This is a genomic window from Enterobacter sp. RHBSTW-00593 (genome assembly GCF_013784105.1).
Lineage (GTDB): Bacteria > Pseudomonadota > Gammaproteobacteria > Enterobacterales > Enterobacteriaceae > Enterobacter > Enterobacter ludwigii.
The window spans coordinates 1,382,413-1,613,098 of the sequence record NZ_CP056393.1 but is presented as its reverse complement, the minus strand read 5'-3'; the positions used below and the strand labels follow the sequence as shown (position 1 = coordinate 1,613,098).

The window sequence follows — 230,686 nt, the reverse complement described above, 5'->3', positions numbered from 1 at the left end:
GGGTTGAAGATCCCGACACCTACCCAATGGCGGCAAAACGTCACAGCATTGAATATCTGCGTGAAGTGGCGCACCTGCGTCCACGCACCAACCTGATTGGTGCGGTTGCCCGCGTGCGTCATACGCTGGCGCAGGCGCTGCATCGTTTCTTCGATGAGCAGGGTTATTTCTGGGTGTCTACTCCACTGATCACTGCGTCCGATACGGAAGGTGCGGGTGAAATGTTCCGCGTCTCTACGCTGGACATGGAAAACCTGCCGCGTACGCCAGAAGGTAAAGTGGACTATGACAAAGACTTCTTCGGTAAAGAGGCCTTCCTGACGGTTTCTGGTCAGCTCAACGGTGAAACTTACGCCTGCGCGCTGTCCAAAATCTACACCTTTGGTCCTACCTTCCGTGCAGAAAACTCCAACACCAGCCGTCACCTGGCGGAATTCTGGATGCTGGAGCCTGAAGTGGCGTTCGCAGATCTGGATGATGTCGCGGGTCTGGCAGAAGCGATGCTGAAATATGTCTTCAAAGCGGTGCTGGAAGAGCGTCCTGACGACATGAAATTCTTCGCAGAGCGTGTCGACAGCGATGCTGTCGCACGTCTGGAACGTTTCGTCTCGGCAGATTTCGCGCAGGTGGACTACACCGACGCGGTGGCCATCCTCGAGAAATGCGGTGAGAAGTTTGAGAACCCGGTTTACTGGGGCGTTGACCTGGCTTCTGAGCACGAGCGTTACCTGGCTGAGAAGCACTTCAAAGCACCGGTTGTGGTGAAAAACTACCCGAAAGATATTAAGGCCTTCTATATGCGCCTTAACGAAGACGGTAAAACCGTTGCGGCGATGGACGTCCTGGCACCGGGCATTGGTGAAATCATCGGTGGTTCTCAGCGTGAAGAGCGTCTTGACGTACTGGACGCACGCATGGAAGAGATGGGCCTTAATCCTGCGGATTACAGCTGGTATCGCGATTTACGCCGTTACGGTACCGTCCCGCATGCCGGTTTTGGTCTGGGCTTTGAGCGTCTGATCGCCTATGTCACCGGTGTTCAGAACGTCCGTGACGTTATTCCATTCCCACGCACACCGCGTAACGCCAGTTTCTAATCGACTGAATAACAAATGGCCAGCAATTGCTGGCCATTATTTTATTCTGCATTGTCAGTTTTCGTCAGCGCAAAGTCAGCATTTTTAAACCACAACCCCGTTACAACCACTACCTGTTACGTTTTGTTTCCACGAAACATCTACGCACAAAAAATAAACCCCACTCTTATTGCGCTTATTGCAATCTGAAGCAATAGCACAAAATTCAACCAGCTTTACAGCCATCCAGAAGTCTTTTTCGGGTCATAAGAAAAAATGAGCCGTTTGGCTTCTGTTTATACGAATTGCCTTTATCTAAATTAATTATAAGCTTTTCATATAGATATCAAAGTATCTGCCGTTTAATTCGCCAGTGGACGCTGAAATTTGAGGTGGTTCACAAAGTTCCGAAAAATACACATTTAGTTACACATGATTTCTTTTTGTAACTTAATCTTGAGAATTGTAGCACTTTCAGGCTAGCGAAACGGTTCTATGAATGGAAAGATGCCTGTCAGATACATAAAGACACCTAACTCTCATCAATAGTTCCGGAAATATTTATTGACAGAATTTATTGACGGCAGTGGCGAGTGTCATAAAAAAACCAATGAGGGTAATAAATAATGATGAAGCGCAATATTCTGGCAGTGGTAATCCCTGCCCTGCTGGTAGCCGGTGCAGCTAACGCTGCAGAAATCTATAACAAGAACGGCAACAAACTGGACTTCTACGGGAAAGTTAACGCCGAGCACGATTTCGTGACCTCTGGCGATAACACGAATAACAACGACGCTACCTACGCGCAGATCGGTTTCAAAGGTGAAACTCAGATCAACGACCAACTGACCGGTTATGGCCAGTGGGAATACCGTTTCATGGCTAACCAGGCTGAGAACACTGCTCAGGCGAACAAAAACCGTCTGGCTTTCGCGGGCCTGAAAGCGGGTGACGCTGGCAGCATCGACTATGGTCGTAACTACGGTATCGTTTATGACGTTGAGTCATACACCGATATGGCGCCGTCCTTCTCAGGTATGACCTGGGGCGGTAACTACGTTGATAACTTTATGACCAGCCGTGGCACTGGCCTGCTGACCTATCGTAACAGCGATTTCTTCGGTCTGGTTGACGGTCTGAGCATGGGCGTACAGTACCAGGGTAAAAACGACCGTGCTGACGTTAAAACCTCTAACGGTGACGGCGTAGGTTACTCCCTGGGTTACGACTTCGGCGAAGGCTTCGGTGCAATCGCATCTTACAGCAACGCTAACCGTACTCTGAACCAGAAGGCTGATGGTCAGGGTGACAAAGCTGAAGCATGGGGTGTTGGTCTGAAATACGACGCTAACAACCTGTACCTGGCAACCACCTATGCAGAAACCCGTAACACCACCCGTACCGGTTCTAGCGGTGATGCTGGTTTTGCTAACAAAACTCAGAACTTCGAAGTGGTTGCTCAGTACCAGTTTGACTTCGGCCTGCGTCCAGCCATCTCCTACGTGCAGACCAAAGGTAAAGACCTGGCTGCCGTCGGCGGCTTCAGCGGTGGCGATGCAGACCTGGCTAAATTCATCCAGGTGGGTACCACTTACTACTTCAACAAAAACTTCAACGTGTGGGCTGACTACTACATCAACCTGCTGGACAAAGACACCGACTACGCGAAAGCGGTTGGCGGTCTGAACGGCAACGACGATATGGCAGCTGTGGGTGTGACCTACCAGTTCTAATCAGTACACCACTTTGTTATATGCTTAATGAACAGGGCTTCGGCCCTGTTTTTTTTATGTCTGATAGCAAAAAATGGCGACTTTTGAAAAGCCGCACGCTTTTTGTCGCAAACGGTTGGCATTTTGTAAATCTACCGTTAACCTGATAGCGGATTTCACTTCTGTAATCACAATGGAACTTCGTCATGTTTGAGAACATTACCGCCGCTCCTGCCGACCCTATTTTGGGCCTGGCCGATCTGTTTCGTGCCGACGACCGCCCTGGTAAAATCAACCTGGGTATTGGTGTATATAAAGATGAAACCGGCAAAACCCCGGTGCTGACCAGCGTTAAAAAAGCTGAGCAGTATCTGCTGGAAAATGAAACCACCAAAAATTACCTCGGTATTGATGGTATCCCTGAATTTGGTCGTTGCACTCAGGAACTGCTGTTCGGCAAAGGCAGTGCAATTGTGAGCGACAAGCGTGCGCGTACAGCACAGACTCCTGGCGGTACCGGCGCGCTGCGCGTCGCGGCGGATTTCCTTGCGAAAAACACCTCTGTTAAGCGTGTCTGGGTGAGCAACCCAAGCTGGCCAAACCACAAGAGCGTATTCAACTCTGCAGGCCTGGAAGTACGCGAATATGCTTACTACGACGCGGCTAACCACTCTCTGGACTTCGACGGTCTGCTGGCCAGCCTGAACGAGGCTCAGGCGGGTGATGTGGTGCTGTTCCACGGCTGCTGCCACAACCCAACCGGTATTGATCCAACGCTGGAACAGTGGGAACAGCTGGCGAAGCTCTCCGTAGAAAAAGGCTGGCTGCCGCTGTTTGACTTTGCATACCAGGGCTTCGCCCGTGGTCTGGAAGAAGACGCGGAAGGCCTGCGCGCTTTTGCTGCCGTGCATCAGGAACTGATCGTGGCAAGCTCTTACTCCAAGAACTTCGGTCTGTACAATGAGCGTGTCGGTGCCTGTACGCTGGTTGCGGCGAACACTGAAACCGTTGATCGTGCATTCAGCCAGATGAAATCCGTGATCCGCGCTAACTACTCTAACCCGCCTGCACACGGTGCCTCTGTCGTTGCGACTATCCTGAGCAACGATGCACTGCGCGCTATCTGGGAACAAGAGCTGAACGATATGCGTCAGCGTATTCAGCGCATGCGTCTGCTGTTTGTGAACACCCTTGCGGAGAAAGGCGCTGACCGTGACTTCAGCTTTATTATTAAGCAGAACGGTATGTTCTCTTTCAGCGGCCTGACCAAAGAACAGGTTCTGCGTCTGCGTGAAGAGTTTGGCGTCTACGCCGTGGCGTCTGGCCGCGTCAACGTTGCAGGCATGACCCCAGACAATATGGCGCCGCTGTGCGAAGCCATCGTCGCCGTGCTGTAAATTGCCCCCATAAAAAAAGCCTGCATAATGCAGGCTTTTTTTTATTCTGGTTACCAGACAGGCATTTCGTCCTGAAGGAACGGGTTATGGAGTCGTTCATAACCCAGCGTCGACATCGGACCGTGTCCAGGGATAAACGTCACATCATCGCCCAGCGGCAACAACTTCTGTTTAATCGACTGAATCAGCTGTCCGTGGTCGCCACGTGGAAAATCGCTGCGTCCTACGCCACCTTTGAAAATCACATCGCCGGAAATCAGCAGACGGGACTGGTCATCAAAGAAGACAATATGGCCTGGCGTATGCCCAGGACAATGCAACACCTGTAAAGTCACATTCCCTACGTTAACGCGCTCTCCTTCATTTAGCCAGCGATCGGGCGTCAGGGGCAGACACTCATCAAGGCCAAACATGCGGCTCTGGGCTGGTAAACCCTGCAGCCAGAACTCATCTTCTTTTTCCGGACCGATCACAGGCACACCGAAGTGCTGTGCCAGCTCCGCCGCCGCACCAACATGATCAAGATGACCATGCGTCAGTAAAATCTGCATCAGCGTGACACCGCTATCAGCGACTTCCTGCTTGATTTTCTCAGCGTCACCGCCGGGATCGACAAGCGCGGCTAGTTTGGTTTGCTCACACCAGATTAATGAACAATTCTGGGAGAATGCAGTAACCGGAATAATACGATAGTTCATACTGCTCCTGTGTTTCGTTATTACCAGTGCCGGACCGGACCGGTATCAATATGCACAAAGTTGCTACTTGGGTAATATCCTACACCACCTGCGCGCATAGATAACGCAGCTTTGCGAATATTGGCTAACGAAACGCCTTCAATATGGAAATCCATTGCCTGTCCCTTCGTGTGATAGCTTTTTTTCGCTACCCCACGGCTGTGGGCGCGCAGTTCATTATTGGTATCAACAGAGCGATAACCAGAAATAAGCTGCACTGGCTTGCTGGTACCCAGCAGGCCCTGAAGGCGGAATAACTGATCAAACAGTCCTGGGTCGATGGCTTTTATTTTATTCGCGCGGAAATCACGGAAAAAATGGTTAAGTCTTGCTAATTCATCCTGAATATAGCCTCTGCCATCGAAGAACTCCGCTTTTAACGACTCACCGGTGTGGAGATTGTTGAGCGTTAAAACTCGCGGACGAGGTGTCGAGAGGGTGGCAAATGCTGGCGTCGGCAAGATGGCCGCTGCGCCGAGCGCAACACCACCTAACGCCAGCAGTTTGCGGCGATTAGCGTCAAATTTGTCCATGATAATCAGGTCTACAGGTCAATGTTTATCGTAAATATGCTTAGCGCACGAAGGGCACCTTAACTGGCAAAGCCGACTACGTCAAGGCACCCAACCCCAGTAAATACGCGGCCTCCAGCCATATAGCCCCGTATTCACCATTACTTACGACAACCTATTTTCCCGAACTGCTTCATTTACCTGATTAATTGTTCAGCTTTTGGCAAAATTTGTGCGCCGGATCGCGCCGTGAGATCATAATTGTAAATATCTGTACGATACTGCGTCCGCCCGTCCTCACCCACAAACGCCGTCAGATAATAAAGATTGACCGGAATATTATGGCGAATATTAACGTAACGCGTATCCCCCTGCTTCAGGGCGTCAGAGATGCGCGTATCGTTCCAGCCTGCATCCTGCAACAGCATATTAGCCAGCTCCGAGGCTTTATTGACACGCACACAGCCTGAACTCAGCGCGCGGGTATCTTTCTGGAACAGATTGTGGTTCGGCGTATCGTGCAGATAGATAGCATCTGAACTCGGCATATTGAACTTGTAGCGTCCGAGCGAGTTATGCGCACCGGGTGCCTGCTGGAACCGGAATGGCAGATTAGACGCGGTAATGGTTGACCAGTCGACCATATAGGGGTCTATCGCCTCTTTGCTGTTCCAGCCGCGCATCACTGTATAGCCATGGCGTTCCAGGTAACCCGGATCGTTCCAGACCTTGGGCAGAATGTCTTTACGTGCCAGCGTCGGCGGTACGTTCCACGGCGGGTTAACCACCACGTTGTTCAGTGCACTGCTCATCATCGGCGTTTTGCGATCGGGGCGTCCCACAATCACGCGTGACGCCAGCACTTCACTGCCGTTCTGATAATAGACCAGCGAATACGCCGGAATATTCACCATGATGCCGGTAGAGAGGGTCCCTGGCAGCAAGCGTAAACGCTGGATATTGAGCGCCAGCACCCCTGCACGCTGCGCAGGTGAGACGTTCAGCCAGTCGCGCGTTGACTGGCCAATCACGCCATCAGCACCCAGCCCCTGAGCAGCCTGAAACTGCTTAACCGCTGCAACCAGCTCCCGATCGTAGGCCGCAGGCTTATCACTCAGAACGGCGGCTTTTTTCTCTTTCACCGGGGCTGACGGGCTGACAACGACGCTTTGCGCATCGTCACCCGGCAGGGCAATTTTAGGCCCGCTATCCAGAATACCGGAGCGTTTGAGGATCTCACGCAGGGCAGGCACATCGCTGCTCCACTGTCCAGGACGCAGCGTCGCGGTACCACGCATCTGCGGCCATGGACGTGAATCCCCGACCAGTTCCAGAAGCGACTGATGCATGGTCGCGTATTGCGGATGTGCCGGCGCGAGGCTCGCAATAAAGCGCGGCAGATCGCCACTATCCAGCGCCAGTTGCCACTGGTTAATTACCGACAGTGCCGGAGTCGCCAGCTTGTAAGGCTTATCGCTGTACAACCAACGGTTACCATTGACCGGAATACCGGCCACAAACTGGAGATACCCCATCATGGCATCGGAAAGCACCACGTCCCGCGCCAGCCCGGTGACAGCAGGATCGGTTAAGAGCTCAACCCATTTTGTGAACTGCGGCTGGAACCCTGCAATGGCGACTTCTGCCAGCTGTTGCTGGAAGGCGCGCACGGCATCACGGTTTTCCCACATGGGTTTCATGTCACGCGCCGCATAGAGCAGCGTGAGCTGGCTGGTATAGACAGGCGTGTAGCCTGCTGGCAGCCCAGACAGCAGCTGCTGGCGAAGCGATTCCGCGTCGATGCCTTCTGGCAACGGTTTAATACCGGCCATGATGGCCGTCGCAGGAGACTGCTCCAGCGGTTGAGACAGCGACGTTGGCTGTGTGCCAGTCGTTGCTGTGCTGTCAGTCGGCACAATTTCAGGCTCGTCGGCCTGAGCGATTAACAGTGGAGCAAACGTCACTGCCAGGCATAAACTTAGCGCAGACAGCTGACGACCACATTTTTTCTTTAGCAACATCCCTTGCCCCCTGTTTTCACGACATGCCCATCACGTTGGGGCTTTCTTTTATTATAGGGTGACGGCAAACCTGTTGCCTTACCTTATGTAAAGAAGTTTAAAGATAACGCAGCCTTAAACACAAGTTAAGCGAAAAAAAAGCGGCGCTGGTGCGCCGCTCACGGTTAGAAAACGCCTCAGGACGCGTCTGCCGTTGTTTCCGGTAAGGATTCTGGCGGCTGTGGGGCAAAACCGCGTAACCCGACCACGTGAACGTGTTCGGTATTCTGGAATACCTTACGCACCAGTTTATACGTGGTGCCTTTCTCAGGACTGATGTTCTCCGGCGCTGCGATAATGAGCTGCATATCAAGACGCTCACAGAGTTCAAACAGCGTGGCAATTGAGCGGGCGTCAAGACGCGCAGCTTCATCCAGGAACAGCAGTCGACATGGGGAGATATCTTTGCCGCGCAGACGACGCGCCTCATCTTCCCAGCTCTGGACCACCATCACCAGAATCGACATCCCGGTACCGATAGCTTCACCGGTAGAGAGTGCACCGGACTCCGCACGGAGCCAGCCGTCTGAACCACGGTTAACCTCCACTTCCATTTCCAGGTAGTTACGGTAATCCAGGAGCTCTTCACCAATGGTTTGCGGCGTGCGTTGCCCCATGTCAATCTGCGGATTAAGGCGCTGATACAGTTTCGCCAGCGCTTCGGAGAAGGTTAGACGGTTGCTGTTGAACAGATCCTGATGCTGTTCGTGCTGTTCAGACAACACTTCCAGCAGCGTCGAGTGCGCTTCACGCACGTTCACGTTCAGACGCACGCTGTTTACCTGACCAAACGATACGCTCTGCAAGCCCTGGTTCAGCTGGCGAATTCGGTTCTGCTCGCGCTGGATGGTTTTACGGATGATATTCGCCACGCTGCGGGAACTGATAGCCAGTTTCTGCTCGCGGGAGGTCAGCTCTTCCGTCAGGCGGCCCAGTTCGATTTCCATCTGCTCAATGGCTTCGACCGGATCGTCGGTACGAATGATGTCCTGACGAATACGCTCACGCAGGTGCTGATAAACGGCTACGAAGAACTGGATCTTACGCTCAGGGCGTTTCGGATCTTCGGACATACGCAGCACATCGCGCAGGTGTTCGTTATCCGCCACCGCCAGACGCAAGGCACCCAGCGCCTTATCCGACATAGAGCGCAGTTCATCCGCAGAGAGATAGGCCAGCTCGCGACGATGCAGACGGCGTTCAACGTTATTGTCTTTCACCATCCGCATGACGGCGCACCAGCCCGCCTTCGCGGTCACGACCTGCTCACGCATTTCGTGATAATCACGCTCCAGCTTGCGCAGGCGACGAGTCAGGTTATCCATTTCCGCTTCACAGAAGGTCAGCGCTTTTTCCAGCTGATTACGACGTGCGCGGTTATTACTGAGCTGCGCATGCAGTTCATCGCGACGGATACGCGCCCGCTCTTCTGCTCCGCTGTCAGCACGGACGCCAATGTCCTGTAACTCTTTCTGAAGATCGTTTAACAGCTCTTTCTTGGTGTCGAAGGAGCTTTTCAGCGAGGCCAGGACCTGATTGTACTGGTTCAGCTGTGCCGAGTGGCTACGCATCGCGTCACGGGCGCGAGTACGTTCCGCTTCAGCCTGTTCAAGGCGCTGACGCAGCTTCTCATTGAGATCGCTGTTACCGCTCAGCATCTCCGCGGAATCGGAGTAGCCGAAGTGGGCCCGGCGCTGCACCACTTCCGTCAGGGCAAACGCCTGCTGGCGCGCTTCGCGCTGCACATGCTGCGACCAGGCGTAATCTTCTTTTAACTGCTCGAACTGCTCCGGATCGCTCTGCAACACGGAGACCATTGGTTCGAGCTTCGCCAGCTGATTACCGTACTGCTGAACAAAACGTGCCGCTTCCTGAGCTTCATCCAGACGTTCCTGAATCTCATCCACGCGGTCAGCCAGCGTGTCATCTGCCAGCAGATTCAGGCGAGGCAGGATGCGGTTAAGGGCCGCAACGCCCTCTTTCGCCTGTTCGAACTGAACGCGGCTTTGCTGGTTGTCATTTTCATGGTTTGAGATCGCACGCTCAAGCTCGCCACGACGGGTGTTGAGCTTGCGAATTTCGGCTTCCGGGTCAGCTTCAAACGCCACGCCCAGATGGCTGCCGATAAAGCGGCTGAACGCCTGATGAAGACGCTGGGTTTTCTGCACGTCAAACGACAGGGTCGCAAAACGTTCAGACAGCGTCTCACGCTCGGCGTGCAGACTTTCAATCCGGTTTTCACGCGCTGCGCGACCAAACAGCGGAAGCTCAGGGAAGCGAGAATAACGCCACTGACGATCGGCGATTTTGACGACAACCGCTTTTTCCAGCTCATCGACGCTGAATACGCTGTCATCGAACGACTGCGGATCCCCTTCGATTAAATAGAGGTCTTCCGGGCAATCTTCCAGCCCTGCCAGCTGGTCAGCAATCAGCGACAGATCCGGGACCACAATCGCGTTACGTGATGGGCCATACAGGGCTGAGAAGTACGGCGCATCGTCCAGACCGACATCGTCATAGATTTCGGACAACAGCACGCCGCCAAAACGTTCAGCCAGGGCGTTCAGACGTGAGTCTTCCGAACCACCAGGCTGGCTTAAACGCTCAATCTCTTCATCGATCTCACGTTTACGGGCGCCGACTTCATCGCGCTCAACAATCGCCTCGCGCTCGCGCTCCAGCAGCTGTTGCAGATATTCGGTCACATCCTGGCTGGACTCAAACTGTTCGCCGCACTGTTCACTGAGCTGATTCAGGCTGCTTTGGGCAGCCAGCCAGACTGGTGCACGCTGCAGCAGCACCTTAGAACGGGACTGCAGCTGTTCCATCTCCTGGCGCAGCGTCATGCGCTGTTCACTGGCGTTGGATACGGAATCGGAAAGCGCAGCAATACGCGCTTCGAGCTCCTGATGCAGAGCTTCAAGATCGTCGAAATCGTAATTTTTGCCCTGGCGCTTACAGAACTCCGCCAGCATACGCTCGGCTTCCTGCTGTTCGCGAAGACGCTGTTCCAGTTCGTTCAGGCGCATACGCAGCGGCTGAACCTGCTCGGCCAGATGGCGCTGGTTCACACCGTCGCGCAGCAGTTCACGGGCAACTTCCCACGCTTCGTTACGCGCAAGCGGTCCGTTAATTGCCACAACCAGCTGGTACGCTTGCTCAAACTGACTGTGCGCCGTTTGCGCGACGCTCATCTTCTGTTCAAGCGAGAGCAGTTTCTCGGTCGCTTCCTGCTCTTTGGCCTGGAAGGTATCCAGCCACTGGTCAGCGCTTTCCGGGGTGAGGTCAGGCAGATGACACAGCTCTTTTGCACGCTGTAACGCCTGAAGTGCCTGGGTATACTGAATTGCACGCGTCTGCTGCACGTCCAGCGCCTGCTGGTAATCGGCCAGCTGATTTTTCAGCTCATCCACTTCCAGCTCGGCGGCCTCGGCACGTGCTTCGTTCTCTTCCTGCATGTCGGCAGCTTCCGCCACCACTTCATTTTGCTCTTCGAGACGAATTTGCAGCTCATCGAGATCCGCTTCGTAGCGCTCGATCTTCTCCTGCTGACGCAGGGCGGTCTGCACCAGGTTCAGGTGATCGCTGGCCGCCTGGTAATCGGCTTCCAGATCGCCTTCGGCACCGTTGTGCTCGCCCAGTTCACGCGCCATTTCGACGTGCTTATACTGCTCAGCCACCAGCTGTTTACGGGAGGTAAACAGCTCGCGGCGGTACTCTAACGCCTGATCGAGATGGACACGACGTTCATTGGCGTGACGCATATAGTCCGCCGCCACGTAGTTGGTGGCCTCGCTAATCAGGTGCTTAAACAGGTCACGGTCAGACTGCGTCACGCGAATGGCTTCGAGCGTCATGCGGTTTTCACGCAGCGCGGCTTCCATATCCTGGAAGGCCTTACGCACGCCGCTGTTTTCCGGTAACAGGTAGTCGCGCAGGGAGCGGGTAATGGCGCTGGAGATACCACCGTACAACGATGCTTCGATCAAACGGTAGTATTTGCTACGGTCAGACGCACTGCGCAGACGGCGCGCCACAACGCCCAGATCGAACATCAGGGAGTGGTAATCCGTAATGGAGTTGAACTGCTTGAACTGCACGCCTTCGATGGTTTCGAGCTTATCTTTCAGCTCCTGCAGCGTCAGCACGCGCGCCTGACGCTCATTCAGGGTTTCCGTCAGCAGCGCTGTGGGCTGCATGGAGGTTGGCAGACCCTGGATGGCAAACGGTTTAATGTCCACTTTACGGTCACGGCCTGCGACCTGCTGCAGACGTACCCCCACCACCACACGCTGATGTCGGGAGTTAATGACGTCCAGTACCGAATAACAGACGCCTGCTTTGAGTTTGCCGTGCAGGCCTTTATCGCGAGAGCCGCTGGTCGCCCCCGCTTCGGTGGTGTTACGGAAATGGAGCAGCGTCAGATCGGGGATCAGTGCCGTAACAAACGCCGCCATGGTGGTGGATTTACCCGCACCGTTACCACCGGAGAGCGTCGTAACCAGCTCATCCAGATCGAACGTCCGGGCAAAGAAGCCGTTCCAGTTAATCAGCGTTAGTGAGCGAAATTTACCGCGTTCAATCATTACTCTTCCTCCCCGCTATCCGGCAGATTCTCTTCATGCTCATCATCGAGCTGCAAATGGTTTTCCACCGGCATCGCTTCACCGTCGCGGATCATGCGAAGCTGCGCTTCACGCGCATCGTCGCCCGCACGCACATCGGCGCCGAAGCGGAAGACAGATTCCGTGATGCGGAATTTGCTGCTGTCATGGCCCATAAACCAGACCATGCCCAGACGACGCAGACGGTTAAGGGAAGAGCGAACTTTTTCCTGCAATTTCTGGCGGTCAAGATCCGAGCCGGTGGAGCGGTTGTTCACCAGCTTAAGCAGCTTGCTCTCATCCGCCAGCGCCAGCAGCTCGTCGTAAAGCTCCTGCTGGGTGAAGATGCCTTCATTTGCCAGACGCTCCGGGCTGAGATAGAGGTAGCAAAGAATTTTGCCGACCATCATATCCAGCTCAGAGAGCACGGAACGCGGAATCAGGGTTGTGGAACGTGGACGCAGGTAGAAAAACCCTTCCGGTGCGCGGATAAGCTCCACGTTATAGCGGGCGTAAAACTCTTCCAGGTACTCCTGGAAGTCCATCAAAAAGGCGTGATTGTCCAGCTCGTCTAAGCCAATGTGACGACCGGCACGCAGTTGGCTGTCCAGCGCCGGAAACAACGGATTCGCCAGCGCCTGTGCCAGCTTAACTGGCATCACTTGTTCAATATTTGTCAATGACATGCGCCTGTACCTTGGCTCCGTAATCGTTAATCGGCTGCCACTTCGGCGGCAGCCCGGTGAAATCTGCTTGTGCGACGCCCAGACGCACGGCCTGGTCTACCACGATGCGGGCGATGTCGAAGTGGCGCGCGCGAGGATATTGCGCCAGATAGTCGCGCACCACGAGCCCAAGATCCAGCGGCACTTGTCTGGTTTTGTAGACAGCGAGCTGTTCTTCGATCATCGCCGCAAGTTGCTCACGAATTTCGTTGAACTCTTCATATTCCAGATCCGGTGGCAGTTCACCGGTCACTTCTTCATCGCGCAGAGCCATCTCTTCGTCGCGCATATCCAGCAGACGATCGGCGCTGGCGTAAGTCAGCGCCCATGGCGCATCGAAATAGGTCTGTACCGACTGGCGCAGACGCTGAGCAAAGACGCGGTTTTTATCCATATCGATCGCGGTACGGATAAATTTATGCACGTGACGGTCATAACCGATCCACAGGTCAATCGACTGCTGACCCCAGCTGATAATACGATCGAGTTTGCTCTGCAGATCGAACACCAGACGGTCAATAAAATGCAGATCGTCATGGGCCATGGTCGCATCCTGGATGCGCAGCAGGTTCGCCTGAAGCTTATCCCCTGCCGCTTCCAGCGTATCCTGCAGTTCACGCAGCGTACCCGAGGTTTCCGACAGCAACATTTCACAGCTGGAGATGGCCGCACGCCAGTCTTTATTCAGCAACTGTGCGATATCGTCTTTTACCTGTTGCTGCTGTTCATCCATCAGACGCTGGGTCAGATCGATGCTGTCGAAAATCTCTGCCACCGAATATTTCAGCGGCGCATAGACGTTACGGTGCCAGTGGAATTCGTCACCGTTTTCATCCGCTGCATCGGCGGCGCGCTTAAGTTCACCCGCCACAATCGAGAGCTGCATGGAAAGACGCAGCGTGGAAAATTCACGCTGGCGGATGTAGTAATCGGTGATGCCGATACCCAGTGGCGTCAGACGATAGATGGCGTTTCCTTCCGCCTGCTCGCTGGTAAAGCGGTTCAGCAGACGTTGACGCACCATATCGTTGATTGCGTTGTTGGCACGCACGCTAATGGTTTCGCTGGTTTGCTCAAACGCATCACTGACATGGCGGAACGCATCCACCAGTTCACCCTCGCTCATTTCGCCATCCAGCCGTTCGCCGTTCAGCGTGGCAACCGCCAGCAGGAAAGAGAGTCTGTCTACCGGCAGCGAGATGGAGAAATCGTTTTTCCTGGCCCAGGCAACCAGTTCGGGGACTGTCTGGGAAAATTCACTCATAGGTTATCCTTGCATCTGCGGCTTGTGCGCGGTGACGTGAATATAGCGGCCAAGACTGACAAAAGGTTCCTGACGGCAATACCGCGTTTCTAATTCTGTTAAGGTGTCAAAACAGTCACGCTGTTTGTGTTTTTCACGCAGATAATCATGAAACACCCTGACGCCCGTTTTCCCGGTTATCTGCCAGCCAATCTCTTCCAGCCAGCCATACACCTGCTGTGGATCGCGCGGATAATCCGGGGAAAGCGTGCGTTTTTTCTTTTTTGGCATCCCGACCTGAACATAGTCGAAGTTACCCGCAACCATGTTGTGCATCAGGAAGCCGTTAGCATTGTAGAACATCAGTGACAGCGTACCGCCCGGGCGCAACATCGACCACAGGGTGCGTAACACGCTTTGCGGATCGGCAACCCACTCCAGCACTGCATGAAACAATATCAGATCAACCTGGGTTTCCAAATGCTGTGCGATGTCCTGAGCGGCGCATTGTATAAAATGCATGTTGTCGCTCACACCTTTCTCTTCTGCGGCACGCGTCGCACGCGCGATCATCTCAGCAGAAAGATCGCAAAGCGTTACGTGATGACCGCGCTGGGCCATTTTGATAGCCGTCTGCCCTTCACCGCCGCCAGCGTCCAGCACGCGCAACGTTTGCCCCTCAAACGAGGCCAGGATGTTGTCCAGATCCTGCCAGAGGATCGTCTGACGCAACTGCCCTTTCGTGGTGCCATAAATGTTGCGCGAAAACTTTTCCGCGATGTCATCAAAATTGCGATCCCGCATTGGGAGAGTTCCACTCGCTAACTGCAAAACCGCTATTTTGTCACACCCGCGCGGAGAATGAACCTCTCTGGTGTAATATCACGAGTAATCACCTGCTATATGGTTAAAAAAGGAACCAAAAAGGATGCTTTTTACCCTGAAGAAATACATTGGGGGGATGATGCTTCCCCTTCCACTGCTGCTTATCATCATTGCGCTGGGGCTGGCGCTGGTGTGGTTTAGTCGCTTTCAGAAAAGTGGCAAAACGCTTATTACCGTCGGCTGGCTGGTCATGCTGCTGCTGAGCCTACAGCCGGTTGCGGATAGCCTGTTACGTCCTGTCGAAAACAGGTACCCGACATGGCAGGGTCATCAGGAGGTAAAGTATATCGTGGTGCTGGGTGGGGGTTACACCTGGGATCCGAACTGGGCGCCCAGTTCAAACCTGATTAACAACAGCCTGCCTCGACTGAACGAAGGCATTCGCCTGTGGCTGGCGAATCCGGGATCGAAAATGATCTTTACCGGTGCGGCGGCAAAAACAAACCCGGTCAGCACGGCCGAAGCCGGAGCCAGAGTGGCTGAATCGCTGGGTGTACCGCGTTCCGCTATCATCACGCTGGACAGCCCAAAAGACACTGAAGAAGAAGCTGCCGCCGTGAAGCAGGCGATTGGCGATGCCCCGTTCCTGCTGGTTACGTCCGCCTCGCACCTGCCGCGGGCGATGATTTTCTTCGAAAGAGTTGGCCTGCATCCCCTCCCCGCGCCGGCTAACCAGATGGCCATCGACGCGCCGCTTAACCCGTGGGAACGGGCGATCCCGTCCCCGGTATGGCTGATGCACAGCGATCGTGTCGGTTACGAAACGCTTGGACGCCTCTGGCAATGGCTAAAAGGGGCGTCAGGCGAGCCAGGGCAGGAGTGATTTCGTGGCGAGATCGAAGTTGGCGCGATTAAAACGGCCAGTATTGACCAGTTGCGCCACTTCATCCCAGAGCAGATAGAGCCAGCGGCGCCAGAGAAACGCTTCTGCAACCGGCGCCCGCTGGAGATAATGCCAGAGTAACCCCTCTGCGGCCCCGCTGTCGCTGAGCCTGAACAACTCGTACTCGCGTGGTGCCCAGAGCATGATCCCCGGCCCTACCATTGCCAGAAGCTGGTCGCTGCGAGGGTCTTTCAGCATACTGCGCAGGGTAAAATTGCCGTGAACCAGCACGCAGTTGTCGTTAAAGCCGTCAAACAGCGCGGGCAAACACTCCCGGGTGCGGAACAAAATACGTTTGTCCTGCATGGTCAAACCGGTGTTATTAAACTGGTTAAGGGTGCCCCACAACACTTCGACCCGCTGGCGGTACCACAGTGGCCACAGGTTTTCCTGGGTGCTGTCTACCGGCCCGACGAGCCCACCGCTGTCTTGTCTGTGCCAGCCCAGCAGCGCCTCGACAATCTGATCTTTCAGCTGTTCCCAGCGTTCCGGTGAACGAGCAGGCGCTTCCACAGGCACGCCACGTAACCGCTCAATCAGCAGGACATCAGGGCCGGGGTGTTCTTCATGCGTCATCACGCCATACACCGTCGGCATGCGGACGGTCCCTTGTCGCGCAAGCATCGACATTTTCCAGGCCAGCTGCCTGGCAACGCCCGGCGAGGTAAAACTTCGGGCCATCAGCGGCATTGGGTTTCCCTGGCTGTCATATAACGACCAGAGTGCGGTATCTGCTTTTTCGTTCACACACTCAACCCTGCTTAACTTCTCACCCAGCAGATGGCTCAGTTCAGCACGCAGCTGTTCCATATGAGATTACCCCCATTAAGACTACTGCTTTTATAATGAGCGCGCGGACAGAAGATGTCACCCGACAGAGATCAATTATGGAAAAGAAAGGGAAAATAACCGGGAGAGAACATCCCCCCGTAAGGAGGGATGCGGGCGCTATTAACGCAATTCGGCGCGGACGCGCTCAAGATCTTCCGGGGTGTCAACACCCGTACCTGGCACTTCCTGCGCAACGGCAACGTGGATTTTTTCCCCGTACCAGAGCACGCGGAGCTGCTCCAGCATTTCGATATGCTCCAGCGGGCTGGGTGCCCAGGTGACATAACGACGAATAAAGCCAGCGCGGTAGCCGTAGATCCCCAGATGACGCAGGAATGAATCACCAATGGTCTCTTTTGAAACCGCAAAACGATCACGATCCCAGGGAATAGTGGCGCGAGAGAAGTAGAGCGCATAGCCCTCGGCATCCATCACCACTTTCACCGCGTTCGGATTAAACGCCTCTTCAGCGTGGAGCACAGGTACCGCGAGCGTAGCCATACCGACCTGGCGCTGCGCCAGGTTTTCCGCCACCTGGCGAATAATGACCGCCGGGATCATCGGCTCGTCGCCCTGTACGTTAACGATGACCGTATCATCACTAAAACCGCATTTCTCAACCACTTCTGCCAGCCGCTCTGTGCCGGACTGGTGATCGGCGCGGGTCATGCACACTTCTCCGCCAGCCGCCTCAACCGCACGGGCAACGTCCGGATGATCGGTTGCCACGATAACGCGCTCAGCACCGGACTCACGCGCACGTTCAAGGACATGCACAATCATCGGTTTGCCGTTGATATCCACCAGCGGTTTACCCGGCAGACGGGTTGATGCATAACGCGCAGGAATAATGACAACAAAACTCATGGTTTGCTCTCTTCTGCCACCAGGGAGCGGGCTTCGTTTTCCAGCAATACCGGAATACCGTCGCGCAGCGGGAATGCCAGACTGTCCAGCTTGCAAATCAGCTCTTGTTTGTCCTGGCTGTAATAAAGTTTGCCGTTGCACACCGGGCAGGCAATAATTTCAAGTAAACGGTGATCCATAGTTCCTCCGTATGGGTAATCGCTAAAGCTTAACACATTCCTTTTTCAGGGAGTGTCTGTTTCCCAGCCACGTCGACAGGTGCTAAACAACCCGTCAGGCACCCGACCCAGCGCCACGTCGTGGGCCCCCTGCCAGCATGCGAATTCGCTAATGGCGGAGGTTAATCCTTTTTCCAGCGCCGCGGTGGTCTTGATCCCCTCTTCAAGATAGAGCGCGATAATCTCCAGCGTGCCGGTTTTGCGGTGCATTTTGGCGTCCATTCGACCGACCAGTTGCCCTTTGTGCAGCAGAGGCAACACAAAGTAGCCGTACTGACGCTTTGGCGCGGGGGTGTAACACTCAAGCCGATAGCTGAAATTAAACAGCTGTTCGGCCCGTTTTCTGTCCCACACGACCGGATCGAAAGGCGATAACACCGCGCTGTGGGTTGCCTGAAGCTTACTGTCCAGAGCCTGGGGTAAGAGCGGGAGGAGATCCGAATGCAGCCACATGTCCCCGAGGGTTTCTACCGTGACGGGGATAACACGATGTTCACGCTGCCACATTTCCAGCAGCGGTTTCAGGGCCGGCTGGCGAAGGCGATAGTAATCCGCCAGCCACTGCTGCCGGAAAATGCCCAGACTGCGGGCGCTGTTCTCCAGCATGATAGCTTCCGCTGCCTCCTGGGTGAGTAAGTCACGCTCATCGTCCCAGTGGGGCATCACGCGGTGCGTCAGGTCATACACGCGCTGAAAATTACGCCGTTCAATCACCATGACTTTGCCGGACGTAAACAGTCCTTCAAGGTGGCGTTTGTGCGGCTTCCACTCCCACCAGCCGCTGGTCCCTTTTCTCGGATGCTCAAAATCGGCGGAACGTACAGGACCGTTTTGCTGAATATGCTCGATAAGCTGTACAATTTCAGTCGCGTGCTCCTGCATCCATTCCTGGCGGTATTTCCAGCCCATCTTTTCGGGGGCCAGCATGCGATGGCGAACCAGGGCAAAATCGCTGCGCGGCAGGAAACAGGCCTCGTGCGCCCAGTACTCCATTAAGTCCCCCTTACTGAGCGCGTCATCCAGCCACTGAGGCGGATAATTCCCCAGCCGACTAAACAGCACAAGGTAAGGGCTACGGGCCACGATATTAATGGTGTCAATTTGAAGGAGCGACATGCGCTGAACGGTAGAGAGAATATCGGCGGGCTGCGCGCGGCGGCGGGGCTTTTTGAGCAGCCCCTGTGCGGCAAGGTGCAAATGACGTGCGGCTGAAAGCGAGAGTTGCGGTAAAGACATGCGTTTTCCTGTCAGTCAAAGCGCCACCAGAACCGCGTAAGCCATTACTGCACTAACGCAATCAGTTCCTTGAGCAATTGTTCCGGTTGCTCACCGCTGAGTTCAGCGTCAACCGGCAGATACCACCAGTTATCCTTCGCAAAGGCACGGCATTTCACCGCATCTTTTTCAGTCATGATTAGCGTCTGCCCCGGCGCAGTCAGGGCCGCAACCTGATCTGGCACCAGCGCCTGATGATCGGCCAGCGGAACGCGTTTTTCAAGCCGGGCACCACACTGTTCCAGCGTCGCGAAGAAACGCGGAGGATGACCGATACCCGCCATGGCCACCAGCGCGGGTAACAACGAGACAGCACGGCGCTCTCCGGTCAACAGATTCACCGCCATTCCCGGCCTGAGATGCATAGGGATCTCACCCGGTTTGGCCTCTCCACCGTTAACAATCACCGCATCAACGGACCTGAGACGCGAAGCGCGTTCGCGCATTGGCCCGGCGGGTAGCCACCAGCCGTTACCGAACCGGCGAACCCCGTCAATGACCACAATCTCTTTATCACGCGCCAGCGCGTAATGCTGCAGACCATCGTCAGTAATAATAATGTCTACCGTGTGTTCGGCAAGAAGTGCCTGAACGGCATCACTGCGTACCGGGGAAACCGCAACAGGTGCACCTGTACGCTGGTATATCAATACTGGCTCATCACCCGCTTCAGCGGTCGTAGTTTCCGCCGTCAGCAACAGGGGATACTGCGCCGCTTTTCCGCCATACCCACGCGATACCACGCCTGGGCGTATACCGCGTTTTTGCAGTTGCTCCACCAGCCAGATCACCACCGGTGTTTTACCGTTGCCGCCAGCCGTCAGGTTACCCACCACGACAACCGGCACCGGCGCGCGCCATGCTTGCTTCAACCCCAGACGGTAAAGCAGACGAATGGCGCCGCTCACCAGGCCATAAAGCCAGGAAAGCGGCAGAAGCAGCAGCCACAGCGGTGATTCACCGGACCAGATGCGTGCAATCATTCGCCGAATTGCATCTTATGCAGTTGGGCGTAAACGCCGCGGTGCGCCAGCAAATCAGAGTGGCTTCCGCGTTCGACAATCACGCCATCTTCAACAACAACGATTTCGTCAGCCTGCTCGATAGTCGACAGACGGTGCGCAATCACCAGCGACGTACGGTTCTTTTGCAGCTCATCCAGCGCAGACTGAATGGCACGTTCAGATTCCGTATCCAGCGCAGAGGTTGCTTCATCCAGAATCAGAATCGGGCTATCACGCAACAGCGCACGAGCAATGGCGATACGCTGGCGCTGGCCACCGGAGAGCAGTACACCGTTCTCACCGATAATGGTATCCAGACCGTTATCCATCTTGTTGATAAAGTCCATCGCATAGGCCATACGAGCGGCCTTTTCAATCTCCGCACGGCTGTACTCTTCTGTACGCGCATAGGCAATGTTATTTGCCACCGTATCGTTGAAGAGATGCACATTCTGGGAGACCAGCGCCACCTGGTTACGCAGCGACTGCAGGGTATACTCCCGCAGGTCATGGCCATCCAGCAGGATTTCACCCTCGTCGATATCATAGAAACGGGTGATCAGGCTGGCGATGGTGGATTTACCTGAGCCAGAGCGGCCTACCAGCGCAACGGTTTTACCCGCGGGAATGGACAGGTTGATATTACGCAAAGCCGGCGTTTCGCGGCCAGGATAGGTGAAAGTCACATTGCGGAATTCAACATCGCCGTGGGCGCGTTCAATCTCGCGTTTACCTTCATCTTTCTCCTGTTCGGTATCCAGAATGCTGAACAGGGTCTGGCAGGCAGCCATCCCGCGCTGGAACTGAGCGTTGACGTTCGTCAGTGATTTCAGCGGACGCATCAGGGCAATCATCGATGAGAAGACCACGGTGATGGTACCTGCCGTCAGCGTCTCCATCACGCTCGGGAAGCTGGCCGCATACAGAACAAAGGCCAGCGCCAGAGAAGCGATCAACTGGATGATAGGGTCAGAAATTGAAGAGGCCGAAACCATTTTCATCCCCTGCAGACGCATTTTGTTGCTGACTTTATCAAAGCGTTTGGTTTCGACTTCCTGCCCGCCGAAAATCAACACCTCTTTATGCCCTTTCAGCATCTGCTCAGCGCTGGTCGTAACTTGGCCCATCGTGTTCTGCATATTCTTACTGATGTTGCGAAAACGCTTTGAAACGACGCGAATAGCAATAGAGACAACCGGTGCCAGCACGATAAGGATCAGTGACAGCTGCCAGCTGTAATAAAACATCATGATGAACAGACCGATAATCGATGCACCCTCACGCACCACGGTAATCAGCGCGTTGGACGACGATGATGCCACCTGCTCGGAGTCGTAGGTAATACGTGAGAGCAAGGTACCGGTAGACTGCTTATCAAAAAACGCTACTGGCATGCCCATCATGTGGCCAAACAGCCGACGGCGCATGGTCATAACGACTTTCCCGGAAACCCAGGAGATACAGTAGCTCGAAATGTAGCTGGTGATACCGCGTAAGATCATCAGTCCAATAACCACCAGTGGCATCCATATCAGCACTGAGCGATCTGTTTTACCAAAACCGTCATCCAGTAACGGTTTGAGAAGCGATAACATAAACGTATCGCTGGCTGCGTTGAGAACTAACGCTACACCCGCCACGATCAAGCCTGCTTTAAAAGGTGCAATCATCGGCCAGAGTCGGCGGAAGGTTTGCCACGTGGAGAGATCTTTGTCGTTATGCATTCAAAAAACCAGCATCTGTTGAAATAGCCGCATATTCTACCCGTTATCTACGGGCGCGCCAAACCACTGATGATACCAACGCGGTAAATATTCATCACGTACGCGCTGTATTTGCCATCGATGTTGCGAGAATGTCACCGATATTTGTCCAGAATGGGGGGTATCGTGCCAGATATAGCCCTCTTTTCGATAACGTCTGATAACTTTTGCCGACGGAAAATGCCATGCGTTATAGCGGGCCGCAGAATCGAGCGCGATCCTCCCCTCTACCCGCTGCACCAGTGGCAATGATGAAGACGTATTGCTGCCATGATGGGGTACCTGTATCACAGTGGACGTCAGATGACGCCAGTAATGGCTAAGCATAGTCTGTTCCGCTTGCGCTTCAATATCCCCCGTAAGCAACGCACTCTGCTCACCATCGTCGATTTTTACCACGCAGGAGCGATTGTTCCCCCTTTCGGAATAGCCCTCAGGTGGCCAGTGGACGGTGAAGGTTAACCCCTCCCACATCCATCTCTGCCCGCGAAAACAAGGCCGATGTTCCGCCCGGCCTAACGGGCTTCTTATCCATAACGTGGGCCATGTTTTTTGCAGCGTCGCCAGGCCGCCCGCATGGTCGAGATGCTCATGACTGAGGATGACGCCTTCTGGTTGCAAATGGTGCCAGCGTAGCCACGGAATGATTAACTGCCGGGCGCTATCACCACCCGGCCAGGCGAGCCCGGTATCATAAAGAAGGGCTTTACCGTGGCGTTCAACGACCATTGCCAGCCCCTGCCCCACATCCAGCATATGCAGTGTCCAGCCCTCACTTCTCACCGTTCGCCAGAGCGGAAATGCCAGTAAGACACTCCCTACCAGACAAACTGCAGGAACAGATTTCCAGGCATGAAAGCGCCAGCCGGTAATGGCAAGCCAGGGCAATAACGTCAGGTATTGCCACCGTTCATCTACATTCTGCCAGCCATCCGGCAGGCGCATCAGCATCCAGAACAACCCCCCAAGGGATTTATCGGCTGCAAACCAGAGGGCACTTTCCAGCGCCGTCAGCGGCAACAGATGAAGCAACATTCCGGACAGGATCAGCGGTACGCAGATAAAAGTGACCAGGGGGACGGCAAAGAGATTAGCCACCAGGGAAGAGAGGCTGAACCCATGAAAAATCAGCACCTGTAATGGCATGAGCAGAAGCAACATGCCGGTTTGCAGATAGAGCAGATTCAGCAAAGGCTGTAACCAGCGAACCCGGTGCCCGCGAGGAAGAGGCAGCCACTGAAACCAGAAAATCAGCGCGGCGACGGCAAAAGCTGAAAGGGCCAGACTTTGAGAAAGCACGGCTAAGGGATCGCTTATCAGGATTGCCGCGATACAGCAACACCACACCTGCCAGGGAGACCACTGACGGGCGCCAATGCGCAATGCCGCCAGCACGGCAAGTGCGATAACCGTTCGCAATGCGGGCGGTTGCAGCCCAGTAAGCCAGGCGTAGAAAGCGGCAAAGAGCAACCCGGCCAGGAGAGGAATCTGCCAGTGGATCCAGTGGCCCGGCATCAAGAACTGAAGCCCACGCGCAAGTAACCAGACGATGGATGCGGCCAGCGCAATATGCAGACCCGAAATTGCCATCAGGTGCAGCGTGCCGGTGTCGCGCATCAGATCTTTAATTTCCCGGGGCACCTCCAGACGTTCTCCCATCCCCAGCCCAAGCATAACCGCGCCCCAGTGAAAAGCAGAAAGCCGGTGTTGCAGTGACATCAGGTACTGAGCACGCAAGCTGCAGTTTTCATCGACGATTTTCGCCTGCGTAAAACGTCCGCTGAGCGTCTGGTGTCGGGCAAAGGCGCTTCGCTGGGGATCATATCCCCCGTCGTTTAGCTCGCCATGCACAGGCCGGAGCCTGAGCGTCATAGCCCAGCGCTGACCGGCACATACCTTTTGCGGCAGGTAATTGCCATACAGCGTCACGCCCGTGGATGCCCACCAGCGCTGACCATCGATACGCAGAATGTTGCCCTGATGCATTGTTGCACCATCAGTGGCCGTGATTTCTATCTCTGCCTGCACTGCTCCCGTCGTTAAATGTTGCATCGGCCAGACGCTTTCCTGCGCAGCAAGAAGACCCCAGACACAAAATAACACCATGATCCCCATATACTTCAGGACGTTGTGTCGCTGGGCGGCCAGCGCTATCCCACCGGCTATCATTACCCACACGGTATGACGTTCAGGCAGGACGGGTAACCAGAGTAACGGCATGATCGCCAGAATGGCGCAAAGACTTATCGCGGGAATGCCCATTACTACCTCCCTGTTTGAGGGTGACAGTATGGAAGCATGCAGGGTGAGTCGTCAGCCAGAAGAAACGCGGTTTACAGCGGGCGCTGAAGCATTTTTATCCGTTTGCAGAAAATAAAAGGAAAATTGCGCGGCATCTTCAGAATAAAAGCGACAGGCACAAAAAAAGCACCCGCAGGTGCTTTCTTTCGAACCCAGTTTAGCGCTGATGGCTAAACTCAGTTGCCGTAAATGTTGGCGCGATCGCGCAGTTCTTTACCCGGCTTAAAGTGTGGAACGTACTTACCTTCCAGTTCGACTTTATCGCCAGTTTTCGGGTTACGCCCGGTACGTGGAGCACGATAGTGCAGAGAAAAACTACCGAAACCGCGGATTTCAATGCGCTCGCCCTGGGCAAGAGTGGAGGCCATATGCTCCAGCATCTCTTTTACGGCATCCTCCACTGCTTTCGCAGGGATATGCGGTTGCTGACTGGCAAGTCTTTCAATCAATTCTGACTTGGTCATGATTCCTCCGGTTCCTTTCAAACCAATTAGCTGAACAGCTCATTAAACAAGGGCGGCCGTAGCCGCCCTTTGTTATTGATTACAGGACGAATCCTCTAATCTGTCAAGTTTGCTCCTCATCCTTCTCGCTGTAAATGCGTTACAGCTCAAAATGATGCGGACAACCTGATATTACTCGCCTTTAGCTGCTTTGAAAGCTTCAGCCATTGCGTTGTTAGAGAAGTTTGCATCTTCCTGTTTGTTAACAGTGGCGATTGCATCTTTCTCATCAGCTTCGTCTTTAGCACGAACAGACAGGCTGATTGCACGGTTCTTACGGTCAACACCGGTGAACTTAGCTTCAACGTCGTCACCAACGTTCAGAACCAGAGTGGCATCTTCAACGCGGTCACGTGAAGCTTCAGAAGCGCGCAGGTAACCTTCAACGCCGTCAGCCAGTTCTACGGTTGCGCCTTTAGCGTCAACTGCAGTGACTTTACCGTTTACGATTGCGCCTTTCTTGTTCAGTGCAACCCAGTTGTTGAACGGATCTTCTGCGAGCTGTTTAACGCCCAGGGAGATACGTTCACGCTCTGCGTCAACCTGCAGAACAACTGCAGCGATTTCGTCGCCTTTTTTGTATTCACGAACTGCTTCTTCGCCTGCAACGTTCCAGGAGATGTCAGACAGGTGAACCAGGCCATCGATGCCGCCGTCCAGGCCGATGAAGATACCGAAGTCAGTGATAGACTTGATTTTACCTTCAACACGGTCACCCTTGTTGTGGGTTTCCGCGAACTGCTGCCATGGGTTGTTTTTGCACTGTTTCAGGCCCAGGGAGATACGACGACGTTCTTCGTCGATATCCAGAACCATAACTTCCACTACATCACCAACGTTAACAACTTTGGATGGGTGGATGTTTTTGTTGGTCCAGTCCATTTCGGAAACGTGCACCAGGCCTTCAACGCCTTCTTCGATTTCAACGAAGCAGCCGTAGTCAGTCAGGTTGGTAACGCGACCAGTCAGTTTAGTACCTTCTGGGTAACGCTTAGCGATAGCTACCCATGGATCTTCGCCCAGCTGTTTCAGGCCGAGGGATACACGAGTACGCTCGCGGTCGAACTTCAGCACTTTAACAGTGATTTCGTCGCCCACGTTCACGATTTCGCTTGGGTGCTTAACGCGTTTCCAAGCCATGTCGGTGATGTGCAGCAGGCCATCAACGCCGCCCAGGTCAACGAATGCGCCGTAGTCAGTGAGGTTCTTAACGATACCTTTGACTTCCATGCCTTCCTGCAGGTTTTCCAGCAGCTGATCGCGTTCTGCGCTGTTTTCGGATTCGATAACGGCACGACGGGATACAACAACGTTGTTACGCTTCTGGTCCAGCTTGATTACTTTGAACTCAAGCTCTTTGCCTTCGAGGTGCAGGGTGTCACGGACTGGACGAACGTCTACCAGAGAACCTGGCAGGAACGCACGAATACCATTCAGCTCAACAGTGAAGCCACCTTTAACTTTGCCGTTGATAACACCGACCACAGTTTCAGCTTCTTCGTAAGCTTTTTCCAGCGTGATCCAAGCTTCGTGACGTTTAGCTTTTTCACGGGAAAGCAGGGTTTCGCCGAAGCCGTCTTCTACTGCATCCAGAGCAACGTCAACTTCGTCACCAACCTGGATTTCCAGCTCGCCCTGGGCGTTTTTGAACTGCTCTGCCGGAATGGCGGACTCAGATTTCAGACCGGCGTCAACCAGTACTACGTCTTTGTCGATAGCAACAACAACACCACGAACGATGGAACCCGGACGGGTTTCGATTGTTTTTAAGGATTCTTCAAATAGTTGAGCAAAAGATTCAGTCATGTTTAATCTTCAGGTTAATATAACGTCCACCTGGCTCCGTGCCGGATGGGGTTGTTTCACATACCCGCCGTCAATCCATTGCAGCGGGGGTACTGCTAAATCGGTCGCAATTACGCGAGTGCCAGTTTTTGGCGCGCATATTGTAGCGCTTTTTCAATCACTTGCTCAATAGTTAAACTGGTTGAATCCAGAACTAATGCATCTTCTGCAGGAACAAGTGGGGCGACGGCGCGGTTACGATCGCGGTCATCGCGCTCTTTTATCTCGGACAAAAGGCGATCAAAGTTAACACTAAACCCCTTTTCCTGCAACTGAAGCATGCGGCGTTGAGCCCGTTCTTCCGAGGAGGCGTCGAGGAAAATTTTCACTGGCGCATCAGGGAAGACAACGGTTCCCATGTCACGCCCGTCAGCGATCAGGCCAGGCAGTTCACGGAAGGCGCGTTGACGGCGCAGCAGTGCTTCACGCACGCGCGGGAAAGCGGCAACCTGTGAAGCGGCATTCGCCACGTCCTGAGTACGAATTTCACCGCTGACATCTTCACCTTCGAGAATCACTTCCAGATTTCCGTTGGTTGAGATAAAGCGAACATCAAGATGGGTAGCCAGCGGAACCAGCGCGTCTTCGGAGGCCACATCAACATGGTGATGCAGCGCCGCAAGCGCTAACACGCGGTAAATAGCACCAGAGTCCAGCAGATGCCATTGCAATGCTTCCGCCATTGCCTTGCACAAGGTGCCCTTTCCTGCACCGCTTGGGCCATCAATGGTTATGACCGGGGCAATTGCCGTCATCTTTATCTCCTTAAACAGGCATACCGTTAACGTAAACGCCGCGCATTATACGCGCCAATGCCCACAATCGTTAACGTTGTGTGCAAAAACGCGAATTACAGGTATTTAGATGAAGAATTATTGCGCAATGATACTTCTACATCGTTCGCGTTGCTTGCAGGCGGCAGGCGCACATCTTCAGAAGTGTAGATCATCACGTCAATGAGTGGGAACGGTGTAAGCGCGCCAGCACAGAGGCTGGCGCGAAGGCAAATCAGGCAGGGGTACTGATACGCGCCAATTGCTCGAAGTAGTCCGGGAAGGTTTTCGCCGTACATTTCGGGTCGAGAATGGTCACCGGCGTATCGGAGAGCGCCACCAGCGAGAAGCACATTGCCATGCGGTGATCGTTATAGGTGCCGATTTCCGCAAATTGCAGTTTTGCCGGAGGCGTGACGCGGATGTAGTCTTCGCCCTCCTCCACTTCGGCGCCCACTTTACGCAGTTCGGTCGCCATCGCGAACAGACGGTCAGTCTCTTTTACGCGCCAGTTGTAAATGTTACGCAGCGTCGTGGTGCCTTTTGCGAAGAGCGCCGCCGTGGCAATGGTCATCGCCGCATCCGGGATATGGTTCATGTCCATATCGATAGCGTTCAGCTCGCCATGGGTGCAGGAGATGAAATCATCACCCCAGGTAATCGTAGCGCCCATTTTTTCCAGCACGTCAGCAAAACGGATATCGCCCTGAACGCTGTTACGGCCAATGCCGGTCACTTTCACCGTACCGCCCTTAATCGCCCCTGCCGCCAGGAAATAGGAGGCAGACGAAGCATCACCTTCCACAAGGTAATGACCCGGAGACTGGTACTGCTGCGCACCGCGAACCACGAATTGCTGATAAGCGCGGTTTTCCACCTCAACCCCGAAGGTTTTCATCAGGTGCAGCGTAATATCAATGTACGGTTTAGAGACCAGGTCGCCTTTGATGGTGATGACCGTATCCTGTGGTGCCAGCGGCGCAGTCATCAGCAGAGCCGTCAGGAACTGGCTGGAGACGCTGCCATCCACGTCGACGTTACCGCCATTGAAACCACCGCGCAGACGCAGAGGCGGGTAATTTTCCTGCTCCAGATACTCAATCTGCGCGCCGCCCTGACGAAGGGCATCCACCAGATGGCCAATGGGACGCTCTTTCATGCGTGGCTCACCGGTCAGCACAATATTGTTGCTGCCCAGGCACAGGGCCGCCGCCAGCGGGCGCATTGCCGTCCCCGCATTACCCAGAAACAGTTCACGCTCTTCAGCCGAGCGTAACGCGCCGCCGTTGCCGGTCACTTCACAGCGGGTGCGGTCGTCAGACAGCGTGTAATGAACTCCCAACGCTTTCAGCGCATTGAGCATATGGCGCACGTCATCGCTGTCCAGCAGGTTTGTGAGGACGGTGGTGCCGTTTGCCAGAGCTGCCAGCAGCAGAGCGCGGTTCGAGACACTTTTTGAACCAGGCAGATTAATGGTGCCATCTACCCGCGCGATAGGTTGTAACGTCAGGGATTCCATGAAACTTAACTCTCAACTCAACATAATAAAAACCCCGCAGCAGGGCTACGGGGGTGAAAAACAGCGTAATTAACCGTGGCGACGTTCGAAGTCGATCATGAAATCGGTCAGGGTTTTAACCCCTTCCAGCGGCATCGCGTTATAGATAGAGGCACGCATACCGCCTACAACACGGTGGCCTTTCAGCGCATGCAGGCCTGCAGCGAAGGACGCTTCAAGGAAGACTTTATCCAGGTTGCTATCCGCCAGCTGGAACGGCACATTCATACGAGAACGGTTAGCTTTCGCGACATCGTTACGGTAGAAATCGCTCTTATCGATCACGCCATACAGCAGGTCGGCTTTCTGCTGATTGATTTTGTCCATCTGCGCCACGCCGCCGTTTTGCTTGAGCCATTTAAAGACCAGGCCAGAGAGGTACCAGGCAAACGTAGGGGGGGTGTTGAACATGGAGTCGTTATCGTTGAGGACCGTATAATCCAGAATAGACGGGCAAGACTGATGGGCTTTACCCAGCAAATCTTCGCGCACGATGACAATAGTCAAACCCGCCGGGCCGATATTTTTCTGCGCACCCGCATAGATAACACCGTAGCGGCTGACGTCAATTGGCGCGGACAAAATGGTAGAGGAGAAATCGGCTGCAACCACCACGTCTTTACCGAAGTTCGGGGTCTCGTCGATGGCAATCCCGTCGATGGTTTCATTTGGGCAATAGTGCAGGTACGCAGCGTTATCAGAGAGCTGCCATTCGCTCATCGGCTTCACGGCACGCAGGCCATCAACGGTAATTTTGGCGTCGATAACATTTGGCGAGCAGTACTTTTTGGCTTCTTTAACCGCACTTGCCGCCCAGTAACCCGCATCAACGTAGTCTGCCGTGGTTTTGTCGCCGAGGATATTCAGCGGGACGCCAGCAAACTGACCGCGGCCACCGCCGTGGCAGAACAAAACTTTGTAGTTTGAGGGAATGTTCAGCAGATCGCGAAAATCCTTTTCTGCCTCTTCCGCCACCTGAATAAACTCTTTACCACGGTGGCTGATTTCCATCACCGACGTACCCAGACCGTTCCAGTCACAAAGTTCCTGTTGAGCCTGTTTAAGCACGTCTGCCGGCAACATCGCCGGACCTGAACTGAAATTAAAGACTTGAGCCATTTCCCCTCACCACGCTAAAAGCAATAAGTTATAACTGTGGATATCGGTTTTATCATTCAGTGACACGCGCCGCAATGTCTAAAACTTATGACCGGTGAAATGTGTCCCGCGTCACACAATACAATCTGCCATCTCACTGCGGCAAAACCGACAATATGGCTGTCAGGTAAGGCGTTTGGCCCGGCTAACCTTCGTCCATTCCGGATTTGTACAGCGGGGACATAATTGATGATCGCCCGGTTGCATCGCCACAACATGGCTACATCTTATACAGGCATATTCGCCTGACTCAGGCACGGTCGTGAAACGCTCAATAAGCATATCCGGCAGAATACAGAGCCCCGGCTTCACCTCGTCGTCAGCATAGTAATAGACGCTGATTTGCCCGTTCGTTTCCATGATTGCCAGCCGCACCTGCCCGAGTTGTTCAACGCTATTCAGACGCAGTTCCATAAAAAACTCGAACTCGGTCATGTTGGCACTCTGTACATTTTCCCAGGCCAGCCGCCCGTTCTCGACGATAACCACCGGCTTCCCTTCGAGAAGATCTTCCAGCTTTTCACTTTTCGACATCAGCCACATGACAAGCCGGTAAAGTAGCGCCAGTGAGACAAAAACGATAAAGACCGGCACCATCGGCACATCGTCGTAAAAGGCGACATCCCCCGCCGCTGAACCCAGCGTCAGAATAATCAGCACCTCAAAGAGGGACATCTGCCGGACGCCACGCCGCCCGGTGATTTTGAGAAACAGAAAGACCAATACAAAGGTATACAGGCTGCGCAGGGCCACTTCGCCCAAAAATTCGGGAGGAACTTTATCAAACGCCATCCGCTGGAGATCAAATGCTTTCATTTTTCTATGCCTTAACAGTAAGTTACTGTCTGTAAGCATAGTCGAGTCTTTTATTTTCGCCGAAGATAGCACCTGTCACGCAAAACCCGTATCATTGCGCGCTTTACGTACGATAAAAGTGAACGCCATGACTCAAACGTTTATCCCCGGCAAAGACGCCGCTCTGGAAGATTCCATCGCTCGCTTCCAGCAGAAACTGACCGACCTGGGCTTTAATATCGAAGAAGCCTCCTGGCTCAACCCAGTGCCTCATGTCTGGTCCGTGCATATTCGCGATAAAGAGTGTGCCCTGTGCTTTACCAATGGTAAAGGCGCGACAAAAAAAGCGGCACTGGCCTCTGCGCTGGGTGAGTATTTTGAACGTCTGTCGACCAACTATTTCTTCGCCGATTTCTGGCTGGGTGAAACCATCGCCAACGGCCCGTTCGTGCACTATCCGAACGAAAAATGGTTCCCGCTGCCTGAAGACGACGCGCTGCCGGAAGGCATTCTCGACGCGCGTCTGCGTGCGTTCTACGATCCGGAAAACGAACTGACCGCCAGCATGCTGATCGATCTGCAGTCCGGCAATGAGGATCGTGGTATCTGCGCCCTGCCGTTCACGCGTCAGTCTGATGAGCAGACCGTCTATATCCCGATGAACATCGTTGGCAACCTGTATGTGTCCAACGGTATGTCTGCCGGTAATACCCGTAATGAAGCGCGCGTACAGGGGCTGTCTGAAGTCTTCGAACGCCACATTAAAAACCGCATCATTGCCGAATCCATCAGCCTGCCTGAAATTCCGGCTGACGTGCTGGCGCGCTACCCGGGCGTGGTGGAATCCATCGCCAGGCTGGAAGCGGAAGGTTTCCCAATCTTTGCCTATGACGGCTCACTGGGCGGTAAATACCCGGTTATCTGTGTGGTGCTGTTTAATCCTGAAAACGGAACCTGCTTCGCCTCCTTCGGCGCGCACCCTGACTTTGGCGTAGCGCTGGAGCGTACCGTCACCGAGTTACTGCAGGGCCGTGGCCTGAAAGATCTGGACGTGTTTACACCACCGACCTTTGACGATGAAGAAGTGGCCGAGCACACCAACCTTGAAACCCACTTCATCGACTCCAGCGGTTTGATCTCCTGGGATCTGTTTAAGCAGGACGCGGACTATCCGTTTGTCGACTGGAGCTTTGCAGGTACCACCGAAGAAGAGTTCGCCACGCTGATGGCTATCTTTAAGGCGGAAGATAAAGAAGTCTACATCGCTGACTACGAACACCTTGGCGTGTACGCCTGCCGCATTCTGGTGCCGGGCATGTCCGACATCTATCCGGCAGAAGATCTGTGGCTGGCGAACAACAGCATGGGCGCGCACCTGCGTGAAACCCTGCTGGCCTTGCCGGGCAGCGAATGGGAAAAAGAAGATTACCTGAACCTGATCGCGCAACTGGACGAGGAAGGCCATGATGACTTCACCCGCGTACGCGAGCTGCTGGGCCTGGCGACCGGTAAAGATAACGGCTGGTATACCCTGCGTATTGGTGAGCTGAAAGCAATGCTGGCACTGGCTGGCGGCGATCTGGATCAGGCTCTGGCCTGGACCGAGTGGACTATGGAGTTTAACCAGTCTGTCTTCTCTGCCGAGCGCACTAACTACTATCGCTGCCTGCAAACCCTGCTGCTTCTCGCGCAGGAAGAAGATCGTCAGCCGCTGCAATACCTGAATGCGTTTGTTCGCATGTACGGTGCTGACGCCGTTGAAGCCGCCAGCGCAGCACTGAGCGGTGAAGCGCCGTTCTATGGTCTTCAGGCTGTGGATAGCGACCTGAAAGCCTTCCCGGCACATCAGTCTCTGCTGAAAGCGTATGAAAAATTGCAGAAGGCGAAATCCGCTTACTGGTCAAAATAAGCGCATATAACATTATCAGCTGTAGGCGTATTCAATCGTCTGGGCTATATTACGGGGCAATTTCATTGCCCCGTTTTTTATTTTTTTCGGCAATGACTGTTGATTGTAATAATAAAGTTAAATATGGGTAAATATAATAATATTTACCTGGGCTTTACTGTTACTTTTTATGGTAATTACTCCATATTAATTAACTGTTGCAGAGGTGGCCGAAAGAAATAATTCAACTCTTTTCATAACTTTTAAAATTTATTTTTATACGGATAATCAAATACTTACTCCGCTTTTGCTGTAAATCCATACACATTGCGGGCCTATAAGCCAGGCGAGATATGATCTATATCAATTTCTCTTCTATAATGCTTTGTTAGTATCTCGTCGCCGACTTAATAAAGAGAGAGTTAGTGTGAAAGCTGACAACCCTTTTGATCTTTTACTCCCAGCTGCTATGGCCAAAGTTGCCGAAGAAGCGGGTGTCTATAAAGCAACGAAACACCCGATGAAGACGTTCTATCTGGCGATCACGGCTGGTGTGTTCATCTCTATCGCGTTTGTCTTCTACATCACTGCCACCACCGGTACTGCCGCGATGCCTTTCGGCATGGCGAAACTGATTGGCGGTATTTGCTTCTCACTGGGACTGATTCTTTGCGTCATCTGCGGCGCCGACCTCTTCACTTCTACAGTGTTGATTGTCGTGGCAAAAGCCAGCGGAAGAATTACCTGGGGTCAACTGGCGCGCAACTGGCTTAATGTCTATGTTGGCAACCTGATTGGCTGTCTGCTCTTTGTTCTGTTGATGTGGCTCTCTGGCGAGTATATGACCGCCAACGGTGGCTGGGGACTCAACGTCCTGCAGACCGCAGACCACAAAATGCACCACACATTTATCGAAGCCGTTGCTCTCGGCATCCTCGCTAACCTGATGGTATGCCTGGCTGTCTGGATGAGCTACTCGGGTCGTAGCCTGATGGATAAAGCCATGATTATGGTTCTGCCGGTTGCGATGTTTGTTGCCAGCGGCTTCGAGCACAGTATTGCGAACATGTTTATGATCCCAATGGGAATTGTAATCCGCAACTTTGCAAGCCCGGAGTTCTGGACTGCTGTTGGTTCAACCCCGGAAAGTTTCTCTCACCTGACTATTATGAATTTCATTACTGATAACCTGATCCCTGTCACTATCGGGAACATTATCGGTGGGGGTCTGTTAGTTGGGTTGACATACTGGGTCATTTACCTGCGTGGCGACGACCATCATTGATGGTTATCTCAGGCAGTAAATAAAAAATCCACTTAAGAAGGTAGGTGTTACATGTCCGAGCTTAATGAAAAGTTAGCCACAGCCTGGGAAGGTTTTGCGAAAGGTGACTGGCAGAATGAAGTAAACGTACGTGACTTCATTCAGAAAAACTATACCCCGTATGAAGGTGACGAATCCTTCCTGGCTGGTGCAACTGACGCGACCACCAAGCTGTGGGACAGCGTAATGGAAGGCGTAAAACTGGAAAACCGCACTCACGCGCCAGTTGATTTTGACACCTCCGTTGCTTCTACCATCACTTCTCACGATGCTGGCTACATTAACAAAGCCCTTGAGAAAATCGTTGGTCTGCAGACTGAAGCACCACTGAAACGTGCGATCATCCCGTTCGGTGGTATCAAAATGGTTGAAGGTTCCTGCAAAGCGTATAACCGCGAGCTGGACCCAATGCTGAAAAAAATCTTCACCGAATACCGCAAAACCCACAACCAGGGTGTATTCGATGTTTACACCAAAGACATTCTGAACTGCCGTAAATCTGGCGTTCTGACTGGTCTGCCAGATGCCTATGGCCGTGGCCGTATCATCGGTGACTACCGTCGCGTTGCGCTGTACGGTATCGACTTCCTGATGAAAGACAAATACGCGCAGTTTGTTTCCCTGCAGTCTGATCTGGAAAACGGTGTAAACCTGGAAGCGACTATCCGTCTGCGTGAAGAAATCGCTGAACAGCATCGCGCGCTGGGTCAGATCAAAGAAATGGCGGCTAAATATGGCTGCGATATCTCTGGTCCTGCAACCAACGCTCAGGAAGCTATCCAGTGGACCTACTTCGGCTACCTGGCCGCAGTTAAGTCTCAGAACGGTGCAGCAATGTCCTTCGGTCGTGTATCCACCTTCCTGGATGCTTACATCGAACGTGATATGAAAGCGGGCAAAATCACCGAGCAAGACGCTCAGGAAATGATTGACCACCTGGTCATGAAACTGCGTATGGTTCGCTTCCTGCGTACCCCTGAATACGATGAGCTGTTCTCTGGTGACCCAATCTGGGCAACGGAATCTATCGGTGGTATGGGTGTTGATGGCCGTACTCTGGTTACCAAAAACAGCTTCCGCTTCCTGAACACCCTGTACACCATGGGTCCTTCTCCGGAGCCGAACATCACCGTTCTGTGGTCTGAAAAACTGCCTCTGAACTTCAAGAAATTCGCCGCTAAAGTGTCCATCGACACCTCTTCTCTGCAGTACGAGAACGATGACCTGATGCGTCCGGACTTCAACAACGATGACTATGCTATCGCATGCTGCGTAAGCCCAATGGTTGTTGGTAAACAAATGCAGTTCTTCGGTGCGCGTGCAAACCTGGCGAAAACCATGCTGTACGCAATCAACGGCGGCGTTGATGAAAAACTGAAAATGCAGGTTGGTCCTAAGTCTGAACCAATCAAAGGCGACGTTCTGAACTTCGATGAAGTCATGGAGCGTATGGATCACTTCATGGACTGGCTGGCTAAACAGTACGTCACTGCCCTGAACGTTATCCACTACATGCACGACAAGTACAGCTACGAAGCCTCTCTGATGGCGCTGCATGACCGTGACGTTATCCGCACCATGGCGTGTGGTATCGCAGGTCTGTCCGTTGCGGCTGACTCCCTGTCTGCAATCAAATATGCGAAAGTTAAACCAATTCGTGACGAAGACGGTCTGGCTGTTGACTTCGAAATCGAAGGCGAATATCCGCAGTTTGGTAACAACGACTCTCGCGTTGATGACATGGCGGTTGACCTGGTTGAACGTTTCATGAAGAAAATTCAGAAACTGACCACTTACCGTAACGCTATCCCGACTCAGTCTGTTCTGACCATCACGTCTAACGTTGTGTATGGTAAGAAAACCGGTAACACTCCGGACGGTCGTCGCGCGGGTGCGCCATTCGGTCCTGGTGCTAACCCAATGCACGGTCGTGACCAGAAAGGTGCTGTTGCCTCTCTGACCTCCGTTGCTAAACTGCCGTTTGCTTACGCGAAAGATGGTATCTCTTACACCTTCTCTATCGTGCCAAATGCGCTGGGTAAAGACGACGAAGTACGTAAAACTAACCTCGCGGGTCTGATGGATGGTTACTTCCACCACGAAGCGTCCATTGAAGGTGGTCAGCACCTGAACGTGAACGTAATGAACCGTGAAATGCTGCTTGATGCGATGGAACACCCTGAGAAATATCCTCAGCTGACCATCCGTGTATCCGGCTACGCAGTACGTTTTAACTCCCTGACGAAAGAACAGCAGCAGGACGTTATCACCCGTACTTTCACTCAGTCCATGTAAGTGGAATTGACTGAAATCACGCGTTAAAAGGCGTACAATAAAGGCTCCACATACGTGGGGCCTTTTTAACACTCTCTCCATCACAGTCTCTTTTGTCCGCTATCTATACTCTATGGATAACAGCCAAAACAGACTTAAACACAGCCGGTTTTGAGCTGTGCATACACAGGCCCCGGACGGGCCGATGCTGGAGATATCACCGCAATGTCAATTATTGGTCGCATTCACTCCTTTGAATCCTGTGGCACTGTCGATGGCCCGGGTATCCGCTTTATCACCTTTTTCCAGGGCTGCCTGATGCGCTGCTTGTACTGCCATAACCGTGACACCTGGGATACGCACGGCGGCAAAGAAGTGACCGTCGAAGAACTGATGAAAGAGGTGGTGACCTATCGTCATTTTATGAACGCATCCGGCGGCGGCGTAACCGCTTCCGGCGGTGAAGCCATTCTGCAGGCCGAATTCGTGCGCGACTGGTTCCGCGCCTGTCGCAAAGAAGGCATTCATACCTGTCTCGATACAAACGGTTTTGTCCGCCGCTACGATCCGGTCATTGATGAACTGCTCGACGTCACCGACCTGGTGATGCTCGATCTCAAACAGATGAACGATGAGATCCACCAGAATCTGGTGGGTGTTTCCAACCACCGTACGCTGGAGTTCGCCAAATACATCTCCGGGAAAGGCATCAAAACCTGGATCCGCTATGTTGTTGTACCTGGCTGGTCAGATGATGACGATTCCGCGCATCGGCTGGGAGAATTTACCCGCGATATGGGCAACGTTGAGAAAATTGAGCTTCTGCCCTACCACGAACTGGGTAAACACAAGTGGGTCGCCATGGGCGAAGAATATAAACTCGATGGCGTTAAGCCGCCGAAGAAAGAGACGATGGAACGCGTGAAAGGTATTCTTGAACAGTACGGCCACAAGGTAATGTATTAAGAAAAGGCCCGGTGAGAACCGGGCCTTTTTTATATTATCTGAAGACGCCATTAATAATGGTGGTCACAACCGCAGTACTCAGCGCAATTAAGACCAGATCGTCACCGACGACACGCCATTCATAACCAGGATAGGAAGGAAGCTGGCCCAGCATAGAGGCCGGCACGGTTTTCTTCGCAATGCCCGGAGGGAGCGGTTTACCGCGTGCGAGGTTTTTCGCAATACCCGGAGGCAGTGACTCATAACCTGTTAAGCCGTAATTCAGTGCCAGGTGACGGGCATGATCGAAGCTCACACGGGCGTCGACATCGTCACTGACGCTTTTATTCGATTTACCTGGATTTTCCTGACCGTTATTTTGTTTATTACCGTGGGTACCGGAATTTCCGTTGCCATGACTACCGGAATTGCCGTGACTGCCGCCATTACCTTGTCCGCCACTGTTCCCGTGACCACTGCCATTCCCGTTACCCGGGTTAGCCATGACCGGAGCTGCAGCAAACGTTAAAGACAACACTACTGCCAGAGCGGTAGTGGTAAAACGACGAGTAGACATGATTGTTGCCTTTTAGTGATATAACTCACCTGAATTATCGCCTGGTGCAATAAACAAACAATACGTAAAAGTCTTATATGTGATGGGGACAAAAAAGCCAGTCATCGACTGGCTTTTTATTAATCAGGCATGCGCCACAGGCGTCGGGTGTTCTCCCACTTTGCGCAGCAGCATTAAGAGATAAATAAACGATACGCTGGCGATCATAATAAACAGCAAATTGTCGGAGTAATTCTGCATCAGCATCGCGGTAAAGGTCGGTCCCAGCAGGCTGCCGATGGTATAGCTCAGTAACAACGCCTGGTTCATTGCCACTAACTGGTGGTGTTCAACTTTCTCACAGGCCCAGGCCATCGCGACCGGATAGAGCGTAAAACCTGCGGCACCCAGAATAAACAGCGCAGGCGCCATCGCCGCATTGCTGAGCATGGCGAGACAGCCCATGATCACCACAAAAACCTGAACACGCAGCACCAGCAGGCGACCAAAGCGATCGGCCAGGCGTCCAATCGGCCACTGACCGACAATCCCCGCACTCACCATCACCGCCATCCAGAAACCGATCCCGGAATCGCTGACGCCCTGATGGTTCAGATAAAGCGGCATCAGGCCATACAGTGAACCAAGCACAATTCCGGAGATAATACAGCCGTTAACGCCAAGGCGCGCCTGACGCAGTCTCAGCATTGGCCAGACGTGGGTTGCTTCCTGGTGTTCGCTGTTCTGGTTCACAATGCGCGTAAAGAGCAGCGGCAGGATTGCTGCCAGCACCATTCCCGTCACCCACGGCAAAACGCTCATCAGGTCGGTTGGCAGTTTGCTCACCATCAGTTGACCAAGCACGGTACCGATGTAATAAACCATCATATAGGCTGCCAGCAGGCGTCCGCGGTTACGTGACGTGCCGCTGCACATCAGCGCGCTTTCAACCACCACCCAAATCATCGCGCAACCCACTCCGGCGATAAAGCGCCATACCATCCAGCTCCAGAAGCCGACCATCAGGCCCAGCCCGGCACATCCGACAGCGAAGAGCAGCGAGGCCAGATAATAGCTGCGGTTAAAACCAAAGCGTTTAATCAGGCTTCCTGTAACCAGCGTACCCAGCAGGTTGCCGGTAAAAAAGGACGAGCTGACCATACCCACCTGCCAGGTCGGTAAGTTTTCATGGGCGAGCCACAGCGGGACGAGCGTATTTAACACTGCGATCGCCAGGGTCAGCAGAAGCAGGCCACAGAGCAATAAAAGCACTGGCCGGGTATAGATGGTCATGGATTAAAAACCGTGAGGAAGTTCAGATTTCGTGCGCATCATGCCACTGGCAAAAACAAAGTCAATCCACTGATTTCACCGCCACGCACGATATGTTCCCTGTCGATTTAAAAAACTTATCCTGCTAATGCAACGCCTGCTATAGATATGAATTATGTATCTGTTTTTATTTATTAATGCCCGAAGTGAAAACAAAACGTCAGTCGAAAAATTTCATGATTAAAATAAAAAAAGCCGGGCGCTCCGTCCCGGCTTTATCTCACCCACGGCAACGCTAACTGGCGACGGCCATACCTACGGTCATATGCAAACCGTAGAACACACCGCGGCCGATCAGTTCACCTGCGAGGACCAACACAAAAGCCAGTGACAGGAGCGGCAGCGCGGGTTGATACCCCTTAAGCTGAGGCACAATCCAGCACACCAGTGCCGCCACCAGCAGTACCACGCGCCAGGCCATCAGCGAGCCGTATGCCGGCACCAGGGCAGACGCCTGCTGAACAGAGCTGTGAATGGTTGCCAGCTCCGCGCCCTGCATCAGGGTGACGACTGCGCTCACCACCAGCGCCAGCAGTGAAACGACAGGTAGCAAACGCATCGCCCAACCGTCAACACCCGCGACGCGCAGCAGCATGAAGCCAAGAAGCGGCCCACCAATAAACAGCGTCAGGAAGAAGCTCATCGGCGTCCAGATGCTGTACCAGGTCGGCACGGTGTCGATGGTGTTATAGACCCGCACCATCATCCACACAAACACCACGCCCAGCACCATCGTGACAATCAGCCACACGCTGCGCAGCCCTGCCGGCAATTTCTTCAGTGCTGCCAGCAGCCAACCCAGCCCACCCACAGCAAAGAAGATCGCCCCGCTGGCGATTTCATTACTGAGTGACGACGCGCCCACCCGGTTCAGGGAGTTGAACGCGCGCATTGGTGAGCCGAGGTGCAGCGTAGAGGCAATAAAGCCAATTCCCATCAGCACCCACAGGCCAAACATACTCAACACTAAACGTTGTTGTTGCTCAGCAGTGAGATTCCCTTTCAGCAGCGCCAGCGCGAGGACAATAAAACCGCCCGCCACACACTGCCCAAAGACCGTGAAGATCATCAGCGGCCATTCATGCCATCCACTTCCCATCTCACACCTCCTTCGGGTTTGCCAGGTAGCCGGTGGTATCCCCTGTCGGGCGGCTGTTGGCGTTAGGTTTAATCACGATGCTCGGCTTCGTGAAGTGCGCGGACGGCAGCGGTGCGACGGCTGCCAGCTGACCATGTTTTTTACGCAACTCGTCGATAGGACCGAAATCCAGCGCGCGCAGCGGGCAGGACTCCACGCAGATTGGCTTTTTGCCGTCTGCCACGCGGGTGTGGCAGCCGTCGCACTTGGTCATATGCCCTTTGGCGGCGTTGTACTGCGGGGCACCGTACGGACAGGCCATGTGGCAGTAGCGACAGCCGATGCAGACATCTTCATCCACCACCACAAACCCGTCGTCACGCTTGTGCATCGCCCCGCTCGGGCAGACCTTGGTACAGGCCGGGTCTTCGCAGTGGTTGCAGGCAATCGACAGGTAGTAGGCAAACACGTTCTGGTGCCAGACACCGTTGTCTTCCTGCCAGTCACCGCCCGCGTATTCATAAATACGGCGGAAGCTGACGTCCGGGGTTAAATCTTTGTAATCCTTGCAGGCGAGCTCGCAGGTTTTGCACCCGGTGCAGCGGCTGGAATCAATAAAAAATCCATACTGGGTTGTCATCGGTTACTCCTTACACCTTTTCAACCTGAACAAGGTTCGTGTGGGACGGGTTGCCCTTCGCCAGTGGCGACGGACGCTGCGTGGTCAGTACGTTAATACTGCCTGCCTGGTCGATGCGATTCGCATCCGGGCTATACCAGGCCCCTTCCCCCAGCGCGACAACGCCAGGCATCATGCGCGGAGTCACCTTGGCTTCAATGTGTACCTCACCGCGACCGTTAAAGATGCGCACGCGGTCGCCATTGCTGATCCCACGGGCTTTGGCATCCATCGGGTTAATCCACATCTCCTGACGGCAGGCAGCTTTCAGTACGTCGACGTTGCCATAGGTAGAGTGAACACGCGCTTTGTAGTGGAAGCCGGTCAACTGCAGCGGGAATTTCGCGGTCAGCGGATCGTTGTAGTTTTCAAAGCCCGGCGTGTAGATCGGCAGCGGATCGATAACATCCCCTTCCGGCAACTCCCAGGTAGAGGCAATTTTTGCCAGCTCTTCTGAATAAATTTCAATTTTGCCCGATGGCGTGGTCAGCGGATTGGCCTGCGGATCGTCACGGAAAGCTTTGTACGCCACGTGGTGGCCTTCCGGATCACGCTGTTTGTACATCCCCTGCTCACGGAAGGTATCGAAATCCGGGAGGTCAGGGATCGCTTTGCGGGAGAGTTCATGCAGATGGCGCATCCACCCTTCCTGCGTGCGCCCCTCGGTAAATTGCTGCTCAACGCCAAGACGTTTCGCCAGCTCAGAGGTCATCTCATAGATGGTTTTGCACTCAAAGCGAGGTTTAATGGCCTGATCGGTAAAGATAACGTAGGACATGTTGCCGCAGGAGGCATCCAGCGCGAAATCCATCTGCTCAGAGGCCGTGCAGTCCGGGAGAATAATATCGGCATATTTTGCCGAAGAAGTCATGTGGCAGTCGATCACCACAATCATCTCGCACTTCTTGTCATCCTGCAGGATTTCATGGGTGCGGTTAATTTCAGAATGCTGGTTGATGAGACAGTTGCCGGCGTAGTTCCAGATCATTTTGATCGGGACATCCAGCTTGTCCTTACCCCGCACGCCGTCACGCAGCGCAGTCATTTCCGGGCCGCGTTCAATGGCATCAGTCCACATAAACATGGAGATACTGGTCTGAACCGGGTTTTCCAGCGTCGGCATACGTTCAAACGGCACTTCATAGGAGCCTTCACGCGCACCCGTGTTACCGCCATGAATGCCCACGTTACCCGTCAGAATGGCGAGCATCGAAATGGCACGGGTGGCAATTTCACCGTTCGCATGACGCTGTGGACCCCAGCCCTGACTAATATAGGCCGGTTTAGCCGAGCCAATCTCGCGTGCCAGTTGAACAATACGGTCTACCGGAATTCCCGTGATGGTGGACGCCCATTCCGGCGTTTTGGCAATACCGTCGCTGCCCTGACCGAGAATATAGGCCTTATAGTGGCCATTAGCCGGCGCGCTGGCTGGCAATGTTTTCTCGTCATAACCGACGCAGTATTTATCGAGGAACGGCTGATCGACCAGATTTTCAGTGATCATCACCCACGCCAGCGCGGAGACCAGCGCAGCATCAGTGCCAGGACGAATCGGGATCCACTCATCTTCACGCCCTGCACCGGTGTCGGTATAGCGCGGGTCGATAATAATCATGCGGGCATTCGATTTGGCGCGCGCCTGTTCGAGGTAGTACGTTACCCCGCCACCGCTCATGCGCGTTTCACCCGGGTTGTTGCCGAACAGCACCACCAGCTTACTGTTTTCGATATCAGACGGGCTGTTACCGTCTGCCCAGCCACCGTAGGTGTAGTTCAGACCGGCGGCAATCTGCGCCGAAGAGTAGTCGCCATAATGGTTCAGATAACCGCCGCAGCAGTTCATCAGACGGGCCACCAGCGTTTTCCCCGGTGGCCAGGAGCGGGTCAGCGTGCCGCCGAGCGTCCCGGTGCCATAGTTCAGATAGATGGATTCGTTGCCGTAGTCTTTGATCAGACGCTGCATGTTCGTCGCGATGATGTCGTAGGCTTCATCCCAGCTAATGCGCTCGAACTTCCCTTCTCCACGCTTGCCAACGCGTTTCATCGGGTACTTCAGGCGGTCCGGGTTATAAACGCGACGACGCATTGAACGGCCGCGCAGGCAGGCGCGGACCTGATGTAACCCCTCGTAGTTATCGTCCCCGGTATTATCGGTTTCGACATATTTAATCTCACCATCCACCACATGCATACGCAGTGGACAACGGCTACCGCAGTTTACGGTACAGGCACTCCACACCACTTTTTCCGGGGTGGCCGGGGACAATGCATCCGCCGCCGACACCAGACGAGAAAAAGGGAGCGTAAAGGCGCTGCTGGCAACGGCCAGACCACCAATTGCCGTGGTTTTCATCAACCCACGGCGAGTGACCTCGGCAGCCATTAACGCTTCAGGCGCTTTGATTTTCATAGAGACTCACTTTGGTTGCTCACAAAGAAAAGAGAGGCGGCATATGCCGCTATATAGTTTTATATATAACGAATAACTTCGTTATTGGTTTTTTATGCTGACTTTCATTCGGAGGAGTATTACTACTTTGGAGGGAGGGGTTATTGCGTCGTATCAATTCTAAGGTATAAAAAAAGCGCCCTGAGGCGCTTTTTTGTTTCACGTCAAATCATTAACCGATGTACTGCTGGCCTTTCATGTATGGACGCAGCACTTCAGGGATCTCAATACGACCGTCCGCCTGCTGATAGTTTTCCAGCACGGCAACCAGTGTACGACCGACAGCCAGACCAGAACCGTTCAGGGTATGCACCAGACGGGTTTTCTTGTCAGACTTGCTGCGGCAACGTGCCTGCATACGACGCGCCTGGAAATCCCAGACGTTAGAGCAGGAGGAGATTTCACGGTAGGTATTCTGCGCAGGAACCCAGACTTCCAGGTCGAAGGTTTTGCAGGCACCAAAGCCCATATCACCGGTGCACAGCGCCATACGACGGTACGGCAGACCCAGCAGCTCCAGCACTTTCTCAGCGTGGCCGGTCATCTCTTCCAGCGCGTCCATCGACTCTTCCGGGCGGACAATCTGCACCATCTCTACTTTGTCGAACTGGTGCATACGGATCAGACCGCGGGTGTCGCGACCGTAAGAACCCGCTTCAGAACGGAAGCACGGAGAGTGTGCTGTCAGTTTGATTGGCAGGTCGTCTTCGTCGATGATCTCATCACGCACGAGGTTAGTCAGCGGCACTTCCGCAGTTGGGATCAGCGCGTAGTTGCTGCTGTCAGCTTCCTCGTCCAGCGGACGGGTGTGGAACAGATCGCCGGCAAATTTTGGCAGCTGGCCAGTACCGTACAGCGTATCGTGGTTAACCAGATACGGGACGTAGGTTTCACTGTAGCCATGCTGTTCGGTGTGCAGATCCAGCATAAACTGCGCCAGAGCGCGATGCAGATGAGCAATCTGGCCTTTCATCACAACGAAGCGAGAACCGGTCAGCTTAACTGCGGCCGCAAAGTCCAGGCCGGCATGCATTTCGCCCAGGGTCACATGATCGCGAACCTCGAAGTCGAACTCGCGAGGCGTACCCCAGCGTTTCACTTCAACGTTATCGTTTTCATCTTTACCGACAGGTACGCTATCGTCAGGAATGTTCGGGATCGCCAGCGCGATATCACGGATCTCGGCCTGAAGCACGTCCAGCTCCGCTTTCGCCTGATCCAGCTCTTCACCCAGTTTGTTCACTTCCAGGCGTAATGGCTCAATGTCTTCCCCGCGCGCTTTCGCCTGGCCGATGGATTTCGATCGAGAATTACGCTCTGCCTGCAGATTTTCAGTTTGTACCTGCAGAACTTTACGACGCTCTTCAAGAGCGCGCAGCTTATCTACATCCAGCTTAAAGCCCCGGCGTGCCAGTTTTTCAGCGACTGCGTCTGGCTCATTACGCAGCAGATTGGGATCGAGCATGCTTATCCTGTGCTTATCGAATTAAAATAGGAAAATGTGACCACAGCCTGCGGCCACAGGGATACATTGCCAACATTACCGCAACGATCGCACTAACGGTAGCGTTTTATAGGGCTATTTTGATCCTGTCCGGCGAGCCAGGCGAGCTTTTCGCCAATCTTGCCTTCAAGACCTCTGTTTGTGGGGTGATAATAGCGGGTTTGTGCCATCTCCTGCGGGAAATATTCCTCCCCGGCGGCGTAGGCATTGGGTTCGTCGTGGGCGTAGCGGTACTCCTGCCCATACCCCATCTCTTTCATCAGTTTGGTCGGCGCATTGCGCAGATGTACCGGCACGTCATAATCCGGGCGTTCACGAGCGTCGGACATGGCCGCTTTAAAGGCGGTATAGACAGCGTTACTTTTCGGTGCGCAGGCCAGATAAACAATCGCCTGAGCGATAGCACGCTCGCCTTCAGCAGGCCCGACGCGGGTAAAGCAGTCCCAGGCCGAAATAGCCACCTGCATGGCGCGCGGGTCGGCATTCCCGACATCCTCAGAGGCAATCGCCAGGCAGCGACGGGCCACATACAGCGGATCGCCACCGGCGGTGATAATGCGGGCATACCAGTAAAGCGCCGCATCGGGCGCGCTGCCGCGCACCGACTTATGCAGTGCCGAAATCAGATCGTAAAACCGATCGCCTTTATTGTCGAAACGCGCGCTGCGCTCCCCGGCGATTTCGGTGAGCAACGCCGGTTTCAGTACCCGTTTGCCGGACGCATCCACTTCGGCCATATCGGCCATCATTTCCAGCGTATTGAGTGCCCGGCGGGCGTCGCCGTTAACCAGCTCAGCGATCGCCCGGCGCGTGTCGTCAGGCAGAACGATATCCTGCCCGCCGTAGCCGCGCGCGTTATCGTTCATCGCCTGCGTGAGAACCTGTTCAATATCCTCCACGGTCAGGGATTTGAGCAGGTAAACACGTGCACGGGAAAGCAGTGCGGAATTGAGTTCAAACGACGGGTTTTCGGTGGTGGCACCGATGAAGAAAATGGTGCCGTCTTCAATGTGCGGCAGGAAAGCATCCTGCTGGCTTTTATTGAAACGGTGAACTTCGTCGACAAAGAGAATGGTACGTCGCCCGGCATTGCGGTTCTGCCGCGCACGTTCAATCGCCTCGCGGATCTCCTTCACGCCGGACGTGACCGCCGAGATGCGCTCGACATCCGCGTTAGCATAGCGGGCGATAACTTCCGCGAGCGTAGTTTTACCTGTACCGGGTGGGCCCCAGAGGATCATAGAGTGCAGATGCCCGGCCTCAATGGCACGCGGCAAGGGTTTCCCCGCAGCCAGCAGGTGTTGCTGGCCGATGTACTGCGCTAAATTTTCTGGCCGCATACGAGCGGCCAGAGGTTGAAACGCATTCTCAGAAAAATCGAGCGACAGATTGCTCACTCATGCCTCTTACTTGTTGCGCTGATCGTCCACCGTTACGCCCTGCGGCGGGGTAAAGGTGAATTTAGACGCGTCAACCGCGCCATTTTGCTGGGTCTTGAGCTGGTAGCTGCTACGCTGGTCGTCCTGCTCAACCGCACCAAACTGATTAATGGTTCCGTTGGTGCTCACGTTGATGGTGAACTGTTTCAGGTTGCCATTGCTGCCTTTCGGCGTCAGAACAAATTCATCACCATTCTGTTTGATATTGTACTGCTGCCAGTCGCTGGACTGGTTACGCGCAATCAGCATGAAAGGCGTATTGCTGGTCGCGTCTTTCAGCCAGGTCGCGGTAGCCTGCTCGACAAACGGGTTGTAGAACCACAGGGTCTTACCGTCAGAAACCAGGATGCTCTCATCCGGCTGAGTCATATGCCAGTTAAACAGATTCGGGCGTTTTACCCACAAATCCCCCTGACCTTCCTGCACCGCATTGCCACTGCCGTCAGTCACTTTTTGCGTGAAGCTGGCGTGGAAACTGCTCACTTTATCCAGTCGGCTTTTAAGGTCGCTGGCCGCATCAGCCCAGACGCTGCTGGCGACAAAACTGGTGAGTAATGCACAGGCGATTGCGATTTTTTTCATTGTTATTCCTTAAAATACGTCATCCCGATATGGGGTTCTGCCCTCTATTGTGTACCTGCCCGAAGGCAGGCGACAGAAGAAAATGCTTAATTTTGGCTGATTTACCCTTCTTTGCAATCACTGAAGGTTAATCAAACGGCGGCGGTGCCAGCACCTCACGGTTACCGTTGTGCCCCTGCTCGCTCACAATGCCCTGCGCTTCCATCTGCTCGATGATGCGCGCTGCGCGGTTGTAGCCGATGCGGAACTGACGCTGCACACCCGAGATAGAGGCTTTACGTTTTTCGGTGACGAAGTTAACCGCCTGGTCGAATAACGGATCCAGCTCCTCGCCGCCGTCCAGGCCACCACCGCCGCCTTCGCTTTCGCTGTCGGAGGTAATGCCATCAACATATTGCGGACGACCGCGCGCTTTCCAGTCCTGCACCACGGCGTGAACTTCCTGGTCGCGAACAAATGCGCCGTGAACACGCACCGGAGAGGTGGAGTTCGGGCCAGAGTAAAGCATGTCCCCCATACCCAGCAGCGACTCCGCGCCACCCTGGTCGAGAATAGTACGCGAGTCAATTTTGCTCGATACGGTAAACGCGATACGGGTTGGAATGTTCGCTTTGATCAGACCCGTAATAACGTCCACAGACGGACGCTGCGTCGCCAGAACCAGGTGGATGCCGGCCGCACGCGCTTTTTGCGCCAGACGTGCAATCAGCTCTTCCACTTTTTTACCGACGGTCATCATCAGGTCAGCGAATTCATCCACCAGCACGACGATGTAAGGCAGTTTTTCCAGCACCGGATGTTGGGCATCCATGCTGTCGCCCGGTTTCCAGTAAGGGTCCGGAATCGGACGGCCCATCCGTGCCGCTTCGGCGATTTTCTCGTTATAACCGGCAAGGTTACGCACGCCCAGCGCAGACATCAGCTTGTAGCGACGCTCCATCTCATTCACGCTCCAGCGCAGGGCATTGGCCGCGTCTTTCATGTCGGTAACCACTTCTGTCAGCAGATGCGGGATACCTTCATAGACCGACAGTTCCAGCATTTTCGGGTCGATCATGATGAAACGGACATCTTCCGGCTGCGCTTTATAGAGCATGCTGAGGATCATGGCGTTCACACCGACGGATTTACCGGAGCCGGTGGTACCTGCCACCAGCAGGTGAGGCATTTTTGCCAGATCGGCCACCACCGGCTCGCCCGCAATATCTTTACCCAGAACCACGCTCAGCGGTGACGGGTTATCGCGGAACTTCGCGTTATCCAGGACTTCGCGCAGGTAAACGGTCTGACGTTTCTTATTCGGCAGTTCAAGACCGACATAAGGTTTACCCGGAATAACCTCTACAACACGCACCGCCACGGTCGACAGAGACCGCGCCAGGTCACGGGAAAGGTTAGAAATACGCGCGGCTTTTACGCCTGGTGCCAGATTAAGTTCGAAGCGAGTGATCACCGGCCCTGGGGAGTAGTTGACCACATCAGCCTTGATACGGAAGTCCGCCAGACGCGCTTCCACCAGACGAGCCATCTGCTCAAGAGCAAAGGTATCGACCGGCTCGACTTCAGCCGGCGGTGGGGTTAACAGATCCAGCGACGGCAGAGGCGTGCTTGGACGCTGCAACGGACGGCTATCGCCGTTACGCATCAGCAGCGGGTGAATGAGACTCTCCTGCGGCTGTGCCTGAGGCTGCTGGAACTGCGGCGGCTGTGGTGGCTGCTGCGGTTGCGCGTAAGCCTGCGGCGCCGGTTGTTGCGGCTGTGCATACGCATGCGGTGCCGGTTGTTGCGGCTGTGCATACGCCTGCGGTGCCGGTTGCTGCGGCTGTGCATGCGCCTGCGGTGCCGGTTGTTGCGGCTGTGCATGCGCCTGCGGTGCCGGTTGTTGCGGCTGTGCATACGCCTGCGGCGCCGGTTGCTGCGGTTGTGCATACGCCTGCGGTGCCGGTTGTTGCGGCTGTGCATACGCTTGCGGCGCTGGCGCAGTCTGCGGACGCGTCGGTTCAGCGTCCGGCATCACGCTCGGCGTGAACAGCGGCTCGCTCGGGCCATCATCAACCAGATCTTTCATTGGCGAGAATTCAAAATCCGACAGCGAGAACGGATTCGCTCCGGCGGGCTGCTCTCCGGCATAACGCTGCTGCTGCGTGGCCGCGAACTGGCGCGCTAATTCCGCCTCAGCCGCGTCATCTTCGTCTTGCGGATGATGCACTTCATGCTGGTATTCTTCGCCATAGCGCTGATGCTGCTGCGCGGCGAACTGGCGCGCCAGTTCATCCTGATGCATTTCATCAACGTCATCTTCATACTCATTCTCGCGCGCTTTCTCCTCAGCCATACGCTGAGAAGGGAGCTTGATACCGTAGGAGGCCAGCTCACGCCGCGTTGGCACGCGAACACGGTTTGGGCGAGGTAACTGCGGGCCAATGCCCTCTTTCACCTGTGGACGTGGCGCACCGCCTGTGGCGAGGCTAAAGACCGGGGCTGCCGCAGCGGCTGCCGCTGTAGCCTGCTTCACGCTTTCAGCAACAGGTGCAATGGCAGGCGTTGGATCAACCGGAGGAACCGAAACAGAAGGTGCTTTGGTTACAGGCTCCTGCACCGGTTCAGGCACAGGCTGATACCAGGCCGCCAGCTGTTCACGCTCGCGGGCACGACGCTCTTCGACCTCTTCAAAATAGTACAATGGCGGACGAGACGGTTTCGCCTCTTCCACCACGTCAGGCTCCGGCTGAGGCGCTACGTATGGCTGTTCAGGTTCAACCGGCTCCGGCACGTACTCCTGATGAGGCTGTGCAGCAGGCTGCGCGTACTGCGGATATCCCTGAGGCTCATATGCCGGCTCCGGCTGATAAGGCTGCTGCCAGGCTTCCTGCTGGACAGGAATATAGCTCTCTGGCTCTGGCGCAATAACCGGCTCAGGCGTATGAACGCCAGGGGCGGTTTGCCACTCCACCTGAGGTTGCTGAATGGCGGATTCGGGTGGTGGAACCGGTGCTGAAGGCATCACCGCATCGGCTGGAGCGGCATACGCCTGTGAAGCCGTAGTGGCGGCGGCCGCTGCAGCGACCGGCTCGGTCACGGAGTGGCCATTTAACAGCGGGTCGTATTCATCAAACGCTCCCGGCGTGGCACGGTTGCCAGAGAAGAGCACATCGTTTGGATCGACAGCCGCACCGGCTGCACGATATTCAACCTGATCGTCTTCATCCATGCGTTTGCCGGAGAAGAGCGCCGCATCGGTTTTACGGCCTAGCGGGTTTGCAAATTTCTCGGCAACACGCTGACGACGCGCCAGCGCGCCTCGCATAATGCGGGCACGACGAGATTCGCGACGCTGAACGGGAGCATCGTCTTCCTCTTCGTACTCATCTTCATATTCATCTTCGTCAACCCACGTATCGTCGCGACGGGTACGGTTGCTGGCGAAGGTCAGGAGGGTAAGGATAAAGCTGCCAATCTTCTCGGCGATGCTCACCCACGACCAGCCGGTGAACAGCGTCAGTCCTGCCGCCCAGATACAGAGCAACGCAAGCGTGCCACCACTGCTGTGAAGCATGGGCTGTAGCGCAGAGCTCAACAGGCTGCCGATCACCCCGCCAGAGGCGAAATACCAGATATCATCGGCGTTGATAGCCGCCAGCCCACACGAGGTGAGGATCAGCGCCAGTGCGCCAATCAGGCGCAGCGACACCGCGAAATAGTCGATATAGTCATCGTTTTGACGATGGCGCCAGGCAAACCAGCATCCGCCAATGATAATGACGGGAAGGGTGTAGGCCATCACCCCGAAAATGAAGAAGAGCGTATCTGCAAGCCAGGCGCCGGGAACACCGCCTAAGTTATGGATAGGCTCATGCCAGGCGGTTTGTGACCAGCTGGGATCTGAGGGGTTGAAACTGAGTAGGGCTGCCATCAGCCAGACGGCAAAAAGGGCAATAACAATCAGCAAAGCCTCGAGGAGACGACGTCCGCTGCTTAGCTTCGATAATGTGACTTCTTTGTCTTCAGTGTATTCCTGGCTCAAGAAAGGCTCTCCAGGTATCAGGCATATCCTGCCTGTTTGCTAAAACGGACAACAGCGCCGGGTATCCCCGGCACTGTTGCTGTATGGATTAACAGGAGTGTAATCAAACTACACTGATTTTGCACCTGTTCCGTGTTAGCGCGTCTTAATAACCAGACGATTGCTCTGTTTGACTTCTTCCATCACCACATAGGTACGGGTGTCATTCACGCCCGGCAGACGCAGCAGGGTTTCACCCAGCAGCTTACGGTAGGCGGACATATCAGGCACACGGGTTTTCAACAGGTAGTCGAAATCACCGGATACCAGATGACACTCTTGAATTTCTTCAAGTTTTTGTACAGCGGCGTTAAATTGCTCAAACACATCCGGCGCACCACGATTCAGAGTAATCTCAACAAATACCAGAAGTGAGGCATCCAGATAATGCGGGTTCAACAGAGCCGTATAGCCCTGAATGAAACCCTGTCTTTCCAGTCGGCGCACACGCTCAAGGCACGGCGTCGGGGAAAGTCCCACACGTTTTGAAAGCTCGACGTTGGAAATACGCCCATCCTTTTGCAATTCATTAAGAATGTTACGATCGATACGGTCGAGATCTTTGCCAGGGCGCTTCTTGCTATCTACCATTATTATTGTCTCTCTGTATTCCTTCCCTACTCCTGCCTGGACCCTGTGCACATCACTGTTCAGAGCCTGTACCCGTTAGTCATCACATCGCCTGGTTATGTATTAGACGCGATGCGGATTCGGGTTCTGTTGGTAAGAAGACCGTTGCCCGAAGGCAGTCACCGATATCACGTATGGCGTCTGTCCACGCCATGCGTAGATTTCACTGACCCGGTAAAAATGGCATTTACGTGCATGCCTATGCGGCATGCGGTTAACGCGGTTTTTTTCTTCCTTGAATGTTTTCGCAAAAGCGCAGGGGATTGTCAAAGCAAAACATCGATTTTTAGTACAACATGCCGGATATTCATTACGGCAGGGTATTAATCCTCATTTTATTGCCGTACAAACGAGCGAATTTCGGCGCAAAGCGTGATGTTATAGCGCTTAATTCATCGTCGCTGGCTATTGCACATATCGATATCAAAATTGCTGCGCTCTTTTTTTACGGCAACAAATTCCCTACAATCCAGCCAAATGTCTGTCAACAACAATGGGGATCTCATGGGCACGGCCAAACACAGTAAGCTGCTAATTCTTGGTTCTGGACCTGCGGGATATACCGCGGCGGTCTATGCTGCACGCGCTAACCTGCAACCGGTTCTGATTACCGGCATGGAAAAAGGCGGTCAGCTGACCACCACCACGGAAGTGGAAAACTGGCCAGGCGACCCGAACGACCTGACCGGGCCGCTGCTGATGGAGCGTATGCACGAGCATGCGACGAAATTCGAAACCGAAATTCTGTTCGATCATATCAACAAGGTTGACCTGCAGAACCGTCCGTTCCGTCTGACGGGCGACAGTGGCGAGTACACCTGTGATGCGCTGATCATCGCGACCGGCGCTTCTGCCCGTTACCTCGGTCTGCCGTCTGAAGAAGCATTCAAAGGCCGTGGCGTCTCCGCCTGCGCAACCTGCGATGGTTTCTTCTATCGCAACCAGAAAGTGGCGGTTATCGGTGGCGGCAACACTGCCGTGGAAGAAGCCCTTTATCTGGCGAACATCGCCTCTGAAGTGCACCTGATCCACCGTCGTGACACCTTCCGCGCAGAGAAGATCCTGATCAAACGTCTGATGGATAAAGTGGCGAGTGGCAATATCGTGCTGCACACCAACCGTACCCTGGAAGAAGTCACGGGCGATCAGATGGGCGTTGCCGGTCTGCGTATTCGTGATACCCAGAACACCGATAACGTCGAAACGCTGGAAGTGGCGGGTCTGTTTGTGGCGATCGGTCACAGCCCGAACACCGCGATTTTCGAGGGGCAACTGGAGCTGGAAAACGGCTACATCAAAGTGCAGTCCGGTATTCACGGCAACGCGACCCAGACCAGCATTCCTGGCGTATTCGCTGCTGGCGATGTGATGGACCATATCTACCGTCAGGCGATCACCTCTGCTGGCACCGGCTGTATGGCCGCGCTGGACGCGGAACGCTACCTCGACGGGCTGGCGGAACAAGGTAAATAATCTTTACAAGTCAGTAACAAACGTAAATAAAGGCGGCGATAAGTCGCCTTTATTGTCTCTCCGTTGTAACATTGCGCTGCCCAACTTCTAATAACGTCACCTGCTAAGTACGCAATGGAAAAAACCCGTCAACAAGAGTTAACACGCTGGCTGAAACAGCAAAGCGTTCTTTCCCGCCGCTGGCTAACCATCTCCCGTTTTCTGGGGTTTGTCAGTGGTCTGTTGATTGTTGCCCAGGCATGGCTGCTGGCCCGCATTCTTAATCACATGATCATGGAGAACATTCCGCGCGAAGCGCTCCTGTTACCCTTTATCGTCCTGATCCTGATTTTTGTTCTTCGTGCCTGGGTGGTCTGGCTGCGTGAGCGCGTGGGTTTTCACGCCGGACAGCATATCCGCTATGAGATCCGCCGTCAGGTGCTTGACCGCCTTCAGGAGGCCGGTCCGGCGTGGATCCAGGGTAAACCCGCGGGAAGCTGGGCGACGCTGATCCTTGAGCAGATTGACGATATGCATGACTACTATGCGCGCTATCTGCCACAGATGGCGCTAGCCGTCTTCGTTCCGTTGCTGATTGTCATCGCCATTTTCCCGGTCAACTGGATGGCAGCGCTGATCCTGCTGGGCACAGCCCCGCTGATCCCGCTGTTTATGGCGCTGGTGGGCATGGGCGCCGCGGATGCTAACCGACGTAACTTTCTGGCTCTGGGTCGCTTAAGCGGCCATTTCCTTGACCGTCTGCGCGGCATGGAAACGTTGCGCATTTTTGGCCGCGGTGAAGCGGAAACTGAAAATATCCGCCTCGCATCGCAGGATTTCCGTCAGCGCACCATGGAAGTGTTACGTCTGGCGTTTCTCTCCTCCGGCGTACTCGAATTCTTTACCTCGCTGTCGATTGCGCTCGTGGCGGTCTACTTTGGCTTCTCATATCTCGGCGCGCTGGATTTTGGCCACTACGGCACGGCGGTGACCCTTTCAGCCGGTTTCCTTGCGCTGATACTGGCCCCCGAATTTTTCCAGCCGCTTCGCGATCTGGGCACCTTCTATCATGCAAAAGCGCAGGCCGTGGGCGCGGCTGACAGCCTGAAGACGTTTATGGAAACGCCACTGGCGCATCCGGAACGCGGTGACGTGACGCTGAACGCCAAAGAGCCGGTTACCCTTGAAGCGCGTGATTTCTCCATTCTGTCGCCTGAAGGCAACGTGCTGGCAGGCCCGCTTAACTTTACCCTTCCGGCCGGAAAACGTGTGGTACTCGTAGGCATCAGTGGTTCAGGGAAAAGCTCTCTGCTCAATGCGCTATCAGGTTTTATGGCCTACACCGGATCGCTGCGGATCAACCAAACTGAACTGCGCGATCTCGATCCGCTTGCCTGGCGTAAACAGCTTAGCTGGGTGGGACAAAACCCTCAGCTTCCTGCCGCCACGCTGCGAGACAATGTGCTGCTGGCTCGCCCGGACGCGCGTGACGATGAACTGCAATCCGTGCTCGACCGCGCCTGGGTCAGCGAGTTTCTGCCGCAGCTTCCGCAGGGTGTCGATACCGTTGTCGGTGACCAGTCTGCCGGCCTGTCAGTCGGTCAGGCCCAGCGTGTGGCGGTTGCCCGCGCGCTGCTTAACCCATGCCAGCTCATGCTGCTCGACGAGCCAGCAGCGAGCCTTGACGCACACAGTGAGCAACGCGTCATGGATGCCCTGAATGCGGCCTCGCGGCAGCAGACCACCCTGATGGTCACCCATCAGCTGGAAGGTATTGCTGACTGGGATCAGATCTGGGTCATGGAAAATGGTCATATTGTTGAGCAAGGCGATTACGCCTCTCTCGTTGCCGCGCAGGGCCCGTTTGCCACCCTGCTGGCAAACCGTCAGGAGGATATCTGATGCGTGCTCTGCTTCCCTATCTTGCGCTCTATAAACGCCATAAATGGATGCTGCTGCTGGGCATTGTGCTGGCGATTGTTACCCTGCTTGCCAGCATCGGTCTGCTTACGCTCTCCGGCTGGTTCTTGTCCGCTTCGGCCGTCGCGGGGTTCGCGGGTTTATACAGCTTTAACTATATGCTTCCGGCGGCAGGCGTTCGCGGCACCGCAATCACGCGTACTGCCGGACGTTATTTTGAGCGTCTGGTCAGCCACGACGCCACTTTCCGCGTGCTACAGCACCTGCGCATTTACACCTTCAGCAAACTGTTACCCCTCTCCCCTGCCGGGCTGGCGCGTTTTCGTCAGGGTGAGTTACTCAACCGTGTCGTAGCCGATGTCGACACGCTGGATCACCTTTACCTGCGCGTCATCTCGCCCATCGTGGGGGCGTTTGTGGTGATTGTGGTGGTCACGCTGGGGTTGTCGGTTCTGGACGTTCCCGTTGCGCTCACGCTGGGTGGCATCATGCTGCTGACGCTGATTATCCTGCCACCGCTGTTTTATCGTGCAGGTAAATCCACCGGAGAGAACCTGACGCGACTGCGCGGCGACTACCGACAGCAGCTGACATCCTGGCTGCAGGGACAGGCGGAACTGACCATTTTTGGTGCCAGCACGCGTTATCGCAGTCAAATGGAAAGCACTGAGCTGAACTGGCACGAAGCCCAGCGCCGCCAGTCGGAGCTGACGGCATTCTCCCAGGCGCTGATGATGTTAATCGGCGGCGTGGCGGTCATCGCCATGCTGTGGATGGCTTCAGGTGGCGTAGGCGGGAATACCCAGCCCGGCCCTCTGATTGCCCTCTTCGTTTTCTGCGCCCTGGCCGCGTTTGAAGCGCTGGCCCCGGTGACGGGCGCCTTCCAGCATCTCGGACAGGTCATCGCTTCTGCCCTGCGCATCACCCAGATTGCCGAGCAGGAGCCGGAGGTTACATTCAGCGGCGCTCAGACCGCCGTGCCGACGCAGGTTGCGCTGACCCTGGATAACGTCACCTTTGCCTATGAAAAACAGGCGCAGAACGCGCTGGAAGGGATCACGCTGTCTGTTAAAGCAGGCCAGCGGATTGCGCTCCTCGGTCGTACCGGTTGCGGTAAATCCACCCTTCTTCAGTTGCTGACCCGCGCCTGGGATCCGCAGCACGGTCAGATTCGGTTTAACGATACGCCGCTGACCGACTTCAGCGAACAGACGCTGCGCAAGACCGTGAGCGTGGTTCCGCAGCGCGTGCACCTCTTCAGCGCGACGCTGCGTGATAACCTGCTGCTCGCGGCACCTCAGGCCTCCGACGATGATCTGCGCGCCATGCTGGAGCAGGTTGGGCTGCAAAAACTGCTTGAGAACGATGGGCTGAACGGCTGGCTCGGGGAAGGCGGTCGTCAGCTCTCCGGCGGCGAGTTGCGCCGTCTGGCGATTGCACGCGCGTTGCTGCACGATGCGCCGCTGATGCTGCTTGATGAACCCACCGAAGGGCTGGACGCAACAACCGAGAGCCAAATCCTTGATTTACTGGCCCATGTTATGACCGGAAAAACCGTGCTGATGGTCACCCACCGCCTGCGCGGGCTGGCGAGTTTTGATCAGATAATTGTGATGGACAACGGACATATTATTGAGCAAGGTAGTCACACAGAACTGTTGGCGAAACAGGGTCGCTACTACCAGTTTAAACAGCGTCTGTAGACTATATTTGTACCGATCCTAACTCGCGTATTGGAGTTCTGCTGTCATGCGCCTGGTCCAGCTTTCTCGTCATAACATCGCGTTCCCTTCGCCGGAGGGAGCGCTGCGTGAACCTAATGGGCTGCTGGCCCTTGGCGGCGACCTCAGTCCTGCGCGGCTTTTGATGGCTTACCAGCGCGGCATTTTCCCGTGGTTTTCACCCGGCGACCCGATTTTATGGTGGTCGCCCGATCCCCGTGCCGTGCTGTGGCCGGCGCAGTTTCACCTGAGCCGCAGCATGAAGCGTTTCCATGCGAAATCACCCTACCGCGTCACCCTGAATCATGCCTTCGGTCAGGTCATTGAAGGCTGTGCCGAAGACCGTCATGAAGGAACCTGGATCACCCGCGATATCATTACCGCCTATCACCAGCTGCATGAGCTGGGTTTCGCGCACTCCATTGAAGTCTGGCAAGACGGTGAACTCGTCGGCGGGATGTATGGCGTTGCGCAGGGGACGCTGTTTTGCGGCGAATCAATGTTCTCCCGTGCCGTGAATGCCTCGAAAACCGCGCTGCTGATCTTCTGCCAGGAGTTTGCCCAGCGCGGCGGAAAACTAATGGATTGCCAGGTCCTCAATGAGCATACGGCCTCGCTCGGCGCGGTTGAAATCCCCCGCCGCCACTACATAGAACATCTGGACGTTTGCCGTCAGGAGAAGCTCCCGCGAGACTTCTGGGTACCAAGAACGCTCTTTATGCCCAATGCCTAAATGTTTTCCGCATATTTTTTGTGAGGGTGTTATAATTATGCCGCAGAGTAGGTTCTGCCTGTTGCCTCGCCGCCGTTTGGGTCCTCCGCTTCAGATAACGTCCTGACGTTTATCCTGTTGTATCCCCTTTACGAATGCGCTTTCCGTTCGGTTGTACCGTGACGCTTGGGCAATGCGCCGAAACTATTTTGCTGCGTTTTAAACGCGCAATTCTTTACTTAATTGATGAATTTCGGCATTATCTTGCCGGTTCAAAACTTGGTAGTGATACCCCAGAGGATTAGATGGCCAAAGAAGACAATATTGAAATGCAGGGTACCGTACTTGATACGTTGCCTAACACCATGTTTCGCGTAGAGCTGGAAAACGGTCACGTGGTAACTGCGCACATCTCCGGTAAAATGCGCAAAAACTATATCCGCATTTTAACGGGCGACAAAGTGACTGTTGAACTGACCCCGTACGACCTGAGCAAAGGCCGCATTGTCTTCCGTAGTCGCTAATTGTTTTCGCCTGTAATGGCAGATGAATATATAAAGGTCGGGTTAACCCCGGCCTTTTTTATTTAACGGTTTAATGCCGGGCAGGAAGATGTATTGTCATGCGGGGCTGCGCCGGCGTGATTAAATCCCCGGCCATGGAATGCGCCATATCATGCAGCAATCCCGTCAGGTGCGGCAGCATATCCCGATCAAAATGGGACACCAGCAGCACGTGGTTTACTGCCCGGCAGTAGTCGCACTTTGTTTCGGTATCTTCCAGAAGCCACGCTTTTTGTCGCGGTGGTTCAGCGTCCTCCTCAAATTCCACTATCTGAAAATCACGCATTGATTCTGTGAGTCCGGTTTTGACTTCTTCCAGATACGCGCCTAAACAGCGGCACACGGCCTGCGTTTGCGGGTGGGCGTTGCAGTCCAGCAGAATTTCGGTGAGCAGCATGCAGCGCCCGGCCAGGGTCGGGAGATCGGGGTTGAGGGAGAGTTCGCTGTAGAGCTGGGAGAAACAGTTTTCTGTATTCATTGGGTAATACCTTCACACACGTTGAGTTACCACCGCAGGAAACGCCAGATTCGCTGGCGGCGGACGAAAAGGAATTGGCGTACCAGTGTGTGTGCTACTGGCGCTTCAAAAGAAGCTTCCGATTCGCCCGCCAGATGCAGAATTATACCCTTTTCCTTAGGGCGAACGAAGCCTGCAGCAATTGTGCTGCTCACACACTTTCAGGACGCCAATCCTGGCACCTGATTTTGCAGATGCGTCGCCATTCTAGGACTGTGAATTTATACAGCAATGAGTGAGATGAAAATATGGAAAGCGCCTCGCAAAGTTTCGGTGCGGGCAGGCATAAAAAAACCGGGCAGTGAATTGCCCGGTTTTTAAGACTAATGCAGGAAATCAGTGAGCCGCTTCCGGCTTGTGCTTCTGCGCACTCTGGAAATCGTACGTCAGCTCATTCTTCTCCTGGTCCAGCGCGACCGTCACCTGACCGCCGTCTACCAGCAAGCCAAACAGCAGCTCGTTCGCCAGCGGTTTCTTCAGGTTGTCCTGAATCACACGCGCCATTGGACGGGCACCCATCGCACGGTCGTAGCCTTTCTCAGCCAGCCAGTTGCGGGCCTCCTGGCTCACTTCCAGCGACACGCCTTTCTGATCCAGCTGAACCTGCAGTTCGACGATGAACTTATCCACTACCTGATGGATAACCTCGGTAGAGAGGTGATCGAACCAGATGATGTTGTCCAGACGGTTACGGAACTCCGGCGTAAAGATCTTCTTGATCTCTTCCATCGCATCGGTGCTGTTATCCTGATGGATAAGGCCGATAGATTTGCGCTCCGTTTCACGTACACCGGCGTTGGTGGTCATTACCAGCACTACGTTGCGGAAGTCCGCCTTGCGCCCGTTGTTATCGGTCAGCGTCCCGTTGTCCATCACCTGCAGCAGGATGTTGAACACGTCCGGGTGCGCTTTCTCAATTTCATCGAGCAGCAGTACCGCGTGCGGATGCTTGATCACCGCGTCGGTTAACAGACCGCCCTGGTCAAAGCCCACATAGCCCGGAGGCGCACCAATCAAACGGCTGACGGTGTGACGCTCCATGTACTCGGACATATCAAAACGCAGCAGCTCAATGCCCAGCGCTTTGGAGAGTTGAACCGTGACCTCGGTTTTCCCCACACCGGTCGGACCGGCGAACAGGAAGGAACCGACAGGCTTATGTTCATGCCCCAGTCCGGCACGGGCCATCTTGATGGCTTCGGTCAAAGCCTCAATGGCTTTATCCTGCCCAAAGACCAACATTTTCAGGCGATTGCCAAGGGTGCGCAGCGTGTCACGGTCGCTCTGAGAAACGCTCTTCTCAGGGATACGCGCGATACGGGCCACCACGGTCTCGATATCCGCCACGTTAACGGTTTTCTTACGCTTGCTGGCTGGCATCAGACGCGCACGCGCCCCTGCCTCATCAATCACGTCAATGGCCTTATCCGGCAGATGACGATCGTTGATGTATTTCACCGCCAGCTCCACCGCCGCACGTACCGCTTTGGCGGTATAACGCACATCGTGGTGTGCTTCGTACTTCGGTTTCAGACCGTTGATGATCTGCACGGTTTCTTCAACAGAGGGTTCAGTCACATCGATTTTCTGGAAGCGACGCGCCAGGGCACGATCTTTCTCAAAGATGTTGCTGAACTCCTGATACGTTGTGGAACCAATCACGCGGATCTTACCGCTGGAGAGCAGCGGTTTGATCAGGTTAGCGGCATCCACCTGGCCACCCGAGGCCGCACCGGCACCGATGATGGTGTGGATCTCATCGATAAACAGAATGCTGTTGGTGTCCTGCTCAAGCTGTTTCAAAAGCGCCTTAAAGCGTTTTTCAAAATCGCCGCGGTATTTAGTGCCCGCCAGCAGCGAGCCAATGTCCAGCGAGTAGATGGTGCAATCGGCAATCACTTCCGGTACGTCGCCCTGCACAATACGCCAGGCGAGACCCTCGGCAATCGCGGTTTTACCGACGCCGGATTCACCCACCAGCAGCGGGTTGTTCTTGCGGCGACGGCACAATACCTGGATCGCGCGCTCCAGCTCTTTATCGCGACCAATCAGCGGGTCGATACCGCCAACGCGAGCAAGCTGGTTGAGATTGGTGGTGAAGTTTTCCATACGATCCTCCCCGCCTGCTTGCTCTTCATTGTTATTGACCTGATTGCTGGAATCCGATGCCTGGTTCGGCTCGTCTTTACGCGTTCCGTGAGAGATAAAGTTAACCACGTCGAGTCGGCTGACTTCGTGTTTGCGCAGCAGGTAGGCAGCCTGTGACTCCTGCTCGCTGAAGATGGCGACCAGCACATTTGCGCCCGTCACTTCGCTACGTCCGGAAGACTGGACGTGGAAGACCGCACGCTGCAACACGCGCTGGAAGCTGAGCGTCGGCTGCGTGTCGCGCTCTTCTTCACTGGCTGGCAGCACCGGTGTGGTTTGTTCGATGAAGGCTTCGAGTTCCTGACGTAGCGCCACCAGATCCACGGAGCAGGCTTCCAGCGCTTCGCGGGCAGATGGGTTGCTAAGCAGTGCGAGCAGTAAATGCTCGACGGTCATAAACTCATGTCGGTGCTCACGCGCTCTGGCGAAAGCCATATTTAAACTGAGTTCCAGTTCTTGATTGAGCATAGGCACCTCCCCCAAATTTTATGCCTTATCAGGCCTTTTCCAGCGTACACAGCAACGGATGCTCGTTCTCCCTCGCATAATCGTTCACCATCGCGACTTTGGTCTCCGCCACTTCGGCGGTAAAGATGCCGCAAATAGCTTTGCCACGATAATGAACGGTAAGCATCAGTTGCGTTGCACGTTCTACATCATAAGAAAAGAACTTTTGTAGCACGTCAATAACAAATTCCATCGGCGTGTAATCATCGTTCATTAACATAACTTTATACATAGATGGCGGTTTTAGCGCGTCACGCACTTTATCTTCCGCCAGCTGGTCAAAATCCAGCCAGTCGTTGGTCTTACCCATTTTGCATAACCACTTTGAATCTACCTCAGATGTTAGATAACAATCATCTATTACTGTCATCCGCGATGTCTGTCACAAACTGTTGCAATAGCGTTAACTGCTTCAAACTTTGGTTGATTATTGTCCCATCTCAAGCGCCAAACGCTTGACGACTTCTTTCGTTTCTCTAAATTGTACAAGCGTGAGATGGCGAGGTTTTGAACAGCCCCCACTCCACCACCGGTTCATTCCATCTTAACTTATAAGATTTACGAAGGATGTCGAAGCATGGAAATGGGTACTGTTAAGTGGTTCAACAACGCCAAAGGGTTTGGCTTCATCTGCCCCGAAGGCGGCGGCGAGGATATCTTCGCTCACTATTCCACCATTCAGATGGATGGTTACAGAACGCTCAAAGCCGGGCAATCCGTCCGGTTCGATGTACACCAGGGACCAAAAGGCAATCATGCAAGCCTGATCGTACCCATTGAAGCAGAAACGGTCGCATAGCTCTCTGTTTTATTGTGTACATCCCGCCGTCAAAATGCCAGCCCGATCGGCTGGCATTTTTATTTTCAGCCTATTCGCGAGCCAACGCATCCACAGGATCCAGACGCGCCGCATTGCGGGCAGGCAGCCAGCCAAACAAAATGCCGGTAAAAGTCGAACACAAAAATGCGGTAAGAATGGCCACCGGCGAGAAACCAATCTCCCAGCCGGGTAAAAAAAGCTGCAGAGCAAACGCGATCATCATCGACAGCGCAATGCCCATCGCGCCGCCCACCAGACACACCAGCACCGCTTCAATCAAAAATTGCTGCAGCACATCGCTGGCTCTGGCACCGACTGCCATGCGGATGCCAATCTCCCGGGTACGTTCCGTGACCGATACCAGCATGATATTCATCACCCCGATACCGCCAACCACCAGCGAGATCACCGCCACCAGCGTCAGGAACAGCTGAAGAGTACGTGTGGTCTTTTCCGCCGTTTTCAAGAGACCGTCCATGTTCCAGGTGAAGAAATCTTTCTTCCCGTGACGCAACGTCAGCAGCCGTTCCAGCTGTTGCTCGGCCTGCGCGCTGTCGTAGCCCTCCTTCACGCGAACGGTGATGGAGTTCAGCCAGGACTGCCCCATAATCCGCCCGGAGATGGTGGTATAGGGCAGCCAGACGCGCAGGATCTTGCTGCTGCCAAACATCGACTGTTTCTCTTCCGCCACGCCAATCACCGTCGCAGGCATGTTTCCGACCAGGATAACCTCGCCCACCACGTTGGTTTTATTGGGGAAGAGCTGCCGGCGCGAGTTGGCATCAAGCACCACCACCTGCGCCCGGCCCGCTAACTGCTCGGCATTGAAGGTGGCACCTTCGCTGAAGGTCATGCCATAGACGTTAAAGTAATCGCCGCTGACGCCGTTGGCGCTGGCAGCAACGTCAACATTGCCTACCCGCAGACGGAGGTTTTGCGAGACCGCCGGCGTGGCCGAATTCACCCACGGCTGCTTCTGGATAGCCGCCAGATCGTCATACTTCAGCGCCTGCTGATACTGCGGCTCGTCATCGCCAAAATCTTTGCCGGGATAGACATCAATGGTGTTGGTCCCGATGGCCCGAATATCCGCCAGCACCAGCTGTTTGGCCGCGTCGCCCACGACCACAATCGACACCACCGAGGCGATACCAATGATGATGCCCAGCATGGTCAACAGGGTGCGCATTTTATTGGCAGCCATCGCCAGCCAGGCCATGGTCAGCGCCTCACGAAACCCGCTGGAAAATTGTCCCCAGCCGGTTGACGCCGGCAGGACTTCTTTCGGCGCCGCCGCCCGGGCGTGACGCGCCGGCGGGTTGCTGACCAGCTCTCCGTCGCGGATCTCAATGATGCGCTCGGCCTGCGCAGCCACCTGCGGATCGTGGGTAACGATGATGACCGTATGCCCCTGATCGCGAAGCTGGTGAAGGATCGCCATCACCTCTTCACCCGAATGGCTGTCGAGCGCCCCGGTCGGTTCATCTGCGAGGATCACCTGACCGCCGTTCATCAGCGCGCGTGCGATACTGACACGCTGCTGCTGGCCGCCGGAGAGCTGCGAGGGCTGGTACTCCACCCGTTCCGCCAGCCCCAGACGCGTCAGCAGCATCTGGGCGCGCTCAAGGCGTTTTTTCCGCTCGACGCCGGCATAGACCGCCGGCACTTCGACGTTCTGCGCCGCCGTCAGGTGAGAGAGCAGATGGTAACGCTGGAAGATAAAACCGAAATGTTCCCGCCGCAGTTTTGCCAGCGCGTCACCGTCCAGCGTGGAAACATCCATTCCGGCCACCCGATAGGTGCCGCTGGTGGGTCTGTCCAGACAGCCGAGAATATTCATCAGCGTCGATTTACCGGAGCCGGACGCACCGACAATCGCCACCATCTCGCCCGCTTCGACGCGCAGGGTGATCCCCTTCAGCACCTCAACCGGGCCATCACCCGACGGATAGCTGCGACGAATGTCATTCAGCTCAAGCAACGCCGTCATTTAGCGGCTCCGGGCAGGCTTTCGCTGGTGACAACCTCCTCACCCTCTTCCAGCCCTTTGACCACCACCACGTCGGTGTCATTACGCGCACCAATGACCACTTCTCGCTCACGCGTTTCGCCGTTGCGCAGCACTTTCACTTTATAGCGGCTCTCGCCGGTGGATTCACCCAGCGCAGAGAGAGGAATGGTGAGCACATTTTTCACGCCGGTAAGCTGAATGTGCACCTGTGCGGTCATATCCAGACGCAACACGCCCTGCGGGTTAGGTACCTCGAAGCGCGCATAGTAGAAGATGGCATCGTTCACTTTTTCCGGCGTCGGCAGAATGTCTTTTAGCGCGCCTTCATAGCGCGTCTGAGGATCGCCGAGGACGGTGAACCAGGCTTTCTGCCCCGGCTTCAGATGAATAACATCCGCCTCTGAGACCTGGGCTTTCACCAGCATGGTGCTCATGTCCGCCAGGGTCAGAATGTTGGGCGCCTGCTGCGCCGCAATCACCGTTTGCCCCTGCAGCGTGGTAATTTGAGTCACTTCCCCGGCCATGGGCGCCACAATCTGCGTATAGTCGAGGTTGGTTTTGGCCGTATCCAGCGAGGCCTGGTTGCGCTTGATCTGCGCATCGATAGTCCCGATCTGCGCCTGCTTAACCGCCAGCTCGGTGGCGGCCGTGTCTAAATCTTGTTTCGAGATGGCCTGCGTTTTGGCCAGCGCCTGCTGACGCGTTAACGTCACCTGGGCCAGGTTACGCTCAGCCTGCGCCTGTGCACGCTGGGCACGCAGTTCCATGAGCGTGGCTTCCACCTCACGGATCTGGTTTTGCGCCTGCTCAGGATCGATAACGCCCAGTAGTTGGCCTTTTTTCACCTTGTCGCCAATCTCAACCGACAGCGTTTTCAACTGACCGCTTACCTGTGCACCCACGTCAACCTTGCGCAGGGCATCCAGTTTTCCCGTCGCCAGCACGTTTTGCTGCAGCTCGCCCGGACGGACAATCAGTGTTTGATACTGTGGTACAGGGGCATTCAGGATCTGCCATAGCCAGAACCCTCCCCCGATAACAATTACCGCCAGCAGCAGAAACCACGTTCTGCGTTTTCCCTTGAGGTTCATAAATATTCCAAATAAATGTTCTGGCAATTATAAACGTTGATTCTATCTAAACGACTCCTCAACGAAACCCCCGCGCACCGAAATCGCCTCGATTTGTTGATGAGTTATTGAAATTTCGCCTGCTGAAATAGAACCCTTCCTTCAGAAGCAGGATCTAACATGTCTTCCATCGTCGATACACTTATTTCTCATCAGCCCCAGCCTAAATCCGGCTGGCAGCTCTTCAATAATCTGGCCTTCGGGAAGATCACTCCGGGGCTGGCATGGCAAAACCCCGCTTATCGACGTAAGTTCATGCTCCGTTCGCTGATGACACCGTTCAGCACCACGCGTCTGCTGTCAGAGCTGGCAAAGCAGCCGCGCCTGATGCAAATGTTGCAGGTGCAGCCGGGGCTGCCGTGCCGCCTGCACCGCCCGTGGTTAACGGTGGACATGGATCGCCGACAGGCGCTGGAATCGCTGACCTGGCACTACCAGACCATGACGCGCCAGCTTCCGGCAACGCTGGTCAAGGGTTACCTTTCACCGCAGGGGGCAACCCTGCTGACCCTGACCGGAAAAGACGAACAGCAGTTTACTGTGCGCCTGTGCGCCGACGCCTTCATGGATAAAGAGGGTGAAGCCACCCTCGTCTTTTGTAACCATCAGAATACCGTGCTGGCGGAAATGACCTTCACGCTGTGCCCGTTTGAAGGAAAAACAACGCTGTTCATCGGCGGCCTGCAGGGGGCAAAAGCACATGTTCCACATGAACTGATCCAGGGGGCGACCAAAGCGTGTCACGGCCTGTTCCCGAAACGCCTGCTGGTTGAAACGGCAATGACGCTTGGCGCAGCTTTCCCGGTTGAGCATATTGTCGCGGTGAGTAACGCCACGCATATCTACCGCAGCTGGCGTTACCGCAAGAAAAAAGAGGGAAAACTGCTGGCCGATTATGACAGCTTCTGGCTCTCCCTCGGTGGGCAAAAACAGGATAACGGCCACTTCATGCTGCCGCTCGCCATGCCCCGTAAGCCGATGGAAGAGATTGCGAGCAAAAAGCGCGCTGAGTACCGCCGCCGCTATGCGCTACTGGACAGCCTGACGCAACACGTCACGCAGGCGACCCGCACTTAATCCGCTTTCCCGCGTGCCAGCCACAGCACGCGGGAGAACATCTTGCGCAGCAGCGTCGGCACGGACTCCACGCCCCGTCTCCCCGCTTCCGTCGCCACCTCAATCGCTAAATCAGGTTTTGAAGAGCGGTGGATGGCTTTGGCAATCACGCGCCGCATGTTCATTGGCACATCCACCGGCACCATCGCAATCCGGTGGAACACGTCGTCGAACCCCTGACGGTACATAAAGTGCTCCATGTCCATGGCCGGCAGCATGGTTAAGTGGTCGCGCTCTTCTTCGCGCTCATTATTTAGCAGGCCACGCACGGTCGCGGCATATTTTTTCCCCGCCTCGTCACCATCCACCAGCACATGCCATTCAATGCCCATCCGCCGGGCGAATTTGATCAGCGGCTTGATCCCCGACTGGGCAAATTCGATGACCTTGATACCTTCGGCATCAAAATGGTGGCCGCACTGACGCGCCAGTTCGTTGATAACCCAGGTTTCCGTTTCTCCCTCAACCAGCAGCCAGCAGCGGGCGAACAGCGACGACGCACGATTAAAGCGGATGTGGAACGAGATACGACGTCCCTCTTCCGCGTTCATCCCGCCCGACCCGAGGCGATAGGCGGTGACGCGGGAAGACTCACGTACCAGACGGCAGACGTGTTCAACCGGGGTCAGCGACAATAGCTCGCCGGAATTGGTGGTGGTTACGCGCTGCAGCGGCAGCAGATTCAGCAGGTGCCACGCCACCGAGAGCATGATCGGGTGCAGGCGCGTTTCCGGGTCTTCCACCAGCAGCAGCGGGCGGGCGTCACGGTCGAGACGAACGGTGCCCTTGGCCTGCAGTAGCGTAGAAAACAGCCCCAGCAAAATCACCCGATGGGTACGGCCACCGGGCCTGTCGATCATCCGGTTAATGATATCGAGGTAACGCCAGCTGCGTTGTTCATCGTGAGAGCGGCGGCGCATCAGACGATGGCGCGACTCCGACGTCCCCTGCTCGGAAAAATAGTGTTCCAGCAGTTGTACCATTGCCGACAACCCCTGGCGGATTTGACCATCGGTCAGATTTTGCGGACGCGCCACCAGCTCTCGCGCCAGGAAATCCAGCTCGCGGGCGGTCACTTCCACTTCCGGCATATTCGGTACGGTGCCGTTGCGGATCCGCCGCATAAAACGCGCATCACGCAGGCGCAACACCGGCATCAGGCGAATCAGGTGGCGAGCCAGGTCGTCGATGTCATCCAGCGGAATAGGGTTGGCTTTCTCATCGAGGAAATCACGCAGGGTTAATACGCCCTCGTTTTCTGCCATCTCACCTTCCAGCCGGTAGAAAATCCGGTGGAAACCGTCGTCGCACGGGACCCAGCAGGGTGATAACGGCCGGAAGCGACGCACGCGGTGACGCCCCGGCTCGGATTCGCGGAATGTCAGAATAATGTGCAGGTGTTTTTCGCGGCCGTTCACATCGCCGGGAGGAAACCAGAAATCATCATGGGCAAAGTGATACAGATCGTCTTCGGGCGAAAGCAGCAGCGTCAGCGCATCCAGCAGGCTGGACTTACCCCACGCGTTCTCACCGATCAGGACGTTGTTCTGCTCAAGCTGCAGCGACAGGCGGTTAATACCGCGGAACCCAACAATTTCCACACGTTCGAGAAGCATAAATCCCCCGCGAGATGATCACTTTTTCCTTTAAATTATCAGCAGTATAGCGGCAGGAACTTTGACACGACAGCACAACCTTCGTGCTGTAGAGAATTGGTCTATGCTCTATTTACCGTCGATTTGAACAAGGAATGACATCACGTTGCCATAAATCAAATTAACCGAATTAATTTTAGTGGCGAAGGGATGTTTTTGTTTTTAAAATAATGGCTCTTTGAGTCGTCATCCCTTTTTTGACGATATCCCGCACGCAGGAACGCGTGTGAAGTTTATTATTGAGGTGGTTATGTTTAGAAAATTAGCAGCAGAATGCTTTGGTACATTCTGGCTGGTGTTTGGTGGCTGCGGTAGCGCCGTTCTGGCAGCAGCATTTCCGGAATTAGGTATTGGTTTTGTCGGCGTTGCGCTGGCATTCGGTTTAACCGTATTAACCATGGCGTTTGCCGTGGGTCATATTTCCGGTGGTCATTTTAACCCGGCGGTGACATTAGGTTTATGGGCGGGCGGTCGTTTCCCTGCTAAAGAAGTCATTGGTTATATTGTGGCCCAGGTTGTTGGCGGGATTATTGCTGCAGCGGTTCTGTACGTTATTGCCAGCGGTAAAGCCGGCTTTGACGCCGCCGCAAGCGGCTTCGCCTCAAACGGTTTCGGCGAACACTCCCCTGGCGGTTACTCCATGCTCTCTGCCATCGTGATTGAAATTGTGCTGACCGCAGGCTTCCTGCTGGTGATCCACGGCGCAACCGACAAACACGCCCCGGCGGGCTTTGCACCTATTGCCATTGGTCTGGCGCTGACGCTTATCCACCTGATCTCTATTCCGGTCACCAACACCTCCGTAAACCCGGCGCGCAGTACTGCCGTCGCTATTTTCCAGGGCGGCTGGGCGCTTGAGCAGCTGTGGCTGTTCTGGGTAATGCCAATCATCGGCGGTATTCTGGGCGGCGTGCTGTATCGCACCCTGCTGGAAAAACGCGATTAATTGCGTGTGCAGTCGGGTAGCACTTACGCTTACCCGAGCTGCATGACAACACTCAGGCCGGGTCAGGCGTTGCTGCCACCCGGCTTTTTTGTTGCTCCTTTACCTGACAACGTTTATTGGGTAGTGTCTCTGGCGCTTAACAGATATTCACAAGGACCCGTTGTTCATGTTTTCAGGACTCCTCATCATTCTGCTGCCTCTGATTGTGGGCTACCTTATCCCGCTACATCGCGAATCCGCGTTACGGCTTATCAACCGTTTTCTGAGCTGGATTGTCTACGTCATTCTTTTCTTTATGGGGATAAGCCTGGCGTTTCTGGATAATCTGGCCACCAATCTGCTGGCGATCCTGCATTATTCTGTCGTCACCTGCGCCGTTATTTTGCTGTGCAATATTGCCGCACTTTTCTGGCTTGAGCGAACTATTCCGTGGAAAAATCACCACCATCAGGAAAAACTGCCGTCACGAATTGCAATGGCGCTGGAATCTTTAAAATTATGCGGCGTCGTGGTGCTGGGGTTTGTTCTTGGGTTAAGCGGATGGAATTTTTTACAGCACGCGACGGAAGCCAGTGAATATACCCTCATTTTCCTGCTGTTCCTTATCGGTATTCAGCTGCGAAATAATGGCATGACGTTGAAACAGATTGTCCTGAATCGCCGTGGAATGATCGTCGCGGTTATCGTCGTCATTAGCTCACTGGTGGCGGGCGTGATTAACGCTTTTATTCTCGGCCTGCCGTTAAAAACCGGTCTGGCAATGGCCTCCGGATTTGGCTGGTATTCCCTTTCCGGTATTCTGCTGACCGAATCGTTCGGTCCGGTCATCGGGAGCGCCGCCTTCTTTAACGACCTGGCGCGAGAATTAATTGCCATTATGCTGATCCCGGGCCTGGTGCGCCGCAGTCGCTCGACCGCACTGGGTCTGTGTGGCGCCACGTCGATGGACTTTACCCTGCCGGTTCTGCAGCGTTCAGGTGGGCTGGAGATGGTGCCTGCCGCCATCGTACACGGCTTTATTTTGAGCCTGCTGGTTCCCGTTCTGATGGCGTTTTTCTCCGCCTGATACTCCTCTGGCGGTAGACTTTCTGCCGCCAAAATTGCGCTAAATCAATCTCCCTCTATTTTGTAGAAGAAAGCCCTTTTCACCGTTCAGTCACAGGCATAATCTCAAACATGTATATCAAATATAACTTTAACAGGTGTGATTATGTTTTGTGTGCAATGTGAACAAACCATCCGTACCCCGGCAGGCAATGGCTGCTCTTATGCGCAAGGTATGTGCGGCAAAACCGCAGAAACATCAGACCTGCAGGATCTGCTGATTGCCGCCCTGCAAGGCCTTTCCGCATGGGCATTCAAGGCCCGCGAATATGGCATTATTGACCACTATGTAGACAGTTTCGCCCCCCGCGCCTTTTTCTCCACGCTGACTAACGTTAACTTTGATTCCCCGCGCATCGTCGGCTATGCCCGCGAAGCAATTGCGCTGCGTGAAGCGCTGAAAGCGCAGTGCCTGAGCGCCGATGCCAACGCACGGGTAGAAAACCCAATGGCAGACCTGCAGCTGGTGAGCGACGACCTGGGCGAGCTGCAGCGTCAGGCAGCAGAATTCACCCCCAACAAAGATAAAGCGGCGATTGGCGAGAACATTCTCGGCCTGCGTCTGCTCTGCCTGTACGGCCTGAAAGGGGCCGCGGCCTATATGGAACACGCGCACGTTCTGGGCCAGTACGATAACGCTATCTATGCTCAGTACCACAAAATCATGGCGTGGCTGGGTACCTGGCCTGCCGAGATGAATCCGCTGCTCGAATGTTCAATGGAAATCGGCCAGATGAACTTCAACGTGATGCGTATTCTGGATGCCGGTGAAACCCGCACCTACGGCCACCCGACGCCGACGCAGGTTAACGTTAAAGCGACCGAAGGCAAGTGCATCCTGATCTCCGGCCATGACCTGAAAGACCTCTATAACCTGCTGAAGCAGACCGAAGGCACGGGCGTTAACGTCTATACCCACGGCGAAATGCTGCCCGCACACGGCTACCCGGAACTGCGTAAATTTAAACACCTGGTCGGGAACTACGGCAGCGGCTGGCAGAACCAGCAGGTTGAGTTCGCCCGTTTCCCGGGCCCCATCGTGATGACCTCTAACTGCATCATCGACCCCACCGTTGGCGCGTATGACGACCGCATCTGGACCCGCAGCATCGTTGGCTGGCCGGGTGTGAGCCACCTGGAAGGGGATGATTTCGGCCCGGTCATCGCCCAGGCGCAGCAGATGGGTGGCTTCCCGTACAGCGAAATCGAACATCTGATCACCGTCGGCTTTGGTCGTGAAACCCTGCTCGGTGCCGCGGATTCACTGATTGACCTCGTGAGCCGTGAAAAACTGCGCCATATCTTCCTGATTGGCGGCTGTGACGGCGCGCGCGGTGAGCGTAACTACTTCACCGATTTCGCCACCAGCGTACCGGAAGATTGCCTGATCCTGACGCTGGCGTGCGGTAAATACCGTTTCAACAAGCTGGACTTCGGCAACATTGAAGGTTTGCCACGTCTGGTCGATGCGGGTCAGTGTAACGATGCCTACTCTGCCATCATTCTGGCCGTCACGCTGGCGGAAAAACTGGGCTGCGGCGTCAACGATCTGCCGCTGTCGCTGGTGCTCTCCTGGTTTGAACAGAAAGCGATTGTCATCCTGCTGACCCTGCTCTCTCTCGGCGTGACCAACATTGTGACTGGCCCCACCGCACCCGGCTTCCTCACACCGGATCTGCTGGCCGTGCTGAACGAGAAGTTTGGTCTGCGTTCCGTGACCACTGTAGAAGAAGATATGCAGCAGCTGCTGAGCGCGTAAGGAGTTATTCATGACCATGCCAACCTCACAATGTCCGTGGCGGATGCAGGTTCATCACATCCATCAGGAGACGCCGGATGTGTGGACGCTGTCCCTGCTGTGCCATGACTACTATCCGTACCGTGCAGGTCAGTATGCGCTGGTCAGTGTCCGCAACTCAGCGGACACGCTGCGCGCCTACACGATCTCCTCAACGCCGGGCGTGAGCGAGTACATCACGCTCACTATCCGCCGTATCGATGATGGTGCAGGCTCGCAGTGGCTGACCCGGGACGTGAAGCGCGGGGATTACCTCTGGCTGTCGGACGCACACGGGGATTTCACCTGTGACGATAAAGCGGAAGATAAATTCCTGCTGCTGGCCGCCGGGTGCGGCGTCACGCCGATCATGTCAATGCGTCGCTGGCTGGCGAAAAACCGTCCGCAGGCTGATGTTCAGGTGATCTTCAGCGTGCGCTCGCCGGAAGATGTGATCTTTGCCGAAGAGTGGCGTAACTATCCGGTGACGCTGGTGGCGGAACATAACGCAACCCACGGTTTTGTCGCCGGACGTCTGAGCCGTGAACTGCTGCAAAGCGTCCCGGATCTCGCGGATCGTACCGTGATGACCTGTGGGCCGGCGCCGTATATGGATATCGTTGAGCAGGACGTGAAAGCGCTGGGCGTGACCCGCTTCTTCAAAGAGCAGTTCTTCACCCCGGTCGCGGAAGCGGCAACCAGCGGAATTACGTTCACCAGGCTGCAACCTGCTCAGACTTTCTTTGGCCGGGTCGGCACCACGCTACTGGACGCGCTGGAAAGCAACAATGTGCCGGTGGTGGCAGCATGCCGTGCTGGCGTGTGTGGCTGCTGCAAGACCAAAGTGGTCTCCGGTGAGTACACCGTGACGAGCACCATGACGCTGACCGAGGCAGAAATTGCCGACGGATACGTGCTGGCGTGCTCGTGTCATCCACAGGGCGATCTTGTGCTGGCGTAGCGAATGACGGGGGTAAGCGCTCGCGTTTACCCCCGGTTAGTACGCCTACCGCCAGACCGGCGCTTTCCCCAACGCAAAACGCCCAGCGCCTAAACATGCTACCGCCAGCGCACCGATAAAGAAGTACACCAGGCTCTCAATCGCCCAGGCACCTACCGCGTCCAGCGCAAAGGTTTCCCCCGTCCCGACCATCAGCCACGCCACAATCATGGTAAACGCCAGCACCAGTGCCGCCGGGCGCGTAAAAAGCCCCACGATAATCAGGACAGGCGCCACCACTTCGCCAATGAGCACGCCGTAGGCGATAAACCCCGGTAATCCTTTTTCCACCAGCATGCCGCTGATGAACCCCACGCCACCCAATAACTTGTGTAAACCGTGAAAAAGCATCAGCCCACCGACGGCAAGTCGTAACAAGAGTTTGCCGGCATCGTCGCACGATAGCTTTTCATTAACAGCAATTAACAATGATTTAACCATTTGAAATGATTCCTGTTTTCATCTGTGTGATGACCAGATTATGCCGAATCATTGCGGGTGAAAAGCACCTTTTAATAAGGGGGAAAGCGCGGCAATACAGTGACTTTCTTCTAAGCTTGTAAGCGATATCACTTAAAGGAGATGGACACCCATGAAACAAACCGTGGCTGCATACATAGCAAAAACCCTCGAGCAGGCAGGCGTAAAGCGCATCTGGGGCGTAACCGGCGACTCCCTGAACGGGCTGAGCGATAGCCTCAATAAGATGAAAACCATTGAATGGATGCCAACCCGTCATGAAGAGGTTGCCGCCTTCGCGGCTGGGGCGGAAGCGCAGGTGACGGGTGAACTGGCCGTCTGCGCCGGATCGTGCGGACCGGGCAACCTTCACTTGATCAACGGCCTGTTTGACTGCCACCGCAATCACGTACCGGTCCTGGCGATTGCCGCGCACATCCCTTCTTCCGAAATCGGTAGCGGCTATTTTCAGGAGACGCATCCTCAGGAGCTGTTCCGTGAATGCAGCCACTATTGCGAATTAGTTTCCTCACCAGAACAGATCCCTCAGGTTCTGGCCATTGCAATGCGCAAAGCCGTGCTTAACCGCGGTGTTTCGGTGGTCGTTATTCCCGGTGACGTGGCGCTGAAGGCCGCGCCTGAAGGTGCCAGTTCGCACTGGTATCACGCCCCACAGCCTGTCATCACGCCGGCTGAAGAAGAGCTCAAAAAGCTCGCGCAGCTGCTGCGTTACTCCAGCAATATCGCCCTGATGTGCGGCAGTGGCTGTGCAGGCGCGCACAAAGAGCTGGTGGAATTTGCCGGCAAGTTAAAATCCCCGATTGTTCACGCCCTGCGCGGCAAAGAGCACGTCGAATATGACAATCCGTATGACGTGGGCATGACCGGACTGATCGGTTTTTCCAGCGGTTTCCACACCATGATGAATGCCGACACGCTGATCCTGCTCGGCACCCAATTCCCGTACCGCGCGTTTTACCCGACGGATGCCAAAATCATTCAGATTGATATTAACCCGGGCAGTATTGGTGCCCACAGTAAAGTCGATATGGCGCTGGTAGGAGACATCAAATCCACCCTCGCAGCCCTGCTGCCGCTGGTGGAAGAAAAAACCGACCGGAAGTTCCTCGACAAAGCCCTCAGTGATTACCGCGATGCACGCAAAGGACTGGACGATCTTGCCAAACCGAGCGACAAAGCCATTCATCCCCAGTATCTGGCGCAGCAAATTAGCCATTTCGCGGACGACGACGCCATCTTTACCTGCGACGTGGGCACCCCGACCGTCTGGGCGGCACGCTATCTGAAGATGAACGGCAAACGCCGTCTGCTGGGGTCGTTCAACCACGGTTCGATGGCCAACGCCATGCCGCATGCGCTGGGGGCCAAGGCCACCGCACCAGAGCGTCAGGTGGTGGCGATGTGCGGCGACGGCGGGTTCAGCATGCTAATGGGCGATTTCCTGTCGGTTGTGCAGATGAAGCTCCCGCTGAAAATCGTGGTCTTTAACAACAGCGTGCTGGGCTTTGTGGCGATGGAGATGAAGGCAGGTGGCTATCTGACGGACGGCACCGAGCTGCACGACACCAACTTCGCGCGCATCGCTGAAGCCTGCGGCATCACGGGTATTCGCGTAGAGAAAGCCTCAGAAGTCGATGAAGCCCTGCAGTGCGCCTTCTCCATCGACGGTCCGGTACTGGTGGATGTGGTGGTGGCGAAAGAAGAGCTGGCGATCCCACCGCAGATTAAACTCGAGCAGGCCAAAGGATTCAGCCTCTATATGCTGCGCGCGATCATCAGCGGACGCGGTGATGAGGTAATCGAACTGGCAAAAACCAACTGGCTCAGGTAAAACATTTCACATAACCTCTTAAATTAAAGGGATGTGAAATGATTGATTTACGCAGTGATACCGTTACCCGTCCGGGTCGCGCCATGCTCGAAGAGATGATGGCCGCCCCGGTCGGGGACGACGTCTACGGTGACGATCCAACGGTGAATGCGCTGCAGCGTTATGCCGCCGAGCTAAGCGGTAAAGAGGCCGCCCTGTTTCTGCCATCCGGCACCCAGGCCAACCTGGTGGCGTTGCTCAGCCACTGCGAACGCGGTGAAGAGTATATTGCCGGTCAGGGCGCGCACAATTACCTGTACGAAGCAGGCGGTGCGGCGGTACTGGGCAGCATTCAGCCTCAGCCGATTGATGCCGCCCCGGACGGCACCCTGCCGCTCGACAAGGTCGCGGCGAAAATCAAAGTCGATGATGTGCATTTCGCCCGCACCAGGCTGCTCAGTCTGGAAAACACCCACAACGGCAAAGTGCTGCCGCGCGAGTACCTGAAAGCAGCGTGGGAATTCACCCGCGAGCGCAAACTCGGGCTGCACGTGGACGGCGCGCGCATCTTTAACGCCGTGGTGGAGTATGGCTGCGAGCTGAAAGACATCGCGCAGTATTGCGATTCGTTCACTATTTGCCTGTCTAAAGGGCTGGGGACGCCCGTTGGCTCGCTGCTGGTGGGCAATGCGGACTACATCAAACGCGCGGTCCGCTGGCGTAAGATGACCGGCGGCGGGATGCGCCAGGCCGGTATTCTGGCAGCAGCCGGACTGTACGCCCTGAAAAACAACGTGGCCCGCCTGAAAGACGACCATGAAAACGCCGCGTGGATGGCCGCACAGCTACGCGAGATTGGTGCAGACGTTATGCGCCACGATACCAACATGCTGTTCATTCGCGTGGGCGAAGAGCACGCTGCCGCACTGGGTGAGTTTATGAAAGCCCGTGGCGTGTTGATCAACGCCTCGCCGGTGGTACGCCTGGTTATGCACCTGGACGTTAATCGTCAGCAGCTGGCAGACGTGGTGAAACACTGGCAGGCGTTTTTACAGCGCTAAGGAGCAGAGCGTGCCGCAACGTATTCTGGTACTCGGTGCCAGTGGGTATATCGGTCAGCATCTCACCACTGCGTTAAGTCAGCAGGGACATCAGGTGCTGGCCGTGGCACGCAACACGGAGCGTCTGCAAAAACTGCACCTGCCCGGGGTGACCTGTCACAACGTCGATCTCAACTGGCCCACGACGCTGCCGGCGTTACTGGAAGGGGTCGACACGCTTTACTACCTTGTTCACAGCATGGGCGAAGGGGGCGATTTTATCGCCCATGAACGTCAGGTGGCGATGAACGTCCGCGACGCGCTGTTGCGCACACCGGTGAAGCAGGTGATTTTTTTAAGCTCGCTGCAGGCGCCTGCTAACGAGCAGTCCGATCATCTTCGCGCCCGTCAGCTCACGGCTGAAACCCTGCGCGGCGCCAATATTCCCGTCACCGAACTGCGGGCGGGGATCATCGTCGGGGCCGGCTCCGCCGCGTTCGAAGTGATGCGCGACATGGTGTACAACCTGCCGGTGCTTACCCCGCCGCGCTGGGTGCGATCGCGCACCACGCCGATTGCGCTGGAAAATTTACGCCATTATCTGGTGGCCCTGCTGGACCATCCGGCTGAGCAACACCGCGTGCTTGAGGCTGCCGGCCCGGAAGTGCTGAGCTACCAGCAACAGTTCGAACATTTTATGCGCGTCAGCGGCCGCCGACGCTGGCTGATCCCCATTCCCTTCCCTACCCGCTGGATCTCGGTGTGGTTTTTAACCGTCATTACGTCCGTGCCGCCGACGACCGCAAAAGCGCTGATCCAGGGGCTCAAACACGATCTGCTGGCCGACGATCGCGCGTTGCGTGCGCTGATCCCCCAGACGCTGATCCGTTTCGATGATGCGGTACGCAATACGCTCAAGGAAGAGGAACAGCTGATGAACTCCAGCGACTGGGGCTACGACGCCCAGGCGTTTGCCCGCTGGCGGCCTGAGTACGGTTACTTTCCTAAACAGGCGGGCTGCACGGTGAACACCCCGGCCAGTCTGGCGGACCTGTGGGAGGTGGTGAATCAGATTGGCGGCAAAGAACGCTATTTCTTCGGCAATATCCTCTGGCAAACCCGTGGCGCACTGGATCTGCTGGTAGGACACAGGCTGGCGAAAGGCCGTCCTGCGCACCCGTATCTTGCGGTAGGCGATACGGTTGACAGCTGGAAGGTAATTATCGTCGAGCCCGAAAAACAGCTGGCGCTGCTGTTTGGCATGAAAGCGCCCGGTCTGGGACGGTTGTGCTTTACGCTAAAAGACAAAGGCGACCATCGTGAACTGGACGTTCGTGCCTGGTGGCACCCGCACGGTATGCCGGGGCTTTTCTACTGGTTGTTAATGATCCCCGCTCACCTGTTTATCTTTCGCGGAATGGCGAAACGTATCGCGCAGCTGGCAGAACAAAAGACGAAAATAACTCAATAAAACTCTTATTCTTTCACCTTTCCCATTGCAACCCGCCGTAATTCACGAAAGAATGCGCACGAAATTCTTTTTCAACACAGTGGATTGATATGAAGGTACTGGTTACCGGGGCGACCAGCGGCTTAGGCCGAAATGCGGTCGAGTTTCTGCGCAACAAAGGCATCAGCGTCAGGGCCACCGGTCGCAACGAAGCGATGGGTAAACTGCTGCAAAAAATGGGCGCAGAGTTTGTCCATGCCGACCTGACGGAGCTGGTCTCCTCTCAGGCCAAGGTGATGCTGGCCGGTATTGATACGCTGTGGCACTGCTCCAGTTTTACCTCCCCGTGGGGCACCCAGGAAGCTTTTGACCTCGCCAACGTGCGTGCCACCCGTCGTCTGGGTGAATGGGCCGTGGCCTGGGGCGTGCGTAACTTTATTCATATCTCCTCCCCGTCTCTCTATTTCGACTATCACCATCACCGCGACGTGCAGGAAGATTTTCGCCCGGCGCGCTTTGCCTGTGAGTTTGCCCGCAGTAAAGCGGCCAGCGAAGAGGTGATCGATCTGCTGGCGCAGTCGAACCCGCACACCCGTTTTACCGTATTGCGTCCTCAGAGCCTGTTCGGCCCGCATGACAAAGTGTTTATCCCGCGTCTGGCGCAGATGATGCACCACTACGGCAGCGTGCTGCTGCCCCGCGGTGGCGATGCGATGGTGGATATGACGTACTACGAAAATGCGGTCCACGCCATGTGGCTGGCAAGCCAGCCAGACTGCGATACCCTGATTTCCGGTCGCGCGTATAATATCACCAACGGTGAGCCCTGCACGCTGCGCAGCATCGTGCAAAGGTTGATTGACGAGTTGCAAATCGACTGCCGTATTCGTTCCGTGCCCTACCCGATGCTGGATATGATTGCCCGCAGTATGGAGCGTCTTGGGAGTAAATCGGCGAAAGAGCCTGCGTTGACGCACTACGGTGTGTCAAAGCTCAACTTTGATTTTACGCTGGATATCACCCGCGCAGAGAACGAACTGGGGTATAAGCCGATTGTCTCCCTGGATGAAGGGATTGTGCGTACTGCCGCCTGGTTGCGTGACCACGGTAAATTACATCGCTAGTTGAGTGCGCTCATCTCAGAGAACAGAGACGAAAACGGCAACCCGAAGGTTGCCGTTTTGTTTTACAGTGCCGTCCAGGCGTCTGACCACGCCAGACCCGCGCCTGGCTCGTAGTACGCCGGGGCATTGTTACACCAGCCGCTGTACGGGAACGGTTTGCACTGGAACAGTTTACCGTGGTTATTCACGATATCGCCTGCCTTGTACTTGCTGTTCGCGCTCCACGCGGCGTAAGCACCTGAAGTACCGTCGTTTTCAGACGGCGTCGTGGCTTTCGCTTTAACGTTCAGCAGATAGGAAGTGGTGCTGCTCAGCTCGCCATCGCTCACGGTCAGGCTGACTTCGTACTGTTGAGCCGTCGCAGACTCTGGCGCGGTAAAGGTCACCACCGCCTTGTCTTCACCGGTGACCGTCTGGCCATCCTGTGAACGCCAGGTGTAGGTCAGCGTGTTGCCGTCCTGGTCAGTGGATCCTTCTGCGCTCAGGGATACCTGCGCGCCCGCTTCCACCGCACCGATTGGGCCCGCAATCTGCGCGACCGGGGCGTGGTTCACCACGGTCGGTTCTGCCGGCGTTTCGTCCGGAACCGGTGCCGGTGCCGGGGTTTCATCTTCCGATGGCGTCGGTGCCGGAGTGACCGGATGCTCGTCCGGCGTCACGGCGGAACCGTCATCGTTGATAATGTTGACGTTATAGAATTTCTTCACGCAGTTCGTGTAGTCACCCTCTTTAAAGGCGCTGAACGGCGTCTGATAACCGACCAGCTGGCAGGAATACGTTTTACCGTCTGGCGTATCGGCACTCCATCCCCAGTCCTGCTCCCAGTAAATCTTCAGCGCACCGGCGCCGCCTTCATCGAACTGCTTCATGTTGGCACAGCCGAGGACTTCATTTGCCGGGACAGGCACTTTCAGGTACTTCGCAAACTCTTTGTAGTACTTGATACGGTTTTCAGACTGGGCAATCTCAGTCGGGCCGCCACACTCTACGCCACCGTTAATGATCTGGGTGGTCACGCCGAAGCCCGGAACCAGGCCGTTGGCTTTGTCATGATCGTTTGGCTGCCAGGTGCCGTCGATAACCTGCAGCATGCTCGGTTTCGGCGGCTGCGGATAGGCGAAGAAGAAGATGGCGCTTGCCAGGTTCAGCCAGGTGTCAGCCACCAGCTCCGGCTTGTCGAGCAGCGTGCGGACAGTGCCGAACATCGCTTCAGAGAACGGACCGTAGTTGTAGTTATAAGACAGCTGTTTAGCCCCACGGCCAAAGTAACTCACGAAATCGCCGTCTTTGTCTTTGCCGCACGGCCAGGTTTGTCCCTGCCAGATATCAGGATTACATTCGCCGTTGTAACCGCCTTTCTGCCCTTCGGTCCAGCCCATTTCGCGAACGTGAACCAGCGCCTGACGCCATTCGGCTTCCGGACGCCAGCTTTCGTGGCCACCGGTTTCCTGTGCGAAGTGGGCAAACATGGTGGCCAGCTCTTTACGGCAGATGGCGTCGCTGTCACGGCCGTCGTTGTAGGTCTTACACAGCGCCGGGAATTTGCCCACCGCTTTCAGAAAGTTACTGTAGGTGTAGGACTGCGCTCGCATCGGGAAAAGGTATTCCCAGTCGCTGGCCTTCACAATGCCTTCAACGCGTTTAACGTTATCCGGGTTCGCTGCACGGCCTGGCTCAATCAGCTCAACCTGGGCATTATCCAGCGTACGAATGGTGTCTTTAACCGACGCCATCAGTGGAAAGTTAGTCAGTTCCTGTTCTTTCTTCGCCAGATCGCTGGCTTTCAGGGTGAACGGCTCGCTGGTGGTTGCCTGCAGCGTCGCAGCCTGTGCCATGAAAGGCGCAATGCATGCACCCGCAACGAGCACGCTCAGTAAGGTCCTTTTGGTCATTTCAACTCATCCTATATATAGCAACAAGGGTTAATGCAATCACGGTTTATGTATTATTCCCTTAATAAATAAACCAAAGAGTGCGGTAATTTTTCATTTTCTGAAGCGCACCTCTGGGTACGCTTCAAAAAACAAAAAGCAGAATTAATAAGAGGAACGAGGTTTTATCTCCTGATATTTCGCCCAGACCTTGCGGGCATAATTCATACGCTTTGAATAATTCTCTTTTTTCACTCCCGCGTTATAAGCCCCGACGGCTTCCCAGTTATAGCCATATACGTTGATCATCGTCGACAGTATTGACGCGCCCACCATAATGGAGGTGCAGGGCTCGGTCACAAGCCGGTTCTCATCAATGCCCTGGCGCTGCAGTTCGCTGAAATGCGTGCTGTTAATCTGCATTAATCCCACATCCCGCGAGCCATCCTGATTCCACCCCACGGCATTCGGATTCATACCGGATTCCACCTGCGCAATGGCATATAATAAATACGGATCGACATGATAATAATGCGCCGCTTTATCCCAGCAATTTGCTGCCGCACTCTGACTTAAAATAAGCAATAACAATAAAAAGCGTTTCATCTCATTACCTGTTTATTTACTGACGATCCTTCTCCTTGCGCACGCTGTCTTATTCCGGAAGGGGTTGACCACACCCGAAACGGGGTGTGGTCAACGATTGCAGGCGATATCAAACCCGCAACCTCAGGCTAAGAAGGTTATTTGCAGTCTGCTGACGCGCCTTCTTTCACCCATACATCGCTGTTACCTGGTTTATCACCACGGGTCCACCATTTCGCACGGTAGACATACCCCTGGTAGGTGGTCGTATCGCCACCGTTGTAAACCACATCTGAACGCCAGTTCATTTTCACCTGGCTGACCAGCTCCCACGCATCCGCGTCAAAGCCAGGTTTATTGCCCTGTGTCCAGTACTTCGCTTTCCACACCAGGTTGTCGGCGCTCACGGTGTCACCACTGTTGTAAATTTTGCTCGCACTCCAGGCCGGGTACTGGCTGGCATTGGCATCAACAGGTGCATCACAACTGCCGGTGGCAGAGCCTTCATCAGAAGGTGGCGTGACCTCATCGGCAGGTGGTGTCACCTCGTCAGATGGCGGCGTGACCTCATCGGCTGGTGGTGTTACCTCGTCAGATGGCGGCGTGACCTCATCGGCTGCTTTTGGCGTGACAATAACCTGCACGTTCGATTGAACGCTGGTTTTACCGTCGCTGACCACCACGCTCAGGGTGTAGGTGGAATCGGAAGCAACAGCCGGTGCGGTGATATTCACGTTCGCGGTGTCAGTACCGGTTGCGTTCATGTCCGCCGGCACGCTCCAGGCATAGGTCAGCGCGTCACCATCCGGATCGGCCGCCTGCGCATGCAGGGCATAGGTTTCACCCGCCTGCAGCGTGATGCTTTCCATCGGGTTGACCACCGGTGCCTGGTTCGCTTTAGGTGCTTTGTTCACGACCTGAACATCAATGGCGTTCGTCAGGCCTTTCGCATCTTTCACCGTCAGGCGGAAAGAGAGCGTCTGGTTCTGAGTCACTGCCGCCGCGCCGAAGGAGGCTTTGGCTTTCGTGCTGTTGGTAAGGGTCACGGCTGGACCGGAAATCTGGGTCCACTTATAGGTAATGGCGTCGCCGTCCGGATCGCCAGACGCAGAGCCATCGAGGGTGACGGTAACAGGCCCGGTCACGGTCTGGTCGGCAGCCGCAGCGATCGGCGCATGGTTGGTGACAACGGGATCAACCGGCGTTGAACCGCCGCCCAACAGGCTTTCGTTCATCGCATTGAGGATGTCGCCATTGTCCGAGTCGATGGACCAGGAGAACAGACCGCCCAGGTTTTTCGCCAGCACATACTTACCTTTTGCCGTGGTAGAACGCGCGTCTTCATAGGTAATCAGATCGCCGGTGGCTTTATTGAACAGATACGGCGCTTCTGCCGCGGCATCGTATTTGTATTCCCAGCCTGGCTTGCCTTTGTACTCGTTCGCAATCTGACGGTAGTCAACCACGCCCGGTTCCCAGGTGCCTTTGACCGCGCCCGTTGCCGTACCGGTGAACGGATTGTCGCCGGTGTAACCATGAACGCCGGTCCAGCCGCGACCGTACATGCCCGCCCCCACAACAATCTTGCCCGGCTGCACGCCCTGCTCCAGCAGCGCGTTCACGCCGTTTTCAGTGGTGTAGTTGGTGTCCGGTTTCCACTCCGCGCCGTGCAACGCCGCCTGGTGGCCGAGATCAGTATTGCTCCAGCCGCCGTAGAAGTCGTAGCTCATCAGGAAGATGTGGTCGAGATACTGCTGCGCCGTGGTGTAATCCACGTCTTCAATTTTGTCTTTACCGGAACCAATGGCGGTGGTCAGTTCGTACGTACGGCCCGTTTCTGCTGACAGCTCGTTCAGCATCGCGCGCAGATCGTGCATCACCGCGGTATAGGTGGCTTTGTCCTGAGCAGGGTTGCCAAGATTTTCCGACACGCCACCACCCCCCGGGAATTCCCAGTCAATATCAACCCCGTCGAAGAATTTCCAGGTTTTCAGGAACTCTTTCACGGAAGAGACGAAGCGCGCGCGGATCGCTGAATCATGCATCTGGAAGAACGGATCGGACATCGTCCAGCCGCCAATGGAAGGCAGCACTTTCAGATCCGGATGGGCTTTTTTCAGCGCCATCAACTGACCAAAGTTACCTTTGTAGGGGTCGTCCCAGTTGGTCACGCCAGCCTGCGGTTTTTGCAATGCCGCCCACGGATCGTGAATGGCCACGGTGTAATCCTGACGGCCCGCACAGGCGCGCTGCAGCGCGGCGAAGCTGTTGCCGTTCTCAACCGTTTTTAACCCGTCGTTGATGCCATCACCACCACAGATCGGAATGAAACCGTACAAAATGTGGTTCAGGTTCGCCGCAGGGATTTTATCCACCGGGAACTCACGCCCATAGACGCCCCACTCAGGGAAATAGGCACCCACCACTTTGTCCGTATGTTGAGAGAAAGTTTTATTATTTTCCTTCAGGGTGGTGTTCAGCGGCAGCAGATGGCTCCCGTCCGTGTCCGCCACGATGATCAGTTTGCTGGCACTTTTAGAACACCCGCTGGCGTTACAGAGTTCAACCTGCTCCTGATAGCGTCCGCCCTTTTTCACTTTGAAGGTGGCTGATCCGGAGGCGCTTGCGGCGCCACTCCACACGGCCTGACCATCCAGAAGCACTTTCGCCGAGGTTGGCGCATCGCCGCTCCAGACGTTCCACTCAACTTTCACATCCGCGCCATCATGGACTTTCACAAGGCTGTTATAGTCTTGCGCTGCCTGGTCAACTTCAACAATCGCAAACTTATCATTGCCACTGCTGAGGGTTGGCGTACCTGGCGCCGCCGCGAAGGCAGAGCTGGACGCCGCTGCAACGAAAAGCGCCAGATATTTAGGCTTCATAAATTTCATTTTTATTTCCTGATAAATTTATTTGTAAACGTTAATGACCCATGTCTTCCTTTAAAACATGGAATAGTTTTTTACAGACTTTGAATTTCAACTTAAGCAATAATCGTTAACCGCTATTTCTGTGGCGCGCTGTATTCCTCCATTAAAAGATACAAGCTCGAATTCTGTGAAGCTTATGTCTTTAACGATACGCTGAATAAATATTGTATTCCTTTCATTCCCCAATCGAAAAAATCACTAAAAAAACTTGACCGGTGTATTCAGAATGTGGAACAGGCAACCTGATAAACAAAAACCGTCATGCCGGCAAAAGCTAAATAAGGACCGAAAGAAATAATGCGGTTATTTTTGTTCGCATGTGTTGTCGCGAAATATCCGACAATACCGCTTAACGCGGCAATCAATTCCAGGGTGGGCAGTGCCTGCAAGCCGCACCAGGCGCCTAACGCCGCCAGAAGTTTAAAATCGCCATAGCCTAATCCTTCTCGTCCGGTAAGCAGACGAAATGCCCAGTAGAGAGACCAGAGCGAAAGGTAGCCAGCCACCGCCCCCACCAGCGCATCCTTAAGCGGCAGCGTGTGGTCAACGAGGTGTAACAACAGTCCTGCCCACAGCAACGGCTGGGTCAGACAGTCAGGGAGCAGCTGATGCTGCCAGTCAATCATCGCCAGCGGCAGCAGAAACGCGGCCAGCAACCACAGTGAGAACAACGCCGGTTCGCCCGGAATGCACAAGGCGGTGAGGCCAAAAAAGAGCGCGGTGACGATTTCGAGCATCAATAAGCGCAGCGGGATGGCCGTGCCGCACTGCCTGCAGCGCCCGCGCAATACTAGCCAGCTGACCAGCGGGATATTCTCCCAGGCCGCAAGATCATGCTGGCACACCGGGCAGTGAGAGGCCGGAAACAGCAAGTTGCCCGCGCCTTCCTCCTCCATCACCATGCCCGGCACGCGCTCGGCGACAACCCCCAGAAAACTGCCCACCATGCTGCCCAGGATCGCACTCATCACCGGGAACCCCACCGGGTAGATTTCCCGCATCAGCGCAACGGTGTTCATGCGGTTTTGCGCCAGGTGAGCTGCACTTCGGCTTTCACGTCACTGAGGTGATCGACCGGTATAAGGTTCATTTTTTGCAGCCTGACGCCGGAGGTCTGGTTGATTTCCCGCAGCCAGTTTTTTAATTCATACACGTTTACGCGGTTCACCACGAACGATAAGGTTTGCCCGTCCTGACGCACCTCCGTCAGGGAAAGGTTAATTTCATGAGCGCTGTTCTCCACCACCGTGCGCGGGTTATCCGTTTTAATGATCATCACCGGAAGGTGGTGTTTATCTATTTCTCTGCGCATCCAGTTCAGCGTCTCTTTTTGTCGGGTCAGCGTTGATTTGCTATTTTGAATCATATTATCCAGTGGCATCATGCCCGCGTAATAAACAGCCGCGGCCAGGAGGGCAACGGCACCGGTTTTGAAAATATATTTCTCCCGGATGCTGTATTGTTGATAACGCGACGTAAGCTTCGTGATTCGCTCTTTCATTTATATTTCCCTGCGATCATGGCGGTATAAGGTGCAGTGGTAGAAACAGGCTGTAGGGTGAAATCAAAATGCTCCCCTGTTTTCTCCACAAACGACTGCAGCGCGGCCTGGCTTTGCGCACTGACGCTCAGGGTCAGCGCATTTTGTTGCGCATCGTACTCAAGCAGGGAGATCTCAAGTGCGGGTACGGCCTGCCTGGCTTGCTCAAGATCATCCAGCTGCAGGAATATCCCTTTGTGCTGCTTTTTCATGTTTTGACCAAAGTGGTATTTGATATTGGTCTGCTGGCGCATGCTGGGAAAATGGTGCTGATAAACCTGAACGATCTCCTGCTGAACCTGATTTTCCTGCTGTACCAGCATCCAGGCCATCGCGATCCGCGGGCCCAGCAACAGCCCGAGAGACAGCAGGCCCGCCGCCGCCATCGCGATTTTTATTCCTTTAGACGCGCTGCCTTTCCCTGCCTTCGGGCTGAATTCACCGTGCAGGAGGGTGACACGACAGGATTGCCACTGAGGCTGGATCAACACCAGCGGATGCTGCCACGGGTGCAGAAGATCCACCCCGACACCGGCTGGCGGTTCGCCGTAACAGCACACGTCACCGTCTGGGGTTTTTTGCATCAGCAGCGGCAGCAGGCTGGCCTCCATTTCGCTGGCGACATGGGGCGACAGGCGCAGCCAGTAGCGGTCATCCAGGGCAACCAGCGTGCTTCCTCCTGCCGTCACCGGCAGCAGCCAGGCATCCGGCAGCGCCTGAATCACCTTCAAACCGGCCTCCTGGCAACGGGCTAACCACCCGCGCAGAACATCGGTATCAATCGCCACCGCGTCAACGTTGGCCCCCTTTTTGTGAAGCACCGTCCAGTGAAGGTTGTCCACCTCGCCAATGAGCGTCTCTTCCGCCAGCCACGAGAACGCCGCCGTCTGAGAGGCAACTTTTTTCGGCAACGTAAAATGACGGAAGATCATGTTGCCCGCAGGCAACAGTAAACAGACCCGGGCCGCGAGAGGATGGTCTGCCAGCGCGTCAAGGCGCTCCACAACGTCAACCTGCTGGCTGCCGGAAGCACACCACATTATTTTCCCGCCCTCACGGCTGTCGGGACGAACAAAAAGTACCTGTTTCATAGCCATCTGCTTTTCTTATTCAATCATTCGGTAACGACGTTGCCACGTCACGATCTCACCGGCTTCGTTATTGACCTGAAGCTGGCTTACCACGCGAAGCGTTAGCGCATCGGTGTTGCCGGTATAGTTAACGCGGAAGTACCGGCTTTGGGTGGAGAGTTGTCCGGCCACCTGCGGAAGGTCGTCTTTCACCTGCGGGAAGGCCTGCTCCAGCGCGTTGCTGAAGGTTTCCATATTTTCCCAGCCGGTTTCAGGACGCGATTCAATCAGGCGAACGGCATCGTCTTGCGTTATTTTTCCGGGGAACATGGCGGCCAGTAAGGCGGCCTGTTCCGGTTTCAGGGTGTTCACATCCACCTTGCTGGCGGTATCCGGTAAGGCACACAGCAGCGTGCTCACCTTCCGGTATGCCGTTGCCGGAAATGCCGGCAGCAGCGTGATCTCAGCGATCGTGCGCATCATCTGGTTTGCGGGCTGCCGGGGGGGCACCACGCCCGCCCAGGCATCGCTCTCCGCCCCCTCGCTGGCCGTGGTGGTATCGCCATCCAGATAGTCCACCAGCTGCGAGTAAACCTCGTGCGCTGTGGACTGGCTGAGGCCACTCCCGGTCAGGAGTTGCTCAACAATCTGCTCTTTTCGCGGTTTTTCCGGCACCGCGGGCGCATTTTGCCCCTGCGCGATGTCATCGGCCGCCAGCAGGTTATTCACGTTGAAGCAGTCCTGGGCGTCTTCCACCTGGCTGACCACCGTGTAATCGTCACCCCGGGTCTCCAGCGGCTGATGCCAGTCACCCTGCAGGGTAAGAGCTTTACTCTCACCGCTGGCGTCGCTCTGCAGACGATCTTTGACCACCTTCTCCTGAGCCTGCATGGCCCAGCGCAGCTGCTGCTGACTCACCTGGTAATGGGTTTTCTGCAGATTGCGGCAGAACTGCTGGCTGATTCTGGCAGCCAGCGCCGACATCATGACCAGCAGGATCAGTACCACCAGCAGCGCGACGCCTTTCTGTTTACGTAAAGCCTTCATGATGTCGCTTCCGCTGCAGGTGGCGCGGCAGGTGCGTCTGCGGGCGCTGGCGCGGCGGCCTCGGGGATATCGCCCGGCGTCGTAAACACCCAGCGCCAGGTTTCCCCGTTTTCCATCGTCAGCGTCAGCTCGACGCCATCCGGCAGATGTGCCGGGTCGTTCCAGCTTTTTTGCCAGCCCTGACGGTAAAAACGCCACTGCAGGGATTTCACCTCGCCAACGATCGGCACCGCATCGGGTCTGGCATCCGCCGGGCTGTCAATCACCGGCCAGACATCCCGGTACAGTCGCCCCTCTTCCAGCCGCCAGCGCACGTGCTCCAGCTGTACGGTTCCGCTCACGCCGTTCAGCGTGGTCAGCTCAAGGCCGTCATCCCCCTGACGAAATGTATCCGGCTCGTTGCGCGGCGCACGCGCCTGAAGCTGATAGAAATCGCGCTCCATCAGGCTCCAGGCACGCTGAAGCTGATTGAGCTTTGCCGCGCTGGCCTCCGTCGCCGAACTGGTGCGCATCGCCCCGTCGAGGATTTGCCAGGCCAGGGTGCTGATCACCGCAAAAATGGTCAGCGCAATCATGATCTCCAGCAGGGTAAATCCCCGCTGGCGTCGGATTTTCTTCACGGTTCCTCTCCCGGCGCGATAACCTGCAGTGAAATAACCGGCTGGCTTTCATCGCCTTCTGCATAGACGCGGATGGCATTCGCCCAGCCGTTAGACGCGGTTTTTACGCGCTGCTTTCGCCAGGCCCAGCTGCGCCCGCCCATGACCTCTGCCCCCTGCGCTTCAGCGTCAGGAAAATCACGTCTGTTGAGCTGCGCCTCCGCCAGTTGATTTTCGGCGACCCAGCTGGCCTGCAATGTATCGGCCAGCCCGTGGGTGAAACGCACGTTCAGGGAGACCGAGTTCATCAGCGCCAGTGCGGCGGTGGAGAAGATGACCAGCGCGACCATCACCTCCAGCAGCGTCATCCCCTTTTGCTTTCTCTTGCCGTTAGCCATCGTTTTCTACCGTTACAGGGGCCGCGCCTTGCGACACCACGCGGAAATGGTGCGCGTTGTCGCGGCTTTGCAGCGCCAGCGTAAAGCGGCTGATTTCACCGTCCGGCAGAAATAACACCTGCGGTTCGGATGTCACCGTGGCGGCGAGACGCTGCGGCGTGAGCGAGACGTGCATCTCCGGCGGGAAATCACCCCGGGTCGTTATCCGCCCCGCGGATAACGACACCCAGTGACGTTCACCGTTTTTATCCTCGAGCGTCACCAGCCGGTATTTATCCGCGGTCATAACCAACCCCACGATATTTCCGTCCATCACTGCCCGGTCTGAACCATAATCAACGAGGGCTTTTAATTGCTGACCAAATATATCCGCACCGCTGCGTGAGGGTATTGTTGAAACCACCATCATGGCGCAGCTGGCAAATATCACCAGCGCCAGAATAATTTCCAGCAACGTAAAGCCGCGTTGACGTTTCATTATTTCTCTTTCTTATCCAGAGACCAGTTTGTAATATCATCGGCGGTATTGGCTTCGCCATCCGGACCTGCGGAGAAAACGTCTACGGCACCGTGTTCACCCGGGCTGACCAGAATATAATCCCCGCCCCACGGGTCCTGCGGCAGGCGGCGGATATAACCGTCCGCACGGTAGCCGTTGGGAATGGGCGCAATCTCTGGCTTCGTGACCAGCGCCTGCAAGCCCTGCTCGGTGGTGGGATAGCGGTGATTATCCAGCTTATACATATCCAGCGAGCCTTCGAGCGCGACGATATCGCTGGTCGCTTTTTGGGTATCCGCTTTTTCTTTATTACCCATTAAATTGGGTACCACCATACTCGCGAGTACGCCGAGAATAACAATAACCACCATTAATTCGAGCAAGGTGAAGCCCGCCTGGCGAGCCAGGTGTTTACGTTTTATAGCCATGATTTAACCTACCATATTATTAAGTTGCAGAAGCGGTTGTAATATTGACAGGACGATGAATAAAACAATCGTCGCCATAGATACCACCAGTGCCGGTTCAAATACCGACAACGTTAACGTAATACGATGCTGTAATGCCGATTCCTGGTTTTCCGCCGCGCGGTCCATTAAATGGCCTAATTCCCCACTCTCTTCCCCGGAGGCAATCATATACAGCATGGTCGGCGGGAATAATTTCGCCTGCTCCAGAGCCGCATAAAGCGATGCACCCTGGCGCACGGTATCCGCCGCCTGCTCCAGCACCTGCCGGGCATACCGGTTTTCGATCCCGTCCATCGCGATATACATCCCCTCCAGCAGCGGCACGCTACTGGCCTGCAAAATGCTCAGGGTACGGATATAGCGGGCGCTGTTGATGGCGCAGACCAGCTTTTTGACGGGCGAGCCGTTCACCAGCCAGCCGTGCCAGCGAAAACGATTTTTAGCGTTTCGAAGCCAGGCCTTAAAACCCATCATCCCGCCTGCCAGACTGCCGACGATATAGAGGCCGTAAACCTGCAGGAAATCACTCACCGCGATCAGCGTGCGGGTGGTGATCGGCAGTTGCTGTTTCATATGGGTGAACTGCTCAATCACCTGGGGCACAACCGCCACCAGCAAAATGCCGATCACCGCGATGGCCACCACGGTCAGGGTGATCGGGTAGACCATCGCCTGCGTCAGTTTGCTTTTCATCTTCTGACGCTGCTCGTTGTACTCGGCCAGCTTTTCCAGCACGTCGCCCAGATGGCCGGTCTTTTCACCGGCCATTACCAGCGTGCAGTAGAGCTTGTCGAAGCTGCGCGGAAACTGGCTGAAAGCCTCAAACAGCGTATGCCCTTCCACCACCTTCTCGCGGATGTCCACTACCATCGCCGCGAGCTTTTTGTCCTCCGTCTGTTTCGCGATTGCCTTCAGCGCGCTCTCCAGCGGCAGCGCAGCGTTGACGAGCGTCGACAGCTGACGGGTAAACATCGACAGCACCGGCGTGGAGAGTTTTGCCCCGGCGTTCGCATTACCGGCAGCCGCAACCTCACGGGTTTCGTTGATGCTGACGGGCATCAGCTTTTGCTCGCGCAACATCTGGCGGACCTGCTTTTGCCCCTCAGCCTGCAATGTGCCACGCCGGGTTTTGCCCGCGGTATCCCTCGCCGTCCAGGCGTAGAAGGCCATTACGCATCTCCTCCGCGCTCGGCGGTGACGCGCATCACCTCTTCCAGCGAAGTGACGCCACCGATCACCTTCAGCAGCCCGTTCTCACGCAGGCTATAGGCCTGCTTAAAGAGTTCGGTTTCGATGGCCATTTCGTCTTTATCTTCATGAATGGCGCGGCGCAGGGTGCTGTCGACCACCAGAAACTCATGAATACCGGCGCGCCCCTGATAGCCGCTCTGGCGACAGTGTTCGCACCCCACCGCGCGATAAATCGCGTGTGGCGGCTGGTCCATAAAGCTGAACAGCGCCTTTTCATTGTCATCCAGCGGACTGGTGGTACGGCAGTGCGGACACAGCCGACGCACCAGACGCTGGGCAATGACCCCCAGTAACGATGAACCGATTAAAAACGACTCCAGCCCCATATCCCGCAGGCGGGTTATCGCCCCGGCGGCGCTGTTGGTGTGCAGCGTAGACATGACCAGGTGACCGGTGAGCGACGCCTGCACCGCAATTTGTGCCGTCTCGGCGTCACGGATTTCGCCGATCATCACCACGTCCGGGTCCTGGCGCAGAATTGCGCGCAGCCCGCGGGCAAAGGTCATGTCCACGCGCGGGTTAACCTGCGTCTGCCCCACCCCTTCCAGCTCGTATTCAATAGGATCTTCTACGGTCAGGATGTTGCGCTCAAGGCCGTTCAGCGCCGAGAGAATCGCGTACAGGGTGGTACTTTTACCGGAACCCGTTGGCCCGGTGACCAGGATAATGCCGTGCGGGCGGTCAATCAGCCCTTGTAACTTCTCCCGTTCTTCATCAATCAGCCCAAGCTTGTTGATATCAGGCTTGAGATTGCTTTTATCGAGCAGACGCATGACCACGCGTTCACCATACTGGGACGGAATGGTCGATACGCGCACGTCGACCGCCTTACGGCCAATGCGCAGGGAAATACGGCCATCCTGCGGCAGACGTTTCTCCGCGATATCCAGCCGGGACATCACCTTGATACGCGAAACCAGCAGCGGCGCGAGCTTACGCGCGGGCTGCAACACCGGACGCAACACGCCGTCGACGCGAAAGCGAATGCTCAGCGTACGCTCGAAGGTTTCAATATGAATATCCGACGCGCCCTCTTTTACCGCCTCGCCGAGAATGGCGTTGATCAGGCGGATCACCGGCGAGTTTTCATCGTTATCGAGCAGATCTTCGTTGTCCGGGATCTCCTCGGTTAACGCCATCAGATCGATATCGGCGTCCATATCGTCCACCAGTTGCTGGGACACCCCGCTGCTCTGCTGCCAGATCCTGGCCAGCATTTCATCGAAGGCTTCCGCCGTCAGGGTGACCGGGACAAACGCGCGTCCCAGCACCCGACGCACTTCCAGCAGCGCTAGCGCGGGGGTGTCATCACGGATATAGACCGCATCGTGATAAAATAAAACGCCGTTATCTTTTGCGTAGCCGCTGCTACACAGGGTTTTGCTCAGTTCGTCCACGTGATACCTCCGCCTTACTCTTTAAACGGATTGCGGGACGCGCTGGTTTTCACCGTTGCAGCACTCGCAGCAGGGAATGCGGGTAACACGGCGTTATCCGCCGGTTCAATGATCCCGAGCTTTTTCTCCTCAACGCGCTGCTGCTGGCGGGCGCGGATCTGGTCATATTTCTCTTTCGACGCCGCGCTGTAGTTGTCGTCGTCACGCAGCACGGTGGTATGAATAAAGACCATCAGGTTGCGTTTGGACGCGTCCTGCGAGGTGTAGCGGAAAAGCTGCCCGACCAGTGGAATATCCCCCAGCAGCGGCACTTTGGAGACCGACTGCTTAGTGACATTCTCCATCAGGCCACCGAGCACCACCGTTTGCCCGCTGTGCACCATCACTTCGTTATTGATGGTTCGGGTATTAAAGGTTGGGCCAAGGCTGGCATCTTCCGTTGCGCTGTTGTCGACGCTTGAGACTTCCTGCTCAATCTTCAGGTGGATCATGTCGCCGTCGTTGATTTGCGGCACAATTTTCAGTTTGGTCCCCACCGTCTTGCGCTCTACGGAGTTAAAGACATTATCGCCACTGGTGGTCTGCGAACCGGAAAGCACCGGCACGTCCTGACCGACATTAAATGACGCCTCTTTGTTATCCAGCGTGACCACGCTTGGCGTGGAAAGGATGTCGTTTTTGCCGTCGGTTGAAAGCGCGGTCATCAACGCACCGAAATCACCGTTAAAGAAGCCGGTCGCCAGGCCAGTAAAGCTGGCACCCTTGATGGTGCCATTTTTTATCTGACTAATGGGCAGGCCGGTGGAGCCGAACTGGACGCCACCGTGCTTGCCAGTCCACTGCACGCCGAGATCCAGACCGTTGCCGTCCTGCACTTCAGCAATGATGGCTTCCACCAGCACCTGCGGACGGCGGATGTCGAGCTTGTCGATCACCTTCTCAAGGGAGTTCATCACGTTAGGCTGCGCTGTGATCACCAGCGAGTTGGTTGACTCATCGGCGGTAATATTCAGATCGGTTGCCGCGGTGGCGGTTTTCGTCTTCGCGGTGCCGGCTTTGTCTTTCAGCTGTTCGCCAATACCGGTGAGCACCGGAACCACTTTGGTTGCGCTGGCGTACTTGAGATAGAAGACGCGGGTATTCCCCTCGTTGTTCTGCTCGCGATCTAACTCATGGATCAGGCTGCGGGTACGCGTGCGCGCATCTTCCGAACCGCTGATCACCAGGCTGTTGGTTTCGTCATCCGCCACCACTTTGGTGGCCAACTGCGGCGCGTTCTGCCCTTTCTGCTCTTCGTTGTTGAGATTATTCAACATGTCGGAGAGCGCTTTGGCGGAAGCAAAGCGCAGGGGGACGATTTCGCGACGCTGAACACCGTCTTTATCCACGCGCTGGACCAGATCCACCAGCCGGTTCACCACGGACGCTTTACCGGTTAACAGCAGCACGTTGGAAGGCTCGAAGTGCACCACGTTGCCGATGCCGGTGGCATCGTTCAGTTGACGCAACAGCGGCGCGAGCTCACGCACCGGCACGTTTTCCATGCGCACGACACGGGTAATAATCTCATCGCCTTTGCCCGGGTTTGTACTGTCTGCCAGCGGCGCACCGGCGGTGCGGGCCACGCTTGAGCGCACCACTTTAACCATGCCGTTATCCATCGGGATCACCGAGAGGCCGTAGAGATCCAGCACGCTCAGGAAGAACTGGTAATACTCATCCTCCGTCAGCACGTTGTAGGTTCTGACGGATACAGAGCCCTGAACCGACGGGTCGACGAGAATGGTTTTGTTAAGGTTGCGGCCTACCGTATCGATAAACTCGCGGATATCGGTATTTTTAAAACTCGCGCTAAAGTTGGCTGCGAGCAGCGAACCCGAATATAACGACAATGCGGTCAGCGCCACGCACGCCCATGGAAATTTCTTCATGTCTGTACACTTATTAATTGTTAAGAACATTGACCCGAATATTTTCAAGGTGAGCGTGACGTCTGACGACAACCTCCGCTTCTTTCATTTTTGACCATTCAGCAATAATATTTTTTGCCTTTACTTCATCGGTCATATCGACAGCATTCACTTCGACTGCCACATCCCCTTTTTTCAGTCCTGAATGGCTATAAAAGGAAGAGGCATTCCGGGGATTAATGGCATAGCCTTCCAGTTGGCCTTTTTCGACAACCGGTTTTAATACCAGATAATCATTCAGATGCAGCATGTCTGCGCCTGCATCTTTTGTCGATTTGGTTACCGGGCCGCTATCAACGCCGCCCTTGAAATAATCCGGTTTCTTTAAGGCCAGCGTCTGCGTGATGCCTTCATAATTCACGACGACACTGTCTTTGTTAATTTCCTGAATAAAGGCATCGTTAAAACCGGTCAGCGGCTCCCCTTCGCGGTAGCTCTTCTGGCCCGCGGGCGTTTTAATAACAGCGAAGGAAAGCCAGGGGGCATCACTGCGCACAATGCCTTCTATTTCCGCCGCCAGCGGGGCTTTTAGCGCAGCCGGCCCAGTGTCCTGACGTGCTGCCGCCGTGAAAAGGGTGAAGATTTTCTCTTCGCGGCGGTTTTTCAGCGGCTGCGCATCAGAGTTAGCCAACCTATTCGTAACCTTTTTATAATCTTTAAACGTGAAATACCCTTGCTGGCCGCTAAAAATTAACAGCGCCAACATCATGCAAGGGGTTATCCACCGTGACAGAAATGAGAACCTCATTTTTCATCTGGCCTTTAACAAAGCGAAAATAAGCAGCATCACGCTGCGACAAAACGTGTGAAGAGAGTAATGAGACGCGGTGAATACGACCATCGACTTCGCCACCAACTTTAATAAAGAAAATTATTGACCGTCTAAAATCGAGGTGTTAGGACATTTCTGCCGGATATTTTTACCCAGTTGAAAAATTGATCGCCCCGTCTCCTTACCGTAATTTCACGACCTGTTGCTATTCCTAATCAGAGACGGTAAGTCGTTATGTATCAGAGCCACTTTACTTTTAAAACCCCGCCCTTCAGGAAGGTCACCCGCTTATCCGGGGATTTTCTGGTGCCTTATCATCAGGACGTCTTTAACCTGCTGAAAGAGAAAACCCAACAGGCGGGATTATGCGGGCTCTTTAGCGACGATACCTCGCTGTTGGGCCAGTTCAGCGATGCGCTGAAAAACAGCGACAACCGCGTTCTTGCCATCAACGCGTTTCCAAAACTGAGCGCCAGTAGCCTGCTGTACAAGCTCAGCCCGGACACGAAAGCGATCGCCAGCCGTATTCAGGCGGTCGATACCGTGCTGCAGCAGTGGCAGGCAGGGAAAACTCAGGCCACCGTGCTGGTCATTTCCCATACTGAAGCCATGAAAGAGACCTGCCGGACGGTGCTGGGGATGTTGCTCACCCGCGCGCAGGAGCTGGGGTTTCATTTATCGGTGGTGCTGACGGGCGCGGAAAATCAGGCGGCGCGGCTACAGCAATCTGATCTGCGTGAATATGTGCATACCCACCACACCTTGCGCCCCCTGACCTGCCGTGAATATCTCAGCTACGTGCAGGCGCAGTGCGAAGAGCACGGGGGCGAAAGCTCGCCGTTATCCCCGGCACGCGTGCGTAAGATGCACGCAATGACAAAAGGGAAAATCAGTGAACTGAATGCGCTGGCGCACCTGTCGATGCTCGCGGCCTGGACCGAACGCGCAAGCCAGGTCAGTCCGCGACATTTACGCCTGGCGGCCGCAGAGGTGCTGCCCGCGAAAAAACAGGGTAAGCGTCTGGCAACGGTTTCACTGTTTGCCTCTGTGCTGTTCGCGGCTTGCGGCTGGTATTTCACCGCCTCAATGACTGCTCGCCTCCCGGTTTCTCTGCCGGTCCCGATAAGCTGGAAACACCCGGCCGCCCCCGTTCAGGCCCCCGTCGTGCCGGTTATCGACAAGGAAATAGTCAATCAGCCGGACGCGATGCATCAGCTTTATCTGATGTGGGGGTATGACGCCTCGGCGGACGATGCGCTGTGTCAAAACGCGGTGAAGGTAAACCTGATGTGTAAGCAGGGAAATGCCTCTCCGGATGCGCTGGCAGGCGAAGGTTATCCGTGGGTGAGCGAGCTCAAAACCGGCAATCATCTTAACTATGCGGTGGTCGCCCGCGTCGGAGAAACCTCGATGGACTTACTGATGAATAACCGGACCTGGCAGGTCAGTCGTAACTGGTTTAACCAACATGCAACCGGAAACTATACGCAACTGCACCGCCTGACGCCGGAAGGTAAAGACGCCATCAGCGCAACCAGTGACGGCAAAGAGATGACCTGGCTTGATCAGCAGCTAAGCCAGGCCCTTTCTCAACCTGAAACCCACGCTCAGCGCTGGACTGCGGAGATGATGAAACGCACCCGCGCGTTCCAGCAAAAAATGCATCTGCATGTGGACGGTATTCCCGGCGAAGAGACATTGATGCAGTTAATGCGGGAAACCAACACCACGCCGAGCGTATTGATCCAGGCTTCGCATGCAATACCGGATGCGAAAATGCAGGAGAAGCATTCCTGATGTCTACTATCAGCCTTGCGGCTCAGCGCAGTTACACCACCGGGGAAGCGGTCTGGTTTTCATATCGTCTTCCCGGACTGAGACACGTTTTTGCCCACACCGTTTTAGGACTCCTGGGTCTGTGCGCCATGCTGATGGCCGGGTTGTACGCGCATGTGTATTGGGATCTGCGCCACCCTGCACCCGCCCCCATCAACGCGAGCAGCGCCAGACCGGAAACACAGCTTTCAGATATGCATTATGTGTATGTGAGCAAACCCTTCCCGCATCCGCACCCTAAACCTGCGCCGGTGCATGAGGATATGCCTGCCCTGCAGGATCTGCCGATTAACGGCGATGATACCGACTGGCAGCAGGCGCCTGAAGGAGCGGCTCAGCACGATACCGCGCGGGATACGTTACCCGGTACCGGGGCACACACCGACGCTTCTGCACGGGCTGGCAGCGACAGTTCCTCATTAACAGAATTGTTTAAGCAGGCGTTAAAAGAACAAGAGCAGGATTATTCGCAAGGCAAAATTCCCGCGCCGCCGGTTGACGAAACGCAGGATATTTCCCGGTCCCCTTTACGTCATAAAGGAGACCGGCTGGAGTAATTAATATTTTTCAGGCAAGGATGTCAGGTTAAGGAGTCGCCCCTTTTCCACCACAATATACTGACCTTTTTTCAGGTCGGAGAGAATTTTAATAATGGTACTGCGTGCCAGGTTGGTGTATTCCTGAATATAGTCATATATATTGATATCACGCTGATGCTGAACAATCAGTTCATTAATCTCGTATAAAAATTCGCGCACTACCGAATAGGCGCTGCGGGCAACCAGCACATCGTCACGCTTGCTCAGCATACAAATATACCAGGAGAGCACTTTCGTCAGTTCCGGCCACAGATTGTTTTCAGTCATTAGCTGGGCGAAGTCCTCTTTTTTTATCGAGCGCACGACGGTATTTGACCGAATGAGGCCATACATGTGCGTGGCGCTGTAAAACATAGAACAAAGCCCAAATATACACGGCCCCTGAACGGTGAACATGCACAGTTCATCAGATTCGCGGCGGAACTCAACGTCGCCACTGACGATAATATGAATATACTGTGAATCACTGGTAGATATTTTCTGCCACTTTTTTAACGTCTTCTCTTCAAATCCTGACGTTGCAGAAATAATTGCGTTGACTTCGTTTTGCGGACGTAATTTTTTACCGTAGATGCTTAACATTATTATACCCAATTTAAGATGTGAAATATAAAACTCAGGATTAAGACGTAAGGCCTCAACCCAGGAATATTTTCCTGATGAAACACTCAAGGAGAAAATAAAAGTAGAAATTGTTTACGTTAATTTGCTGCTTTACTTAGCAAGCTATGTGTCCATCTTAAATCCGGATAATTTTAAGTCAATTAACTAAAAATGAATTGAGTTTGTACTTAAGATTAATCTTACTTAAATTACGCGAAAAATACTTACGAGGGGGTATCCCGCAGGATCACCCCTGTCCGTACTTTTCCAGAAGCGCTTCAGCGATGGCCAGCGTTTCACGGTCAGCCACACCATTCCACAGCTGTGGACGGAAGTGCATTTGAAACGAGTTAATCACTCTTTTCTGCTGCTGGGCTGTGGCAGCCTCCGGCACTTCATAGCCATACCGCGCTAACAGATCGAGCAGCAGTGCGCTGTCCACTTCCTGATAGCGTGGCTGCCCATTGAGATAAAAGTTGACGCGGTCCGGATCGGGCCAGGCACCAATTCCCTGCTGCGCCAGTTCGCGCCAGGGGAACAGCGGGCCGGGATCGTCTTTACGCTGGGGGGCAATATCAGAGTGCGCGACGACGTTCTGCGGCTTAATGTCGTAGCGGGCGATAATGTCTTTGGCGAGCGGGATCAGAGCCGCAATTTGCGCCGGCTCGAACGGGGTGAAATGTTTTACTCCCGCCGTTTTTAGCCAGCCCCGGTTTTCCAGCTCAATCCCCACGGAGGTGTCATTAATACGGTTAGTGCCGCGCCAGAAGCTGATGCCGGCATGCCATGCCAGTTCGCTCTCCGGCACCAGCTGCCAGATACGCGGTTTGCCCTCAGGGGTAGGCGGTTTGGCGGGGATCAGGTAGTGAGAGCTGACATTCTTGTCGGTTAACGTCGCCAGCGAGCTGTCAAAGTCATCGGCGGTGTAGTGGATCACCAGCACCTTTATACGCGGGTAAGCCGCCTGGGCCTGATGGCGGGTATCCAGCTCATAGGCACCTTTATCAATAATGCCTTTTTCCGTGGCGCACCCTGCCAGCAACAGCGCCAGCAGGAGTGTGGCAAGCGAGCGCTTCATCGACGGGTTTTCACCGCCGTACCGCTTACGCTCACCATCAGCATGCTGGCATCTTTACCGACCGTTTCGTAGTCAATATCGATGCCTACCACGGCATCTGCACCCAGCGCCTTGGCCTGCTCGCCAAGCTCTTTAAACGCAATTTCGCGGGCTTTGCGCAGCTCTTTCTCATACGCGCCAGAACGTCCCCCCACGATATCGCGAATGCCGGCAAAGAAGTCCCGGAAAATGTTCGCGCCCAGTATGGCTTCGCCGGTGACCACGCCGCAGTACTCGGTAATAGGTTGCCCTTCCAGGGTAGGCGTTGTTGAAAACTGCATACTTTCTCTCCTTCTTTAGCGTTCAATGCCTTAGGTACAGCATTATCGGTTCGTTACGCTATGATTGAAAGGATAGTTAATAAATAAGGAAATCAACATGCGCTATTCAGCTTTAACACTTTTCGTGCCCTGCGCGCTGGTGCTCAGCGCCTGCACCACCACGGTCACGCCAGCCTTTAAGGATATTGGTACCCGCAGCGGCCCATGCATTGAGGGCGGCCCGGATACCGTGGCGCAACAGTTCTATGATTACCGCATACAGCACCGCAGCAATGATATTACCGCCCTGCGACCGTATCTGAGTGACGGCCTGGCGAAACTGCTGAGCGACGCCACCCGCGATCCGCAGCATAACGCGCTGCTTAAATCCGATCCGTTCTCCAGCCGCGCCACGCTGCCTGACAGCGCCGAGGTCACCAGTGCTTCAACGATCCCAAACACCGATGCGCGAAACATTCCCCTGCGCGTCAAACTGACCCAGGGAACCCAAACCTGGCAGGATGAAGTGCTGATGATCCGTGAAGGCCAGTGCTGGGCGGTGGACGACGTAAGGTACGTCGGTGGCAGCGTTCACGCCCCGGCAGGCACGCTCCGCCAGTCGATTGAAAACCGCTAAGCCTCCCGTTTAAAAAGCGTTAACCCCGTAAAATGTGCGGCATTTCATGCGGAATGCCGACATTTATACTCGCCGACATTGCCGTTCGCTATTTTGTGCTATGTTTAGAGGGTATTGCGGGTTATATTTAACTTTTAACGCAGAAATATTGCATAACTATTCTGTCAACGGTACTATCTGCGGCCTCAATTGCTATAGATTGCCTGGATGAGTAAAGACTGCCCCGATGAGTATTAAACTAAACGGCATTAACTGCTTCTACGGCGCACACCAGGCGCTGTTTGACATCACGCTGGACTGCCCGGAAGGCGAAACGCTGGTTTTGCTTGGCCCAAGCGGTGCAGGTAAAAGCTCCCTTCTGCGTGTCCTTAATCTGCTTGAAATGCCCCGTTCGGGTACGCTGGCTATCGCCGGTAACCATTTTGATTTCGCGAAAACACCGTCTGATAAAGCGATTCGTGAACTGCGTCAAAACGTTGGCATGGTCTTCCAGCAATACAATCTCTGGCCGCATCTGACCGTACTGCAAAACCTGATCGAAGCCCCGTGCCGCGTGCTGGGCTTAAGCAAAGATCAGGCGATCGCGCGTGCGGATAAGCTGCTGGAGCGTCTGCGCCTTAAGCCTTACAGCGACCGCTATCCGCTGCACCTGTCCGGTGGTCAGCAGCAACGTGTGGCGATTGCCCGTGCGCTGATGATGGAGCCTGCGGTACTGCTGTTTGATGAACCGACCGCGGCGCTGGATCCCGAAATTACCGCCCAGATCGTGAGCATCATTCGCGAGCTGGCGGAAACCCATATTACTCAGGTCATCGTAACCCATGAAGTGGAAGTGGCGCGCAAAACGGCCAGCCGCGTGGTCTACATGGAAAACGGGTATATCGTTGAGCAAGGTGATGCGAGCTGCTTCTCAAACCCGCAAACCGATGCGTTCAAAAACTATTTATCTCATTGATTGTGTCAGGGGAAATGATAATGAAAAAAGTATTACTTGCCGCGCTGCTCGCCAGCGTCACCCTTTCCGCTACCGCAGCCCAGACGATTCGTTTCGCGACTGAAGCGTCTTATCCTCCGTTTGAATCCATTGATGCGAACAATAAAATTGTCGGCTTTGACGTGGATCTGGCAAACGCCCTGTGTAAAGAGATCGACGCAACCTGTACCTTCAGCAACCAGGCGTTCGACAGCCTGATCCCAAGCCTGAAGTTCCGCCGTATCGACGCCGTTATGGCCGGAATGGATATCACCCCTGAGCGCGAAAAACAGGTTCTGTTCACCACCCCTTACTACGACAACTCTGCCCTGTTTATTGGTCAGAAAGGCAAATTCACGTCGGTTGATCAGCTGAAAGGCAAGAAAGTGGGCGTGCAGAACGGCACCACGCACCAGAAATTCATCATGGATAAACACCCGGAAATCACCACCGTTCCGTATGACAGCTACCAGAATGCGAAGCTGGATCTGCAGAACGGCCGTATTGATGGCGTGTTCGGCGACACCGCCGTGGTGACCGAGTGGCTGAAAGCCAACGATAAACTGGCACCAGTGGGCGATAAAGTGACCGACAAGGATTACTTCGGCACGGGTCTGGGTATTGCCGTTCGTCAGGGCAACACTGAGCTGCAGCAGAAATTCAACGCTGCGCTGGAAAAAGTGAAGAAAGACGGCACCTACGAAACCATCTACAAAAAATGGTTCCAGAAGTAATTCCTGATGAATGAAATTTTTCCTTTAGCAAGCGCCGCCGGGATGACCGTCGGCCTTGCCGTTTGCGCACTGATTATCGGCCTTGTGCTGGCGATGATCTTTGCGGTATGGGAATCAGCAAAATGGTTCCCTGTCGCATGGGCCGGCTCAGCGCTGGTCACCGTGCTGCGTGGGCTGCCTGAAATTCTGGTGGTCCTGTTTATCTATTTTGGCTCCTCGCAGCTGCTGTTAACGCTGTCGGACGGCTTCACCCTCAATCTGGGTGTGGTGCAGATCCCGGTGCAGATGCAGATTGAGAACTTTGACGTCAGCCCGTTCCTGTGCGGCGTGATTGCCCTCTCTCTGCTCTATTCCGCGTATGCTTCGCAAACCCTGCGCGGTGCGCTGAAAGCGGTTCCGCAGGGACAGTGGGAGTCTGGCCAGGCGTTAGGCTTGTCGAAATCGGCGATCTTCTTCCGTCTGGTGATGCCGCAGATGTGGCGTCATGCGCTGCCCGGGCTGGGTAACCAGTGGCTGGTGCTGCTGAAAGATACCGCGCTGGTAAGCCTGATCAGCGTGAACGATTTAATGCTGCAAACCAAAAGTATCGCGACCCGTACCCAGGAGCCGTTTACCTGGTACATCGTGGCGGCGGCTATCTACCTGGTGATCACGCTGGTGAGTCAGTACATCCTCAAGCGCATTGACCTGCGTGCGACGCGCTTTGAACGGAGACCAGGCTGATGCTTGACTATTTTCCGGAGCTGATGAAAGGGCTGCACACCAGCCTGACGCTGACCGTCGCATCGATCATCGTGGCGCTGATCCTGGCGTTGATCTTTACCATCGTCCTGACGCTAAAAACGCCGGTGCTGGTATGGATTGTGCGAGCCTACATAACCTTGTTCACCGGTACACCGCTGCTGGTGCAGATCTTCCTGATTTACTACGGCCCGGGCCAGTTCCCGTCGCTGCAGGAGTATCCGGTTATCTGGCACCTGCTTTCTGAGCCATGGCTGTGCGCCCTGATTGCCCTTTCGCTGAACAGTGCGGCCTATACCACGCAGCTCTTCTACGGGGCTATCCGTGCCATCCCGGAAGGGCAATGGCAGTCCTGTGGTGCGCTGGGCATGAGCAAGAAAGACACGCTGGCTATCTTGCTGCCGTACGCGTTTAAACGTGCGCTCTCCTCCTACTCCAACGAAGTGGTGCTGGTTTTCAAGAGTACGTCTCTGGCCTACACCATCACGCTGATGGAAGTCATGGGCCACGGGCAGCTGCTCTATGGACGCACCTATGACGTAATGGTGTTCGGTGCCGCGGGCGTGGTCTATCTGGTGGTGAACGGTTTGCTGACGCTGATGATGCGCCTTATCGAGCGTAAAGCGCTGGCGTTTGAGCGCCGTAATTAATCACAAATTTGCATAAACTTTATTGACGAAGACGGGCAAGTCTAACGACAGCCCGTCTTTTTTTATGGATTAAATAATATTTAATCATTTTTATTGAATATAAATTCATTAAATGGCATTGTATTTCCATGCCGCAGACACGGCGCATAAGACAGACTGACAGACGGGAGCATTACAATGAAAAAGTTAGTTCTGGCCGCTTTACTGGCCACTTTCGCCGCTGGCGCATCAGCTGCAGATAAAATCAACTTCGGCGTTTCGGCCACCTATCCGCCGTTTGAGTCGCTGGATGCCAGCAACCAGATTGTCGGTTTTGATATCGACCTCGCCAAAGCCCTGTGCAAACAGATGCAGGCCGACTGCACGTTCACTAACCATGCGTTTGACAGCCTGATCCCGTCGCTGAAATTCAAAAAATACGACGCGGTGATCTCCGGGATGGACATCACCCCAGAGCGTAGCAAGCAGGTCACCTTCACCGACCCGTACTACGCCAACTCGGCGGTGGTCATTGCGAAGAAAGGGGCTTATACATCCTTTGACCAGCTGAAAGGCAAACGCATTGGGATGGAAAACGGCACCACGCACCAGAAATACCTGCAGGACAAACATCCTGAAGTGAAAACCGTGGCCTATGACAGCTACCAGAATGCCATAATCGACCTGAAAAATGGCCGTATTGATGGTGTCTTCGGTGACACTGCGGTGGTGAACGAGTGGCTGAAAACCAACCCACAGCTCGGCACCGCGACCGAAAAAGTGACCGATCCACAGTACTTCGGTACGGGCCTGGGCATTGCGGTGCGTCCGGATAACAAAGCCCTGCTGGAAAAACTGAATGGCGCACTGAAAGCAATTAAAGCTGACGGCACGTACAAGAAAATCAGCGATCGGTGGTTCCCGCAATAATAGCTTTTTGTCGGGTAGCCTGGCCTACGGGGGTGGTCTGTAGGCCGGGCAAACCCGGCAATTTCACAGTGGAACAAAGAAGCGAAAACGAGCCCCGTTCGTGGACTCCATCAGCCTGATCCCCCCGCCGTGAAGTTCCAGCATGCGTTTCACAATCAACAGCCCCAACCCGCCACGGTTTTCCCGTGATGCCTGCGGATTTAACGTCGAAGGACGTTCAAACAGATCGTTGCGAAGAGAAGCATCAACGCCGGTTCCATTATCAGCCACCTCAACCTGTAGCTGCGCGTTCTCCTGCCAGACCGCCAGACGGACCTCTCCACCGGTCGGCGTATGCCGCATCGCGTTATCCAGCAGGTTAGTCACCACCCGCTCAATCATCGAGACATCGGCATTCACCAGCGGCAACGGGCCCGGTACATCAATGCGCAGGTTCACCTCCCGCGTGCGGGCCGTGAGTTCAAATTTCTGCGCCACGTCTGAAATTAGCTCACCCATGGCAAAACGCTCGCGCTGCGGTTTGATGCCGCCGTGCTCAAGACGCGCCAGTTCAAACAGCTGCTGCGAAAGATGACGCACTTTCTGCCCCTGCCGCAGCGCCGTGGCGAGATACTGCTGGTGTTCCTGCGGCGTCAGCGTCGCGGATTTCAGCGACAGCGTTTCGAGATAGCCCAGCAAGGAGGTGAGCGGCGTGCGTAAATCGTGCGAAATATTGGCGATAAACTCCCGGCGCTGGCGATCGCTGTCGGCCAGTTGATCCCACTGCAGGGTGATTTTACGGGCCAGCTCGATAAACGTATTGCGCAGCGTGGCCACTTCATCCTTTACCGTGGTTTCAGTAGGCTGCGCCGCCAGCTGCTTAATGGCACTAATGCTGTCCTGCTCCAGCCCGGCCACTTCCTGCGTAAGACGTTTGACCGGACGCGTTACCCAGTACCAGACCAGTAACCCCGCCAGCAAACCAAACAGCGCGACCCACATTAATGACCACAGGACGGTGCTCCAGAGCGCCTGATGCCAGGCCATCTCCGCCAGCGCGTTTGACTCTTCGCCCTGCAGAATAATATATAGATAGCCTTTCAGTTCTCCGTCCTGACGCAACGGCGTTGCGCTGAAAACCTTTTTGTTCTGGCTTCGCGGGTCATCGCCCAGTACCGGCCGCGCGGCATCACTGAGGAAAGTCTGCACCGGCCCGAGGTCGATTTTTTGCCGCTGGATATGCCCCGGCGGCGCGGCGTCAGCCAGCAGTTCGCCATCAGGCGAGACAACGTACAGTTCGACGCTTGGATTGAAGGTCATCAGCCGGTCAAAGAGCGGCTTCAGCGCGTGGCGGTCAACCCTGCCCTGCGCATCCAGAATCGGTTCCCGCTGGACAATCTGCTGCGCCAGGCCACCAGACAGCCGCTGCACCATCGCATTACCGTACTGCGTGGTGCTGTAAAGTTGCACCGCGCAGGCGATGGTCGCACAGAGCGTCAGCAGCAGAATAAACAACAGCGTCAGGCGCTGGCTCAGGCTAAAGCGGCGCATCGTTTGGCTCCGCAAATTTGTAGCCTTTGCCCCAGACGGTGCGAATGATCTCCGGCTCGGCGGCGTCCTTCTCAATCTTGATGCGCAGGCGGTTAATGTGGGTGTTGACGGTGTGTTCGTAACCTTCGTGCTGATAGCCCCAGACCTGTTCCAGCAGCGCCAGACGCGAGAAAACTTCACCGGGATGACGGGCAAAAAAGTACAGCAGTTCAAACTCGCGCGGGGTGAGATCCACCACCTGGCCGTGCAAAAGCACGCTGCGCGCCAGCGGGTCGAGCGTCAGGCCGTGAGCCTGAATATTCCCGGCACTTTGCGCCTGCCCCATCGCCTGCTGGCGTCGGAACAGCGCCTTGATACGCGCGATCAGCTCCTGTACCGAAAACGGCTTGGCCAGATAATCGTCCGCCCCGGTTTCCAGCCCGGTAATACGGTCGGTTTCACTGCTGCGGGCGCTGATGATGATCACCGGCAGGTAGCGGGTCATCTGGCGGATGCGACGGCAAATCTCCAGACCGTCGACATTGGGGAGCATTAAATCGAGGATCACCGCGTCCCACGGCTGCTTTTCGAGGCGCTGTAAGGCATTGCCCCCGTCGGGCTCGTGGGTGATGGCGTAGCCTTCATCTTCTAAGTTGAGGCGCAGAAGCGCCGCGATATCGTGGTCATCTTCCACCAGCAGGATCTGCTTCATGGGTAAGCCTTCTTCAATTCTGATGAGATAAGCTTACCTGATTTCGCAGGCGGACAGAGTTCACATTTTGTTTAAGATTTAACGAGTAGCGTCAGGACTTCATAATGCGCGGTATGCGGGAACATATCGAACAGCTGGACGCGTTCAATGCGGTAGCCCGGCAGCGTCGCGATATCTTTTGCCATCGTCTGCGCGTTGCAGCTGGAGTAGACGATGTAGTCCGGTGCCATCTGGCTCAGATAGTCGCACAGCGCTTTCCCGATGCCCCGGCGCGGCGGGTTCACCAGCACCAGTTCAGGCACATTGTCCTGCCCCGTCGCGAACTGCGTGGAGTCCAGCGCCTGGAAGTGCAGCCGGGTCAACCCAAGCTCTGCGGCAGACTGTCTGGCACAGGCAATCGCTTCGGCGGAGATCTCAATCCCGGTAAGCTGCATGTCTGGCGTGGCGCAGTGCAGACCGAAGCCACCTACCCCGCAGAACAGATCCCACATATGATGGATATTTAACGCCCGCACCCAGTCACGGGCGGTGGCATAAAGCGCACTCGCGACGGTCGGGTTGGTCTGGAAGAAGCTTTGCGGACGGATCCACAGCGGTACATCGTTGAACGTTTCTGCCAGCGCATGTTCTTCGGTGAAGAAGATCTCCCGCTCCCCTTCCATGATAGCCATATGCACCGGCTGAATATTCGCGGTGATAACGGTTAACTGCGGAAGCTGTTGCTGAAGCCATGGCAACGCCGCGCGAAGCTGCTCCACCTTGGCTTCTGAGCGTAGAACAAAGCGCAGCATCATGCTGCCGTCTACCTGGCTTTCGGTAAGAAGAAGGTATTTCAGCTCGCCGCGCTTGCGGGCAACGTTATAGGGCGTTAATCCGGCACGGGCAATAAACGGTTTGAGCGCAGCAAAGACCGGCGCAAAGGAGGCAGGATAAAGCGGACAGTCGGTTAAATCTTCAGGAGTACCCTCGCGATGCAACATGCCCAGCAGCGGTTTTTCAACACTGCCGCTCACCACCATTTTGGCTTTATTACGAAAGCCCTGCTCCGGCCCGCTGACGGGTGCGCACCATTCCCCCACGGCATGGTCTGCCAGCAGGTGTTGCAGGTCGGCCATTTTGGCGGTGAGTTGCTGAGAAACCGGCTGTTCTATCCACTGGCAGGAGCGGCAGCGACCGGCGTCATAGAGTGCGCACTGCATATCAAAACCTTAAGAATCACGAGGGCTGCGATTATACACATTATTGCAGTTGGAAGAACCGCCGACTGGAAGCAGGCACGAACAGGAAGAACAGCACCAGCATATCCGGGAGTTTTTGCAAAAACAGCGCGTGCAAAATCTCGCGTTTTGATCCACCCGCAATGCTGAACAGTTCCGGATAGCCATACCCCAGCGAGGCGGCCCACAGATAGCTTGCCGCCGTAATTTGCGTCAGCAAATAGATCCAGCGCGCCCAGTTGCGTCCTCTGACCAGCGAAAATGCGCAGTAAATCTCGATAAACACCAGTACCAGGCTGCTCAAAAAGACCAGCGTCAGGTTCCACGTCTGTACGCTGCGGTGAATGAATTCAGCCATACCGCGGACACCCAGGGTGTTAAGGATCATCAGCACATCAAGACAGCGGATCATAATAATAGCGAGCGCCGCCACCTGCACCAGTGCAGGAACGTTTGGACGAGCGTGCGTAAGACGTGATTTTTTTAATAATCCCAATGTTTTACTTCCCTGAAAAACAGTGCCGCGTCATGCGCGGCACATCACTGGAAATTTTAAATCCTTCAGCCGCGTCTTGCACGCTGGATATCACGCACACGTTGTTTTTCCGCGCGCGCCATCAAATACCAGGCGATAAATCCGACAATTCCGACCACCCCGAGGATGATCGAGGCCAGGGCGTTAATCTCCGGATTGACCCCCATGCGTACGCTGGAGAAGACCAGCATAGGCAGCGTCGTCGCGCCCGGTCCTGAGACAAAGCTGGCGATAACCAGATCGTCGAGCGACAGCGTAAACGCCAGCAGCCAGCCGGAGATCACCGCCGGCATAATCATCGGCAGCGTGATAATGAAGAAGACCTTCAGCGGCGTCGCACCGAGATCCATCGCCGCCTCTTCAATGGAGCGGTCCAGCTCGCGCAAACGCGAAGAGATAACCACCGCCACGTACGCGGTACAGAAGGTGACGTGCGCCAGCCAGATGGTGAGCATGCCGCGATCTGCCGGCCAGCCAATGGCATGCGCCAGGGCGACGAACAGCAGCAGCAGCGCCAGACCGGTGATAACGTCTGGCATAACCAGCGGCGCGGTGATCATAAAGGCAAAGCCGTTCGACCCCCGAAAACGCCCGAAGCGCACCATGACCAGCGCGGCAATGGTCCCCAGCACGGAGGCCATCGTGGCCGCCAGCGCGGCGATGGTCAGGCTCAGCCCCACCGCGCTCATCATCGCGTCATCATGGAACAATTCGCCGTACCAGCGCGTCGACCAGCCGGCCCATACCGTTACCAGTTTGGAGCTGTTGAACGAGTAGATCACCAGCATCAACATGGGTGCATACAGGAAAGTAAAGCCAATCACCAGGATGGCAATTCGCCACGGGGAGCGCACTACCGGTAAGTTGTTCATCCGTGGTCTCCCATCTGTTTCTGCTGATGTTTGTGGAACCACATGATCGGTACGATCAGCAGGAGCAACATCACGATCGCCACCGCAGACGCCACAGGCCAGTCCCGGTTATTAAAGAACTCCTGCCACAGCACACGCCCAATCATGATGCTGTCCGGGCCACCGAGCAGTTCCGGGATAACAAACTCCCCTACCGCCGGGATAAAGACCAGCATCGACCCGGCAATAATGCCGCCCCGGGTCAACGGAACGATAACGCTGAAGAAGGTTTTAAGCGGGCGGGCACCAAGGTCAAGCGATGCTTCCACCAGCGAATAATCGATACGCGTCAGCGCCGTATAAATTGGCAGCACCATAAACGGCAGATAGGCGTAAACAATCCCGATATAGACCGCGAGATTGGTATGCAGGATTGTCAGGGGCTGATCGATAACCCCAAGCCACATCAGGAAGTTATTCAGCACGCCGTTGTTTTTCAGGATCCCCATCCACGCGTAGACGCGGATCAGGAACGAGGTCCATGACGGCAGGATCACCAGCAACAGCAGAATGTTGCGCGTCGACGATTTACTGTGCGCCACGGCCCATGCCAGCGGGTAACCCAGCAGCAAACAGCAGATCGTCGAGATCGCCGCCACCTGCAACGACTGCAGATAAGCTTCGAAATAGAGCGGATCTTCCGTCAACTGCAGGAAATTGCCGAGGTTAAGGGTCAGCGTCAGCTGTCCGTCAGCCCAGTCCAGCAGGTTGGTATAGGGCGGGATCGCCCGCGCCATTTCCGCCAGGCTTATCTTAAAAACAATCAGGAACGGCAGCAGGAACAGCAGGATCAGCCACACGTAAGGCATGGCAATCACCAGCTTGCGTCCGTGGTTCATCTGCATGCGCGCCAGCCAGTGCGCAAAGCCACCCGGTTTTTCAACGCGGGCTGGAGGTTCTAAGGTACTCATTGTCCGCTCCTTATACCGTCAGCACTACACAACTGTCCGCATCCCAGCACAGGCGCACTTCATCGCCCCAGGTCGGCTGTCCCTTGCGATAACGATGTTCGTTCTGCAGCTGGGCGCTGAGCATCTGCCCGCTTTTCAGACGCACATGGTAGATGGAGAGGTCGCCCAGGTAAGCAATGTGCACCACTTCCCCGACGGCGAAGTTAAAGCCATCGGCAGGCGGATCTTCGCACAGCATGATCTTCTCCGGGCGGAGCGCGACATACACCGGCACGTTATCCACCACCGAGCTATCCGGATCGACCTTAAGCGGATGCTGCAGCCCCGGCGACTCGATCACCAGACCGTCTTCCTCGCGCGATTTCAGCAGCCCTTCGAAGACGTTGACCGACCCGATGAACTCCGCGCTGTAGCGGGTGGTCGGATGCTCATAAATCTCTTCCGGCTCGCCAATCTGTACGAACTTACCGCGGTTCATGATCGCAATACGCCCGGCCATGGTCATCGCCTCTTCCTGGTCATGGGTAACCATCACGCAGGTCACCCCCACACGCTCAAGGATATCCACCACTTCCAGCTGCATACGGTCACGCAGTTTTTTATCCAGGGCGCCCATCGGCTCATCGAGGAGCAGCAGCTTTGGCCGTTTCGCCAGGCTTCTGGCCAGCGCCACGCGCTGACGCTGGCCACCAGAGAGCTGATGCGGTTTACGCTTCGCGAACTCCTGCATGTGCACCAGGCTGAGCATCTCTGCCACGCGGGCGGTGATTTCGGCTTTCGGCAGTTTGTCCTGCTTAAGACCAAAGGCGATATTCTGCTCCACCGTCATATGCGGGAAGAGCGCGTAAGACTGGAACATCATGTTTATCGGGCGCTGATACGGCGGCACGCGGGAAAGATCGACACCATCCAGCATGATTTGCCCGGCGGTAGGCTGTTCAAAACCGGCCAGCATACGCAGCAGGGTCGATTTACCGCAGCCAGATGCGCCCAGAAGGGCAAAAATTTCACCTTTGTAGATAGTCAGGCTGACGTCGTCCACGGCATGCTGACCATCGAAAGATTTGGTGAGGTTACGAATTTCAAGAAGCGGGGTCAGCGCTTTACGGACTTTCGCCTGCGGGCGGGGGATCGCGTCATTCACGGGGTGCTCTCCGGCAGAAATCAAAACTGGTGCAAACGCACCATCAGGGTGCGCATCGTCGGGCGGCGCTCACGCCAGCCCGACCGACGGGTTTAGCAGGCCCGGTGAGCGTTTTCGCCACCGGGCAACCGTACCGGACGCCGTTATTTACCGCTTTTCACTTTGGTCCACGCACGGGTACGCACGCGGTCAATTTTTGGATCCTGAACTTTCAGGGTGAACAGCTTGGCAAACACATCCGCCGGCGGATAGATAGCCGGGTTATTGCGGATCTCTTCGCTGACCAGCGGCACAGAGGCCTTATTGCCGTTAGCGTAATAGACGTGATCGCTGATATGCGCGATGACTTCCGGACGCATCAGGTAGTTAAGGAACTGGTAAGCTTCGTCTTTGTTTTTCGCGTCAGCCGGCATGGCGAAGACGTCGAAGAACGCCAGCGCGCCCTCTTTTGGAATGAAGTAGGAAACATTCACGCCGTTTTTGGCTTCTTTGGCGCGGTTAGCCGCCTGCCATACGTCCCCTGCCCAGCCAATCGCCACGCAGATGTCGCCGTTTGCCAGGTCGTTGATGTACTGCGAGGAGTGGAAGTAACGAATATTCGGACGCAGCTTCAGCAGCAGATCGGTTGCCGGGCCGGTGTAATCATCGGCCTTGCTGCTGTTAGGATCTTTGCCCAGGTAGTTCAGCACGGTGGCGAAAATCTCTTCTGGCGCATCCAGGAAAGAGACGCCGCAGCTTTTCAGCTTCTCAAGGTTTTCCGGCTTCAGCACCACGTCCCAGCTGTCGAGTTTGACATCTTTACCCAGCACCGCTTTGACTTTATCGACGTTATAGCCAATACCGGTGGTCGCCCACAGATACGGCATCGCGTATTTGTTGTCCGGGTCATGCTTGGCGACCAGCTTAAGCACTTCCGGATCGAGGTTTTTCCAGTTCGGTAATTTGCTCTTATCGAGCGGCTGGAAAACACCTGCCGTCAGCTGACGCTCAAGGAAGCTTGCGGAAGGTACCACCAGGTCAAAACCGGTACTGCCCGCCATCAGTTTCCCTTCCAGCACTTCGTTGGAATCGAAAACGTCATAGACCACTTTAATGCCGGTCTCTTTTTCGAAATTAGCGACGGTATCCGGCGCGATATAGTCAGACCAGTTATAAACGTGCAGCGTTTTTTGTTCCGCAGCGAGCGTGCCGGCAGAGACGGCCATCAGAGCACCCGCAACCAGACCCGATAACCATTTTTTATTCAAGGCGATCATATCGTTATTCCTTCTGAAAGCTCGTTAACAAACGAACTAAAACTGTGCAATCTGAAGATATGCAATAATCATGCATAGTTTGTCGCTCTGCACGAAATAAAAAGAAACCTCTTTACCCGGCAGGATCCGCTCGCTTTTTTAAGCATCGCAAGAATAACTGTAGCCCGTGTCTCCGGCTATAGCCCAGACGAAAAAACGCCTTTTATCAATTTTTTATGCAGGTTATGTCTACGTGATAAGCCGAAATGGCGTTTGGGGAGGTGAAAAATTCTTTAAAGAAAGGTTAAAAGCAGCAGAAAAAATGGCGTTATGCAGCCGCTATGGCAGCGACTGCGCAAAAGTCAGACAGGCTTAGTGAAGAAAATTGGGAGATGCATCATTATTCTCTGCATCATCTTCCGTGCTATACAGCAGATGGTGCGCATTCGCTTCCATCATTACCATCGAAATTTGCTCTTCACTCAAGCGCATAAACCAGGAGAACTGCTTGAAAGAGAGGCCAGCACCGGAGAATAAAGACTGGCAAACGACCAGTTTTGGCAGATTATCATCCTGTATATCGAGAAATGCTTTCACCGTCAAAGAACTGGCGTTGATGGCCGACAGGTCAGAGGCCAGGGCCAGCAGCGCAGACGGTTTCACTTCGGCCAGCGCAGAGAAGAGGATCACGTCGTTAATGAGATCGATTTTGGCATCGAAAATACCATCGAAATTTTGCATATGAGGCAAATGCAGCGCCTGGCAGGAATCACATTCAAAGAAAGTGATACCGGCATCATCGAGCCATTGACGTAACGTATCCAGTGTTGGAACGACCTGTAAATCCATCGCTGTGCAGCCTCTTTATTAAAAACTTCGCATAGAGTACGCAAAAAGTGCGCTGTAATCCATTTAACCGCCCGTTTTCAGACAGTAGCCCGGCGTTGCGTGGCGCTCGACCCATGAGATCATTTTACCCGCAATATCGACCCCGGTGGTTTTTTCCACCCCTTCCAGTCCCGGTGAGGCATTCACCTCCATCACCAGCGGCCCGCGCGTCGCCCGCAGTAAATCAACACCCGCCACATCCAGCCCCAGCGTTTGCGCCGCCTTCACGGCAATCTCACGCTCGCGATCGCTGATATCCGCGACTCTCGCCACGCCGCCACGGTGCAGATTAGAGCGGAAGTCGCCCTCTTTTGCCTGGCGTTCGATGGCCGCAACCACCTCGTTACCGACAACAAAACAGCGAATGTCGCGTCCTTTGGCTTCTTCAATGTACTCCTGCACCAGAATATGGGCATTCAGCCCACGAAAGGCGTCAATCACGCTTTCCGCCGCCTGCCGCGTTTCGGCCAGCACCACACCAATGCCCTGAGTGCCTTCCACCAGCTTGATCACTAGCGGCGCGCCACCCACCATATCGATTAAATCGCTGGTGTCGTCCGGTGAATGCGCAATGCCGGTAACCGGAAGATCGATTCCCTGCCGGGCAAGCAGTTGCAGCGAACGGAGCTTATCGCGGGCACGAGATATCGCAACGGATTCATTGAGCGGATAGCTGCCCAGCATCTCAAACTGGCGCAACGCGGCCGTGCCGTAATAGGTTATCTGGGAGCCGATGCGGGGGATAACCGCATCAAAATGCGGGAGCTTGCGGCCTTTGTAATGAATCGATGAGGCAGCAGGATCAATGTTCATATAGCAGGACATCGGATCGAGGATCTCAACCTGATGCCCCCGTTTTGCCGCCGCTTCTCGCAGGCGTTTACATGAATAGAGCGTTCCATCCCGGGACAAAATGGCAATTTTCACCCTGCACCTCTCTAAAGACATGGAAAAAGCCTGCGTATCATACACGCAGGCAGGCGCAGGATGAATGGGCTATCGTGTCGCCCAGCCCTGTTTGTGCAGATAGTCGAGAATAAACGGGCGATTCTCTTTAATGATGGTGCGACGAATGTGGTCACTCCAGGTATCGCGACGGTTATTGCTGTCGCGCGTCATGTAGTAGTGCGCCAGCTCTTCATCGTATTGCGCCAGCACATCCTGATCGACAGGCTGGTAGTGGTTTTCATGCACCAGCATCGCCGCAGGCAGGCGCGGCTTGAGGTCCGGGTTATCCGCAGGCCAGCCAAGGCACAGGCCAAACAGGGGCAGAACATGTTTTGGCAGCTTCAGCAGTTCGGTAACGCTTTCGATATTGTTACGCAGCCCGCCGATGTACACGCCGCCCAGCCCCAGCGATTCCGCCGCCGTGAACGCGTTTTGCGCCATCAGCGCGGTGTCCACGACGCCCAGCAGCAGCTGCTCGGCAAGGCCAAGCTCGGCTTGCGGGCAGATCTGCAGATGGCGGTTAAAATCGGCGCAGAACACCCAGAACTCGGCTGCCTGTGCCACATGCTTCTGTCCACCGGTGAGGGTCACCAGTTGTTCACGCATTGCCGGGTCGGTAATGCGAATAATGGAGCTGCACTGCAGGAAGCTGGAGCTGGATGTCGCCCTTGCACTGTCAATAATGGCTTCACGCTGCGCCGGCGTTATCGGCTCGTCGGTGAAGTGGCGAATTGAACGATGGGAACGTAGCAGGTCTATGGTTGGCGTCATCTTGTCTCTCTTTGTCTTGCGTGAATCATATCGCAGCCAGTATAGGCAATGATGCGCGCGATGTAATTGGCGAAACATAGCTGAGAGGTATTATAACGACAGGCGAAACCTTCTTTAATGACGGCAGGTTATCGGGCACTATAGACCCATTCGCCGTCAGGCTTGTTTTCGAGGAGAGAGAAATGTTTGCAGTAATTTTTGGTCGTCCAGGGTGCCCTTACTGTGTGCGCGCGAAAGAGCTGGCTGAGAAACTGACCGAAGAGCGTGATGATTTTAACTTCCGTTATGTTGATATCCACGCGGAAGGGATCAGCAAAGCCGATCTGGAAAAAACCGTGGGTAAACCGGTTGAAACCGTACCGCAGATTTTCCTCGATCAGAAACACATCGGCGGTTGCACAGACTTTGAAGCATACGCTAAAGAACATCTGGGCCTGTTTGCCGCTCAGTAATTCTAAGACGCCCTCACCCTGAGGGCGTTTTTATTTGTGCTGTCTGCGCCGGGCCAACATGCTGTGAACAAACAAAAAGCATAGCGCTCCCAGGGCGCACCAGAAGACGCCACTCAGCAACCACGCCAGCTCCTGCCAGAAACTTCGCGTTGAAATATACAGTGACCGCATCAGCAGCAGACACAGCGGCGCTGCAAGTATTGCGCCCAGTAACGGTTTCACCACTTCCCCCCGGCGGGAGAGAAAACTGGCAGCAGCCCCTGGCAGGGTGAAAAAGAGCAACCCCAGCTCCGGATGACCCGACGCCCTGAATGCTCCCTTCACATTAAAAGCGAGGGACATGCAAACGACAATGAACAGCAAAAAGCAGCTGATCACCCCCGCCCAGTTTCGTTTAATGTTCAAACTATCCTCCTGACTTATCTCTATCAAATACACTTTCGTCGGGTAGACGCCCAGTCAGATAAAGCAATGCGGCAATCCTTGCCAAAGTACACACAGGGTGAAGCGATAATAGGTGGCTGTCAGTAGCTAATACGATTAAACTAACCGCCAGCTAATGTTTTAGGGAATAAAGCTGGAAACAGGGAGCGTTAAAGCCTTTCCCTGACCCAGAAAACAGTAGCCCAAAAAGTCCTTTCATTCAACAACTTACTGGTAAACAAGAAGTTAGCCTCCGTGAATATAAACGTCGCAGACTTGTTAAATGGGAATTACATCCTGTTATTATTTGTGGTACTGGCGCTGGGCCTTTGCCTGGGTAAATTGCGCCTTGGTTCGGTTCAACTTGGTAATTCCATTGGCGTTTTAGTCGTCTCACTATTATTAGGCCAGCAGCATTTCAGCATTAACACGGACGCGCTCAACTTAGGTTTTATGCTGTTTATTTTTTGTGTTGGTGTGGAAGCCGGGCCCAACTTTTTTTCAATTTTCTTCCGCGACGGCAAAAATTATCTGATGCTGGCGCTGGCCATGGTCGGCAGTGCGCTGCTGATCGCCTTAGGGCTCGGTAAACTGTTTGGCTGGGATATCGGGCTGACGGCCGGTATGCTCGCCGGCTCGATGACCTCCACGCCGGTGCTGGTGGGTGCAGGCGATACCCTGCGCCACTCCGGCATGGCCGGTGCGCAACTCTCTACCGCGCTCGACCACCTGAGCCTGGGCTATGCCCTGACCTATCTGATTGGTCTGGTGAGCCTGATTGTGGGCGCCCGCTACCTGCCAAAACTGCAGCACCAGGATTTGCAGACCAGCGCCCAGCAAATTGCCCGCGAACGCGGTCTGGACACCGACAGCAAGCGTAAAGTCTATCTGCCCGTGATTCGCGCCTACCGCGTTGGGCCCGAGCTGGTTGCATGGGCGGACGGGAAAAACCTCCGCGAGCTGGGGATTTACCGCCAGACAGGCTGCTATATCGAACGTATTCGCCGTAACGGCATTCTGGCAAACCCGGACGGCGACGCCGTGCTGCAGATGGGCGATGACATTGCCCTGGTCGGTTACCCGGATGCCCACGCCCGCCTCGACCCGAGCTTCCGCAACGGTAAAGAGGTGTTTGACCGCGATCTGCTCGACATGCGTATCGTCACCGAAGAGATTGTGGTGAAAAACCATAACGCCGTCGGCCGTCGTCTGGCGCAGTTGAAGCTGACCGATCATGGTTGTTTCCTCAACCGCGTGATCCGCAGCCAGATTGAGATGCCAATTGACGACAACGTCGTGCTGAACAAAGGCGACGTTCTGCAGGTCAGCGGCGATGCGCGACGCGTTAAAACCGTTGCGGACCGCATCGGCTTTATCTCTATTCACAGCCAGGTCACCGACCTGCTGGCCTTCTGCGCCTTCTTTATCGTTGGCCTGATGATCGGGATGATCACCTTCCAGTTCAGCAACTTTAGCTTTGGCATCGGTAACGCTGCCGGGCTGCTGTTCGCCGGCATCATGCTGGGCTTCCTGCGAGCGAACCACCCGACCTTCGGCTACATTCCGCAGGGGGCGCTCAATATGGTGAAAGAGTTTGGTCTGATGGTCTTTATGGCGGGTGTCGGCTTAAGCGCCGGTAGCGGCATTGGCCACAGCCTGGGTGCTGTTGGCTGGCAGATGTTGGTTTCCGGACTTATCGTCAGCCTGGTACCGGTCGTGATTTGCTTCCTGTTCGGTGCTTATGTGCTTCGTATGAACCGCGCCCTGCTCTTCGGGGCAATGATGGGGGCCCGTACCTGCGCCCCGGCAATGGAAATTATCAGTGATACTGCACGCAGCAATATTCCTGCGCTGGGCTATGCGGGCACCTACGCTATCGCTAACGTACTGCTTACGCTGGCGGGTACGCTGATCATCATCATCTGGCCTGGACTCGGATAACTCTTAAGTTCTGCGCACGACGAAAAAATTTTCGTTACGCGCAGAACTTTTTTATCAGGGGGCAGTCATAACTATTGCCACTGCTTTTCTTTGATGTCCCCAATTTGTGGAGCCCATCAACCCCGCCGTTTTGGTTCAAGGTTGATGGGTTTTTTGTTGCCTGAAATTCCCCTCTTCAACATTCCGCCTTCCCTCTTTCCATCCAAACATATATGCTTAACCATATATAACCAACCGCAGGAAAGCCGATGCTACATCCGGTCCAACTTTTCAAAGCCCTCTCCGACGAGACCCGCCTGTCCATCGTCATGCTTCTGCGCGAAGCCGGGGAGCTGTGCGTCTGCGATCTCTGTTCCGCCACGGCTGAATCACAGCCCAAGGTATCTCGCCATATGGCGCTGCTGCGTGAATCCGGGCTGGTGAGCGATCGCCGGGAGGGGAAATGGGTTTATTACCGTTTGTCCCCCACTATGCCGGCATGGGCTGCCACCGTGATTGACAACAGCTGGAACTGCTTGCGGGAAGAGACCCGCGCAAAGCTGAAAAACCGTCTTCCGGGCGCGTGTTAAAACACATTCATAAAAACAGATATAACGGAGTTCACGATGTTTCTGGCTGGGGCAATTTTTCTGTTTACACTGGTGCTGGTCATCTGGCAGCCCAGAGGGTTAAGTATAGGCTGGAGCGCCACGATGGGTGCTGTACTGGCGCTGGTCAGCGGCGTGATCCACATTAACGATATTCCGGTGGTGTGGAATATTGTCTGGAACGCGACGGCCACGTTTATCGCCGTCATCATCATCAGCCTGCTGCTTGATGAGTCCGGATTTTTCGAGTGGGCGGCGCTGCATGTGGCCCGCTGGGGTAATGGCAAGGGCCGGTTGCTGTTTACGTATATCGTTCTGCTGGGTGCGGCCGTTGCGGCGCTTTTTGCCAACGACGGCGCGGCGCTTATCCTCACGCCCATCGTTATCGCCATGCTGCTGGCCCTCGGGTTCAGCAAGCAGGCCACGCTGGCGTTTGTCATGGCGGCTGGATTTATCGCCGACACTGCCAGCCTGCCGCTGATCGTTTCGAACCTGGTCAATATCGTATCGGCAGACTTCTTCTCGCTGGGGTTCAGCGAATACGCCTCGGTGATGATCCCCGTGGATCTCGCCGCGATTGCGGCCACGCTGGTGATGCTGCACCTGTTCTTTCGAAAGGACATTCCACCGGCATACGACCTGTCAAAACTCCGCGAGCCTTCCCGCGCGATCAACGATCTTCCAACCTTCAGAACGGGCTGGATTGTTCTGTTACTGCTCCTTGTCGGGTTCTTTGTACTTGAACCGCTCGGCATTCCGGTCAGTGCTATCGCGACAGCAGGCGCGTTGATTTTGTTTGCCGTTGCAAAGCGCGGGCATGCCATTAATACGGGAAAAGTGCTTCGTGGCGCACCGTGGCAGATCGTTATCTTCTCGCTGGGGATGTACCTGGTGGTGTATGGCCTGCGCAATGCCGGGCTGACGGAGTATCTGTCAGGGGTACTCAATCTCCTCGCCGGACATGGCCTGTGGGCCACCACGCTCGGTACCGGGTTCATCACGGCGTTCCTGTCATCCATAATGAACAATATGCCGACCGTCCTGATTGGGGCACTCTCTGTCGATGGCAGCACGGCATCGGGTGTGATTAAGGACGCGATGATTTATGCCAACGTGATTGGCTGCGACCTGGGTCCGAAGATCACACCTATCGGCAGCCTGGCCACCCTGCTCTGGCTCCATGTCCTGGCGCAGAAAAACATGACGATCACCTGGGGCTATTATTTCCGGACAGGCATCATCATGACGTTGCCGGTTCTGTTTGTGACGCTCGCCGCGCTGGCGTTACGTCTCTCCTTCACACTGTAATGAGTAACGGATATGAGCCATATCACCATTTACCACAATCCAGCCTGCGGCACCTCACGCAACACGCTGGAGATGATCCGCAACAGCGGCACTGAACCCGAAATTATTCTGTACCTTGAGAACCCACCGTCACGTGATGAACTGACCAGACTGATTGCTGAGATGGGGATTTCCGTGCGGGATTTGCTGCGCAAAAATGTCGAACCTTATGAACAGCTGGGCCTCGCCGGGGACCAGTTTACCGACGACCAGCTTATCGATTCTATGCTGCAGCATCCGATCCTGATTAACCGTCCGATCGTGGTGACGCCGCTGGGCACTCGCCTGTGCCGCCCTTCCGAAGTCGTACTCGATATCCTGCCTGATGCACAGAAAGGGGCGTTTACGAAAGAAGATGGCGAAGCGGTGGTGGACGCCAGCGGAAAAAAAATCTCCGGCAGCTAATCTGCTGATAGTGATGCCGTAAGTCTTGTCAGCCACATACCCTGCCCCGTGGCGGAGTTGCATCCGCCGTCACCCGACCCATAATTTGATGGACCGGTCTGGTGAGGGGATGCAGGTATGAGTCTCAAAAATAAAACCGCCGTTATCTTTGGTGGCAGCGGCGCTATTGGCAGCGCCGCTGCGTACGCGCTCGCCCGTGAAGGGGCAACGGTCTACCTCGCGGCACGCGATCAGGCCAGGCTGGAGCACGTCGCTAACCGCATTCACGCCGCTGGCGGGTCAGCCCGGCTGTTTGTTTTCGATGCTCTCGATGCCGACGCGACGCTCCCGGACGTTACCGGCATTGATATCGTCGTGAATGCCACGGGCTTTATGCACGACCAGGGTAAACGCCTCGACGCATTAACGCTCAGTGAATTCAGACAGGGGTTCGACCCTTTTCTGGCCGCCTATTTCAACATCGCCAAAGCTGTCGCACCCCATATGGGCGGTGAGCGTGCCGGAACGCTTATCACCGTCGTTGCGCCGGCTGCAAATATGGCGATGCCGGGACATCTCGGGCATATCGTTGGCTGTGCGGGAACGGAAGCGTTAACCCGTGCGCTCGCGGCGGAGCTGGGGGCAAAGAATATTCGTGTCCTGTGCGTGCGTTCGCATGCGATAGCCGACGCGGTTCAGGCCGGTTCCGGTGTGGGTGACCTGTTCGCCATCAAGGCGCAGGCGATGGGCATCACAGTGGAGCAGTTTCTGGAGGGCGCGGCACAGAGCACGATGCTGAATCGCCTGCCGACGCTGGAGCAGGTGGCAGATACCATCGCGTTTCTGGCGTCAGATGCAGCCGGTGCCATCACGGGAACAACGGTGAACATGACGGCCGGCGCGACCACAATCTAACGTCCACTCTCGCCCGCTATCCTGCCGACCATCGCCCGGATCTCCTCCCGGGTGAGCGGGGCTCTGTCGGTCACAAAGTGCAGCGTCATCCCTTCGATAAAGGCATCCAGCGCGCGGGTGGTCACCGGGTCGAACCACTGCTCAAGCGTGGTCTGGCTCATTTTCATCCAGTCCTGCATTACCGTTTTGAGCGCCGCACTGCGGTGCATAAAGGCATAGAGCTGGTACATCAGCGCCATATTCTGCGGCGTCGTGACCTGCGAACTGTGGATCAGCGTGGTGATGGATTCGCACGCCATTTCTGGCCCGGTCACGCCGGCGAAGAAATCCCGATACTGCTGCGACATCTGCCGGGTAAACCACGTAAAGGCCTCTTCCAGCAGCGACTCCATACCGTCAAAATAGTAGGTCATCGACCCCAGCGGCACGCCCGCGCAGGTGGCGATTTTCCGGTGCGTCACGGCATGAATACCGTGCTCTGCAATGGTGTCCAGGGTCGCCTGCAGGATCTTCTCCCGGCGTTGAGGATCGTTCGGTGCTCTGCTCATAAATTCCCCACGTGGTTTGTGTACAAATGTACACAAACTTGCTAGTGTTGTCGCTATTGTTGTACTTCCGGTGCTGACTTCAATGACTCTGACCTCCCCCCGTAGAACCCTGCAACTGCGCATGTGGGCGCTGTTTATGTTCTTCTTTATTCCCGGTCTGCTAATGGCCTCATGGGCCACGCGTACCCCGGCCATTCGCGATATTTTATCCGTCTCAACGGCCGAGATGGGCATCGTGCTGTTTGGCCTGTCGATAGGCTCCATGAGCGGTATTCTGTGCTCCGCGTGGCTTGTCAAACGCTTCGGTACACGGGCGGTCATCCGCACCACCATGTGCTGTGCCGTGTTCGGGATGCTGGTGCTGAGCGTGGCGCTGTGGTTTGCCTCGCCGGTGCTGTTTGCCCTTGGGCTGACGGTCTTTGGCGGCAGCTTCGGTGCCGCTGAAGTGGCCATTAACGTTGAAGGGGCATCGGTTGAACGTGAGATGAATAAAACCGTACTGCCGATGATGCATGGCTTTTACAGCCTTGGCACGCTGGCCGGTGCGGGTGTGGGGATGGCGCTGACGGCCTCGGGCGTCGCCGCGAACCTGCATATTCTGCTGGCCGCACTGGTATGTATTATCCCCATTCTGACCGGTATCCGGGCGATCCCTGACGGCACCGGCAAGAACACCTCTGACGAACACGCCACCGCGGAAAAAGGGCTGCCGTTTTACCGCGACATTCAGCTGATGCTGATCGGCGTGGTGGTGCTGGCGATGGCCTTTGCGGAAGGGTCCGCTAACGACTGGCTGCCGCTGCTGATGGTTGACGGCCACGGTTTTAGCCCAACTTCCGGCTCCCTGATCTACGCCGGTTTCACCCTCGGGATGACCGTCGGGCGCTTTACCGGCGGCTGGTTTATTGACCGCTACAGCCGCGTGGCGGTGGTGCGTGCCAGCGCCCTGCTGGGCGGGCTGGGGATTGCGATGATCATCTTTGTGGACGTGGACTGGATTGCCGGTGTGTCGGTGATCCTCTGGGGTCTGGGGGCTTCGCTTGGCTTCCCGCTCACCATTTCAGCCGCCAGCGACACTGGCCCGGATGCACCGACCCGCGTCAGCGTGGTGGCGACCACGGGCTACCTCGCCTTCCTGGTGGGGCCACCGTTGCTTGGCTTCCTCGGTGAGCACTACGGGCTGCGCAGCGCCATGCTGGTGGTGTTAGGGTTAGTGATCATCGCAGCGCTGGTAGCGCGTGCGGTCGCGAAGCCGGAAACGGAACAAACGACACTGGAGAAGGGATATGAGCGTTAAACTGATCGCCGTCGACATGGATGGCACGTTTCTGAGCGATGCCAAAACCTATAACCGCCCGCGTTTTCTGGCGCAATATGCACGAATGAAAGCGCAAGGCATTCGCTTTGCGGTTGCCAGCGGCAACCAGTACTACCAGCTGATTTCCTTTTTCCCGGAGATTGCCCATGAAATTGCGTTTGTCGCGGAAAATGGCGGCTGGGTGGTCAGCGCCGGGGAAGATGTCTTTAACGGTGAACTGTCGAAGACGCACTTCGACACCGTTGCCGCCGTGTTAAACGATGTGCCGGGCATTGAGATTATCGCCTGCGGAAAAAGCAGCGCCTATACGCTGAAGCACTATGACGACGGCTTTAAGGATATCGCGGCAAAGTACTACCACCGTCTCGAAATGGTGAGTGATTTCGGCAACCTGAACGATATTTTCTTCAAATTCGGGCTTAACGTCTCTGACGACGACATCCCGCGTATTCAGGCGATGCTGCACGAAAAGCTGAACGACATTATGGTGCCCGTCACGACCGGCCACGGCAGTATCGACCTCATCATCCCCGGTGTGCATAAAGCCAACGGTCTGCGAATACTGCAAAAGCGCTGGGGCATTGATGACAGCGAAGTGGTGGCTTTTGGCGATAGCGGGAACGACGTAGAAATGTTGCGCCAGTCAGGGTTCAGCTTTGCGATGGCAAACGCCAGGCCGCATATTAAGGCGGTGGCGCGCTTTGAAGCCCCGCACAATAACGACGAAGGCGTGCTGGATGTAATTGATAAAGTGTTGAACGGCGAAGCGCCGTTTTATTAACGCCACCATGGCCCTCTCCCGCCGGGAGAGGGTAAACGGCTTACGGCTGTAAAGCATTCCCGACGCGTTTATCCTTCAGGAACACCACGATAAGCCCAACCCACAGCACGCCGTTAGCCAGATTAAACAGGCTGAACAGACCGTTGCCGCCAAATGCGTAGGCGTGTTTGCTCACCTCGATTCCAACGGTGAAAATCAGCATTTGCAACATGCCCATCGCCGCTGACACCGTGCCTTTGCTCATCTCGCTGGCAAACAGGGTCAGGCGCACCAGCCCGGCATTCGCCACACCGATACCGAACGCGTAAACGCTTAATCCTGCGGTCATCCACAGATACGCATGGGACGACACCACTGTCGCGACCGCCGCCAGAACCAGCCCGGCAGCGATGGGCCAGCCGCCCATAATGATCAAGGCACGCACCGTACGACGGGATGTGAGACGCGCCAGCACCAGGTTACCGATAATCAGCGCGCCAAAAATCGGCACCTGCAGCAGGCCATACTCATAGCTGCTGAGCTGCTCGCCGCTGATGATAATGACCGGCGACTGGGCAATCCACGCCAGCAGAGGCAGGCTAACAAACCCCGTCGCCAGCGCGCCCGCCACAAAGCGGCCGTTCTTCAGCACTTCTTTGTAATCCCGCCCCAGCTCTTTTAGCGACAGTTTCTCACCCAGACGGGTAGCGGTTTCCGGCATCGCGCGGTGCAGGCCAAAGAAAGCGACGGCGGCCAGCACGGCAAACAGCACGAACATCCCTTCCCACGGTGCAACGTGTACCCAGGCAGCGCCCACCAGCGGCCCCAGCAAGGGCGCGATCAGCGCCACGTTCGCCATCAGCGCGGTAATCTTAATACACACCGCTTCCTCAAACGATTCCTGGATGGCGGCATACCCGACGGCACCGATAAAGCAGAGGCTCACCCCCTGCAGGAAGCGCAGCAGGGTAAATTGCTCAATATTTTGCGCCAGCAGCGTGGCGAGGCAGGTCACGATAAACCACACCACGCCCGTCAGCATCACCGGACGACGGCCAATACGATCCGACAGCGGCCCTAACAGCCACTGCAAAAACATGCCGCCAGCCAGATAGGCGGTCATGGAGGTCGGTACCCATTCGATCCCTGCGTTGTACTGTTCAACAACGGCCAGCATGCCGGGCTGGATCATATCGTTGCCGATGTAAGTAGAGAATTCGTAGAGCACCAGACACAAGGGGAAAAGCAACGCCTGACGACCCAGACGTGAACCAGAAGAAGAACGGTTTAACATGCAATCTCTTTATCGTGACAAAATCGCGACGAGTGTAATGAAATGCCCTGGCCCGAGATAGTGATTTATCCAGAAGAAACAGAAATAAAGCACATATCGTCTTTGTTTAAGGTTTCCTTAAGTTGACAGATTTATGATAGCCCCATTTCTCGTCAACGACTCCGGATTATGGCACCCACTTCCAGCCGTTCAGAATTGTCTAACTTACAGACAAATAAGACAAAACGACTTTACCGTCTACCACCCCGCTTTTATGGTTATCAGCTTTTAATACTGATAGCCCTTGCCGTGCTGTTTACCTGGCTATCCCGCGATGAAACGCTCGACAGAGGGATCACCGGTTTATGGTATGACGCGGCTGCTCACCGTTTTCCACTGCAGCAAGACCACCTGCTGGACCTGCTGAACCATCGACTGGCGAAGTACATCGCCATCGCCGCAGGTGCTGTTGCGCTCATTTATGGCGCGTTCAGGCGCAATGCGAGACTGGTCACGGCCGCGCTGCTGATGGGGCTTGGCGCGCTGGTGGTTGGCGTACTGAAAAGCATAAGCCATCACAGCTGCCCGTGGGATCTGGTGGAGTATGGCGGTAAGGCCGTTTCTTATCCGCTGTTCAGTGCCGCTCCCGCTGACAGCGGTCCGGGGCGCTGTTTCCCCGGCGGTCATGCCTCCAGCGGCTTTATGGTGATGGGACTGTTCTTTGCCTTCTGGCGCGAGCGTCCGCGTCTTGCCTGGTGCTTCGTCGTGCTGGGCGTCGTTTTAGGTCTGGCGATGGGTTACGGCCAGGTCATGCGCGGGGCGCATTTTTTCTCTCACAACCTGTGGGCTGGGTGGTGGGTCTGGTTTTCCCAGTTGGTGGTCTACGGTCTGGTCTCCACCTGGTTTGCTAAAGAGTGACAACGCTATGTTAGAGAATTTGAATTACCAGCTGTTTTATCTCATCAACGCCACTCCGGCCTCGCCAGAGTGGATGATTGATTTCGCCACCTTCCTGGCAAAAGATCTGATCAGTATCGTGCCGGTGCTGGCGGCGATCCTCTGGCTGTGGGGGCCGAGAAGCCAGGTGAAGGCGCAGCGCCAGCTGGTAATTAAGATGGCGATGGCCCTCGGGATCAGCGTGCTGGTCAGCTACATTCTGGGCCTGACGTTCCCGCACGACCGCCCCTTCGTCGACCACGCGGGGTATACCTTCCTGCACCATGCTCCGGATGACTCGTTCCCAAGCGATCACGGGACGGTTATCTTTACCTTCGCGCTGGCCTTCCTGTTCTGGCATCGTCTGTGGTCGGGTGCGGTGCTGATGGTGGTGGCCGGGGCTATCGCCTGGTCTCGCGTTTATCTCGGCGTCCACTGGCCGATGGATATGGTGGGGGGGTTGCTGGTCGGTCTCATCGGCTGCGTCAGCGCAGCGATCCTGTGGAATCTCTTCGGTGAAGCGCTCTACCGCGGCCTGTCTTATCTGTATCGTACCCTTTTTGCTATCCCGATCCGCAAAGGCTGGGTACGTGACTAACCCCAGTCTGACAGGTTACACTTGAACCCCCGCCCTGCGGGGGTTCACTTTTTTATCCCGAGGAACTATGGAAACACGTCGCGATGACCGCATTGCTCAGCTGATACAGGCGCTGAAGCGCAGTGATAAGCTTCATCTTAAGGAAGCCGCCAGCCTCCTCGGGGTCTCTGAGATGACCATTCGCCGGGATCTGAACAGCGAGAGCGCGCCTGTCGTGCTGCTGGGCGGATACATTGTGCTTGAGCCGCGTAGCGCCAGCCATTATCTGATCAGCGACCAAAAGACGCGCCTGGTGGAAGAGAAACGCAAAGCCGCCCGGCTTGCGGCCTCGCTGGTGCAGCCGCATCAGACGCTGTTTTTTGACTGCGGCACCACCACGCCGTGGATAATCGAAGCGATCGACAGCAGCATCCCGTTTACGGCGGTGTGTTACTCGCTGAATACCTTTCTGGCACTGCAGGAGAAACCCGAGTGCCGGGTGATCCTCTGTGGCGGTGAGTTTCACGCCAGCAACGCCATCTTTAAGCCGCTGAATCTGCAGGATACGCTCAGCAACGTATGTCCGGATATCGCGTTTTATTCCGCAGCGGGGGTCACTGTCCGTCAGGGAGCAACCTGCTTTAACCTGGAAGAGTTGCCGGTCAAGCACTGGGCATTAAGCGCCGCGCAGTACCATGTGCTGGTGGTCGATCACAGCAAGTTTGGCAAGGTTCGTCCGGCAAGAATGGGGGAGTTATCGCGCTTTGACGCCATCGTCAGCGATTGCCGTCCGGATGAAGAGACCGTGGCCTACGCGAAAGCGCAGCAGGTGAAGTTGATGTACTGAGTCAGGTGCAGAGGTCATGCCGGGTGGCGCGATGCCACCCGGCAATGGAGGCTTAACTGAACCAGCTGCCAAACCATCCGTGGAATTTCATCATGACGAAGTCCCACATCCGGCTAAAGAAACCGCCCTCTTCTACCGCTTCCATCACAATCAGCGGACGCTGTTCAATCGATTTGCCATTAAGCTGGAAATCAATCGTCCCGACCACCTGGCCTTTTTTCAGCGGCGCGGTGAGCTGGCTGTCGGTCAGGGTGTAGCTGGCTTTCAGGTTTTTCAGCTGACCACGGGGAATGGTCACCGACCCGCCTTCACCCGCCCCCAGGTTCACTTCACTCTTGTCACCAAACCAGACGCGCTGGCTGATGAACGTGGCATCCGGTTTAATGGGCGTGACGGTTTCATAGAAGCGGAAACCCCAGGTCAGCAATTTTTCTGATTCATTAAAACGAATGCGGTCGGTTTTGGTGCCCAGCACAACCGAGATCAGGCGCATATCGCCCTGAGTTGCGGAAGCGACCAGGTTATAACCCGCGCCGGCCGTGGTGCCGGTCTTCATACCGTCGACGTTGACGTTACTGCTCCACAGCAGACGGTTACGGTTCGGCTGGCGGATTTTATTGAAGGTAAACTCTTTCTCTTTGTGGATGGCATATTCATCCGGCACGTCGTGGATCAACGCTTTGCCTAACAGCGCCATGTCGCGCGCGGTACTGAACTGACCCGGCGCATCCAGGCCGTGCACGGTTTTAAAGGTGGTATTGGTCAGGCCCAGTTTTTGCGCGTAGCCGTTCATCAGGCCAATAAAGGAGTCCTGGCTGCCCGCAACGTAATCGGCCAGCGCAATACAGGCATCGTTACCGGACTGGATAATGACCCCTTTATTCAAATCAGACACTGACACCTGATCGCCGGGTTTGAGGAACATCACCGATGACCCACGCAGCGCCGGGTTGCCGGTCGCCCAGGCGTCCTTCCCGATGGTGACCATATCGTCAAGCTTGATTTTACCCGCTTTCAGCGCCTGACCCACCACATAGCTGGTCATGATTTTCGTCAGGCTTGCCGGGTCAAGTTTCTCATCCGCATTGCCTTCCGCCAGCACTTTACCACTGGAATAATCCATCAGGATCCAGGCGCGCGCATCCACAGGCGGCGCTTCGGGCGCAGCCTGTTCCGCTGCGTAGAGAGTTGGTACAAACAGGAAAAGGAGCGCAGAGCCTGCCGCCAGGCTGCGCAGAGAAGTCATTTTTCGCGTCATAAATGCCACCCGAGTGTCCATTCAAAAATTACGTCACATCACCGTGTCGCAAGAAGCGATGAGTAATAGCGCACTAAAACGGTTAAAGAAACCTAACCAAGGTAAAGTTATTAAAGTTTATGCAATAACATTCAGATACGCTTTGATTCAGGCGATTTTTTTGTCTTCTGTTGCGTAATTGTTAGGTTTATCTCACCATGGCAAATCGCTGGCGTTGATTCACATCTCAGGTTGTTTGACTATTTCGGGAGTTTCTATGATTACGCTGTGGGGCAGGAACAATTCAACCAACGTTAAGAAAGTCCTCTGGACGCTGGAGGAGCTGGATTTACCGTTTAAGCAGGTGATGGCAGGTTTGCAGTTTGGGGTAAATAAAGATGCCGACTATCTGGCCATGAACCCAAACGGTCTGGTGCCCTTGCTGCGCGACGAAGAGACCGACGTGACGCTGTGGGAGTCCAACACCATCGTGCGTTACCTCGCGGCACAGTATGGTCAGAGCCGCCTGTGGGTGGACAGTCCGGCCCAACGCGCTCAGGGTGAAAAGTGGATGGACTGGGCAAACCAGACGCTCTCCCCCGCACACCGTGTGATCCTGATGGGGCTTGTCAGAACCCCCGAAGCTGACCGCGACTATCCTGCCATTCATGCAGCCCAGGACACCTGTGAAAACCTGTTTGCGATGATGGACGACGAACTGGCGAAGCATCCGTGGTTCTCAGGCGAACGCTTCGGCGTAGGCGATATTGCCGTTGCGCCCTTCATCTGGAACCTGACCAACATTGACGTTACCTGGACGCCGCGCCCGCACCTTGCGCGCTGGCTGAAGCAACTGAGCGAGCGCCCGGCATACCGTCACGTGGTGATGATCCCGGTGACCTGATTACGATCCGGACGGGCTGACTTTCAACAGTTGCCCGTCCGTCTCATCGGTCAGGACATACAGATACCCATCCGGCCCCACCCGTACATCGCGAATGCGCTGGCCTCTGTCTCCTAAAATTCGCCCCTTCTCGGTAACCGTGTTGCCCTCCACGCTCAGCACGATAACGTCTTTCTCCTTCAGCGCCCCGACAAACAGCGTATTTTTCCACTGCGGGAATACGTCACTGTTGTAAAACGCCATCCCGCTCACGGCGGGGGACACTTTCCAGACAAACAGCGGCTTTTCCGTTCCCTCGACGTGCTCGCCCTGGGCTTCCGGGATCTTCAGGCCGCTGTAGTTGATACCGTGCGTCGCCAGCGGCCAGCCGTAGTTTTTGCCTTTCTCCGGGATATTGATTTCATCCCCGCCGCGCGGGCCGTGCTCGTTAAGCCATAGCGTGTCGCTCCAGGGGTTCATCGCCATCCCCTGCGGATTACGAATGCCGTAAGACCAGATTTCGGGCCGTGCGCCGGGAGTGTTCACAAACGGATTATCGGCAGGCACTTTGCCGTCCTCCGTCAGGCGCACAACTTTGCCCTGCAGTTTATCCAGATCCTGCGCCGTCGGACGCTGGTTGTTCTCGCCCAGACCAATAAACAGATGGCCTTTACCGTCGAAGACCAGTCGACCACCGAAATGGTTACCGGTGGACAGTTTCGGCATCTGACGGAAGACCACCTGGAAACCTTCAATTCGGGAGAGATCATCGCTTAAGCGGCCATAGCCAACCGCCGTTCCCGCTTTGCCGTCATTCCCCGCCTCGGCATAGCTCAGCCAGACGCGGCGCGATTTTTCAAAATCCGGGGCGAGTGCCACATCCAGCAACCCGCCCTGGCCGTTTGCCCAGACCTTGGGTACGCCGACGATCGGATCGGAAAGCCCTTTTCCGGCCTGCCAGTGCTTTAACTGGCCTCCCTTAAGGGTCACCAGCAGCCCTTTATTGTCCGGCAGGAACGCCATCGACCAGGGATGATCGAGCCGGTTTTGCACAACGTCGACTTTTACCGCGTCAGGGGCGGCGAGGAGAGAAATCGGGAAAAAAAACGCAGGCAGGAAAATCAGCGAAGATCGATGCATAACGCGCTCCTTTATCGGTTTATGGCATAAAGGTTAGCCACTGGGTCCGGGCACGTTATCACTTTTACAAAAGCTTAATCAGAAGGGGGAGTTGCCTCCCCCGGTGTCAGTGTTGTTCAAGCGTCTCGTGCTTGTTCAGACACATGATGCATAGAGAGAGCGTGGTCAGGCAGTTTTCAAGCTTCTCCGCGTTAACAGCGATAAAATTCGGGCAGTCGTGGCGTCCGTTCATCAAACATACCCCTGCAATGGAGAGCACCTCGGCGGCGCGGCGCAGCGCAACGAGTTCGCTTTCGGCGTATTCCGCTTTCAGGACGGGTGCTTTTTCACGCATGAAGTTGCAAAGTTCAAAGAGATTATCACGCAGATGTTCGCTTTCGCTGACTGACATATACCCTTTTGCCTTCCTCAACTGCAGGTACGCGGCAAGGTCGATTCGGGCATTGATCAGCTTGTTAAGCAGATCGCGTTTCAGTCTGTCAACGGACATGCTCTTTCCTCCTCTGTCAGCCATTGTGCATATTCAGAATAAGGTTATTTTTTGTACAGTTTAATGCCTGAGATCAATAATTCTTAACTGATTAACATTATTTACAATGTTACAACCTTCTCGTCGGTCATCCGCCTCGCAAAGAGTGTATAAATCCCCCGCGGAACGCTGTAAAATCCCGCCCTGATAACTCCATAATTGATGAATTTTTAACCTATGAGCAATGTTACGCACCAGCCTAAAATCGGCTTCGTCTCCCTGGGCTGCCCAAAAAACCTGGTGGATTCTGAACGCATCCTGACCGAACTGCGCACCGAGGGCTATGACGTGGTGCCAAGCTACGACAACGCCGACATGGTGATCGTTAACACCTGCGGGTTTATCGACAGCGCGGTTCAGGAGTCACTGGAAGCCATCGGTGAAGCCCTGACGGAAAACGGCAAAGTGATTGTGACCGGCTGTCTGGGCGCGAAAGTGGACCAGATCCGCGAAGTGCACCCGAAAGTGCTGGAGATCACCGGCCCGCACAGCTACGAGCAGGTACTGGAGCATGTTCATCACTACGTCCCTAAACCTAAGCACAATCCGTTCCTGAGCCTGGTGCCAGAACAGGGCGTGAAGCTGACCCCGCGTCACTATGCGTACCTGAAAATTTCCGAAGGCTGCAACCATCGCTGCACCTTCTGCATTATCCCGTCCATGCGTGGCGATTTGGTCAGCCGTCCGATTGGTGAAGTGCTGGCAGAAGCCAAACGTCTGGCAGACGCAGGCGTTAAAGAGCTGCTGGTCATTTCCCAGGATACCTCGGCTTATGGCGTCGACGTGAAGCATCGCTCTGGTTTCCACAACGGCGAGCCGGTGAAAACCAGCATGGTTGGCCTGTGCGAACAGCTTGCCAAACTGGGTATCTGGACACGTCTGCATTACGTCTACCCGTATCCGCACGTTGACGATGTCATCCCGCTGATGGCAGAAGGGAAAATTCTTCCGTATCTGGATATCCCGCTGCAGCACGCCAGCCCGCGTATTCTGAAGCTGATGAAGCGTCCTGGCTCCGTCGATCGCCAGCTGGCACGCATCAAACAGTGGCGTGAAATCTGCCCGGACCTGACCCTGCGTTCCACCTTCATCGTGGGCTTCCCGGGCGAAACCGAAGAAGATTTCCAGATGCTGCTCGACTTCCTGAAAGAAGCACGTCTGGACCGCGTAGGCTGCTTCAAATACAGCCCGGTCGAAGGCGCGACCGCCAACGAACTGGCGGATCAGGTTCCGGAAGAGGTGAAAGAAGAGCGCTGGAACCGCTTCATGCAGCTGCAACAGCAGATCTCTGCTGAACGTCTGCAGGAAAAAGTGGGCCGCGAAATTCTGGTCATCATCGATGAAGTGGACGAAGAAGGCGCAATTGGCCGCAGCATGGCTGACGCCCCTGAAATCGACGGCGCGGTCTACCTGAACGGCGAAACCAGCGTCAAGCCGGGCGATATTGTCCGCGTGAAAGTTGAAAACGCCGACGAGTATGATTTGTGGGGAACCCGGGTTTAACGGCGTTTTACCCTTCCCTTCACCCTCTCCCGCCGGGAGAGGGTTTCCATCCTACCCCTTAATCCTCGGATCCAGCGCGTCGCGTAACCCATCGCCCAACAGGTTAAACGCCAGCACGGTCAGGAAAATGGCCAGGCTCGGGAAGATGGCCACGTGCGGTGCAATGACCATGTCCGCTCTTGCTTCATTCAGCATCGCGCCCCACTCCGGCGTAGGCGGTTGCGCACCCAGCCCCAGAAACGACAGGCTGGCCGCCGAGATAATCGACACGCCGATACGCATGGTAAAATAGACCACGATAGACGACACCGTCCCCGGCAGAATATGGCTGAACAGGATAGTGGCATCGCTGGCCCCCATGCTGCGCGCAGACTCAATAAAGGTTTGCTGTTTGAGCACCAGCGTGTTGCCTCGCACCAGACGCGCAAACGCCGGTATTGAGAAGACCGCAACCGCAATAATGACGTTAGCCATACCGCTGCCCATTATCGCCACCACCGCAATCGCCAGCAGAATGCCCGGGAAGGCAAACAACACGTCGCAGATACGCATGATAATGCGGTCCCACCAGCCTTCGTAATATCCGGCGACCAGACCCAGCACGGTGCCGATTGCCGCGCCAATCAGTACCGCAAAAACCCCGGCGGCGAGAGAGATCTGCGCCCCCACCAGCACGCGGCTGAAGATGTCGCGCCCAAGCGAGTCCACGCCGAACCAGTGCAGCATCGACGGTCCATCATTGAGACGGTCGTAATCAAAATAGTTTTCCGCATCAAACGGTGCTACCCACGGCGCAATGACCGCCACCACAATCAGCAGCAGGACAAAGAGCCCCGCCGTCATGGCGACCGGCTGACGGCGAAAACGCCGCCAGAATTCAGACCACGGCGTGCGGATATGGTCCGGCTTTAGCCCCGGCATAGCGTTTAACATGGCCTGACGACGCCAGTTCAACAATCGCATTTTACTTATACCTGATGGCCGGGTTAATGGCGGCGTAGAGCACATCCACCACTAAGTTGATAAGAATAAATTCCAGTGAGAAAAGCAGGACTTCGGCCTGAATAACCGGGTAATCACGCATTTCGACTGAATCCACCAAAAGACGTCCCAGCCCCGGCCAGTTAAAGACCTTCTCCACCACAATCGAGCCGCCCAGCAGAAAACCAAACTGGAGCCCCATCATCGTCACCACCGGGATCATCGCGTTACGAAAGCCGTGTTTGAGGATGACCCATTTCTCGCTGACCCCTTTCGCCCGGGCGGTGCGAATATAATCTTCGCTCAGCACGTCAACGAACGAGGCGCGGGTAAAGCGGGCCATCACGGCTGCAACGGCAGCACCCAGCGTCATCGAGGGCAGAATGTAGTGTTTCCAGGTGTCGGCCCCGACCGTCGGCAGCCAGCCCAGCTCCACGGAGAATATCTGCATCAGCAGCATCCCCAGCGCAAATGCCGGGAAGGAAATGCCCGTGACGGCCAGAGCCATACCGAGCTTATCCGGCCAGCGGTTGCGCCAGACGGCAGCGACAATTCCTGCGCCAAGACCAAACAGCACCGCCCAGCTCATGCTGGCAATGGTTAACCAGAACGTGGGCATAAAGCGGCTGGCAATCTCTTCCGACACCGGACGACGTGACACCATAGAAGTGCCAAAGTCACCCTGCAGAACGTTGCCAATATAGTGGAGAAACTGCATATACAAAGGCTGGTCGAGGCCCAGTTGTTTTCGCACCAGCGCGATAACCGTTGCATCCGCATCTGACCCTGCAACCAGACGTGCCGGATCGCCCGGCAGCATATGAACAAACAAAAACACCAGCACCGCCACAATCAGCAGCGTCGGGATAAGCCCCAACAGGCGTTTACAAACATAATTCAGCATGCCTTTCCCTCTCATCCCACAGGCAGTGGCCTGCGGGCATGAGTATTATTTTAAATCTGCTTCATCAAAGCTAAAGCCCGTATCCGGCATGATGTAGAACCCGGTCAGCGCTTTGTTATGCGCGGAAACCAGTTTTTCCACCACCAGCGGTACCCACGGCGACTCTTTCCAGATGGTATCCTGCGCCTCTTTATACAGGCGCGCTTTCTCTTCCGGTTTGGTCGTTTTCAGGGCATCCGCCAGGTCTTTATCCACCTTCGGGTTGCTGTAGAAGGCCGTATTGAACAGGGTCGGCGGCCAGTTCTGTGAGGCGAACAGCGGCGACAGCGCCCAGTCCGCTTCACCGGTAGAGGCCGACCAGCCGGTGTAGAACATCCGTACGCCGCTCTCTTTCTGCCCTTTCCCTTCCACTTCAGCCGCACGCTGACCGGCATCCATCGCGGTGACCTGCGCCTTGATACCTACCTGCGCCAGCTGCTGCTGGGTAAATTGCAGCACCTTCTGAGCGGTACTGTGATTATGCGACGACCAGAGCGTGGTGCTAAAGCCGTTCGGGAAGCCCGCCTCTTTTAACAGCTCACGCGCTTTGGCCGGATCGTAAGGCCACGGTTGATAGTTTTGCGAATAGGCGATCGCCGGAGGCAGCACGCCGGTAGCCGGCGTGGCATAGCCAGCAAAGGCGACTTTTACCAGCGCCTGGCGGTTAATGGCGTAGTTGATGGCCTCACGCACTTTTGGATTATCAAACGGCTTTTGCGTCACGTTCATGCTGATATAGCGCTGCATAATGGACGGGCTGGCGACCAGCTCCAGCTTGCTGTTTTTCTGCAGAATGGCGGCTTGCTCATAGGGGATCGGGAACGCGAACTGCGCCTCACCGGTCTGCAGCATCGCCGCGCGGGTGTTGTTGTCCACCACCGGACGCCAGGTAATGGTGTCCAGCTTCGGCAGGCCCGGCTGCCAGTAACCCGCAAACTTCTCAACCTTCACAAAGTCGGTCTGGTTCCAGGTGAGCAGCTCGTAGGGGCCGGTCCCCACCGGATGGAACCCGATCTCTTTGCCGTATTTTTTCAGCGCGGCAGGCGAAATCATCGCCGTGGCAGGATGCGCCAGAATATTGATAAACGCCGAGAACGGCTCTTTCAGGGTGATCTTCACCGTCGTCGGGTCAACCACCTCGGTGCTGGCGATGTTTTTATACAGGTTGTAGCGCTTGAGGCTATTTTCCGGGTTGCTGGCGCGATCGAGGTTTATCTTCACCGCCTCCGCGTTGAAATCTGTACCGTCCTGGAACTTCACGCCGGTTCTGAGCTTAAGGGTATACACCAGCCCGTCGCTGGAAACGGTATACCCTTCCGCCAGCACATTTTTAAGTTTCATCTCGCTATCCAGGCCAAACAGCCCCTGATAGAACGATTTCGCCACCGCCTGGGAGAGCGTGTCGTTGGCATCATACGGATCCAGCGTGGTGAAATTGGAACCAACGGCGACCACCACATCTTTGGCAGCGAACGCCGGCGCGGCGGCCAGGGCTGCCGTCACGCTCGCGGCGAGTAACCATCTGCGCGCTACAAATTTAACCATTGTGTTCTCCTGCCTGTTTTAAGTTATAACCGCGAGAATGCATTGTCCTGACGCGGAGGGGCCACAAAATGCCCCGGGCCAACCTCGCGCAGCGCCACGCGCTCCACCGCCTCGCCCCGTTTACGAATATTGCTCGGCATTTCGTCCTGCAGCAGCACACGCTGGCCGTGGCGATGCTCAGGGTCGGCAACCGGCACCGCGGCGATAAGCTTGCGTGTGTAAGGGTGTTGTGGATTTTCAAATACCGCCCGGCGCGGTCCTATCTCCACAATTTGTCCCATAAACATCACCGCGACACGGTGGCTGATACGCTCAACCACCGCCATGTCGTGGGAGATAAAGAGGAAGGCAATCCCCATATCCCGCTGCAGGTCGAGCAGTAAATTAATGATTTGCGCCCGGATAGAGACATCCAGCGCCGAGACGGATTCATCTGCAATCACCACTTTCGGGTTAAGTGCCAGCGCGCGGGCAATGCAAATACGCTGCCGCTGACCGCCCGAAAACTCGTGCGGATAACGCCAGGCATGTTCCGGCTTCAGCCCCACGCGTTCAAGCAGCCAGGCCACCCGACGCTGCGCGGCTTCACCATCGAGCAGGTTATGCACCCGCAGCGGCTCCATAAGCGAATACCCCACCGTGTGGCGCGGGTCGAGGGAGGCATACGGATCCTGGAAAATAAACTGGATATCTCGTCTTACCGCCTGCAGTTTGGTGTCCGGAAGGGTATCAATGCGTTCCCCGTTAAAGGTTATGCTGCCCTCCTGGGACTCCACCAGCCTGAGCAGCGCCCGCCCGGTGGTGGATTTGCCGCAGCCTGACTCTCCCACCAGCGCCAGCGTTTCGCCTGGCCATAAATCAAAACTGACGTTTTCAACCGCATGCACCTCGCGCTTCACGCGGTTAAACATTCCGCTGCGCAGGGGAAAACGGGTCACCAGATCGCGCACTTCCAGAATCGGCTTGCCGGGTACCACGGTATCCTGCTCGATTTCATCTTCCTGCTGGCCTGCCGCTTCGAGAGAAATCAACGGGAACCGGCGCGGTAAATCACTGCCATTCATCGCCCCCAACCGCGGAACCGCCGCCAGCAGCGCTTTGGTGTAAGGATGAACCGGCGCATGGAAAATTTGCTCAACCGTGCCGGTTTCCACGGCGTTGCCCTTGTGCATGACCAGCACGCGATCGGCAATATCGGCGACCACGCCCATATCGTGGGTGATGAAAATCACCCCCATCTCCATCTCCTGCTGCAGCACTTTGATAAGCTGCAGAATTTGCGCCTGAATAGTCACATCCAGTGCCGTCGTGGGTTCGTCGGCAATCAGCACCGCGGGACGGCAGGAGAGCGCCATCGCAATCATGACGCGCTGACGCATACCGCCGGAAAGCTGATGCGGGTAGCGTCCCAGAATGGCCTGCGCTTCCGGTATGCGTACCAGGTCGAGCATGCGTTTCGCTTCACGAAGCGCCTCATCACCGCTCAACCCCTGATGCAGGCGGATGGACTCGGCAATCTGTTCCCCGACCGGAAAGACCGGGTTCAGCGAGGTCATCGGCTCCTGGAAGATCATCGCAATATCGGCCCCGCGCACGCTCTGCATCTGCGAGGCGCTCAGCTCATTTAAATCAATGACCTGGTGGTTACGCCGGCGCAGCAGCATTTTTTCGCAGCTGACCTGTCCGCCGGTCTGTTCCAGCAGACGCATCAGCGCCAGCGCGGTGACCGATTTCCCTGAACCGGACTCGCCCACAATCGCCAGCGTTTCACCGCGGTTGAGCGAGAACGATAAATTCTGTACTGCGGGGATGAACTGCCGCTCTTCCTGAAACGCAATATTCAGTTGATGGACAGCCAGCACTTCACGGTTGTCCAGCTCTTCACTGTGCGGCACGCTTTGCCCCCTTATTCACGATAGATCCCCGTACTGGGTTCATCACCGGCATAACCCCACGCGCGGTACATACCTTCGCTGTTAAACGGCAATGCCACGTTGCCCTCACGATCCACCGCAATTAACCCACCGATACCCCCCAGTGCGGGCAGTTTCTCCATCACCACGCGTTCACAGGCTTCGGCCAGGCTTAACCCGCCGTAATCCATCAGCGCGGTGATGTCGTACGCCGCGAGGGCGCGAATAAACACTTCACCGGTTCCTGTGCACGACACTGCCGCCGTGGCGTTATTGGCATAGCACCCTGCCCCCGGTAATGGACTGTCACCTACCCGGCCCGGCAGTTTGTTGGTCATACCGCCGGTCGACGTGGCCGCAGCCAGATTCCCGTCTTTATCAAGAGCCACCGCCCCTACCGTGCCCATTTTGCTGCGCTCATCGAGCGGCGCGGTATGGTCAAGCTGCGCCATGTTTGCAGAGCGCGCCTCAAGCAGCTGTTGATAACGCTCCGGCGTTGAAAACAGATCGGGAGAAACTGGCGTCATGCCATGTTCCGCGGCAAACGTCTCTGCCCCGGCCCCGGTCAGAAGAACATGCGGGCTCGCCTCCATCACCAGACGCGCGGCCAGCACCGGATTACGCAGATGACTCACCCCCGCGACGGCGCCCGCTTTAAGGGTGACACCGTCCATGACGCAGGCATCCAGCTCGTGCGTTTCATCGCGGGTAAAGACCGAACCAATGCCCGCGTTAAACAACGGGCACTCTTCCAGCAGACGTACCGCCTCGGTAACCACATCCAGCGCGCTCTCGCCCGCCTCCAGCATCCGCTGGCCCGTTTCCACAATGGCATACAGCGCATCAATATAACGTTTTTCCTGCTCGGGACTGAGCAGGGCACGGGTGATTGCCCCGGCGCCACCATGAATTGCGATTACCGCATTAACCATTCCCATCACCCGTTAGCCTGATTTGCGGCTTTTTCTATAAATATCATTATCGTCGCTGAAACTTCAGATGATTTTTGAATATAGAAAGACGCAACTGTGATGTAAAGCGTACACCCATCGGGTCATACAGTTAGTGGCACTTTTCTGCCATAATGGACGCTTTCGTCGTTACTCCGCAGGAGCCCACCATGGATTTTACCGCCGGACTGATGCCGCTTGAGGCGGCACTCACGCAGATGCTTGACCGAATTTCCCCCCTGCACGACCACGAGACGCTGCCATTGGTGCGCTGTTTTGGTCGTATTGCCGCGCGCGATATCGTCTCTCCGCTTAACGTGCCCGGGTTCGATAACTCCGCAATGGACGGCTACGCGGTACGCCTGGCGGATATCCGGACGGATACGGCGCTGCCCGTGGCGGGTAAGGCATTTGCCGGTCAGCCGTTTAACGGTGAGTGGCCTGCGGGTAGCTGCATACGCATCATGACCGGTGCCCCCGTACCGCCAGGCTGCGAAGCGGTGGTGATGCAGGAAGAGACCGAACAAACGGAAGCGGGCGTCCGCTTCACCGCGAGTGTTAAAGCGGGACAGAATATCCGTCGTACCGGTGAAGACATCACGCGTGGCGCAACGGTATTTGCCGCCGGGCAGAAACTGACGGTGGGCGAACTGCCGGTGCTGGCCTCGCTCGGCATTGCAGAAATTGACGTTATCCGTAAGGTACGCGTGGCGGTCTTTTCCACCGGCGATGAACTCCAGCTTCCGGGCCAGCCACTGCAGGACGGCCAAATTTACGACACTAACCGCCTCGCGGTACACCTGATGCTTGAACAGCTGGGGTGTGAGGTCATTAACCTTGGCATCATTCCGGATGATCCGGAGAAACTGCGCGCCGCGTTTATTGAAGCGGACCGGTCGGCGGACGTGGTAATTAGCTCCGGCGGCGTTTCCGTAGGTGAAGCGGATTACACCAAAACCATTCTTGAAGAGCTGGGGGAGATCGGCTTCTGGAAACTGGCCATCAAGCCGGGCAAACCGTTCGCGTTTGGTCAGCTGAAACACAGCTGGTTCTGCGGCCTGCCGGGTAACCCGGTTTCCGCCGCCCTGACCTTCTACCAGCTGGTCATTCCGCTGCTGGCAAAACTGTCTGGTAACCAGGCCCACCCGCTGCCGGTTCGCCAGCGCGTACGAGCGGCGACGCGCCTGAAGAAATCACCGGGCCGTCTTGATTTCCAGCGCGGTATTCTGACGCGCAACGCTGAAGGCGAGCTGGAAGTGAGCACCACCGGACACCAGGGCTCGCATATCTTCAGCTCGTTCAGCCAGGGCAACTGCTTTATCGTTCTCGAGCGTGAACGCGGCAGCGTGGAGCCGGGTGAATGGGTTGAGGTGGAAAGCTTTAACCACCTCTTCGGAGGCTAACATGACGGCTGAACTCAGCGACCAGGAGATGATGCGCTATAACCGCCAGATTGTTCTGCGCGGTTTTGATTTCGACGGCCAGGAAGCGCTTAAGGCAGCACGGGTGCTGGTCGTAGGGCTGGGGGGGCTGGGCTGCGCTGCGGCCCAGTATCTGGCCGCGGCGGGGGTGGGCAATATGACGCTGCTGGATTTTGATACCGTGTCGGTGTCGAACCTTCAGCGCCAGACGCTGCACAGCGACGCGACCCTCGGCCAGCCCAAAGTGGAATCGGCCCGCGCGGCGCTGGTGCGCATCAATCCTAACGTGAAGTTCACCCTGATTGACGCCCTGCTGGATGATGAGGCGCTGTCGGCACAGATAGCACGACACGATCTGGTGCTGGACTGTACCGATAACGTCACCATTCGCAATCAGTTGAATGCAGGATGTTTTGCCCACAAAACGCCGCTGGTCTCCGGTGCCGCCATTCGAATGGAAGGCCAAATCAGCGTCTTTACCTACGCCGGGGGCGAACCGTGCTATCGCTGCCTGAGCCGTCTGTTTGGCGAGAACGCCCTCACCTGCGTGGAGGCGGGCGTCATGGCTCCGTTAGTCGGCGTCATAGGTTCGTTGCAGGCTATGGAAGCGATCAAAGTGCTGGCGCATTACGGGACGCCTGCCGCGGGGAAAATCGTGATGTATGACGCGATGACCTGCCAGTTCCGCGAGATGAAACTGATGCGCAACCCCGGCTGTGAGGTATGCGGACGCTAAATGGTAGCCGGGCAAGCGTTAGCATAACCCGGCAACCGTATCAGAGCGTCGTTCTGCCAAACGCCCCTTGCCAGTCCTGCTCAAACTTCACTATTGCCGCATCCACCGCAGGCGAAGTAATAAATTGCTGAGCAACATCCAGCGGCAGGGTGATGGATTCACAACCTGCCAGCAGGCAGTCCAGTGCCTGACGCGGCGTTTTGAAGCTCGCGGCCAGCACTTTTGACTGCGGGGCATGCAGCGTCAGAAGCTGCTGCAGTTCAACCACCGTCTGGATCCCGTCCCCGCCCTGCGCGTCCACGCGGTTAACGTAAGGGGCAACATACTCAGCGCCCGCCAGCGCGGATAGCATCCCTTGTGCTGCACCGTACACCGCCGTACCCAGCGTCGGGATCCCTTCCGCTTTCAGCATTTTGATCGCCGCCAGACCTTCCGCCGTTACCGGCACTTTTACCACCAGGTCGTTGATAATGGTGCGCAGTTTACGCGCCTCTTCCACCATCCCTTCAGCGGTGGTCGCCATGACCTGCGCGAACAGGCGACCTTTCCCGCCGAGCGCATCCTGCAGCGCCGGTAGCAGCGCCTCGAGCGGCGTTTTCCCTGCCGCCACGATACTGGGGTTCGTGGTCACGCCCGCCAGCGGGAAGATACGCGCCAGCCGTTTCACTGCCGCGACGTCGGAAGTATCGAGATAAAGTTCCATGATGTAACCCTCAAATTTAGCCTGCACTTACCCTATCACGACAAAACCTGCTCAGGAGTTGACCTGCATCAAGATAACTTTCATTCGAAAGTAATTTAATCTTCATATGCAATATGAGAGGCGAAAACATGATCTTCAATATTCAGCGTTACTCTACCCACGATGGCCCCGGTATTCGTACCGTGGTGTTCCTGAAAGGCTGCTCGCTGGGCTGTCGCTGGTGCCAGAATCCGGAAAGCCGCTCCCGCCACCGGGATGTGCTCTTTGACGCGCGGCTGTGCCTGGAAGGCTGCGACCTGTGCCAGAAAGCGGCGCCGGGCATTATCGATCGTGCGCTGAATGGGCTGGTTATCCACCGTGAAAAGCTTAACGAAAAGACTCTCGACGCCCTCACCGACTGCTGCCCAACGCAGGCGCTCACCGTCTGTGGTGAAGAAAAGCAGGTTGAAGAGATTATGTCCACCGTACTGCGCGACAAGCCCTTCTATGACCGCAGCGGCGGCGGGATAACCCTGTCCGGCGGTGAACCGTTTATGAATCCCGATCTGGCTCATGCCCTGTTTAAAGCCAGCCATGAGCAAGGCATACATACCGCCGTGGAAACCTGTCTCCACGTGCCATGGCATTATATTGCACCGTCATTACCGTATGTCGATCTGTTCCTGGCGGACCTGAAACACGTTGATGGCAGGACGTTCAAACAGTGGACCGACGGTTCCGCCAAACGGATCCTTGATAACCTGAAACGCCTGGCCGCCGCCGGTAAACAGGTCACCCTCCGCGTACCGCTGATTCAGGGCTTCAACGCCGATGAAGCGTCGATTACCGCCATCACCAATTTTGCCGCAGACGAACTCAACGTCCGCGAGATCCATTTTCTGCCGTACCACACGCTGGGCATGAACAAATATACCCTGCTCGGCCAACCCTACTCTGCCCCTGATAAACCGCTGGATGATCCTGCGCTTCTGGACTTCGCACAGCAGTACGCCTGCCAGAAAGGGTTAACCGCGACCTTACGAGGATAAACTTATGACGACCCTGAATCTCAGCACCCTTAGCGAGCGCATAAAAGCACACAAAACGGCCCTCGTGCATATCGTGAAGCCGCCGGTCTGTACCGAGCGCGCCCTGCATTACACCGAGATGTACCAGCAGCATATGGACAAGCCGATCCCGGTGCGTCGCGCGCTGGCGCTGGCACATCACCTCGCGCAGCGCACCATCTGGATAAAACATGATGAGCTGATCATCGGTAACCAGGCCAGTGAAGTCCGCGCCGCGCCAATTTTCCCGGAATACACCGTCTCGTGGATTGAAAAAGAGATTGACGATCTGGCGGACCGTCCGGGCGCAGGCTTTGCGGTGAGCGAAGAAAACAAGCGCGTATTGCATGAGATCTGCCCATGGTGGCGCGGCCAGACGGTGCAGGATCGCTGCTACGGCATGTTCACCGACGAGCAAAAAGGGCTGCTGGAAACCGGCATTATCAAAGCGGAAGGTAACATGACCTCCGGCGACGCACACCTGGCGGTTAACTTCCCGCTGCTGCTGGAAAAAGGTCTCGATGGTCTGCGCGACAAAGTGGCCGAGCGTCGTTCGCGTATCAACCTGACGGTGCTCGACGACCTTCACGGGGAACAGTTCCTGAAAGCGATCGATATTGTGCTGGAAGCGGTCAGCCTGCACATCGAACGTTTCGCCGCGCTGGCGCGTGAAATGGCGGCAACCGAATCCCGTGTAAGCCGTCGCGACGAGCTGCTGGCGATGGCAGAAAACTGTGATGTAATCGCCCATCAGCCGCCAACAACCTTCTGGCAGGCGCTGCAGCTGTGCTACTTCATTCAGCTGATTCTGCAGATTGAGTCCAACGGCCACTCCGTCTCGTTTGCCCGCATGGACCAGTACCTCTATCCGTACTACCGCCGCGACGTGGAGCTAAACCAGAGCCTCGACCGCGAACATGCCATTGAGCTGCTGCACAGCTGCTGGCTGAAGCTGCTGGAAGTGAACAAAATCCGCTCCGGCTCGCACTCCAAAGCCTCAGCGGGTAGCCCGCTGTATCAGAACGTCACCATCGGTGGACAGACGCTGATCAACGGTGAGCCTATGGACGCGGTCAACCCGCTCAGCTACGCGATTCTGGAATCCTGTGGTCGCCTGCGCTCCACGCAGCCAAACCTGAGCGTGCGTTATCATGCGGGCATGAGCAATGACTTCCTCGACGCCTGCGTGCAGGTGATCCGCTGCGGCTTTGGTATGCCCGCGTTCAACAACGATGAGATTGTCATTCCGGAATTCATCAAGCTCGGCGTCGAAAAAGAGGATGCCTATGACTATGCCGCAATTGGCTGCATCGAAACCGCAGTGGGTGGCAAATGGGGTTATCGCTGCACCGGCATGAGCTTTATCAACTTTGCCCGCGTGATGCTGGCAGCGCTGGAAGGCGGCCGCGATGCCACCAGCGGTAAGGTATTCCTGCCACAGGAGAAAGCACTCTCTGCCGGTAACTTCGATAACTTCGAAGAGGTGATGGCAGCGTGGGATACCCAGATCCGCTACTACACCCGCAAATCTATCGAGATTGAGTATGTGGTGGACACGATGCTTGAAGAGAACGTCCCCGATATTCTCTGCTCAGCGCTGGTGGATGACTGCATAGAGCGCGCGAAAAGCATCAAACAAGGCGGCGCGAAGTATGACTGGGTGTCAGGCCTGCAGGTGGGTATTGCTAACCTGGGCAACAGCCTGGCCGCGGTGAAAAAACTGGTCTTCGAACAGGGTACGATAGGTCAGCAACAGCTGGCCGCCGCTCTGGCCGATGATTTCGACGGGCTGACCCACGAGCAGCTGCGTCAGCGGCTTATCAACGGCGCGCCAAAATACGGTAACGATGACGACAGCGTGGATATGCTGCTGACCCGTGCCTACGAAACCTATATCGCCGAGCTGAAGCAGTACCATAACCCGCGCTATGGCCGTGGTCCGATTGGCGGTAACTACTATGCCGGCACGTCATCTATCTCCGCGAACGTGCCGTTTGGCGCGGCAACGATGGCAACCCCGGATGGACGTAAGGCGCATACTCCGCTGGCAGAAGGAGCCAGCCCGGCCTCCGGTACTGACCACCTCGGCCCGACGGCGGTGATCGGCTCTGTCGGCAAACTGCCAACCGAAGCGATCCTCGGCGGGGTACTGTTAAACCAGAAGCTCAACCCATCGACGCTGGAAAATGACAGTGACCGTCAGAAACTGATGGTGCTTCTGCGTACCTTCTTTGAAGTGCACAAGGGCTGGCATATTCAGTACAACATCGTTTCGCGTGAAACGCTGCTGGAAGCGAAAAAACACCCGGACCAGTATCGTGACCTGGTGGTGCGCGTCGCAGGGTACTCCGCGTTCTTTACCGCCCTGTCGCCGGATGCGCAGGACGATATTATTGCGCGTACCGAGCACACGCTTTAACTCTCTTCAAACTTATGCCCTCTCCCATCAAGGAGAGGGAACCTGTCTTTAAGCGGCAATTTCGGTTGCCGCTTTGCTTTGACTTTCGAATGAAATTAAATTTGTGCTCTCCGTCACCTTGTTATTAGAATGTTTCAAACGCAGTGACTCAGGAGCACAGTATGACCGTAAAAGTTATCGTCACCGATATGGACGGAACTTTCCTTGATGATGCCAAGCAGTACGACCGCGACCGCTTTCAGGCACAGTTTGAGCAGCTTAAAGCCCGTGATATTGAATTTGTTGTCGCCAGCGGCAACCAGTATTACCAGCTCATCTCCTTCTTCCCGGAACTGAAAGATCAGATCTCCTTCGTGGCGGAAAATGGCGCGCTGGTGTTCGATCACGGTGAGCAGATTTTTCACGGTGAACTGACCCGCCATGAGTCGCAAATTGTCATTGGCGAGTTGCTGAAAGACAACGCGCTCAACTTTGTGGCCTGTGGGCTGGAGAGCGCCTACGTCAGCGAACGGGCGCCAGACGCGTTTGTGGCGCTCATGTCAAAGCACTACCACCGCTTAAAACGCATCCGTGATTACCGCGAAATTGACGACGTGCTGTTCAAATTCTCCCTGAATTTGCCGGACAGCGATATCCCGAATCTTGTCGACAAACTGCACGTCTCCCTCGACGGGATTATGAAACCCGTCACCAGCGGTTTTGGGTTTGTCGATTTGATTATCCCGGGCCTGCACAAAGCCAACGGTATTAGCCGTCTGCTGAAGCGCTGGAAAATCTCCCCACAGGCGTGCGTGGCCATCGGCGACAGCGGCAACGATGCGGAAATGCTGAAGCTGGTGAAATACAATTTTGCCATGGGCAACGCGGCGCAGAGCATCAAAACGATCTGCCGCTACAGCACGGATGACAACAACCATCAGGGCGCACTGAATGTGATTCAGGCCGTGCTTGACGACCACTCCCCGTTCGACGCGTAATCTCTCTCTTGCCGGAGCACTGCTCCGGTACCTCACTCTTTTTCCATCCTGTGGAACACGTCAAATATTTAAACTTGCATTAACTAATTTTTAACTTAAAGTATCACTTGTAGATATTTTTACTTTCGAATGAAAGATGCGAGGCAGTTATGACGTTTACCAGTGAAAGTTTGCCTGCGGACCATAAAGCAGCGATTCGTCAGTTGAAGCGTGAACTACGTGCGCAGATCGGAGACGTTCAGGCGGTATTCGACACGCTCAGCGATAAAATCGCGACCCGCGTGGCGGAAATTAATGCCCTGAAGAACAAAGGTGAAACCGTCTGGCCGGTTATCCCGTTTGCGGATGTGAAAAACGGGACGATCACCCAGGCACAGCGTGACGCGGTCAAACGCCGTGGCTGCGCGGTGATTAAAGGACACTTCCCTCGCGAGCAGGCGCTGGCGTGGGATCAATCGATGCTCGACTACCTCGATCTCAACCGGTTTGATGAGGTCTATAAAGGTCCGGGCGATAACTTCTTTGGTACCTTAACCGCCTCACGTCCGGAAATTTATCCTATCTACTGGTCGCAGGCGCAAATGCAGGCCCGGCAGAGTGAAGAGATGGCGCAGGTACAGTCGTTCCTGAACCGTTTATGGACCTTCGAGAGTAATGGCAAACAGTGGTTCGATCCGGACGTCAGCGTCATTTATCCGGACCGTATTCGTCGTCGCCCACCGGGTACCACCTCTAAAGGGCTGGGCGCGCATACCGATTCCGGCGCGCTGGAGCGCTGGCTGCTGCCGGCCTATCAGCAGGTCTTTGCCCGCGTTTTTGACGGCAACGTGGATAAATACGATCCGTGGAACGCCGCACACCGTACCGAAGTGGAAGAGTACACCGTGGATAACACCACAAAATGTTCTGTATTCCGCACCTTCCAGGGCTGGACGGCGCTGTCAGATATGATCCCGGGTCAGGGGTTGCTGCATGTGGTGCCTATTCCGGAAGCGATGGCCTACATTCTGCTGCGTCCGCTGCTGGATGATGTCCCGGAAGATGAACTCTGCGGCGTCGCGCCGGGACGTGTCCTGCCGGTCTCCGAGAAATGGCATCCGCTGTTAATCGAAGCGCTGAGCAGCATCCCAGCACTGGAAGCAGGCGATTCCGTGTGGTGGCACTGTGACGTGATCCACTCCGTTGCACCGGTGGAAAATCAGCAAGGCTGGGGCAACGTAATGTATATCCCTGCCGCCCCGATGTGCGAGAAAAACCTCGCCTATGCGAAAAAAGTGAAAGCAGCGCTGGAAACCGGTGCATCGCCGGGCGATTTCCCGCGCGAAGATTATGAAAAAAACTGGCAGGACCGCTTTACCGTGAACGATCTGAATATTCACGGCAAGCGTGCACTGGGCATGGCTTAATTGTCGTATAACCCTTCCCGCTCCACGGCGGTACGTCGTTTCCCCTGACGTATCCGCCGGACAGATCCCCGCACGGCCAGCGTGCCGTTAAGCAATAATGTTCCCACCGGCGCATCCGGGCGCATCAGCCGTTGCTGAAGCATATGCACCGCTTCGGTTCCCAGTTCATCGCGCGGTACGTGCACCGCCGTGAGCGGAACATCCTGAATGGCCGCCAGATTAAACCCGTCAATGCTCATCACCGAGATATCCTGCGGCACGCGCAAGCCCTGTTTTTGCAGCGCACTGATGGTGCCCGCCGCCATAAAATCGCCGCCGACCAAAAATGCGGTGGGCAGATCCTTACCCTGCATTTGACGGAGCCAGGAGGTGACCAGCTCTTCCGTTTCACGCGCGCTGAAGCTCGGAGCCACCAGCAGATCGCGTTTATCGTTGAATTTCAGGTTGTGAGATTGCCACGCATCGCGGATCCCGGCCAGACGCAGTTCCATGGTGTAACGCCGCAGGCAGAGGACATTCATCACCTCACGGTGTCCCATTTCAAACAGATAGTCCGCGGCCCGCTCACCTATCGCGCGGTGGTCCGGTGCCACTGCAGGCAGGCGCATATGCCGGTCGCGGCAGTTAATCAGCATGCAGGGTTTACCCACATCCACCGCCAGATCGTAGATATGCGGATCGTCGATACCGAGAAGAATAGCGGCCTGTGTCTCCGGCTCGTTCATCCGTGCCAGAAAAAGCTGTGCGTCGCTGTCATTCTCTTCCAGCGCGCAATAACGCAGACGGACATCGTGGGAAGCAAGGCCTTTACTCACGCTCTGGATCACCCGGTAGTAAAAGATGTCGGACCGCTCGTCAAAGGCGCGCTGTGGCGCAAAAACCACCAGGCTGTTGAGCAGCAGACGCCCCGCCGCCAGACCGTCCATCACCCCCAGCTCCCGCGCGCAGGCCAGCACCCTGGCGCGCGCTTTTTCACTGGTGTTCGCTTTTCCTGCCAGCACCCGCGACACGGTGCTGATGGAGAGCTGCGTGCGGGCGGCAATTTCGGTGATTTTTAGCCTTTTGTCCATTTTGTGATCTGGCTCCATTTGCGAAATGAAAAAATTTTCATAGCGTACTCATCAGGCAGTAACGGGCATAAAAAGCATCATGCCAGATGATTTATGTCATTGATGAGAAATTTTGCACAAAATCCACTATTGCCCGCTCATTTTCTCCCTTAAGGTGAATTTGTCACACCACTTCCATACTAGTTGTATAGCAACTTCTAAATTAAAACGGATAGAAATCAAAGCCATAAAAATCTGTGTGACACCTGAACCTCCGTCCCCTTACCGTCCGTCTTGTGGAGAGTAAAATGAGTCAGGACATCAATAACACCGTTGCGACAAGCAAAACCCGTCGCGTCATTAAGAACCTGCGCTGGTATGTGCTGGTGCTGTTCTTACTGGGCGTCACCGTTAACTACATCACCCGAAACTCGCTGGGTATTCTCGCCCCTGAGTTGAAAGAGAGCCTTGGGATCACCACCGAGCAATACTCCTGGATCGTCGGGGCATTTCAGATTGCCTACACCATTTTCCAGCCTCTGTGCGGCTGGTTGATCGACGTGATTGGTCTGAAAATTGGCTTTATGGTTTGCGCCGGGATCTGGGCGCTGATGTGTATTTTCCACGCCGGGGCGGGCAGCTGGCTGCACCTGGCTATCTTGCGCTTCTTTATGGGTGCTTCTGAAGCGGCCGCCACGCCGGCGAATGCGAAAACCATTGGCGAGTGGTTCCCGAAATCGGAACGTCCTGTCGCGGCCGGGTGGGCGGGCGTAGGGTTCTCCATTGGCGCGATGCTGGCACCGCCCATCATCTATTTCGCGCACGCCTCGTTTGGCTGGCAGGGCGCGTTTATGTTTACCGGCGTGCTGGCGCTGCTGTGGGTGATCCTCTGGTGGGCTTTTTACCACAACCCGGAACAGCATCCGAACCTGAGCAAGGACGAGCTGGCGTTTATCAAGCAGGATAACGAACCGCCTGCGGTAAAACTGCCCTTCCTCACCGCGCTGAAAAATGTCTCCAAAAATAAGCGCTTCTACGGTATCGCCCTTCCGGCGTTTATGGCCGAACCGGCCTGGGCCGTGCTGAGCTTCTGGGTTCCGCTGTATCTCGCCAAAGAGCACGGCATGGATTTGAAGCAGATTGCGATGTTTGCCTGGCTGCCGTTCCTTGCCGCGGACCTCGGCAGCGTGGCAAGCGGCTACCTCACCCGTCTGTATGCCCGACTGTTCGGCTGCAGCCGTGTGAACTCGGTGGTGGCCAGCTCCGTCACCGGCGCATTCCTGATGATCTCCCTGGCGGTCGTGGCCATTACCCGCGACCCGTATATCACCATCGTGCTGATCTCCATCGGCGGTTTCGGGCATCAGATCATCTCCTGCATGCTCAGCGCCCTGGTCGTGGAGTCATTTGATAAAGGTCAGATGGCGACCGTTAACGGCATGCGCGGCTCGGCGGCCTGGATCGCCAGCTTCCTGTTCTCCCTGTTAATTGGGGTGACCGCCGACAAAATCGGCTTTAACCCGCTCTTTATTGCCATGGGGTTCTTTGACCTGATTGGCGCTGTTTTCCTGGTGGCATTTATTGCTGAACGTCGCGCCAAGCGCGCCTGATAGTGGATGTATTGCATATGAAAACCCTGAAAAACTGGACCGTTGATAAGCAGTCGGCAAATCATCTGGAACTGCTGGTCGATAACCAGCACCGTCTGTGCCTGTATGTGCTGGAAGAAAATCTGTTCCGCGTGCTGATTAAACGCAAAGGTGAGCTGACGCTGGATCGCACCTGGAGCATCGCCCCGCAACAAGATGTGCCGTGGGAAGGTCGCCGCCGCGACGACCTGAGTGGTTTCACCTGCCCCGCCTGGACGCTAACGCAACAGGACGACGTGCTGACGGTTGCTACCGAACAGCTGCGTGTGACCGTGCATCAGCCGCTGTGGCTGGAGTGGCACTACCGCAATGAGGCGGGTGAGTGGCAGCCGCTGGTCAACGACCGTCCAACCAGTGCCTATCTGCTGAATGCCCATGGCGACGGTGCAGCGCACTACCTGAGCCGCCGCAAGGATGAACGCTTCTACGGTCTGGGTGAGAAAGCCGGCGATCTGCAGCGTAACGGTAAACGCTACGAGATGCGCAACCTCGATGCAATGGGGTACAACGCGGCCAGCACCGATCCTCTGTACAAACATATTCCGTTCACCCTCACCCGTCGCGATGACGTGAGCTACGGTCTCTTCTACGACAACCTGAGCAGCTGCTGGCTGGATCTGGGCAACGAGATTGACAACTATCACACTGCCTATCGTCGCTGGCAGGCGGAAGCGGGCGACATCGATTACTACCTGTTCACGGGAAAACGGGCGCTGGACGTGACCAAAGCCTTCGTGCGTCTGACCGGGAAAACGCTCTTCGGGCCGAAATGGAGCCTGGGTTACAGCGGTTCGACCATGCATTACACCGACGCGCCGGATGCGCAGAACCAGCTGATGAACTTTATTCGTCTGTGCGAAGAACATGCTATTCCCTGCGACTCGTTCCAGCTCTCTTCGGGCTATACCTCGATCAACGGCAAGCGCTACGTCTTTAACTGGAACCACGACAAGGTGCCGCAGCCGAAGGTGATGACCCAGGCTTTCCACGACGCGGGGTTAAAGCTGGCGGCCAACATCAAGCCATGCCTGCTGCAGGATCACCCGCGCTATAACGAAGTTGCGGAAAACGGGTTGTTTATCCGCGATTCAGAAACCGACGCGCCAGAACGCTCCAGCTTCTGGGATGACGAAGGTTCTCACCTCGATTTTACCAATCCACAGACGGTGAAATGGTGGCAGGAAGGGGTAACCACGCAGCTGCTTGAGATGGGGATCGACTCCACCTGGAACGACAACAACGAATATGAAGTGTGGGATGGCGAAGCCCGCTGCCACGGCTTTGGCAAGGAAATCGCGATCAAGCACATTCGCCCGGTGATGCCGCTGCTGATGATGCGTGCCTCGCTGGAAGCGCAGCAGCGTTTTGCCCCGGAAAAACGTCCGTATCTCATTTCCCGCTCCGGCTGCGCGGGCATGCAGCGTTACGTCCAGACCTGGAGCGGCGATAATCGTACCAGCTGGGACACCCTGCGCTATAACACCCGCATGGGTCTGGGAATGAGCCTGTCCGGGCTGTTTAATGTGGGGCATGATGTCGGCGGTTTTTCCGGCGACAAACCCGACGTGGAACTGTTCGTACGCTGGGTGCAAAACGGTGTGATGCATCCGCGCTTTACCATTCACTCATGGAATGATGACCACACCGTTAACGAGCCGTGGATGTATCCGGGCGTGACGCCGGCTATTCGTGGTGCCATTGAATTACGCTATCGTCTGCTGCCGTACCTTTATACCCTGCTCTGGCAGGCGCATGCTGACGACGAACCGATGCTACGCCCGACCTTCCTCGACCACGAACACGATGCGCAGACGTTTGAAGAGAACGATGATTTCCTGCTGGGTCGCGACCTGCTGGTGGCCAGCGTGGTGGAGGCCGGGCAGCGCGAGCGACGCGTCTGGCTGCCGGATAACGAAACGGGCTGGTACGATTTTTACACCCACGAGTGGTTCGCTGGCGGGCAGTGGATCGTACGTGATGCGCCGCTGGAGAAATTGCCGCTGCTGGTACGTGCCGGTGCGGGTCTGCCGCTCAGCGAACGCATTACGCATGTCAGCGCGGAAAAAGACACTACCCGTGAGCTGAAACTGTTCCCGGTGAAAGGCGTCGGTTCAACCGCGGGCCTGCTGTTTGAAGACGATGGTGAAAGCTGGGGCTATCAGAACGGCAATGCGCTGTGGGTGGAATGGGACATGGCATGCGACGGTGCCACCATCAACCTGAAGGTCAGTGCGCGGGGAGATTATCGTCCGGCGTGGAAAGCGCTGAAGATATCGTTACCGGCCGGGGAAAAACGCACGCTGCTGGTGAATGGTATTGAAGGGAGTGAATGGGTGGTCTAGTGCGGCCTGATGCCCGCTCCCACCGGGAGAGGGCATCAAACACAGGCCCGGTAGGCGTAGCGCCACCGGGCTTTTTTTAACTCTCGATACCTTTACTGCGCAGGTAATCTTCGTAGTTACCGGTGAAGTCCACCACGCGCTCAGGCGTAATTTCGATCACGCGGGTCGCCAGCGAGCTGACGAATTCACGGTCGTGAGAGACGAAGATCAGAGTCCCCTGATACATCTCCAGCGCCATGTTCAGCGATTCGATAGATTCCATATCCAGGTGGTTAGTCGGTTCATCCATCACCAGGATATTGGGTTTTTCCATCATCAGCTTGCCGAACAGCATGCGCCCTTTTTCACCACCGGAAAGCACTTTAGCAGGCTTCTTGATGTCGTCCTGGCTGAACAACAGACGACCGAGAATGCTGCGCACCGCCTGCTCGTCATCGCCTTCCTGCTTCCACTGGCTCATCCAGTCGAAGACGGTCAGGTCGTTTTCGAACTCGTATTCATGGTCCTGTGCGTAGTAACCAATCTGCGCGTTTTCAGACCACTTCACGGTACCGTTATCCGGCTGCAGTTCGCCGACCAGGGTTTTCAGCAGGGTGGATTTACCCACGCCGTTGGCACCCAGAATGGCAATTTTCTCGCCCACTTCCAGCAGCAGGTTAAAGTTTTTAAACAGCGGACCGTTTTCAAAACCTTTAGCCAGGGCTTCCACTTCCAGCGCATTACGGAACAGTTTCTTGTCCTGCTCGAAGCGGATGAATGGGTTCTGACGGCTGGACGCTTTCACTTCATCAAGCTTGATCTTGTCAATCTGACGCGCACGAGAGGTCGCCTGGCGAGATTTAGAGGCGTTCGCGCTGAAGCGGCTGACGAAAGACTGCAGATCAGCAATCTGGGCTTTCTTCTTGGCGTTATCCGCCAGCAGACGTTCACGCGCCTGCGTGGCTGCCGTCATGTACTCGTCGTAGTTGCCCGGATAAACGCGCAGCTCGCCGTAGTCCAGGTCCGCCATGTGTGTACACACCATGTTCAGGAAGTGGCGGTCGTGCGAGATGATGATCATGGTGCTGTCGCGATCGTTCAGCGTCTGCTCCAGCCAGCGGATGGTGTCGATGTCCAGGTTGTTCGTTGGTTCGTCGAGCAGCAGGATATCCGGATTAGAGAACAGCGCCTGCGCCAGCAGAACACGCAGTTTCCAGCCTGGCGCGACTTCGCTCATCGGGCCGTAATGTTGTTCTACCGGAATACCCACCCCCAGCAGCAGCTCGCCCGCACGCGCTTCCGCAGAGTAGCCATCCATTTCGCCGTACAGCACTTCGAGATCGGCCACTTTGTAGCCATCTTCTTCGCTCATCTCCGCCAGAGCGTAGATGCGATCGCGCTCCTGCTTCACTTCCCACAGCTCCGCGTGTCCCATGATAACGGTGTCAAGGACGGTGAACTCTTCAAAGGCGAACTGATCCTGACGCAGCTTACCGATGCGCTCGTTTGGATCGAGCGAAACGTTGCCCAGCGTCGGCTCTAAATCACCGCCGAGGATTTTCATAAAAGTAGATTTACCGCTACCGTTGGCGCCAATCAGGCCGTAACGGTTGCCGCCGCCAAATTTGACGGAAATGTTTTCGAACAGCGGCTTACTGCCAAACTGCATAGTGACGTTGCTGGTAACTAACACGGGGAGATTCCTGCGAAAAGTGTGATAAACACGGCATTATGCCACAATTCCGAATTGAGATCCCGCGTTGCGGCAATCCGCTAAACTTTAACAAAATCGAAAAAAATGTGATTTCGTACACATCTGAATTCCCTGTTAGCGGGAATGCACATATAATGCGCTCCCATCAAGATTCAGACTTATCAACTCATCGCCGGAATGGCTTAGATACCTCGCACAACATGAACATGAAATTAACAACGCTTTTTGCGGCGGCGTTAGCCGTAGTAGGTTTTTGCAAAACCGCTTCTGCGGTGACTTATCCGCTGCCGACAGACGGTAGCCGTCTGGTTGGTCAAAACCAGGTGGTCACGGTGCCTGAAGGTAACGCTCAGCCACTGGAATATTTCGCGGCGCAGTACCAGTTGGGCCTGTCTAACATGCTGGAAGCGAATCCGGGTGTTGACCCGTATCTGCCTAAAGCCGGTACCGTGCTGAACATTCCTCAGCAGTTGATCCTGCCGGATACCGTCCATGAAGGTATCGTCATCAACAGCGCGGAAATGCGTCTGTATTACTACCCGAAAGGCACCAACACGGTTATCGTGCTGCCAATCGGTATCGGCCAGTTGGGTAAAGACACCCCAATGAACTGGACGACCAAAGTTGAGCGTAAGAAAGCAGGCCCAACCTGGACGCCAACCGCCAAAATGCACGCGGAGTACATCGCTGCGGGTGAACCCCTGCCAGCCGTTGTACCGGCAGGCCCGGATAACCCAATGGGTCTGTACGCGCTGTACATTGGCCGTCTGTACGCGATTCACGGGACCAACGCCAACTTCGGTATCGGCCTGCGCGTAAGCCACGGCTGCGTACGTCTGCGTAACGAAGACATCAAATTCCTGTTCGAAAACGTGCCGGTCGGAACCCGCGTCCAGTTCATCAACGAACCGGTTAAAGCGACGTCTGAGCCGGATGGCAGCCGTTACATTGAAGTACACAACCCGCTGTCCACCAGCGAAGACCAGATCAACAACAACGAAATCGTTCCGGTTACGCTGAACAGCGCGGTGCAGTCCGTGACCTCTCAGCCGGATGTAGAGACAGCGATTGTTGACCAGGCCGTTCAGAACCGTTCTGGTATGCCAGTGCGTCTGAACTGACCCTCTGCCCGGTGGCGCTTTGCTGACCGGGTCTGAGAATAAAAAAGCGGGCTCTGATGCCCGCTTTTTTTATCCGTTATTGACGATAACTATCCCGCCGTGGTCGTAACGGTAGTGACAGTGGGCATACTCAAGCGGTGTGCCATCCTCCAGATAGATAACCTGCTCCACCTCAAGCACCGGATCGGTCTGCTCGCAGATAAGGTGTTGCATATCCAGCGCGTTCGGTTTTAGCGCCCGCACCACCCGGTACGACCCCATGATTTTCAGCCCCAGCGTCTCCTGCACGTAGCGGAACACGGAGCCTTCAAGATGGCTTTTATTCAGACCGGGCACCAGATTAAGCGGCATTACGGTGGAGTCCAGCGACATCGGCTCACCGTTGAGCAGACGCAGCCGAACAAAGTCATAGACAGGCGCATCGGCGTTAATCATCAGCGAGGCCTGCTCCTTCTCGTTCGGAAAGCGCAACTCGAAATGGACCACGACGCTGGAAACGGTGCCCAGATGCTCCCAGGTTTTTGTTGCGCCGAAGTAGTCGCTGCCGGAAAGATCCCACTGCGAGAGTTGCAGGAAATTTTTGCGGATAAACGTCCCCTGCCCCTGACGGGTATAGATCAGCCCTTCCACGATTAACTGGCGTATGGCCTGCTGTATGGTCATCCGGCTGGTGCTGAACTCCGCCGCCAGGGCAAACTGGTCCGGGAGCGGTTCGTTGGCGGCGTATTGCGAGCTAATAATGCGTTTCTTAATTTCCCGCGCTATGGTGATGTACTTCGCCGCCATCGTCCTTCCTTTCTGTTAGTTTTCTGTCCCGCTGTTTTTTAATGCCACTCTCTCGGCAATTTTGAGGAAAGGCAGGTAGAAGAATACACCAAATACAATGATTGCCAACTGCACGACCACGGCGCGCCAGTCCCCTGCCGTTGCCAGCCAGGCGCTCAGAATGGGCGGAGTTGTCCACGGGATCATAACCACACAGCGCGACATTAACCCCAGGGTAGTACAGAACCACGCAAACCAGATACCTATGGCAGGTAGCAGCACAAAGGGGATCATCAGCGGCAGGTTGAACACAATCGGCAGGCCAAAAATGACCGGCTCGTTGATGTTAAACAGACCCGGCGCCAGCGACAAACGGGCCACCTGTTTCGCCGATTTTTGCCGTGAGAAGACGAAAATGGCAATCAACAGGGAAATCGTGCTGCCGGTGCCCCCCACCATACCAAAGGTCGGTACAAAGATATTGTTGATGATATGTGGGACAGGCTGACCGTTGGCAAAGGCCAGCATATTCTCGTTGGTGTTGATCAGCAGAAACGGCTCCAGCACCACGCTGTTAACCACTGACTGATGGATCCCAAGCGTGAACAGGAAGTTACCAAAGCTATAGATAAAAATCGTGCCCGGCAGGCTGGTATTGATCAGGCGCAGCGGCTGCTGAATAAAAGTGGTGATCAGATGGATGAGATCCGTGTGCAACACGTTCGCCAGAAGCGCGGCCAGTATGGCAAACAGGGAAAGCGTCAGGATCGTCGGGATCAGCGCGGTAAACGATTTACTGACCGCCGGCGGTACATTTTCACCTAAAGAAATGTGCAGCGCTTTCAGACGAGAAATGGCGATAAACAGTTCCGTTGAGAGCAGACCAATCAGCACCCCGGCAAAAATGCCGGTTGAGCCAATATTGGAGAACGTCAGCACCTGCGTGACGTTCACCGTGGCGTCGCTGCCGACGGGCGTAAGCTGTAAGCGCATCGGCATCATAATGATAAAACTGCTGATGGCGATAACCACTGCCGAGACCGGGTTGTCGAAGTCTTTGTTGCGTGCCAGCGACCAGGCAATCATCGGTGCCAGCAACAGCGCGGCGATATTCAGCGTACCGTTAATAATCGCCTCGCCCCACACCTTAAAATGCGCCAGCGTGTCGCCTTCAAAAATCCATGGGAATACCACGTTATTCACCAGCACCGCCAGACCGGCAAGGATGAAAATGGGCATGACCGTGGCGAAGGCATCGCGCAGGGAACGCAGGTGCACCTGGTTTGCCAGGCGCGCCGAGAACTCAACAAATCTGTCGACAAAAGACTGCATATGCGGTGTTATTTTTGTATCAGACATAGCGGATATTTCCCTTCAATCAGTCACAAAAACGGCCCGGCAGCGTACGGCTTACATCTCGCGTCCGTTGGTATGGATAACCTGTTTCAACCATGCGTAGCTCTTCTTCGGCACGCGCTTTAAGTCTTTCAGGTCGTGGTTTTCACGGTTCACATAGACCACGCCGTAACGCTTACGCATGTCTCCCTGTGAACTCAGAATGTCGATTAAGCCCCAGCCGAGGTAACCGATCACCTCTGCGCCATCCTCAAACATGGCTTGTTTCATCGCCTCGATATGCGCCCGGTGGTAGTCAATACGGTAGGTATCTTCAATCGGATTCACACCGTCCCAGGACTCGATCACCCCAATACCGTTTTCAATCGGGAATACCGGCATACGCCAGTCGTTGTAATAGCGGGTGATGATGGTGCGAAAGCCCAGCGGATCAATCTGCCAGTTCCATTCGGTCGCTTTCAGGTACGGGTTATTTTTATCACCGTGCAGAAGGTAATCGTTGACCGGCGTTCCTTCGGGGATCGCATCACTGTCGAGGGTTTTACTGGCGTAGTAGCTGAAGGCCATATAGTCGTTTTTGGTACGCGCCAGCAGCGCAAGATCCTCAGCGCGGTAGATATCCGCAAAACCTTGTTGTTCCACGACCGCCATCACCGCCGGGCTGTAACCCTGGCCGGCAAAGACGCGCAGCAGGTTCTGGTTAAGGAATTCGTCATACTGCTGGGCGCAGAAGATATCACGCGGTTTACAGGTCGCCGGATAGACCAGCTGGTGCGCCAGCATACCGCCCATCAGCTGGCCCGGACGGGTCTGGTGCAGGTATTCGGTCAGGGTCATATGCGCGACCATGGTGTGGTGCTGCAGTTCATACAGCTCGCGCAGGGTTTTCTCGCCTTTCATATAGCCCGAGATCCGGAAGGCTTCCGGCATGTGGAAGATGTTCTGCTCGTTAAACGTCAGCCAGTACTTCACCCGGTCGCCGTAACAGTCGATCATCTTTTTGCCGTAGCGGATAAACGCGTCCATCACACGGCGATCGTTAAAACCGTTGTACTCCTGCGCCAGCGCCAGCGGCATATCGAAGTGGTAGAGGCAGATCATCGGCTCAATGCCGCGGGCAATTAAATCGTTAATAAAGCGGTCATAAAAGGCGATACCTTCGTCGTTGAAGTCACCGTCGCCCTGTGGACATACGCGGCTCCAGGCGATCTGAAAGCGGTAGCAGTTCATGCCCAGATCCTGCATCAGGTCGAAATCTTCCCGATAGCGGTGGTAGGAATCGGTCGCGACTTTCCAGTCAGAAACGTTCTCCCCGGCTTCGCGAATGTCATATACCGACATTCCCTTTCCTCCCTCATTCCAGGCCCCTTCCGTCTGCATACTGGATACGGAATTGCCCCATAAAAAATTGGCTGGCAGAAATTGATTCATGATCGCTCCCTATATGACTAGTCATTTAAAATTTCATGACTAGTCATATAGGCGAAGACGAAAAATCAATCAAAGAGGAGGATCGTTTTTTGTGAGCAAGGCGGGAAAAAAACCCGGTCAGCGAAGCGAGACCGGGGGGAAGGACGGTTATTGTTGTGCGAGCTGATGACGACGATATTCACCCTGCCGCTCCAGCATCCAGCCCGGGTATTCGCGCGGCAGCGCGCTGACGGCATCAAGCTGTTTAAGCTCGTCTTCGCTTAAACGGATCCCGGTGGCGGCAATGTTGTCGTCCAGCTGGTCGACACGTTTGGCACCAATAATGACGCTGGTTACGGCCTTCTGATGCAGCAACCACGCCAGCGCAATTTGCGCCACAGAGACACCTTTGCGCTCGGCCAGGGTGCGCATCACATCCACGCAATCGAAAGCACGCTCTTTGTTCACCGGCGGGAAGTCAAATTCCAGGCGGCGACCGCCGGATTCACTCTGCCCGTCACGGCCATATTTTCCGCTAAGCAGACCGCCTGCCAGTGGGCTCCAGACCATCAACCCGACGCCTTCACTCTGCATCATCGGTATCAGTTCACGCTCCAGATCGCGCCCGGCGATGGTGTAATACGCCTGCAGCGAAGCAAAACGCGCCAGTCCAAGGCGTTCGGAAATGCCCAGCGCTTTGGCAATCTGCCACGCCGCCCAGTTAGAGACGCCGATATAACGCACGTGCCCATGCTGTACCAGGTTATCCAGCGCGTAGAGCATCTCTTCGACAGGGGTTGCCGGGTCAAAACCGTGGAGCTGATACAGATCGATATGATCGAGCTGCAGACGGCGCAGGCTCTCTTTGACGCTACTGATGATGTGATAGCGCGAACTGCCGCGGGAGTTCACCCCGGCCGTGCCCGTTTCGCCAAACACTTTGGTGGCAACCACCACATTTTCGCGCGGAATTTTCAGGTTCTTCAGCGCCTGGCCGGTGATCTCCTCCGAGCGCCCTTCCGAATACACATCCGCGGTATCGATGAAATTAATTCCGGCATCCAGTGCACGGCCCACCAGCTGCTCGGCTTCACTTTGCTGCAGCTGACCAATCTTGCCCCACATGCCGCCTTCTCCGCCGAAGGTCATGGTGCCAAGGCACAGTTCAGACACAAACAGACCGGTATTGCCCAGTTTTTGATAACGCATAAGATAATCCTCGCATGTCGTTCGATGGGTACCCGATAGTTATACCCGCCCCATAGCCATCGCGAATGTGGTGTTCCTGTCCGTTTCTTGCCCAATCCTCTGAATCTTATCCGCGCGGAGCCTCACCAAAGACCTTGTAATCCGGTAATTGCACCTGCTGATACGGCTCCCAGCCGCCGCCCAGCGCTTTGTAGAGCGCCACCAGATCGAGAGCACTTTGTACCTGCGCCTGCGCGCGTTGCTGCTGCGCCTGCGCCAGCTGCCGCTGGGCATCCAGCACGTCAATAAAGCTGGCGATCCCCTGCCGGTAGCTGTCGCTTGCCAAATCGAACGCGTTTTGCAACGCATCGATGGTTTTAGCAAGGCCGGCTTCACGCTGCTGATCGGTGCGGTAGCTCACCAGCGCATTCTCTACGTCCCCGAGCGCGGTGAGCACCGTCTGGCGGTAGTCGAGCACTGCCGCGCCCTGCTGCGCACGCGCCACCTTCACGCTCGACACCAGTCTTCCGCCCTGGAAAATCGGTATCGAGACCTGCGGGCCGAAGCTGTAGAAGTGGCTGCTCCAGTCCGTCAGCCAGTTGGTTTCGCTGTTTCGCAGACCAAACTGCCCGGAGAGGGTAAAGCTCGGGAACAGCTGCGCCACGGAAACGCCAATTTGCGCCGTGGCGGCGTGGAGGTTGGCTTCCGCCTCGCGTACGTCAGGACGACGACGGGCCAGCGTGGAGGGGATACCCGTTTGTACGATATCCGGCAGGGCGGGCATCGGCTGCGCCGACTGCAGCTCCGCATCCAGCGCCCCCGGCGGCTTGCCGAGTAAAATCGCGAGGCCATTCATTGCCTGCCGTGCCTGGGCCTGATACTGAGGAAGCTGCGCTTCGAGGTTCCCCAACTGGGCACGCGCATTTTCAACGTCCATCTGCGGTGACAGCCCGCCCCGCTGGCGGCTTTCGGTGAGTTCCAGGGTTTGTTGCGCGCTCTTAATCTGGGTGTTCAGCGTGGCAATGATGCTCTGCGCCCCCCGCAGCTGCAGCCATGCGCGCGCCACTTCCGCCTCCAGCGACACCAGCGCGTCGTTACGCTGCTCTATCGCCGCTTTCTGCTGCGCTTCGGCAGCCTCTACCTGTCGGCGCACCTTGCCCCACAGGTCGATTTCCCACTGCGCATCGAAGCTCCCCTGGTAAAGATTGATTGGCTGCGTCAGCGGCCCTAGCGCGCCCCTAAGTTCAGGATCCACGTTATCAAGCTGGTCGTACACGCCGTGGGATTTCAGCTCTCCCTCCAGCCCAAGCTGCTGGCGCGTGGCCTGCAGATTACCGTTTACGGAAGGGTAAAACGCCCCACCCGCCTGGTTAATCTGTTCGCGCGCCCCGGCAATACGCAATACCGTCTGCTGCAGGGATAAATTTCCCGCGATCGCGCGCTCTATCAGGCTGTCCAGCTGCGGTGAACCGAAGGTTTTCCACCAGCGTGGGTTGGTTGCCGTCGAGGCCGTTTTTGACTTCACGCCGCTGTCACCCGGGTCGTTCCAGTGTGTCGGGGTCTGCGATGCCGGCGGCTGGTAATCCGGCCCCACGGCGCAGCCTGCCAGCAGCATGATCATCAGGGGGGTTAAACGTCTGTGTATCATCAATGTGCTCCTGCACTCCCCTCGCTCTTAACCGGCGAGAGCAACAAACAAAACGGAATCAGTAACATGGCTACCACGCTCAGAATGGTGAACACGTCGATATACGCCAGGAAGCGCGACTGCTCGATCATGGTCTGGTACATGCGCCCGGTGGCGATACCGGTAGGGTCCCCGACCTGAGTGGTGAAGTTCTGGATCGCCTGCGCGCTTTCGCGTATCGCCAGCTGGAACTGTTCATTAAACGGTGACGCGTGATAGGCCAGATGCGCGCTGTGCGCCTGGGAACGTTCGGTAATGGCCGCCGTAGAAAGCGAGATGCCAATTGAGCCCGCCACGTTGCGGAACATGGTAAACAGCGCCGCCGCATCGGCGTTCAGCCGCCTCGGTATCGAAATAAAAGCAATGGTGGTGAGAGGAACAAACAGGAACCCAAGCCCTATCGACTGGGCGCTGCGGAACAGCACCAGCGTTTCGAAATCGATATCCGGGGTCAGCGTACGTGACCAGAAGAACGACACCGCCAGGCAGGTAAAACCGAAAGCGATAATCCAGCGCGTCTGCACCACCGGCATCAGCTTCAGCACCAGCGGGATAGTCAATACGATCAACACGGCGCCCGGCGAAAGCACCAGCCCGGACCAGGTGGCGGTATAGCCCAGGTCCTGCTGTGCAAGCTGCGGAATCACCACCGAACTGCCGTACAGAATCATCGCCATGCCCGCCATCAGCAGGCTGGAGATGGCGAAGTTGCGATCTTTCATGCAGTGCAGATCTACCACCGGTTTTTTGGCATACATCAGCCAGTAAATCGCTCCAATAATGCCGATGAGCGTCAGCACGGCGAAGGTGCGAATAAAGTTCGAATAAAGCCAGTCCTCATCTTCTCCCCGGTCGAGCATCACCTGCAGGCAGCCCAGCCCCAGCGCGATCAGGCCAATCCCCGTCCAGTCGATAGACAGCTTCTCTTTCGATTTGCTTTCCCATGGCGGGTCTTCCAGCAGCTGGTAGATCGCCAGCACCGTTACAATCCCCACTGGAATGTTGATGAAGAAAACCCAGCGCCAGGAGTAGTTATCGGTGATCCAGCCGCCCAGCGTTGGGCCAAGTACCGGCGCAACGATAATGGCGATTGACGACAGACCAAACGCTTTACCCCGGTCCTCAGGTTTAAAGTAGTCGAGCAGCACCGACTGCTGCGTGGGCTGCAGCCCCCCGCCGAAAAAGCCCTGCATTACGCGAAAAAGAATGATTTGCCACAGCTCGGTGGCGATCCCGCACAGGAACGAACAGACGGTGAACATCACGATGCAGATGAGGAAGAACTGCTTGCGGCCAAAAACCCGGCTCAGGAAAGCCGATATCGGCAGCACTATGCCGTTTGCCACCAGGTAGCTGGTCAATACCCAGGTGGATTCGTCGTAGCTGGACGAGAGCGACCCGGCCACATGCGGGAGTGCCACGTTAACGATAGTGGTGTCGAGGATCTCCATAAACACCGCCAGCGTGACCACAATCGCCACCGCCCACGGATTACTGGCAGGTCGCCAGTTGTCGTGGCTGTGATCCGTCATTCCACTGTCACCTTCGGTGCAACCGACAGCCCAAGCGGCAGCGGTTTGTTGGGATCCAGCCCTTTATCAATCACGATCTTCACCGGCACGCGCTGAACGATTTTGACAAAGTTACCGGTAGCGTTTTCCGACGGGAAGGCGGAGAAACGCGAGCCGCTGCCCTGTTGAATACTGTCGACATGGCCTTCGAGCGCCATATCCGGCCAGGCATCCACGGACACCTCGACCTTATCGCCCGGCTTCATGCGTTCGAGCTGCGACTCTTTAAAGTTCGCCACCACCCACACATTCGGAGAGACCAGTGAAAACAGCGCGGTACCCGCCTGCACCAGGGTGCCGGGCTGGACGTTGCGTTTAGTGACAAAACCGTCAAACGGGGCGCGGACTTCGGTGTAAGAGAGGTTCAGCGTCGCGGTTTCCAGCTGCGCTTTGGCCTGATCGACCTGGCGCTGACGCGCTTCCACATTGGTTTCCTGCTGGCGGATCTGCAGCTGTACCTGCTCCGCCACTTCAAGCTGCGCCTGCGCACTTGCCAGGCCCGCCTGGGCACTGCGCAGCTGGGCATTGGCGGTATCAATACTTTGCTGGGTGGTCGCTCGCGGGTCAACGCCTCGCTGGCGGCGATACTCCGCCTGCGCATTGGCCAGATCGGCCTGCGCTTTAATCACCTGCGCTTTAGCTTCATCACGCTGAGCGGGATACTGGACTTTTGACAGCGCCAGCTGCGCCTGAGCCTGATGCAGCTGGGCGATCGCCAGCCCAAGCTGGGCCTGCGCCTGATCGCGCTGGGCGGTGGTATCACGCGGATCGATAACCACCAGCAGGTCACCCTTTTTCACCCGCTGGTTATCGCGCACGCGCAGCTCGGTGACATAGCCTGCCGTTTTCGGGGCAATCGTCACCACATCACCGTCGGTAAAGGCGTCGTCAGTGGTCTCTTCGTTACGGGTTAAAAACCACCAGACCAGCGCCACGATAACCATCACCACCACGACAATGCCAAGGATGATTAACGGTTTTTTGCCCGGGCGCTTACGCTGTTTAGTGTTGTTTTCCTGCTCGTCAGCAGGCAGGTTTTGATCTTCAGCCATAGGTCAGCAACAGTCCTGTCAGTGAGCGGCATCACACTATGCCGTTCACTAAAGCTAGGACGTTGCTATACGTTTGCCAGGAAAAACTGACAAATTGCGCACTATATGAGAAGGAAAATTCCGAAACCGATCGCCGCGGCCCAAATCAGCATCGGGATCGACCAGACATGGAAACGCCACCAGATACGACGATCGTTAGCCATACGCAGGGCAATCAGGTTAGCAAGCGAACCGGGCAGCAGCCCAAACCCGCCGATATTCACCGCCCACGCCAGCAGCGTGTCAGGGGGAACGTAGTTGAGGAGTAAAATGGTGGAAGGCACGTTGCTGATGAACTGTGACAGACCAATCGCCGTGAGCCACAATCCCGGCTGCGACAGGCCACTGACGCTGTGCAAAACGTGTTGCAGTACCGGAAGCTGGATAAGCAGATGCACATCAATAAACATCACCATAAAGACCAGCAGTAACGTCCAGTCCACGCTGACCAGCACGCGCCGCGCCAGGAATAAAAAACCGGCGGCGACGAGCAGTACGCCCGCCAGTTCATACTTCAGTTCCAGCGCGAACAGGAAAACGATGTACAGCGCCAGACAACTCCACACCAGACGCGGCTGCCACTGCGGGCCCGTGGTACCGCTGTGGTACTGCAGTTTTTTGACCGGGAACGCGAACCAGCAGACCGCCAGCAGCGACACCATCATCACCAGCGCCAGCGGAGCCATCTGCCAGGTAAAAGCGGCAAACGACAGCCCGGAGCGTCCCCAGAGGAGAATATTTTGTGGGTTGCCGATAGGGGTCAGAAGCGAACCGGCGTTAACGGCCAGCGCCTCGAAAATGATCAGCCGGCTAACCGGGATCTCGCAGAGCTTACGCAACGTGAGCGTGAGTGGCACGATGATAAACAGCGCCACGTCGTTGGTCAGAAACGTCGACAGCACCGCAGCAGAGAACACCATAAACAGCGCCAGGCGGCGTTCAGTGGCAAAGCGGCGCACCATTTTACGTCCCAGGACGTCAAAATAGCCGCTCAACTCTACCCCTTTGGTGAGCATCATCAGGCCACTGAGGGTAATGATGGTGCGCCAGTCAATCACCGCAGGCCAGGTGTGTGGCGCAAACGGCACAAAGATGCTCAGTACTGCGCCAATGATGAATAAGAGATGGAAGAAACGATCGCGTGCCAGGGCCTGCAGTCCGGGGATGTTCATTCAGCGGAGGGACCATATTTAAGGGTAAATTCGCGAAACTTAACCAGCGTCTCTTCGCTGACGTGGTGTTCCATTCCTTCCGCGTCCCGGCGGGCAATTTCCGGGCTTACGCCCAGCACCAGTAAGAAGTTTTCGACGAGCTGGTGGCGCTCGCGACTCTCCTGGGCGAGTTTCTCCCCTTCCGGCGTCAGAAAGACGCCGCGCCAGGGGATCATTTCAATCAGGCCCACGGAGGCCAGACGTTTTAACATTTTTGCCACTGTCGGTTGGGAAACGCCCAGCCGTGCAGCCATATCCACCTGGCGCGCCTCCCCGACCTCGCGAATCAAATCGGAAATCAGTTCAACATAGTCATCAATCAGCTCACGACGGTGCGCTTCACGTACCTGGCGAAAACCTTCGACATGTTCTTCAACATTCACCAGTTGCGTCGTTTTTCTGATTGTTGGCTTACCTGCGCGACGGTTCATTGTACTTCCTCAGTGGGGTGACGCTTCCAGCGCCCGGTATCGAGAGCGCACATTGTAAACCATCCCTCTACAAGCACAAAAAATTAACGAAATAGCCATAGCTATACAATATAGCCTGTGCTATATCTGTATGTAATGCAGTCACCCTTCACGGATCGAAGGGATCAAAAATCAGGAGGTCTCATGAACGAATTCAAGAGGTGTATGAACGTGTTTACCCACTCTCCCTTTAAAGTACGCCTGATGCTGTTGAACATGCTGTGCGATATGTTTAACAACAAACCCCCGCATCAGGACGACAAACCTTCCCACTAAGCGGCGTTGCGGTACGCCGCTTCATTTTTCCGTCACAAACCCTCTGTACACTGGCTTTCAGCCGCCCTATTCCCGATCTTTTTTACGGATTTGCAATCCCCTTCGCAAAACATCTGCTTAGCAACTGTTGCTATTATTTAGCGCTCGCACTATCTTCTTGCAGCCCTGCACAATTTGCGGCTCGCTGAAGCGGACCCTCATTCCCTCTCCACGCACTGTCAGGCAGGTTATGACCCTTGACGCCAGGGTGAGCACATGGCGTTTTTATCCATGATAGTGACCTATGAATTTAACCCTGATAGACACCGTTGTTACCCGTAGCCGGGCCTTAAGCCCGTGGACGGGATTTTACTTTTTGCAGTCATTACTGATTAACTTTGCGCTGGGCTATCCCTTTAGCCTGCTCTATGCCGTGGCCTTTACCTGCATATTGCATGTGCTGTGGCGAACGGCTCCGCGCGCGCAAAAAACGTTAGTCGGAATCTGTTCTCTGGTCGCTGCACTCTATTTCCCGTTTGGTCAGGCTTACGGCTCGCCGAACTTTAATACCCTGCTGGCGCTGCACTCGACCAATATGGAAGAGTCGACAGAGATCCTGACGATCTTCCCCTGGTACAGCTACGTGGTCGGCCTCTTTATCTTTGCCCTTGGCGTGATAGCCGTTCGCCGTAAAGCGGAAGAGAAAAAAACGTGGGGAAAAATTGAGCACCTGTGCCTGGCGTTCAGCGTGGTGGCATTCTTTGTCGCACCAGTACAAAACCTGGCCTGGGGTGGGGTGTTCAAGCTGAAGGATACCGGCTATCCGGTGTTCCGTTTTGTGAAAGACGTCGTCGTTAACAATAAAGAGGTGCTCGACGAACAGGCACGTATGGCTGAGCTTTCAAATATGAAAGACACCTGGAACGTGCTGGCCGTGAAACCCAAATATCACACCTATGTGGTGGTGATTGGTGAAAGTGCACGTCGCGACGCCATGGGAGCCTTTGGCGGACACTGGGACAACACGCCGTTCGCCAGTTCGGTCAAAGGCACCCTGTTTACCGATTATGTTGCGGCCAGCGGCTCAACGCAGAAATCTCTCGGCCTGACGCTAAATCGGGTGGTCGACGACAAACCCCAGTTTCAGGATAACTTTGTTACCCTGGCGAACCGCGCAGGTTTCCAGACCTGGTGGTTCTCCAATCAGGGGCAAATTGGCGAATACGATACGGCCATTGCCAGTATCGCCAGACGCGCCGACGAAGTGCAGTTCCTGAAGAACGGTGATTTTGAAGCGGACAAGAATACGAAAGATGAAGCGTTGCTGAAAATGACGGCGCAGGTCTTTGCCTCTCCGCGTACCCAGCCGCAGCTGATTGTTCTGCACCTGATGGGGTCTCACCCGCAGGCCTGCGATCGGACCGGCGGTAAATACGCAGAGTTTGTGCAGTCCAAAGAGACCTCATGCTATCTCTACACCATGACGCAAACCGACGACCTGCTCAGCAAACTGTACGATCAGTTACGCAATACGGGTGACAGTTTCTCGATGGTCTACTTCTCGGATCACGGGCTGGCGTTTAAAGAGCGCGGTAAAGAGGTGCAGTATCTGGCGCACGACGACAAGTTCCAGCAGAACTTCCAGGTACCGTTTATGGTTGTGTCGAGTGATGATAAAACGCATCGCATTATTAAAGCGCGGCGTTCGGCCAATGATTTCCTGACCTTCTTCTCGCAGTGGACGGGGATTTCGGCACAGCAGATAAAAAATGCGTACCCGTTTGTCTCTAACAAGAAGGCTCCCCCAGTTTACATTACCAACTTCAAGTTACAGAAAGTTGACTATAACCATCTGGGAACCGATATCTTCGATATTAAGAGTAAATAATCCGGGCAATCTGCTACCCTCTCCTGCAAGGCGAGGGGTTAACGTAAAAAAAAATCCGCCACATTGGGCGGATTTTTTACTGGCTCACCGAAGTGATTAGAAGCGGTAACCTACGCCCGCGATCCAGGTGCCAACGTCAACGTTGCGGATACGGCTCTGCTCATAAGAGAAGTCCAGAGCGACGTCCTGGATTGGGTTGAACTGCAGACCCGCGCCATAGGAGAAGCCGTAGTCGCTGTTGCTTGCAGTGCGGTTCAGACCCTGGTTTTCGGTCTGCTGGAATTTACCGTAGCCAACACCTACAACACCGTAGATGCTTGCCCAGTCGTTCAGACGGTAAGCTGGACCAGCGGTGATGCCGTAGTACTGGCCTTTGTTGTATGCGCCGTTTTCAGAACGATCTTTCTCGGTGTAGGTGAAAGAACCGATCACGCCCAGTGGGTTGTTATCCTGCTCGTAACGATACTTCAGGTTGAAACCGTTAGCTTTGTTCATCACGCCCTGCATATCGCTCTGAGCGTAACCACCAGTTACAGTAGAAGTAGCAGCTACAGCGGTACCTGCGGAAACAGCCAGTACAGCGGCCAGTGCTGAAAGACATGCAATTTTTTTCATAACCACCTCAAATGTGCTTCAAGTAAGTCCGTAAGTTTTAAATATATCAAAAAAATTTGCGAAACTCTTTGTGATTCGTGATGTCTAACTGAACCTTTCCTGTAACAGAACGTTTCCAGCGTCAGCTATCTCATTCAAATCACATACAATTTTCGCTATAAAACGCTCATACTGCGCGTCTGCGCCGTTACATTCATCCAGATTATTCCTAATCTGACAGGCGATAAATCCACCAGCGCTTAACCATTTTACGGAATTTACACGTTTTTTTTCAACGGTCTCTCAACCGTTGCAGCTTATTTCCTTTACACTGCAACCTTTACTTCATTTGACATAAGTTGACAGGAGAAAGGATGCCTGGGTTATCCCGCTCGTCGTCGGTCTGGTTGCCGGTTGTCGTCATACTCATCGCCATGTTGTCCATTCAAAGCGGTGCCTCGCTGGCCAAATCTCTCTTTCCGCTGGTCGGTGCGCCTGGGGTCACGGCCCTGCGTATTGCCCTCGGAACCGCGATCCTGGTGGTGATTTTCAAACCCTGGCGTTTACGCTTTAAAAAAGAACAACGCTTACCGCTGCTTTTTTACGGGCTGTCCCTGGGAGCGATGAACTACATGTTCTATCTCTCCATCCAGACAATTCCGTTGGGGATTGCCGTGGCACTGGAGTTTACTGGCCCGCTGGCGGTAGCGCTTTTCTCGTCCCGTCGTCCCGTTGACTTTATCTGGGTAATTTTAGCCGTTCTTGGCCTGTGGTTCCTGCTGCCGCTGGGCCAGAGCGTCTCAGAGATCGATCTCACAGGCGCGGCGCTGGCTCTGGGGGCGGGTGCCTGCTGGGCTATCTATATATTGACCGGACAGCGCGCCGGGGAAGAGCATGGCCCGGCGACGGTGGCACTCGGTTCATTGATTGCCGCTATCATCTTTGTGCCGGTGGGTATGGCTCAGGCCACCGAGTCCATCTGGCAATGGTCAGTCATGCCCATCGGGCTGGCGGTCGCCATTCTTTCCACAGCACTTCCCTACTCTTTAGAGATGATAGCCCTTACGCGCCTGCCGACGCGCATTTTCGGCACGCTAATGAGCATGGAGCCCGCGCTCGCCGCCCTGTCAGGGATGGTCTTCCTCGGGGAAACCCTGACCTTCACCCAGACGCTGGCCCTGTGTTCGATTATCGCCGCCTCAATGGGCTCAACGCTAACGATGCGCCCGGAACCTAAAGTTGAGAAAATTGACCTCAATTAGCGCCCTATATTCTGCGTGGCTTTATAGCCATGCAGAATAAAGGCCAGTTTCCCGTTTAAAATATTTTTTTACATACTTTGCACTCTTCGTGAAATATTTCCCCCGCTGTCGATAACGTTTTCCTGAATTAGGATTGATCTGCATCAATTTTAAATAATCCCTTTAATTTCATACCATTGTAAACACAACGTCCTTCTCGCTATTAAACTGATAGGCAGAGCCTCCCCGCAGGGAAAAAATCCGGTGCTATACTTAATCCCGCAATTACCTGGGACACAAACATCAAGAGGATATGAGATTATGAGTACCGCTAAACTGGTGAAAACGAAAGCGTCTAATCTGCTTTATACCCGTAACGATGTATCGGATAGCGACAAAAAAGCGACCATTGAGTTGCTGAATCGCCAGGTGATCCAGTTCATCGATCTTTCGCTGATCACCAAACAGGCCCACTGGAATATGCGCGGTGCAAACTTTATTGCCGTTCATGAAATGCTGGATGGCTTCCGCACAGCACTGGTTACCCACCTCGATACCATGGCCGAACGTGCCGTACAGTTAGGCGGTGTGGCACTGGGTACCACGCAGGTAATTAACAGCAAGACGCCACTGAAAAGTTATCCGCTGGATATCCATACCGTTCAGGATCACCTGAAAGAGCTGGCAGACCGCTACGCGATAGTGGCTAATGATGTGCGTAAAGCTATCGGCGAAGCGAAAGACGAAGATACAGCCGATATCTTCACCGCCGCTTCCCGCGACCTGGACCAGTTCCTGTGGTTCATTGAGTCCAACATCGAATAATTCATAAGAATTTCCTATACAACCCTCGCCCTCCGGTGAGGGTTTTGCACATCTATGGTGCACGTTTTTGGCCTGAGACGCTGCAAAAGTGAAAAAATTGTAATAATCACCTCACACAACCGTTAACGGAAGATTGTTTTTTCGTCAGAATTTACGCTAAATAACGCTTCGTCTGTTGAGCCAAATGACGCGCACCAAAACGGTGCTCCACTTTGGTGCAATAAAAGTTCATTGCCCCGTTTTCTGTGCAATGCATGACATCATCCCCTTTGTAAAACAACAGCTTGTAAAGTTGGCACGATTTTTTCATTGTGCCACTCGTTCTCGCAGGGGATCGCCCCGTGGATATAAAAGGAAATGCTATGAAGTCTGTATTAAAAGTTTCACTGGCTGCACTTACCCTGGCTTTTGCGGTCTCTTCCCAGGCTGCCGACAAACTGGTTGTGGCGACCGACACGGCGTTCGTTCCGTTTGAATTCAAACAGGGTGATAAGTACGTTGGCTTTGATGTTGATCTGTGGGCTGCTATCGCAAAAGAACTCAAACTGGATTACACCCTGAAGCCAATGGACTTCAGCGGCATCATCCCGGCACTGCAAACGAAAAACGTTGATCTGGCCCTGGCCGGTATCACCATTACTGAAGAACGTAAAAAAGCGATCGACTTCTCTGACGGCTACTACAAAAGCGGCCTGCTGGTGATGGTGAAAGCCGATAATAACGATGTAAAAAGCGTGAAAGACCTCGACGGTAAAGTCGTTGCGGTGAAAGGCGGTACCGGTTCTGTTGATTACGCGAAAGCAAACATCAAAACCAAAGACCTGCGTCAGTTCCCGAACATCGATAACGCCTACATGGAGCTGGGTACCAACCGTGCTGACGCGGTGCTGCACGATACCCCTAACATCCTGTACTTCATCAAAACGGCGGGCAACGGCAAGTTCAAAGCCGTCGGTGATTCTCTGGAAGCCCAGCAGTACGGTATTGCGTTCCCGAAAGGCAGCGACGACCTGCGTACGAAAGTTAACGGCGCGCTGAAAACCCTGAAAGAGAACGGCACCTACAACGAAATCTATAAAAAATGGTTCGGTACCGAGCCTAAATAATAATTCTTAAAAATGACGTTCACTCGGGGGCGACCTTTCGCCCCTGCTATTTTAGAAACACGGTAACAGTAACAGGAAACTATCATGCAGTTTGACTGGAGCGCCATCTGGCCTGCCATTCCTATCTTGCTTGAAGGCGCTAAAATGACCCTGTGGATTTCGGTCCTCGGTCTGGTTGGTGGGTTGATTATCGGTCTTGTCGCCGGTTTCGCCCGCACCTACGGCGGCTGGATTGCAAACCACATCGCACTGGTTTTCATCGAAGTGATCCGCGGCACCCCAATTGTCGTTCAGGTCATGTTCATCTACTTCGCCCTGCCAATGGCTTTCACCGACCTGCGCATTGACCCGTTCAGCGCCGCTGTCGTGACCATTATGATCAACTCAGGTGCCTATATCGCGGAAATTACCCGTGGTGCGGTCCTGTCGATTCATAAAGGTTTCAGTGAAGCGGGTCTGGCGTTAGGCCTTTCTCGTCGCGAAACGATCCGCCACGTCATTCTGCCGTTGGCCCTGCGCCGCATGCTGCCACCGCTGGGAAACCAGTGGATCATCAGTATTAAGGATACGTCGCTGTTCATCGTTATCGGCGTTGCTGAGCTGACCCGTCAGGGCCAGGAGATCATTGCGGGCAACTTCCGTGCGCTGGAAATCTGGAGTGCGGTAGCCGTTGTCTACCTGATCATCACTCTGGTTCTGAGTTTCGTTCTGCGTCGTCTTGAAAGAAGGATGAAAATCCTGTGATTGAATTTAAAAACGTTTCTAAGCACTTTGGCCCAACCCAGGTGCTGCACAATATCGATCTGAACATCAAACAGGGTGAAGTGGTGGTCATTATCGGGCCATCCGGCTCCGGTAAATCGACCCTGCTGCGCTGCATCAACAAGCTGGAAGAGATCACCAGCGGCGATCTGATTGTCGATGGCCTGAAGGTGAATGACCCGAAAGTCGACGACCGTCTGATTCGTCAGGAAGCCGGCATGGTGTTCCAGCAGTTCTACCTGTTCCCGCACCTGACGGCGCTGGAAAACGTAATGTTTGGTCCACTGCGCGTACGTGGCGCCAGCAAAGCGGCGGCGGAAACGCTGGCTAAAGATCTGCTGGCTAAAGTCGGCCTCGCGGAACGTGCTCATCACTACCCTTCTGAGTTGTCCGGTGGACAGCAGCAGCGTGTGGCTATCGCCCGCGCACTGGCGGTAAAACCGAAGATGATGCTGTTCGATGAGCCAACCTCGGCGCTTGACCCGGAACTGCGTCACGAAGTGCTGAAAGTCATGCAGGATCTGGCTGAAGAAGGGATGACGATGGTTATCGTGACCCACGAAATCGGCTTTGCTGAGAAAGTGGCTTCCCGCCTGATCTTTATTGATAAGGGCCGTATCGCTGAAGACGGTAACCCACAAGCGCTGATCGCCAATCCACCGAGCCAGCGCCTGCAGGAGTTCCTGCAGCACGTCTCCTGAAAGCGCTTCAGTTACGCCATTCTGAGCCGGGCATGCCCGGCTTTTTTACGCCAGATTGTTCCCAAAAATCCTCCCGCGCGCCTCGCCCTCTATACTTATCTTTTTGTTCATTATTTTCACCGGAGGATGCCGTGCCGTGGATCTTGCTGTTGCTTAGCCTGTTTTGTGCGCCATCGTTCGCCGTTTCCATCCCCGGCGTCACCACCGGCACGACCGCCACACAGCAAACGACACCGCCCCCAGAGCCGGATGTTGAACAGAAAAAAGCCGCCTACAGTGCCCTTGCCGATGTGCTTGAAAACGATACCTCCCGGCAGGAGTTAATCGGACAGTTGCGAAAAGTCGCCGCCACGCCGCCGCAGGAGCCGGTGCCGACAATTACCCCTCCGCAAGTGGAAGAACAAAAAACGGTGCTGGAAAATGTCACCGACGTGAGCCGTCACTATGGAAGCGAACTCTCCTCGCGCTTTGCCCAGCTCTATCGCAACCTGATTGGTTCGCCCCATAAACCGTTTAATCCCCATACGTTTACGACAGCCGCCACGCAGTTTTTGATGCTGGCGGGCGCTGTATTTCTGTTTTACTGGCTGGTACGCCTGTGCGCATGGCCGCTCTACCGTAAGATGGGGCAATGGGGGCGCAAGAAGAACCAGCAGAAAAGCAGCTGGTTACACCTGCCGCTGATGATAGCGTCGGCGTTTATCATCGATTTACTGCTGCTGGCGCTGACGCTGTTTATGGGCCAGGTCCTGGCCGACAGGCTTAACGCCGGCAATAAAACCATCGCTTTCCAGCAGGCGCTCTTCCTCAACGCCTTTGCGCTGATTGAGTTCTTTAAGGCGCTGCTGCGTTTGATATTTTGCCCGCACGTACCGGATCTTCGTCCCTTCTCGATTCGGGATGAGAGCGCCAGATACTGGGCGCTGCGCCTCAGCGTGCTCAGTGGATTGATTGGTTACGGTCTGCTGGTTGCCGTGCCGATCATCTCCAACCAGGTCAACGTGCAGTTTGGCGCCCTGGCGAATGTGCTGATTATGATCTGCATTACCGTCTGGGCGTTGTACCTTATCTTCCATAACAAAAAGACCATTACCCAAAGCTTGCTGCATCTGGCCGATCGTTCCCTGTCGTTTTTCAGTCTCTTTATCCGCGCCTTCGCGCTGGTGTGGCACTGGCTGGCGAGCGCCTACTTTATCGTGTTGTGCTTCTTCTCGCTGTTCGACCCGGGCAACAGCCTGAAATTTATGATGGGGGCGACGTTCAAGAGCCTGGCCATCATTGGCATTGCGGCATTTGTCTCTGGCCTGCTGTCGCGCTGGCTATCGAAAACCTTCACCCTCTCGCCACAGGTGCAGCGCAGTTATCCGGAACTGCAAAAAAGGGTCAACGGCTGGATCTCGGTATCACTGAAAGTGGCGCGCATTCTCACCGTCTGCGTGGCGATTATGCTGTTGCTTAACGCATGGGGATTGTTTGACTTCTGGAACTGGCTGCACAACGGCGCGGGCGAAAAGACCGTCGATATTTTAATTCGCATCGCGCTGATCCTCTTCTTCTCTGCGGTTGGCTGGACGTTGCTGGCGAGCCTTATCGAGAACCGTCTGGTCTCCGACATTCACGGCCGCCCCCTGCCCAGCGCCCGTGCCCGCACCCTGCTGACGCTGTTTCGCAATGCGCTGGCGGTTATTATCAGCACCATTACCATCATGATTGTGCTCTCGGAAATCGGCGTGAACATCGCGCCACTGCTGGCAGGTGCCGGCGCGCTGGGGTTGGCTATCTCCTTTGGTTCGCAAACCCTGGTGAAGGATATAATCACCGGCGTCTTTATCCAGTTTGAGAACGGGATGAACACCGGGGATCTGGTCACGATTGGGCCGTTAACCGGCACGGTAGAGCGCATGTCCATTCGTTCCGTCGGCGTGCGCCAGGACACCGGGGCGTACCACATAATTCCTTGGTCATCGATAACCACTTTCGCTAACTTTGTCCGAGGCATTGGCTCGGTAGTGGCCAACTACGACATTGACCGTCATGAAGATGCAGATAAAGCGAAACAGGCGCTACGGGACGCCGTGGAAGAGATGATGGCGATGGAGGATATTCGCGGGCTGGTGATTGGAGAGCCGTCGTTTGCCGGTATTGTCGGCCTGACGAACACGGCATTTACCCTGCGCGTGTCGTTCACCACGCAGCCACTGAAGCAGTGGACGGTGCGCTTTGCGCTCGACAGTATGGTGAAAAAACACTTTGACCTGGCCGCGGTGCGGATGCCGGTGCAGACCTACCAGGTATTACCCTCACCGGCGTCCCCCACACCGCCACAGGAGCCCACCTTATAGCGTGGGGACCGGGTAACGGCGTCGCCTTACCCGGCCTGCCTGTGGGTTATTTACTGCGCTTGTTAGCGTCCATAAAAGACCAGGCGATAAAGCGGCTCTGCTTCTGGCCTTGCGCCATCTCTTTTTTCACCACGTTAACGGCACCCACATCGGTCAGTGCACGGTAGAGGGGGGGCAGGTTATCCCCACGGGATACCAGCGTCGTGAACCATTTAACCTGACGGCCAAATACTTTACTTTCCTCAATCATTCGCAGGATGAATGCCACTTCTCCCCCTTCGCACCACAGTTCCTGTTGCTGCCCCCCAAAGTTCAGCGCGGCATCTTCCGCCTGACCGAGATTGCGGCGTTTGCGCTCGCTGCCCGCACGGGCGGTGGCCGCGGAGTCATGGAACGGTGGGTTACACAGGGTGGCATCGTAGCTTTCGTTCTTGTGGATAATCCCGTTGAAGATCGATGCGGCTTCTTTCTGCCGACGCAAGCGGACAGACCGGCTTAACCCAGGGTTGGCGTTGATAATCGCCTGTGCGCTGGAAAACGCCTCATTACCGATTTCACTGCCGGTAAAGCGCCAGTGATATTCATGAACGCCAATCAACGGATAAATCAGGTTCGCCCCGGTACCGATATCAAGCACGGATGCTTGCTCAGGGATGACACCGTTGCGATCGTCTGCGAGAAGATCGGCAAGATGGTGGAGATAATCGGCCCGCCCCGGCACGGGTGGGCAGAGAAAGCCTTCCGGAATATCCCAGTGCGCCACACCGTAATAGTGTGCCAGCAGGGCTTTATTGAGCATTTTAACCGCCTGCGGATCGGCAAAGTTGACCGAAGGTTCACCGGCAGGTGTCTGCACAATGTAGTCCTGCAGCGAAGGACAGCTCTGACACAACGCATTCATGTCATAGCGGTTACGATGGCGATTTCGTGGGTGCAATCCCGGCTTTTGGGAAGTCATGGCTTTCTCCTTTAAACAGCGGCGTAAGATACCCTTTGCAGGCTCAACGGTAAATATTTCTCTGCGACGCTCAAAAACCCGTCATAAATCAAACACCTTTATGTCTATGATCTGTCAGTAAAACGTCAGTTTTTATCGTTCAAAAAATAAGCAGATCATCATCAAATTTTTGCGCTAAATCACACTCGCCAGGCTTCTAAACTTAAAGGGAATCACCTGTTGTTTCCTCATGAGGATGTGATTATGAAAAAATACCTGACCCTTGTTGTTCTCGCGGGTGCACTGGCTACCGCGTCATTCTCTGCCATGGCGGTACAGTCATTGACCGACAATACAGACACCAGCCAGCTTAAGCCTGCGGGCACCGTCTCGGTAAGCCGCGCAAGTAACCTTGACGATCTCCAGAATAAACTCGCCGAAAAAGCCCGCCAGGAAGGGGCTAAAGGTTTCGTGGTTAACGCCGCGGGCGGGGATAACCATATGTATGGCACGGCGACCATTTATAAATAACGTCTCTTTCTATAAACAAACTGCATCTGCCTGACAGATGCAGTTCCTCTCTGCCTTGACTGCACGTTTTTTCACCCCATAGTAAAAACAGGGTTTAACAGATTCCAGGAGTAAACCATGGCTTCCGGTTGGGCGAATGATGACGCCGTTAACGAACAAATCAACAGTACAATTGAAGATGCGGTTGCACGCGCTCGCGGTGAAATTCCGCGCGGTGAAAGTCTCTATGAATGTGAAGAGTGCGGAGAAGTGATCCCGGAAGCGCGGCGCAAAGCCATACCGGGCGTACGGTTATGCATCGCCTGCCAGCAGGAGAAAGATTCGAAAAATAGCGCTCACTCAGGATATAATCGCAGGGGATCGAAAGACAGCCAGCTACGTTGACTTTCCTTTACCGAAGTTAACGGCGCAGGCGGTTACCTTTACGCTCACGGTTTTTTGCGAACCGCGTAGCAAAATGTGCCCTTCTCGTCGCGTCTGTAAAGCGCAGCTACAAGAAGTGTAAAGTCGTCCTCTGAATTTATTAATATTCAATAAGTTATTTGTCATTCAATTTTTTTGAGCAACCACGTCAATTCTCTTCGATTTTCTCTCGCATAAAAAAACGTGATACTTATCACATCGACGGAACATCGTCCCCTTAACAGAATCACCTGCGAGAGATTAATTATGAAAACCATCAAATATGCTGTTGCTGCTGTTGCCCTGTCCGCTCTGTCTTTCGGCGCTTTTGCTGCAGAACCTGTGTCTCCATCTCAGGCGCAGAGCATGAACAAACTCGGTGTGGTAAGTGCTGAAGGCGCGACCACTCTGGACGGTCTGGAAGCGAAACTGGCTGAGAAAGCTGCTGCTGCCGGTGCAAGCGGATACACCATCACCTCCGCGAACACCAATAACAAACTGAGCGGTACTGCGGTTATCTATAAGTAATTGACTGAATGCTCCACCCTCGCCATACCCTCTGGTGAGCTGCTCCAACCCTCATTGACCCTGTTGTTGTTACCCTTGCTTGCCCGTCCGCCACTGGACGGGCTTTTTTTTTGGGGCTTAAAACGTCTTCCCGACGCGTTCCATCCCTGCCTCTACGGATTCAACTTCACCGGTCGCCAGCAGGCAACAGGCCATCTGCAGCTTGATCGCGTGCGGTACCGGAACCTTTCCGGCCAGGCACTGCTCAATCCAGTGGGCGGTGGTATGCGGATCTTTTGCGTCAGGCAGGATCGCGTCGGAACGCTCTTCCCCTCGCTCGAGAATGGCGCGCGTGCCAGCGGAATCAATCAGCATCATCTGTGGGCAGCGCTGCGGGTTAGCATAAACCTCGCCTTCCGTGCCGTGCATCAACAAGGCCCTGCCGCCTATGTCTTCAAAGAATTTCCCCACGCGCGTCACGTACTCCGGGTGAGAGACGCTGGAAAGACGCAGAGCCGCGTCTTCGCCAAACGGCGTAGCCAGTTTCGCCAGCGTATGCGCGCTGTTACGCACGCCCATGCGCCAGCGCATATCCAGCTGCTTCTCCAGCGGGGGGCAAAGGGCTCCGACAGGGATATAAACCGGCTGATGGCCATCAAGCTTCGCCTGTGCCTGGCCGGCATGCCGTGTGGGTTCGATACCCAGCATGCCGAAAATCGTTTCGGTCAGCACGCGGGTTGGATCTTCGCTTACGCCATGCACCACCACCGGGAAGCCCAGCTTGTGCAATAAAATAGCGAGCAGCGGCGTCAGGTTGGCCTGCTTGCGTGCCCCGTTATAGCTCGGGATCACAATCGGCATCGGTTTTGCCACTGGCGCATTTAAGCGCAGGGTCTGCGCCTGCATTGCTTCGTAGAAGCCGCGCATCTCCGCTTCGCCTTCTCCTTTGATACGCAGCGCTATCAGGATACCGCCCATTTCAAGGTCGGGTACGTCACCGTTGAGCATATGCGTATAGAGCGCACGAGCGGTTTCATGGTCCAGATCGCGGGCATGATTTTTCCCTCGTCCTACCTCTTTGATAATTTTGCGATAATCCACGACATCTCTCCTGACAGCTTCATCTTGTTAACAATATAGCCCTGAAGAACGTCTGGCCGTTAGTGTTTTTGAACCGGATCATCCTTCTGTTTTTATGACGAAAAAAGAAACTCAAGCACTATTTCAATTATTTGTGATTGCCGTTGAAGATTCTTACCCCACCCGTTTCTGATTAAATAACCAACGGAAAATCATTTAAGGTCAACGGTGAAAACGTCCAGGCAACGTTCTCACCAGAAACATACCAGGATTTGTTATGAACAAGGTTGCTATAGGTTTATTTATCGCCGCAACGGCAGGATGTTCTGCATCCGCATTTGCGGCAACAAACGGTGAAGGTCAGATTAACTTCACCGGTGAAATTATTGATTCTGCTTGTCAGGTAGTGAACGGGTTAAGTAATCCATTAAATGTTCAGTTAGGCAAAGTGTCTAAAACGGTATTTACCGGGGCTGGATCTACCAGCACATTAACCAAGTTTGATATTCAATTAAAGAATTGCCCGGAGACCGTGACTTCCGCCGCCATTAACTTCGGTGGCACGCCGGATCCGGATAACAACACTACGCTGGCATTAACGCCGGATGTAGATGCTGCAACAGGTGTCGCTATTCAACTGGTGGACGCATCTGAGCAACCGGTGAGTCTGTATACGCCCTCTCAGCAATATCCGTTAGCCTCCGGTACGGCGGTCAATAACCTGGAATTTGGAGCCCGTTATATTCAGACCCAGGCTGCAATCACCGCAGGCCTGGCAAACGCCGTGTCGACCTTCACCGTTATTTATAACTGATATTATCCATCCTGAGATATTAGCTCTGTTCTGAGAGTTAATATCTCTTCTTTTATTGAGATACCTTTATGCGCCACGGTTATTTACTGAGTGCTCTTTTACTGGTAGCCGCCACTTCCCATGCCGGTGTCGTCATTAATGGCACACGCCTGGTCTATCAGGGCGACAAAAAGGAGTCGTCTCTGGGTCTTTCAAACCCAGATGCCACGGATTATCTGGTACAGTCCTGGGTTGATTCTGGCGGTAAAAACCCGGCTAAAGCCCCCTTCCTGATCACCCCACCGCTGTTTCGTCTCGATGCGAAAGAGGATAACGTCCTGCGTGTCGTGCGCACCGGCGGGAATTTGCCCGAGGATCGTGAATCTCTCTACTGGCTTAATATCAAAGCTATTCCCTCGTCAAAGCACGTCGAAGGGGTAAATACCCTGCAGATTGCCATTAATACACGCATTAAATTGTTATATCGCCCGTCAGCAATAACAGGCAAACCCGACGCTGTGGCGGACAAGCTTCAGTGGCATCGTGAAGGTCACGACCTGGTTGTGAATAACCCGACACCTTTCTATATGAATTTCCAGACGGTGATGCTTAACGGCCATAAAGTGGATAAAGCCACCTGGGCAGTCCCCAAAACGGAAACGCACTTTGCCTTACCCGATAATGCCAGCGGGTCGACCGTCACTTACTCCATTATTACTGATTACGGCAGCATCAGTCAGACCTGGTCGGCATCCGTTCATTAACACCCACTCAGGCTATTAATATCATCATGTACAGCCATAAAAAGCCGTTCATCCATCGCCTTTCTTCAATGCTGGTCATTTTATGTGGCCTGGCACTGGCGATCTTTGCGCAGCAGGTTATGGCTGATGATTATTTCAACCCGGCATTACTGGATATTGATAATCCTCAACAGGGGAAAACCGACCTGTCTGTTTATGAAAAAGGACCGGGACAAGCCCCCGGGAAATATCAGGTCAATATTTTCATCAACAATAATAAAATTGATACCCGTGATGTCACGTTCAAATTAATAAAAGACGCTCAGGGCAATCATTCTCTTCAACCCTGCTTTAGCCTGGATGAGCTAAAAAACCTTGGGATCAAAACCCGGCAGTATCCCCCGCTGATGGCTAAAGGCCAGTGCGCCGATATAAACGCTATTCCCGCGGCATCTGCAACGTTTCAGGTTCGTCATCAGCAACTGTTGCTCAGTATTCCACAAACGGCGCTGGGCCAGGTCCCGCGCGGGTATATCGACCCGAAAACGTTCGACGAAGGGATCACCGCAGGTCTGCTGAACTACAGCGCCACCGCCAGCCAGAGCCATGCCCGTGTGCAGGGAGAGCAGGATAACAGCAGCCAGTACGTTAACCTGCGCCCGGGCCTCAATGTGGGGGCCTGGCGCATACGCAATTATTCCACGTGGAATCGCAGTACAACGGGCAACGAGGAAGAGCACAGGTTCTCCTCCGTCTACACCTATGCTCAACGCGATATCGTGGCGATGAAAAGCGATATGACCGTCGGGCAAAGCACCTCGCCGTCGGACGTTTTCGACAGCGTGCCCTATACCGGGGTTGAACTGAAATCCGATAACGACATGCTCCCGGACAGTGAAAAAGGCTATGCGCCGATTATTCGCGGCACTGCCCACAGCAATGCGCTGGTGATGGTTCGTCAGAACGGTTACGTCATTTATCAGAACACGGTTGCACCCGGTGCGTTTGAAATTAACGATCTCTATCCCACCGGCAGCAGCGGCGATCTGCAGGTCACCGTGAAAGAGACCGACGGCAGCGAAAGTCACTTTGTCGTGCCCTACGCCTCGGTCCCGGTACTGCAGCGTGAAAAGAATCTCCGCTACAGCGTGACCGCCGGGCGTTACCGGTCTTACGATAAGGACGTAGAGCAAACCCCGTTTGCCGAGGGCAGCGCCATCTACGGCATGCCATTGGGTTTCACCGCCTACGGTGGTGCGCAGCAGAGTCGCCATTATCAGTCCCGGGCGCTGGGCGTCGGGAAAAACCTGGGCGATTTGGGTGCCTTCTCCCTTGATGTCACCCGCGCCAAAGCGCTGCTGAAAAAGCAGCAGGCCAGCAAAGGCCGCTCCTGGCGCGTTCGCTACAGCAAAGATTTTGTCGCCTCGGGCACTCACTTCTCCCTGGCGGGCTATCGCTACAACAGCAAAGGGTTTTACACCCTGGAAGACACGATGGAGTCTTACACCCGTTCAGACAACGGGTCTGCGCCGCAGCAGCGACGTGCCCGAACGGAAGCCACCGTCGACCAGACGCTGCCCGCGGGCTGGGGCTCTGTCACCCTGAGCCTGGTCAAAGAGACCTACTGGAGCCAGAGCCAGGATATGACCTCCATGAGCGTCAGCTACAACAACAGCTGGCACGGCGTCAGCTACAGCCTGAGCTACAGCATGAACAAAAACACCCAGGACAGCGATGCGAACGGTGACGATGTGATGAACGACAACCAGTTCTCGCTAAACGTCTCCGTTCCACTGGATCGCTGGATGCATAACACCTGGGCCACCTACAACCTCAACAACACCAAAGACGGTACGACGCAGAACATCGGCCTTAACGGTACCGCGCTGAAGGGAGACAACCTCAACTGGAATATTCAGGAGGGGCTGAGCAGCACCGGTAGCGGAAACTCCACCAGCATGAACGCCGATTATAAAGCGACCTATGGCGAAGTGAGCGGCGGGGTAAGCCAGGATAAATATCAGCAAACCGTAAACGTCGGGCTGCAGGGTGGCGCGATCGTGCACGCCAACGGGATAACCCTGAGCCAGCCGCTCGGAGAGACCATTGCGCTGGTGAAAGCACCGGGAACACACGGTACGCATATCGCCAATCAGACGGGCGTTGAGACCGACTTCCGCGGCTATACCGTCGTGCCGTTTGTTACCCCTTATCGCCACAATACCATTGCGCTGGATACCGAAACCCTGCCCGACGAGGCCGACGTGACGCACGCAGCGTACGTTGTTACCCCGACACGCGGGGCCGTGGTGCGCGCCAGCTTTAATACCCGCGTGGGCAGCCGCGTGCTGATGACGCTGACGCACAACGGTAAACCGCTGCCCTTCGGTGCGACGGTAACAACGGAGGATAAGGACAGCGAATTTATTGTCGGCAATGACGGCCAGACCTATCTCTCCGGCCTGCCAAAGCAAGGGCATCTCGCCGTCACCTGGGGACAGGATGCGAGCGAGCATTGCGAGGCCGATTACGCCCTTACGGATGAGACAGAGAAAACCAACATCCTTAACGCTGCTGCGCAGTGCCACTGATTCACCGTTCAGGCAAACCATTATGCAAATGATTAAACAGTGCTTTTTCTTCCTGGTTCTGGGAACCGCCGCGTTATTTATGCCACATGCTAACGCGCTCTGTACCTCCTCCGATCTGCCAAAACAGATTAATGTGGCCTCCGTATCCGTCTCGAGCACGTTGCCGGTAGGTGCCACCATTCCGGGCACCGAGCAGACCGTTCACGTAGCGGGCAACTGCTATAACCCTTCTGACTTCGGGCTTCCGATTGTTGCGTGCTATTACGGCGCAGGTCTGGAGATCCCCGGTCTTTCTGGGGTGTATGAATCAGGGCTGGAAGGAATTGGCGTAGCGCTGATGAATGACAAAGGCCAGCGAATTACCGGTGCCGGGGGAATTTACTGTAATTCAAGCGGCACGCCGCTGGGCTATGTCTCCAACGACATTTCTGAGTCCTTTAACTTTAATGTCACGCTGGAACTGGTGAAAACGAGCAATACGGTCAAATCAGGTTCGCTTTCTCAGGCGGAGTCTAAATTTGGTGTCGGGGTTTATCAGCATGAAGGCATCAGCGATCCTAATACGATTTCCTATGCGGGCAATGTGAATCTCGAAACGGTTACCTGCTCTGTCCTGCCTAAAAACCTCACCGTGAACCTGGGCGATTTTCCCGTCAGTGATTTTATCAGTATCGGGTTGCTATCCAGCCCTGCACAAAACTTTGACGTCACGATTAATTGCGACAGCACTGTCCAGCCTGAGCTAAAGGTGACCAGCGCAAACGGCTACGAAACGGCATTCGAAGGGGTGATCAAATTGACTCAGCAGAACGGCATGGCAACCGGCGTGGGCGTGAGAATGCTCTTTGATGACCATCTCGCCACCTTTGACACCTATGTCAGCACCCGAAGCCAGGCCATCGCCAACGAAACCCTGCGAATACCGTTCGAGGTTCGTTACGAACAGGTCAGCAACGTGGTGACACCGGGGCCGGCCAATACCGTGGCGACGATCACTCTGGCTTATAAGTGACCAACATGAAAAAGACACTTGCGATCCTGATTCTCGGCTTGATTGCCCGGGCACAGGCGGACGATATTCAGATCCAGATGACAGGCAATATTTACGCCAACACCTGCATTATTGACAGCGCCAGCCGCAACCTGACGGTGGATTTAGGCCAGGCGGTATCAGGGGATTTTAAAAATGTGGGCGATACCGGCGCGTGGAAAGACTTTACGCTCTCGGTCTCGCATTGCCCTCCCACACTTGCGCTGGCGACCGCCTTTTTCTATGGTCAGGCCGACAGTACGCACCCGACAAAATTCGCCAATATCGGCAGTGCGAAAGGGTTGGCTCTGGAACTGGCAGACCGCCAGGACAATATACTCATTGCCCCGCAGGCAGCCTTTAACGTTCCGGTTAACTCAGCGGACCACACGGCATCGTTTCCTCTGGCTGCCCGCTATTATGCCAGCGCATTGCCCGTCACCGCCGGAACGTTTAACAGTGTGGTCCAGGTGACCTTTACTTACCAGTAGAACCGCGCCCCTTCGTACGGATGCTTTTACGCCGTCCGGCGGCAGGTTTTGCCGGACGTTTTTTAACGTCGGGCACGTCTGGCTGTTCAATCGGGAAAACAGGCAGAGCGTTGAGTAACCGCTGGCCGTAATTTTTGGTGAGCAGACGTTTGTCATAAATCACCACCTCTCCCCAGCAGCTGTGGCTACGGATCAGACGCCCCACCTGCTGAATCAGATTAAACGACGCCGCGGGTAAGCTTTGGACCTCGAACGGATAGCGATTGAGGCTTTTGAGCCATTCACCTTCGGTGATGACGACCGGGCTGTCGATGGGCGGGAAGGCGATTTTATGGATATGCACCTGCGTCAGGTAATCCCCCTTCAGATCCAGCCCCTCCGCGAATGACTGCAGCCCGATCAGCACGCTACGTTCCCCGTTATCAATGCGTTTGCGGTGCAGCTCTACCAGCCGGTAGCGAGGCTGATCGCCCTGCACCAGCAACAGTAATCGCAGGTCGGTAACGTGCTCCAGAAAACGCTGCATCGCCCTTCCACTGGCAAACAGGACCAGCATGCCGGGATATTTTTCACTCTCCAGCTGCTCGCGGAAATACGCTGCCATTTCGGCAATGTGCTGTTCTTCGTTGTCGATAAGCGGCTCATACTTCATGCGCGGAATGACCAGCTTGCCCTGTTCACAGTGGTTAAACGGCGAATCCAGCGCCACAAAACGGTCGCCGGCTTTCTCTTTCAGCCCGCTCATTTCCTGTAAACGGGAGAAACTGTTCAGGGAACGCAACGTCGCGGAAGTCACTACAACGTGCGGCACGCTGCGCCAGATAAGCTTTTCCAGCTGATCGGCAACACGAATCCCCACGCAGTGGAAAAACAGGTGCGCCTGTCCGTCTTTCACGTCACGGGTTGCCCATTTGGTGACCGGCGCACCGGACGCCTGCGCCATCGAGGCCAGACGCCAGAGCTTGCTCTGGGCTTCGAACATGCCCAACGCACGGTTCATCTGCAGCAGAATGCGGTGCAAACGTACCACGTCGTGGGTACCGGTTTTCTCACTGAGATCGTTTAAGAACATCTCCGCCAGCCCGCGCAGCTTTTCAAGGTGCTTCGCCAGTTGCTGGCAGATCTCCATCACCTCGTCGGGCAGCTCTCCCATCGCAAAGCGGTGCTCTGCTTCCTGGGTCGCCGGGAGATAAAGATTGAGTATGTTATTCAGGGAAGCAATAAGGCTGTAGACCGCTTCGCAATGTTCGCTCAGCCGCTCGGGCACCGCCAGCGGCGGCGTGGTTTTCGGGCGGAACTGCTCCATGCAGGTCGCCACCAGCTTGCAGAACAGATCCAGCTGCAGGCGGAACCATGGCGCGGTGATTTCGGCGCTCATTTCCAGCGCATCCCGCGCCACATCGGGCAAATGGTGGCCTTCATCGAGCACCAGCAGCAGGTTTTTGGGCTCCGGCAGGACGGCCTCACTCTCCAGCGCGGCCATGACCAGCGCGTGGTTAGCGACAACCACCTCCGCTTCCTGAATCTCCCGCCGTGCGACAAAGAACGGGCACTCGCGGTAGTAGTGGCAGTTGCGGTTAAGGCAACTGGCTTTATCGGTGCTGAGCCTGCGCCACAAATCATCGCTGATGGCATGGCTGGTGTGATCGCGAAGGCCGTCCCACTTGTAGCTGTCGAGCTCGGTTTTTAGCTTCGCGCACTGCTCCTGTTCCGCTTTGTTGTTCGGCGTCAGTTCATCATCCAGGAAGGCCAGCAGATCCTGCTGAGAGGGCTCACTGCTGGCGAGAGCCGCGAGATTGCGCGGACACACATAACGCCCGCGGCCAAAGGCGGCTGTAAATCGCAGTTCAGGGATAATTTTGCGCAGCAACGGCAGGTCTTTGCTGAAGATTTGATCCTGCAGGGCCACGTTAGCGGTGCTGACCACCAGCGTTTTTTGCTCTTCCCGCGCTATGGCAATGCCCGGGATTAAATACGAAAGGGTTTTCCCGACACCCGTCGGGGCTTCAATCGCCAGATGTCGTCCGTCGTCCCCGGAGAGCGTTTTTGCCACATCAGCAATCATCTGCCGCTGAGGCGCTCGGGGGATAAAATCGGGGATCTGCTGTTGTAGCGCCTTATACCAGGCGCCAATTTGCGCTTTGAGCGCCGCGGTTAAAGCCATCGGAGGACCTGAAATACTGTATAAACAGCCACTATTGTGGCACTTTCTTTCCGCTGCCGCAAAAGAAAAGCCCGGCTTTACGACCGGGCTTCCAGACTACTGCGGGTTAGCAGGTTTACGCGGGCGGCGTCGGCGCTGCCCTTCCCCTGCCGGTTTCCCCTCGCCGCTACGCCATGGGCTTTCACCGCCTGGCTTAGCCTCTGTATTACGACGCGGAGGTTTGCCCGCGGCTTTCGGTGCACCGCCTTCAGAACGACGCGGCTGCTGACTGCGCCCCCCGCCACCCTGACCACGACCACCGCCGCCGCCCTGACGGCCATTCTGAATAGGCTCCGCCTTGATGGACGGGTCCACGTCATAGCCTGGGGTTTCGATACGCGGGATCTCTTTTCTCAGCAGACGTTCGATATCACGCAGCAGTTTGTGTTCATCCACACACACCAGCGAAAGCGCTTCACCGGTTGCCGCCGCACGACCGGTACGACCGATACGGTGAACATAGTCTTCCGGTACGTTTGGCAGCTCGTAGTTGACGACGTGCGGCAGCTCTTCAATATCCAGGCCACGGGCAGCAATGTCGGTGGCAACCAGGACGCGAATGTCACCGGATTTAAATTCAGCCAGCGCGCGGGTACGTGCCCCCTGGCTTTTGTTGCCGTGGATCGCCGCGCTGCGGATACCGTCTTTATTCAGCTGTTCCGCCAGATGGTTAGCGCCGTGCTTGGTACGGGTAAAGACCAGCACCTGCTGCCAGTTGCCCTGACCAATCATATGGGAGAGCAGTTCCCGCTTACGCTTTTTATCAACGAAGTGTACGTGCTGGGTAATTTGCTCAGAGGCGGTGTTGCGGCGCGCCACTTCCACTTCCAGCGGGTTATGCAGCAGTTTTTCCGCCAGCGCCTTGATCTCATCAGAGAAGGTGGCAGAGAACAGCAGGTTCTGACGACGCGGTGGCAGCTTAGCCAGCACGCGACGAATGTCGTGGATAAAGCCCATATCCAGCATGCGGTCAGCTTCGTCCAGCACCAGGATTTCGATGCTATCAAGCTTCAGGGCATTCTGGTGCTCAAGATCCAACAGACGACCCGGCGTTGCCACCAGCACGTCCACGCCACCACGCAGCTTCATCATCTGCGGGTTAATGCTTACTCCACCGAAAACCACCAGCGAGCGAATGTTGAGATAGCGGCTGTACTCACGCACGTTCTCACCAATCTGGGCCGCCAGCTCACGCGTTGGGGTGAGGATCAGGGCACGCACCGGACGACGTCCTTTGGCGTGCGGCTGATTTTTTACCAGCAGCTCTAACAGCGGCAGGGTAAAACCCGCGGTCTTACCGGTACCGGTCTGGGCGCTGGCCATCAGGTCGCGGCCCTGCAGAACGGCCGGAATAGCCTGCTGCTGGATTGGGGTTGGCTCGACGTAGCCCTGCTCTGCGATAGCGCGCAAAATTTCAGGGTTCAGGCCAAGGGAATCAAAAGACATAAAAACTCCGAACCGCCCCGACCATCACAGGTGTAGTTTTCAGGGAGATATAACGAATAGGGAAGGACAAAAACCACAATGTCGTGAAGCAGCGGAGTGTAGCAGGTTTTGTGACGTGGCGCATAAAATATCCCGCGGCGCTGCGTTGACGAAAGATTTCCCGCCGTGTGGTCACTGGACAAAAAGGGCAACCGGGCATAATGTTAATCAATCGATTGATTAATTTTTAAAACCGCCATGAATACGACCCCAACGACATCGAAAGGTGAACAGGCCAAAAACCAGCTTATTGCCGCCGCGCTGGCGCAGTTTGGCGAATATGGTCTGCATGCCACCACGCGGGACATCGCGGCGCAGGCCGGGCAAAACATTGCGGCCATTACCTACTATTTTGGCTCAAAAGAGGATTTGTACCTCGCCTGTGCCCAGTGGATCGCCGACTTTATCGGTAACCATTTTCGGCCACACGTTGAAGAGGCCAGCGGGCTATTGAGCCAGCCGTCGCCGGATCGCGCCGCCATCAGGCAGCTGATTATCAGCGCCTGCGACAATATGATTCGCCTGCTGACCCACGACGAGACGCTGAGCCTGAGTAAGTTCATCTCCCGCGAGCAGCTCTCCCCTACGGCGGCTTACCAGCGAGTGCACGATCAGGTGATTGCTCCGATGCATACGCACCTGACCCGGCTGATCGCGGCCTATACCGGACGAGACGCCGACGATACCGAGACTATTTTGCATACCCACGCCCTGCTGGGTGAAATTCTCGCCTTCCGTCTTGGGCGCGAAACGATCCTGTTACGCACCGGCTGGACACAATTTGATGAGGATAAAGCCGCGCAGATTAGCCAGGTCATCACCTGTCATCTCGATCTGATCCTGCAAGGCTTAACGCAAAGGAGCCTGAAGTCATGAAAAAACCTGTCGCCATCTTTCTGGTGGTCGTTGTTCTGCTTGCCGCAGGTATCGGCGGCTGGCTGTGGTATCAAAGTCACCAGGACAGAGGCCTGACGCTGTACGGTAACGTCGATATTCGCACCGTGAATATGAGTTTCCGCGTCGGGGGGCGCCTGGCCTCCCTCACCGTTGATGAAGGCGATACCATCAAAACCGGTCAGATGCTGGGGATGCTCGACAAGGCCCCGTACGAGAACGCGCTGATGCAGGCGAAAGCAGGCGTTTCCGTGGCGCAGGCGCAATATGACCTGATGCTGGCCGGCTACCGTGACGAAGAGATTGCTCAGGCCGCCGCCGCGGTCAAACAGGCGCAGGCCGCCTATGACTACGCACAAAACTTCTATGCCCGTCAGCAGGGGCTGTGGAAAAGCCGCACCATTTCTGCCAACGACCTGGAAAACGCCCGCTCCTCCCGCGACCAGGCCCAGGCGACGCTGAAATCCGCCCAGGATAAATTAAGCCAGTACCACACCGGTAATCGCCCGCAGGACATCGCGCAGGCAAAAGCCAGCCTGGAACAGGCGCAGGCGCAGCTGGCGCAGGCGGAACTGGATCTGCACGACACCACGCTCATTGCCCCGTCTGACGGCACGCTAATGACCCGCGCCGTGGAGCCGGGCAGCATGTTAAGCGCGGGAAGCACCGTCCTGACGCTTTCGCTGACGCGTCCGGTATGGGTGCGCGCCTACATTGATGAGCCTAATCTCGGCCAGATGCAGCCGGGCCGCGAGCTGCTGCTCTACACCGACGGTCGGCCGGATAAACCGTATCGTGGCAAAGTTGGCTTTGTGTCACCGACGGCTGAATTCACACCCAAAACGGTTGAAACGCCGGATCTGCGTACCGACCTGGTTTATCGCCTGCGCATCATCGTGACCGATGCCGACGACGCGCTGCGTCAGGGCATGCCTGTCACCGTAAAAGTCAGCGACGGGGAACGACATGAATGACGCGGTTATTCAGCTCAACAATCTGGTCAAACGCTTCGCGGGGATGGAAAAACCTGCCGTCGCCCCGCTGAACTGTACCATTCAGAAAGGCTATGTGACCGGGCTGGTTGGCCCGGACGGCGCAGGCAAAACGACGCTGATGCGGATGCTGGCGGGTTTGTTAAAGCCTGATGAAGGAACCGCCAGCGTGCTCGGACTCGACCCGATTAAAGACGATGGCGCGCTCCATGCCATGCTGGGCTATATGCCGCAGAAGTTTGGTCTGTATGAAGACCTGACGGTGATGGAAAACCTCAATCTGTATGCTGACCTGCGCAGCGTCACTGGCGAAACCCGTCAGAAGACCTTTGCCCGTTTGCTGGAATTTACCTCACTTGGCCCCTTCACCGACCGGCTGGCGGGCAAGCTCTCCGGCGGGATGAAACAGAAGCTGGGGCTGGCCTGTACGCTGGTGGGCGAGCCGAAGGTTCTCTTGCTCGATGAACCCGGCGTGGGCGTCGACCCGATTTCGCGCCGCGAGCTGTGGCAGATGGTGCATGAGTTAGCCGGCGATGGGATGCTGATCCTCTGGAGCACCTCGTACCTTGATGAAGCGGAACAGTGCCGTGACGTTCTGCTGATGAACGAAGGTGAGCTGCTTTATCAGGGGGAGCCGACCACGCTGACGCAGAGCATGGCTGGACGCAGCTTCCTGTTGCACAGCGCCCAGGCCTCCAACCGTCAGCTGCTGCAGCGGGTGCTGAAGCTACCTCAGGTCAGCGACGGAATGATTCAGGGCCGTTCGGTGCGCGTGATCCTCACGAAAGAGGCGACCGCGGACGATATACGCCGTGCACCGGGAATGCCTGAAATTGAGATGGAGGAGACCGCGCCACGCTTTGAAGATGCGTTTATCGATCTGCTCGGCGGCGCAGGGACATCAGAATCCCCCCTCGCCGCGATCCTGCACACGGTTGAAGGCACGCCGGGTGAAACGGTGATTGAGGCCAAATCCCTCACCAAAAAATTTGGGGATTTTGCCGCCACCGATAACGTCAATTTCGCGGTGAAACGCGGTGAGATTTTTGGCCTGCTCGGGCCAAACGGCGCCGGGAAATCGACCACTTTTAAGATGATGTGCGGCCTGCTGGTACCGACCTCGGGGAAAGCGCTGGTGCTCGACATGGACCTGAAGGTCAGCTCCGGCAAGGCGCGTCAGCATCTGGGCTATATGGCGCAAAAATTCTCGCTGTATGGCAACCTGACGGTCGAGCAGAACCTGCGCTTTTTCTCCGGTGTGTACGGCCTGCGGGGCCGCGCGCAGAACGAGAAAATCCACCGCATGAGCGAGGCCTTTGGCCTGACGGGCATTGCTTCCCATGCCACCGACGAACTGCCGCTCGGCTTCAAGCAGCGGCTGGCGCTGGCCTGCTCATTAATGCATGAGCCCGATATCCTGTTTCTCGATGAGCCGACCTCCGGCGTTGACCCCCTCACCCGCCGCGAGTTCTGGCTGCATATTAATAGCATGGTGGAGAAAGGGGTCACGGTCATGGTAACCACCCACTTTATGGATGAGGCGGAATACTGCGACCGCATCGGGCTGGTGTATCGCGGCAAGCTGATTGCCCACGGTACGCCGGACGACCTGAAAGAACAGGCCGCCGATGACGAGGTGCCGGACCCGACCATGGAACAGGCGTTTATTACCCTCATCCACGACTGGGATAAGGAGAATGCCCATGCGCAATAACGCCATTTCATGGCGCAGGGTGCGTGCGTTGTGTATCAAAGAGACGCGCCAGATCGTGCGTGACCCCAGCAGCTGGCTGATCGCTGTGGTGATCCCCCTGCTGCTGCTCTTTATCTTTGGCTACGGGATCAACCTCGACTCCAGCAAACTGCGGGTCGGGATTTTGCTGGAGCAGCAGAGCGAAGAGGCGCTTGATTTCACCCACACCATGACCGGCTCCCCTTACATTGACGCCACCATCAGCGACAACCGGCAGGCGTTAATCCAGATGATGCAGGCCGGGAAGATACGTGGGCTGGTGGTGATCCCGGTGGATTTTGCCGCCAACATGGCGCGCACCGATGCCAGTGCGCCGGTGCAGGTGATCACCGACGGCAGCGAGCCAAACACCGCGAACTTTGTACAAGGCTATGTGGAGGGCATCTGGCAGCTGTGGCAAATGCAGCGCGCCGAAGATCGCGGGGAAACCTTCGAACCGCTGATCGACGTGCAGACGCGCTACTGGTTTAACCCTGCGGCCATTAGCCAGCATTTTATTATCCCGGGTGCGGTGACCATCATCATGACGGTTATTGGCGCCATTTTGACCTCGCTGGTGATTGCCCGCGAGTGGGAACGCGGCACCATGGAGGCGCTGCTGTCTACCGAGGTCACACGGGTTGAACTGCTGCTCTGTAAGCTTATCCCCTACTACTTCCTCGGCATGCTGGCGATGCTGCTCTGCATGCTGGTCTCGGTGTTTATCCTCGGCGTGCCGTACCGTGGATCGCTGGTGGTGCTGTTCTTTATCACCAGTCTGTTTTTACTGAGCACCCTCGGGATGGGGCTGCTTATCTCCACCATCACCCGTAACCAGTTCAACGCCGCGCAGGTGGCCCTGAACGCCGCCTTTTTACCGTCGATTATGCTGTCCGGGTTTATTTTCCAGATAGACAGCATGCCCGCCGTGATCCGTGCCGTGACCTACATTATTCCGGCGCGCTACTTCGTGAGTACGCTGCAAAGCCTGTTCCTGGCGGGGAATATTCCGGTGGTGCTGATCATCAACACGCTGTTTTTGTTGGCATCGGCAACGATGTTTATTGGGCTGACGTGGATAAAGACCAAACGGCGTCTGGATTAAGGAGCGAACATGTTTCACCGTTTATGGACATTGATACGCAAAGAGCTGCAGTCGCTGCTGCGCGAGCCGCAGACGCGCGCCATTCTGGTATTACCGGTGTTGCTTCAGGTGTTGCTCTTCCCGTTTGCCGCCACGCTGGAGGTGACTAACGCCACCATTGCTATCTACAACGAAGATAACGGCAAACATTCCGTCGAATTGACGCAGCGTTTCGCCCGCGCGAAGGCTTTTACCCACATCCTGCTGCTGAAAAGCCCGCAGGAGATCCAGCCCACCATCGATACGCAAAAAGCGTTATTGCTGGTGCGTTTTCCGGCCGATTTTTCCCGCAACCTGGATACCTTCCAGACGGCACCAATGCAGTTAATCCTCGACGGGCGCAACTCCAACAGCGCCCAGATTGCAGCCAACTATCTTCAGCAGGTGGTGAAGGATTACCAACAGGAGTTGATGGACGGGAAACCAAAACCTAACAACAGCGAGCTGGTGGTGCGCAACTGGTATAACCCGAATCTGGATTACAAATGGTTCGTGGTGCCATCGCTGATCGCCATGATCACCACCATCGGAGTGATGATCGTAACGTCGCTCTCCGTCGCCCGTGAGCGCGAACAGGGGACGCTCGATCAGCTGCTGGTTTCCCCGCTCGCAACATGGCAAATTTTCGTCGGCAAAGCGGTTCCGGCGCTGATTGTCGCGACCTTCCAGGCCACCATCGTGCTGGGCGTGGGAATATGGGCCTACCAGATCCCGTTCGCCGGTTCGCTGGCGCTGTTCTACTTCACGATGGTGATTTACGGGCTGTCGCTGGTCGGGTTTGGACTGCTGATTTCCGCGCTCTGCTCTACCCAGCAGCAGGCATTTATTGGCGTGTTCGTCTTTATGATGCCGGCGATTTTGCTTTCGGGCTACGTCTCGCCCGTCGAGAACATGCCGGTATGGTTACAGGATTTGACGTGGATAAACCCGATTCGGCACTTCACGGATATCACCAAGCAGATCTATCTGAAGGATGCGAGTCTGGACATTGTCTGGGGAAGTTTGTGGCCGCTACTGATTATAGCGGCCACGACGGGCTCAGTGGCGTACGTGATGTTTAGACGAAACATCGCGTAGCTTTTTCTCTTTGGTCAGTAACGAGACCACGGCAGGCCCTGCGAGGATTGCCAGACCGGCCAGGGCCAGCAGCAGGTTGTTTTGCAGCACACGCGACAGCAACCAAAGCACAATCATCGCCGCACCAAAGTACCAGGTGGTGGTGAGCTCTTCGAGCACATCACCCACCTCACGCCAGCGTGCTTCGTGGTGGCGCTGTAAAAACAGCATCGACAGTACGGTGACGCCATAGAGGACGCATAGCCCTAAGCCGACCCGCACCAGCGTGCCGCTCATCCAGCCCATCACCAGTACGGCCACGACCAGTAAATGCAACATTATCTGCCAGCAACTCAGGCCAGTTGCGACACGAACGCGTTGTTGCCACTTCATGGCTTCTCTCCTGAAGGATTTTTCTCTGCTTAATCAGACTACCGCACTTTACGGAAAATTCCGTAACACCGCATCTTTTTGTGACGCCTACTACACTTTATTTTCATCGGGATAGTCACCCTGGAAGGAACGTATGACCAAAAAAATGCAGCATTTCTCGCTTAAAGTGCTGACGATAAACATTCATAAAGGCTTCACAGCATTTAACCGCCGCTTCATTTTACCGGAGCTGCGCGATGCGGTACGCACCGTCAGCGCGGACATTGTCTGCCTTCAGGAAGTCATGGGCGCGCACGAAGTGCATCCGCTTCACTTTGAAAACTGGCCGGACACCCCGCACTACGAATTCCTGGCCGACACCATGTGGAGTGATTACGCCTACGGGCGCAACGCGGTGTACCCGGAAGGGCATCACGGTAATGCGGTGCTGTCACGTTTTCCCATCGAACATTACGAAAACCGCGACGTCTCTGTGGGTGAAAGTGAAAAACGCGGGCTGCTTTACTGCCGTATCGCCCCGCCGGATCTGGCGTTCCCGGTGCACGTGGGCTGTGTTCATCTGGGCCTGCGCGAAGCCCATCGCCAGGCTCAGCTAAAAATGCTGGCCGAATGGACCAATGCCCTGCCCGAAGGTGAACCCGTGGTCGTGGCCGGTGATTTCAACGACTGGCGGCAGCGGGCTAACCATCCGTTGAAGGTTGATGCCGGACTTGAGGAGATTTTCACCCGTGCAAACGGCAGGCCTGCACGCACCTTTCCGGTACGGTTCCCGTTTTTGCGACTCGACAGAATCTACGTGAAAAACGCCCATGCCAGCAGCCCGACCGCACTGGCGTTACTTAACTGGCGACATCTTTCCGACCATGCGCCGCTCAGCGCGGAGATCCACTTATGAAATGTTCATGGCAGGAAGGCAACCGGATCACGCTGCTGGTCAACGGGGATGAATATTACCCCGCGGTGTTTGACGCGATTGACCACGCAAAGCAGAAAGTGATCCTTGAAACGTTTATCTGGTTCGAAGACGACGTCGGTAAGCAGTTGCACAGCGTGCTGCTGCGTGCTGCCCTGCGTGGCGTCAAAATCGAAGTGCTGCTGGATGGCTATGGCTCACCGGACCTCAGTGATGCGTTCGTCAATGAGCTCACCTCAGCAGGCGTCGTGTTCCGTTATTACGATCCTGGCCCTCGCCTTTTCGGCATGCGTACCAATCTTTTCCGCCGGATGCACCGCAAAATTGTGGTGGTGGATGAGACGGTAGCGTTTGTTGGCGGCATTAACTACTCCGCTGAACATATGTCCGATTACGGCCCGGAAGCCAAGCAGGATTACGCGATTCGCATTGAAGGACCGGTGGTGCAGGATATCCTGCTCTTTGAGCTGGAAAACCTGCCCGGTAAAGAAGCTGCCCGCCGCTGGTGGCAGCGCCGCCACCATCGTCCGGAAGAGAACCGTCACCCCGGTGAAGCGCAGGCGCTGTTTGTCTGGCGGGATAACGGTGAGCACCGGGACGACATTGAGCGGCATTACCTGAAGATGCTGGCGAATGCGAAGCGCGAAGTGATTATCGCCAACGCCTACTTTTTCCCGGGCTATCGCCTGCTGCATGCCATGCGCAATGCGGCCCGACGCGGCGTTCGCGTGAAGCTCATTGTTCAGGGCGAGCCGGACATGCAGATTGTCAAAATCGGTGCCCGGCTGCTGTACAACTATCTGGTGAAAGGTGGCGTACAAATTTACGAATATCGCCGTCGGCCGCTGCACGGCAAAGTTGCCCTGATGGACGATCACTGGGCCACCGTGGGCTCCAGCAATCTCGACCCGCTGAGTTTATCACTCAATCTTGAAGCTAACCTGATCATCCACGATCGCCATTTCAACCAGACTCTCAGGGATAACCTGCAGGCGTTGATCGTGAACGACTGCGTGCGCGTGGACGAATCCATGGTGCCCAAACGCACCTGGTGGAATCTGGGCATTAGCGTGGTGGTGTTCCACTTCCTGCGTCATTTCCCGGCGATGGTGGGCTGGCTGCCGGCGCACACGCCAAAACTTGCGCTGGTGGATCCGCCTGTCCAGCCCGAAATGGAAACCCAGGACCGCGTTGAAGCGGAAGATGGAGGGAAAACCTGATGTCGAAATCACATCCACGTTGGCGGCTGGCTAAAAAGATCCTCACCTGGCTGTTTTTCATCGCCGTCGCGGTTCTGCTGGTGGTTTACGCCCAGAAAGTTGACTGGGAAGAGGTGTGGAAAGTTATCCGCAACTACAACCGGCTGGTGCTGCTGGGCGCGGTGGGGCTGGTGATTGTGAGCTACCTCATGTACGGCTGCTATGACCTTCTGGGCCGCGCCTACTGCGGCCATAAGCTTGCGAAGCGCCAGGTCATGCTGGTGTCGTTTATCTGTTACGCCTTTAACCTGACATTGAGTACTTGGGTGGGTGGCATCGGCATGCGCTATCGCCTTTACTCGCGCCTCGGCCTGCCGGGCGGGACCATTACGCGCATTTTTTCCCTCAGCATCACCACCAACTGGCTGGGTTACATTCTGCTTGGCGGGGTGATTTTCACCATCGGCGTGGTGCAATTGCCTGCGCACTGGTACATCGATGAAACCACGCTGCGGATTTTAGGCTTTGCATTACTGCTCATCATTGCGCTCTATCTTTGGGCCTGCGCCTTTGCCAAACGCCGACACATGACCATCAAGGGGCAAAAACTGGTGCTGCCTTCGTGGAAATTCGCGGTCCTGCAGATGGCCGTGTCCAGCGCCAACTGGATGGCGATGGGGGCGATTATCTGGATGCTCATTGGTGAAGATGTGAATTACTTCTTTGTGCTGGGCGTGCTGCTGGTCAGCAGCATTGCCGGCGTGATCGTGCATATTCCGGCGGGGATTGGGGTGCTGGAGGCGGTATTTATCGCCTTGCTCGCCGGAGAGCATGTTTCACAGGGTACGATTATTGCCGCCCTGCTGGCCTACCGTATGCTCTATTACTTCCTGCCGCTGGCGCTGGCAACGGTGTGTTATCTGGTGCTGGAGAGTCGGGCGAAGAAACTGCGGGCGAAGAATGAGAAAGCGTTAGCGAAGTGAGGTCTGGCGGGGGAACTTACCCGGCCTGCGCAACGCAGGTCGGGTAAGGGAAATACACTTAACGACGGTTGCCTAAAATACGCAGCAACATCAGGAACAGGTTGATAAAGTCCAGATACAGCGTCAGGGCGCCCAGAATCGCGTATTTGCGCAGGTTTGAGCTGTCGCGTACGTCAATCTGTTCGCCAATATTTTTCAGCTTCTGAGTGTCGTAGGCCGTCAAACCGACGAAGATCACCACCCCGATATAGGTCACCGCCCACATCAGCGCTTCACTCTTCAGCCACAGGTTCACCAGCGACGCCAGCACAATCCCAATCAGCCCCATAAACAGCATGCTGCCGAAACCGCTCAGGTCACGCTTCGTGGTGTAGCCGTAGAGGCTCATCGCACCAAACATCCCGCCAGCGACCACAAACGTGCTGGCGATGGAGGAATAGGTATACACGATGAAGATGCTGGAGAGCGTCAGCCCCGTCAGTGCCGAATAGAGCATAAACAGCGTGGTCGCCATTCCGGCGCTCAGCTTCTGCACCAGGCCGGAGAGAACAAAGACCAGCGCCAGTTGCGCGATGATCAGCCCAAAGAAAGTGATTTTGCTCGAGAAGATAAACATCATCAGCTCAGGCGTGTTGGCTGCATACCATGCGATAAAGGCGGTCAGCAGTAAACCGACCGTCATCCAGCCATAAACCTGAGCCATATACGTCTGCAGCCCGGTACGGGTCTGCTGTACTATTGAATCGGAACGCGGAAATCGGTCCATGATTCACTCCTGATTAAGTAGACACACACGTTAAGACTAACACATCCACGCAAACCGACTACCAACGACTGGCGGCTTCTTTGTCGCTGTCACGCGACTCAACCCACCTGTCGCCTTCCGGCGTCGCTTCACGTTTCCAGAATGGCGCTTTGGTTTTGAGGTAATCCATAATGAACTCCCCAGCTGCAAACGCGCTACTACGGTGGGCACTGGTCACGCCGACAAAAACGATTTCCTCGCCAGGCCACATTTCACCAATACGGTGGATAACCGTCACTCGCCCGAGCGGCCAGCGGCCACGCGCCTGTTCAACGATCTCCGCGAGGGATTTCTCCGTCATGCCCGGATAGTGCTCCAGCGTCAGCGCCTTTACGCTGTCGCCGAGATTATGGTTACGCACTTTGCCGGTGAAGGTGACAACCGCACCGTCTTCGTCACGCTCTGCCAGCCAGTCATATTCTGTACCAACGCTGAAACGATCATGACCTACCAGAATTCGGGTTTCAGCCATCTTAGCCCCCTGTCACCGGCGGGAAGAAGGCCACTTCATCCCCGGCCGTCAGCGGATGGGTCAGCTCCACCAGCGTCTGGTTAACCGCGGCCAGCAGCTTGCCTTCATCCAGCGCCAGCGCCCAGCGGTCGCTTTGCGCGGCAAGATGCGCACGCAGGTCGGCAACGGTGTCAAACGGGGCATCAAGCGTCAGGCTGTCGGTGCCCACCAGCTCGCGGACCTGAGCAAAAAAGAGCACCTTAATCATGGCTGTCCACCTTAAAATCACCGGATTTGCCACCGCTTTTCGCCAGCAAACGAACCGGGCCAATCACCATATCTTTCTGCACCGCTTTGCACATGTCATAGATAGTCAACGCGGCGACAGAGGCCGCCGTCAGGGCTTCCATCTCAACCCCGGTTTTCCCGGTTAAGCGGCAGAGCGACTCGATGCGCACGCGGTTGTGCTCCGGCTGCGCCTGCAGGTTAACTTCCACCTTGCTCAGCATCAGCGGGTGGCAGAGCGGAATTAAGTCCCAGGTGCGTTTCGCAGCCTGGATCCCGGCGATGCGGGCGGTGGCAAAGACGTCGCCTTTGTGATGGCTACCGTCAATAATCATCGCCAGGGTCTCTGGCAACATGGTCACGAAGGCTTCAGCACGCGCTTCACGCACCGTTTCGGCTTTGGCGGAGACATCCACCATATGTGCTTCGCCAGCGGCGTTAATGTGGGTCAGTTGCGACATAACTTATTTCTTTAAATGGGGATGGAAATTACACGGACGGGTACGGGCATCCAGCTGCGGCGCAATGATATTTTCCCACGCGGTGCGACACGCTTTTGTCGAGCCGGGCATGGCAAAAATCAACGTGCCGTTCGCCACACCGGCAACCGCACGCGACTGCAGCGTGGAGGTGCCAATCTCTTCAAACGAGAGCATGCGGAACACTTCACCAAAGCCTTCCACTTCCCGGTCAAACAGCGGGACGAGTGCCTCGGGAGCCTGGTCGCCTGTGGTAAAACCGGTGCCACCGGTGATCAGCACCACCTGCACCTCATCGCTGGCAATCCACTGAGAGACCCGTGCACGAATGGCATAACGGTTCTCTTTCACGATCGCCTTATCAACAATACTGTGCCCGGCATCATGTGCCGCATCGCGCAGCCAGTGGCCGGAGGTGTCATCCTCTTCACCGCGGCGGTCGGAAACGGTAAGAATAGCAATGCGTGTCGGGATAAATTCCGCGCTAACCTGACTCATCTTCTGGTTCCTTCTTAAGCCTGATTACCCGCCAATGTAGGACAGGTTCTGAGTAATGCCGGTGTTGCCCTGATGCAGGAAGTGGGTCTGTTTTTTGTGCGTCAGAGCTTCAGAAATCCGCGCTTCAAGCGCGGCCTGTTGGGCGTCTTCCGCCAGCAGATCGCGAAGGTCGACACCGCCATCCCCGAACAGGCACAGATGCAGCTTACCAACGGAGGAGACGCGAAGACGGTTACAGCTGGCACAGAAGTCTTTCTCATACGGCATGATAAGCCCGATTTCCCCTTCGTAATCCGGGTGACAAAAGACCTGCGCCGGGCCGTCGCTGCGTTGACGGATCTGGTGGATCCAGCCGCGTTTCAGCAGCTCATCACGCAACACCATCCCGGAGATGTGATGCCGACAGAACAGCTCACTGCCCTCGCCGGTTTCCATCAGCTCGATAAAACGCAACTGGATGGGGCGGGATTTGATCCACGCCAGGAAGGTATCAAGCTGGTGATGGTTGACGTCACGCATCAGCACCGTATTGACTTTGACCTTCTGGAACCCGGCACTGAACGCCGCGTCAATTCCATCCATCACCTGGCGGAATTTATCCTGGCCGGTAATGGCATGAAACTGGCGGGCATCGAGGCTGTCCACGCTGACGTTGATGGCGGTTAAGCCCGCGTCGCGCCAGGCCGCAACGTCGCGAGCCATGCGGTACCCGTTGGTGGTGACCGCAATCTGACGGATACGATCGTTCTCACGCACCGCAGCAATGATATCGGGGAAATCACGACGCAGAGAGGGTTCCCCTCCGGTCAGGCGGACCTTTTCCGTGCCGAGTTCAGAGAATGCGCGCGTGACGCGGCGCACTTCGTCCACGGAGAGAAAGCCGTTATTGGTGACGCTGCCCGGTTTGTAGCCATCGGGCAGGCAGTAGGTGCAACGGAAGTTGCACACATCGGTAATCGACAGACGTAAGTAAAAAAACTTACGCGCGAATGCATCAGTAAGTTGTGAAGCCATGTACACCTTTCCAGAGACGGGAGGCACAGTCATTTCTTTCTGTACCCTGGTGGCATATTCGCCACGGCCAGGACGCCATATCTTTCGACACAGGCGCCAGGGCTCGAGTGTATGTTTTCAAATTTGAAAACGTGGTTATGGCGATAGTAGCGCGGAAATCTTCCCTTCGCCATTATCACTTAACGCTATATAACCATATACATAACGACATAATCGTGTATTTTCGCTACAGAATACCTAAAAACAGCATATTCACATTGATATACGTCATTTTGCGCCGGGTGAGGCATCGTCTTTTAGGGGTAGTTAGGGTAGTGTTACGCAGATCGAACGTGATAAGGAATGTGTATGCGCAATCGCACTTTTGCGGATCTTGACCGTGTTGTCGCTCTTGGCGGAGGCCATGGTCTGGGGCGAGTGATGTCTTCATTGTCTTCACTTGGCTCAAGGCTGACAGGGATAGTGACAACCACGGATAATGGCGGCTCCACCGGGCGTATTCGACGCGCGGAAGGGGGTATCGCCTGGGGCGATATGCGTAATTGTCTGAACCAGTTAATTACCGAGCCGAGCGTCGCTTCGGCGATGTTTGAGTACCGTTTTGGCGGTAACGGCGAACTTTCCGGGCATAACCTTGGAAATTTGATGCTTAAAGCGCTGGATCACCTGTCAGTGCGCCCGCTGGAAGCCATCAATTTGATCCGAAACCTGCTCAAGGTTGACGCGTTCCTGATCCCAATGTCCGAACAACCGGTCGATTTAATGGCGATCGATGCGGAAGGGCACGAGGTTTATGGCGAAGTGAACATCGACCAGCTTACCGTGCCACCAAAAGAGCTGATGACCTACCCAAGCGTGCCCGCCACGCGTGAAGCCATTGAGGCCATCGGCGAAGCGGATTTGATTTTGATTGGGCCGGGCAGTTTTTACACCAGCCTGATGCCCATTTTACTGGTCAAAGAGCTGGCACAGGCCCTGCGCAGAACGCCCGCCCCCATGGTTTACATCGGCAATTTAGGCCGTGAGCTGAGCCCGGCGGCGGCGAGCCTGTCGCTGGCGGATAAACTGACTCTGATGGAGCAGTACGTCGGGAAGAAAATCATCGATGGCGTAGTGGTCGGCCCGAAAGTTGATGTATCAGGGATTGGCGATCGCGTGGTGGTTCAGGAGCCGCTGGAAGCAAGCGATATCAAATATCGCCACGACCGTCACCTGCTGCGTGAAGCGCTGGAGAAAGCGATTCAGGACCTGGGATAGAGATTATGCCCTCACCCAACTTCTCTCCCACGGGAGAGAGCAAACACTAAAAAAATGACAGCCTGCGGCTGTCATTTTGCTTTTACCTAGGAGGCGGCGATAAACAGATCGCGCAGCTGATGCAGTTGGTCGCGGATTTGCGCGGCCTCTTCGAATTCGAGGTTCTGCGCATGCTGCATCATCTGCCCTTCCAGTTCGTGGATTTTCTGCTGCAGCGCTTTTGGCGTCAGCTCGACGGTATCCGGCTCAACCACTGAACGCGCCTTCCCGCGCCCTTTCGCTTTGGTCTTCGCAATGTTCTGACCCAGCGCCAGAATATCCACCACTTTCTTGTTCAGGCCCTGCGGCGTAATACCGTGCTCTTCGTTGTAACGCTGCTGTTTCTCACGACGACGCTCCGTTTCGCCAATTGCTTTCGCCATTGACGGGGTAATTTTGTCACCGTAAAGGATCGCTTTACCGTTAACGTTACGCGCGGCACGGCCAATGGTCTGGATCAGGGAGCGTTCAGAACGCAGGAAGCCCTCTTTGTCGGCATCCAGAATCGCCACCAGCGAGACTTCTGGCATATCCAGGCCTTCTCGCAGCAGGTTGATACCCACCAGCACGTCAAACTCGCCCAGACGCAGGTCGCGGATGATCTCCATACGCTCGACGGTATCGATATCCGAGTGCAGATAACGCACCCGCTCACCGTGCTCCTCAAGATACTCGGTGAGATCTTCCGCCATGCGCTTGGTCAACGTCGTTACCAGCACGCGCTCGTTGATGGCCGCGCGGATACGGATTTCTGACAGCAGATCGTCAACCTGAGTGGCGACCGGACGCACCTCGATAATCGGATCCAGCAGCCCGGTCGGACGCACGACCTGGTCAACCACCTCATCGCCCGATTTTTCGAGCTCGTAGTTGCCCGGCGTAGCCGAGACGTAGATGGTTTGGGGTGCCAGCGCCTCAAATTCTTCAAACTTCATGGGACGGTTATCCAGTGCCGATGGCAGACGGAAACCATACTCCACCAGCGTCTCTTTACGCGCCCGGTCACCGCGATACATCCCGCCAATTTGCGGGATAGTCACGTGAGATTCGTCGATCACCAGCAGACCGTCTGCCGGCAGATAATCAAACAGCGTCGGCGGTGGCTCGCCCGGACCACGCCCGGAGAGGAAACGTGAGTAGTTTTCGATACCGGAGCAGTAGCCCAGCTCGTTCATCATCTCCAGGTCAAACTGGGTGCGCTGGCTCAGGCGTTGCTCTTCCAGCAGCTTATTATTCGCCAGAAGCACCTTACGGCGGTCTGCCAGCTCAACTTTGATCTCTTCCATCGCCTGCACGATACGCTCGCGTGGCGTCACGTAGTGCGTTTTCGGGTAGATGGTATAGCGCTGAACGACCGACTCGACGTGGCCGGTCAGCGGGTCAAACAGCGACAGGCGTTCAACCTCTTCGTCAAACAGCTCAACGCGCAGGGCGATATCGTCCGACTCTGCCGGGAAGATATCAATCACCTCGCCGCGCACGCGGAAGGTACCGCGCTGGAACGCCTGATCGTTACGGGTGTACTGCAGCTCTGTCAGACGGCGTAAAATAGCGCGCTGATCGATGATCATCCCCTGGGTCAGGTGCAGCATCATCTTGAGATAGAGATCCGGATCGCCCAGACCGTAGATAGCCGACACTGACGCCACCACCACCACATCGCGACGCTCAAGGAGCGCCTTCGTCGCCGACAGACGCATCTGCTCAATGTGTTCGTTCACCGAGGCATCTTTCTCAATGAAGGTGTCAGAGCTCGGGACATACGCTTCAGGCTGGTAGTAATCGTAGTAGGAGACAAAATATTCCACGGCGTTATCCGGGAAGAACTCTTTCATCTCGCCGTAAAGCTGAGCGGCCAGGGTTTTGTTTGGGGCCAGCACCATCGTGGGGCGCTGCAGATCGGCGATAACGTTGGCAATGGTAAACGTTTTGCCCGAACCGGTTACCCCCAGCAGCGTCTGGTGCGCCAGCCCATCTTCCAGCCCCTCTTCGAGACGTCGGATCGCCTCAGGCTGATCGCCGGAAGGACGGAATGCAGAATTCAATTTGAACGGTTTACTCATGGGCGACAACCTGATGACGTTATAAGCGGCAGGTGAGTAATTTTACTCGTTGCTGCCAGGAATGCCAGTAAAAAACACTGGATGAAAAACCAGTAGCATGTCAGGATATTTAGAGTACCGGCAGGGTGATTAGCGCGATAGCGGTCAAAATTTGGACTGTGACAACATAAAACACCAGTCAGGACGGGTTATCCCCAGAACTTTTTCTTTTTTAACATTTGTCAAGCCAGGTAATGATAGTTTTATGGCAACAGGTGACACTTTCATTACGGCAATTGCTTTTATCTAACCAATTAAATATTAAGCGATATTTTCTAAAGCCGCGTTTCGCGCCAATTTGGTCGTAACCCGCGTCTTCTCTCGCTTATCGCGTGTTTTCTAACTCTAATGCACATGGTTATCCACAGGAATAGTGGATAACTGCTTCCAGCCCGTGCAGACCGCCGCTCAGCAAATTCCCGACTTTTCCCACGAAACGGCAGCAAAAATTTTTTATAGCTATTTTTTGCTGATAAACAGTTGTGTCATTCATAACCAACCGATGCGATCTTGCTCACATTTCCACCATTTTAACCCTGCACCACAACTCATCACGTCCGGCACCGCGGATGTGCAAAGGGGGTAATCACACACCGCTTATCCGGGACAAATTCCTAAAAAAGTCTCTTTTTTAATCAATTTAGGGTTTCTGGCAGGAGTTTTGCACATCCCACAATGAGCCTCATCCACACAGATTTTAAGGAGAGAAAGATGTTGAGTCTGCGTGCAGTTAACCAGTTTTACGGAAGCCAACATACGCTATGGAACGTGGATTTAGATTTTCCCAAAGGCATGTGTACAGGCGTTGTTGGCCTGCCGGGGATGGGCAAAACGACCCTGATGAATTGCATCGCCGGGAAAGTGCCTGTCGACAGCGGCACCATCATCTGGCACGAAGCCGGTGCACCGCCGCGAGATTTGCTTAGCCAGACGCCAGAACCCTTCGCTGGCCCGGGAATAGGCTATGTCCCGCAGGACAGGCGGATTTTCTCCCAGTTAACCATTGATGAAAATCTGCATATCGCCATGCGCGCGACAGGGAAACCTGACCCTGAAGCGAAAAGTGACGTTTACGACCTCTTTCCGGAACTCTATGCGCTGCGACAAACCCGGGCCAACACGCTTTCGCCAGACGACCAGTATCAGCTGGCGCTGGCCAATGCGCTGGTCATCCGTCCGCGGATGCTGATTCTGGATGAACCGATGCATGGCGCGGGCCACAGCTTCGCCCAGAAGCTGAGCCAGCTGCTGGTGCGGTTAAACCGGGAACTGGGAATGACGGTGTTGTTAGCTGAGCAGCAGCTGTCGTTTATCCGCCGGGTCGCGGAGCGCTTTTGCATGCTGTATCGCGGGCGTAACGTGGCCCAGGGCCACGTTAACGAGCTGGATGACGAGCTTATCGCCCACTGGATGTCGCTGGAGGCAAGACGCTGAGATCGAGGTAATGCCCGGTTTCAGCGCACCCGGCAGTGTCAGCCAGCCACGGGATCTCCCCAAGAAACGGCGCAGGAAGCACCCGCTTCAGCGTTGCCTGATACTCCTGATGTCGCCTGCCCGGCGCAACCACGTCGTTGGCTATCCAGCCGGCCAGGCGCAGCCCGGCCTGCTGAACGGCCTGGGCAGTCAGCATCGCATGGTTGATACAGCCGAGTTTGACCCCTACCACCAGAATTACCGGCAGCTGCTCGATTTGCACCCAGTCAGCAAAGGTCTGGTCCGCCGAAAGTGGCGTAAACCAGCCACCGGCGCCCTCCACCAGTACCCAGTCAGCCTGGCGTTCAAGGGCGCGTAACCCGGCAGAAAGCACGGCAAAATCAATCGGGCGACCTTCATCGGCGCTGATAATATGCGGTGAGGTGGGCTCGGCAAAGGTGTACGGATTCACCGCTGAATAGGCAAGTTCAAGCGTGCTGTTGCGCTGGAGCGCCAGCGCGTCGGTATTGCGTAACCCGTGCGCCGTCATCTCGCTGCCGGAGGCGACAGGTTTATATCCGGCGGTGGTTTTTCCCTGCATGCGCGCCGCCTGCAGCAGCGCTGAGCTGGCAACCGTCTTGCCCACTTCGGTATCTGTTCCGGTGACAAAATAACGTTCAGTCACGTTCAATAATCCCATGAAAAAGTTGATATGAGAGCGGGAACTGCCCCCGCTGCTGCGGCCACGCCAGCTCCAGACGCTGCAACTGGCCGCGGGTAAGAGGTTTCTTTTCACGCCCCGCATGCAGATGGGTCGCGCCAATGCCCTTCAGGGAGCGCATGGCGCTGAAGGCATCGTCGAAATTCAGCGTAATGGTCTGCTCAGCACAGCGATAGCGCCATCCCGCCAGCGCGTGGATGACCTGCTCGTGCGACAAAAAACGGTTAGCGTGAGGTTGTTCATCCACCGCTTTCCACGCCTGATTGAGCTCCGGTAAAGAGCTTTCCAGCAGCGTGGTGAAGGCCACGCATCCACCCGGGCGCGCCACGCGATAAAGCTCGTTTAATGCCTGCGGGAGACTACTGCACCACTGTACCGCCAGATGGCTCCAGACCAGATCAAACCGCGCATCCGGCAGCGGAATGGACTCAATATCGGCAACCAGATAGTGGTGCGCGGCCTGCTGCTGACGGGCCTCCTCGAGCATATCGGGCGACAGATCGATAGCCGTCACCTCGCTGCCGGCCGCACGCCAGTGTCGGCTATTGGCACCCGGCCCACACCCGGCGTCCAGCACCTGAGGGAACCGGGTCTCGTTGAGTAAAGTAAGCAGCCCCTGCGCGCTCTGACGCTGGAGTTCATCGTGCTGCGAATAGCTGCGCGCGGCCCGGCCAAATGCCGCCGCGATCGCCTGTTTATTCACGGGTGTCATGCAGCGCCTCCAGAAGTGCCTCGATATCCTCTGCTTCGTGCGCCGCCGTGAGCGTCAGACGCAGCCGGGCAGTGCCTGGCGGTACGGTTGGTGGACGAATAGCCGTCACCCATATCCCGCGCTCGCGAAGCGTCTGCGCCAGCGTGAGAGCCAGACCGTTTTCCCCCACCATCACCGGCTGGATTGCGCTCTGCGAATCGGTGCTCTGGAACGGGAGATGGCGTAACCCCTGGCGAAAACGCCGAATATGTTCCGCCAGACGCGCTCGTCGTTCCGCACCTTCAGCGCTGCGGATCACCGCCAGTGATGCAGACAGCGCCACGGCCTGTGCGGGTGGCATACTGGTGCTGTAAATGAGATGACGGGCGAACTGCAGCAGATAGTCGGCGACAGACTCGCTGCACAACACGGCCGCCCCGCTCACGCCAAAACCTTTCCCGAAAGTCACCACCAGCAGTTCCGGCTTCACGTTTTGCTGATGGACGCTACCGCGCCCTTCCTCACCCATCACGCCAATACCATGGGCATCATCAACCAGCAGCCAGGCGTTTTGTCGCTGCGCCGTCTCATGCAGCGGACGCAGCGGTGCGCTGTCGCCGTCCATGCTGAACACCCCTTCTGTGACCACCAGCTGCTGTCCGGTGCAGGGCTTATCGAGCAGGCCAGCAAGCTGAGCCGCATCGTTATGGGCAAAGCGGCGGAGCTGCGCAGGGCTTAAACTTGCCGCTTCCAGCAGCGAGGCGTGACTTAAGCGGTCGGCAACAATGCGGTCGTCCTTGCCCATTAGCGCGGTGATGACCGCCTGGTTGGCGGCAAAACCTGAAATGAACAGCAACGCACGCGGATACCCCAGCCAGTCGGCAAGGGCCTCCTCCAGCGCCTGATGCGCCGTGGTGTAGCCGCTGACATGCCCCGAACCGCCGCTGCCGACGCCAAACCGCTCCGCCCCCTGTTGCCAGGCGCGGACGATCGCCGGGTGCTGGCTCAGCCCGAGATAATCATTGCTGGAGAAATTGCAAAACTGCCGGCCCTCGCGGGTGAGAAAACGGCCTGCGCCGTTTTCTACCACGTTGCGAACGCGAAAGGCATCTGCCGCCCGCCGTTCTTCAAGCGCGGAATGGATACGTGCCTGCCAGGTCATACGGTTGCCGCGTTGTAGAACTGGTCAGTATCGGCGTTGAAAATCTGCTGCTCCAGCTGCTGCTGTTGCTCGTTATCCCCCGTCAGGACGTCGGTCTGATGCGGGTTCAGCCCCAGCTTGCGGAACAACTGGACGTCTTTGTCCTCTTCCGGGTTCGGGGTGGTCAGCAGTTTGCAGCCGTAGAAGATGGAGTTGGCCCCGGCCATAAAGCACATCGCCTGCGTCTGCTCGCTCATCTGTTCACGACCCGCCGAGAGGCGCACGTAGGAGGTCGGCATCATGATACGCGCCACCGCAATGGTGCGGATAAAATCAAATGCATCCACGTCTTCGTTATCCGCCAGTGGCGTACCTTTAACTTTCACCAGCATGTTGATCGGCACGCTTTCCGGCGGCGTGGGCAGGTTCGCCAGCTGCAGCAGAAGACCCGCACGGTCTTTCACCGTTTCGCCCAGTCCCACAATCCCGCCTGAACAGACTTTGATGCCGGCGTCACGCACTTTATCCAGCGTATCGAGACGCTCCTGATAGGTCCGCGTGGTGATGATATTGCCGTAAAATTCAGGGGAGGTGTCGAGGTTGTGGTTGTAGTAATCCAGCCCTGCCGCGGAAAGGCGTTGCGCCTGCTCTTCGTTCAGCGTGCCAAGGGTCATGCAGGCTTCCAGCCCCATCTCTTTCACCCCTTTCACCATCTGCTCCAGATACGGCATGTCGCGATCGTGCGGGTTTTTCCATGCCGCGCCCATACAGAATCGGGTTGAGCCTGCATTTTTCGCCTTACGGGCAGAGTCGAGCACCTGCTCCACTTCCATCAGACGTTCAGATTCAAGCCCGGTTTTATAGCGCGCACTCTGCGGGCAGTATTTGCAATCTTCTGGGCATGCGCCAGTCTTGATCGACAGCAGCGTACTGACCTGCACATGGCGTGGATCGAAGTGCTGACGATGCACCTGTTGGGCTTCAAACATCAGCTCAAGGAAAGGTTTATTGAATAATTCAGTAACTTGCGACATCGTCCAGCGTGCGTGGTGAGCCATGGGGCTTCTCCAAAGGGTTTTGTTAATTTTCAGATCGGTTTATACTCGTAAACCTAAAACTTTTCAAAATGGTTTACAAGTCGATTATGACCCAGGACGATCTCGCCTTCGACAAGCAGCATATCTGGCACCCTTACACTTCCACTACCCGCCCCCTCCCCGTTTACCCGGTCGCCTCGGCTCACGGGTGCGAACTGACCCTGAGCAGCGGTGAGTCGCTTGTGGACGGCATGTCATCCTGGTGGGCGGCTATTCACGGGTATAACCACCCGCGTCTGAATGCGGCGATGAAAGCGCAGATTGACCAGATGTCGCACGTGATGTTTGGCGGTATCACCCATCAGCCTGCGGTTGACCTGTGCCGGCGTCTGGTCGCGATGACCCCGGCCCCGCTGGAGTGCGTTTTCCTTGCAGATTCCGGCTCTGTTGCCGTGGAAGTGGCGATGAAAATGGCGCTGCAGTACTGGCACGCCAGAGGTGAGACCCGCCAGCGGTTCCTCACCTTCCGCAACGGCTATCACGGCGACACGTTCGGCGCGATGTCGGTGTGCGATCCGGATAACTCCATGCACAGCCTGTGGAAGGGCTATCTGCCAGAGAACCTCTTTGCCCTGGCACCGCAAAGCCGTTTTGACGGGGAGTGGGATGAAATGGACATGGTCGGTTTTGCGCGGCTGATGGCTGCCCACCGCCATGAGATTGCCGCCGTTATTCTTGAGCCGGTTGTGCAGGGTGCAGGCGGGATGCGGATGTACCACCCGGCGTGGCTGACGCGCATTCGTAAGATGTGCGATCGCGAGGGCATTCTGCTGATTGCCGATGAGATCGCCACCGGCTTTGGCCGCACCGGCAAGCTGTTCGCCTGCGAGCATGCGGGGATCGCACCGGATATTCTGTGTCTGGGTAAAGCGCTGACCGGCGGCACCATGACGTTGTCCGCCACGCTGACAACGCGCCACGTTGCCGACACCATCAGCGACGGCGACGCGGGCTGCTTTATGCACGGCCCGACGTTTATGGGCAACCCGCTGGCCTGCGCGGTGGCGAGCGAAAGCCTGGCCATTCTCGAGAGCGGCGAGTGGCAAACGCAGGTCGCGACGATTGAAGCGCAGCTTCGCCAGGAGCTGAGCGCAGCGTCAGCGGCTGAATTCGTGGCGGATGTGCGCGTGCTGGGTGCCATCGGCGTGATTGAGACCACCCATCCGGTTAACATGGCGGCGCTGCAGCGTTTCTTCGTGGAACGGGGGGTGTGGGTGCGTCCTTTCGGCAAGCTTATCTATCTGATGCCGCCTTATGTTATCTCGTCGGCTCAGCTACGTCAGTTAACGGCTGCGGTAGTTGACGCCGTTAACATTCCCGCACATTTTGCGATTTAACCCCGAGCGTTAACGTCGGTACTCTGTTTATGCATTACACTTTTTGCATAATCGGATACCGAGGTAAATCGTATGAAAATCATCAGTAAAGATCTGCGCGACGGGGAAAAACTGCCTGAACGCCACGTTTTTAACGGCATGGGTTATCAGGGGGATAATATCTCTCCGCATCTGGCGTGGGACGATGTTCCGGCGGGAACCAAAAGCTTTGTTGTCACCTGCTATGACCCGGATGCTCCTACAGGCTCAGGGTGGTGGCACTGGATAGTGGCGAACCTGCCTGCGGATACGCGCGTTCTGCCGCAAGGTTCCGGCTCTGACCTGGTGGCGCTGCCTGAAGGCGCTATCCAGACCCGAACCGATTTTGGCAAAGCGGGTTACGGTGGTGCCGCGCCGCCAAAAGGGGAAACGCACCGCTATATCTTCACGGTTCACGCGCTGGATGTGGACAAGATTGAGGTGGATGAGGGTGCGAGTGGCGCAATGGTCGGCTTTAACGTCCATTTTCATTCGCTGGGCAGCGCATCGATCACGGCGATGTATTCGTAAAAAAACCGGTGGCCTGAACGTGTCCGGGCCGCCGGGCAAATCTTAGAGCACCGAAGGCAGTAAGCCCACCAGGCTTCCCTTCTCCAGCAGCGCGATCGCTTTATCAATATCCGGCGCAAAGAAACGGTCATCATCGTAATGCGCGACCTGTTCACGCAGCAGATGACGCGCCTGTTCCAGCAGCGGGCTGGATGTCAGACCTTCACGCAGATCAACGCCCTGACATGCGGCCAGCCATTCCACCGCCAGCACGCCGCGGGTGTTGGCGGCCATCTCCCACAGACGACGTCCGGCGGCCGGGGCCATAGAAACATGATCTTCCTGGTTCGCTGACGTTGGCAGACTGTCCACGCTGTGCGGATGCGACAGGGCCTTATTCTCGCTCGCCAGCGCCGCGGCCGTCACCTGGGCAATCATAAAACCGGAGTTAACCCCGCCGTTGCGGACCAGGAACGGCGGCAGCTGGGACATATGTTTATCCATCATCAGCGCGATGCGACGTTCGGATAAGGCCCCTACTTCCGCAATCGCCAGCGCGATATTATCCGCCACCATCGCCACAGGCTCGGCGTGGAAATTCCCCCCGGAGACCACTTCGTTTTCCTGAGCGAACACCAGCGGGTTATCAGACACCGCATTCGCCTCCACCAGCAGCACTTCTGCCGCGTGGCGGAGCTGCGTCAGACAGGCTCCCATCACCTGGGGCTGACAGCGAAGCGAATAGGGATCCTGTACCTTGTCACAGTTATGGTGAGAGTCTGCAATATCGCTGGTCTCGGTCAGCAGGTGACGGTACATCGCCGCGGCGTCAATCTGCCCGCGCTGGCCGCGCACCTCGTGGATACGGGCGTCAAACGGACGACGTGAGCCAAGCACCGCCTCGGTGGTCAGCGCACCGCACACGACCGCGGAGGCGAAAAGATCCTCGGCTTCAAACAGACCACGCAACGCAAACGCCGTCGAGGCCTGGGTCCCGTTAAGCAGCGCCAGCCCTTCTTTCGCCGCTAGCGTTATCGGGGTTAACCCGGCTTTTTTCAGCGCCTCTTTCGCAGGGAGCCACTCGCCCTTCCAGCGAGCCTGACCTTCACCGAGCAGCAGCAGCGACATATGGGCCAGCGGCGCAAGATCGCCGGATGCACCGACGGAACCTTTTGCCGGGATCCACGGATAGACCTCCGCATCCACCAGCGCCATCAGCGCCTCGATCACGCTGAGGCGAATTCCGGAGAACCCACGTGCCAGACTGTTGATTTTGAGCACCATCATCAGGCGGACAATGTCATCATCCAGCGGTTGACCGACACCCGCCGCATGCGAAAGCACCAGCGAGCGCTGTAAATTTTCCAGATCGTGCGTGGCGATACGCGTCTGCGCCAGCAGACCAAATCCGGTGTTGATGCCGTAGGCGGTACGTCCTTCGGCAATAATGGCTTCAACGCAGGCAACGCTGTCGTTAATCGCGGCGTGGGCGCTTTCATCAAGTGAGAGCGTGACCGGTTGACGCCAGACGTTACGCAGCTGTTTGAGCGTCAGTGAGCCGGGAGTGAGGGTTAAGGCGTTCATTAATGCTTTCCTTGTGTGGCAGGGATCATCGGCAGGTTCAGGCCCTGCTCTTTGGCACATTCAATCGCAATCTCGTAACCGGCATCCGCGTGGCGCATTACGCCGGTTGCCGGGTCGTTATGCAGCACGCGAGCGATACGCGCTGCCGCTTCATCCGTACCATCACACACGATGACCATTCCCGAGTGCTGGGAGAAGCCCATTCCTACGCCACCACCGTGATGCAGCGACACCCAGGTCGCCCCGCTGGCGGTATTCAGTAAGGCATTCAACAGTGGCCAGTCGGAGACGGCATCGGAGCCGTCGCGCATGGCTTCGGTTTCACGGTTCGGGCTGGCAACAGAGCCCGAGTCGAGATGGTCGCGTCCGATAACAATCGGCGCGGAGACTTCACCGCTGCGCACCATTTCGTTAAAGGCCAGACCCAGTTTTTGTCGCCACTCCAGCCCGACCCAGCAGATCCGCGCCGGCAAGCCCTGGAAGTTAATGCGCTCGCGAGCCATATCCAGCCAGTGGTGCAGATGTTCGTCGTCGGCGACGATCTCCTTCACTTTGGCGTCGGTTTTGTAGATATCTTCCGGGTCGCCGGACAGGGCCACCCAGCGGAACGGACCAATACCGCGACAGAACAGCGGACGAATATAGGCAGGCACAAACCCCGGGAAGTCGAAGGCGTTACTCACGCCCATCTCTTTCGCCATCTGGCGAATATTGTTGCCGTAATCAAATGTCGGAATGCCCATCTGGCTAAAGGCCAGCATGGCGTTCACGTGCTCCGCCATGGAACGTTTAGCGGCGAGCACCGTGCCTTCCGGGTCACTTTCGGCGTTTTGCTGGTACGCTTCCCACGTCCAGCCCGATGGCAGGTAGCCGTGAAGGGGGTCGTGTGCGCTGGTCTGGTCGGTGACGAGATCCGGGCGTACGCCACGGGCCACCAGTTCAGGGAGAATGTCAGCCGCGTTGCCGCAGAGCGCAATCGACATCGCTTTGCCTTCTGACGTGTATTTTTTGATGCGTGCCAGCGCGTCATCCAGGTTTTCAGCCTGTTCATCGACGTAACGGGTACGCAGTCGGAAATCAATGCGGCTCTGCTGACATTCGATGTTCAGGGAGCAGGCACCGGCAAGGGTCGCGGCCAGCGGCTGTGCGCCCCCCATTCCCCCCAGACCGGCGGTCAGTACCCAGCGACCTTTCAGCGAACCGTTATAGTGCTGACGACCGGCTTCCACGAAGGTTTCGTAGGTGCCCTGCACAATCCCCTGACTGCCGATGTAGATCCAGCTTCCCGCCGTCATCTGGCCATACATCGCCAGCCCTTTGGCGTCCAGCTCGTTAAAGTGTTCCCAGGTCGCCCAGTGCGGGACAAGGTTAGAGTTGGCGATCAGCACGCGCGGTGCATTCTTGTGGGTTTTGAACACGCCGACCGGTTTGCCGGATTGCACCAGCAGGGTTTCGTCATGTTCCAGATGAGTCAGGGATTCAACAATCGCGTCATAGCACTCCCAGTTGCGCGCGGCGCGGCCTATGCCGCCATACACCACCAGCTCGTGTGGGTTCTCCGCGACCTCAGGATCGAGGTTATTCATCAACATGCGCAGCGGGGCTTCGGTGAGCCAGCTTTTGGCGGTAAGTGTGGTGCCGCGCGCGGCGCGGACATCCTGCTGGCGGAATTTACCTGACGACATTGTGTGCTCCTCATACGGGACAGATGATGTATTCAGATATACTTGTATAGACAAGCACACACAAGGTCGGATTTAACAAAAAAGATACAATTTTGTTATATTGCGTTAGCTATCACGCTTTTAAAACGTATGACCCTTACGACATGAAATGGCCCTGCAGCCGGTATCGATTTCCCGGGAACAGCAGTCTGGCATGCGACACAATATGCGAAGAAGACCAGGTACGGCGACGAATGAGCAGGCAAGGATCGTGCTCTTTGATCCGCAACAGTTCGCACTCCTGCGGCGTAGCGCGAACCGCTTCCACGATGTGTTCCCCTTCCGTCAGTGGCGCGATGAGCGAAAGATAGGCATGTGGCGTGGTCTGGGTGTAATCCTGATCCAGGTACTCGGGCACCCGACCGGCGTTCACGCAGCGATCTTCAATCTGCACCGGGATGTCGTTTTCATAATGCACCATCACGGAATGAAAGATGCGGCTTCCCTCTTTGACATTCAGCTCCACGGCCTGCTCGGCGCTGGCCTGTGTCTCTTCGAGCACCAGCACTTCACAGTGGTGCTGATGGTTTCGCGAGGCTATCTCATCGGCAATACTTCTGATCTCAAACAGTGCCGATTGCCCTTTCGGCTCCGCGACGAAGGTCCCGACCCCCTGCAGACGCACCAGAAGGCCCTCATCGGTCAGCTCGCGCAGCGCCCGGTTGATGGTCATTCGGCTAAAACCAAACTGTGCGACCAGTTCGGCCTCGGACGGAATGCGATCGTGCGGCCGCCAGACGCCGGTTGCGATTTTTTCGCTGATGGCCTGCTTCACCTTTTCGTAGAAAGGCGCGGGAGGACTGGACTGCGGCAGCGGTGAGCGTGAAAACATCCTGACTCCTTAAACGTTGTTATGCCCACCAGTGAGCAATTTGCCAGGCCAGACGGGCGGCAAGCTTTGCCCCCTGTCCGTCCCGATCGTACTGCGGGTTAAATTCTACCAGATCGGCAGCCTGCAGTTTTCCACTGCGGCAGATATGTTCAATCACCGGCAGAAGATCCAGCGCGGGTACCCCTAACGCCGCGGGCGCTGAGACGGCTGGCATTTCGCCAGCAGGCAAAACATCGAGGTCAATGGTGAGGTAAACGCGGTCGGCCTGGGCCAGAATCTTGTCCAGAGCCGATAACGCATCTCGCCTGAAATGAAGGTCTTCCACCAGCGTGACGTTTAGTCGCTCAGCTTCATCCCACAGCGCCTGCGTGTTCGCCGCCCGGCTGACGCCCAGGCAGGCATACTGAAAATCGCGCGCCTGTTCCGCACAGTAGTGTGCCAGCTGACGAAACGGCGTGCCGGAGGTCGCGTGGTCCGCCTTGCGCAGGTCAAGGTGTGCATCCAGGTTTATCACCACCACGCGCGCGTTCGGGAAAGCATCCAGAACCCCGCGGCCATGCGCCCAGGCGGTCTCGTGTCCCCCGCCAAAAACCAGCGTACGCATGCCGGACTGCTGGCAGGCCTGCACGGCATCGCTTAACGCCCGCTGAGCCGCTTCCAGATTATCGCCCTCGACATACACCGACCCCATATCTACCAGCCGGTCATGTCCATGATGACTTGCCATGTTCGCCAGCGCTTTGCGAAGCACCTCCGGGGCCTGTACGGCGCCGGGCCTGCCCTGATTGCGTTTTACCCCTTCATCACATTCAAACCCTATCAAAGCGATGCCGGACGACTGAGGGGTAAATACCGGCATCTGTCGCAGGGTCTGAAAAATACGTTTTGCATTGCTGGCCTCGGCGCTGTCGTCACGCCCCTGCCAGACGGTCTCGGCAACCGGCCGCCAGAGTCTCATACGCTCTCCCCACGGAAAATACGTTGATACAACGGATTGCGTCCCGGCTCGTAGACCATTTCGACCGGGTGATGTGCATCCCAGACGACAAAGTCAGCCACGAATCCAGCCTGCAGCTGCCCGTGCGTGGCCCCGCGACCCAGCGCCTGGGCAGCATGTCGCGTCACGCCAGCCCAGGCCTCTTCAGGCGTCAGGCCAAACTGCACGCAGGCCATATTCATCGCGAGATGAATACTCGCGAACGGGCTGGTGCCGGGGTTATAGTCGGTGGCGACAGCCATGGGAACGCCCTCTTTTCTGAGCTGTTCAACCGGCGGACGCTGGCGCTCCTGAAGAAAATAGAACGCCCCCGGCAGTAATACCGCAACCGTGCCGTTGTGCGCCATCGCCTGAACACCGTCATCGTCGAGATATTCAATATGATCGGCGGAAAGCCCCTTAAAGCGGCTGACCAGCGCCGCGCCGCCAAGATTTGAAAGCTGTTCCACGTGTCCTTTGACCGGAATCCCCAGGGCAGTGGCAGCGCGGAAAAGCCGCTCGGTTTGCGCTGGCGTGAAGCCGACATTTTCGCAAAACACATCCACGGCTTCGAATAAGCCTTTTTGCCACAGCGTGGGCATCATCTGCTCGCACACCGTGGTGAGATACGCGTTCGCGTCATGGCTGTATTCCGCCGGAACCGCATGCGCAGCCAGAAGCGTTGGGCTGATCTCTACCGGATTGTTCTGGCCCAGCTGGCGGGCGACCTGCAGCATCTTCTCTTCCGCTTCGGCGTTGAGACCATATCCCGACTTGATTTCAACCGTGGTCACCCCTTCATCGATCAGCCGCTGCAGACGCTGTTGCGCCAGCCTGAGCAGGGTCTCGGGCGAACTGCTCCGCGTCGCCGTCACGGTCGCGTTAATCCCGCCGCCCTGCGCGCTGATGGTTTGATAAGAGACGCCGTTCAGACGCTGCTCCCACTCTGCCGCACGATCGCCACCGAACACCAGGTGGGTATGGCAGTCAATCAGCCCGGGGGTGACCAGACGACCGTGCAGATCGACACAGTGACGGTGGCCGGAAGGGATGTCAGATTCGGGAATAACGGCCAGAATCGTCTGGCCGCGCACCACCAGGGCGTGCTGCGCTTTCAGGCCATAAGGCGTGCTGTCGTCCGGGATCATTGTCGCCAGTCGCGCATTGCGCCATATTACATCGTCGGGATGAAGCTGCTGCATGGGCATTCCACTTGTCATGGGTTGTATAGACATTTATTTTCATCTGCCCCCTGCTGTCAACCGCTCTGGCGGAAAATGTTATTTATTTGTGATGACTTTCCCGCCTCCCGCGGGTAAAAAATGCATCTTTTACCCTTTTTATCTTCCCGTTTCGCTCAACTTAGTATAAAAAAGCAGGCTATTTCGTCTATCCCGTTAAGACTTGCATACCCAGGAGCTTTACCTTGAACATTTCCAGGATTTCCCGTCTGGCGTTAGCGCTCGCCTTTGGCGTGACATTATCCGCATGCAGTTCTACCCCACCGGACCAGCAGCCTTCTGAGCAGGTTGCACCGGGTACGCCCTCTCGCCCGATTTTGTCCGCTGATGAAGCGAAGAACTTTGACCGTGCACACTACTTCTCGGCGATGGACCCTAACGCTGCGCCGTGGACACCGTCTTCTATTAACCTGCCGAAACAACCTGACTTCGTTGTCGGTCCGGCAGGCACGCAGGGCGTGACGCACACGACGATTCAGGCTGCGGTTGACGCGGCTATCACAAAACACAGCGCCTCTCGCCAGTACATCGCGATCCTGCCTGGGGAATATGAAGGCACCGTTTACGTTCCGGCAGCACCGGGCAGCATCACCCTTTACGGGACAGGCGAGAAAGCGGTCGACGTGAAAATTGGTCTGGCGATTGATTCTGAAATCGACAGCAACACCTGGCGTCGCCTGGTCAACCCGGCGGGTAAATACATGCCAGGCAAACCGGCGTGGTATATGTTTGACAACTGCCAGAGCAAGCGTGCAGCTACTATCGGCGTGATGTGTTCGGCGGTCGTCTGGTCGCAGAATAATGGCCTGCAGCTGCAAAACCTGACCATTCAGAATACCCTGGGCGATAGCGTGGATGCCGGTAACCACCAGGCCGTTGCACTGCGTAGCGATGGCGATAAAGTACAGATCAACAACGTGAATATTCTCGGCCGTCAGAACACCTTCTTTGTGACGAACAGCGGTGTTCAGAACACGCTGCAGAATAACCGTCTGACCCGTACGCTGGTCACTAACAGCTACGTTGAAGGCGACGTGGATCTGGTCTCCGGTCGCGGCGCGGTAGTGTTTGAGAACACCGATTTCCGCGTGGTGAATTCACGCACTCAGCAGGAAGGTTATGTGTTTGCCCCGGCCACGCAATCTAACCTGTTCTACGGCTTCCTGGCCGTTAACAGCCGCTTTAACGCGTCCGGTGACGGCGTCGCGCAGCTGGGTCGCTCGCTGGATGTGGACTCTGCCACCAACGGTCAGGTTGTTATTCGTGACAGCGTGATCAACGAAGGTTTCAACATGGCTAAGCCATGGGCCGATGCCGCTATCTCCAAACGTCCTTTCTCCGGCAATACCGGTAGCGTGGATGATAAAGGTAACGTGCAGCGCAACCTGAATGACGCTAACTTCAACCGCATGTGGGAATACAACAACCGCGGTCTGGGCAGCAAAGTGGTTGCTGAGCCTAAGCAATAAAAGAATGCGTTGATGTCTTTTGCTGTACTCGCCCGGCGCCCACCGGGCATAAAAAAACCTCGCATTTGCGAGGTTTTTTGTTTTAAGCCTTTTAGTGTGCGTTTACCACCACCCACATTGGCCCCTGGCCGACGGCGTAACGCCCTTTCTCTTCCAGCAGCCCCTGCGCACCTTTGATTTCGTACAGCGCGATGTGGTGGGATTTTTGCCCCGCCGCAATCAGGTATTTACCGCTGTGATCGATATTAAACCCGCGTGGCTGGGTTTCGGTAGGCTGGAAACCTTCAATCGCCAGCACGCTACCGTCTTCAGAAACGCTGAATACCGTAATCAGGCTGGAGGTACGGTCGCAGGCATACAGATGACGCCCATCCGGTGTGATGTGAATATCAGCCGCCCAGCGGGTGTCAGAGAAGTCAGACGGCATCATATCCAGCGTCTGCACGCACTCAATCTTGCCGTTAGGATCTTTCAGTTCCCATACGTCCACAGAACTGTTCAGCTCGTTCACCACATAGGCGTACTGCTGGTTCGGGTGGAACACCAGATGGCGCGGGCCCGCGCCCTCAACGGTGGTCACTTCTGCAGGATTCTGCGCCACCAGGTGACCGTCATCGCTCAGGGTAAACAGGCAGATACGATCCTGTTTCAGCGCAGGGACCCACAGCGTACGGTTATCCGGAGAAATATTCGCCGAGTGGCAACCTTCCAGCCCTTCAACCACCTCCACGGTTTCAACCGGTAGGCCCGCTTCCAGACGCGTTACGCTGACACAGCCCGCATTGTAAGAGCCGCTGAAGATGAAGTTGCCTTTGCGATCGGTGGAGATATGCGTTGGGCTGCCCGGTAAAGGTGCTTCCGCAGTGTAAGTCAGCGCGCCGTCGTCCGGCGAGATGCGGTAGGCCAGCACGCGAAACTCCGGGCGCACACCCACGTACAAGAAACGTTTATCCGGGCTGATAACCATCGGCTGCACCTGACCTGGCACATCAACAACCTGAACCAGCGTGAGGGTACCCTCGGTATTTAAACGCCAGACGTGGATCTGCTGGCTTTCAGGACTGGCGGTATAAACGGTTTGTTTCATGAATATTCACTCCTCACTGCGCATGAAAGTAGTTAACTTTTGACGGTGAATGCTGAATTGTCATCGGGAATTTTGAAGCCTTTGCCTCTCGGTGTACCATCCCTTCAGAACGTAAATTCAATATTAACCCGGAAAAACAAATGACCTCGCGTGTAATAGCTCTGGATTTAGACGGTACCTTACTTACTCCGCAGAAAACCCTTCTCCCCTCTTCCCTTGAAGCACTCAAACGCGCGCAGGAAGTGGGATATCAACTCCTTATCGTAACGGGTCGACATCACGTTGCCATTCATCCTTTTTATCAGGCACTGGCGTTAGATACACCTGCAATTTGTTGTAATGGCACTTATTTGTATGATTATCAGGCAAAAAAGGTTTTAGAATCCGATCCGCTGCCCGTGCCTCAGGCGCTGCAATTGATTGATCTGCTTGATGAGCATGCCATTCACGGCCTGATGTATGTGGATAACGCAATGGTGTATGAACGTCCGACAGGCCACGTGATCCGCACCAGCAACTGGGCACTGTCTCTGCCTGAAGCGCAGCGTCCGGTCTTTACCCAGGTTTCCTCCCTGCGACAGGCGGCTCAGGATGTCGATGCTATCTGGAAATTTGCGCTGACGGATGAAGATACCACCAAACTGAATGCCTTCGCGACGCACGTTGAACAAACGCTGGGTCTGGAGTGCGAGTGGTCCTGGCACGACCAGGTCGATATCGCCCGCAGAGGCAACAGCAAAGGCAAGCGTCTGACGCAGTTCGTGGAGTCTCAGGGCGGGTCAATGCAGGATGTGATTGCCTTTGGCGATAACTACAACGACATCAGCATGCTGGAGGCCGCCGGTACAGGCGTGGCAATGGGCAACGCCGACGATGCGGTAAAAGCGCGTGCTAACGTCGTGATTGGTGATAACACCACCGACAGCATCGCGCAGTATATTTATACCCACCTGCTGTAATCAGGTGGTGATGGAGACGCTCTTGATTTGCGCGTAAAGCCACAGGCCAGGCTTGATTCCTAACTCATCTCTGGCCCACGGACTGATGCGCGCCCAGAGCGTCTTGCTGCCCACTTCGAGCTTTACCTCAACCTGTCCGTTATCATCAAAACACTCCGCCACTTTCGCGCGCAGGATATTGCGAATGCTGGTCTGCAGCGGCGCTTGCAGCACCAGAGAGACATCTGAAGCCTGAATACGTATACGCAACGCAGACTGCAGCGGTTTGTCGATTTTGTTGACCCACAAATGCTGGTCGCCCAGCGCCAGTGCGGTCATCGCATAATGCGGGTGATGTTCCAGCACGCTCACCTTAAGGATGCTGCTCTGCTGCTCCTTCGGTAACCACGGGTGCATCACGCTGCTGCCCCACACCTCTTCCAGATTACCGAATGCCTTAACGCTGCCCTCTTCCAGCACCAGCACTTTATCGGCCAGATGCAGGATCTCATCCAGCGAGTGGCTGACATAGAGCATCGGGATATTGATTTCGCGCGCCAGGCGCTGAAGATAGGGCAGCAGTTCACGTTTTCGCGGAATATCCAGCGAGGCCAGCGGTTCGTCGAGCAACAGCAGTTCTGGCGCGGTGAGCAACGCGCGGCCTATCGCTACGCGCTGTTTTTCGCCACCAGAAAGCGATGAAGGGAGCCGGTCCAGCAGTGACTCAATGCCCAGCAGCGCCACCAGCTTATCAAATTGCGCGGCCATGCTTTTGGCCATGCCGTAGCGAAGATTACCGCGCACGCTGTAATGCGGAAATAATCGCGCATCCTGAAAAACATAACCAATTCGCCGCTTATCCGGTGCCAGGTAAATTTTGTTCTCAACATCGTTTAAGACGCGATCGTTGAGCACAATCCGTCCGGACTGCGGCCGCGTCAGTCCGCTGATGGCATTGATCAATGAGGTTTTCCCTGCACCTGATACGCCAAAGATGGCGGTAATGCCGCTCGCAGGCAGCGTTTCGTTAAGGGTCAGGGTATGATTTCCCAGCGTCTGGGTGAACTGAAGTTCGAGCATGACTATTTCCCCATCCGCTCGCGACTGAGTCGCGCCAGCCATTCCGAAACCAGCAGCGAGACCAGCGCCAGCACAATTGAGATAATGCACAGCCGCGCCGCGGCACCTTCTCCACCCGGCGTCTGAATCAGGGTGTACATTGCTGACGGGATCGTTCGCGTCTCACCGGGGATATTCGACACAAAGGTAATCGTGGCACCAAACTCACCCAGCGAGCGGGCGAACGCCAGTACCGTGCCGACAATAATGCCCGGCAGCGTAAGCGGGAGCGTGATGGTGAAAAAGACGCGCCAGCGCCCGGCACCCAGCGTACGGGCAGCCTGTTCCAGTTTGATATCAACCCCTTCCAGCGCCAGGCGAATGGCCCTGACCATCAGCGGGAATGACATCACCGCCGCCGCCAGTACCGCCCCTCGCCAGCTAAACGCAAACGTCAGCCCAAACCAGTCATATAACCATTCGCCAATAAAACCGCGCCGCCCCATCGACACCAGCAGCAGGTAGCCAACCACCACCGGTGGCAACACGAGGGGAAGATGAAGAACGCTATCCAGCAGGGCTTTGCCGGGAAACTTACAGCGAACCAGTAACCAGGCAAAGAAGATCCCAAAGGGCAAACTCAGCGCAACCGCCAGGGAAGAGACTTTCAGGCTCAGCAGGACAGCCTGCCATTCGGGATCGGTCAATATCATTAGTGAGTCGTAAATCCGTAACGTTTAAAGATTGCGGACGCTTCGGGTCCCTTCAGGTATTCGCTGAAGGCCGTCACGGTCGCATTTTTATGTCCATCAACAATCGCAACAGGATATTCCACTTTCTTGTGGGAGTCTTCCGGGAACGTACCAACCACTTTCACCCCTTTACTGGCGACGGCGTCCGACCCGTAGACTATCCCCAACGGCGCTTCATTACGTTCAACCAGCGCCAGAGCACCGCGCACATCTTCAGCCGGAGCCAGTGTTGGCGATAACGTCTCCCAGGCACCCAGTTTTTGCAATGCTTCTTTGGCGTAGATCCCCGCCGGTACATGCTCCGGATCGCCAACGGCCAGGCGTCCTCCGTTCAGCAACCGGGTCCAGGGGGTCTCGTTGTTGATAGTGATTTCGCCTTGCTTACTGGCTTTCGGCGCCACCACGACGAGGCTATTCCCCAGCAATGTTTCGCGGGTTGTCGCATCAATCGATTTCTTTTCAGCCGCGTAATCCATCCACTTCTGGTCTGCAGAGATGAACAGATCGGCCGGTGCTCCCTCTTCAATCTGACGTGCCAGCGTCGATGAAGAAGCAAAAGAGGAGACCACCTCGACGTTCTTCTCTTTTTTATACGCTGTCGCGATATCCTGCATCGCGTTGGTCAACGACGCCGCCGCAAAGACGGTAATTTTACCCTCGTTAGCCAGCGCGTGTCCGCTCAGCGAAAGTGTCAGCGTTGCCCCTGCGAAAAGGCGTACCCATGTACGTGCCATTTGTAGCTCCTGTGAGTATCGTTATATACACACTAATATAACGGTAACTCCGGGGAGATCCCAGCGCTAAATCGTACCGCTCAAGGGGTACAGCAAGCTGATGCTTTAAATAATATCGGCGAGTAAGGGAAATACTTGAGAGCAAAACGCCCGGGCAAGCCGGGCGTTTCGGGGGGAAATTAATGCTGCTTTTTAGCCTGGTCTCTGTGACCAATGTTCGAAAATACGTTGAACACTTCACCCAGGCCGTAGATGGCACCGAGGATAACGGCCATCACTACTGGTACCATGATCACGGCGAATACCAGACTTTTCAACAATTCCAACATGGTTTTCTCCAGATATTGTGAATGGCTTATTCTACCCTGAAAAGTGAGAAAAACATCCCCTTTTGTGCGGTGCCCTTTGCGACCTTCGCCATTTGGGTCACAATGCACTTTTTGCCAGGACAGTGTTATGCAGGCCGAAATTCTCCTCACTCTACGACTACAGCAGAAGCTTTTCGCCGATCCGCGACGTATCGCCCTGCTTAAACAAATAGAACAAACCGGTTCAATAAGCCGGGGGGCTAAGAACGCTGGCATTAGCTATAAAAGCGCCTGGGATGCCATCAACGACATGAACACCCTGAGCGAGCAAACGCTGGTTGACCGGGCCACGGGCGGCAAAGGCGGTGGAGGTGCGATCCTGACACGTTACGGCCAGCGCCTGGTTCAACTGTATGATCTGCTGGCGCAGATCCAGCAAAAAGCATTTGATGTGTTAAGTGACGACGATAATCTCCCGCTGGACAGCCTGCTGGCTGCCATTTCCCGCTTTTCGCTGCAAACCAGCGCCCGTAACCAGTGGTTTGGTACGGTGATGGCGGGCGATAACGCCCAGGTGCAGCGTCATATTGAGATCCTGCTTGCCGATGGAACAACCCGTCTGAAAGCCGCGATTACCGCACAAAGCGCAGATCGACTGGCGCTGAATGAAGGTAAAGAGGTGCTGGTGTTACTGAAAGCGCCGTGGGTGAATATCACTGCCGATGCCGAAAAAGCAAAAGCCGCTGATAACCAGCTACGCGGTGCCATCCGCCACGTTGAACGCGGTGAAGAGCAGTGTGAAGTACTGATGACCCTGCCGGACGGGCAAGAACTCTGCGCAACCCTTCCCCTCAGCGACGCCGCAGAATTAGAAGAAGGTGCTGTGGTGACCGCATATTTCAACGCCGACCGGGTGATTATCGCCACATTGTGCTGAGCACATTGACAAGCGTGTCGACAGTGAGTATCCCTGACAACTGTTGCTGCAAAAAATGGGATAAGTCATGTCATCATTGCATATTTCGCAAGGCACGTTTCGTCTTAGCGACACCCGAACGCTGACGATTTCTGATTTAACAATACGCGCCGGGGAAAGCTGGGCGTTTGTCGGTACAAACGGAAGCGGGAAATCAGCGCTGGCCCGTGCGCTGAGCGGAGAGCTCGCGCACCTTAAAGGTGAATACCAGTGTAACTTTACGCGCCTGACGCGCCTGTCATTTGAACAGCTGCAAAAGCTGGTGAGCGATGAATGGCAGCGCAATAACACCGATTTACTCAGCCCGGGCGAAGAGGATACGGGCCGCACGACGGCAGACATTATTCAGGATGAGGTCAACAATCCTGCCCGTTGTGCGTATCTGGCAGAACAGTTTGGCATCACCTCCCTGCTGAACCGGCGCTTTAAATACCTCTCGACCGGTGAGACCCGGAAAACGCTGCTGTGTCAGGCGCTGATGAGCGAGCCGGAACTGTTGATTCTGGATGAACCGTTCGACGGTCTCGACGTGCAGTCCCGCGCACAGCTGGCCACCCTGCTCGGCTCGCTTAACCAGCAGGGCTATACGCTGGTACTGGTGCTTAACCGTTTTGATGAAATTCCTGAGTTTATTCAGAACGCCGGCGTGCTCGCTGACTGCAACCTGACTGAAACCGGCGAAAAATCGGCGTTACTTAAGCAGGCGTTAATTGCCCAACTGGCGCACAGTGAAAACCTGGACGGCATCACGCTGCCGGAACCGGACGCACCTTCTGCCCGCCACGCGTTAGATCCCCACCAGCCTCGCATCGTGCTGCGTGATGGCGTGGTAGCGTATGACGATCGGCCGATCCTTAATCATCTCAGCTGGACGGTCAACCCGGGTGAACACTGGCAAATTGTTGGCCCCAACGGCGCGGGAAAATCAACGCTGCTGAGCCTGATCACCGGCGATCACCCTCAGGGCTACAGTAACGATCTCACCCTGTTTGGCCGCCGCCGCGGAAGCGGTGAAACGATCTGGGATATCAAAAAGCATATCGGCTATGTCAGCAGCAGCCTGCATCTGGATTACCGGGTCAGCACCACGGTGCGCAATGTGATCCTGTCCGGGTATTTTGATTCCATCGGCATTTATCAGGCGGTCTCGGACAAACAGCATAAGCTGGCCCAACAGTGGCTGGATATTCTGGGGATGGATAACCGGGTCGCTGACGCGCCGTTTCATAGCCTTTCGTGGGGACAGCAACGTCTGGCGCTGATCGTTCGCGCGCTGGTGAAACACCCGACCCTTCTGATCCTCGACGAACCGCTACAGGGGCTGGACCCATTAAACCGCCAGCTGATCCGCCGTTTTGTGGATGTCCTGATTAGCGAAGGCGAAACGCAGCTGCTGTTCGTTTCCCATCATGCCGAAGATGCCCCGTCCTGCATTACGCATCGCCTCGAGTTTGTGCCCGACGGTGAACGCTATCAGTACCTGCTGAGCAAAATCGATTAACTCCGGAGGGCTCTGCCCCTCCGTTTTTTCGGATAACCTGCACAAAGACTTCCCTATCCCTTTGATCTACAATGTCGCATTGCCGCCAAAAAACGGATTTTAAAAGCAGTGTAAACGATTCCACTATTTTATCCCATGTCACACTTTTCGCGTCTCTGTTATGCTATGGTTATTACATACCATAAGCCCAATGGAGCGAAATATGCGAGTTTTGGTAACAGGTGGTAGCGGTTACATTGGTAGTCATACCTGCGTGCAGCTGCTGCAAAACGGTCATGATGTCATCATCCTCGACAACCTGTGCAATAGTAAGCGCAGCGTGCTGCCTGTGATTGAACGTCTTGGCGGTAAACAACCAACCTTCGTGGAAGGCGACATCCGCAATGAAGCGTTGATGACCGAGATCCTTCACGACCATGCCATTGAGACGGTGATCCATTTCGCCGGCCTGAAAGCGGTGGGTGAATCCGTCGCGAAACCGCTGGAGTATTACGACAACAACGTCAACGGTACCCTGCGTTTGATCTCCGCCATGCGCGCAGCGAACGTCAAAAACTTTATCTTCAGCTCTTCCGCAACCGTCTACGGCGATCAGCCAAAAATCCCTTACGTTGAAAGCTTCCCGACCGGCACGCCGCAAAGCCCGTATGGCAAAAGCAAACTGATGGTGGAGCAGATCCTCACCGATCTGCAAAAAGCACAGCCTGAATGGAGCATCGCCTTGCTGCGCTACTTCAACCCGGTTGGCGCCCATCCGTCAGGCGATATGGGTGAAGATCCACAGGGCATCCCGAATAACCTGATGCCGTACATCGCCCAGGTGGCCGTTGGCCGCCGTGAGTCTCTGGCTATTTTCGGTAATGATTATCCAACCGAAGACGGTACCGGTGTGCGTGATTATATCCACGTCATGGATCTGGCCGACGGCCACGTGGCGGCAATGCAGCAGCTGGCCGATAAGCCAGGCGTGCATATTTATAACCTCGGCGCCGGGATCGGCAGCAGCGTGCTGGACGTCGTGAATGCCTTCAGTAAGGCCTGCGGTAAGCCTGTGAACTATCACTTCGCACCGCGCCGTGAAGGCGACCTCCCGGCTTACTGGGCCGATGCCTCCAAAGCCGATAAAGAGCTTAACTGGCGTGTCACCCGCACGCTTGATGAAATGGCACAGGATACCTGGCACTGGCAGTCTCGCCATCCACAAGGTTATCCGGACTAAGGATCCGTCATGACTTCGTTCAATCCCGTCGATCATCCGCATCGTCGTTTTAACCCGCTAAGCGGGCAATGGATTTTGGTTTCTCCGCATCGCGCCAAGCGTCCCTGGCAGGGGGCGCAAGAGACGCCTGCAAAACAGACGCTTCCCCAGCACGACCCGGACTGCTTCCTGTGTCCGGGCAACACGCGTGTGACGGGCGATAAAAACCCGGACTACAAAGGCACCTTCGTTTTCACCAACGATTTTGCCGCCCTGATGACCGACACGCCCGACGCGCCGGATAGCCAGGACCCGCTGATGCGCTGTGAAAGCGCACGCGGCACCAGCCGTGTTATCTGTTTCTCGCCCGACCACAGCAAAACGCTGCCGGAGCTGAGTGTTGACGCGCTGAAAGAGGTCGTCAGCACCTGGCAGACGCAAACTGCTGAACTGGGCCAGACCTACCCGTGGGTACAAGTGTTCGAAAACAAGGGCGCGGCAATGGGCTGCTCTAACCCGCACCCGCACGGTCAGATCTGGGCCAACAGTTTCCTGCCAAACGAAGCCGAGCGTGAAGACCGTCTGCAAAAAGCCTATTTCGCGGAAAATGGATCGCCGATGCTGGTGGATTACACCCGTCGTGAACTGGCCGATGGCAGCCGAACGGTGGTGGAAACCGAGCATTGGCTAGCCGTCGTACCTTACTGGGCAGCATGGCCATTTGAGACGCTGCTTCTGCCAAAAGCACAGGTTCTGCGCATCACCGATCTGAGCGACGCACAGCGCGATGACCTCGCCCTGGCACTGAAGAAACTGACCAGCCGTTATGACAACCTGTTCCAGTGCTCCTTCCCGTACTCAATGGGCTGGCATGGCGCTCCGTTTAACGGTGAAGAGAATCAACACTGGCAGTTGCATGCCCATTTCTATCCGCCGCTGCTGCGCTCTGCGACGGTACGTAAATTCATGGTGGGCTATGAAATGCTGGCAGAAACCCAGCGTGACCTGACGGCAGAACAGGCTGCAGAACGCCTGCGTGCTGTGAGTGACGTCCATTATCGCGAATCAGGAGTCTAAAAAATGAGTCTGAAAGATAAAACACAATCCCTGTTTGCTGAGAAATTTGGCTACCCTGCCACCCATGTCATTCAGGCGCCTGGCCGCGTGAACCTGATTGGTGAACATACCGACTATAACGATGGTTTCGTTCTGCCGTGCGCCATTGATTACCAGACGGTCATTAGCTGCACTAAGCGCGATGATCGCAAAGTCCGCGTTATTGCAGCGGATTACAACAATGAGACGGATGAGTTTTCCCTCGATGCACCCATCGTTACCCACGACAGCCAGCAATGGTCTAACTACGTGCGCGGCGTGGTAAAACACCTGCAGAAACGTAATAAAAACGTGGGCGGCGCTGATCTGGTCATCAGCGGAAACGTGCCTCAGGGCGCCGGGTTAAGCTCGTCCGCGTCGCTGGAAGTCGCCGTGGGTACCGTCTTCCAGCAGCTTTATCATCTGCCGCTGGACGGGGCACAAATCGCCCTGAATGGTCAGGAAGCGGAAAACCAGTTTGTGGGCTGTAACTGCGGCATCATGGACCAGCTGATCTCTGCGCTGGGTAAAAAAGAGCATGCCTTGCTTATCGACTGCCGCTCTCTGGGCACCAAAGCCGTTCCCTTGCCAAAAGGCGCAGCTGTGGTAATTATTAACAGCAACTTTAAACGCACGCTGGTGGGCAGCGAGTACAACACCCGCCGCGAGCAGTGTGAAACCGGCGCACGCTTCTTCCAGCAACCTGCGCTGCGTGACGTTTCGCTCAACGAGTTCAATAAAGTGGCGCACGAACTGGATCCGGTAGTGGCGAAACGCGTTCGTCATGTGCTGACGGAAAATGCCCGTACCGTTGAAGCAGCGTCCGCGCTGGCGAAAGGCGACCTGAAACGTATGGGTGAACTGATGGCAGAATCTCACGCCTCCATGCGCGATGATTTTGAAATCACCGTTCCGCAAATCGATACCCTGGTGGACATCGTCAAAGCCACGATTGGCGATAAAGGCGGTGTGCGCATGACCGGCGGCGGCTTCGGTGGCTGCATTGTTGCCCTGATGCCGGAAGAGCTCGTCCCTGCCGTCCAGCAGGCGGTGGAAAAACAGTACGAAGCGAAAACAGGTATTAAAGAAACTTTCTACGTGTGTAAAGCATCACAAGGAGCAGGACAGTGCTAAACGAAACGCCAACCCTTGCCCCGGATGGCCTGCCGTATCGCCTGTTAACCCTTCGCAACAGCGCAGGAATGGTGGTTACGTTAATGGACTGGGGTGCCACTTTGCTATCCGCTCGCGTACCAATGCCTGATGGCAGCGTACGTGAAACCCTGCTTGGCTGCGCGTCGCCTGAGCAGTATGTCAATCAGTCCGCCTATCTTGGCGCGTCTGTCGGCCGTTATGCTAACCGCATCGCGAAAAGCGCTTTCGAACTTGATGGCGAGCGTTACTCGTTGCTTTCCAGTCAGGGCGAAAATCAGTTACACGGTGGACCTGAAGGGTTCGATAAGCGCCGCTGGAAAATCGTTCAGCAAAACGACCGCGAAGTGCTGTTCTCACTTGACTCGCGTGACGGTGACCAGGGATTCCCCGGTAACCTCACCGCGTTCGCGCATTTCACGCTGGC

At 55.6% G+C, this 230,686-nt stretch carries 205 protein-coding genes and 1 riboswitch (2 of these 206 running past the window's edge); of the genes, 89 read left to right on the top strand and 116 right to left on the bottom strand.

The window, feature by feature from the left end; translation table 11 throughout:
- The 3 genes from asnS to aspC all read left to right on the top strand — a co-directional run.
- Window positions 1-1,097: the 3' portion of an asparagine--tRNA ligase gene (gene asnS, locus HV242_RS07530; protein ID WP_032677806.1), read on the top strand. It extends 304 nt beyond the left edge of the window; 1,097 of the gene's 1,401 nt are visible here — the last part of the coding sequence; its start codon lies beyond the left edge, outside the window; its stop codon occupies window positions 1,095-1,097.
- Between the two features lie 605 nt (window positions 1,098-1,702).
- On the top strand, window positions 1,703-2,809 hold the full coding sequence (locus HV242_RS07525) for a porin (protein WP_050736580.1): 1,107 nt from the start codon (window positions 1,703-1,705) through the stop codon (window positions 2,807-2,809).
- Between the two features lie 185 nt (window positions 2,810-2,994).
- On the top strand, window positions 2,995-4,185 hold the full coding sequence (aspC, locus tag HV242_RS07520; protein ID WP_020884809.1) for an aspartate transaminase: 1,191 nt from the start codon (window positions 2,995-2,997) through the stop codon (window positions 4,183-4,185).
- Window positions 4,186-4,235: 50 nt separating this feature from the next.
- Here the strand turns inward: aspC and HV242_RS07515 are convergent, their stop codons facing one another.
- From HV242_RS07515 to cmoM, 7 genes are all read right to left on the bottom strand, one after another.
- Window positions 4,236-4,883: an MBL fold metallo-hydrolase gene (locus HV242_RS07515; RefSeq protein WP_020884810.1), complete on the bottom strand. Its 648-nt coding sequence runs from the start codon at window positions 4,881-4,883 to the stop codon at window positions 4,236-4,238.
- A 20-nt stretch (window positions 4,884-4,903) separates the two neighbouring features.
- Complete coding sequence (locus tag HV242_RS07510; protein WP_014169403.1) at window positions 4,904-5,455, bottom strand: YcbK family protein; 552 nt, start codon at window positions 5,453-5,455, stop codon at window positions 4,904-4,906.
- A 176-nt stretch (window positions 5,456-5,631) separates the two neighbouring features.
- Window positions 5,632-7,455 (bottom strand): L,D-transpeptidase, encoded by a 1,824-nt coding sequence (gene ldtD / locus HV242_RS07505; RefSeq protein ID WP_050736579.1) that lies wholly within the window; start codon window positions 7,453-7,455, stop codon window positions 5,632-5,634.
- A 176-nt stretch (window positions 7,456-7,631) separates the two neighbouring features.
- Complete coding sequence (gene mukB / locus HV242_RS07500; RefSeq protein ID WP_044866552.1) at window positions 7,632-12,083, bottom strand: chromosome partition protein MukB; 4,452 nt, start codon at window positions 12,081-12,083, stop codon at window positions 7,632-7,634.
- Window positions 12,083-12,787, bottom strand: a complete 705-nt coding sequence (gene mukE, locus HV242_RS07495; RefSeq protein WP_014169400.1) for a chromosome partition protein MukE — start codon at window positions 12,785-12,787, stop codon at window positions 12,083-12,085. Before mukE ends, mukB begins: the two co-directional genes overlap by 1 nt.
- The gene (mukF, locus tag HV242_RS07490; protein ID WP_014169399.1) at window positions 12,768-14,090 is read right to left on the bottom strand and encodes a chromosome partition protein MukF; all 1,323 of its coding nucleotides are present in this window, start codon (window positions 14,088-14,090) and stop codon (window positions 12,768-12,770) included. Before mukF ends, mukE begins: the two co-directional genes overlap by 20 nt.
- A 3-nt stretch (window positions 14,091-14,093) precedes the next feature.
- Window positions 14,094-14,873: a tRNA uridine 5-oxyacetic acid(34) methyltransferase CmoM gene (gene cmoM / locus HV242_RS07485; RefSeq protein WP_032677804.1), complete on the bottom strand. Its 780-nt coding sequence runs from the start codon at window positions 14,871-14,873 to the stop codon at window positions 14,094-14,096.
- Between the two features lie 124 nt (window positions 14,874-14,997).
- Between cmoM and elyC the strand changes: the two genes are divergently transcribed.
- Window positions 14,998-15,777 (top strand): envelope biogenesis factor ElyC, encoded by a 780-nt coding sequence (gene elyC / locus HV242_RS07480; RefSeq protein ID WP_050736578.1) that lies wholly within the window; start codon window positions 14,998-15,000, stop codon window positions 15,775-15,777.
- Here elyC and HV242_RS07475 read toward each other — a convergent pair.
- The 13 genes from HV242_RS07475 to HV242_RS07415 form a co-directional block, all read right to left on the bottom strand.
- The gene (locus HV242_RS07475; RefSeq protein WP_014169395.1) at window positions 15,754-16,647 is read right to left on the bottom strand and encodes a YcbJ family phosphotransferase; all 894 of its coding nucleotides are present in this window, start codon (window positions 16,645-16,647) and stop codon (window positions 15,754-15,756) included. The genes elyC and HV242_RS07475 overlap by 24 nt on opposite strands.
- A 141-nt stretch (window positions 16,648-16,788) precedes the next feature.
- Complete coding sequence (gene kdsB, locus HV242_RS07470; protein ID WP_014169394.1) at window positions 16,789-17,535, bottom strand: 3-deoxy-manno-octulosonate cytidylyltransferase; 747 nt, start codon at window positions 17,533-17,535, stop codon at window positions 16,789-16,791.
- On the bottom strand, window positions 17,532-17,714 hold the full coding sequence (ycaR, locus tag HV242_RS07465; protein WP_006174474.1) for a protein YcaR: 183 nt from the start codon (window positions 17,712-17,714) through the stop codon (window positions 17,532-17,534). Before ycaR ends, kdsB begins: the two co-directional genes overlap by 4 nt.
- A 45-nt stretch (window positions 17,715-17,759) precedes the next feature.
- The gene (locus tag HV242_RS07460; RefSeq protein ID WP_050736577.1) at window positions 17,760-18,989 is read right to left on the bottom strand and encodes a winged helix-turn-helix domain-containing protein; all 1,230 of its coding nucleotides are present in this window, start codon (window positions 18,987-18,989) and stop codon (window positions 17,760-17,762) included.
- A 44-nt stretch (window positions 18,990-19,033) separates the two neighbouring features.
- Window positions 19,034-20,011, bottom strand: coding sequence for a tetraacyldisaccharide 4'-kinase (gene lpxK / locus HV242_RS07455; protein ID WP_025204549.1), 978 nt, complete (start codon window positions 20,009-20,011; stop codon window positions 19,034-19,036).
- Complete coding sequence (msbA, locus tag HV242_RS07450; RefSeq protein ID WP_020884816.1) at window positions 20,008-21,756, bottom strand: lipid A ABC transporter ATP-binding protein/permease MsbA; 1,749 nt, start codon at window positions 21,754-21,756, stop codon at window positions 20,008-20,010. Before msbA ends, lpxK begins: the two co-directional genes overlap by 4 nt.
- A gap of 36 nt (window positions 21,757-21,792) precedes the next feature.
- Window positions 21,793-24,057 carry a ComEC family protein gene (locus tag HV242_RS07445; protein WP_050736576.1) on the bottom strand — a complete coding sequence of 755 codons (2,265 nt, stop codon included), beginning with the start codon at window positions 24,055-24,057 and terminating at the stop codon, window positions 21,793-21,795.
- A gap of 215 nt (window positions 24,058-24,272) precedes the next feature.
- Window positions 24,273-24,560, bottom strand: coding sequence for an integration host factor subunit beta (gene ihfB, locus HV242_RS07440; protein WP_008499965.1), 288 nt, complete (start codon window positions 24,558-24,560; stop codon window positions 24,273-24,275).
- 171 nt (window positions 24,561-24,731) lie between these two features.
- Window positions 24,732-26,405 (bottom strand): 30S ribosomal protein S1, encoded by a 1,674-nt coding sequence (rpsA, locus tag HV242_RS07435; protein ID WP_014169387.1) that lies wholly within the window; start codon window positions 26,403-26,405, stop codon window positions 24,732-24,734.
- Between the two features lie 110 nt (window positions 26,406-26,515).
- Complete coding sequence (cmk, locus tag HV242_RS07430) at window positions 26,516-27,199, bottom strand: (d)CMP kinase (RefSeq protein ID WP_014169386.1); 684 nt, start codon at window positions 27,197-27,199, stop codon at window positions 26,516-26,518.
- A gap of 253 nt (window positions 27,200-27,452) precedes the next feature.
- Window positions 27,453-28,736: a 3-phosphoshikimate 1-carboxyvinyltransferase gene (gene aroA / locus HV242_RS07425; protein ID WP_044857540.1), complete on the bottom strand. Its 1,284-nt coding sequence runs from the start codon at window positions 28,734-28,736 to the stop codon at window positions 27,453-27,455.
- 69 nt (window positions 28,737-28,805) lie between these two features.
- On the bottom strand, window positions 28,806-29,894 hold the full coding sequence (gene serC / locus HV242_RS07420; RefSeq protein ID WP_025204554.1) for a 3-phosphoserine/phosphohydroxythreonine transaminase: 1,089 nt from the start codon (window positions 29,892-29,894) through the stop codon (window positions 28,806-28,808).
- A gap of 162 nt (window positions 29,895-30,056) precedes the next feature.
- On the bottom strand, window positions 30,057-30,749 hold the full coding sequence (locus HV242_RS07415; RefSeq protein WP_020884820.1) for a DUF421 domain-containing protein: 693 nt from the start codon (window positions 30,747-30,749) through the stop codon (window positions 30,057-30,059).
- A 127-nt stretch (window positions 30,750-30,876) separates the two neighbouring features.
- On the opposite strand from HV242_RS07415, the gene ycaO reads away from it, so the two are divergent.
- The 4 genes from ycaO to pflA all read left to right on the top strand — a co-directional run bounded on the left by ycaO (window position 30,877) and on the right by pflA (window position 37,180).
- Window positions 30,877-32,637 carry a 30S ribosomal protein S12 methylthiotransferase accessory factor YcaO gene (gene ycaO / locus HV242_RS07410; RefSeq protein WP_032677795.1) on the top strand — a complete coding sequence of 587 codons (1,761 nt, stop codon included), beginning with the start codon at window positions 30,877-30,879 and terminating at the stop codon, window positions 32,635-32,637.
- A 406-nt stretch (window positions 32,638-33,043) separates the two neighbouring features.
- Window positions 33,044-33,901: a formate transporter FocA gene (gene focA / locus HV242_RS07405; RefSeq protein ID WP_025204555.1), complete on the top strand. Its 858-nt coding sequence runs from the start codon at window positions 33,044-33,046 to the stop codon at window positions 33,899-33,901.
- Window positions 33,902-33,952: 51 nt separating this feature from the next.
- Window positions 33,953-36,235 (top strand): formate C-acetyltransferase, encoded by a 2,283-nt coding sequence (gene pflB, locus HV242_RS07400; RefSeq protein WP_014169380.1) that lies wholly within the window; start codon window positions 33,953-33,955, stop codon window positions 36,233-36,235.
- Between the two features lie 204 nt (window positions 36,236-36,439).
- Window positions 36,440-37,180: a pyruvate formate lyase 1-activating protein gene (pflA, locus tag HV242_RS07395; RefSeq protein ID WP_020884823.1), complete on the top strand. Its 741-nt coding sequence runs from the start codon at window positions 36,440-36,442 to the stop codon at window positions 37,178-37,180.
- 34 nt (window positions 37,181-37,214) lie between these two features.
- Here pflA and HV242_RS07390 read toward each other — a convergent pair whose 3' ends face one another.
- The 10 genes from HV242_RS07390 to lrp all read right to left on the bottom strand — a co-directional run bounded on the left by HV242_RS07390 (window position 37,215) and on the right by lrp (window position 51,435).
- The gene (locus HV242_RS07390) at window positions 37,215-37,736 is read right to left on the bottom strand and encodes an anti-virulence regulator CigR family protein (RefSeq protein ID WP_020884824.1); all 522 of its coding nucleotides are present in this window, start codon (window positions 37,734-37,736) and stop codon (window positions 37,215-37,217) included.
- 123 nt (window positions 37,737-37,859) lie between these two features.
- Window positions 37,860-39,008 carry an MFS transporter gene (locus HV242_RS07385; protein WP_014169376.1) on the bottom strand — a complete coding sequence of 383 codons (1,149 nt, stop codon included), beginning with the start codon at window positions 39,006-39,008 and terminating at the stop codon, window positions 37,860-37,862.
- Window positions 39,009-39,282: 274 nt separating this feature from the next.
- Complete coding sequence (locus HV242_RS07380) at window positions 39,283-40,146, bottom strand: dimethyl sulfoxide reductase anchor subunit family protein (protein WP_014169375.1); 864 nt, start codon at window positions 40,144-40,146, stop codon at window positions 39,283-39,285.
- A gap of 1 nt (window position 40,147) precedes the next feature.
- Window positions 40,148-40,765 carry a DMSO/selenate family reductase complex B subunit gene (locus HV242_RS07375; RefSeq protein WP_014169373.1) on the bottom strand — a complete coding sequence of 206 codons (618 nt, stop codon included), beginning with the start codon at window positions 40,763-40,765 and terminating at the stop codon, window positions 40,148-40,150.
- Window positions 40,766-40,775: 10 nt separating this feature from the next.
- Entirely contained in the window at window positions 40,776-43,217 is a 2,442-nt protein-coding gene (dmsA, locus tag HV242_RS07370) for a dimethylsulfoxide reductase subunit A (RefSeq protein WP_020884827.1), read from the bottom strand.
- Between the two features lie 211 nt (window positions 43,218-43,428).
- Window positions 43,429-44,721: a serine--tRNA ligase gene (serS, locus tag HV242_RS07365; RefSeq protein WP_008499983.1), complete on the bottom strand. Its 1,293-nt coding sequence runs from the start codon at window positions 44,719-44,721 to the stop codon at window positions 43,429-43,431.
- A gap of 92 nt (window positions 44,722-44,813) precedes the next feature.
- Window positions 44,814-46,157, bottom strand: coding sequence for a replication-associated recombination protein RarA (rarA, locus tag HV242_RS07360; RefSeq protein WP_014169370.1), 1,344 nt, complete (start codon window positions 46,155-46,157; stop codon window positions 44,814-44,816).
- 9 nt (window positions 46,158-46,166) lie between these two features.
- Complete coding sequence (gene lolA, locus HV242_RS07355; protein WP_014169368.1) at window positions 46,167-46,781, bottom strand: outer membrane lipoprotein chaperone LolA; 615 nt, start codon at window positions 46,779-46,781, stop codon at window positions 46,167-46,169.
- 127 nt (window positions 46,782-46,908) lie between these two features.
- Window positions 46,909-50,805 carry a DNA translocase FtsK gene (gene ftsK, locus HV242_RS07350; RefSeq protein ID WP_050736575.1) on the bottom strand — a complete coding sequence of 1,299 codons (3,897 nt, stop codon included), beginning with the start codon at window positions 50,803-50,805 and terminating at the stop codon, window positions 46,909-46,911.
- Between the two features lie 135 nt (window positions 50,806-50,940).
- A complete protein-coding gene (gene lrp / locus HV242_RS07345) occupies window positions 50,941-51,435 on the bottom strand; it encodes a leucine-responsive transcriptional regulator Lrp (protein WP_000228469.1) in 495 nt (164 codons plus the stop codon).
- A 543-nt stretch (window positions 51,436-51,978) separates the two neighbouring features.
- Here lrp and trxB point away from each other — a divergent pair.
- The 5 genes from trxB to infA all read left to right on the top strand — a co-directional run bounded on the left by trxB (window position 51,979) and on the right by infA (window position 57,803).
- A complete protein-coding gene (gene trxB, locus HV242_RS07340) occupies window positions 51,979-52,947 on the top strand; it encodes a thioredoxin-disulfide reductase (RefSeq protein WP_025204565.1) in 969 nt (322 codons plus the stop codon).
- A gap of 114 nt (window positions 52,948-53,061) precedes the next feature.
- Window positions 53,062-54,828 (top strand): heme ABC transporter permease/ATP-binding protein CydD, encoded by a 1,767-nt coding sequence (cydD, locus tag HV242_RS07335; RefSeq protein ID WP_020884832.1) that lies wholly within the window; start codon window positions 53,062-53,064, stop codon window positions 54,826-54,828.
- On the top strand, window positions 54,828-56,549 hold the full coding sequence (cydC, locus tag HV242_RS07330) for a heme ABC transporter ATP-binding protein/permease CydC (protein ID WP_050736574.1): 1,722 nt from the start codon (window positions 54,828-54,830) through the stop codon (window positions 56,547-56,549). The genes cydD and cydC overlap by 1 nt, the downstream gene beginning before the upstream one ends.
- Before the next feature lie 46 nt (window positions 56,550-56,595).
- Entirely contained in the window at window positions 56,596-57,300 is a 705-nt protein-coding gene (gene aat, locus HV242_RS07325) for a leucyl/phenylalanyl-tRNA--protein transferase (RefSeq protein WP_014169362.1), read from the top strand.
- 284 nt (window positions 57,301-57,584) lie between these two features.
- The gene (gene infA / locus HV242_RS07320) at window positions 57,585-57,803 is read left to right on the top strand and encodes a translation initiation factor IF-1 (RefSeq protein ID WP_002211347.1); all 219 of its coding nucleotides are present in this window, start codon (window positions 57,585-57,587) and stop codon (window positions 57,801-57,803) included.
- A gap of 70 nt (window positions 57,804-57,873) precedes the next feature.
- Here the strand turns inward: infA and HV242_RS07315 are convergent, their stop codons facing one another.
- The 3 genes from HV242_RS07315 to clpS all read right to left on the bottom strand — a co-directional run bounded on the left by HV242_RS07315 (window position 57,874) and on the right by clpS (window position 61,324).
- Window positions 57,874-58,320, bottom strand: a complete 447-nt coding sequence (locus tag HV242_RS07315) for a hypothetical protein (RefSeq protein ID WP_050736573.1) — start codon at window positions 58,318-58,320, stop codon at window positions 57,874-57,876.
- A 375-nt stretch (window positions 58,321-58,695) separates the two neighbouring features.
- Window positions 58,696-60,975, bottom strand: coding sequence for an ATP-dependent Clp protease ATP-binding subunit ClpA (gene clpA, locus HV242_RS07310; protein WP_020884836.1), 2,280 nt, complete (start codon window positions 60,973-60,975; stop codon window positions 58,696-58,698).
- Between the two features lie 28 nt (window positions 60,976-61,003).
- Window positions 61,004-61,324, bottom strand: a complete 321-nt coding sequence (gene clpS / locus HV242_RS07305; protein ID WP_006174393.1) for an ATP-dependent Clp protease adapter ClpS — start codon at window positions 61,322-61,324, stop codon at window positions 61,004-61,006.
- 267 nt (window positions 61,325-61,591) lie between these two features.
- Here clpS and cspD point away from each other — a divergent pair, with 267 nt between their 5' ends.
- A complete protein-coding gene (gene cspD / locus HV242_RS07300; protein ID WP_008499993.1) occupies window positions 61,592-61,813 on the top strand; it encodes a cold shock-like protein CspD in 222 nt (73 codons plus the stop codon).
- 70 nt (window positions 61,814-61,883) lie between these two features.
- Here the strand turns inward: cspD and macB are convergent, their stop codons facing one another.
- Window positions 61,884-63,824, bottom strand: a complete 1,941-nt coding sequence (gene macB / locus HV242_RS07295; RefSeq protein ID WP_020884837.1) for a macrolide ABC transporter ATP-binding protein/permease MacB — start codon at window positions 63,822-63,824, stop codon at window positions 61,884-61,886.
- On the bottom strand, window positions 63,821-64,936 hold the full coding sequence (gene macA / locus HV242_RS07290; RefSeq protein ID WP_020884838.1) for a macrolide transporter subunit MacA: 1,116 nt from the start codon (window positions 64,934-64,936) through the stop codon (window positions 63,821-63,823). Before macA ends, macB begins: the two co-directional genes overlap by 4 nt.
- Before the next feature lie 159 nt (window positions 64,937-65,095).
- Between macA and HV242_RS07285 the strand changes: the two genes are divergently transcribed.
- Window positions 65,096-66,052, top strand: coding sequence for a VirK/YbjX family protein (locus tag HV242_RS07285; protein WP_063858318.1), 957 nt, complete (start codon window positions 65,096-65,098; stop codon window positions 66,050-66,052).
- Here HV242_RS07285 and HV242_RS07280 read toward each other — a convergent pair.
- Window positions 66,049-67,707, bottom strand: coding sequence for an ATP-dependent endonuclease (locus HV242_RS07280; protein ID WP_104440266.1), 1,659 nt, complete (start codon window positions 67,705-67,707; stop codon window positions 66,049-66,051). The genes HV242_RS07285 and HV242_RS07280 overlap by 4 nt on opposite strands.
- A gap of 289 nt (window positions 67,708-67,996) precedes the next feature.
- Here HV242_RS07280 and aqpZ point away from each other — a divergent pair, with 289 nt between their 5' ends.
- The 4 genes from aqpZ (at window position 67,997) to hcr (ending at window position 72,534) form a co-directional block, all read left to right on the top strand.
- The gene (gene aqpZ, locus HV242_RS07275) at window positions 67,997-68,692 is read left to right on the top strand and encodes an aquaporin Z (RefSeq protein WP_025204573.1); all 696 of its coding nucleotides are present in this window, start codon (window positions 67,997-67,999) and stop codon (window positions 68,690-68,692) included.
- Between the two features lie 166 nt (window positions 68,693-68,858).
- A complete protein-coding gene (locus HV242_RS07270) occupies window positions 68,859-69,758 on the top strand; it encodes a LysO family transporter (protein ID WP_020884841.1) in 900 nt (299 codons plus the stop codon).
- Between the two features lie 144 nt (window positions 69,759-69,902).
- Window positions 69,903-71,555 carry a hydroxylamine reductase gene (hcp, locus tag HV242_RS07265; protein WP_032677785.1) on the top strand — a complete coding sequence of 551 codons (1,653 nt, stop codon included), beginning with the start codon at window positions 69,903-69,905 and terminating at the stop codon, window positions 71,553-71,555.
- 10 nt (window positions 71,556-71,565) lie between these two features.
- On the top strand, window positions 71,566-72,534 hold the full coding sequence (gene hcr / locus HV242_RS07260; RefSeq protein WP_014169350.1) for an NADH oxidoreductase: 969 nt from the start codon (window positions 71,566-71,568) through the stop codon (window positions 72,532-72,534).
- 45 nt (window positions 72,535-72,579) lie between these two features.
- Here hcr and HV242_RS07255 read toward each other — a convergent pair whose 3' ends face one another.
- Entirely contained in the window at window positions 72,580-73,014 is a 435-nt protein-coding gene (locus HV242_RS07255) for a DoxX family protein (RefSeq protein ID WP_032677784.1), read from the bottom strand.
- A 151-nt stretch (window positions 73,015-73,165) separates the two neighbouring features.
- Here HV242_RS07255 and poxB point away from each other — a divergent pair, with 151 nt between their 5' ends.
- The 4 genes from poxB to HV242_RS07235 all read left to right on the top strand — a co-directional run bounded on the left by poxB (window position 73,166) and on the right by HV242_RS07235 (window position 78,477).
- Window positions 73,166-74,884: a ubiquinone-dependent pyruvate dehydrogenase gene (gene poxB, locus HV242_RS07250; RefSeq protein ID WP_063858320.1), complete on the top strand. Its 1,719-nt coding sequence runs from the start codon at window positions 73,166-73,168 to the stop codon at window positions 74,882-74,884.
- A gap of 38 nt (window positions 74,885-74,922) precedes the next feature.
- Entirely contained in the window at window positions 74,923-75,924 is a 1,002-nt protein-coding gene (gene ltaE / locus HV242_RS07245; protein WP_020884843.1) for a low-specificity L-threonine aldolase, read from the top strand.
- A 10-nt stretch (window positions 75,925-75,934) separates the two neighbouring features.
- Window positions 75,935-77,374, top strand: coding sequence for an SDR family oxidoreductase (locus HV242_RS07240; protein ID WP_040017040.1), 1,440 nt, complete (start codon window positions 75,935-75,937; stop codon window positions 77,372-77,374).
- Window positions 77,375-77,463: 89 nt separating this feature from the next.
- Window positions 77,464-78,477, top strand: a complete 1,014-nt coding sequence (locus HV242_RS07235; RefSeq protein ID WP_020884845.1) for an NAD-dependent epimerase/dehydratase family protein — start codon at window positions 77,464-77,466, stop codon at window positions 78,475-78,477.
- Between the two features lie 62 nt (window positions 78,478-78,539).
- On the opposite strand, the gene HV242_RS07230 is transcribed toward HV242_RS07235, so the two are convergent.
- The 15 genes from HV242_RS07230 to gspC form a co-directional block, all read right to left on the bottom strand.
- Window positions 78,540-80,369, bottom strand: coding sequence for a chitinase (locus HV242_RS07230; protein ID WP_063858321.1), 1,830 nt, complete (start codon window positions 80,367-80,369; stop codon window positions 78,540-78,542).
- A gap of 144 nt (window positions 80,370-80,513) precedes the next feature.
- Window positions 80,514-80,954: a type III secretion system invasion protein IagB gene (gene iagB / locus HV242_RS07225; protein ID WP_020884847.1), complete on the bottom strand. Its 441-nt coding sequence runs from the start codon at window positions 80,952-80,954 to the stop codon at window positions 80,514-80,516.
- 137 nt (window positions 80,955-81,091) lie between these two features.
- The gene (locus HV242_RS07220) at window positions 81,092-83,827 is read right to left on the bottom strand and encodes a glycosyl hydrolase family 18 protein (RefSeq protein ID WP_032681347.1); all 2,736 of its coding nucleotides are present in this window, start codon (window positions 83,825-83,827) and stop codon (window positions 81,092-81,094) included.
- Between the two features lie 260 nt (window positions 83,828-84,087).
- Window positions 84,088-84,885: a prepilin peptidase gene (locus HV242_RS07215; protein ID WP_063858324.1), complete on the bottom strand. Its 798-nt coding sequence runs from the start codon at window positions 84,883-84,885 to the stop codon at window positions 84,088-84,090.
- Window positions 84,882-85,367 (bottom strand): type II secretion system protein GspM, encoded by a 486-nt coding sequence (gspM, locus tag HV242_RS07210; RefSeq protein WP_063858325.1) that lies wholly within the window; start codon window positions 85,365-85,367, stop codon window positions 84,882-84,884. Before gspM ends, HV242_RS07215 begins: the two co-directional genes overlap by 4 nt.
- Window positions 85,364-86,497 carry a type II secretion system protein GspL gene (gspL, locus tag HV242_RS07205; RefSeq protein WP_063858363.1) on the bottom strand — a complete coding sequence of 378 codons (1,134 nt, stop codon included), beginning with the start codon at window positions 86,495-86,497 and terminating at the stop codon, window positions 85,364-85,366. Before gspL ends, gspM begins: the two co-directional genes overlap by 4 nt.
- A gap of 15 nt (window positions 86,498-86,512) precedes the next feature.
- A complete protein-coding gene (gene gspK, locus HV242_RS07200; protein WP_050736567.1) occupies window positions 86,513-87,523 on the bottom strand; it encodes a type II secretion system minor pseudopilin GspK in 1,011 nt (336 codons plus the stop codon).
- Window positions 87,520-88,143, bottom strand: a complete 624-nt coding sequence (gene gspJ, locus HV242_RS07195; protein ID WP_050736566.1) for a type II secretion system minor pseudopilin GspJ — start codon at window positions 88,141-88,143, stop codon at window positions 87,520-87,522. The genes gspK and gspJ overlap by 4 nt, the downstream gene beginning before the upstream one ends.
- Window positions 88,140-88,520, bottom strand: a complete 381-nt coding sequence (gspI, locus tag HV242_RS07190) for a type II secretion system minor pseudopilin GspI (protein ID WP_044868487.1) — start codon at window positions 88,518-88,520, stop codon at window positions 88,140-88,142. The genes gspJ and gspI overlap by 4 nt, the downstream gene beginning before the upstream one ends.
- Window positions 88,513-88,998 carry a type II secretion system minor pseudopilin GspH gene (gene gspH / locus HV242_RS07185; RefSeq protein WP_014169335.1) on the bottom strand — a complete coding sequence of 162 codons (486 nt, stop codon included), beginning with the start codon at window positions 88,996-88,998 and terminating at the stop codon, window positions 88,513-88,515. The genes gspI and gspH overlap by 8 nt, the downstream gene beginning before the upstream one ends.
- Window positions 88,998-89,447, bottom strand: a complete 450-nt coding sequence (gene gspG / locus HV242_RS07180; RefSeq protein WP_014169334.1) for a type II secretion system major pseudopilin GspG — start codon at window positions 89,445-89,447, stop codon at window positions 88,998-89,000. The genes gspH and gspG overlap by 1 nt, the downstream gene beginning before the upstream one ends.
- A gap of 3 nt (window positions 89,448-89,450) precedes the next feature.
- Entirely contained in the window at window positions 89,451-90,659 is a 1,209-nt protein-coding gene (gene gspF, locus HV242_RS07175; RefSeq protein ID WP_032677772.1) for a type II secretion system inner membrane protein GspF, read from the bottom strand.
- Window positions 90,659-92,137 (bottom strand): type II secretion system ATPase GspE, encoded by a 1,479-nt coding sequence (gspE, locus tag HV242_RS07170; protein ID WP_050736565.1) that lies wholly within the window; start codon window positions 92,135-92,137, stop codon window positions 90,659-90,661. Before gspE ends, gspF begins: the two co-directional genes overlap by 1 nt.
- A gap of 14 nt (window positions 92,138-92,151) precedes the next feature.
- Window positions 92,152-94,068 (bottom strand): type II secretion system secretin GspD, encoded by a 1,917-nt coding sequence (gspD, locus tag HV242_RS07165; RefSeq protein ID WP_063858327.1) that lies wholly within the window; start codon window positions 94,066-94,068, stop codon window positions 92,152-92,154.
- Window positions 94,069-94,081: 13 nt separating this feature from the next.
- On the bottom strand, window positions 94,082-94,813 hold the full coding sequence (gspC, locus tag HV242_RS07160) for a type II secretion system protein GspC (RefSeq protein ID WP_063858364.1): 732 nt from the start codon (window positions 94,811-94,813) through the stop codon (window positions 94,082-94,084).
- Window positions 94,814-95,113: 300 nt separating this feature from the next.
- Here gspC and HV242_RS07155 point away from each other — a divergent pair, with 300 nt between their 5' ends.
- Together HV242_RS07155 and HV242_RS07150 are read left to right on the top strand one after the other, a co-directional pair.
- A complete protein-coding gene (locus HV242_RS07155) occupies window positions 95,114-96,676 on the top strand; it encodes an ExeA family protein (protein WP_063858332.1) in 1,563 nt (520 codons plus the stop codon).
- Window positions 96,676-97,272 carry a hypothetical protein gene (locus tag HV242_RS07150; RefSeq protein ID WP_047955284.1) on the top strand — a complete coding sequence of 199 codons (597 nt, stop codon included), beginning with the start codon at window positions 96,676-96,678 and terminating at the stop codon, window positions 97,270-97,272. The genes HV242_RS07155 and HV242_RS07150 overlap by 1 nt, the downstream gene beginning before the upstream one ends.
- Here HV242_RS07150 and HV242_RS07145 read toward each other — a convergent pair whose 3' ends face one another.
- From HV242_RS07145 to HV242_RS07135, 3 genes are all read right to left on the bottom strand, one after another.
- Window positions 97,273-97,896 carry a helix-turn-helix domain-containing protein gene (locus HV242_RS07145; protein WP_020884862.1) on the bottom strand — a complete coding sequence of 208 codons (624 nt, stop codon included), beginning with the start codon at window positions 97,894-97,896 and terminating at the stop codon, window positions 97,273-97,275. It lies immediately after the preceding gene.
- A gap of 268 nt (window positions 97,897-98,164) precedes the next feature.
- Window positions 98,165-98,995, bottom strand: coding sequence for an N-acetylmuramoyl-L-alanine amidase (locus HV242_RS07140; protein WP_155027321.1), 831 nt, complete (start codon window positions 98,993-98,995; stop codon window positions 98,165-98,167).
- Window positions 98,992-99,315 (bottom strand): heavy metal-binding domain-containing protein, encoded by a 324-nt coding sequence (locus HV242_RS07135; RefSeq protein ID WP_006174327.1) that lies wholly within the window; start codon window positions 99,313-99,315, stop codon window positions 98,992-98,994. The genes HV242_RS07140 and HV242_RS07135 overlap by 4 nt, the downstream gene beginning before the upstream one ends.
- 97 nt (window positions 99,316-99,412) lie before the next feature.
- On the opposite strand from HV242_RS07135, the gene HV242_RS07130 reads away from it, so the two are divergent.
- From HV242_RS07130 to artJ, 6 genes are all read left to right on the top strand, one after another.
- Window positions 99,413-99,931, top strand: a complete 519-nt coding sequence (locus HV242_RS07130; protein ID WP_014169325.1) for a lipoprotein — start codon at window positions 99,413-99,415, stop codon at window positions 99,929-99,931.
- A gap of 226 nt (window positions 99,932-100,157) precedes the next feature.
- On the top strand, window positions 100,158-100,886 hold the full coding sequence (gene artP / locus HV242_RS07125; RefSeq protein WP_014169324.1) for an arginine ABC transporter ATP-binding protein ArtP: 729 nt from the start codon (window positions 100,158-100,160) through the stop codon (window positions 100,884-100,886).
- Between the two features lie 20 nt (window positions 100,887-100,906).
- On the top strand, window positions 100,907-101,638 hold the full coding sequence (gene artI / locus HV242_RS07120; protein WP_020884864.1) for an arginine ABC transporter substrate-binding protein ArtI: 732 nt from the start codon (window positions 100,907-100,909) through the stop codon (window positions 101,636-101,638).
- A gap of 6 nt (window positions 101,639-101,644) precedes the next feature.
- A complete protein-coding gene (gene artQ, locus HV242_RS07115; protein ID WP_014169322.1) occupies window positions 101,645-102,361 on the top strand; it encodes an arginine ABC transporter permease ArtQ in 717 nt (238 codons plus the stop codon).
- Window positions 102,361-103,029 carry an arginine ABC transporter permease ArtM gene (artM, locus tag HV242_RS07110; protein ID WP_025204592.1) on the top strand — a complete coding sequence of 223 codons (669 nt, stop codon included), beginning with the start codon at window positions 102,361-102,363 and terminating at the stop codon, window positions 103,027-103,029. Before artQ ends, artM begins: the two co-directional genes overlap by 1 nt.
- A gap of 177 nt (window positions 103,030-103,206) precedes the next feature.
- On the top strand, window positions 103,207-103,938 hold the full coding sequence (gene artJ / locus HV242_RS07105) for an arginine ABC transporter substrate-binding protein ArtJ (RefSeq protein WP_040017023.1): 732 nt from the start codon (window positions 103,207-103,209) through the stop codon (window positions 103,936-103,938).
- A gap of 63 nt (window positions 103,939-104,001) precedes the next feature.
- On the opposite strand, the gene HV242_RS07100 is transcribed toward artJ, so the two are convergent.
- From HV242_RS07100 to nfsA, 11 genes are all read right to left on the bottom strand, one after another.
- A complete protein-coding gene (locus tag HV242_RS07100) occupies window positions 104,002-105,468 on the bottom strand; it encodes a sensor histidine kinase (RefSeq protein WP_050736562.1) in 1,467 nt (488 codons plus the stop codon).
- Entirely contained in the window at window positions 105,455-106,159 is a 705-nt protein-coding gene (locus HV242_RS07095) for a response regulator transcription factor (protein WP_014169317.1), read from the bottom strand. Before HV242_RS07095 ends, HV242_RS07100 begins: the two co-directional genes overlap by 14 nt.
- Before the next feature lie 71 nt (window positions 106,160-106,230).
- Window positions 106,231-107,358, bottom strand: a complete 1,128-nt coding sequence (gene rlmC, locus HV242_RS07090) for a 23S rRNA (uracil(747)-C(5))-methyltransferase RlmC (RefSeq protein ID WP_050736561.1) — start codon at window positions 107,356-107,358, stop codon at window positions 106,231-106,233.
- 40 nt (window positions 107,359-107,398) lie between these two features.
- Window positions 107,399-107,872: a YbjO family protein gene (locus HV242_RS07085; RefSeq protein WP_050736560.1), complete on the bottom strand. Its 474-nt coding sequence runs from the start codon at window positions 107,870-107,872 to the stop codon at window positions 107,399-107,401.
- 65 nt (window positions 107,873-107,937) lie between these two features.
- The gene (gene potI, locus HV242_RS07080; RefSeq protein ID WP_020884869.1) at window positions 107,938-108,783 is read right to left on the bottom strand and encodes a putrescine ABC transporter permease PotI; all 846 of its coding nucleotides are present in this window, start codon (window positions 108,781-108,783) and stop codon (window positions 107,938-107,940) included.
- Window positions 108,780-109,733 (bottom strand): putrescine ABC transporter permease PotH, encoded by a 954-nt coding sequence (potH, locus tag HV242_RS07075; RefSeq protein WP_014169313.1) that lies wholly within the window; start codon window positions 109,731-109,733, stop codon window positions 108,780-108,782. Before potH ends, potI begins: the two co-directional genes overlap by 4 nt.
- Window positions 109,734-109,743: 10 nt before the next feature.
- A complete protein-coding gene (gene potG / locus HV242_RS07070; protein WP_041162516.1) occupies window positions 109,744-110,877 on the bottom strand; it encodes a putrescine ABC transporter ATP-binding subunit PotG in 1,134 nt (377 codons plus the stop codon).
- A 143-nt stretch (window positions 110,878-111,020) separates the two neighbouring features.
- The gene (potF, locus tag HV242_RS07065; RefSeq protein WP_014169310.1) at window positions 111,021-112,133 is read right to left on the bottom strand and encodes a spermidine/putrescine ABC transporter substrate-binding protein PotF; all 1,113 of its coding nucleotides are present in this window, start codon (window positions 112,131-112,133) and stop codon (window positions 111,021-111,023) included.
- A 351-nt stretch (window positions 112,134-112,484) separates the two neighbouring features.
- Window positions 112,485-112,961, bottom strand: coding sequence for a YbjN domain-containing protein (locus HV242_RS07060; protein ID WP_020884871.1), 477 nt, complete (start codon window positions 112,959-112,961; stop codon window positions 112,485-112,487).
- A gap of 63 nt (window positions 112,962-113,024) precedes the next feature.
- Window positions 113,025-113,927, bottom strand: a complete 903-nt coding sequence (rimK, locus tag HV242_RS07055) for a 30S ribosomal protein S6--L-glutamate ligase (RefSeq protein WP_020884872.1) — start codon at window positions 113,925-113,927, stop codon at window positions 113,025-113,027.
- Between the two features lie 69 nt (window positions 113,928-113,996).
- Complete coding sequence (nfsA, locus tag HV242_RS07050) at window positions 113,997-114,719, bottom strand: nitroreductase NfsA (protein ID WP_025204598.1); 723 nt, start codon at window positions 114,717-114,719, stop codon at window positions 113,997-113,999.
- A gap of 182 nt (window positions 114,720-114,901) precedes the next feature.
- Between nfsA and HV242_RS07045 the strand changes: the two genes are divergently transcribed.
- Window positions 114,902-115,171, top strand: a complete 270-nt coding sequence (locus HV242_RS07045) for a GrxA family glutaredoxin (RefSeq protein WP_014169305.1) — start codon at window positions 114,902-114,904, stop codon at window positions 115,169-115,171.
- A 30-nt stretch (window positions 115,172-115,201) separates the two neighbouring features.
- On the opposite strand, the gene HV242_RS07040 is transcribed toward HV242_RS07045, so the two are convergent.
- Window positions 115,202-115,576: an inner membrane protein YbjM gene (locus HV242_RS07040; protein ID WP_020884874.1), complete on the bottom strand. Its 375-nt coding sequence runs from the start codon at window positions 115,574-115,576 to the stop codon at window positions 115,202-115,204.
- A 273-nt stretch (window positions 115,577-115,849) separates the two neighbouring features.
- Here HV242_RS07040 and HV242_RS07035 point away from each other — a divergent pair, with 273 nt between their 5' ends.
- From HV242_RS07035 to HV242_RS07015, 5 genes are all read left to right on the top strand, one after another.
- Entirely contained in the window at window positions 115,850-117,535 is a 1,686-nt protein-coding gene (locus tag HV242_RS07035) for an aspartate:alanine antiporter (RefSeq protein ID WP_050736559.1), read from the top strand.
- Between the two features lie 248 nt (window positions 117,536-117,783).
- Window positions 117,784-118,104: a metalloregulator ArsR/SmtB family transcription factor gene (locus tag HV242_RS07030; RefSeq protein ID WP_014169302.1), complete on the top strand. Its 321-nt coding sequence runs from the start codon at window positions 117,784-117,786 to the stop codon at window positions 118,102-118,104.
- A gap of 36 nt (window positions 118,105-118,140) precedes the next feature.
- Entirely contained in the window at window positions 118,141-119,430 is a 1,290-nt protein-coding gene (locus tag HV242_RS07025; protein WP_032677758.1) for an arsenic transporter, read from the top strand.
- Window positions 119,431-119,442: 12 nt separating this feature from the next.
- Window positions 119,443-119,874, top strand: a complete 432-nt coding sequence (arsC, locus tag HV242_RS07020; protein ID WP_032681363.1) for a glutaredoxin-dependent arsenate reductase — start codon at window positions 119,443-119,445, stop codon at window positions 119,872-119,874.
- Between the two features lie 117 nt (window positions 119,875-119,991).
- Window positions 119,992-120,768, top strand: a complete 777-nt coding sequence (locus HV242_RS07015) for an SDR family NAD(P)-dependent oxidoreductase (RefSeq protein WP_050736558.1) — start codon at window positions 119,992-119,994, stop codon at window positions 120,766-120,768.
- Here HV242_RS07015 and HV242_RS07010 read toward each other — a convergent pair.
- Complete coding sequence (locus tag HV242_RS07010; RefSeq protein ID WP_020884879.1) at window positions 120,765-121,316, bottom strand: TetR/AcrR family transcriptional regulator; 552 nt, start codon at window positions 121,314-121,316, stop codon at window positions 120,765-120,767. The two genes, HV242_RS07015 and HV242_RS07010, sit on opposite strands and share 4 nt — an antisense overlap.
- Before the next feature lie 82 nt (window positions 121,317-121,398).
- Here HV242_RS07010 and HV242_RS07005 point away from each other — a divergent pair, with 82 nt between their 5' ends.
- Both HV242_RS07005 and HV242_RS07000 read left to right on the top strand, forming a co-directional pair.
- Window positions 121,399-122,613: an MFS transporter gene (locus HV242_RS07005; protein ID WP_050736557.1), complete on the top strand. Its 1,215-nt coding sequence runs from the start codon at window positions 121,399-121,401 to the stop codon at window positions 122,611-122,613.
- Window positions 122,603-123,415, top strand: a complete 813-nt coding sequence (locus tag HV242_RS07000) for a Cof-type HAD-IIB family hydrolase (protein ID WP_047355698.1) — start codon at window positions 122,603-122,605, stop codon at window positions 123,413-123,415. The genes HV242_RS07005 and HV242_RS07000 overlap by 11 nt, the downstream gene beginning before the upstream one ends.
- A gap of 40 nt (window positions 123,416-123,455) precedes the next feature.
- Here HV242_RS07000 and HV242_RS06995 read toward each other — a convergent pair whose 3' ends face one another.
- The gene (locus tag HV242_RS06995; protein ID WP_014169295.1) at window positions 123,456-124,688 is read right to left on the bottom strand and encodes an MFS transporter; all 1,233 of its coding nucleotides are present in this window, start codon (window positions 124,686-124,688) and stop codon (window positions 123,456-123,458) included.
- Between the two features lie 168 nt (window positions 124,689-124,856).
- Between HV242_RS06995 and HV242_RS06990 the strand changes: the two genes are divergently transcribed.
- From HV242_RS06990 to deoR, 3 genes are all read left to right on the top strand, one after another.
- A complete protein-coding gene (locus HV242_RS06990) occupies window positions 124,857-125,585 on the top strand; it encodes a phosphatase PAP2 family protein (protein WP_063858337.1) in 729 nt (242 codons plus the stop codon).
- A 7-nt stretch (window positions 125,586-125,592) separates the two neighbouring features.
- Window positions 125,593-126,201 carry an undecaprenyl-diphosphate phosphatase gene (ybjG, locus tag HV242_RS06985; RefSeq protein ID WP_050736555.1) on the top strand — a complete coding sequence of 203 codons (609 nt, stop codon included), beginning with the start codon at window positions 125,593-125,595 and terminating at the stop codon, window positions 126,199-126,201.
- A 67-nt stretch (window positions 126,202-126,268) separates the two neighbouring features.
- Window positions 126,269-127,027, top strand: coding sequence for a DNA-binding transcriptional repressor DeoR (gene deoR / locus HV242_RS06980; protein ID WP_014169292.1), 759 nt, complete (start codon window positions 126,269-126,271; stop codon window positions 127,025-127,027).
- A 52-nt stretch (window positions 127,028-127,079) separates the two neighbouring features.
- Here deoR and dacC read toward each other — a convergent pair whose 3' ends face one another.
- Complete coding sequence (gene dacC / locus HV242_RS06975) at window positions 127,080-128,285, bottom strand: serine-type D-Ala-D-Ala carboxypeptidase (protein ID WP_020884884.1); 1,206 nt, start codon at window positions 128,283-128,285, stop codon at window positions 127,080-127,082.
- Between the two features lie 256 nt (window positions 128,286-128,541).
- On the opposite strand from dacC, the gene HV242_RS06970 reads away from it, so the two are divergent.
- Entirely contained in the window at window positions 128,542-129,168 is a 627-nt protein-coding gene (locus tag HV242_RS06970) for a glutathione S-transferase family protein (protein WP_047742396.1), read from the top strand.
- Here the strand turns inward: HV242_RS06970 and HV242_RS06965 are convergent, their stop codons facing one another.
- Both HV242_RS06965 and bssR read right to left on the bottom strand, forming a co-directional pair.
- Window positions 129,169-130,287: a PQQ-dependent sugar dehydrogenase gene (locus HV242_RS06965; RefSeq protein ID WP_050736554.1), complete on the bottom strand. Its 1,119-nt coding sequence runs from the start codon at window positions 130,285-130,287 to the stop codon at window positions 129,169-129,171.
- 106 nt (window positions 130,288-130,393) lie between these two features.
- Entirely contained in the window at window positions 130,394-130,777 is a 384-nt protein-coding gene (gene bssR / locus HV242_RS06960) for a biofilm formation regulator BssR (protein ID WP_020884887.1), read from the bottom strand.
- A gap of 216 nt (window positions 130,778-130,993) precedes the next feature.
- Here bssR and rimO point away from each other — a divergent pair, with 216 nt between their 5' ends.
- The gene (gene rimO / locus HV242_RS06955) at window positions 130,994-132,319 is read left to right on the top strand and encodes a 30S ribosomal protein S12 methylthiotransferase RimO (protein ID WP_032677749.1); all 1,326 of its coding nucleotides are present in this window, start codon (window positions 130,994-130,996) and stop codon (window positions 132,317-132,319) included.
- 51 nt (window positions 132,320-132,370) lie between these two features.
- Here rimO and gsiD read toward each other — a convergent pair whose 3' ends face one another.
- The 5 genes from gsiD to iaaA are packed head-to-tail and all read right to left on the bottom strand — an operon-like array spanning window position 132,371 to window position 138,633.
- Window positions 132,371-133,282: a glutathione ABC transporter permease GsiD gene (gene gsiD / locus HV242_RS06950; RefSeq protein WP_020884888.1), complete on the bottom strand. Its 912-nt coding sequence runs from the start codon at window positions 133,280-133,282 to the stop codon at window positions 132,371-132,373.
- A gap of 1 nt (window position 133,283) precedes the next feature.
- The gene (gsiC, locus tag HV242_RS06945; RefSeq protein ID WP_020884889.1) at window positions 133,284-134,204 is read right to left on the bottom strand and encodes a glutathione ABC transporter permease GsiC; all 921 of its coding nucleotides are present in this window, start codon (window positions 134,202-134,204) and stop codon (window positions 133,284-133,286) included.
- 45 nt (window positions 134,205-134,249) lie between these two features.
- Window positions 134,250-135,788, bottom strand: a complete 1,539-nt coding sequence (gsiB, locus tag HV242_RS06940; RefSeq protein WP_050736553.1) for a glutathione ABC transporter substrate-binding protein GsiB — start codon at window positions 135,786-135,788, stop codon at window positions 134,250-134,252.
- A gap of 23 nt (window positions 135,789-135,811) precedes the next feature.
- Window positions 135,812-137,683 carry a glutathione ABC transporter ATP-binding protein GsiA gene (gene gsiA, locus HV242_RS06935; protein WP_050736552.1) on the bottom strand — a complete coding sequence of 624 codons (1,872 nt, stop codon included), beginning with the start codon at window positions 137,681-137,683 and terminating at the stop codon, window positions 135,812-135,814.
- An 11-nt stretch (window positions 137,684-137,694) separates the two neighbouring features.
- Entirely contained in the window at window positions 137,695-138,633 is a 939-nt protein-coding gene (gene iaaA, locus HV242_RS06930; RefSeq protein WP_050736929.1) for a beta-aspartyl-peptidase, read from the bottom strand.
- Between the two features lie 188 nt (window positions 138,634-138,821).
- On the opposite strand from iaaA, the gene moeA reads away from it, so the two are divergent.
- Window positions 138,822-140,054, top strand: coding sequence for a molybdopterin molybdotransferase MoeA (gene moeA, locus HV242_RS06925; protein ID WP_047742394.1), 1,233 nt, complete (start codon window positions 138,822-138,824; stop codon window positions 140,052-140,054).
- Window position 140,055: 1 nt separating this feature from the next.
- On the top strand, window positions 140,056-140,808 hold the full coding sequence (gene moeB / locus HV242_RS06920; protein ID WP_032681373.1) for a molybdopterin-synthase adenylyltransferase MoeB: 753 nt from the start codon (window positions 140,056-140,058) through the stop codon (window positions 140,806-140,808).
- A gap of 40 nt (window positions 140,809-140,848) precedes the next feature.
- On the opposite strand, the gene fsa is transcribed toward moeB, so the two are convergent.
- Window positions 140,849-141,511, bottom strand: a complete 663-nt coding sequence (gene fsa, locus HV242_RS06915) for a fructose-6-phosphate aldolase (protein ID WP_020884894.1) — start codon at window positions 141,509-141,511, stop codon at window positions 140,849-140,851.
- A 128-nt stretch (window positions 141,512-141,639) separates the two neighbouring features.
- On the opposite strand from fsa, the gene HV242_RS06910 reads away from it, so the two are divergent.
- From HV242_RS06910 to HV242_RS06895, 4 genes are all read left to right on the top strand, one after another.
- Window positions 141,640-142,539 carry a glycyl-radical enzyme activating protein gene (locus HV242_RS06910; RefSeq protein WP_032681375.1) on the top strand — a complete coding sequence of 300 codons (900 nt, stop codon included), beginning with the start codon at window positions 141,640-141,642 and terminating at the stop codon, window positions 142,537-142,539.
- Between the two features lie 4 nt (window positions 142,540-142,543).
- Window positions 142,544-144,976 (top strand): formate C-acetyltransferase/glycerol dehydratase family glycyl radical enzyme, encoded by a 2,433-nt coding sequence (locus tag HV242_RS06905; protein WP_047743836.1) that lies wholly within the window; start codon window positions 142,544-142,546, stop codon window positions 144,974-144,976.
- Window positions 144,977-145,137: 161 nt separating this feature from the next.
- Entirely contained in the window at window positions 145,138-145,953 is an 816-nt protein-coding gene (locus HV242_RS06900) for a Cof-type HAD-IIB family hydrolase (RefSeq protein WP_025204614.1), read from the top strand.
- A 149-nt stretch (window positions 145,954-146,102) separates the two neighbouring features.
- Window positions 146,103-147,359 (top strand): DUF1479 domain-containing protein, encoded by a 1,257-nt coding sequence (locus HV242_RS06895; protein WP_014169275.1) that lies wholly within the window; start codon window positions 146,103-146,105, stop codon window positions 147,357-147,359.
- On the opposite strand, the gene HV242_RS06890 is transcribed toward HV242_RS06895, so the two are convergent.
- Window positions 147,356-148,429: a LacI family DNA-binding transcriptional regulator gene (locus HV242_RS06890; protein ID WP_032681377.1), complete on the bottom strand. Its 1,074-nt coding sequence runs from the start codon at window positions 148,427-148,429 to the stop codon at window positions 147,356-147,358. The two genes, HV242_RS06895 and HV242_RS06890, sit on opposite strands and share 4 nt — an antisense overlap.
- Window positions 148,430-148,716: 287 nt before the next feature.
- Here HV242_RS06890 and HV242_RS06885 point away from each other — a divergent pair, with 287 nt between their 5' ends.
- A complete protein-coding gene (locus HV242_RS06885; RefSeq protein ID WP_020884899.1) occupies window positions 148,717-150,018 on the top strand; it encodes an MFS transporter in 1,302 nt (433 codons plus the stop codon).
- 17 nt (window positions 150,019-150,035) lie between these two features.
- The gene (locus tag HV242_RS06880; protein WP_050737354.1) at window positions 150,036-152,399 is read left to right on the top strand and encodes a glycoside hydrolase family 31 protein; all 2,364 of its coding nucleotides are present in this window, start codon (window positions 150,036-150,038) and stop codon (window positions 152,397-152,399) included.
- Between the two features lie 76 nt (window positions 152,400-152,475).
- On the opposite strand, the gene HV242_RS06875 is transcribed toward HV242_RS06880, so the two are convergent.
- Window positions 152,476-154,071 carry an ABC-F family ATPase gene (locus tag HV242_RS06875; RefSeq protein WP_014169271.1) on the bottom strand — a complete coding sequence of 532 codons (1,596 nt, stop codon included), beginning with the start codon at window positions 154,069-154,071 and terminating at the stop codon, window positions 152,476-152,478.
- Window positions 154,072-154,292: 221 nt separating this feature from the next.
- On the opposite strand from HV242_RS06875, the gene ldtB reads away from it, so the two are divergent.
- Complete coding sequence (gene ldtB / locus HV242_RS06870; RefSeq protein WP_025204618.1) at window positions 154,293-155,213, top strand: L,D-transpeptidase; 921 nt, start codon at window positions 154,293-154,295, stop codon at window positions 155,211-155,213.
- 69 nt (window positions 155,214-155,282) lie between these two features.
- Here the strand turns inward: ldtB and HV242_RS06865 are convergent, their stop codons facing one another.
- The 9 genes from HV242_RS06865 to mntR form a co-directional block, all read right to left on the bottom strand.
- Entirely contained in the window at window positions 155,283-155,999 is a 717-nt protein-coding gene (locus HV242_RS06865; protein WP_032677739.1) for a GntR family transcriptional regulator, read from the bottom strand.
- A gap of 15 nt (window positions 156,000-156,014) precedes the next feature.
- The gene (locus HV242_RS06860) at window positions 156,015-157,337 is read right to left on the bottom strand and encodes a PTS sugar transporter subunit IIC (protein ID WP_050737356.1); all 1,323 of its coding nucleotides are present in this window, start codon (window positions 157,335-157,337) and stop codon (window positions 156,015-156,017) included.
- A 51-nt stretch (window positions 157,338-157,388) separates the two neighbouring features.
- Window positions 157,389-158,765, bottom strand: a complete 1,377-nt coding sequence (locus HV242_RS06855) for a glycoside hydrolase family 1 protein (RefSeq protein WP_032681380.1) — start codon at window positions 158,763-158,765, stop codon at window positions 157,389-157,391.
- A gap of 147 nt (window positions 158,766-158,912) precedes the next feature.
- Complete coding sequence (locus tag HV242_RS06850) at window positions 158,913-159,953, bottom strand: aldo/keto reductase (RefSeq protein ID WP_014169266.1); 1,041 nt, start codon at window positions 159,951-159,953, stop codon at window positions 158,913-158,915.
- 106 nt (window positions 159,954-160,059) lie between these two features.
- Window positions 160,060-161,580, bottom strand: a complete 1,521-nt coding sequence (locus HV242_RS06845; RefSeq protein WP_025204620.1) for an efflux transporter outer membrane subunit — start codon at window positions 161,578-161,580, stop codon at window positions 160,060-160,062.
- Window positions 161,580-163,151 (bottom strand): DHA2 family efflux MFS transporter permease subunit, encoded by a 1,572-nt coding sequence (locus HV242_RS06840; protein WP_050737357.1) that lies wholly within the window; start codon window positions 163,149-163,151, stop codon window positions 161,580-161,582. The genes HV242_RS06845 and HV242_RS06840 overlap by 1 nt, the downstream gene beginning before the upstream one ends.
- Window positions 163,148-164,242 (bottom strand): HlyD family secretion protein, encoded by a 1,095-nt coding sequence (locus tag HV242_RS06835; protein WP_020884906.1) that lies wholly within the window; start codon window positions 164,240-164,242, stop codon window positions 163,148-163,150. Before HV242_RS06835 ends, HV242_RS06840 begins: the two co-directional genes overlap by 4 nt.
- A 101-nt stretch (window positions 164,243-164,343) precedes the next feature.
- The gene (locus tag HV242_RS06830; RefSeq protein WP_040016987.1) at window positions 164,344-165,453 is read right to left on the bottom strand and encodes an anion transporter; all 1,110 of its coding nucleotides are present in this window, start codon (window positions 165,451-165,453) and stop codon (window positions 164,344-164,346) included.
- Complete coding sequence (gene mntR / locus HV242_RS06825) at window positions 165,450-165,923, bottom strand: manganese-binding transcriptional regulator MntR (protein WP_014169260.1); 474 nt, start codon at window positions 165,921-165,923, stop codon at window positions 165,450-165,452. The genes HV242_RS06830 and mntR overlap by 4 nt, the downstream gene beginning before the upstream one ends.
- Window positions 165,924-166,106: 183 nt before the next feature.
- On the opposite strand from mntR, the gene mntS reads away from it, so the two are divergent.
- On the top strand, window positions 166,107-166,238 hold the full coding sequence (gene mntS / locus HV242_RS06820; protein ID WP_020884908.1) for a manganase accumulation protein MntS: 132 nt from the start codon (window positions 166,107-166,109) through the stop codon (window positions 166,236-166,238).
- Window positions 166,239-166,521: 283 nt separating this feature from the next.
- Complete coding sequence (locus tag HV242_RS06815; RefSeq protein ID WP_025204621.1) at window positions 166,522-168,105, top strand: phosphoethanolamine transferase; 1,584 nt, start codon at window positions 166,522-166,524, stop codon at window positions 168,103-168,105.
- 96 nt (window positions 168,106-168,201) lie between these two features.
- On the opposite strand, the gene ompX is transcribed toward HV242_RS06815, so the two are convergent.
- Window positions 168,202-168,720 (bottom strand): outer membrane protein OmpX, encoded by a 519-nt coding sequence (gene ompX / locus HV242_RS06810; protein ID WP_020884910.1) that lies wholly within the window; start codon window positions 168,718-168,720, stop codon window positions 168,202-168,204.
- A 353-nt stretch (window positions 168,721-169,073) separates the two neighbouring features.
- Here ompX and rhtA point away from each other — a divergent pair, with 353 nt between their 5' ends.
- From rhtA to ybiO, 6 genes are all read left to right on the top strand, one after another.
- Complete coding sequence (rhtA, locus tag HV242_RS06805; protein ID WP_025204622.1) at window positions 169,074-169,961, top strand: threonine/homoserine exporter RhtA; 888 nt, start codon at window positions 169,074-169,076, stop codon at window positions 169,959-169,961.
- A 300-nt stretch (window positions 169,962-170,261) separates the two neighbouring features.
- Window positions 170,262-170,765, top strand: coding sequence for a DNA starvation/stationary phase protection protein Dps (gene dps / locus HV242_RS06800; protein WP_010428924.1), 504 nt, complete (start codon window positions 170,262-170,264; stop codon window positions 170,763-170,765).
- 362 nt (window positions 170,766-171,127) lie between these two features.
- Entirely contained in the window at window positions 171,128-171,871 is a 744-nt protein-coding gene (glnH, locus tag HV242_RS06795; RefSeq protein ID WP_014883108.1) for a glutamine ABC transporter substrate-binding protein GlnH, read from the top strand.
- 84 nt (window positions 171,872-171,955) lie between these two features.
- The gene (gene glnP, locus HV242_RS06790; RefSeq protein ID WP_014169254.1) at window positions 171,956-172,615 is read left to right on the top strand and encodes a glutamine ABC transporter permease GlnP; all 660 of its coding nucleotides are present in this window, start codon (window positions 171,956-171,958) and stop codon (window positions 172,613-172,615) included.
- Complete coding sequence (gene glnQ / locus HV242_RS06785) at window positions 172,612-173,334, top strand: glutamine ABC transporter ATP-binding protein GlnQ (protein WP_014169252.1); 723 nt, start codon at window positions 172,612-172,614, stop codon at window positions 173,332-173,334. Before glnP ends, glnQ begins: the two co-directional genes overlap by 4 nt.
- Before the next feature lie 131 nt (window positions 173,335-173,465).
- Complete coding sequence (gene ybiO, locus HV242_RS06780; protein ID WP_050737359.1) at window positions 173,466-175,676, top strand: mechanosensitive channel protein; 2,211 nt, start codon at window positions 173,466-173,468, stop codon at window positions 175,674-175,676.
- A gap of 46 nt (window positions 175,677-175,722) precedes the next feature.
- Here the strand turns inward: ybiO and rlmF are convergent, their stop codons facing one another.
- Window positions 175,723-176,634, bottom strand: a complete 912-nt coding sequence (rlmF, locus tag HV242_RS06775; protein WP_063858342.1) for a 23S rRNA (adenine(1618)-N(6))-methyltransferase RlmF — start codon at window positions 176,632-176,634, stop codon at window positions 175,723-175,725.
- A 243-nt stretch (window positions 176,635-176,877) separates the two neighbouring features.
- On the opposite strand from rlmF, the gene mcbA reads away from it, so the two are divergent.
- The 3 genes from mcbA to ybiJ all read left to right on the top strand — a co-directional run bounded on the left by mcbA (window position 176,878) and on the right by ybiJ (window position 178,074).
- Window positions 176,878-177,144: a DUF1471 family periplasmic protein McbA gene (mcbA, locus tag HV242_RS06770; protein ID WP_032677729.1), complete on the top strand. Its 267-nt coding sequence runs from the start codon at window positions 176,878-176,880 to the stop codon at window positions 177,142-177,144.
- 117 nt (window positions 177,145-177,261) lie between these two features.
- A complete protein-coding gene (locus HV242_RS06765) occupies window positions 177,262-177,528 on the top strand; it encodes a DksA/TraR family C4-type zinc finger protein (protein WP_014169247.1) in 267 nt (88 codons plus the stop codon).
- Between the two features lie 285 nt (window positions 177,529-177,813).
- Window positions 177,814-178,074 carry a DUF1471 family protein YbiJ gene (ybiJ, locus tag HV242_RS06760; RefSeq protein ID WP_020884917.1) on the top strand — a complete coding sequence of 87 codons (261 nt, stop codon included), beginning with the start codon at window positions 177,814-177,816 and terminating at the stop codon, window positions 178,072-178,074.
- A 117-nt stretch (window positions 178,075-178,191) separates the two neighbouring features.
- Here ybiJ and ybiB read toward each other — a convergent pair whose 3' ends face one another.
- Window positions 178,192-179,154 carry a DNA-binding protein YbiB gene (gene ybiB / locus HV242_RS06755; RefSeq protein WP_032677728.1) on the bottom strand — a complete coding sequence of 321 codons (963 nt, stop codon included), beginning with the start codon at window positions 179,152-179,154 and terminating at the stop codon, window positions 178,192-178,194.
- A gap of 256 nt (window positions 179,155-179,410) precedes the next feature.
- Between ybiB and HV242_RS06750 the strand changes: the two genes are divergently transcribed.
- The 5 genes from HV242_RS06750 (at window position 179,411) to HV242_RS06730 (ending at window position 184,781) form a co-directional block, all read left to right on the top strand.
- A complete protein-coding gene (locus HV242_RS06750; protein WP_014169244.1) occupies window positions 179,411-179,947 on the top strand; it encodes a fimbrial protein in 537 nt (178 codons plus the stop codon).
- A 68-nt stretch (window positions 179,948-180,015) separates the two neighbouring features.
- Window positions 180,016-180,690 (top strand): fimbrial biogenesis chaperone, encoded by a 675-nt coding sequence (locus HV242_RS06745; protein WP_050737361.1) that lies wholly within the window; start codon window positions 180,016-180,018, stop codon window positions 180,688-180,690.
- A 26-nt stretch (window positions 180,691-180,716) separates the two neighbouring features.
- Window positions 180,717-183,260 carry a fimbria/pilus outer membrane usher protein gene (locus tag HV242_RS06740; protein WP_154816601.1) on the top strand — a complete coding sequence of 848 codons (2,544 nt, stop codon included), beginning with the start codon at window positions 180,717-180,719 and terminating at the stop codon, window positions 183,258-183,260.
- A 22-nt stretch (window positions 183,261-183,282) separates the two neighbouring features.
- The gene (locus HV242_RS06735; protein WP_020884921.1) at window positions 183,283-184,272 is read left to right on the top strand and encodes a fimbrial protein; all 990 of its coding nucleotides are present in this window, start codon (window positions 183,283-183,285) and stop codon (window positions 184,270-184,272) included.
- Between the two features lie 5 nt (window positions 184,273-184,277).
- Window positions 184,278-184,781 carry a fimbrial protein gene (locus HV242_RS06730; RefSeq protein ID WP_050737476.1) on the top strand — a complete coding sequence of 168 codons (504 nt, stop codon included), beginning with the start codon at window positions 184,278-184,280 and terminating at the stop codon, window positions 184,779-184,781.
- Here HV242_RS06730 and dinG read toward each other — a convergent pair.
- Together dinG and rhlE are read right to left on the bottom strand one after the other, a co-directional pair.
- Complete coding sequence (gene dinG, locus HV242_RS06725; RefSeq protein ID WP_050737362.1) at window positions 184,768-186,945, bottom strand: ATP-dependent DNA helicase DinG; 2,178 nt, start codon at window positions 186,943-186,945, stop codon at window positions 184,768-184,770. The genes HV242_RS06730 and dinG overlap by 14 nt on opposite strands.
- 96 nt (window positions 186,946-187,041) lie before the next feature.
- Window positions 187,042-188,430: an ATP-dependent RNA helicase RhlE gene (gene rhlE, locus HV242_RS06720; RefSeq protein WP_020884924.1), complete on the bottom strand. Its 1,389-nt coding sequence runs from the start codon at window positions 188,428-188,430 to the stop codon at window positions 187,042-187,044.
- Window positions 188,431-188,667: 237 nt separating this feature from the next.
- Here rhlE and cecR point away from each other — a divergent pair, with 237 nt between their 5' ends.
- Genes cecR through HV242_RS06695 form a run of 5 tightly spaced genes read left to right on the top strand, consistent with a single transcriptional unit; the run spans window position 188,668 to window position 194,308 of the window.
- A complete protein-coding gene (gene cecR / locus HV242_RS06715) occupies window positions 188,668-189,345 on the top strand; it encodes a transcriptional regulator CecR (protein WP_014169235.1) in 678 nt (225 codons plus the stop codon).
- Window positions 189,342-190,337, top strand: coding sequence for a secretion protein HlyD (gene hlyD / locus HV242_RS06710; RefSeq protein ID WP_050737363.1), 996 nt, complete (start codon window positions 189,342-189,344; stop codon window positions 190,335-190,337). Before cecR ends, hlyD begins: the two co-directional genes overlap by 4 nt.
- Complete coding sequence (locus HV242_RS06705) at window positions 190,330-192,069, top strand: ATP-binding cassette domain-containing protein (RefSeq protein ID WP_040016977.1); 1,740 nt, start codon at window positions 190,330-190,332, stop codon at window positions 192,067-192,069. The genes hlyD and HV242_RS06705 overlap by 8 nt, the downstream gene beginning before the upstream one ends.
- Window positions 192,059-193,192 carry an ABC transporter permease gene (locus HV242_RS06700; protein ID WP_020884927.1) on the top strand — a complete coding sequence of 378 codons (1,134 nt, stop codon included), beginning with the start codon at window positions 192,059-192,061 and terminating at the stop codon, window positions 193,190-193,192. The genes HV242_RS06705 and HV242_RS06700 overlap by 11 nt, the downstream gene beginning before the upstream one ends.
- Window positions 193,193-193,201: 9 nt before the next feature.
- Complete coding sequence (locus tag HV242_RS06695) at window positions 193,202-194,308, top strand: ABC transporter permease (RefSeq protein WP_014169231.1); 1,107 nt, start codon at window positions 193,202-193,204, stop codon at window positions 194,306-194,308.
- Here the strand turns inward: HV242_RS06695 and HV242_RS06690 are convergent.
- The gene (locus tag HV242_RS06690) at window positions 194,270-194,680 is read right to left on the bottom strand and encodes a YbhQ family protein (RefSeq protein ID WP_014169230.1); all 411 of its coding nucleotides are present in this window, start codon (window positions 194,678-194,680) and stop codon (window positions 194,270-194,272) included. The genes HV242_RS06695 and HV242_RS06690 overlap by 39 nt on opposite strands.
- A 133-nt stretch (window positions 194,681-194,813) precedes the next feature.
- Between HV242_RS06690 and HV242_RS06685 the strand changes: the two genes are divergently transcribed.
- Genes HV242_RS06685 through HV242_RS06675 form a run of 3 tightly spaced genes read left to right on the top strand, consistent with a single transcriptional unit; the run spans window position 194,814 to window position 197,775 of the window.
- Window positions 194,814-195,575 (top strand): endonuclease/exonuclease/phosphatase family protein, encoded by a 762-nt coding sequence (locus HV242_RS06685; protein WP_014169229.1) that lies wholly within the window; start codon window positions 194,814-194,816, stop codon window positions 195,573-195,575.
- Complete coding sequence (gene clsB, locus HV242_RS06680; RefSeq protein WP_040016974.1) at window positions 195,572-196,813, top strand: cardiolipin synthase ClsB; 1,242 nt, start codon at window positions 195,572-195,574, stop codon at window positions 196,811-196,813. The genes HV242_RS06685 and clsB overlap by 4 nt, the downstream gene beginning before the upstream one ends.
- A complete protein-coding gene (locus HV242_RS06675; protein WP_014169227.1) occupies window positions 196,813-197,775 on the top strand; it encodes a lysylphosphatidylglycerol synthase domain-containing protein in 963 nt (320 codons plus the stop codon). Before clsB ends, HV242_RS06675 begins: the two co-directional genes overlap by 1 nt.
- 58 nt (window positions 197,776-197,833) lie before the next feature.
- Here HV242_RS06675 and HV242_RS06670 read toward each other — a convergent pair whose 3' ends face one another.
- The 6 genes from HV242_RS06670 to moaA form a co-directional block, all read right to left on the bottom strand.
- Complete coding sequence (locus tag HV242_RS06670; RefSeq protein WP_014169226.1) at window positions 197,834-198,541, bottom strand: Bax inhibitor-1/YccA family protein; 708 nt, start codon at window positions 198,539-198,541, stop codon at window positions 197,834-197,836.
- Between the two features lie 58 nt (window positions 198,542-198,599).
- Window positions 198,600-199,052, bottom strand: a complete 453-nt coding sequence (gene moaE, locus HV242_RS06665; protein ID WP_014169225.1) for a molybdopterin synthase catalytic subunit MoaE — start codon at window positions 199,050-199,052, stop codon at window positions 198,600-198,602.
- 1 nt (window position 199,053) lies between these two features.
- Entirely contained in the window at window positions 199,054-199,299 is a 246-nt protein-coding gene (gene moaD, locus HV242_RS06660) for a molybdopterin synthase sulfur carrier subunit (RefSeq protein WP_020884929.1), read from the bottom strand.
- Complete coding sequence (moaC, locus tag HV242_RS06655) at window positions 199,292-199,777, bottom strand: cyclic pyranopterin monophosphate synthase MoaC (protein WP_008501142.1); 486 nt, start codon at window positions 199,775-199,777, stop codon at window positions 199,292-199,294. The genes moaD and moaC overlap by 8 nt, the downstream gene beginning before the upstream one ends.
- Before the next feature lie 3 nt (window positions 199,778-199,780).
- A complete protein-coding gene (moaB, locus tag HV242_RS06650; RefSeq protein ID WP_020884931.1) occupies window positions 199,781-200,293 on the bottom strand; it encodes a molybdenum cofactor biosynthesis protein B in 513 nt (170 codons plus the stop codon).
- 24 nt (window positions 200,294-200,317) lie between these two features.
- Window positions 200,318-201,307 carry a GTP 3',8-cyclase MoaA gene (moaA, locus tag HV242_RS06645; protein ID WP_063858345.1) on the bottom strand — a complete coding sequence of 330 codons (990 nt, stop codon included), beginning with the start codon at window positions 201,305-201,307 and terminating at the stop codon, window positions 200,318-200,320.
- A riboswitch (molybdenum cofactor riboswitch) is annotated at window positions 201,295-201,429 on the bottom strand. (Overlaps the previous gene by 13 nt.)
- 226 nt (window positions 201,430-201,655) lie before the next feature.
- On the opposite strand from moaA, the gene yvcK reads away from it, so the two are divergent.
- Entirely contained in the window at window positions 201,656-202,564 is a 909-nt protein-coding gene (gene yvcK / locus HV242_RS06640) for a uridine diphosphate-N-acetylglucosamine-binding protein YvcK (protein ID WP_050737366.1), read from the top strand.
- An 86-nt stretch (window positions 202,565-202,650) separates the two neighbouring features.
- Here yvcK and uvrB read toward each other — a convergent pair whose 3' ends face one another.
- Window positions 202,651-204,666, bottom strand: coding sequence for an excinuclease ABC subunit UvrB (gene uvrB, locus HV242_RS06635; RefSeq protein ID WP_020884934.1), 2,016 nt, complete (start codon window positions 204,664-204,666; stop codon window positions 202,651-202,653).
- Window positions 204,667-205,416: 750 nt separating this feature from the next.
- Between uvrB and HV242_RS06630 the strand changes: the two genes are divergently transcribed.
- Window positions 205,417-206,139, top strand: coding sequence for an ABC transporter ATP-binding protein (locus HV242_RS06630; RefSeq protein ID WP_014169219.1), 723 nt, complete (start codon window positions 205,417-205,419; stop codon window positions 206,137-206,139).
- On the opposite strand, the gene bioD is transcribed toward HV242_RS06630, so the two are convergent.
- The 4 genes from bioD to bioB are packed head-to-tail and all read right to left on the bottom strand — an operon-like array spanning window position 206,102 to window position 209,729.
- On the bottom strand, window positions 206,102-206,803 hold the full coding sequence (bioD, locus tag HV242_RS06625) for a dethiobiotin synthase (RefSeq protein ID WP_050737367.1): 702 nt from the start codon (window positions 206,801-206,803) through the stop codon (window positions 206,102-206,104). The genes HV242_RS06630 and bioD overlap by 38 nt on opposite strands.
- Complete coding sequence (bioC, locus tag HV242_RS06620) at window positions 206,796-207,551, bottom strand: malonyl-ACP O-methyltransferase BioC (protein ID WP_050737368.1); 756 nt, start codon at window positions 207,549-207,551, stop codon at window positions 206,796-206,798. Before bioC ends, bioD begins: the two co-directional genes overlap by 8 nt.
- Window positions 207,535-208,692 carry an 8-amino-7-oxononanoate synthase gene (gene bioF / locus HV242_RS06615; protein ID WP_044866437.1) on the bottom strand — a complete coding sequence of 386 codons (1,158 nt, stop codon included), beginning with the start codon at window positions 208,690-208,692 and terminating at the stop codon, window positions 207,535-207,537. Before bioF ends, bioC begins: the two co-directional genes overlap by 17 nt.
- The gene (bioB, locus tag HV242_RS06610) at window positions 208,689-209,729 is read right to left on the bottom strand and encodes a biotin synthase BioB (protein ID WP_014169215.1); all 1,041 of its coding nucleotides are present in this window, start codon (window positions 209,727-209,729) and stop codon (window positions 208,689-208,691) included. Before bioB ends, bioF begins: the two co-directional genes overlap by 4 nt.
- A gap of 86 nt (window positions 209,730-209,815) precedes the next feature.
- Between bioB and bioA the strand changes: the two genes are divergently transcribed.
- Together bioA and HV242_RS06600 are read left to right on the top strand one after the other, a co-directional pair.
- Window positions 209,816-211,105, top strand: coding sequence for an adenosylmethionine--8-amino-7-oxononanoate transaminase (gene bioA / locus HV242_RS06605; RefSeq protein WP_072126484.1), 1,290 nt, complete (start codon window positions 209,816-209,818; stop codon window positions 211,103-211,105).
- Window positions 211,106-211,177: 72 nt separating this feature from the next.
- Window positions 211,178-211,654: a kinase inhibitor gene (locus HV242_RS06600; RefSeq protein WP_014169213.1), complete on the top strand. Its 477-nt coding sequence runs from the start codon at window positions 211,178-211,180 to the stop codon at window positions 211,652-211,654.
- A 42-nt stretch (window positions 211,655-211,696) separates the two neighbouring features.
- Here HV242_RS06600 and hutH read toward each other — a convergent pair whose 3' ends face one another.
- The 5 genes from hutH to hutI form a co-directional block, all read right to left on the bottom strand.
- Window positions 211,697-213,217 (bottom strand): histidine ammonia-lyase, encoded by a 1,521-nt coding sequence (gene hutH / locus HV242_RS06595; RefSeq protein WP_050737370.1) that lies wholly within the window; start codon window positions 213,215-213,217, stop codon window positions 211,697-211,699.
- Entirely contained in the window at window positions 213,217-214,902 is a 1,686-nt protein-coding gene (gene hutU, locus HV242_RS06590) for a urocanate hydratase (RefSeq protein ID WP_050737371.1), read from the bottom strand. Before hutU ends, hutH begins: the two co-directional genes overlap by 1 nt.
- Window positions 214,903-215,038: 136 nt before the next feature.
- A complete protein-coding gene (locus tag HV242_RS06585; RefSeq protein WP_050737372.1) occupies window positions 215,039-215,773 on the bottom strand; it encodes a histidine utilization repressor in 735 nt (244 codons plus the stop codon).
- Window positions 215,774-215,792: 19 nt separating this feature from the next.
- Complete coding sequence (hutG, locus tag HV242_RS06580) at window positions 215,793-216,731, bottom strand: formimidoylglutamase (protein ID WP_040016963.1); 939 nt, start codon at window positions 216,729-216,731, stop codon at window positions 215,793-215,795.
- Window positions 216,728-217,951 (bottom strand): imidazolonepropionase, encoded by a 1,224-nt coding sequence (hutI, locus tag HV242_RS06575; protein WP_050737373.1) that lies wholly within the window; start codon window positions 217,949-217,951, stop codon window positions 216,728-216,730. The genes hutG and hutI overlap by 4 nt, the downstream gene beginning before the upstream one ends.
- A 224-nt stretch (window positions 217,952-218,175) precedes the next feature.
- Here hutI and HV242_RS06570 point away from each other — a divergent pair, with 224 nt between their 5' ends.
- Window positions 218,176-219,459, top strand: coding sequence for a putative acyl-CoA thioester hydrolase (locus HV242_RS06570; RefSeq protein ID WP_050737374.1), 1,284 nt, complete (start codon window positions 218,176-218,178; stop codon window positions 219,457-219,459).
- Between the two features lie 91 nt (window positions 219,460-219,550).
- On the opposite strand, the gene pgl is transcribed toward HV242_RS06570, so the two are convergent.
- Window positions 219,551-220,546 carry a 6-phosphogluconolactonase gene (gene pgl / locus HV242_RS06565; RefSeq protein WP_050737375.1) on the bottom strand — a complete coding sequence of 332 codons (996 nt, stop codon included), beginning with the start codon at window positions 220,544-220,546 and terminating at the stop codon, window positions 219,551-219,553.
- 140 nt (window positions 220,547-220,686) lie between these two features.
- Between pgl and HV242_RS06560 the strand changes: the two genes are divergently transcribed.
- Entirely contained in the window at window positions 220,687-221,505 is an 819-nt protein-coding gene (locus tag HV242_RS06560) for a pyridoxal phosphatase (protein ID WP_020884944.1), read from the top strand.
- On the opposite strand, the gene modC is transcribed toward HV242_RS06560, so the two are convergent.
- From modC to HV242_RS06540, 4 genes are all read right to left on the bottom strand, one after another.
- Window positions 221,506-222,564, bottom strand: a complete 1,059-nt coding sequence (modC, locus tag HV242_RS06555; protein ID WP_020884945.1) for a molybdenum ABC transporter ATP-binding protein ModC — start codon at window positions 222,562-222,564, stop codon at window positions 221,506-221,508.
- Window positions 222,565-222,566: 2 nt separating this feature from the next.
- Complete coding sequence (modB, locus tag HV242_RS06550; RefSeq protein WP_014169203.1) at window positions 222,567-223,256, bottom strand: molybdate ABC transporter permease subunit; 690 nt, start codon at window positions 223,254-223,256, stop codon at window positions 222,567-222,569.
- Entirely contained in the window at window positions 223,256-224,029 is a 774-nt protein-coding gene (gene modA / locus HV242_RS06545; RefSeq protein WP_063858350.1) for a molybdate ABC transporter substrate-binding protein, read from the bottom strand. The genes modB and modA overlap by 1 nt, the downstream gene beginning before the upstream one ends.
- A 179-nt stretch (window positions 224,030-224,208) precedes the next feature.
- Window positions 224,209-224,358, bottom strand: coding sequence for an AcrZ family multidrug efflux pump-associated protein (locus HV242_RS06540; protein ID WP_020884948.1), 150 nt, complete (start codon window positions 224,356-224,358; stop codon window positions 224,209-224,211).
- A gap of 127 nt (window positions 224,359-224,485) precedes the next feature.
- Between HV242_RS06540 and modE the strand changes: the two genes are divergently transcribed.
- The 6 genes from modE to galM form a co-directional block, all read left to right on the top strand.
- Entirely contained in the window at window positions 224,486-225,274 is a 789-nt protein-coding gene (modE, locus tag HV242_RS06535; protein ID WP_063858351.1) for a molybdenum-dependent transcriptional regulator, read from the top strand.
- Window positions 225,275-225,341: 67 nt separating this feature from the next.
- On the top strand, window positions 225,342-226,814 hold the full coding sequence (gene modF, locus HV242_RS06530; protein ID WP_032677710.1) for a molybdate ABC transporter ATP-binding protein ModF: 1,473 nt from the start codon (window positions 225,342-225,344) through the stop codon (window positions 226,812-226,814).
- Window positions 226,815-227,016: 202 nt separating this feature from the next.
- Entirely contained in the window at window positions 227,017-228,033 is a 1,017-nt protein-coding gene (gene galE / locus HV242_RS06525) for a UDP-glucose 4-epimerase GalE (RefSeq protein ID WP_020884951.1), read from the top strand.
- Between the two features lie 9 nt (window positions 228,034-228,042).
- On the top strand, window positions 228,043-229,089 hold the full coding sequence (galT, locus tag HV242_RS06520) for a galactose-1-phosphate uridylyltransferase (RefSeq protein ID WP_014169198.1): 1,047 nt from the start codon (window positions 228,043-228,045) through the stop codon (window positions 229,087-229,089).
- A 3-nt stretch (window positions 229,090-229,092) separates the two neighbouring features.
- Window positions 229,093-230,241, top strand: coding sequence for a galactokinase (gene galK, locus HV242_RS06515; RefSeq protein ID WP_047357119.1), 1,149 nt, complete (start codon window positions 229,093-229,095; stop codon window positions 230,239-230,241).
- Window positions 230,235-230,686 carry the 5' portion of a galactose-1-epimerase gene (gene galM, locus HV242_RS06510; RefSeq protein WP_032677707.1) on the top strand. Its footprint extends 592 nt past the window's final position, so 452 of the gene's 1,044 nt are visible here — the first part of the coding sequence; its start codon is at window positions 230,235-230,237; its stop codon lies beyond the right edge, outside the window. Before galK ends, galM begins: the two co-directional genes overlap by 7 nt.

Coding starts and splice junctions, on each gene's coding strand:
- dacC (WP_020884884.1), bottom strand. CDS start 128,285: ATGACGCGAAAAATGACTTCTCTGCGCAGCCTGGCGGCAGGCTCTGCG.
- HV242_RS07150 (WP_047955284.1), top strand. CDS start 96,676: ATGTCTACTATCAGCCTTGCGGCTCAGCGCAGTTACACCACCGGGGAA.
- artJ (WP_040017023.1), top strand. CDS start 103,207: ATGAAAAAGTTAGTTCTGGCCGCTTTACTGGCCACTTTCGCCGCTGGC.
- hlyD (WP_050737363.1), top strand. CDS start 189,342: ATGAAAAAACCTGTCGCCATCTTTCTGGTGGTCGTTGTTCTGCTTGCC.
- moaD (WP_020884929.1), bottom strand. CDS start 199,299: ATGATTAAGGTGCTCTTTTTTGCTCAGGTCCGCGAGCTGGTGGGCACC.
- HV242_RS07255 (WP_032677784.1), bottom strand. CDS start 73,014: ATGGTTAAATCATTGTTAATTGCTGTTAATGAAAAGCTATCGTGCGAC.
- HV242_RS06970 (WP_047742396.1), top strand. CDS start 128,542: ATGATTACGCTGTGGGGCAGGAACAATTCAACCAACGTTAAGAAAGTC.
- moaC (WP_008501142.1), bottom strand. CDS start 199,777: ATGTCGCAACTGACCCACATTAACGCCGCTGGCGAAGCACATATGGTG.
- ybjG (WP_050736555.1), top strand. CDS start 125,593: ATGTTAGAGAATTTGAATTACCAGCTGTTTTATCTCATCAACGCCACT.
- clpS (WP_006174393.1), bottom strand. CDS start 61,324: ATGGGTAAGACCAACGACTGGCTGGATTTTGACCAGCTGGCGGAAGAT.
- ompX (WP_020884910.1), bottom strand. CDS start 168,720: ATGAAAAAAATTGCATGTCTTTCAGCACTGGCCGCTGTACTGGCTGTT.
- gspK (WP_050736567.1), bottom strand. CDS start 87,523: ATGAAGGCTTTACGTAAACAGAAAGGCGTCGCGCTGCTGGTGGTACTG.
- HV242_RS06890 (WP_032681377.1), bottom strand. CDS start 148,429: ATGGACAAAAGGCTAAAAATCACCGAAATTGCCGCCCGCACGCAGCTC.
- hutH (WP_050737370.1), bottom strand. CDS start 213,217: ATGAACGCCTTAACCCTCACTCCCGGCTCACTGACGCTCAAACAGCTG.
- ycaR (WP_006174474.1), bottom strand. CDS start 17,714: ATGGATCACCGTTTACTTGAAATTATTGCCTGCCCGGTGTGCAACGGC.
- HV242_RS07220 (WP_032681347.1), bottom strand. CDS start 83,827: ATGAAATTTATGAAGCCTAAATATCTGGCGCTTTTCGTTGCAGCGGCG.
- hutU (WP_050737371.1), bottom strand. CDS start 214,902: ATGTCGTCAGGTAAATTCCGCCAGCAGGATGTCCGCGCCGCGCGCGGC.
- HV242_RS07315 (WP_050736573.1), bottom strand. CDS start 58,320: ATGAATACAGAAAACTGTTTCTCCCAGCTCTACAGCGAACTCTCCCTC.
- elyC (WP_050736578.1), top strand. CDS start 14,998: ATGCTTTTTACCCTGAAGAAATACATTGGGGGGATGATGCTTCCCCTT.
- HV242_RS06585 (WP_050737372.1), bottom strand. CDS start 215,773: ATGTTTTCACGCTCACCGCTGCCGCAGTCCAGTCCTCCCGCGCCTTTC.
- HV242_RS07525 (WP_050736580.1), top strand. CDS start 1,703: ATGATGAAGCGCAATATTCTGGCAGTGGTAATCCCTGCCCTGCTGGTA.
- ltaE (WP_020884843.1), top strand. CDS start 74,923: ATGATTGATTTACGCAGTGATACCGTTACCCGTCCGGGTCGCGCCATG.
- HV242_RS06845 (WP_025204620.1), bottom strand. CDS start 161,580: ATGATACACAGACGTTTAACCCCCCTGATGATCATGCTGCTGGCAGGC.
- potH (WP_014169313.1), bottom strand. CDS start 109,733: ATGAGTACCTTAGAACCTCCAGCCCGCGTTGAAAAACCGGGTGGCTTT.
- gspD (WP_063858327.1), bottom strand. CDS start 94,068: ATGAAGAAATTTCCATGGGCGTGCGTGGCGCTGACCGCATTGTCGTTA.
- aspC (WP_020884809.1), top strand. CDS start 2,995: ATGTTTGAGAACATTACCGCCGCTCCTGCCGACCCTATTTTGGGCCTG.
- mntS (WP_020884908.1), top strand. CDS start 166,107: ATGAACGAATTCAAGAGGTGTATGAACGTGTTTACCCACTCTCCCTTT.
- HV242_RS06675 (WP_014169227.1), top strand. CDS start 196,813: ATGTCGAAATCACATCCACGTTGGCGGCTGGCTAAAAAGATCCTCACC.
- moeA (WP_047742394.1), top strand. CDS start 138,822: ATGGATTTTACCGCCGGACTGATGCCGCTTGAGGCGGCACTCACGCAG.
- HV242_RS06900 (WP_025204614.1), top strand. CDS start 145,138: ATGACCGTAAAAGTTATCGTCACCGATATGGACGGAACTTTCCTTGAT.
- mukE (WP_014169400.1), bottom strand. CDS start 12,787: ATGTCATTGACAAATATTGAACAAGTGATGCCAGTTAAGCTGGCACAG.
- moaA (WP_063858345.1), bottom strand. CDS start 201,307: ATGGCTTCACAACTTACTGATGCATTCGCGCGTAAGTTTTTTTACTTA.
- bioB (WP_014169215.1), bottom strand. CDS start 209,729: ATGGCTCACCACGCACGCTGGACGATGTCGCAAGTTACTGAATTATTC.
- hcr (WP_014169350.1), top strand. CDS start 71,566: ATGACCATGCCAACCTCACAATGTCCGTGGCGGATGCAGGTTCATCAC.
- HV242_RS06730 (WP_050737476.1), top strand. CDS start 184,278: ATGAAAAAGACACTTGCGATCCTGATTCTCGGCTTGATTGCCCGGGCA.
- nfsA (WP_025204598.1), bottom strand. CDS start 114,719: ATGACGCCAACCATAGACCTGCTACGTTCCCATCGTTCAATTCGCCAC.
- moeB (WP_032681373.1), top strand. CDS start 140,056: ATGACGGCTGAACTCAGCGACCAGGAGATGATGCGCTATAACCGCCAG.
- HV242_RS06850 (WP_014169266.1), bottom strand. CDS start 159,953: ATGCGTTATCAAAAACTGGGCAATACCGGTCTGTTTGTGTCTGAACTG.
- gspH (WP_014169335.1), bottom strand. CDS start 88,998: ATGAAACGTCAACGCGGCTTTACGTTGCTGGAAATTATTCTGGCGCTG.
- potI (WP_020884869.1), bottom strand. CDS start 108,783: ATGAACAACTTACCGGTAGTGCGCTCCCCGTGGCGAATTGCCATCCTG.
- macA (WP_020884838.1), bottom strand. CDS start 64,936: ATGAACCTCAAGGGAAAACGCAGAACGTGGTTTCTGCTGCTGGCGGTA.
- HV242_RS06685 (WP_014169229.1), top strand. CDS start 194,814: ATGACCAAAAAAATGCAGCATTTCTCGCTTAAAGTGCTGACGATAAAC.
- HV242_RS07140 (WP_155027321.1), bottom strand. CDS start 98,995: ATGAAGCGCTCGCTTGCCACACTCCTGCTGGCGCTGTTGCTGGCAGGG.
- HV242_RS07130 (WP_014169325.1), top strand. CDS start 99,413: ATGCGCTATTCAGCTTTAACACTTTTCGTGCCCTGCGCGCTGGTGCTC.
- artI (WP_020884864.1), top strand. CDS start 100,907: ATGAAAAAAGTATTACTTGCCGCGCTGCTCGCCAGCGTCACCCTTTCC.
- HV242_RS06560 (WP_020884944.1), top strand. CDS start 220,687: ATGACCTCGCGTGTAATAGCTCTGGATTTAGACGGTACCTTACTTACT.
- HV242_RS06855 (WP_032681380.1), bottom strand. CDS start 158,765: ATGAATCAATTTCTGCCAGCCAATTTTTTATGGGGCAATTCCGTATCC.
- gsiC (WP_020884889.1), bottom strand. CDS start 134,204: ATGCTGAATTATGTTTGTAAACGCCTGTTGGGGCTTATCCCGACGCTG.
- HV242_RS06830 (WP_040016987.1), bottom strand. CDS start 165,453: ATGAACATCCCCGGACTGCAGGCCCTGGCACGCGATCGTTTCTTCCAT.
- HV242_RS07285 (WP_063858318.1), top strand. CDS start 65,096: ATGTCTTCCATCGTCGATACACTTATTTCTCATCAGCCCCAGCCTAAA.
- HV242_RS07015 (WP_050736558.1), top strand. CDS start 119,992: ATGAGTCTCAAAAATAAAACCGCCGTTATCTTTGGTGGCAGCGGCGCT.
- clsB (WP_040016974.1), top strand. CDS start 195,572: ATGAAATGTTCATGGCAGGAAGGCAACCGGATCACGCTGCTGGTCAAC.
- serS (WP_008499983.1), bottom strand. CDS start 44,721: ATGCTCGATCCCAATCTGCTGCGTAATGAGCCAGACGCAGTCGCTGAA.
- yvcK (WP_050737366.1), top strand. CDS start 201,656: ATGCGCAATCGCACTTTTGCGGATCTTGACCGTGTTGTCGCTCTTGGC.
- HV242_RS06630 (WP_014169219.1), top strand. CDS start 205,417: ATGTTGAGTCTGCGTGCAGTTAACCAGTTTTACGGAAGCCAACATACG.
- HV242_RS06695 (WP_014169231.1), top strand. CDS start 193,202: ATGTTTCACCGTTTATGGACATTGATACGCAAAGAGCTGCAGTCGCTG.
- potF (WP_014169310.1), bottom strand. CDS start 112,133: ATGATCGCCTTGAATAAAAAATGGTTATCGGGTCTGGTTGCGGGTGCT.
- aroA (WP_044857540.1), bottom strand. CDS start 28,736: ATGGAATCCCTGACGTTACAACCTATCGCGCGGGTAGATGGCACCATT.
- HV242_RS06995 (WP_014169295.1), bottom strand. CDS start 124,688: ATGTTAAACCGTTCTTCTTCTGGTTCACGTCTGGGTCGTCAGGCGTTG.
- galE (WP_020884951.1), top strand. CDS start 227,017: ATGCGAGTTTTGGTAACAGGTGGTAGCGGTTACATTGGTAGTCATACC.
- infA (WP_002211347.1), top strand. CDS start 57,585: ATGGCCAAAGAAGACAATATTGAAATGCAGGGTACCGTACTTGATACG.
- modB (WP_014169203.1), bottom strand. CDS start 223,256: ATGATATTGACCGATCCCGAATGGCAGGCTGTCCTGCTGAGCCTGAAA.
- HV242_RS07215 (WP_063858324.1), bottom strand. CDS start 84,885: ATGAACACCGTTGCGCTGATGCGGGAAATCTACCCGGTGGGGTTCCCG.
- bssR (WP_020884887.1), bottom strand. CDS start 130,777: ATGTCCGTTGACAGACTGAAACGCGATCTGCTTAACAAGCTGATCAAT.
- pflA (WP_020884823.1), top strand. CDS start 36,440: ATGTCAATTATTGGTCGCATTCACTCCTTTGAATCCTGTGGCACTGTC.
- HV242_RS07155 (WP_063858332.1), top strand. CDS start 95,114: ATGTATCAGAGCCACTTTACTTTTAAAACCCCGCCCTTCAGGAAGGTC.
- HV242_RS07380 (WP_014169375.1), bottom strand. CDS start 40,146: ATGGGAAGTGGATGGCATGAATGGCCGCTGATGATCTTCACGGTCTTT.
- cmk (WP_014169386.1), bottom strand. CDS start 27,199: ATGACGGCAATTGCCCCGGTCATAACCATTGATGGCCCAAGCGGTGCA.
- kdsB (WP_014169394.1), bottom strand. CDS start 17,535: ATGAGTTTTGTTGTCATTATTCCTGCGCGTTATGCATCAACCCGTCTG.
- cecR (WP_014169235.1), top strand. CDS start 188,668: ATGAATACGACCCCAACGACATCGAAAGGTGAACAGGCCAAAAACCAG.
- artQ (WP_014169322.1), top strand. CDS start 101,645: ATGAATGAAATTTTTCCTTTAGCAAGCGCCGCCGGGATGACCGTCGGC.
- ybiJ (WP_020884917.1), top strand. CDS start 177,814: ATGAAAACCATCAAATATGCTGTTGCTGCTGTTGCCCTGTCCGCTCTG.
- hutG (WP_040016963.1), bottom strand. CDS start 216,731: ATGAGACTCTGGCGGCCGGTTGCCGAGACCGTCTGGCAGGGGCGTGAC.
- galK (WP_047357119.1), top strand. CDS start 229,093: ATGAGTCTGAAAGATAAAACACAATCCCTGTTTGCTGAGAAATTTGGC.
- HV242_RS07375 (WP_014169373.1), bottom strand. CDS start 40,765: ATGACAACCCAGTATGGATTTTTTATTGATTCCAGCCGCTGCACCGGG.
- gspI (WP_044868487.1), bottom strand. CDS start 88,520: ATGGCTAACGGCAAGAGAAAGCAAAAGGGGATGACGCTGCTGGAGGTG.
- HV242_RS07515 (WP_020884810.1), bottom strand. CDS start 4,883: ATGAACTATCGTATTATTCCGGTTACTGCATTCTCCCAGAATTGTTCA.
- HV242_RS06865 (WP_032677739.1), bottom strand. CDS start 155,999: ATGGCGGCGAAGTACATCACCATAGCGCGGGAAATTAAGAAACGCATT.
- lrp (WP_000228469.1), bottom strand. CDS start 51,435: ATGGTAGATAGCAAGAAGCGCCCTGGCAAAGATCTCGACCGTATCGAT.
- aqpZ (WP_025204573.1), top strand. CDS start 67,997: ATGTTTAGAAAATTAGCAGCAGAATGCTTTGGTACATTCTGGCTGGTG.
- rhlE (WP_020884924.1), bottom strand. CDS start 188,430: ATGTCTTTTGATTCCCTTGGCCTGAACCCTGAAATTTTGCGCGCTATC.
- HV242_RS06910 (WP_032681375.1), top strand. CDS start 141,640: ATGATCTTCAATATTCAGCGTTACTCTACCCACGATGGCCCCGGTATT.
- ycaO (WP_032677795.1), top strand. CDS start 30,877: ATGACTCAAACGTTTATCCCCGGCAAAGACGCCGCTCTGGAAGATTCC.
- hcp (WP_032677785.1), top strand. CDS start 69,903: ATGTTTTGTGTGCAATGTGAACAAACCATCCGTACCCCGGCAGGCAAT.
- artP (WP_014169324.1), top strand. CDS start 100,158: ATGAGTATTAAACTAAACGGCATTAACTGCTTCTACGGCGCACACCAG.
- HV242_RS06860 (WP_050737356.1), bottom strand. CDS start 157,337: ATGTCTGATACAAAAATAACACCGCATATGCAGTCTTTTGTCGACAGA.
- moaB (WP_020884931.1), bottom strand. CDS start 200,293: ATGAGTCAGGTTAGCGCGGAATTTATCCCGACACGCATTGCTATTCTT.
- poxB (WP_063858320.1), top strand. CDS start 73,166: ATGAAACAAACCGTGGCTGCATACATAGCAAAAACCCTCGAGCAGGCA.
- HV242_RS07145 (WP_020884862.1), bottom strand. CDS start 97,896: ATGTTAAGCATCTACGGTAAAAAATTACGTCCGCAAAACGAAGTCAAC.
- lolA (WP_014169368.1), bottom strand. CDS start 46,781: ATGAAAAAAATCGCAATCGCCTGTGCATTACTCACCAGTTTTGTCGCC.
- artM (WP_025204592.1), top strand. CDS start 102,361: ATGCTTGACTATTTTCCGGAGCTGATGAAAGGGCTGCACACCAGCCTG.
- glnH (WP_014883108.1), top strand. CDS start 171,128: ATGAAGTCTGTATTAAAAGTTTCACTGGCTGCACTTACCCTGGCTTTT.
- ihfB (WP_008499965.1), bottom strand. CDS start 24,560: ATGACCAAGTCAGAATTGATTGAAAGACTTGCCAGTCAGCAACCGCAT.
- HV242_RS07010 (WP_020884879.1), bottom strand. CDS start 121,316: ATGAGCAGAGCACCGAACGATCCTCAACGCCGGGAGAAGATCCTGCAG.
- uvrB (WP_020884934.1), bottom strand. CDS start 204,666: ATGAGTAAACCGTTCAAATTGAATTCTGCATTCCGTCCTTCCGGCGAT.
- cmoM (WP_032677804.1), bottom strand. CDS start 14,873: ATGCGGGATCGCAATTTTGATGACATCGCGGAAAAGTTTTCGCGCAAC.
- rpsA (WP_014169387.1), bottom strand. CDS start 26,405: ATGACTGAATCTTTTGCTCAACTATTTGAAGAATCCTTAAAAACAATC.
- trxB (WP_025204565.1), top strand. CDS start 51,979: ATGGGCACGGCCAAACACAGTAAGCTGCTAATTCTTGGTTCTGGACCT.
- mcbA (WP_032677729.1), top strand. CDS start 176,878: ATGAAAAAATACCTGACCCTTGTTGTTCTCGCGGGTGCACTGGCTACC.
- fsa (WP_020884894.1), bottom strand. CDS start 141,511: ATGGAACTTTATCTCGATACTTCCGACGTCGCGGCAGTGAAACGGCTG.
- hutI (WP_050737373.1), bottom strand. CDS start 217,951: ATGCAGCAGCTTCATCCCGACGATGTAATATGGCGCAATGCGCGACTG.
- HV242_RS06540 (WP_020884948.1), bottom strand. CDS start 224,358: ATGTTGGAATTGTTGAAAAGTCTGGTATTCGCCGTGATCATGGTACCA.
- HV242_RS06690 (WP_014169230.1), bottom strand. CDS start 194,680: ATGAAGTGGCAACAACGCGTTCGTGTCGCAACTGGCCTGAGTTGCTGG.
- modC (WP_020884945.1), bottom strand. CDS start 222,564: ATGCTCGAACTTCAGTTCACCCAGACGCTGGGAAATCATACCCTGACC.
- mntR (WP_014169260.1), bottom strand. CDS start 165,923: ATGAACCGTCGCGCAGGTAAGCCAACAATCAGAAAAACGACGCAACTG.
- rimO (WP_032677749.1), top strand. CDS start 130,994: ATGAGCAATGTTACGCACCAGCCTAAAATCGGCTTCGTCTCCCTGGGC.
- HV242_RS07270 (WP_020884841.1), top strand. CDS start 68,859: ATGTTTTCAGGACTCCTCATCATTCTGCTGCCTCTGATTGTGGGCTAC.
- HV242_RS06840 (WP_050737357.1), bottom strand. CDS start 163,151: ATGACGGATCACAGCCACGACAACTGGCGACCTGCCAGTAATCCGTGG.
- deoR (WP_014169292.1), top strand. CDS start 126,269: ATGGAAACACGTCGCGATGACCGCATTGCTCAGCTGATACAGGCGCTG.
- bioC (WP_050737368.1), bottom strand. CDS start 207,551: ATGACACCCGTGAATAAACAGGCGATCGCGGCGGCATTTGGCCGGGCC.
- cydC (WP_050736574.1), top strand. CDS start 54,828: ATGCGTGCTCTGCTTCCCTATCTTGCGCTCTATAAACGCCATAAATGG.
- HV242_RS06745 (WP_050737361.1), top strand. CDS start 180,016: ATGCGCCACGGTTATTTACTGAGTGCTCTTTTACTGGTAGCCGCCACT.
- mukB (WP_044866552.1), bottom strand. CDS start 12,083: ATGATTGAACGCGGTAAATTTCGCTCACTAACGCTGATTAACTGGAAC.
- bioF (WP_044866437.1), bottom strand. CDS start 208,692: ATGACCTGGCAGGCACGTATCCATTCCGCGCTTGAAGAACGGCGGGCG.
- HV242_RS06700 (WP_020884927.1), top strand. CDS start 192,059: ATGCGCAATAACGCCATTTCATGGCGCAGGGTGCGTGCGTTGTGTATC.
- modE (WP_063858351.1), top strand. CDS start 224,486: ATGCAGGCCGAAATTCTCCTCACTCTACGACTACAGCAGAAGCTTTTC.
- HV242_RS06905 (WP_047743836.1), top strand. CDS start 142,544: ATGACGACCCTGAATCTCAGCACCCTTAGCGAGCGCATAAAAGCACAC.
- HV242_RS07100 (WP_050736562.1), bottom strand. CDS start 105,468: ATGCGCCGCTTTAGCCTGAGCCAGCGCCTGACGCTGTTGTTTATTCTG.
- HV242_RS07385 (WP_014169376.1), bottom strand. CDS start 39,008: ATGACCATCTATACCCGGCCAGTGCTTTTATTGCTCTGTGGCCTGCTT.
- iagB (WP_020884847.1), bottom strand. CDS start 80,954: ATGAAACGCTTTTTATTGTTATTGCTTATTTTAAGTCAGAGTGCGGCA.
- glnP (WP_014169254.1), top strand. CDS start 171,956: ATGCAGTTTGACTGGAGCGCCATCTGGCCTGCCATTCCTATCTTGCTT.
- pflB (WP_014169380.1), top strand. CDS start 33,953: ATGTCCGAGCTTAATGAAAAGTTAGCCACAGCCTGGGAAGGTTTTGCG.
- gsiB (WP_050736553.1), bottom strand. CDS start 135,788: ATGGTTAAATTTGTAGCGCGCAGATGGTTACTCGCCGCGAGCGTGACG.
- HV242_RS06880 (WP_050737354.1), top strand. CDS start 150,036: ATGAAAACCCTGAAAAACTGGACCGTTGATAAGCAGTCGGCAAATCAT.
- aat (WP_014169362.1), top strand. CDS start 56,596: ATGCGCCTGGTCCAGCTTTCTCGTCATAACATCGCGTTCCCTTCGCCG.
- modF (WP_032677710.1), top strand. CDS start 225,342: ATGTCATCATTGCATATTTCGCAAGGCACGTTTCGTCTTAGCGACACC.
- arsC (WP_032681363.1), top strand. CDS start 119,443: ATGAGCCATATCACCATTTACCACAATCCAGCCTGCGGCACCTCACGC.
- serC (WP_025204554.1), bottom strand. CDS start 29,894: ATGGCTCAAGTCTTTAATTTCAGTTCAGGTCCGGCGATGTTGCCGGCA.
- HV242_RS07000 (WP_047355698.1), top strand. CDS start 122,603: ATGAGCGTTAAACTGATCGCCGTCGACATGGATGGCACGTTTCTGAGC.
- HV242_RS07475 (WP_014169395.1), bottom strand. CDS start 16,647: ATGGAACAGCTGCGTGCTGAACTGAGCCATCTGCTGGGTGAGAAGTTA.
- HV242_RS07030 (WP_014169302.1), top strand. CDS start 117,784: ATGCTACATCCGGTCCAACTTTTCAAAGCCCTCTCCGACGAGACCCGC.
- HV242_RS06750 (WP_014169244.1), top strand. CDS start 179,411: ATGAACAAGGTTGCTATAGGTTTATTTATCGCCGCAACGGCAGGATGT.
- HV242_RS07060 (WP_020884871.1), bottom strand. CDS start 112,961: ATGGATTTACAGGTCGTTCCAACACTGGATACGTTACGTCAATGGCTC.
- HV242_RS07280 (WP_104440266.1), bottom strand. CDS start 67,707: ATGCTTCTCGAACGTGTGGAAATTGTTGGGTTCCGCGGTATTAACCGC.
- HV242_RS06735 (WP_020884921.1), top strand. CDS start 183,283: ATGCAAATGATTAAACAGTGCTTTTTCTTCCTGGTTCTGGGAACCGCC.
- gspF (WP_032677772.1), bottom strand. CDS start 90,659: ATGGCCTTCTACGCCTGGACGGCGAGGGATACCGCGGGCAAAACCCGG.
- gspL (WP_063858363.1), bottom strand. CDS start 86,497: ATGAAACAGGTACTTTTTGTTCGTCCCGACAGCCGTGAGGGCGGGAAA.
- lpxK (WP_025204549.1), bottom strand. CDS start 20,011: ATGATTGCACGCATCTGGTCCGGTGAATCACCGCTGTGGCTGCTGCTT.
- cydD (WP_020884832.1), top strand. CDS start 53,062: ATGGAAAAAACCCGTCAACAAGAGTTAACACGCTGGCTGAAACAGCAA.
- clpA (WP_020884836.1), bottom strand. CDS start 60,975: ATGCTCAATCAAGAACTGGAACTCAGTTTAAATATGGCTTTCGCCAGA.
- mukF (WP_014169399.1), bottom strand. CDS start 14,090: ATGAGTGAATTTTCCCAGACAGTCCCCGAACTGGTTGCCTGGGCCAGG.
- HV242_RS07460 (WP_050736577.1), bottom strand. CDS start 18,989: ATGTCTTTACCGCAACTCTCGCTTTCAGCCGCACGTCATTTGCACCTT.
- HV242_RS07390 (WP_020884824.1), bottom strand. CDS start 37,736: ATGTCTACTCGTCGTTTTACCACTACCGCTCTGGCAGTAGTGTTGTCT.
- modA (WP_063858350.1), bottom strand. CDS start 224,029: ATGGCACGTACATGGGTACGCCTTTTCGCAGGGGCAACGCTGACACTT.
- HV242_RS07135 (WP_006174327.1), bottom strand. CDS start 99,315: ATGCAGTTTTCAACAACGCCTACCCTGGAAGGGCAACCTATTACCGAG.
- dinG (WP_050737362.1), bottom strand. CDS start 186,945: ATGGCTTTAACCGCGGCGCTCAAAGCGCAAATTGGCGCCTGGTATAAG.
- bioA (WP_072126484.1), top strand. CDS start 209,816: ATGACCCAGGACGATCTCGCCTTCGACAAGCAGCATATCTGGCACCCT.
- iaaA (WP_050736929.1), bottom strand. CDS start 138,633: ATGGTTAATGCGGTAATCGCAATTCATGGTGGCGCCGGGGCAATCACC.
- cspD (WP_008499993.1), top strand. CDS start 61,592: ATGGAAATGGGTACTGTTAAGTGGTTCAACAACGCCAAAGGGTTTGGC.
- HV242_RS07230 (WP_063858321.1), bottom strand. CDS start 80,369: ATGACCAAAAGGACCTTACTGAGCGTGCTCGTTGCGGGTGCATGCATT.
- HV242_RS06835 (WP_020884906.1), bottom strand. CDS start 164,242: ATGGCTGAAGATCAAAACCTGCCTGCTGACGAGCAGGAAAACAACACT.
- HV242_RS07095 (WP_014169317.1), bottom strand. CDS start 106,159: ATGAAGCAGATCCTGCTGGTGGAAGATGACCACGATATCGCGGCGCTT.
- HV242_RS06600 (WP_014169213.1), top strand. CDS start 211,178: ATGAAAATCATCAGTAAAGATCTGCGCGACGGGGAAAAACTGCCTGAA.
- HV242_RS07235 (WP_020884845.1), top strand. CDS start 77,464: ATGAAGGTACTGGTTACCGGGGCGACCAGCGGCTTAGGCCGAAATGCG.
- HV242_RS07045 (WP_014169305.1), top strand. CDS start 114,902: ATGTTTGCAGTAATTTTTGGTCGTCCAGGGTGCCCTTACTGTGTGCGC.
- HV242_RS06740 (WP_154816601.1), top strand. CDS start 180,717: ATGTACAGCCATAAAAAGCCGTTCATCCATCGCCTTTCTTCAATGCTG.
- HV242_RS07510 (WP_014169403.1), bottom strand. CDS start 5,455: ATGGACAAATTTGACGCTAATCGCCGCAAACTGCTGGCGTTAGGTGGT.
- ldtD (WP_050736579.1), bottom strand. CDS start 7,455: ATGTTGCTAAAGAAAAAATGTGGTCGTCAGCTGTCTGCGCTAAGTTTA.
- ldtB (WP_025204618.1), top strand. CDS start 154,293: ATGAACATGAAATTAACAACGCTTTTTGCGGCGGCGTTAGCCGTAGTA.
- dps (WP_010428924.1), top strand. CDS start 170,262: ATGAGTACCGCTAAACTGGTGAAAACGAAAGCGTCTAATCTGCTTTAT.
- rhtA (WP_025204622.1), top strand. CDS start 169,074: ATGCCTGGGTTATCCCGCTCGTCGTCGGTCTGGTTGCCGGTTGTCGTC.
- dmsA (WP_020884827.1), bottom strand. CDS start 43,217: ATGAAAATCAAAGCGCCTGAAGCGTTAATGGCTGCCGAGGTCACTCGC.
- HV242_RS07005 (WP_050736557.1), top strand. CDS start 121,399: ATGACTCTGACCTCCCCCCGTAGAACCCTGCAACTGCGCATGTGGGCG.
- pgl (WP_050737375.1), bottom strand. CDS start 220,546: ATGAAACAAACCGTTTATACCGCCAGTCCTGAAAGCCAGCAGATCCAC.
- HV242_RS06990 (WP_063858337.1), top strand. CDS start 124,857: ATGGCACCCACTTCCAGCCGTTCAGAATTGTCTAACTTACAGACAAAT.
- gspC (WP_063858364.1), bottom strand. CDS start 94,813: ATGTTGGCGCTGTTAATTTTTAGCGGCCAGCAAGGGTATTTCACGTTT.
- HV242_RS06885 (WP_020884899.1), top strand. CDS start 148,717: ATGAGTCAGGACATCAATAACACCGTTGCGACAAGCAAAACCCGTCGC.
- moaE (WP_014169225.1), bottom strand. CDS start 199,052: ATGGCTGAAACCCGAATTCTGGTAGGTCATGATCGTTTCAGCGTTGGT.
- gspG (WP_014169334.1), bottom strand. CDS start 89,447: ATGGCTATAAAACGTAAACACCTGGCTCGCCAGGCGGGCTTCACCTTG.
- rlmC (WP_050736561.1), bottom strand. CDS start 107,358: ATGCAGTGCGCACTCTATGACGCCGGTCGCTGCCGCTCCTGCCAGTGG.
- galT (WP_014169198.1), top strand. CDS start 228,043: ATGACTTCGTTCAATCCCGTCGATCATCCGCATCGTCGTTTTAACCCG.
- HV242_RS07445 (WP_050736576.1), bottom strand. CDS start 24,057: ATGGGCATTCCCGCGATAAGTCTTTGCGCCATTCTGGCGATCATGCCG.
- HV242_RS06765 (WP_014169247.1), top strand. CDS start 177,262: ATGGCTTCCGGTTGGGCGAATGATGACGCCGTTAACGAACAAATCAAC.
- HV242_RS06705 (WP_040016977.1), top strand. CDS start 190,330: ATGAATGACGCGGTTATTCAGCTCAACAATCTGGTCAAACGCTTCGCG.
- HV242_RS07415 (WP_020884820.1), bottom strand. CDS start 30,749: ATGAAAGCATTTGATCTCCAGCGGATGGCGTTTGATAAAGTTCCTCCC.
- HV242_RS07025 (WP_032677758.1), top strand. CDS start 118,141: ATGTTTCTGGCTGGGGCAATTTTTCTGTTTACACTGGTGCTGGTCATC.
- gspM (WP_063858325.1), bottom strand. CDS start 85,367: ATGAAAGAGCGAATCACGAAGCTTACGTCGCGTTATCAACAATACAGC.
- HV242_RS06895 (WP_014169275.1), top strand. CDS start 146,103: ATGACGTTTACCAGTGAAAGTTTGCCTGCGGACCATAAAGCAGCGATT.
- gsiD (WP_020884888.1), bottom strand. CDS start 133,282: ATGCGATTGTTGAACTGGCGTCGTCAGGCCATGTTAAACGCTATGCCG.
- macB (WP_020884837.1), bottom strand. CDS start 63,824: ATGACGGCGTTGCTTGAGCTGAATGACATTCGTCGCAGCTATCCGTCG.
- HV242_RS06965 (WP_050736554.1), bottom strand. CDS start 130,287: ATGCATCGATCTTCGCTGATTTTCCTGCCTGCGTTTTTTTTCCCGATT.
- HV242_RS06815 (WP_025204621.1), top strand. CDS start 166,522: ATGAATTTAACCCTGATAGACACCGTTGTTACCCGTAGCCGGGCCTTA.
- msbA (WP_020884816.1), bottom strand. CDS start 21,756: ATGCATAACGACAAAGATCTCTCCACGTGGCAAACCTTCCGCCGACTC.
- rlmF (WP_063858342.1), bottom strand. CDS start 176,634: ATGACTTCCCAAAAGCCGGGATTGCACCCACGAAATCGCCATCGTAAC.
- HV242_RS06670 (WP_014169226.1), bottom strand. CDS start 198,541: ATGGACCGATTTCCGCGTTCCGATTCAATAGTACAGCAGACCCGTACC.